Source organism: Micromonospora sp. WMMA1949 (assembly GCF_027460145.1).
GTDB lineage: Bacteria > Actinomycetota > Actinomycetes > Mycobacteriales > Micromonosporaceae > Micromonospora.
Window position 1 is genome coordinate 5,655,794 of sequence record NZ_JAPZBG010000001.1, and the last position, 224,425, is coordinate 5,880,218.

Annotated in this window: 225 protein-coding genes, 1 tRNA gene, 3 pseudogenes and 2 riboswitches (2 of these 231 cut by a window edge); of the genes and pseudogenes, 125 read left to right on the plus strand and 104 right to left on the minus strand. The window is 73.5% G+C overall.

Annotated features, from left to right (window positions below):
• From O7607_RS26360 to O7607_RS26375, 4 genes are all read left to right on the plus strand, one after another.
• Positions 1-344, plus strand: partial view of an ABC transporter substrate-binding protein gene (locus tag O7607_RS26360; protein WP_269705957.1) — the 3' end only. It extends 1,402 nt beyond the left edge of the window; 344 of the gene's 1,746 nt are visible here — the last part of the coding sequence; the start codon falls outside the window, past its left edge; it ends in the stop codon at positions 342-344.
• 63 nt (positions 345-407) lie between these two features.
• On the plus strand, positions 408-1,397 hold the full coding sequence (locus O7607_RS26365) for an ABC transporter permease (RefSeq protein WP_269705959.1): 990 nt from the start codon (positions 408-410) through the stop codon (positions 1,395-1,397).
• A 15-nt stretch (positions 1,398-1,412) separates the two neighbouring features.
• A complete protein-coding gene (locus tag O7607_RS26370; protein ID WP_269705961.1) occupies positions 1,413-2,477 on the plus strand; it encodes an ABC transporter ATP-binding protein in 1,065 nt (354 codons plus the stop codon).
• A complete protein-coding gene (locus O7607_RS26375) occupies positions 2,474-3,598 on the plus strand; it encodes an ABC transporter ATP-binding protein (RefSeq protein ID WP_269705963.1) in 1,125 nt (374 codons plus the stop codon). The genes O7607_RS26370 and O7607_RS26375 overlap by 4 nt, the downstream gene beginning before the upstream one ends.
• Before the next feature lie 94 nt (positions 3,599-3,692).
• Here the strand turns inward: O7607_RS26375 and O7607_RS26380 are convergent, their stop codons facing one another.
• Positions 3,693-4,499, minus strand: a complete 807-nt coding sequence (locus O7607_RS26380; protein ID WP_269705965.1) for an SDR family oxidoreductase — start codon at positions 4,497-4,499, stop codon at positions 3,693-3,695.
• Between the two features lie 93 nt (positions 4,500-4,592).
• On the opposite strand from O7607_RS26380, the gene O7607_RS26385 reads away from it, so the two are divergent.
• Positions 4,593-4,841, plus strand: a complete 249-nt coding sequence (locus O7607_RS26385; protein WP_269705967.1) for a hypothetical protein — start codon at positions 4,593-4,595, stop codon at positions 4,839-4,841.
• Positions 4,842-4,888: 47 nt separating this feature from the next.
• Here the strand turns inward: O7607_RS26385 and O7607_RS26390 are convergent, their stop codons facing one another.
• Both O7607_RS26390 and O7607_RS26395 read right to left on the minus strand, forming a co-directional pair.
• Entirely contained in the window at positions 4,889-5,596 is a 708-nt protein-coding gene (locus O7607_RS26390) for a B3/B4 domain-containing protein (RefSeq protein WP_269705969.1), read from the minus strand.
• A gap of 35 nt (positions 5,597-5,631) precedes the next feature.
• Positions 5,632-6,240: a LysE family translocator gene (locus tag O7607_RS26395; protein ID WP_269705971.1), complete on the minus strand. Its 609-nt coding sequence runs from the start codon at positions 6,238-6,240 to the stop codon at positions 5,632-5,634.
• Positions 6,241-6,269: 29 nt separating this feature from the next.
• On the opposite strand from O7607_RS26395, the gene pdxR reads away from it, so the two are divergent.
• Positions 6,270-7,754 carry a MocR-like pyridoxine biosynthesis transcription factor PdxR gene (pdxR, locus tag O7607_RS26400; protein WP_269705973.1) on the plus strand — a complete coding sequence of 495 codons (1,485 nt, stop codon included), beginning with the start codon at positions 6,270-6,272 and terminating at the stop codon, positions 7,752-7,754.
• A gap of 51 nt (positions 7,755-7,805) precedes the next feature.
• Here the strand turns inward: pdxR and O7607_RS26405 are convergent, their stop codons facing one another.
• The gene (locus O7607_RS26405; RefSeq protein ID WP_269705975.1) at positions 7,806-8,804 is read right to left on the minus strand and encodes a helix-turn-helix transcriptional regulator; all 999 of its coding nucleotides are present in this window, start codon (positions 8,802-8,804) and stop codon (positions 7,806-7,808) included.
• A 44-nt stretch (positions 8,805-8,848) separates the two neighbouring features.
• On the opposite strand from O7607_RS26405, the gene O7607_RS26410 reads away from it, so the two are divergent.
• Both O7607_RS26410 and O7607_RS26415 read left to right on the plus strand, forming a co-directional pair.
• Positions 8,849-9,325, plus strand: a complete 477-nt coding sequence (locus O7607_RS26410) for a hypothetical protein (RefSeq protein ID WP_269705977.1) — start codon at positions 8,849-8,851, stop codon at positions 9,323-9,325.
• A complete protein-coding gene (locus tag O7607_RS26415; protein WP_269705979.1) occupies positions 9,325-9,780 on the plus strand; it encodes a hypothetical protein in 456 nt (151 codons plus the stop codon). The genes O7607_RS26410 and O7607_RS26415 overlap by 1 nt, the downstream gene beginning before the upstream one ends.
• Here the strand turns inward: O7607_RS26415 and O7607_RS26420 are convergent.
• Positions 9,755-10,435, minus strand: coding sequence for a TetR/AcrR family transcriptional regulator (locus O7607_RS26420; RefSeq protein WP_269705981.1), 681 nt, complete (start codon positions 10,433-10,435; stop codon positions 9,755-9,757). The two genes, O7607_RS26415 and O7607_RS26420, sit on opposite strands and share 26 nt — an antisense overlap.
• A gap of 116 nt (positions 10,436-10,551) precedes the next feature.
• On the opposite strand from O7607_RS26420, the gene O7607_RS26425 reads away from it, so the two are divergent.
• The 5 genes from O7607_RS26425 (at position 10,552) to O7607_RS26445 (ending at position 15,878) form a co-directional block, all read left to right on the plus strand.
• The gene (locus O7607_RS26425) at positions 10,552-12,048 is read left to right on the plus strand and encodes a flavin-containing monooxygenase (protein WP_269705983.1); all 1,497 of its coding nucleotides are present in this window, start codon (positions 10,552-10,554) and stop codon (positions 12,046-12,048) included.
• Positions 12,041-13,042 (plus strand): SDR family NAD(P)-dependent oxidoreductase, encoded by a 1,002-nt coding sequence (locus tag O7607_RS26430; protein ID WP_269705984.1) that lies wholly within the window; start codon positions 12,041-12,043, stop codon positions 13,040-13,042. The genes O7607_RS26425 and O7607_RS26430 overlap by 8 nt, the downstream gene beginning before the upstream one ends.
• Positions 13,039-13,878, plus strand: a complete 840-nt coding sequence (locus O7607_RS26435; protein WP_269705986.1) for an alpha/beta fold hydrolase — start codon at positions 13,039-13,041, stop codon at positions 13,876-13,878. Before O7607_RS26430 ends, O7607_RS26435 begins: the two co-directional genes overlap by 4 nt.
• Positions 13,879-13,947: 69 nt before the next feature.
• Positions 13,948-14,598, plus strand: coding sequence for a GntR family transcriptional regulator (locus tag O7607_RS26440; RefSeq protein WP_269705988.1), 651 nt, complete (start codon positions 13,948-13,950; stop codon positions 14,596-14,598).
• Positions 14,595-15,878, plus strand: a complete 1,284-nt coding sequence (locus O7607_RS26445) for an MFS transporter (RefSeq protein ID WP_269705990.1) — start codon at positions 14,595-14,597, stop codon at positions 15,876-15,878. The genes O7607_RS26440 and O7607_RS26445 overlap by 4 nt, the downstream gene beginning before the upstream one ends.
• 27 nt (positions 15,879-15,905) lie before the next feature.
• Here the strand turns inward: O7607_RS26445 and O7607_RS26450 are convergent, their stop codons facing one another.
• Positions 15,906-16,319 carry a hypothetical protein gene (locus O7607_RS26450; RefSeq protein WP_269705992.1) on the minus strand — a complete coding sequence of 138 codons (414 nt, stop codon included), beginning with the start codon at positions 16,317-16,319 and terminating at the stop codon, positions 15,906-15,908.
• A 139-nt stretch (positions 16,320-16,458) separates the two neighbouring features.
• Between O7607_RS26450 and O7607_RS26455 the strand changes: the two genes are divergently transcribed.
• The 5 genes from O7607_RS26455 to O7607_RS26475 all read left to right on the plus strand — a co-directional run bounded on the left by O7607_RS26455 (position 16,459) and on the right by O7607_RS26475 (position 21,301).
• A complete protein-coding gene (locus tag O7607_RS26455; protein WP_073829418.1) occupies positions 16,459-17,547 on the plus strand; it encodes an S-(hydroxymethyl)mycothiol dehydrogenase in 1,089 nt (362 codons plus the stop codon).
• Positions 17,544-18,173 (plus strand): MBL fold metallo-hydrolase, encoded by a 630-nt coding sequence (locus O7607_RS26460; protein WP_269705994.1) that lies wholly within the window; start codon positions 17,544-17,546, stop codon positions 18,171-18,173. Before O7607_RS26455 ends, O7607_RS26460 begins: the two co-directional genes overlap by 4 nt.
• Before the next feature lie 117 nt (positions 18,174-18,290).
• Positions 18,291-19,391 (plus strand): DUF3626 domain-containing protein, encoded by a 1,101-nt coding sequence (locus O7607_RS26465; protein ID WP_269707084.1) that lies wholly within the window; start codon positions 18,291-18,293, stop codon positions 19,389-19,391.
• A 211-nt stretch (positions 19,392-19,602) separates the two neighbouring features.
• Positions 19,603-20,343, plus strand: a complete 741-nt coding sequence (locus O7607_RS26470) for a hypothetical protein (protein WP_269705996.1) — start codon at positions 19,603-19,605, stop codon at positions 20,341-20,343.
• Between the two features lie 406 nt (positions 20,344-20,749).
• Complete coding sequence (locus tag O7607_RS26475) at positions 20,750-21,301, plus strand: hypothetical protein (RefSeq protein WP_269705997.1); 552 nt, start codon at positions 20,750-20,752, stop codon at positions 21,299-21,301.
• Positions 21,302-21,353: 52 nt separating this feature from the next.
• Here the strand turns inward: O7607_RS26475 and O7607_RS26480 are convergent, their stop codons facing one another.
• Together O7607_RS26480 and O7607_RS26485 are read right to left on the minus strand one after the other, a co-directional pair.
• Positions 21,354-22,271: an alpha/beta hydrolase family protein gene (locus O7607_RS26480; protein ID WP_269705999.1), complete on the minus strand. Its 918-nt coding sequence runs from the start codon at positions 22,269-22,271 to the stop codon at positions 21,354-21,356.
• Entirely contained in the window at positions 22,268-22,609 is a 342-nt protein-coding gene (locus O7607_RS26485) for a hypothetical protein (protein WP_269706001.1), read from the minus strand. Before O7607_RS26485 ends, O7607_RS26480 begins: the two co-directional genes overlap by 4 nt.
• 71 nt (positions 22,610-22,680) lie before the next feature.
• Between O7607_RS26485 and O7607_RS26490 the strand changes: the two genes are divergently transcribed.
• The gene (locus tag O7607_RS26490) at positions 22,681-23,238 is read left to right on the plus strand and encodes a helix-turn-helix domain-containing protein (protein ID WP_269706003.1); all 558 of its coding nucleotides are present in this window, start codon (positions 22,681-22,683) and stop codon (positions 23,236-23,238) included.
• On the opposite strand, the gene O7607_RS26495 is transcribed toward O7607_RS26490, so the two are convergent.
• Together O7607_RS26495 and O7607_RS26500 are read right to left on the minus strand one after the other, a co-directional pair.
• The gene (locus tag O7607_RS26495; protein ID WP_269706006.1) at positions 23,211-24,665 is read right to left on the minus strand and encodes an MFS transporter; all 1,455 of its coding nucleotides are present in this window, start codon (positions 24,663-24,665) and stop codon (positions 23,211-23,213) included. The two genes, O7607_RS26490 and O7607_RS26495, sit on opposite strands and share 28 nt — an antisense overlap.
• Positions 24,666-24,736: 71 nt before the next feature.
• Entirely contained in the window at positions 24,737-24,973 is a 237-nt protein-coding gene (locus tag O7607_RS26500; protein WP_013286401.1) for a hypothetical protein, read from the minus strand.
• Between the two features lie 136 nt (positions 24,974-25,109).
• Between O7607_RS26500 and O7607_RS26505 the strand changes: the two genes are divergently transcribed.
• Positions 25,110-26,255, plus strand: coding sequence for a geranylgeranyl reductase family protein (locus tag O7607_RS26505; RefSeq protein WP_269706007.1), 1,146 nt, complete (start codon positions 25,110-25,112; stop codon positions 26,253-26,255).
• 41 nt (positions 26,256-26,296) lie between these two features.
• Here the strand turns inward: O7607_RS26505 and O7607_RS26510 are convergent, their stop codons facing one another.
• Positions 26,297-26,530 carry a hypothetical protein gene (locus O7607_RS26510; RefSeq protein ID WP_269706009.1) on the minus strand — a complete coding sequence of 78 codons (234 nt, stop codon included), beginning with the start codon at positions 26,528-26,530 and terminating at the stop codon, positions 26,297-26,299.
• On the opposite strand from O7607_RS26510, the pseudogene O7607_RS30620 reads away from it, so the two are divergent.
• Together O7607_RS30620 and O7607_RS26515 are read left to right on the plus strand one after the other, a co-directional pair.
• Positions 26,529-26,609, plus strand: a pseudogene (locus tag O7607_RS30620) (hypothetical protein); the annotation flags it as partial. The gene O7607_RS26510 and the pseudogene O7607_RS30620 sit on opposite strands and share 2 nt — an antisense overlap.
• Positions 26,610-26,736: 127 nt before the next feature.
• Positions 26,737-26,880, plus strand: coding sequence for a hypothetical protein (locus tag O7607_RS26515; RefSeq protein ID WP_269706011.1), 144 nt, complete (start codon positions 26,737-26,739; stop codon positions 26,878-26,880).
• Positions 26,881-26,890: 10 nt separating this feature from the next.
• On the opposite strand, the gene O7607_RS26520 is transcribed toward O7607_RS26515, so the two are convergent.
• Positions 26,891-27,925, minus strand: coding sequence for an NAD(P)-dependent alcohol dehydrogenase (locus O7607_RS26520; RefSeq protein WP_269706013.1), 1,035 nt, complete (start codon positions 27,923-27,925; stop codon positions 26,891-26,893).
• 90 nt (positions 27,926-28,015) lie between these two features.
• On the opposite strand from O7607_RS26520, the gene O7607_RS26525 reads away from it, so the two are divergent.
• A complete protein-coding gene (locus O7607_RS26525) occupies positions 28,016-28,201 on the plus strand; it encodes a hypothetical protein (protein WP_269706014.1) in 186 nt (61 codons plus the stop codon).
• Positions 28,202-28,240: 39 nt separating this feature from the next.
• Here the strand turns inward: O7607_RS26525 and O7607_RS26530 are convergent, their stop codons facing one another.
• Positions 28,241-30,031, minus strand: a complete 1,791-nt coding sequence (locus tag O7607_RS26530) for a bifunctional metallophosphatase/5'-nucleotidase (RefSeq protein ID WP_269706016.1) — start codon at positions 30,029-30,031, stop codon at positions 28,241-28,243.
• A 151-nt stretch (positions 30,032-30,182) separates the two neighbouring features.
• Between O7607_RS26530 and O7607_RS26535 the strand changes: the two genes are divergently transcribed.
• Complete coding sequence (locus O7607_RS26535) at positions 30,183-31,085, plus strand: SDR family oxidoreductase (RefSeq protein ID WP_269706019.1); 903 nt, start codon at positions 30,183-30,185, stop codon at positions 31,083-31,085.
• Between the two features lie 62 nt (positions 31,086-31,147).
• Here O7607_RS26535 and O7607_RS26540 read toward each other — a convergent pair whose 3' ends face one another.
• Positions 31,148-31,798, minus strand: a complete 651-nt coding sequence (locus O7607_RS26540) for a nucleotidyl transferase AbiEii/AbiGii toxin family protein (protein ID WP_269706022.1) — start codon at positions 31,796-31,798, stop codon at positions 31,148-31,150.
• Positions 31,795-32,121: a hypothetical protein gene (locus O7607_RS26545; protein ID WP_013476750.1), complete on the minus strand. Its 327-nt coding sequence runs from the start codon at positions 32,119-32,121 to the stop codon at positions 31,795-31,797. Before O7607_RS26545 ends, O7607_RS26540 begins: the two co-directional genes overlap by 4 nt.
• Before the next feature lie 934 nt (positions 32,122-33,055).
• Between O7607_RS26545 and O7607_RS26550 the strand changes: the two genes are divergently transcribed.
• From O7607_RS26550 to O7607_RS26595, 10 genes are all read left to right on the plus strand, one after another.
• On the plus strand, positions 33,056-33,643 hold the full coding sequence (locus O7607_RS26550; protein WP_269706026.1) for a hypothetical protein: 588 nt from the start codon (positions 33,056-33,058) through the stop codon (positions 33,641-33,643).
• 299 nt (positions 33,644-33,942) lie between these two features.
• Positions 33,943-37,266, plus strand: coding sequence for a formate dehydrogenase (fdh, locus tag O7607_RS26555; protein WP_269706029.1), 3,324 nt, complete (start codon positions 33,943-33,945; stop codon positions 37,264-37,266).
• Complete coding sequence (locus tag O7607_RS26560) at positions 37,259-38,302, plus strand: 4Fe-4S dicluster domain-containing protein (RefSeq protein WP_269706031.1); 1,044 nt, start codon at positions 37,259-37,261, stop codon at positions 38,300-38,302. The genes fdh and O7607_RS26560 overlap by 8 nt, the downstream gene beginning before the upstream one ends.
• Positions 38,299-39,528, plus strand: a complete 1,230-nt coding sequence (gene nrfD / locus O7607_RS26565; RefSeq protein WP_269706032.1) for an NrfD/PsrC family molybdoenzyme membrane anchor subunit — start codon at positions 38,299-38,301, stop codon at positions 39,526-39,528. Before O7607_RS26560 ends, nrfD begins: the two co-directional genes overlap by 4 nt.
• Positions 39,529-39,573: 45 nt before the next feature.
• Positions 39,574-39,669: transfer RNA gene (locus O7607_RS26570), tRNA-Sec, on the plus strand.
• A 23-nt stretch (positions 39,670-39,692) separates the two neighbouring features.
• Positions 39,693-40,985 carry an L-seryl-tRNA(Sec) selenium transferase gene (gene selA, locus O7607_RS26575; RefSeq protein WP_269706034.1) on the plus strand — a complete coding sequence of 431 codons (1,293 nt, stop codon included), beginning with the start codon at positions 39,693-39,695 and terminating at the stop codon, positions 40,983-40,985.
• A 5-nt stretch (positions 40,986-40,990) separates the two neighbouring features.
• Positions 40,991-42,754: a selenocysteine-specific translation elongation factor gene (selB, locus tag O7607_RS26580; protein WP_269706036.1), complete on the plus strand. Its 1,764-nt coding sequence runs from the start codon at positions 40,991-40,993 to the stop codon at positions 42,752-42,754.
• A 44-nt stretch (positions 42,755-42,798) separates the two neighbouring features.
• Positions 42,799-42,996, plus strand: a complete 198-nt coding sequence (locus tag O7607_RS26585; protein ID WP_030503909.1) for a hypothetical protein — start codon at positions 42,799-42,801, stop codon at positions 42,994-42,996.
• A complete protein-coding gene (locus tag O7607_RS26590) occupies positions 42,996-44,273 on the plus strand; it encodes a hemolysin family protein (RefSeq protein WP_269706037.1) in 1,278 nt (425 codons plus the stop codon). The genes O7607_RS26585 and O7607_RS26590 overlap by 1 nt, the downstream gene beginning before the upstream one ends.
• A gap of 66 nt (positions 44,274-44,339) precedes the next feature.
• Entirely contained in the window at positions 44,340-44,522 is a 183-nt protein-coding gene (locus tag O7607_RS26595) for a hypothetical protein (protein ID WP_194803387.1), read from the plus strand.
• Here O7607_RS26595 and O7607_RS26600 read toward each other — a convergent pair whose 3' ends face one another.
• Entirely contained in the window at positions 44,523-45,179 is a 657-nt protein-coding gene (locus O7607_RS26600; RefSeq protein ID WP_269706039.1) for a hypothetical protein, read from the minus strand.
• 126 nt (positions 45,180-45,305) lie between these two features.
• On the opposite strand from O7607_RS26600, the gene O7607_RS26605 reads away from it, so the two are divergent.
• A complete protein-coding gene (locus O7607_RS26605) occupies positions 45,306-45,506 on the plus strand; it encodes a hypothetical protein (protein WP_269697006.1) in 201 nt (66 codons plus the stop codon).
• On the opposite strand, the gene O7607_RS26610 is transcribed toward O7607_RS26605, so the two are convergent.
• The 3 genes from O7607_RS26610 to O7607_RS26620 all read right to left on the minus strand — a co-directional run bounded on the left by O7607_RS26610 (position 45,503) and on the right by O7607_RS26620 (position 47,137).
• Complete coding sequence (locus tag O7607_RS26610) at positions 45,503-45,976, minus strand: hypothetical protein (RefSeq protein ID WP_269706042.1); 474 nt, start codon at positions 45,974-45,976, stop codon at positions 45,503-45,505. The genes O7607_RS26605 and O7607_RS26610 overlap by 4 nt on opposite strands.
• On the minus strand, positions 45,973-46,182 hold the full coding sequence (locus tag O7607_RS26615) for a phosphatidylethanolamine-binding protein (protein ID WP_269706044.1): 210 nt from the start codon (positions 46,180-46,182) through the stop codon (positions 45,973-45,975). The genes O7607_RS26610 and O7607_RS26615 overlap by 4 nt, the downstream gene beginning before the upstream one ends.
• Positions 46,183-46,291: 109 nt before the next feature.
• Positions 46,292-47,137 (minus strand): universal stress protein, encoded by an 846-nt coding sequence (locus O7607_RS26620; RefSeq protein ID WP_269706045.1) that lies wholly within the window; start codon positions 47,135-47,137, stop codon positions 46,292-46,294.
• Positions 47,138-47,265: 128 nt separating this feature from the next.
• Between O7607_RS26620 and O7607_RS26625 the strand changes: the two genes are divergently transcribed.
• The 15 genes from O7607_RS26625 (at position 47,266) to O7607_RS26695 (ending at position 58,997) form a co-directional block, all read left to right on the plus strand.
• Positions 47,266-48,012 (plus strand): SAM-dependent methyltransferase, encoded by a 747-nt coding sequence (locus O7607_RS26625; RefSeq protein ID WP_269706049.1) that lies wholly within the window; start codon positions 47,266-47,268, stop codon positions 48,010-48,012.
• A 98-nt stretch (positions 48,013-48,110) separates the two neighbouring features.
• Positions 48,111-49,298, plus strand: a complete 1,188-nt coding sequence (locus O7607_RS26630; protein WP_269707085.1) for a PP2C family protein-serine/threonine phosphatase — start codon at positions 48,111-48,113, stop codon at positions 49,296-49,298.
• A 48-nt stretch (positions 49,299-49,346) separates the two neighbouring features.
• Complete coding sequence (locus O7607_RS26635; protein ID WP_269706051.1) at positions 49,347-49,817, plus strand: MarR family winged helix-turn-helix transcriptional regulator; 471 nt, start codon at positions 49,347-49,349, stop codon at positions 49,815-49,817.
• A gap of 308 nt (positions 49,818-50,125) precedes the next feature.
• Positions 50,126-50,752 (plus strand): CDP-alcohol phosphatidyltransferase family protein, encoded by a 627-nt coding sequence (locus tag O7607_RS26640; RefSeq protein ID WP_433493218.1) that lies wholly within the window; start codon positions 50,126-50,128, stop codon positions 50,750-50,752.
• Positions 50,749-51,717, plus strand: a complete 969-nt coding sequence (locus O7607_RS26645; protein WP_269706054.1) for a DUF881 domain-containing protein — start codon at positions 50,749-50,751, stop codon at positions 51,715-51,717. The genes O7607_RS26640 and O7607_RS26645 overlap by 4 nt, the downstream gene beginning before the upstream one ends.
• Complete coding sequence (locus O7607_RS26650) at positions 51,714-52,046, plus strand: small basic family protein (RefSeq protein WP_007071104.1); 333 nt, start codon at positions 51,714-51,716, stop codon at positions 52,044-52,046. The genes O7607_RS26645 and O7607_RS26650 overlap by 4 nt, the downstream gene beginning before the upstream one ends.
• A 10-nt stretch (positions 52,047-52,056) precedes the next feature.
• Positions 52,057-52,995, plus strand: coding sequence for a DUF881 domain-containing protein (locus tag O7607_RS26655; RefSeq protein ID WP_269706056.1), 939 nt, complete (start codon positions 52,057-52,059; stop codon positions 52,993-52,995).
• A 54-nt stretch (positions 52,996-53,049) separates the two neighbouring features.
• Positions 53,050-53,430, plus strand: a complete 381-nt coding sequence (gcvH, locus tag O7607_RS26660; protein WP_269706058.1) for a glycine cleavage system protein GcvH — start codon at positions 53,050-53,052, stop codon at positions 53,428-53,430.
• A gap of 216 nt (positions 53,431-53,646) precedes the next feature.
• Complete coding sequence (gene odhI / locus O7607_RS26665; protein WP_007071101.1) at positions 53,647-54,099, plus strand: oxoglutarate dehydrogenase inhibitor Odhl; 453 nt, start codon at positions 53,647-53,649, stop codon at positions 54,097-54,099.
• 50 nt (positions 54,100-54,149) lie between these two features.
• Positions 54,150-54,851 (plus strand): transcriptional regulator FtsR, encoded by a 702-nt coding sequence (gene ftsR / locus O7607_RS26670; RefSeq protein ID WP_269706060.1) that lies wholly within the window; start codon positions 54,150-54,152, stop codon positions 54,849-54,851.
• Positions 54,852-55,061: 210 nt separating this feature from the next.
• Positions 55,062-55,526, plus strand: coding sequence for a bifunctional nuclease family protein (locus O7607_RS26675; protein WP_088647333.1), 465 nt, complete (start codon positions 55,062-55,064; stop codon positions 55,524-55,526).
• Between the two features lie 143 nt (positions 55,527-55,669).
• Positions 55,670-56,257: a MerR family transcriptional regulator gene (locus tag O7607_RS26680; protein WP_269706062.1), complete on the plus strand. Its 588-nt coding sequence runs from the start codon at positions 55,670-55,672 to the stop codon at positions 56,255-56,257.
• Positions 56,258-56,693: 436 nt separating this feature from the next.
• Positions 56,694-57,083 carry a group I truncated hemoglobin gene (locus tag O7607_RS26685; protein WP_269706064.1) on the plus strand — a complete coding sequence of 130 codons (390 nt, stop codon included), beginning with the start codon at positions 56,694-56,696 and terminating at the stop codon, positions 57,081-57,083.
• Positions 57,084-57,085: 2 nt separating this feature from the next.
• A complete protein-coding gene (locus O7607_RS26690) occupies positions 57,086-58,261 on the plus strand; it encodes a globin domain-containing protein (RefSeq protein WP_269706065.1) in 1,176 nt (391 codons plus the stop codon).
• Positions 58,262-58,316: 55 nt separating this feature from the next.
• Positions 58,317-58,997: a DivIVA domain-containing protein gene (locus O7607_RS26695; protein ID WP_269706067.1), complete on the plus strand. Its 681-nt coding sequence runs from the start codon at positions 58,317-58,319 to the stop codon at positions 58,995-58,997.
• 50 nt (positions 58,998-59,047) lie between these two features.
• Here O7607_RS26695 and O7607_RS26700 read toward each other — a convergent pair whose 3' ends face one another.
• The gene (locus tag O7607_RS26700) at positions 59,048-59,704 is read right to left on the minus strand and encodes an NAD(P)H-binding protein (protein WP_269706069.1); all 657 of its coding nucleotides are present in this window, start codon (positions 59,702-59,704) and stop codon (positions 59,048-59,050) included.
• 178 nt (positions 59,705-59,882) lie between these two features.
• Between O7607_RS26700 and O7607_RS26705 the strand changes: the two genes are divergently transcribed.
• Both O7607_RS26705 and gcvP read left to right on the plus strand, forming a co-directional pair.
• On the plus strand, positions 59,883-60,725 hold the full coding sequence (locus tag O7607_RS26705) for an NAD-dependent protein deacetylase (protein WP_269706071.1): 843 nt from the start codon (positions 59,883-59,885) through the stop codon (positions 60,723-60,725).
• A gap of 57 nt (positions 60,726-60,782) precedes the next feature.
• Positions 60,783-60,873: riboswitch (glycine riboswitch) on the plus strand.
• A 74-nt stretch (positions 60,874-60,947) separates the two neighbouring features.
• Positions 60,948-63,770 carry an aminomethyl-transferring glycine dehydrogenase gene (gene gcvP / locus O7607_RS26710; protein ID WP_269706073.1) on the plus strand — a complete coding sequence of 941 codons (2,823 nt, stop codon included), beginning with the start codon at positions 60,948-60,950 and terminating at the stop codon, positions 63,768-63,770.
• 94 nt (positions 63,771-63,864) lie between these two features.
• On the opposite strand, the gene O7607_RS26715 is transcribed toward gcvP, so the two are convergent.
• Positions 63,865-64,065, minus strand: coding sequence for a DUF5999 family protein (locus O7607_RS26715; RefSeq protein ID WP_013286363.1), 201 nt, complete (start codon positions 64,063-64,065; stop codon positions 63,865-63,867).
• A 123-nt stretch (positions 64,066-64,188) separates the two neighbouring features.
• Here O7607_RS26715 and O7607_RS26720 point away from each other — a divergent pair, with 123 nt between their 5' ends.
• Positions 64,189-65,382: a chorismate-binding protein gene (locus O7607_RS26720; RefSeq protein ID WP_269706074.1), complete on the plus strand. Its 1,194-nt coding sequence runs from the start codon at positions 64,189-64,191 to the stop codon at positions 65,380-65,382.
• 96 nt (positions 65,383-65,478) lie between these two features.
• Here the strand turns inward: O7607_RS26720 and pip are convergent, their stop codons facing one another.
• On the minus strand, positions 65,479-66,429 hold the full coding sequence (pip, locus tag O7607_RS26725) for a prolyl aminopeptidase (protein ID WP_269706076.1): 951 nt from the start codon (positions 66,427-66,429) through the stop codon (positions 65,479-65,481).
• Positions 66,430-66,477: 48 nt separating this feature from the next.
• Here pip and O7607_RS26730 point away from each other — a divergent pair, with 48 nt between their 5' ends.
• Both O7607_RS26730 and def read left to right on the plus strand, forming a co-directional pair.
• Positions 66,478-66,975, plus strand: a complete 498-nt coding sequence (locus tag O7607_RS26730; RefSeq protein ID WP_269706078.1) for a MarR family winged helix-turn-helix transcriptional regulator — start codon at positions 66,478-66,480, stop codon at positions 66,973-66,975.
• Between the two features lie 21 nt (positions 66,976-66,996).
• Positions 66,997-67,506: a peptide deformylase gene (gene def, locus O7607_RS26735; RefSeq protein WP_269706080.1), complete on the plus strand. Its 510-nt coding sequence runs from the start codon at positions 66,997-66,999 to the stop codon at positions 67,504-67,506.
• Here def and O7607_RS26740 read toward each other — a convergent pair.
• A complete protein-coding gene (locus O7607_RS26740; RefSeq protein WP_269706081.1) occupies positions 67,486-68,289 on the minus strand; it encodes a GNAT family N-acetyltransferase in 804 nt (267 codons plus the stop codon). The genes def and O7607_RS26740 overlap by 21 nt on opposite strands.
• Positions 68,274-69,047, minus strand: coding sequence for a sulfite exporter TauE/SafE family protein (locus O7607_RS26745; RefSeq protein WP_269706083.1), 774 nt, complete (start codon positions 69,045-69,047; stop codon positions 68,274-68,276). Before O7607_RS26745 ends, O7607_RS26740 begins: the two co-directional genes overlap by 16 nt.
• Positions 69,048-69,221: 174 nt before the next feature.
• Here O7607_RS26745 and O7607_RS26750 point away from each other — a divergent pair, with 174 nt between their 5' ends.
• Positions 69,222-70,001 carry an endonuclease/exonuclease/phosphatase family protein gene (locus O7607_RS26750; protein ID WP_269706085.1) on the plus strand — a complete coding sequence of 260 codons (780 nt, stop codon included), beginning with the start codon at positions 69,222-69,224 and terminating at the stop codon, positions 69,999-70,001.
• 4 nt (positions 70,002-70,005) lie between these two features.
• Here O7607_RS26750 and O7607_RS26755 read toward each other — a convergent pair whose 3' ends face one another.
• From O7607_RS26755 to pdxY, 9 genes are all read right to left on the minus strand, one after another.
• Complete coding sequence (locus tag O7607_RS26755) at positions 70,006-70,872, minus strand: bifunctional 5,10-methylenetetrahydrofolate dehydrogenase/5,10-methenyltetrahydrofolate cyclohydrolase (protein WP_269706087.1); 867 nt, start codon at positions 70,870-70,872, stop codon at positions 70,006-70,008.
• A 13-nt stretch (positions 70,873-70,885) separates the two neighbouring features.
• A riboswitch (ZMP/ZTP riboswitch) is annotated at positions 70,886-70,967 on the minus strand.
• Complete coding sequence (locus O7607_RS26760) at positions 70,932-71,984, minus strand: hypothetical protein (RefSeq protein ID WP_269706089.1); 1,053 nt, start codon at positions 71,982-71,984, stop codon at positions 70,932-70,934. (Overlaps the previous riboswitch by 36 nt.)
• Positions 71,985-72,024: 40 nt before the next feature.
• The gene (locus O7607_RS26765) at positions 72,025-73,023 is read right to left on the minus strand and encodes a tyrosine-type recombinase/integrase (protein ID WP_269706090.1); all 999 of its coding nucleotides are present in this window, start codon (positions 73,021-73,023) and stop codon (positions 72,025-72,027) included.
• Between the two features lie 511 nt (positions 73,024-73,534).
• The gene (locus tag O7607_RS26770) at positions 73,535-74,281 is read right to left on the minus strand and encodes a hypothetical protein (RefSeq protein ID WP_269706092.1); all 747 of its coding nucleotides are present in this window, start codon (positions 74,279-74,281) and stop codon (positions 73,535-73,537) included.
• Between the two features lie 191 nt (positions 74,282-74,472).
• Positions 74,473-76,848, minus strand: a complete 2,376-nt coding sequence (locus O7607_RS26775) for an excinuclease ABC subunit UvrA (RefSeq protein WP_269706094.1) — start codon at positions 76,846-76,848, stop codon at positions 74,473-74,475.
• Between the two features lie 26 nt (positions 76,849-76,874).
• Complete coding sequence (locus O7607_RS26780) at positions 76,875-77,324, minus strand: pyridoxamine 5'-phosphate oxidase family protein (RefSeq protein WP_269706096.1); 450 nt, start codon at positions 77,322-77,324, stop codon at positions 76,875-76,877.
• A 3-nt stretch (positions 77,325-77,327) separates the two neighbouring features.
• Positions 77,328-77,738, minus strand: coding sequence for a VOC family protein (locus O7607_RS26785; RefSeq protein ID WP_269706099.1), 411 nt, complete (start codon positions 77,736-77,738; stop codon positions 77,328-77,330).
• A gap of 5 nt (positions 77,739-77,743) precedes the next feature.
• Positions 77,744-78,208, minus strand: coding sequence for a helix-turn-helix transcriptional regulator (locus O7607_RS26790; protein WP_269706102.1), 465 nt, complete (start codon positions 78,206-78,208; stop codon positions 77,744-77,746).
• A 112-nt stretch (positions 78,209-78,320) separates the two neighbouring features.
• The gene (pdxY, locus tag O7607_RS26795) at positions 78,321-79,172 is read right to left on the minus strand and encodes a pyridoxal kinase PdxY (protein ID WP_269706103.1); all 852 of its coding nucleotides are present in this window, start codon (positions 79,170-79,172) and stop codon (positions 78,321-78,323) included.
• A gap of 178 nt (positions 79,173-79,350) precedes the next feature.
• Here pdxY and O7607_RS26800 point away from each other — a divergent pair, with 178 nt between their 5' ends.
• Together O7607_RS26800 and O7607_RS26805 are read left to right on the plus strand one after the other, a co-directional pair.
• Entirely contained in the window at positions 79,351-80,760 is a 1,410-nt protein-coding gene (locus tag O7607_RS26800; protein ID WP_269706106.1) for an OFA family MFS transporter, read from the plus strand.
• Complete coding sequence (locus tag O7607_RS26805; protein WP_269706107.1) at positions 80,757-80,882, plus strand: MFS transporter small subunit; 126 nt, start codon at positions 80,757-80,759, stop codon at positions 80,880-80,882. The genes O7607_RS26800 and O7607_RS26805 overlap by 4 nt, the downstream gene beginning before the upstream one ends.
• A gap of 49 nt (positions 80,883-80,931) precedes the next feature.
• On the opposite strand, the gene O7607_RS26810 is transcribed toward O7607_RS26805, so the two are convergent.
• Positions 80,932-81,660, minus strand: coding sequence for an SDR family NAD(P)-dependent oxidoreductase (locus tag O7607_RS26810; protein ID WP_269706109.1), 729 nt, complete (start codon positions 81,658-81,660; stop codon positions 80,932-80,934).
• Positions 81,661-81,735: 75 nt separating this feature from the next.
• Here O7607_RS26810 and O7607_RS26815 point away from each other — a divergent pair, with 75 nt between their 5' ends.
• Complete coding sequence (locus O7607_RS26815; RefSeq protein WP_269706111.1) at positions 81,736-82,569, plus strand: patatin-like phospholipase family protein; 834 nt, start codon at positions 81,736-81,738, stop codon at positions 82,567-82,569.
• Positions 82,570-82,575: 6 nt separating this feature from the next.
• Here the strand turns inward: O7607_RS26815 and O7607_RS26820 are convergent, their stop codons facing one another.
• Together O7607_RS26820 and O7607_RS26825 are read right to left on the minus strand one after the other, a co-directional pair.
• The gene (locus O7607_RS26820) at positions 82,576-83,796 is read right to left on the minus strand and encodes an RNA polymerase sigma factor (RefSeq protein WP_269706113.1); all 1,221 of its coding nucleotides are present in this window, start codon (positions 83,794-83,796) and stop codon (positions 82,576-82,578) included.
• A gap of 19 nt (positions 83,797-83,815) precedes the next feature.
• Positions 83,816-84,208, minus strand: coding sequence for a YciI family protein (locus tag O7607_RS26825; protein ID WP_269706116.1), 393 nt, complete (start codon positions 84,206-84,208; stop codon positions 83,816-83,818).
• Positions 84,209-84,298: 90 nt separating this feature from the next.
• On the opposite strand from O7607_RS26825, the gene O7607_RS26830 reads away from it, so the two are divergent.
• Both O7607_RS26830 and O7607_RS26835 read left to right on the plus strand, forming a co-directional pair.
• Positions 84,299-84,763, plus strand: a complete 465-nt coding sequence (locus O7607_RS26830; protein WP_269706118.1) for a peroxiredoxin — start codon at positions 84,299-84,301, stop codon at positions 84,761-84,763.
• 65 nt (positions 84,764-84,828) lie between these two features.
• Positions 84,829-85,515 (plus strand): hypothetical protein, encoded by a 687-nt coding sequence (locus O7607_RS26835; RefSeq protein ID WP_269706120.1) that lies wholly within the window; start codon positions 84,829-84,831, stop codon positions 85,513-85,515.
• 65 nt (positions 85,516-85,580) lie between these two features.
• On the opposite strand, the gene cydB is transcribed toward O7607_RS26835, so the two are convergent.
• Positions 85,581-86,579 carry a cytochrome d ubiquinol oxidase subunit II gene (gene cydB, locus O7607_RS26840; protein WP_269706123.1) on the minus strand — a complete coding sequence of 333 codons (999 nt, stop codon included), beginning with the start codon at positions 86,577-86,579 and terminating at the stop codon, positions 85,581-85,583.
• A gap of 17 nt (positions 86,580-86,596) precedes the next feature.
• Entirely contained in the window at positions 86,597-88,009 is a 1,413-nt protein-coding gene (locus tag O7607_RS26845; protein ID WP_269706125.1) for a cytochrome ubiquinol oxidase subunit I, read from the minus strand.
• Between the two features lie 195 nt (positions 88,010-88,204).
• On the opposite strand from O7607_RS26845, the gene O7607_RS26850 reads away from it, so the two are divergent.
• On the plus strand, positions 88,205-88,975 hold the full coding sequence (locus O7607_RS26850) for a lysophospholipid acyltransferase family protein (protein WP_269706127.1): 771 nt from the start codon (positions 88,205-88,207) through the stop codon (positions 88,973-88,975).
• 63 nt (positions 88,976-89,038) lie between these two features.
• The gene (locus O7607_RS26855; RefSeq protein ID WP_269706130.1) at positions 89,039-89,689 is read left to right on the plus strand and encodes a flavodoxin family protein; all 651 of its coding nucleotides are present in this window, start codon (positions 89,039-89,041) and stop codon (positions 89,687-89,689) included.
• A gap of 154 nt (positions 89,690-89,843) precedes the next feature.
• On the opposite strand, the gene O7607_RS26860 is transcribed toward O7607_RS26855, so the two are convergent.
• Both O7607_RS26860 and O7607_RS26865 read right to left on the minus strand, forming a co-directional pair.
• Positions 89,844-90,212, minus strand: a complete 369-nt coding sequence (locus tag O7607_RS26860; RefSeq protein WP_269706132.1) for a DUF4180 domain-containing protein — start codon at positions 90,210-90,212, stop codon at positions 89,844-89,846.
• A complete protein-coding gene (locus O7607_RS26865; protein WP_269706134.1) occupies positions 90,205-90,657 on the minus strand; it encodes a helix-turn-helix domain-containing protein in 453 nt (150 codons plus the stop codon). Before O7607_RS26865 ends, O7607_RS26860 begins: the two co-directional genes overlap by 8 nt.
• 88 nt (positions 90,658-90,745) lie before the next feature.
• Here O7607_RS26865 and O7607_RS26870 point away from each other — a divergent pair, with 88 nt between their 5' ends.
• From O7607_RS26870 to O7607_RS26885, 4 genes are all read left to right on the plus strand, one after another.
• A complete protein-coding gene (locus O7607_RS26870) occupies positions 90,746-91,513 on the plus strand; it encodes a glycerophosphodiester phosphodiesterase (protein WP_269706136.1) in 768 nt (255 codons plus the stop codon).
• 20 nt (positions 91,514-91,533) lie between these two features.
• Positions 91,534-92,925, plus strand: coding sequence for an MFS transporter (locus O7607_RS26875; protein ID WP_269706138.1), 1,392 nt, complete (start codon positions 91,534-91,536; stop codon positions 92,923-92,925).
• Positions 92,926-93,025: 100 nt separating this feature from the next.
• The gene (locus O7607_RS26880) at positions 93,026-93,712 is read left to right on the plus strand and encodes a thymidine kinase (RefSeq protein WP_369752317.1); all 687 of its coding nucleotides are present in this window, start codon (positions 93,026-93,028) and stop codon (positions 93,710-93,712) included.
• A 27-nt stretch (positions 93,713-93,739) separates the two neighbouring features.
• Positions 93,740-94,522: an NPCBM/NEW2 domain-containing protein gene (locus O7607_RS26885; protein WP_269706141.1), complete on the plus strand. Its 783-nt coding sequence runs from the start codon at positions 93,740-93,742 to the stop codon at positions 94,520-94,522.
• A 10-nt stretch (positions 94,523-94,532) separates the two neighbouring features.
• Here O7607_RS26885 and O7607_RS26890 read toward each other — a convergent pair whose 3' ends face one another.
• Positions 94,533-94,991, minus strand: coding sequence for an Rv0361 family membrane protein (locus tag O7607_RS26890; RefSeq protein WP_269706142.1), 459 nt, complete (start codon positions 94,989-94,991; stop codon positions 94,533-94,535).
• 99 nt (positions 94,992-95,090) lie between these two features.
• On the opposite strand from O7607_RS26890, the gene O7607_RS26895 reads away from it, so the two are divergent.
• Complete coding sequence (locus O7607_RS26895; protein ID WP_269706144.1) at positions 95,091-95,462, plus strand: VOC family protein; 372 nt, start codon at positions 95,091-95,093, stop codon at positions 95,460-95,462.
• A gap of 57 nt (positions 95,463-95,519) precedes the next feature.
• On the opposite strand, the gene O7607_RS26900 is transcribed toward O7607_RS26895, so the two are convergent.
• The 6 genes from O7607_RS26900 to O7607_RS26925 form a co-directional block, all read right to left on the minus strand.
• A complete protein-coding gene (locus tag O7607_RS26900; protein WP_269706146.1) occupies positions 95,520-96,509 on the minus strand; it encodes a tyrosine-type recombinase/integrase in 990 nt (329 codons plus the stop codon).
• Positions 96,510-96,622: 113 nt separating this feature from the next.
• A complete protein-coding gene (locus tag O7607_RS26905; protein ID WP_018784337.1) occupies positions 96,623-97,057 on the minus strand; it encodes an Hsp20/alpha crystallin family protein in 435 nt (144 codons plus the stop codon).
• A 74-nt stretch (positions 97,058-97,131) separates the two neighbouring features.
• On the minus strand, positions 97,132-97,641 hold the full coding sequence (locus O7607_RS26910; protein WP_269706148.1) for a GNAT family N-acetyltransferase: 510 nt from the start codon (positions 97,639-97,641) through the stop codon (positions 97,132-97,134).
• Entirely contained in the window at positions 97,638-98,165 is a 528-nt protein-coding gene (locus O7607_RS26915) for a DUF2087 domain-containing protein (RefSeq protein ID WP_269706150.1), read from the minus strand. Before O7607_RS26915 ends, O7607_RS26910 begins: the two co-directional genes overlap by 4 nt.
• A 78-nt stretch (positions 98,166-98,243) precedes the next feature.
• A complete protein-coding gene (locus O7607_RS26920) occupies positions 98,244-98,810 on the minus strand; it encodes an isochorismatase family protein (protein ID WP_269706152.1) in 567 nt (188 codons plus the stop codon).
• 71 nt (positions 98,811-98,881) lie between these two features.
• Complete coding sequence (locus O7607_RS26925) at positions 98,882-99,370, minus strand: GNAT family N-acetyltransferase (RefSeq protein ID WP_269706154.1); 489 nt, start codon at positions 99,368-99,370, stop codon at positions 98,882-98,884.
• 108 nt (positions 99,371-99,478) lie between these two features.
• Here O7607_RS26925 and O7607_RS26930 point away from each other — a divergent pair, with 108 nt between their 5' ends.
• The 3 genes from O7607_RS26930 to O7607_RS26940 all read left to right on the plus strand — a co-directional run bounded on the left by O7607_RS26930 (position 99,479) and on the right by O7607_RS26940 (position 102,305).
• Entirely contained in the window at positions 99,479-101,020 is a 1,542-nt protein-coding gene (locus tag O7607_RS26930) for an ArnT family glycosyltransferase (protein WP_269706156.1), read from the plus strand.
• 13 nt (positions 101,021-101,033) lie between these two features.
• Complete coding sequence (locus tag O7607_RS26935) at positions 101,034-101,852, plus strand: TIGR04222 domain-containing membrane protein (protein ID WP_269706158.1); 819 nt, start codon at positions 101,034-101,036, stop codon at positions 101,850-101,852.
• A gap of 144 nt (positions 101,853-101,996) precedes the next feature.
• The gene (locus tag O7607_RS26940; RefSeq protein WP_269706160.1) at positions 101,997-102,305 is read left to right on the plus strand and encodes a hypothetical protein; all 309 of its coding nucleotides are present in this window, start codon (positions 101,997-101,999) and stop codon (positions 102,303-102,305) included.
• Between the two features lie 65 nt (positions 102,306-102,370).
• Here the strand turns inward: O7607_RS26940 and O7607_RS26945 are convergent, their stop codons facing one another.
• The gene (locus O7607_RS26945) at positions 102,371-103,942 is read right to left on the minus strand and encodes an MDR family MFS transporter (protein WP_269706162.1); all 1,572 of its coding nucleotides are present in this window, start codon (positions 103,940-103,942) and stop codon (positions 102,371-102,373) included.
• A gap of 70 nt (positions 103,943-104,012) precedes the next feature.
• Positions 104,013-104,621, minus strand: a complete 609-nt coding sequence (locus O7607_RS26950; protein WP_269706164.1) for an acyl-CoA-like ligand-binding transcription factor — start codon at positions 104,619-104,621, stop codon at positions 104,013-104,015.
• Between the two features lie 327 nt (positions 104,622-104,948).
• On the opposite strand from O7607_RS26950, the gene O7607_RS26955 reads away from it, so the two are divergent.
• Entirely contained in the window at positions 104,949-105,485 is a 537-nt protein-coding gene (locus tag O7607_RS26955; protein ID WP_269706165.1) for a DUF1062 domain-containing protein, read from the plus strand.
• A 43-nt stretch (positions 105,486-105,528) separates the two neighbouring features.
• On the opposite strand, the gene O7607_RS26960 is transcribed toward O7607_RS26955, so the two are convergent.
• Entirely contained in the window at positions 105,529-106,716 is a 1,188-nt protein-coding gene (locus O7607_RS26960) for a macrolide family glycosyltransferase (RefSeq protein WP_442929543.1), read from the minus strand.
• Positions 106,717-106,842: 126 nt separating this feature from the next.
• Here O7607_RS26960 and O7607_RS26965 point away from each other — a divergent pair, with 126 nt between their 5' ends.
• Positions 106,843-107,436 carry a TetR/AcrR family transcriptional regulator gene (locus O7607_RS26965; protein ID WP_269706170.1) on the plus strand — a complete coding sequence of 198 codons (594 nt, stop codon included), beginning with the start codon at positions 106,843-106,845 and terminating at the stop codon, positions 107,434-107,436.
• On the opposite strand, the gene O7607_RS26970 is transcribed toward O7607_RS26965, so the two are convergent.
• Positions 107,433-107,927 (minus strand): tetratricopeptide repeat protein, encoded by a 495-nt coding sequence (locus tag O7607_RS26970; RefSeq protein ID WP_269706171.1) that lies wholly within the window; start codon positions 107,925-107,927, stop codon positions 107,433-107,435. The genes O7607_RS26965 and O7607_RS26970 overlap by 4 nt on opposite strands.
• Positions 107,928-108,241: 314 nt before the next feature.
• Between O7607_RS26970 and O7607_RS26975 the strand changes: the two genes are divergently transcribed.
• On the plus strand, positions 108,242-108,721 hold the full coding sequence (locus O7607_RS26975) for a hypothetical protein (protein ID WP_269706173.1): 480 nt from the start codon (positions 108,242-108,244) through the stop codon (positions 108,719-108,721).
• Here O7607_RS26975 and O7607_RS26980 read toward each other — a convergent pair.
• Complete coding sequence (locus tag O7607_RS26980; protein ID WP_269706175.1) at positions 108,718-109,575, minus strand: MBL fold metallo-hydrolase; 858 nt, start codon at positions 109,573-109,575, stop codon at positions 108,718-108,720. The genes O7607_RS26975 and O7607_RS26980 overlap by 4 nt on opposite strands.
• A 29-nt stretch (positions 109,576-109,604) precedes the next feature.
• Entirely contained in the window at positions 109,605-110,528 is a 924-nt protein-coding gene (locus tag O7607_RS26985; RefSeq protein ID WP_269706177.1) for a TerC family protein, read from the minus strand.
• 221 nt (positions 110,529-110,749) lie between these two features.
• Here O7607_RS26985 and O7607_RS26990 point away from each other — a divergent pair, with 221 nt between their 5' ends.
• Complete coding sequence (locus O7607_RS26990) at positions 110,750-111,526, plus strand: class I SAM-dependent methyltransferase (RefSeq protein ID WP_269706179.1); 777 nt, start codon at positions 110,750-110,752, stop codon at positions 111,524-111,526.
• Positions 111,523-112,089: a maleylpyruvate isomerase N-terminal domain-containing protein gene (locus O7607_RS26995; RefSeq protein WP_269706181.1), complete on the plus strand. Its 567-nt coding sequence runs from the start codon at positions 111,523-111,525 to the stop codon at positions 112,087-112,089. Before O7607_RS26990 ends, O7607_RS26995 begins: the two co-directional genes overlap by 4 nt.
• A gap of 6 nt (positions 112,090-112,095) precedes the next feature.
• Here O7607_RS26995 and O7607_RS27000 read toward each other — a convergent pair whose 3' ends face one another.
• Complete coding sequence (locus tag O7607_RS27000; protein WP_269706182.1) at positions 112,096-112,566, minus strand: J-domain-containing protein; 471 nt, start codon at positions 112,564-112,566, stop codon at positions 112,096-112,098.
• A gap of 132 nt (positions 112,567-112,698) precedes the next feature.
• On the opposite strand from O7607_RS27000, the gene O7607_RS27005 reads away from it, so the two are divergent.
• A complete protein-coding gene (locus O7607_RS27005; RefSeq protein ID WP_269706184.1) occupies positions 112,699-112,824 on the plus strand; it encodes a hypothetical protein in 126 nt (41 codons plus the stop codon).
• Between the two features lie 24 nt (positions 112,825-112,848).
• Here O7607_RS27005 and O7607_RS27010 read toward each other — a convergent pair whose 3' ends face one another.
• A complete protein-coding gene (locus tag O7607_RS27010) occupies positions 112,849-113,385 on the minus strand; it encodes a GNAT family N-acetyltransferase (RefSeq protein ID WP_269706186.1) in 537 nt (178 codons plus the stop codon).
• Between the two features lie 223 nt (positions 113,386-113,608).
• Between O7607_RS27010 and O7607_RS27015 the strand changes: the two genes are divergently transcribed.
• A complete protein-coding gene (locus O7607_RS27015) occupies positions 113,609-114,259 on the plus strand; it encodes a LysE family translocator (protein WP_269706188.1) in 651 nt (216 codons plus the stop codon).
• A gap of 48 nt (positions 114,260-114,307) precedes the next feature.
• Here O7607_RS27015 and O7607_RS27020 read toward each other — a convergent pair whose 3' ends face one another.
• Positions 114,308-116,302 carry a beta-galactosidase gene (locus O7607_RS27020; protein WP_269706190.1) on the minus strand — a complete coding sequence of 665 codons (1,995 nt, stop codon included), beginning with the start codon at positions 116,300-116,302 and terminating at the stop codon, positions 114,308-114,310.
• Between the two features lie 115 nt (positions 116,303-116,417).
• Between O7607_RS27020 and O7607_RS27025 the strand changes: the two genes are divergently transcribed.
• The 5 genes from O7607_RS27025 to O7607_RS27045 all read left to right on the plus strand — a co-directional run bounded on the left by O7607_RS27025 (position 116,418) and on the right by O7607_RS27045 (position 125,865).
• Entirely contained in the window at positions 116,418-118,781 is a 2,364-nt protein-coding gene (locus O7607_RS27025; RefSeq protein ID WP_269706192.1) for a TIM-barrel domain-containing protein, read from the plus strand.
• Between the two features lie 48 nt (positions 118,782-118,829).
• Entirely contained in the window at positions 118,830-120,026 is a 1,197-nt protein-coding gene (locus tag O7607_RS27030) for an ROK family transcriptional regulator (protein ID WP_269706194.1), read from the plus strand.
• 240 nt (positions 120,027-120,266) lie between these two features.
• Positions 120,267-122,675, plus strand: a complete 2,409-nt coding sequence (locus O7607_RS27035) for a beta-glucosidase family protein (protein WP_269706195.1) — start codon at positions 120,267-120,269, stop codon at positions 122,673-122,675.
• Positions 122,672-123,691: a LacI family DNA-binding transcriptional regulator gene (locus O7607_RS27040; protein WP_269706197.1), complete on the plus strand. Its 1,020-nt coding sequence runs from the start codon at positions 122,672-122,674 to the stop codon at positions 123,689-123,691. The genes O7607_RS27035 and O7607_RS27040 overlap by 4 nt, the downstream gene beginning before the upstream one ends.
• Positions 123,688-125,865: a glycoside hydrolase family 95 protein gene (locus O7607_RS27045; protein ID WP_269706199.1), complete on the plus strand. Its 2,178-nt coding sequence runs from the start codon at positions 123,688-123,690 to the stop codon at positions 125,863-125,865. Before O7607_RS27040 ends, O7607_RS27045 begins: the two co-directional genes overlap by 4 nt.
• On the opposite strand, the gene O7607_RS27050 is transcribed toward O7607_RS27045, so the two are convergent.
• Genes O7607_RS27050 through O7607_RS27065 form a run of 4 tightly spaced genes read right to left on the minus strand, consistent with a single transcriptional unit; the run spans position 125,862 to position 129,260 of the window.
• Positions 125,862-126,371, minus strand: coding sequence for an NUDIX hydrolase (locus O7607_RS27050; RefSeq protein WP_269706200.1), 510 nt, complete (start codon positions 126,369-126,371; stop codon positions 125,862-125,864). The genes O7607_RS27045 and O7607_RS27050 overlap by 4 nt on opposite strands.
• 10 nt (positions 126,372-126,381) lie before the next feature.
• Complete coding sequence (locus O7607_RS27055; protein ID WP_269706202.1) at positions 126,382-127,239, minus strand: SDR family NAD(P)-dependent oxidoreductase; 858 nt, start codon at positions 127,237-127,239, stop codon at positions 126,382-126,384.
• The gene (locus tag O7607_RS27060) at positions 127,236-128,543 is read right to left on the minus strand and encodes a flavin-containing monooxygenase (protein ID WP_269706204.1); all 1,308 of its coding nucleotides are present in this window, start codon (positions 128,541-128,543) and stop codon (positions 127,236-127,238) included. The genes O7607_RS27055 and O7607_RS27060 overlap by 4 nt, the downstream gene beginning before the upstream one ends.
• A gap of 54 nt (positions 128,544-128,597) precedes the next feature.
• The gene (locus tag O7607_RS27065) at positions 128,598-129,260 is read right to left on the minus strand and encodes a TetR/AcrR family transcriptional regulator (protein ID WP_269706206.1); all 663 of its coding nucleotides are present in this window, start codon (positions 129,258-129,260) and stop codon (positions 128,598-128,600) included.
• A 73-nt stretch (positions 129,261-129,333) separates the two neighbouring features.
• Here O7607_RS27065 and O7607_RS27070 point away from each other — a divergent pair, with 73 nt between their 5' ends.
• From O7607_RS27070 to O7607_RS27080, 3 genes are read left to right on the plus strand one after another with little or no spacing between them, the layout of a single operon-like run.
• Positions 129,334-130,686, plus strand: coding sequence for an MFS transporter (locus O7607_RS27070; protein WP_269706207.1), 1,353 nt, complete (start codon positions 129,334-129,336; stop codon positions 130,684-130,686).
• A gap of 12 nt (positions 130,687-130,698) precedes the next feature.
• Complete coding sequence (locus O7607_RS27075) at positions 130,699-131,850, plus strand: hypothetical protein (protein ID WP_269706209.1); 1,152 nt, start codon at positions 130,699-130,701, stop codon at positions 131,848-131,850.
• A 59-nt stretch (positions 131,851-131,909) separates the two neighbouring features.
• Positions 131,910-132,500 (plus strand): pyridoxamine 5'-phosphate oxidase family protein, encoded by a 591-nt coding sequence (locus O7607_RS27080; RefSeq protein ID WP_269706210.1) that lies wholly within the window; start codon positions 131,910-131,912, stop codon positions 132,498-132,500.
• 6 nt (positions 132,501-132,506) lie between these two features.
• On the opposite strand, the gene O7607_RS27085 is transcribed toward O7607_RS27080, so the two are convergent.
• Entirely contained in the window at positions 132,507-133,988 is a 1,482-nt protein-coding gene (locus O7607_RS27085) for a peptide MFS transporter (protein ID WP_269706212.1), read from the minus strand.
• Positions 133,989-134,213: 225 nt separating this feature from the next.
• Between O7607_RS27085 and O7607_RS27090 the strand changes: the two genes are divergently transcribed.
• Positions 134,214-134,555, plus strand: coding sequence for an RNA polymerase-binding protein RbpA (locus tag O7607_RS27090; protein WP_007070998.1), 342 nt, complete (start codon positions 134,214-134,216; stop codon positions 134,553-134,555).
• Between the two features lie 63 nt (positions 134,556-134,618).
• Here the strand turns inward: O7607_RS27090 and O7607_RS27095 are convergent, their stop codons facing one another.
• The 3 genes from O7607_RS27095 to lnt are packed head-to-tail and all read right to left on the minus strand — an operon-like array spanning position 134,619 to position 137,612.
• The gene (locus tag O7607_RS27095) at positions 134,619-135,140 is read right to left on the minus strand and encodes an FxsA family protein (RefSeq protein ID WP_269706214.1); all 522 of its coding nucleotides are present in this window, start codon (positions 135,138-135,140) and stop codon (positions 134,619-134,621) included.
• Between the two features lie 53 nt (positions 135,141-135,193).
• On the minus strand, positions 135,194-135,985 hold the full coding sequence (locus tag O7607_RS27100) for a polyprenol monophosphomannose synthase (RefSeq protein WP_269706217.1): 792 nt from the start codon (positions 135,983-135,985) through the stop codon (positions 135,194-135,196).
• 22 nt (positions 135,986-136,007) lie between these two features.
• Positions 136,008-137,612, minus strand: a complete 1,605-nt coding sequence (gene lnt / locus O7607_RS27105) for an apolipoprotein N-acyltransferase (RefSeq protein WP_269706219.1) — start codon at positions 137,610-137,612, stop codon at positions 136,008-136,010.
• 110 nt (positions 137,613-137,722) lie between these two features.
• Between lnt and O7607_RS27110 the strand changes: the two genes are divergently transcribed.
• The 3 genes from O7607_RS27110 (at position 137,723) to O7607_RS27120 (ending at position 142,654) form a co-directional block, all read left to right on the plus strand.
• A complete protein-coding gene (locus O7607_RS27110) occupies positions 137,723-140,833 on the plus strand; it encodes an AfsR/SARP family transcriptional regulator (RefSeq protein ID WP_269706221.1) in 3,111 nt (1,036 codons plus the stop codon).
• A 67-nt stretch (positions 140,834-140,900) separates the two neighbouring features.
• Positions 140,901-141,875, plus strand: coding sequence for an ATP-binding cassette domain-containing protein (locus tag O7607_RS27115; RefSeq protein ID WP_269706222.1), 975 nt, complete (start codon positions 140,901-140,903; stop codon positions 141,873-141,875).
• Positions 141,872-142,654, plus strand: coding sequence for an ABC transporter permease (locus O7607_RS27120; RefSeq protein WP_269706224.1), 783 nt, complete (start codon positions 141,872-141,874; stop codon positions 142,652-142,654). The genes O7607_RS27115 and O7607_RS27120 overlap by 4 nt, the downstream gene beginning before the upstream one ends.
• A 427-nt stretch (positions 142,655-143,081) precedes the next feature.
• Here O7607_RS27120 and O7607_RS27125 read toward each other — a convergent pair whose 3' ends face one another.
• Genes O7607_RS27125 through O7607_RS27150 form a run of 6 tightly spaced genes read right to left on the minus strand, consistent with a single transcriptional unit; the run spans position 143,082 to position 149,762 of the window.
• Entirely contained in the window at positions 143,082-144,431 is a 1,350-nt protein-coding gene (locus O7607_RS27125) for a glutamate mutase L (protein WP_269706225.1), read from the minus strand.
• Positions 144,428-144,820 carry a hotdog domain-containing protein gene (locus O7607_RS27130; RefSeq protein ID WP_269706227.1) on the minus strand — a complete coding sequence of 131 codons (393 nt, stop codon included), beginning with the start codon at positions 144,818-144,820 and terminating at the stop codon, positions 144,428-144,430. The genes O7607_RS27125 and O7607_RS27130 overlap by 4 nt, the downstream gene beginning before the upstream one ends.
• Positions 144,820-145,572 carry an OAM dimerization domain-containing protein gene (locus O7607_RS27135; protein WP_269706228.1) on the minus strand — a complete coding sequence of 251 codons (753 nt, stop codon included), beginning with the start codon at positions 145,570-145,572 and terminating at the stop codon, positions 144,820-144,822. Before O7607_RS27135 ends, O7607_RS27130 begins: the two co-directional genes overlap by 1 nt.
• Entirely contained in the window at positions 145,569-147,128 is a 1,560-nt protein-coding gene (locus tag O7607_RS27140; protein WP_269706230.1) for a lysine 5,6-aminomutase subunit alpha, read from the minus strand. Before O7607_RS27140 ends, O7607_RS27135 begins: the two co-directional genes overlap by 4 nt.
• Positions 147,125-148,696 (minus strand): amidohydrolase, encoded by a 1,572-nt coding sequence (locus O7607_RS27145; RefSeq protein ID WP_269706232.1) that lies wholly within the window; start codon positions 148,694-148,696, stop codon positions 147,125-147,127. Before O7607_RS27145 ends, O7607_RS27140 begins: the two co-directional genes overlap by 4 nt.
• Positions 148,697-148,700: 4 nt before the next feature.
• On the minus strand, positions 148,701-149,762 hold the full coding sequence (locus O7607_RS27150) for a zinc-binding alcohol dehydrogenase (protein WP_269706234.1): 1,062 nt from the start codon (positions 149,760-149,762) through the stop codon (positions 148,701-148,703).
• Between the two features lie 143 nt (positions 149,763-149,905).
• Here O7607_RS27150 and O7607_RS27155 point away from each other — a divergent pair, with 143 nt between their 5' ends.
• Positions 149,906-151,312, plus strand: a complete 1,407-nt coding sequence (locus tag O7607_RS27155; RefSeq protein ID WP_269706236.1) for a KamA family radical SAM protein — start codon at positions 149,906-149,908, stop codon at positions 151,310-151,312.
• A 57-nt stretch (positions 151,313-151,369) separates the two neighbouring features.
• Here O7607_RS27155 and O7607_RS27160 read toward each other — a convergent pair whose 3' ends face one another.
• Positions 151,370-151,564, minus strand: a complete 195-nt coding sequence (locus O7607_RS27160; protein WP_073829538.1) for a CsbD family protein — start codon at positions 151,562-151,564, stop codon at positions 151,370-151,372.
• Positions 151,565-151,719: 155 nt separating this feature from the next.
• Between O7607_RS27160 and O7607_RS27165 the strand changes: the two genes are divergently transcribed.
• On the plus strand, positions 151,720-152,331 hold the full coding sequence (locus tag O7607_RS27165) for a histidine phosphatase family protein (protein WP_269706238.1): 612 nt from the start codon (positions 151,720-151,722) through the stop codon (positions 152,329-152,331).
• Here O7607_RS27165 and O7607_RS27170 read toward each other — a convergent pair.
• The 3 genes from O7607_RS27170 to O7607_RS27180 are packed head-to-tail and all read right to left on the minus strand — an operon-like array spanning position 152,264 to position 154,194.
• Complete coding sequence (locus O7607_RS27170) at positions 152,264-152,767, minus strand: Lrp/AsnC family transcriptional regulator (RefSeq protein WP_043330145.1); 504 nt, start codon at positions 152,765-152,767, stop codon at positions 152,264-152,266. The genes O7607_RS27165 and O7607_RS27170 overlap by 68 nt on opposite strands.
• A 59-nt stretch (positions 152,768-152,826) precedes the next feature.
• Positions 152,827-153,042: a DUF433 domain-containing protein gene (locus tag O7607_RS27175; RefSeq protein WP_030502405.1), complete on the minus strand. Its 216-nt coding sequence runs from the start codon at positions 153,040-153,042 to the stop codon at positions 152,827-152,829.
• A 9-nt stretch (positions 153,043-153,051) separates the two neighbouring features.
• Positions 153,052-154,194, minus strand: a complete 1,143-nt coding sequence (locus O7607_RS27180; RefSeq protein ID WP_269706242.1) for an acyl-CoA dehydrogenase family protein — start codon at positions 154,192-154,194, stop codon at positions 153,052-153,054.
• A gap of 333 nt (positions 154,195-154,527) precedes the next feature.
• On the opposite strand from O7607_RS27180, the gene O7607_RS27185 reads away from it, so the two are divergent.
• The 4 genes and pseudogenes from O7607_RS27185 to fxsT all read left to right on the plus strand — a co-directional run bounded on the left by O7607_RS27185 (position 154,528) and on the right by fxsT (position 160,966).
• Positions 154,528-156,012 carry a VMAP-C domain-containing protein gene (locus O7607_RS27185; RefSeq protein ID WP_269706244.1) on the plus strand — a complete coding sequence of 495 codons (1,485 nt, stop codon included), beginning with the start codon at positions 154,528-154,530 and terminating at the stop codon, positions 156,010-156,012.
• The gene (locus tag O7607_RS27190) at positions 156,009-157,019 is read left to right on the plus strand and encodes a MoxR family ATPase (protein WP_269706245.1); all 1,011 of its coding nucleotides are present in this window, start codon (positions 156,009-156,011) and stop codon (positions 157,017-157,019) included. Before O7607_RS27185 ends, O7607_RS27190 begins: the two co-directional genes overlap by 4 nt.
• A pseudogene (locus O7607_RS27195) lies at positions 156,944-158,092 on the plus strand (SAV_2336 N-terminal domain-related protein); the annotation flags it as partial. The gene O7607_RS27190 and the pseudogene O7607_RS27195, both read left to right, overlap by 76 nt.
• 168 nt (positions 158,093-158,260) lie before the next feature.
• A complete protein-coding gene (gene fxsT, locus O7607_RS27200) occupies positions 158,261-160,966 on the plus strand; it encodes an FxSxx-COOH system tetratricopeptide repeat protein (protein ID WP_442929544.1) in 2,706 nt (901 codons plus the stop codon).
• A 48-nt stretch (positions 160,967-161,014) separates the two neighbouring features.
• Here fxsT and O7607_RS27205 read toward each other — a convergent pair whose 3' ends face one another.
• Entirely contained in the window at positions 161,015-162,850 is a 1,836-nt protein-coding gene (locus tag O7607_RS27205; RefSeq protein WP_269706247.1) for an HEXXH motif domain-containing protein, read from the minus strand.
• A 25-nt stretch (positions 162,851-162,875) separates the two neighbouring features.
• Positions 162,876-163,055: a hypothetical protein gene (locus tag O7607_RS27210; protein WP_269706249.1), complete on the minus strand. Its 180-nt coding sequence runs from the start codon at positions 163,053-163,055 to the stop codon at positions 162,876-162,878.
• Positions 163,056-163,175: 120 nt separating this feature from the next.
• Between O7607_RS27210 and O7607_RS27215 the strand changes: the two genes are divergently transcribed.
• Complete coding sequence (locus tag O7607_RS27215) at positions 163,176-164,195, plus strand: effector-associated domain 2-containing protein (protein ID WP_269706251.1); 1,020 nt, start codon at positions 163,176-163,178, stop codon at positions 164,193-164,195.
• Between the two features lie 22 nt (positions 164,196-164,217).
• On the opposite strand, the gene O7607_RS27220 is transcribed toward O7607_RS27215, so the two are convergent.
• Both O7607_RS27220 and O7607_RS27225 read right to left on the minus strand, forming a co-directional pair.
• On the minus strand, positions 164,218-165,327 hold the full coding sequence (locus O7607_RS27220) for a M24 family metallopeptidase (protein ID WP_269706253.1): 1,110 nt from the start codon (positions 165,325-165,327) through the stop codon (positions 164,218-164,220).
• Positions 165,328-165,336: 9 nt separating this feature from the next.
• The gene (locus O7607_RS27225; RefSeq protein ID WP_269706255.1) at positions 165,337-165,567 is read right to left on the minus strand and encodes a hypothetical protein; all 231 of its coding nucleotides are present in this window, start codon (positions 165,565-165,567) and stop codon (positions 165,337-165,339) included.
• A gap of 205 nt (positions 165,568-165,772) precedes the next feature.
• On the opposite strand from O7607_RS27225, the gene O7607_RS27230 reads away from it, so the two are divergent.
• The 9 genes from O7607_RS27230 (at position 165,773) to O7607_RS27270 (ending at position 176,097) form a co-directional block, all read left to right on the plus strand.
• Positions 165,773-166,153 carry a YccF domain-containing protein gene (locus tag O7607_RS27230; protein ID WP_269706257.1) on the plus strand — a complete coding sequence of 127 codons (381 nt, stop codon included), beginning with the start codon at positions 165,773-165,775 and terminating at the stop codon, positions 166,151-166,153.
• A gap of 486 nt (positions 166,154-166,639) precedes the next feature.
• Positions 166,640-167,362 carry an FkbM family methyltransferase gene (locus tag O7607_RS27235; RefSeq protein WP_269707088.1) on the plus strand — a complete coding sequence of 241 codons (723 nt, stop codon included), beginning with the start codon at positions 166,640-166,642 and terminating at the stop codon, positions 167,360-167,362.
• A gap of 228 nt (positions 167,363-167,590) precedes the next feature.
• On the plus strand, positions 167,591-168,628 hold the full coding sequence (locus O7607_RS27240; RefSeq protein ID WP_269706258.1) for a LacI family DNA-binding transcriptional regulator: 1,038 nt from the start codon (positions 167,591-167,593) through the stop codon (positions 168,626-168,628).
• Positions 168,629-168,749: 121 nt separating this feature from the next.
• Positions 168,750-170,426 carry an ABC transporter substrate-binding protein gene (locus O7607_RS27245; protein WP_269706260.1) on the plus strand — a complete coding sequence of 559 codons (1,677 nt, stop codon included), beginning with the start codon at positions 168,750-168,752 and terminating at the stop codon, positions 170,424-170,426.
• Positions 170,427-170,513: 87 nt separating this feature from the next.
• Positions 170,514-171,617 (plus strand): ABC transporter ATP-binding protein, encoded by a 1,104-nt coding sequence (locus tag O7607_RS27250; protein WP_269706262.1) that lies wholly within the window; start codon positions 170,514-170,516, stop codon positions 171,615-171,617.
• A complete protein-coding gene (locus tag O7607_RS27255) occupies positions 171,614-172,591 on the plus strand; it encodes an ABC transporter permease (RefSeq protein WP_269706264.1) in 978 nt (325 codons plus the stop codon). Before O7607_RS27250 ends, O7607_RS27255 begins: the two co-directional genes overlap by 4 nt.
• Before the next feature lie 3 nt (positions 172,592-172,594).
• Entirely contained in the window at positions 172,595-173,641 is a 1,047-nt protein-coding gene (locus O7607_RS27260) for an ABC transporter permease (protein WP_269706266.1), read from the plus strand.
• On the plus strand, positions 173,638-174,645 hold the full coding sequence (locus O7607_RS27265; RefSeq protein WP_269706268.1) for an ABC transporter ATP-binding protein: 1,008 nt from the start codon (positions 173,638-173,640) through the stop codon (positions 174,643-174,645). The genes O7607_RS27260 and O7607_RS27265 overlap by 4 nt, the downstream gene beginning before the upstream one ends.
• Before the next feature lie 39 nt (positions 174,646-174,684).
• Positions 174,685-176,097 (plus strand): GH1 family beta-glucosidase, encoded by a 1,413-nt coding sequence (locus O7607_RS27270; RefSeq protein ID WP_269706270.1) that lies wholly within the window; start codon positions 174,685-174,687, stop codon positions 176,095-176,097.
• Between the two features lie 32 nt (positions 176,098-176,129).
• On the opposite strand, the gene O7607_RS27275 is transcribed toward O7607_RS27270, so the two are convergent.
• Positions 176,130-177,374, minus strand: coding sequence for an ROK family transcriptional regulator (locus O7607_RS27275; protein ID WP_269706271.1), 1,245 nt, complete (start codon positions 177,372-177,374; stop codon positions 176,130-176,132).
• 141 nt (positions 177,375-177,515) lie between these two features.
• Here O7607_RS27275 and O7607_RS27280 point away from each other — a divergent pair, with 141 nt between their 5' ends.
• Both O7607_RS27280 and sthA read left to right on the plus strand, forming a co-directional pair.
• Positions 177,516-178,877, plus strand: coding sequence for a glycosyl hydrolase family 18 protein (locus O7607_RS27280; RefSeq protein WP_269706273.1), 1,362 nt, complete (start codon positions 177,516-177,518; stop codon positions 178,875-178,877).
• An 81-nt stretch (positions 178,878-178,958) separates the two neighbouring features.
• Positions 178,959-180,362: a Si-specific NAD(P)(+) transhydrogenase gene (sthA, locus tag O7607_RS27285; protein ID WP_269706275.1), complete on the plus strand. Its 1,404-nt coding sequence runs from the start codon at positions 178,959-178,961 to the stop codon at positions 180,360-180,362.
• A 154-nt stretch (positions 180,363-180,516) separates the two neighbouring features.
• On the opposite strand, the gene O7607_RS27290 is transcribed toward sthA, so the two are convergent.
• From O7607_RS27290 to O7607_RS27315, 6 genes are read right to left on the minus strand one after another with little or no spacing between them, the layout of a single operon-like run.
• Positions 180,517-182,304 carry a gamma-glutamyltransferase family protein gene (locus tag O7607_RS27290; protein WP_269706277.1) on the minus strand — a complete coding sequence of 596 codons (1,788 nt, stop codon included), beginning with the start codon at positions 182,302-182,304 and terminating at the stop codon, positions 180,517-180,519.
• Positions 182,305-182,314: 10 nt separating this feature from the next.
• A complete protein-coding gene (locus tag O7607_RS27295) occupies positions 182,315-183,352 on the minus strand; it encodes an ABC transporter ATP-binding protein (protein ID WP_269706279.1) in 1,038 nt (345 codons plus the stop codon).
• A complete protein-coding gene (locus tag O7607_RS27300; RefSeq protein ID WP_269707089.1) occupies positions 183,349-184,350 on the minus strand; it encodes an ABC transporter ATP-binding protein in 1,002 nt (333 codons plus the stop codon). The genes O7607_RS27295 and O7607_RS27300 overlap by 4 nt, the downstream gene beginning before the upstream one ends.
• 35 nt (positions 184,351-184,385) lie before the next feature.
• Complete coding sequence (locus tag O7607_RS27305) at positions 184,386-185,267, minus strand: ABC transporter permease (protein ID WP_269706280.1); 882 nt, start codon at positions 185,265-185,267, stop codon at positions 184,386-184,388.
• Positions 185,264-186,208, minus strand: a complete 945-nt coding sequence (locus tag O7607_RS27310) for an ABC transporter permease (protein WP_269706282.1) — start codon at positions 186,206-186,208, stop codon at positions 185,264-185,266. The genes O7607_RS27305 and O7607_RS27310 overlap by 4 nt, the downstream gene beginning before the upstream one ends.
• Positions 186,208-187,746 (minus strand): ABC transporter substrate-binding protein, encoded by a 1,539-nt coding sequence (locus O7607_RS27315; RefSeq protein WP_269706284.1) that lies wholly within the window; start codon positions 187,744-187,746, stop codon positions 186,208-186,210. The genes O7607_RS27310 and O7607_RS27315 overlap by 1 nt, the downstream gene beginning before the upstream one ends.
• A gap of 179 nt (positions 187,747-187,925) precedes the next feature.
• Here O7607_RS27315 and O7607_RS27320 point away from each other — a divergent pair, with 179 nt between their 5' ends.
• Positions 187,926-189,554, plus strand: coding sequence for an acyl-CoA dehydrogenase family protein (locus O7607_RS27320; RefSeq protein WP_269706286.1), 1,629 nt, complete (start codon positions 187,926-187,928; stop codon positions 189,552-189,554).
• 9 nt (positions 189,555-189,563) lie between these two features.
• Positions 189,564-190,385, plus strand: coding sequence for an MOSC domain-containing protein (locus O7607_RS27325; protein ID WP_269706288.1), 822 nt, complete (start codon positions 189,564-189,566; stop codon positions 190,383-190,385).
• 9 nt (positions 190,386-190,394) lie between these two features.
• Here O7607_RS27325 and O7607_RS27330 read toward each other — a convergent pair whose 3' ends face one another.
• Entirely contained in the window at positions 190,395-190,949 is a 555-nt protein-coding gene (locus O7607_RS27330) for a GNAT family N-acetyltransferase (RefSeq protein ID WP_269706289.1), read from the minus strand.
• A gap of 34 nt (positions 190,950-190,983) precedes the next feature.
• Between O7607_RS27330 and O7607_RS27335 the strand changes: the two genes are divergently transcribed.
• Positions 190,984-192,192, plus strand: a complete 1,209-nt coding sequence (locus O7607_RS27335) for a MalY/PatB family protein (RefSeq protein WP_269706291.1) — start codon at positions 190,984-190,986, stop codon at positions 192,190-192,192.
• Positions 192,193-192,206: 14 nt separating this feature from the next.
• On the opposite strand, the gene O7607_RS27340 is transcribed toward O7607_RS27335, so the two are convergent.
• Complete coding sequence (locus O7607_RS27340; RefSeq protein WP_269706292.1) at positions 192,207-193,298, minus strand: winged helix DNA-binding domain-containing protein; 1,092 nt, start codon at positions 193,296-193,298, stop codon at positions 192,207-192,209.
• Positions 193,299-193,305: 7 nt separating this feature from the next.
• Positions 193,306-193,899: a DinB family protein gene (locus O7607_RS27345; protein ID WP_269706294.1), complete on the minus strand. Its 594-nt coding sequence runs from the start codon at positions 193,897-193,899 to the stop codon at positions 193,306-193,308.
• Between the two features lie 85 nt (positions 193,900-193,984).
• On the opposite strand from O7607_RS27345, the gene O7607_RS27350 reads away from it, so the two are divergent.
• On the plus strand, positions 193,985-194,998 hold the full coding sequence (locus tag O7607_RS27350) for a helix-turn-helix transcriptional regulator (RefSeq protein WP_269706296.1): 1,014 nt from the start codon (positions 193,985-193,987) through the stop codon (positions 194,996-194,998).
• Between the two features lie 31 nt (positions 194,999-195,029).
• Here O7607_RS27350 and O7607_RS27355 read toward each other — a convergent pair whose 3' ends face one another.
• The 4 genes from O7607_RS27355 to O7607_RS27370 all read right to left on the minus strand — a co-directional run bounded on the left by O7607_RS27355 (position 195,030) and on the right by O7607_RS27370 (position 197,853).
• Positions 195,030-195,563 carry a flavin reductase family protein gene (locus O7607_RS27355; protein ID WP_269706298.1) on the minus strand — a complete coding sequence of 178 codons (534 nt, stop codon included), beginning with the start codon at positions 195,561-195,563 and terminating at the stop codon, positions 195,030-195,032.
• Positions 195,564-195,595: 32 nt separating this feature from the next.
• Positions 195,596-196,813 carry a YeiH family protein gene (locus O7607_RS27360; RefSeq protein ID WP_269706299.1) on the minus strand — a complete coding sequence of 406 codons (1,218 nt, stop codon included), beginning with the start codon at positions 196,811-196,813 and terminating at the stop codon, positions 195,596-195,598.
• Positions 196,813-196,959 (minus strand): hypothetical protein, encoded by a 147-nt coding sequence (locus O7607_RS27365; protein WP_269706300.1) that lies wholly within the window; start codon positions 196,957-196,959, stop codon positions 196,813-196,815. The genes O7607_RS27360 and O7607_RS27365 overlap by 1 nt, the downstream gene beginning before the upstream one ends.
• Positions 196,960-197,061: 102 nt before the next feature.
• Entirely contained in the window at positions 197,062-197,853 is a 792-nt protein-coding gene (locus O7607_RS27370; protein ID WP_269706301.1) for a TetR/AcrR family transcriptional regulator, read from the minus strand.
• Positions 197,854-198,075: 222 nt separating this feature from the next.
• Here O7607_RS27370 and helR point away from each other — a divergent pair, with 222 nt between their 5' ends.
• Positions 198,076-200,247 (plus strand): RNA polymerase recycling motor ATPase HelR, encoded by a 2,172-nt coding sequence (gene helR, locus O7607_RS27375; RefSeq protein ID WP_269706303.1) that lies wholly within the window; start codon positions 198,076-198,078, stop codon positions 200,245-200,247.
• 44 nt (positions 200,248-200,291) lie between these two features.
• On the opposite strand, the gene O7607_RS27380 is transcribed toward helR, so the two are convergent.
• The 4 genes from O7607_RS27380 to O7607_RS27395 all read right to left on the minus strand — a co-directional run bounded on the left by O7607_RS27380 (position 200,292) and on the right by O7607_RS27395 (position 203,897).
• Entirely contained in the window at positions 200,292-201,101 is an 810-nt protein-coding gene (locus O7607_RS27380; protein WP_269706304.1) for an ABC transporter permease, read from the minus strand.
• Entirely contained in the window at positions 201,098-202,066 is a 969-nt protein-coding gene (locus O7607_RS27385; protein WP_269706306.1) for an ATP-binding cassette domain-containing protein, read from the minus strand. Before O7607_RS27385 ends, O7607_RS27380 begins: the two co-directional genes overlap by 4 nt.
• Before the next feature lie 65 nt (positions 202,067-202,131).
• Entirely contained in the window at positions 202,132-202,779 is a 648-nt protein-coding gene (locus O7607_RS27390) for a response regulator (RefSeq protein ID WP_269706308.1), read from the minus strand.
• On the minus strand, positions 202,779-203,897 hold the full coding sequence (locus O7607_RS27395; protein ID WP_269706310.1) for a sensor histidine kinase: 1,119 nt from the start codon (positions 203,895-203,897) through the stop codon (positions 202,779-202,781). The genes O7607_RS27390 and O7607_RS27395 overlap by 1 nt, the downstream gene beginning before the upstream one ends.
• Before the next feature lie 119 nt (positions 203,898-204,016).
• On the opposite strand from O7607_RS27395, the gene O7607_RS27400 reads away from it, so the two are divergent.
• Together O7607_RS27400 and O7607_RS27405 are read left to right on the plus strand one after the other, a co-directional pair.
• Entirely contained in the window at positions 204,017-204,850 is an 834-nt protein-coding gene (locus O7607_RS27400; RefSeq protein ID WP_269706312.1) for an ABC transporter ATP-binding protein, read from the plus strand.
• The gene (locus O7607_RS27405) at positions 204,847-205,818 is read left to right on the plus strand and encodes an ABC transporter permease subunit (protein WP_269706314.1); all 972 of its coding nucleotides are present in this window, start codon (positions 204,847-204,849) and stop codon (positions 205,816-205,818) included. The genes O7607_RS27400 and O7607_RS27405 overlap by 4 nt, the downstream gene beginning before the upstream one ends.
• A 50-nt stretch (positions 205,819-205,868) precedes the next feature.
• Here the strand turns inward: O7607_RS27405 and O7607_RS27410 are convergent, their stop codons facing one another.
• Entirely contained in the window at positions 205,869-206,747 is an 879-nt protein-coding gene (locus tag O7607_RS27410; protein WP_269706315.1) for an alpha/beta fold hydrolase, read from the minus strand.
• Positions 206,748-206,848: 101 nt separating this feature from the next.
• On the opposite strand from O7607_RS27410, the gene O7607_RS27415 reads away from it, so the two are divergent.
• The 8 genes from O7607_RS27415 (at position 206,849) to O7607_RS27450 (ending at position 213,975) form a co-directional block, all read left to right on the plus strand.
• The gene (locus tag O7607_RS27415) at positions 206,849-208,816 is read left to right on the plus strand and encodes a BTAD domain-containing putative transcriptional regulator (RefSeq protein WP_269706317.1); all 1,968 of its coding nucleotides are present in this window, start codon (positions 206,849-206,851) and stop codon (positions 208,814-208,816) included.
• A 41-nt stretch (positions 208,817-208,857) separates the two neighbouring features.
• Entirely contained in the window at positions 208,858-210,249 is a 1,392-nt protein-coding gene (locus O7607_RS27420) for a pyridoxal phosphate-dependent decarboxylase family protein (RefSeq protein WP_269706319.1), read from the plus strand.
• 5 nt (positions 210,250-210,254) lie between these two features.
• On the plus strand, positions 210,255-210,887 hold the full coding sequence (locus tag O7607_RS27425; protein ID WP_269706321.1) for a hypothetical protein: 633 nt from the start codon (positions 210,255-210,257) through the stop codon (positions 210,885-210,887).
• 83 nt (positions 210,888-210,970) lie between these two features.
• Positions 210,971-211,372: a YbaB/EbfC family nucleoid-associated protein gene (locus O7607_RS27430; RefSeq protein WP_269706322.1), complete on the plus strand. Its 402-nt coding sequence runs from the start codon at positions 210,971-210,973 to the stop codon at positions 211,370-211,372.
• Complete coding sequence (locus tag O7607_RS27435; RefSeq protein ID WP_269706325.1) at positions 211,359-211,679, plus strand: type VII secretion target; 321 nt, start codon at positions 211,359-211,361, stop codon at positions 211,677-211,679. Before O7607_RS27430 ends, O7607_RS27435 begins: the two co-directional genes overlap by 14 nt.
• Positions 211,676-212,965 carry a WXG100 family type VII secretion target gene (locus O7607_RS27440; RefSeq protein ID WP_269706327.1) on the plus strand — a complete coding sequence of 430 codons (1,290 nt, stop codon included), beginning with the start codon at positions 211,676-211,678 and terminating at the stop codon, positions 212,963-212,965. The genes O7607_RS27435 and O7607_RS27440 overlap by 4 nt, the downstream gene beginning before the upstream one ends.
• Before the next feature lie 14 nt (positions 212,966-212,979).
• Positions 212,980-213,453, plus strand: a complete 474-nt coding sequence (locus tag O7607_RS27445; RefSeq protein ID WP_269706329.1) for a hypothetical protein — start codon at positions 212,980-212,982, stop codon at positions 213,451-213,453.
• A gap of 237 nt (positions 213,454-213,690) precedes the next feature.
• Complete coding sequence (locus O7607_RS27450; RefSeq protein ID WP_269706331.1) at positions 213,691-213,975, plus strand: hypothetical protein; 285 nt, start codon at positions 213,691-213,693, stop codon at positions 213,973-213,975.
• A 23-nt stretch (positions 213,976-213,998) separates the two neighbouring features.
• Here the strand turns inward: O7607_RS27450 and O7607_RS27455 are convergent, their stop codons facing one another.
• A complete protein-coding gene (locus O7607_RS27455; RefSeq protein ID WP_269706333.1) occupies positions 213,999-214,790 on the minus strand; it encodes a class I SAM-dependent methyltransferase in 792 nt (263 codons plus the stop codon).
• Between the two features lie 487 nt (positions 214,791-215,277).
• Between O7607_RS27455 and O7607_RS27465 the strand changes: the two are divergent.
• A pseudogene (locus O7607_RS27465) lies at positions 215,278-215,599 on the plus strand (helix-turn-helix domain-containing protein); the annotation flags it as partial.
• Here the strand turns inward: O7607_RS27465 and O7607_RS27470 are convergent.
• Together O7607_RS27470 and O7607_RS27475 are read right to left on the minus strand one after the other, a co-directional pair.
• Positions 215,592-218,480 carry an AAA domain-containing protein gene (locus O7607_RS27470; protein ID WP_269706335.1) on the minus strand — a complete coding sequence of 963 codons (2,889 nt, stop codon included), beginning with the start codon at positions 218,478-218,480 and terminating at the stop codon, positions 215,592-215,594. The pseudogene O7607_RS27465 and the gene O7607_RS27470 overlap by 8 nt on opposite strands.
• Positions 218,481-218,711: 231 nt before the next feature.
• Positions 218,712-218,999 (minus strand): hypothetical protein, encoded by a 288-nt coding sequence (locus O7607_RS27475; protein WP_269706336.1) that lies wholly within the window; start codon positions 218,997-218,999, stop codon positions 218,712-218,714.
• A gap of 222 nt (positions 219,000-219,221) precedes the next feature.
• Here O7607_RS27475 and O7607_RS27480 point away from each other — a divergent pair, with 222 nt between their 5' ends.
• Positions 219,222-219,419, plus strand: coding sequence for a hypothetical protein (locus O7607_RS27480; protein WP_269706338.1), 198 nt, complete (start codon positions 219,222-219,224; stop codon positions 219,417-219,419).
• Between the two features lie 351 nt (positions 219,420-219,770).
• Here O7607_RS27480 and O7607_RS27485 read toward each other — a convergent pair whose 3' ends face one another.
• From O7607_RS27485 to O7607_RS27500, 4 genes are all read right to left on the minus strand, one after another.
• The gene (locus tag O7607_RS27485; RefSeq protein WP_269706340.1) at positions 219,771-220,418 is read right to left on the minus strand and encodes a DUF6308 family protein; all 648 of its coding nucleotides are present in this window, start codon (positions 220,416-220,418) and stop codon (positions 219,771-219,773) included.
• Between the two features lie 68 nt (positions 220,419-220,486).
• Entirely contained in the window at positions 220,487-222,217 is a 1,731-nt protein-coding gene (locus O7607_RS27490) for a serine/threonine-protein kinase (protein ID WP_269706342.1), read from the minus strand.
• Positions 222,162-222,944, minus strand: coding sequence for a hypothetical protein (locus tag O7607_RS27495; protein ID WP_269706344.1), 783 nt, complete (start codon positions 222,942-222,944; stop codon positions 222,162-222,164). The genes O7607_RS27490 and O7607_RS27495 overlap by 56 nt, the downstream gene beginning before the upstream one ends.
• 25 nt (positions 222,945-222,969) lie before the next feature.
• Positions 222,970-224,425, minus strand: partial view of a type I restriction endonuclease subunit R gene (locus tag O7607_RS27500; RefSeq protein ID WP_269706345.1) — the final stretch only. 1,490 nt of this gene lie beyond the right edge of the window; 1,456 of the gene's 2,946 nt are visible here — the last part of the coding sequence; the start codon falls outside the window, past its right edge — the gene reads right to left on this strand; its stop codon occupies positions 222,970-222,972.

Genomic DNA, 224,425 nt, shown 5'->3' on the forward strand with positions numbered 1-224,425 from the left:
ACGACATGTACCTCACCGGCTGGGGCTCGGACTGGCCCACCGGCTCCACTGTCATCCCGCCGGTCTACGACGGACGGGAGATCGTGGCCGAGGGCAACCAGAACCTGTCGTACCTCAACGAGCCGTCGGTCAGCGCGGAGATCGACCGGGTCCGCGACCTGCCGGCCGCGGAGCAGGACGCCGGCTGGATGGCGCTCGACCGCACGATCATGGAGAAGTACGCCCCGGTCGTGCCCTGCTACTACGACGCCACCTACGAGCTGCACGGCTCGAAGGTCGGCAACGCCTTCCTCAGCGACGCGTTCGGGATCATCTCGCTCAACGGCATCTACGTGAAGAAGTGACAGCCGCGTGGGGGCGGCTGCCACGGCGGCCGCCCCCACGCCCACACCGGGGGAGGTGCTCCCGTGCTCCGTTTCGTCGTACGGCGGCTGCTCGTCGCCGCCCTGACCCTGGTCGTCATCAGCCTTGTCACGTTCGGTCTGTTCTTCGCGGTGCCGAGCAGCCCGGCGAAGGTGATGTGTGGCAAGAACTGCACGGCCGAGGACATCGCCCAGGTCGAGCGCCGCCTCGGCATCGACCAGCCGCTGCCCCGGCAGTACGCCGACTTCGTCGGCGGCGTCTTCGCCGGCCGTACCTACGGCGAAGGTGACTTCCGGCAGGAGTGCCCGGCGCCCTGCCTGGGCTACTCGTTCCGCAACAACCAGCCGGTCACCGAGATCGTCGCCCAGCGGGCACCGGTGACGTTCAGCATCGTCCTCGGCGGCGCCGTGCTCTGGCTCGGCCTCGGCGTCTCGCTGGGCATGGTGTCGGCACTGCGCCGGGGTACGGCGTTCGACCGCGCCGCCATCGGTGTCACGCTGGCCGGGGCGTCCATGCAGGTGTACTTCTTCGGGCTGATCCTGCTCTACCTGCTCGTCTACTCCACCGGCCTGCTGCCGTTCCCCAGCTACACCCCGCTGACCGAGAGCCCGCTGCGCTGGGCGGCCGGGCTGCTGCTGCCCTGGATGACGCTGGGCTTTCTCAACTCGGCGCTGTACGCCCGGCTGTCCCGGGCCCAGATGCTGGAGACGCTGTCGGAGGACTTCGTCCGTACCGCCCGGGCGAAGGGGCTGCCCGCCCGGAAGGTGCACACCCGGCACGCGCTGCGGGCGGCGATCACGCCGATCGTGACGATCGCCGGGCTGGACATCGGCACCAGCCTCGGCGGCACGTTCATTACCGAGACCATCTTCGGCCTCCAGGGTCTCGGCAAGGCGACAGTGGAGGCGGTGCAGTTCCTCAACCTGCCGGTGGTGATGGCGACGGTGCTGCTGGCCGCGGTGTTCATCGTGGTCGCCAACATCGTGGTCGACGTGCTGTACGCGGTGATCGACCCACGGGTCCGGCTGAGCTGACGGGAGGGAACGGACATGGTGGAGCTTCCGGCGCCGCGTCGCGGCGAGGGCCCGTACCTGCGGGTCGAGGAACTGCGGGTGCGGTTCGACACCGAGGACGGCGTGGTCCGGGCGGTGGACGGGGTGTCGTTCGCGGTGGAGCGGGGTCGCACGCTGGGAATCGTGGGGGAGTCCGGTTCCGGTAAGAGCGTCACGTCGCTGGCGATTCTCGGTTTGCACAACGCGAAGCGGACGGCCATCTCGGGGGAGATCTGGGTGGGTGGGCGTCAGCTGGTGGGGTTGGGTGAGGAGGAGGTGCGGCGGCTGCGGGGCCGGGACATGGCGATGATCTTTCAGGATCCGTTGTCGGCGTTGCATCCGTACTACTCGGTGGGTAGGCAGATCGCGGAGGCGTACCGGGTGCACCACCCGAAGGCCGGGAAGCGGGAGGCCCGCAGCCGGGCGGTGGACATGCTGGGGCGGGTCGGGATTCCGCAGCCGGCCAGGCGGTTCGAGCAGTATCCGCACGAGTTCTCCGGTGGGATGCGGCAGCGGGCGATGATCGCGATGGCGCTTGTGAACGACCCGGATCTGCTGATCGCGGACGAGCCGACCACGGCACTCGACGTGACGGTGCAGGCGCAGATCCTGGATCTGCTGGCGGATCTGCAGGAGGAGTTCCGGTCGGCGATCGTGTTGATCACCCACGATCTGGGTGTGGTCAGTCAGGTGGCTGATGACGTGTTGGTGATGTATGCGGGTCGGGCGGTGGAGCACGGGAGTGTGCAGCGGGTGTTGCGGGCGCCGCAGCATCCGTACACGTGGGGGTTGTTGTCGAGTGTGCCGTCGTTGCACGGCGACGCCGACGCGGACCTGGTGCCCATTCCGGGCAACCCGCCCAGCCTGATCAACCTGCCGCCGGGGTGCGCGTTTCACCCGCGCTGCCGGTGGGCCGGGGTGAACGGCGACCGGTCCCGCGCGGAGGTACCGGAGCTGGGCACCGCTGGTGCGCCGGGTCATCTGGCGGCGTGTCATCTGCCGGTAGCGGCGCGGGAGCGCATCTACCGCGACGAGGTCGCACAGGTGGGGGTGGCCCGATGAACACGGTGGCGAACGGGCAGGTGCCGGTGGTGGGCGTCTCGGGGGCGGGAAGCGACGCGGGCGGCGCGGCCCGGCTCGCGGCGGAGCCGCTGCTGTCGGTGCGCGGTCTGACGAAGCACTTCCCCGTCCGGCAGGGCCTGCGTGCCACGGGTGCGGTGCGGGCGGTCGACGGGTTGGACTTCGACGTGCGCCCGGGCGAAACGTTGGGGCTGGTGGGGGAGTCGGGCTGTGGGAAGACCACGACCGGGCGGATGCTCGTGCGCCTGCTGGAGCCGACCGCGGGGTCGATCGCGTTCGCGGGGCGGGACATCACGCACGCGAAACGTGGTGAGTTGCGCGGGTTGCGGCAGGACCTGCAGATCATCTTCCAGGACCCGTACGCGTCGTTGAACCCCCGGCACACGGTCGGGCGGATCGTGGCGATGCCGTTGCAGGTCAACCGGATCACCCCACCCGGCGGCGTCAAACACCGCGTCCAGGAGTTGCTGGAACTCGTGGGCCTGAATCCGGAGCACTACAACCGGTACCCGCACGAGTTCTCCGGCGGGCAACGCCAACGCATCGGCATCGCCCGCGCCCTCGCCCTGAAACCGAAACTCATCGTCGCCGACGAACCCGTCTCCGCGCTGGACGTATCCATCCAGGCGCAGGTCATCAACCTGCTGCGCAGCCTGCAACGCGACCTGGACCTGGCGTTCGTGTTCATCGCCCACGACCTCGCCGTCATCCGGCACTTCTGCCACCGCGTCGCCGTCATGTACCTCGGCAAGATCGTCGAGATCGGCGACCGCGACACCATCTACACCCACCCTCAGCACCCCTACACCAGGGCCCTGCTGTCCGCCATCCCCGACGTCACCACTCTCGGACCCGCCGGCCGCATCCGCCTCACCGGCGACGTCCCCACCCCACTGAACCCACCATCGGGCTGCCGCTTCCGCACCCGCTGCTGGAAAGCCACCGACCACTGCGCCACCGAAGAACCCGCGCTGACCACCCGCGACGGCGGCACACAGCTCACCGCCTGCCACTACCCGGAGCAGCAGCAAGCACCGCTCGACGCACCGACCGGCGAACCCGTGGGAGCCACCCCCGAACCCGGTAGCAACGAACGCACCTGACCCACGACGGGGCCGGGGGCGACCGTGCCCGGCGCAGGGATCAAGCCTGACCGCCCGGAGCCGGGCACGGTCGCCCCCGGCCCCAAACCGCAAGCTAGACGGAACGCCAGGAATCCGAGGAAAGCGCAGAAGCCTGCGGCCCCATCACCAGCATCCCCCCGTCCACCGCCCACGACGCCCCCGTCACGTACGCCGCCGCCGGCGAGGCGAGCATCGCCACCACCGCCGCCACCTCCCGCGCGTCACCGGGACGTCCCACCGGCACGCCGGGCCGGTGCTGCGTGAACGGGTCGACGTCCTCCTGCCCGGTCATCGGGGTGGCGATCTCGCCCGGCGCGACCGCGTTGACGGTGATCCCGTCGGCCGACAGTTCCTGCGCCATCACCTTCGTGAGCAGGCCGAGCCCGCCCTTCGCCGCGCAGTACGCCGACGAGCCGACCCGGGGCGCGTGCTCGTGCACGCTGGTGATGTTGATGATCCGGCCGCCCCGTCCGGCCGCGCGCATCCGCCGGGCGGCCCGCTGCGAGCACAGGAACGGGCCGTCCAGGTCGACAGCCAGCACCTCGCGCCACTTCGCCCAGCTCACGTCCACGAACGGCTCGGACAGGCCGGTGCCGGCGTTGTTGACGAGCACGCCCAGGCCGCCGAGCCGGTCGGCCAGCTCGTCGATGACCGCCGCCGCCTCGGGGCGCCGGGTCAGGTCCAGCTCGGCGGTCTCGCAGCGGCGGCCGGTGGCGCGTACCTCGGTCGCCGTGCGTTCGGCGCCCTCCGCGTCGCCGTACCAGGTGATGCCGATGTCGTAGCCGGCCTCGGCGAGCGCCACCGCGCACGCCTTGCCGATGCCGGAGTCCGCGCCGGTGACGATCGCGACACGGTCGTAGTCCTCGTATCGTTCGGGCATGTCCGCGCACTACCCGCGGGCGGCGACCTCAACCGGCCGGACGACCCCGGCTCACCCGGCGGTTTCGTCGGAGCTGCTCGCTAGGGTACGGGCGTGATCGCCGATGACTCCGATGCCGTGACAGTCCGCTTCCTGCGCATGATGCGTGGCGAGATAGGCGCCGAACGGGTGGGGGAGGATTCGCTCGGCCGCACCGCCGATCTCGCCCGGCGCTGGTGGGGCACCGGCGACGCCGCCGACGCGCGGCTCGCCGACGCGCTGCGCGAGCTGCACGGCGAGCCGGTCGACCCGGCGGAGTTCGACGCGCTGACGGCGCGCGACCGGACCGACCCCGACGCCTGACCACGCCGGCGCCCGCGATCCGCGCGCCGGCGCCGAATCGGCCGGCGTCAGCCCGTCCGGACCGGCACGGCGAACCGGGGCGCGTCAGCGGTGAGCAGCGCCGTCCGCGACGGCACGCGCCACTGCTCGGCCAGCGCCGCGGCCAGCTCGTCCAGCATCCGGCGTACGGTCGGCGCCGCCCCCTCGTGCATCGCCTCGACCACCACCAGCACCTCGGCGGTGCCTGCCCGTACCGCTGACGCGCCGCTCTGCCGGTGGCACCAGCGCCGGGCGTGCGCGTGTCCGCCCTGGTCGGCGAAGATCACCTCGCCCGGCGCGGGTTGCTCGCTCTCCCCGCCGAGACCCAGGTAGGACTCGGTGCCGTCGGCCGGGCGTACGGTCAGGTCGCCGTCGATCTCTGCCAGGTCGAGCACTGCTACCGGGACGGCGTACCGGACCGAGAGCGCGTTGCCGAGGTCGACGAGTGGGTGCAGCCGGGGCAGGTCCCCGTCCCGCCGCAGACGGCGCAGCAGCGACTCGGCGGCGCAGCGGTAGCGGGTCGGCGGGCAGCCCATCCGGGCGAACGCCCGACGCCACGCCTGGATCTCCGGGAAGCCACCCTCCGGCCCGGCGGCGAGCCGGTTCCGGGCGGCGCCGAGATACCCGGCCAGCAGCGGCGTGACGTCGGCGTCGGGCGTGACACCGGCGGCGTGCAGGACGCCGCAGGTCAGCTCCGGATAGGCCGACCAGATCTCGGGGGAGTGCCGGAAGCGCACGGGAAAGACTCCTTCTACGGGCGAGCGAGTACGGGTCAGGCGGTGAACGCGAGGCCGAGGCCCAGGGCGAGGAAGCTGCCGGCGAAGGCGTGCCGCAGCAGCGCGGTCAGCCGGGGCCGGGACAGCACCCGGCGGCGCAGCGCGCCGGCCAGGAGCGCGTACCCGGCGAACACCAGCAGTGTGACGGCCATGAACACCAGGCCGCAGGCGAGCATGCGCACGGTGGCGGCGGGCGCGTCCGGCGGCACGAACTGGGGCAGGAACGCCACGAAGAACACCGTCACCTTCGGGTTCAGCAGGTTCATCAGCACCCCGTCGCGGAAGACCGCCGCCGCCGGGCGCGGGGGCCGGTCGCCGTCGAGGGCGAACGCGCCCCGGTCGCGCAGTGCCGACCAGGCCATCCAGAGCAGGTACGCCACACCCAGCCAGGTCACCACGCGGAACGCCGGGGTGCCGGCGCGCAGCAGGGCGGCGAGGCCGGTCACGGCAGCGATCACGTGCGGGACGAGACTGAGCGTGCCGCCGGCGGCAGCGGCCAGGCCGGCCCGGCGTCCGCCGGCCACGGTGGTGGCGAGCGTGTGCATCACCCCGGTGCCCGGCGTGATCGCGACGACGAGTGTGGTCAGCAGGAATGCGACTGTCATGCGGTCCAGCCTGTGGCCATAATGGTCCGATGGACAGGGCCAAAGCCGTCGTCATCGAGGAGTCCAAAGCGGCCGGTACGGACTTCCTCCAGCTCGACGTCGGCGAGGCGCCGCCGGGTGGCCGCGCGGACTGGCTGGCCGCCCGCCTGCGATCGGCGATCGCCGACGGCCGGGCACCGGTGGGCACCCGCCTGCCGGCCAGCCGGGTGCTCGCCGCCGAGCTGGGTGTCTCCCGGGGCGTGGTGACCGAGGCGTACCAGCGGCTGGCCGAGGACGGGCAGATCGCCGGGCGTGGCCGGGCCGGAACGGTGGTGGTCGCCTCGCCGGCCGCCGTGGTGACCCGGCCGCCCCGGCCGAGGAGAGCGGCCGAGGTGTTCGCCGGCCGGCCCGGCCTCGACGCCTTCGACGAGCTGCGCGCCGTACCCGCCGAGGTGGACCTGACGCCCGGCGTACCCGATCTGGCGGCCTTTCCCCGCGCGGCCTGGCTGCGGGCCGAACGCAACGTCCTGCACCGGCTGACGCCCGCCGCGCTCGGCTACGGCGACCCGGCCGGCACGCCCGCGCTACGGCTCGCGGTCGCGAACTGGCTGGCCCGCAGCCGGGGCATCCGCGCCGATCCGGCCGAGGTGGTGATCGTGTCCGGGGTCTCCCAGGCGCTCGGCCTGCTCGCGCGGGTGCTGCGCGATCGGGGTACGCACACCGTCGCGGTGGAGGACCCCGGCTCCCTCGGCGTACGGCAGCACCTGGCGTACTCCGGGCTGGCGACCCCGCCGGTCCCGGTGGACGACAGGGGCCTGTGCGTCGACGAGCTGGAGCGGTCCGGCGCGCCGGCCGTGCTGCTCACCCCGGCGCACCAGTTCCCGACCGGGGTGGTGCTCGACGGGGACCGGCGCCGACGACTGCTGCGGTGGGCACGCGACGGCGGCCTGGTGGTGGAGGACGACTACGACGCCGAGCACCGCTACGACCGTCCGCCGGTACCGGCGCTGCGGGGCATGGCGCCGGACCGGGTCTGCTACGTCGGCAGCATCTCCAAGCTGCTCGCGCCGGCCCTGCGGATCGGGTGGATGCTGGTGCCGCCCGCGCTGCACGCCGACGCGGTGGCCGTGAAGCGGGCGGCCGATCTGGGCAACGCGGCGCTGGCGCAGCTCGTCCTGGCCGAGCTGATGGAGTCCGGCGCGCTGGAACGGCACCTGCGGCTGCTGCGCCATCGGCACGTACGCCGCCGGGACGCGATGATCCGGGCGGTCGGCGCGTACCTGCCGGGGGCGGTGGTGCACGGCGCGGCGGCCGGGCTGCACCTGATGGTCACGCTGCCCGGCGACGTCGACGACCGGGCGTTGGCGGCGGCGGCGTTGCGCCGGGGCGTGAAGGTCCACCCGCTGTCGTGGCACGGCCAGCGCCCGCAGCCGCCCGGCCTGGTCCTCGGCTACGCCGCGACCCCACCCTCCGACATCGACAGTGCCCTCGCGACGGTGGCCGAGGCCCGCCGCCTCCTCACCCCGCCCCGGTGATCAAGGAGTTCGGGTACGAGTCGATCTCCTCCAAGGACACAAACGCCTTGATCAACGGGGAATATGGGGGGCGGGCGGGGGTGGGGGGTAGAGGGCGGCCAGGGCTGCGGCGGTCTCGGCCAGGCGGGCGCGCAGCGTCTCCGGGGTGAGGACCTCCACGTCGGCGCCGAGCCGGAGCAGGTCGCCGTGGGCGTGGGTGAGCGACTCGATCGGGATGACCGCGTGCACCCAGCCGGCGGCGTCGGGCGGGCCGGCGCTCGCCTCGGCGGCGGTCACCACCACGTCGCTGCCGACCTCACGCAGCCGGGCGAACCCGCGCGGCGACAGCCGGATGCGCGCCTCGTCGCGGTGCAGCCCGGCCCGGAACTCCACCACGTGCGCGCGCCACCAGGCCGGCAGGTCGAACTCCGGTCGCTCGAACGTCTCCTCCAGCGGGGTCAGGTCGAGGATCTGGTTGACCCGGTAGGTGGCCGGGTCGGCGCGGTCCGGCCGGGCGGCGACCAGATACCAGCGCCCGCCCTTGAGGACCAGCCCGTACGGCTCGAGGACGCGGGTCGTCTCGCCCCGCCAGCCCCGGTACCGCACCCGGACCCGGCGCTGCCGCCACACCGCGTCGGCGGCCTCGGCCAAGTGTGGCGACGGGTCGCCGTCGGAGTACCAGCCCGGCGTGTCCAGGTGGAACCGCTGTTCCAGCCGGGCCGCCCGGTCGGCCAGCGGCGCGGGTAGCGCGGCCCGCAGCTTGAGCTGTACGGCGGCCACGACCGACTGGTAGCCCAGCTCGGCCGCCGGCCCGGGGAGCCCGGCGAAGAGCAGCCGGTCTGCCTCCTCGGCGGTCAGCCCGGTCAGCCGGGTCCGCCAGCCCTCCACGAGCCGGTAGCCGCCGTCGTGCCCGGCCTCGCCGTACAGCGGGATGCCGGCGGCGTGCAGCGCCTCCACGTCCCGGTAGATCGTGCGCACCGACACCTGGAGGCGGGCGGCCAGGTCGGCGGCGGTGAGCCGGCCGTGCGCCTGCAGGAGCAGCAGGATGGACAGGAGTCGACTGGCCCGCATTCTGCTGACACTAGCTGTCAGGGGAGCGGTCCTAGCGTGCCCGCATGGCTTTTCACGACAAGGAGCTGACCGTGCCGGGGACCGTCGAGGTGGCCGGCCGGCACGTCAAGCGCTACCACATCGACCAGCCGGACCGCCGCCTCGAACCGCGTGTGGTCGACGCCGCGTACGCGTACCTGCCGAAGCTGCTGCCCGCCCCGGACGGCGCCACCCCGCCGGCGAGCTGGGTGGTGCTGCACCGGGGCGCCGACACCGGGGCGTACCTGCTGGCGTACAGCTGGTTCTTCGACAACGTGGTCGAGTGCCGCATCGCGATCGCCGGGCAGCCCGCGCTGGACTGCCCGGACGACGACCCGGCGCACCTCGTGGACCTGACCCGCCCCGGCGTCGGCTGCGTCTGGGAACTGGGCGTGCTGGAACACGAGCGCGTCGCCTGGATCCGGCACGTGCTCGCGCCGGACCGGCCGGACCTCGCGGGCTACCTGGCCGACGCCCGGGCGCAGGGGCCGGTGGGCAGCTGATGGGCGACTTCGACTTCCTCGTCGGCACCTGGGACGTGACCAACCGGCGCCTGCGGCAGCGGCACGTCGGCGCCGACGACTGGGACGAGTTCGCCGGTGTCAGCGAGGCGCGCTCGTTCTTCGACGGCGCCGGCAGCTTCGACGAGATGCGCTGCCCGAGCCGGGGCTTCTCCGGCTCCACGGTGCGCGTCCGGAACCCGTCGACCGGGCTGTGGTCGATCTACTGGATGCACAGCGCGCGGGGCGTGCTGGAGCTGCCGCCGGTGGTGGGCCGGTTCACCGACGGCGCCGGTGAGTTCTACGCCGACGACACCGACGAGGGGCGGCCGGTGCGCTGCCGGTTCATCTGGTCGGCGATCACCGCCGACTCGTGCCGCTGGGAGCAGGCGTTCTCCACCGACGGCGAGCGCACCTGGGAGACCAACTGGATCATGGAGTTCCGCCGGACGGCGTGACCGGCGGCGTGGTGGTCCGGTAGATCGCGGTGAGCCACACGTCGAGCAGCACGTCGACCACGTCCCGCTCGGCCACCGCCGGGCCGTCCCCGGCGAACGTGGCGTACCAGACGCGCTCGTTCATCGAGTTCAGCGCGATGGAGAGGTCCCGGGCGGGCAGCCCGTCCGGGGCCGCGCCGCGGGCGCGTTCGGCCTCGATCGCGGCCTGCACCGCGCGGACCCAGCGTTCCAGCACCTCGGCCCAGAGCCGCCGCACCTCGGCGTTGGTGCCACGCACCTGGGCGCAGGCCAGCACCACGTCCCGGTGCCCGCCGAACGTGGCGTGGAACCGGGCGATCAGCTCCCGCCAGTGGGCGCGCGGATCCTCGGCGAGCCGCTCGAACACGCCTCCGGCGGCGGCGTCGGCCTCCTCGGTGACCCGGTCGAGCAGCGTGAGCAGCACCGCGTCCTTGGACGGGAAGTAGAAGTAGAAGGTGGGCCGGGAGATCCCGGCGCCGCGCGCCAGGTCGTCGATGGAGATGTCGGCGAAGGGGCGCTGCGCCAGCAACCGCTCGGCCGTGGCCAGGATCGCGGTCTCCCGGTCGTCGCCGGTGGACCGGCCGGCCCGCCGCCCGCGCGTCGGCGCGGCGCCGGTCGGCGTACGGGCGGTCGTCATGTCGGCTGATGCTACACCCGCTCGACACCATGTCGATTCGACTCGACACGGTGTTGACTGCGGTCGACGGCGATGGATAGTGTCCGGTCCACCGCCGGTGCGAACGGGAGAAACCGATGGCCGCAGACCACGTCGACGTCCTCATCGTCGGGGCCGGCCTGTCCGGCATCGGCGCCGCCGTCCACCTCGGACGCGAATGCCCCGGCAAGACCTACGCGGTGCTGGAGGCCCGGGGCGCCATCGGCGGCACCTGGGACCTGTTCCGCTACCCGGGCATCCGCTCCGACTCCGACATGTACACCCTCGGCTACTCGTTCAAGCCGTGGACCGACCCGAAGGCCATCGCCGACGGCGACTCCATCCGGGCGTACGTGCGCCAGACCGCCCGCGAGTACGACGTGGAACGGCACATCCGCTTCCACCACCGGGCGGTGCGCGCCGAGTGGGACAGCACCACCGCGCGCTGGACCGTCCACGCCCACCGCGACGACACCGGCGAGGACGTCACCCTCACCTGCGGGTTCCTCTTCACCAACTCCGGCTACTACCGCTACGACTCCGGCTACACGCCGCGGTTCCCCGGCGTCGAGCGGTACGCCGGCACGCTCGTGCACCCGCAGCACTGGCCCGAGGACCTCGACTACACCGGCAAGCGGGTCGTGGTGATCGGCAGCGGCGCCACAGCCGTCACCCTGGTCCCGGCCATGGCCGAGCGGGCCGCGCACGTCACCATGCTCCAGCGCTCACCCACGTACGTGATCGCGCTGCCCTCGCGCGACCCGTTCGCCGACGCCGCGCGGCGCTGGCTGTCCCCGAGGGCCGCGTACGCGGTGGCCCGGTGGAAGAACGTCACGCTCGGCGTGGCCAACTTCCAGCTCAGCCGCCGCGCCCCCGGTGTGGTGAAGCGGTTCCTGCGCCGCGCCGCGAAGGGCCGCCTGCCGTCCGGGTACGACGTCGACAGGCACTTCTCGCCCCGCTACAACCCGTGGGACCAGCGCCTGTGCGTGGTGCCGGACGGGGACCTGTTCGCCGCGCTGAGCGCCGGGCGCGCGTCGGTGGTCACCGACACCATCGACACGTTCACCGAGCGGGGCATCCGGCTCGCCTCCGGTGAGGAGCTGCCCGCCGACGTGGTGGTCACCGCCACCGGCCTCAACCTGCTCGCGCTCGGCGGCATGACCCTCGCCGTGGACGGCGCCGAGGTCGACCTCGCCTCGACGGTGGCCTACAAGGGCATGATGCTGTCCGGCGTGCCGAACTTCGCCATGACCATCGGCTACACCAACGCCTCTTGGACGCTCAAGGCCGACCTCGTCGCCACGTACGTCTGCCGGCTGCTGCGTCACCTCGACGACACCGGCCGGCAGATCGTCACGCCGCTCGCCCCGGACACCGACGACCTCGAACCGATCATCGACCTGAAGTCCGGGTACGTGCTGCGCGCCGTCGACCAGCTGCCCAAGCAGGGTCCGCACGCGCCGTGGCGGCTGCACCAGAACTACCCCCGCGACGTACGCCTGATGCGGCACGGCCCGCTCACCGACGGCGTACGGTTCGACCGCGCCGGCCGACCCGCCGCGACCGCCACCAGCTCGGGAGGAACCGATGCGTGACCTCGTCCTCCCCGGCGGCACGGCGGTGCTCACCGGCGCGGCGAGCGGCATCGGCGCGGCGCTGGCGCACGGGCTGGCCCGGCGCGGCGCCGACCTGGTGCTGCTCGACCGGGACGCCGACGGCCTGGCCGCCACCGTCGCCGCGATCCGGGCCGCGTACCCGGACCGGCAGGTGGAGACCCACGTGGTCGACCTGGCCGACGCCGACGCCACCGACCGGGTCGCCGCCGAGATCCACCGCGCGCACCCCCGGATCCGGCTGCTGATCAACAACGCCGGCGTGGCCCTGGGCGGGCGCTTCGACGAGGTCACCCTGGAGGAGTTCCTCTGGGTCATCGAGATCAACTTCCGGGCGGTGGTGCGCCTGACCCACGCGCTGCTGCCCGCGCTCAAGGCCGAACCCGGCGCCCACCTGGTGAACGTGTCCAGCCTGTTCGGCCTGATCGCGCCCGCCGGGCAGGCCGCGTACGCGGCGAGCAAGTTCGCCGTGCGCGGCTTCACCGAGGCGCTACGGCACGAACTCGTCGACGACGGCATCGGCGTCACGTCGGTGCACCCGGGCGGTATCCGCACCCGGATCGCCGCCAGCGCCCGCGTGGGCAGCGGCGTCTCCCGGGAGGAGTACGAGGCCGGGCGCAAGCAGTTCGAAAAGCTGCTGACCATCGACCCGGCGGTCGCCGCCGAGGTGATCCTGCGCGGGGCGCAGCGACGCCGCGGCCGGGTGCTCATCGGCTGGTCGGCGAAGCTGCCCGACCTGCTCGCCCGCGTCGCGCCGGCCGGGTACGGCAGGGTGCTCGCCCTGGGCATGCGCCCGTCCCGCCCGGCGGCGGCCGTCACCGAGGCGCCGGCGCCACGGACCGAGGCGCCCGCCGGCCGGGCCGGCGCCGACGTGCCGGTCGGCGGGGCCGAGGTGCCGACCAGCGGGGCCGACGCGCCGGTCCCGGCCGCCCGGACCGGCGAGGAGGCCGCGCGGGAACCCGGACGCACGGCGTGACAGTGGCCCTGCCGCCGGCCGGCGAGCGCACCGTCGACGGGCGGCGCGTGCGTTGCCGGATCAGCGGCGACGGCCCGCCCGTGGTGCTGCTGCACGGCATCGGCCGTACCCTCGACGACTTCACCGCCCTGCACACGGCGCTGGCCCGCGACCACCTGGTGCTCGCGGCGGACCTGCCCGGGCACGGTGGCTCCGCGCCGCTGGACGGCCCGCACACGCTTGCGGCGCTGGCCGCCGCGGTGGCCGGCTTCCTGGACTCAGCCGGGGTGACCGGCCCGGCGCACCTGGTCGGCAACTCCCTCGGCGGGGCGGTGGCCATGCGCCTGGCCGCCGACGAACCGCAACGCGTCGCCAGCCTGGCGTTGCTCAACAGCGCCGGCTTCGGCCGCGAGGTGACGGTGGCGCTGCGGCTGCTCGCGGTACGCCCGCTGGCCCGCCTGCTGCTGCGCCCCGATCCGAGGATCATCCGCCGGACCGAGCGGGCCATCTTCTTCGACCCGGCGTACGTCACCGAGGAGCGGCTCGCCCTCGCGCTCGCCGTGGCCGGGCAGCCGCACGCGGCCCGGGTGATGCTGGAGCTGGTCCGCGACCTGGGCACCTGGCGTGGGGTACGCCCGCAGTGGCGCACCGACCTGCTCGACGCGGTGGCCGCGCTCGACCTGCCCACCCTGCTCGTCTGGGGTGAGCGCGACCTCATCCTTCCCGCGGCGCACCTGGCGTACGCCCGCACCCGGCTGCCGAACGCGCGCAGCCACCTGTTCCGCGACACCGGGCACATGCCGCAGATCGAGCGGACCGCCGAGGTGGAGGCGTTGCTGCGGGAGCTGTGGGCCTGACCGTGGCCCGCGCCACTGTCCCGGCCCGCGCCGGACCGCCCGGGCGACCGGGGGAGCAAGCTTAGATACATGACGCATCCCAGCCGGACCGCGCCGTCCGCCGCCGAGCGGGCGTACCGGCACCTCAAGCAGGCGATCCTCGAACAGGTCTACCCGGGTGGCCAGCTCGTCAGCGAGGGCGAGATCGCCGAGGCGACAGGGGTGTCCCGCACGCCGGTCCGGGAGGCGCTGCTGCGGCTGGAGACCGAAGGGCTGGTCCGGCTCTACCCGAAACGCGGCGCGCTGATCCGGCCGGTGTCGGCCCGGGAGATCGCCGACGTCATCGAGGCGCGCCGGCTGGTCGAGCTGCACGCCGCCGACCGGGTCTGGCCGCGCCGCGCCGCGCTGCGCGCCGACCTGGCCCGCCGGCTGGACGAGATGCGCCGCGCGCACGCCGCCGGTGACCTCACCGCGCTGATGGCGGCCGACCGCTCGTTCCACGCCGCGGTGGTCGAGGCGGCCGGCAACGAGATCCTGGCCGAGCTGTACCACCGGCTGCGCGACCGGCAGCTACGGATGGGTGAGGCCAGCTTCCGGCTCTCGCCCGGCTGGGCCGAGGTCGCCCTCGCCGAGCACGCCGGTCAGCTCGCCGCGCTCGACGGCGACGACCCGCAGGCGTGGCACGACGCGGTCGCCGCGCACATCGACACCGCCGCGCGGATGCTCGGGACGCTGCGGTGAGCGGCGGTCGCCGGCCCGCCGCCCTGGTGTACGCGGTAGCCGTCACCGCCTACCTGACGGCCGTGTTCCACCGCAGCTCCCTCGGCGTGACAGGGGTCGACGCGGCGGACCGCTTCCACATCAACGCCGCCGCGCTCGCCACGTTCTCCGTCGCCCAGCTCGCCGTCTACGCCGCCATGCAGGTGCCGGTCGGCGTGCTGCTGGACCGCTACGGCTCGCGCCGGCTGCTGCTGGCCGGCGGCGCGCTGATGGTGGCCGGGCAGCTCCTGTTCGCCGTCGCCACCGACGTACCGGCCGCGGTCGCCGCGCGGGTGCTGGTCGGCCTCGGTGACGCAATGACGTTCATCAGCGTGCTGCGCATCGTCGCGTTCTGGTTCCCCGGCCGCCGCAACCCGCTGCTGGTGCAGCTCACCGGCACCGTCGGCCAGCTCGGCGCGGTGCTCGGCGCCGTACCCCTGGTGCTGCTGCTGCACCGCGCCGGCTGGACCCCGGCGTTCCTGACCGCCGCCGCGCTCGGCGCGACGGTGGTGCTGATGGTCCTCGTCGCGGTCCGCGACACCCCGCACGCCGAGCACGCCACCGCGCTCGCCCCCGACCTGGCCACGGTGCGCCGCCAGCTCGCCGACGCCTGGGCCGAGCCGGGCACCCGGCTGGGCCTGTGGACACACTTCGTCACGCAGTTCTCCGGCTCGGTGTTCGCGCTGCTGTGGGGCTACCCGTTCCTGGTGCAGGGACAGGGCTTCTCGCCCACGGCGGCGGCCGGGCTGCTCACCCTGATGACGATGGTGACGCTCGTGTGCGGGCCGGTGCTCGCACACCTGTGCGGCCGTTACCCGTTCCACCGCTCGGTGCTGGTCTTCGCCATCACCGCCGCCACCGCCGGGATGTGGGGGGTGGTGCTGGCCTGGCCCGGCCCGGCACCGCACGCGTTGCTGGTGGCGCTCGTGGTGGTGCTCGCGGTCAACGGACCCGGTTCGATGATCGGGTTCGACTACGCCCGCACGTTCAACCCGGTGCACCGCATCGGCAGTGCCACAGGCATCGTCAACGTCGGCGGCTTCGTCGCCTCGATCGCGCTGATCCTGGCCGTCGGCCTGGTGCTCGACCTGGCCACCCCGGCCGGGCGGGACGCGCCGCCGCTGTCCGCGTTCCGCTGGGCGTTCGCCGTCCAGTTCCTGCTCTGGGCGCTCGGCGCGGCGCAGGTGCTGCGCTACCGCAACGCCGCCCGTCGCCGGCTCGCCGGCGAGCGGGCCGCCGCGGCGGTCCCGGCGACGGCCTGAGGACGCGGGCAGCCCGGCGCGACCGGCTCAGGGCCGGTGCCGCACCAGCGAGTCGAGCACCAGGGTCAGCCCCGCGCCGACCAGCCACACGTCCTTGGCCAGGCCGATGCCCTCCTGGCTCGGCCGCAGGCTGGTGCCCTCCCGCATGCCGGGCGTCTTCAGGTAGAGCTGCACCAGCCCGGCGCCGAACGCGGTGAGCGCGGCCCCGGCCAGCAGCGACGGCACGAACGGCGCGAGCAGCGCCGCGCCGAGCGCCGTTTCGCCCCGGGACAGCAGCTTGGCGAACCGGTCCGGCGGGATCTGCCGCAGCTGCGGCATCGCGCCGACCGCCATGCCGTGCATGCCCGCGGCGGCCTCACCCTCCAGGGCCCGCTTCCCTAGCCCGGAGTTCAGGATGTACGCGCCGATGGCGACCCGCAGCGGCGCATGCGACAGCCTCATGATCACTCCCGTCCCACCAGGTAGAACCGGCACACCGGGTACCCGGTCATGACCAGGACAATCCGGCGGGCTTCATTGGTTCGCGGGTCATGATCAGCGGTAGGTTCGGGGTGCAGAAGCACGCTACAAGGGAGGCACTGTGAGCCAGGAAGTCCGGGGAGTCGTGTCGCGGCGCAAGGGTGCGCCCGTGGAGGTCACCACCATCGTGGTGCCGGACCCGGGGCCGGGCGAGGCGGTGGTCCGCATCCAGTCGTGCGGCGTCTGCCACACCGACCTGCACTACCGCGAGGGCGGCATCAACGACGACTACCCGTTCCTGCTCGGCCACGAGGCCGCCGGCATCGTGGAGCAGGTCGGCGACGGCGTCACCGATGTGGCCCCCGGCGACTTCGTGGTGCTCAACTGGCGGGCGGTCTGCGGCCAGTGCCGGGCCTGCCGCCGGGGCCGCCCCTGGTACTGCTTCGCCACCCACAACGCGACGCAGAAGATGACGCTCACCGACGGCACCGAGCTGACCCCGGCGCTCGGCATCGGCGCGTTCGCCGAGAAGACGCTCGTGCACGCCGGGCAGTGCACCAAGGTCGACCCGTCGGCCCGGCCGGCGGCCGTCGGCCTGCTCGGCTGCGGCGTGATGGCCGGCCTCGGCGCGGCCATGAACACCGGCAACGTGACCCGGGGCGACTCGGTCGCGGTGATCGGCTGCGGCGGCGTCGGCGACGCGGCGGTGGCCGGCGCGGCCCTGGCCGGCGCGACCACGATCATCGCCGTGGACACCGACTCCCGCAAGCTCGACTGGGCGCGCAAGTTCGGCGCCACCCACACCGTCAACGCCTCCGAGGACGACGCGGTGGAGGCCATCCGCGCGGCCACCGGCGGCTTCGGCGCCGACGTGGTGATCGACGCGGTCGGCCGCCCGGAGACCTGGAAGCAGGCGTTCTACGCGCGCGACCTGGCCGGCACCGTCGTGCTGGTCGGCGTGCCGACCCCGGAGATGACCGTCGACCTGCCGCTGCTGGACGTCTTCGGCCGCGGCGGCGCGCTCAAGTCCAGCTGGTACGGCGACTGCCTGCCCAGCCGCGACTTCCCGATGCTGACCGAGCTGTACCGGCAGGGCCGGCTGGACCTGGACGCCTTCGTCACCGAGGAGATCGCCCTCGACCAGGTCGAGGAGGCGTTCAACCGGATGCACCACGGCGACGTGCTGCGCTCGGTGGTGGTCTTCCCGTGACCGCCCGCGTCGACCACGCCGTCACCTCCGGCACGTTCTCGCTGGACGGCCAGACGTTCGACGTGGACAACAACGTCTGGGTGATCGGTGACGACGCCGAGTGCGTCGTCCTCGACGCGCCGCACGACGTGGCCGCCATCCGCGAGGTGATCGGCGACCGGCGGGTGGTCGCGATCGTGGCCACCCACGCCCACGACGACCACGTCCGCGTCGCGCCCGAGCTGGCCCGGGCCACCGGCGCGCCGGTGCTGCTGCACCCGGCCGACCGGGTGCTGTGGGACATGGTGCACCCGGACACGGCACCGGACGGCGAGCTGACCGACGGGCAGACGATCAGCGTCGGCGGCACCACGCTGCGGGTGATGCACACCCCGGGCCACAGCCCCGGCGCGTGCAGCCTGTACGCCCCCGACCTGGGCGCGGTCTTCACCGGCGACACCCTGTTCGCCGGTGGACCGGGCGCGACCGGCCGGTCGTACAGCGACTTCGGCACCATCGTCGAGTCGATCCGTACCCGGCTGCTCACGCTCCCGCCGGAGACGGTGGTGCACACCGGGCACGGCGACGACACCACGATCGGCGCCGAGGCGCCGCACCTGGACGAGTGGATCGCCCGGGGCCACTGAGGACACGCCCGAGCGGGCCCGGCCGGAGTGATCCGGTCCGGGCCCGCTCGCGCGTCCCGGCCCTGGCGGGGCGCCGTCCCGGCCGGGAAACCGGGTGGCCGCGCGATGTCGGGCCCGGTGATACTCGGGCCCGTGCCCGTCGCCACCCTCACCGACGCCCAGTCCGCCGCGCTGCGCCACGTCCGCGACGTCGCGCTGCGCGACCGCCCGGCGGCGCTCGCCGTCATCGCCCGCCACCTCGCCGCCTCCGGCACCACCTACCGGTACGAGGAGGTCGTCGCCGCGATCACCGGGTACGGGCGGCTGACGCTCAACTTCCACCCGGACCGGGTGCTGCGCGACGGCCGCACAGTGGTCGAGGCCCTCGAGGAGGAGGGCGTCTACCGCAGCCAGTTCGAGACCGGCATCTCCAACGGCGGGCTGACCGCGTATCCGGGCGGCGACCGGGACGCGTGGGAGCAGGCGATGTTCGGCGGCGCGTACCAGCGTGCCGGCGTTCTTCCGGCGGAGCGCCCGAAGTACGGCGGCCTGAACCTGCTCGACCACGCCGACGGCGCGTGCCCCCGGTTCGGCTCCTGCCACCTGCGGCTGCGCCCGGAGGTGCTGGCCCGGGCCACGTTCACCTTCGGTGACAGCCACGTCGAGCCCACCGAGTTCGGCACCGTCGACGTCTTCGAGCCGGTGTTCGCGGCGCTGCTGACCGCCACCGCCGGCACCGGCGTCGCCCTGGGCGTGGCCGGCACGGACACCGGCACGCTGCTGCGGGCGTTGCTGCGCCGCCGGGAACGGGAGTCCGGCCGGGTCGGCCGGGCGCTGGACGACTACATCGAGGCGCAGGTGCACGGCGAGATCAACCTGTCCCGCGACGTCGAGGCGCTCGTGGTCGACCCGTCGTTCCGGGGCACCGACGTGGGACGGCGCCTGGAGGGGATCGCCGCGCGGCACGGCCTGGCGCTGCGCTTCCACCCCGGGTTCGTGCTGCCGGTCGACGGGGTGGACGCCGAGTTCCGCGGCCCGGACATCCCGCCGCTGGCGGTACGGGTGGCTGCCGAGTTCGGGCGGCCGGGGGAGCAGCTGCACGCGGCGCTCGTCGGCCGGGCCGCCGCGTCGGTGGTACGCGAGCCGCAGCGCTGGGCCGACCGGGGGCCGGCGGCGGTGACCCTGCAGCACCTCAAGCAGCTCTGGCACGTCCTGGTCCGGTTCGGCGGTCCGGCCTGATCGTCCCGGTCCGCGCCCTGAGCGGCCCTGCTGCCCGGAATCCCGGGTGACCTGGACCGCAGCCTCGGCCCTGCCCGGCATTTCCGGAATGACCGACACTGCGGGCTCGTTGTGTCCCCCGTACCGCCGGAACCCAAACACCTACCCGGCGGTAGTCCCTCGAGGGGCGCTCACCCCGGAGCGCGTCGTAACGATCGAAAGGGCAACCATCGTGAAGCAGCACTTCACTCGATGGCTCCCCGCCATCGCGAAGACCGCCGTGGCGAAGAACGCCGTCACGAAGACCGTCGCCGTCGCCAAGAACCGCCGCGCCGCGCTGAGCGTGGCGGGCGTGGCCGTCCTGGGCGGCCTGGCCGTCGGACCCGTCGCCGTGGCCGCACCGGTCACCAGCGGGCCGCACGCCGGCGCCAAGGCCGCCATCGACCTGGCCACCGGCAAGAAGACCTCCACCGAGGCGGTCAAGCCCGGCCAGACCACCGGCCTGGACAAGGTGCCGACCCGGGCCGACCGGCCGGCCAAGGAGAAGCTCGTGCCGCACGGCGTCGAGGGCGCGCAGTCGCGCATCCCGCTCGACGACGCGCAGCTCGACAACGCCAAGGCCATCGTCGAGGCGGCCAAGGAGACGGGCGTGGGGGAGCGGGGCGCCGTGATCGGCGTCGCGACCTCGCTGCAGGAGTCGAAGCTGTACAACCTGGGTCACCTCGGCGCGTACAACGACCACGACTCGGAGGGCCTGTTCCAGCAGCGCCCGTCGTCCGGTTGGGGCACGTCCGAGCAGATCACCGACCCGGAGTACTCCAGCAAGGCGTTCTTCAACGCGCTGAAGAACGTCGGCGGCTGGCACGAGCTGCCGCTGACCACCGCCGCGCAGACCGTCCAGGTGTCCGCCTACCCGTACGCGTACGCGCAGTGGGAGGAGCAGGCGGCGGACATCGTCCAGCAGGTCTGGTGACCCACCCGTAGCGAACGGCCGGCCCCTCCCCGGGGGCCGGCCGTTCTCGTCGATCTTGGACTTCTGGCACCTCGCAGACCTCGGATAACGGACATCCTGGGCGCCACAACTCCAAGATCGGCGGGGAGGGGGCGGGATGGGCGGACCTGTGGGCGGGGTGTCCGGATCCGCTGTGGTGGGGGGCACTCCGTGGGCGGAATCGGGGGCGGGCGGGCGGCGTTGTAACCCGGTGCACGACCGCAGCGGCGCCACCGAGCGCCCGCCCGACGGGAATGGTCCGGGGCCGCCGGTCGTTGCAGATGCACCCGGCACGCTTCGCGCTGCCGGATCCCCCCGAGAACCTCTCTGAGCGCCTGACGGTGCCCACGCATCCCCCCGATGCGTCGACCCCCGAACGGAGCCCACCATGAACACGATCCTGCGCAAGAGCATCCTCGGTATCGCCGGTCTCGCCTTCACCGGTGGCGTGTTCGCCGGTCCGGTCGCCGCCCACGCGGCGGAGACCGCCACGCCGGCCGCCGTCGCGGTCCAGGGCGTGAGCCCGCAGGGTACGCAGTCGCACGTCGACCTGAACGACGAGCAGCTCGCCAACGCCAAGGCCATCATCGCGGCCACCAAGAAGGCGGGCATGCCCGAGCGGGCCGCGGTCGTCTCGATCGCCACCGCGCTGCAGGAGTCGAAGCTGGAGAACCTGGGTCACCTGGGTGACCGCAACGACCACGACTCGCTGGGCCTGTTCCAGCAGCGGCCGTCCAGCGGCTGGGGTACGCCGGAGCAGATCACCGACCCCGAGTACTCGACGCTGGCGTTCCTCAAGGGCCTCAAGCAGGTCGACGGCTGGCAGGACATGCCGCTGACCGAGGCCGCGCAGACCGTGCAGGTCAGCGCCTACCCCGACGCGTACGCGCAGTGGGAGAAGCAGGCCGCCGAGATCGTCGCCGAGCACTGGAACAAGTAAGACCCTGACGAAAGGCCGGCACCCGATCCGGGTGCCGGCCTTTCGCGTGCCCTCAGCCGCTGTGCGCGGCGAGCCACGACAGCACCGGTTCGACCACCGACGGGTCCAGCGGCTGCTTCGCCTCGTCCCGGTACGCCCGCAGCGACGGCGGGCCGGGCCGGCGGCGCAGCACGTGGGTGACGTCCGGCAGCACCTGAGTCTGCACCGGCCCGCCCGCGTGCGCCGCGACGACCGGCAGGTCCGCCGGGTCGGTCTGGAGATCCTTGTCGCCGGTGAGCGCGAGGATCGGGGCGTCGATCCGGGCGAGGTCCGGCCGGGGGTCGTAGCGCAGGAACTCCCGGAACCAGCGGGCGTTGAGCCGCTGCCCGCCGACCCACGCCACGTCCTTGTCGGTGGCGAGGATCTTCTCGTGGTTGCGGGCCACCTTCGCCACCAGGTCGGTGCGGGTGAGCCGGAGCACCAGGCGTACCGGCGCGGGCAGCGTGGGCAGCAGCCGGCCGGCCTGCCAGCGCAGCACCTCGGCGCCGGCGCGTCCCGGCGCGGAGAGCAGGACCAGGCCGGCCACCGGGACGCCGCGCGCGGCGAGCGCGACAGCGGTGAGCGCGCCCTCGCTGTGCCCGACCAGGAACATCCGCCCGGCGTCCACGGCCGGGTCGTCGCGCAGCGCCGCGAACACCGCTGCCGCGTCGTCGACGTTGTCGTGGAAGCCGGTACGCAGGAACTCACCGCTGCTCTCGCCGACGCCCCGCCTGTCGTACCGGGCGGTGGCGATCCCGGCCCTGGCGAGCGCGGCGGCCAGGTGCCGCTGGATGCCCAGGGGCAGGCGGCGGTGGTCCCCGTCGCGGTTGATCGGCCCGGAGCCGGGCAGCAGCAGCGCCACCGGGTGCGGCCCGGCGCCGTCGGGCAGGGTGAGCGTGCCGGACAGCCGGTGCTCGCCCGAGTCGACGGCGAGCGGACGGTCGATCGTCACGGCAGCACCGCCGCGGCCAGGGCGGTGGCGTCGTCGGCGCCGATGAGCAGGGAGTCGTACGCCTGGCCGGTGAGGGTGATGCGGACGGCCGGCTGGCCGCCGCGGACGCTGACGAATTCCTTGCCGGCCCGGCCGCGCCAGGTGCCGACGTTGCGCGTGCGGGGGACGCCGAGGCCGGGTGCCCGGATGCCGCGGGTGGCGCGCGCCCCGTCGGGCACGACGACGGCGCCGCTGACGGCGGATCGGGGGAACGACAGGTCGCCGCGCAGGGCCCAGATCTTCTCGGCGGGGGTGAGCCGGACGTCGATCCGGTCGGGGGTGAGGTCGATGGTGGCCATCGGCGAACTCCTCGCTTCTGTTATCGTCAGTGAGAACATTACCGGAGGCGATAACAAAAAGGGGAGCCACTGTGGCACTCGACACCGTGGAGCTGCTGATGCACCCGGTCCGGCTGCGCATCGTCCAGGCGTTCCTGGGCGGTCGCACGCTCACCACCACCGACCTGCGCACCGAACTGAGCGACGTACCACCGGCCACCCTCTACCGGCAGGTCGCCACGCTCGCCGACCACGGCGTGCTGCGCACGGTGGCCGAGCGGCGGGCCCGCGGCGCGGTCGAGCGCACCTACCGGCTCGTCGAGGCCGCCGCGTCGGTCGGCCCGGACGAGGCCCGGGCCATGAGCCCGCAGCGGCACCGGCAGGCGTTCCTCACCTTCGTCGCGGGTCTGCTCGCCGACTTCGACGGCTACCTCGACCGCGGCGACGCCGACCTGGTCCGTGACGTGGCCGGCTACCGGCAGAACGCGTTCCACGCCACCGACGCCGAGACCGCCGACTTCGTGACCCGGTTCCGGGAGTTGTTCGCCGAGTACGCGGCGCTCGGCCCCGGACCCGGCCGCACCCGGCGGCTGCTCACCACCGTTCTGCTGCCCGCCGCCGATCAGGAGCGGCCCGCGGACCGCCGGTGACCGAGCACGATGTCCGCCACGGCGGCGCCGAGCGCCAGCACCACGATCCCGGCGGCGAGCAGCAGTGAGTGGCGGAACGCCGTACTCCAGTCGCCGCGGTCGTCGGCGAGTGTGGAGAAGAACAGCGCGCCCACCGCGGCGATGCCGGCGGCCGACCCGATCCGCTGCCCGGTCTGCAGCATCCCGGCGCCGCTGCCGGCCATCGGCACCGGCACCTCGGACAGCGTGAGCGTCTGGTTCGGCGCGATCACCAGGCCGCTGCCCAGCCCGGCGACGAGCAACGGCAGCGCGGTCCGCAGCGGCACGTTCTCGTGCGGCCCACCGGCCAGCACCAGGTCGGTCGCGACCAGCCCGACCACCACGGCGAGCAGGCCGATTCCCACGAGCGGACGGCCGTACCGGGTGACCACCCGGCCGCCGAGCGCGGAGGCGAGCGCCGAACCCAGCGCGAACGGGGTGATCGCCAGGCCCGCCACCAGCGCGCTGTAGCCGAGGCCCATCTGGAGGTAGAGCGTGAAGATGAAGAAGATCGCGGTGAACCCGGCGAAGTAGATCAGGCCGATCAGCGCCCCCAGCGTGTACGAGCGCACCGTGAACAGCCGCAGGTCGAACAGGGGCTGGGCGCGGCGGGCGTACCGGTGCTCCCAGAGCGCGAACCCGGCCAGCAGCAGCAGGCCGACGGGGATCAGGAGCCACTTGCCCGGGCCGCGCCACTGCTCCCGCTGCACCAGCGGCAGCAGGATCACCGTCACCCCGGCGCCGAGCAGCAGCACACCGAGCGGGTCGAGCCGGCCCCGACCGGCGGGATTCGTCGCCCGGGCCGGCATCAGCCGCCAGCCGAGCAGCATCGCCACGATCCCGACCGGGATGTTCACGAAGAACACCCACCGCCAGCCGTGTTCGGCGCCGCCGAGCTCGATGAGCAGCCCGCCGAGCAGCGGGCCGACGGCGGTGGAGATGCCGATCGTCGCGCCCAGCAGCCCGAACGCCCGGCCCCGGTCCGCGCCCCGGAACAACTCCTGGATCATGCCGCTGACCTGCGGGTTGACCACACCGGCGGCGGCGCCCTGGACGAGCCGGGCGACGACCAGCCACTCCGGCGAGCGGGCCAGGCCGGCCAGCGCGCTGGTCAGCGTGAACAGGCCCACCCCGACCACGAACGCGGTACGCCGCCCGCGCGCGTCGCCGAACCGCCCGGCCGGCACCAGCACCAGCCCGAACGTCAGCGCGTACCCGGACAGCACCCACTGCAGATCGCTCGGCGTGGCGTGCAGCGCCCGATCGATCGACGGCACCGCGACGTTGACGATGCTGACGTCCAGCAGCGTCATGAACGCCGCGATCAGGCCGACGCTCAGCGCGCGCCAGCGGCGCCGGTCGTCGTACCCGGTGTCAGGCACCGCCGTCGACGACCGGCCCTCGCTCATCGTGCCCCCCACTGACCGTCGATCATCCGACTCCGATCGCTACCCGGCACCCGGTGGGGCAAACGACCCGATCACGCCATCTGGCGCGCGCACCACCGGGGCCCGAAGTCCAGGCCGGACATCGGGGAGTCCTCGCGATGCAGCAGCCCTCGCTCGGTGAGCGAGTGCAGCGGCTCGCGCAGTTCCTCCTCGGTCATCCCGGTCTCCTGGGCGATCAGGTCCGGGTAGGGGACGTGTCCCTGCACCTCCAGCGCGGACACCGCCTGGTAGACCCGTTCCTCGACCGCAGACAGCTGGACCTGAGGCATCGCTTCCCTCCTCGGCGTGGACCGCCCGACCCGCGGACGGCCGGCGACCGGCGGTTACCCGGGCGGGCGGCGATGATGCCCACCCGAACGACTGTCGTACCGGCGCTCCGGCGAAACGGTGCCCTAGGCTGCACCAGTGATCATCTGGGATCTGGTCGTGGTCGGCGGCGGGCCGGCCGGACTCTCCGCCGCGCACGCCGCCGCCCGGGCCGGCGTCCGCACGCTGGTGGTCGAACGGGCCACCCACCCCCGGTACAAGACCTGCGGTGGCGGCCTGATCGGCACCTCGCTCGCCGAGGCCGCCGACCGGGTCGAGGTGCCCGCCCACGACCGGGTCGACCGGGTCACGTTCACCCGCGACGGGCGACGCGCGTTCACCCGCCGGCACCCCGCGCCGCTGGTCACCATGATCCGCCGGGAGGAGTTCGACGACCGGCTGCGCGCCGCCGCCGTCGCCGCCGGGGCGCGGGTCCGCGAGGGCGTCGCGGTCCGCGCCGTCGAGCAGGACACCGACGAGGTACGCCTGCGTCTGGCCGGCGGCGAGACGGTACGCGCGCGTGCCGTGATCGGCGCGGACGGCTCCTCGGGTGTGACGGCACGCCACGTCGGTGTCCGTTTCCGCCAGGTCGACCTCGGGCTGGAACTGGAACTGCCGGTGGAGGGTGCCGAACGGGAGCGCTGGCGCGGCCGGGTGCTGCTCGACTGGGGGCCGCTGCCCGGCTCCTACGCGTGGGTGTTCCCCAAGGGCGACCGGCTCACGGTGGGTGTCATCTCCGCCCGGGGCGACGGCGACCGCACCCGCGCCTACCTGCGCGACTTCACCGCCCGGCTCGGCCTGTCCGGGGTGACGCCGGAGCACGACTCCGGTCACCTGACCCGCTGCCGCACCGGGGACTCCCCGCTGCGCCACGGCCGGGTGCTGGTCGCCGGGGACGCTGCCGGGCTGCTGGAACCGTGGAGCCGGGAGGGGATCAGCTACGCGCTGCGCTCGGGCCGGCTGGCCGGTGAGGCGGTGGCCGCCGGTGACCTCCACGCGTACGCCCGGGAGGTCGACCGGCGGCTGGTACCCGAGATGCGCGCCGGGCACCGGCTGCTGGAGACGTTCGAGCGGCGGCCCGACGTGTTCCACGCGATGCTCGCGAGCCCGCCCGGCTGGCGGATGTTCGTGCGGTTCTGCCAGGGGCGGGCGAGCTTCGCCGAGATGCTCGACCGGCGGCCGGTACGCGCCGGGCTGGCGCTGCTCGACCGCCTGCCCGCGAGGGCGCGGGCAACCGCCGGTTAGCCTGACCCGGTGACCGACTGGGATCTCGTCTGCGAGCGCGACTACGCGGTGCCGGACGGCCGCGACCCGGACGACCTCGTCGCCGAACTCGCCGCCGCGCTGCGCGATCCCGACCCGGCGGTCCGGGACGGCGCACCGTACGTGGTGCTGCGCACCTGGACAGCCCGGGACGTCATCGACGCCGACCACCGGGCGAAGCTGGGCGCGATCATGGCCGAGCGGTTCACCGACCCGGAGATCCAGGCCCGCACGTTCGCGCCGCTGGTGCTCGACATGATCGTCAGCCGGGGCGACCTCGATCCGGCCTGGCTCGCCGCGTTCCGCGCCTGGTACCCGGCCGAGACGGACCTGCGCGGGTACGACGCGAAGCTCGGCTGGCTGCACGCGGTGGCCCACGGCGCCGACCTGCTGGCTGGACCCGGTCGCGGCGAGCTACGCCGCGCTGCCCCGGGGCACCACCCCGGCCCACGCCTCGAACAGCATGCGGACGCTGCGGGCGCTCTACGTCCTGCTGGACACCGGGATCGGGCTGCGCCGCCACGACGAGCCGCTGCCGCAGCCACACCGGGACGCGGTCAAGGCACGCCTGGCCGAGGTGCTCGCCCCGGCCTTCCAGCACGGCTGAGGAGCCCCGGTCAGGGGACGATGACGGCCCGCCCGTGCACGTCGCCCCGGCGCAGTGCCTCGTACGCCTGCGGCGCCTCCGCGAGGGGGAACGTCTGCACGTCGGCGCGCAGCCGGCCGTCGCGGGCCAGCGCGATCACCTCCTGCAGTTCGGCCCGGGTGCCCCAGAACGGCACCACCACACCGGCCTCGAACGGCACCGGTGGCGGCTCGTCAGCGACCGGCCGTACCGGCAGCGTGCCGCCGGCCAGGCCCACCAGCAGGATCTGCCCGCCGGTGGCGACGACCTGACGGGCGGTGTCCAGTGTGGGCTGGGCGCCGACGAAGTCGAGGACCACGTCCGCGCCGTCCGGTGGCGGCCCGACCAGCTCGCGGATCTTGTCCACCGCGTCCGGGCCGGCCTGCACCGTGTGGTGGGCGCCGAGCCGGCCGGCCAAGTCCAGCGCCGCGGTGCTGGTGTCCACCGCGACGACCCGCACCGCGGTGGTGGCGAGCAGGATCTGCAACCCCATGTGCCCGAGCCCGCCGATGCCGATCACCACGCACGTCGTGCCGGGCCGCAGCCGGGGCCGGGCCAGCTCCACCGCGTGGTACGGGGTCAGCCCGGCGTCGGTCAGCGGCGCCGCCTGGGTCAGGTCCATGTCGCCGATCGGCAGCAGCCGGGACACCGGCACCACCACGTACTCGGCCAGCCCGCCGTCGCGGCTGAGCCCGATGCCGCCGACCGGGGTGACCCGGCACCGGTTCTCCTCACCCCGCAGGCAGGCCCGGCACCGGCCGCAGCCGATGATCCCGTAGACCGCGGCCCGGTCGCCGGGCGACCAGCCGTCCACCCCGGCGCCGACCGTGTCGACGGTGCCGGCGATCTCGTGTCCCAGCGTCATCGGGGTCGGGAACACCCCGGCCGGCGCCTCGAGGATGTGCAGGTCCGAATGGCAGGCCCCGACCGCGCCGACGCGCAGCAGCACCTCACCGGGGCCGGGCTGCGGTGTGGGCACCTCCGTGTGCTCCAGCACCCCGGGTGCGGTCATCCGTACTGCGCGCATGTCTCCTCCACCTCGTCGGGTCGTCGCGGCGGCATACCCGTGCCGTGACGGTTGATGCGCTGACGGGAGGGGCGGGCGCACAATGCGGTCATGACCGAGCCGGCCGAGTCGTTCACCGACGAGGAGTACGCGTTCCTGCGGCACGTCCGCTTCGGCGAACTGCCGGCCCGGGTACGCCCGGACGACCTGACGGGGTCCGTGGAGACCGAGACCCCGCCGGACCGGCCGGACCCGGTCGGCGGGGAGTCGGAGTGGCACCTGCGCGCGGGCGGCTGACGAGGCCCGGGCACCCGCCCAGACCCCGCCCCCGCACGGTCAGAAGACCGGCACGCCCTCGCGGACCAGCTTCCAGTTGGGCACGAAGAAGTCGGCCGGGTCGATGACGCCCTTGGCCTGCGCCCAGTCGATGAGCAGCTGGCGGATCTCCTGCTGGGCGTTGTAGACCTGGGTCTTCACGATGCCCGGGAAGTTGCCGCCGCCGCTGCGCCGGTAGTTGTTCACCGCCACCACGAACCGGGCGTCCGCCGCGACCGGGGTGTCGGTGCCGGCCAGCACCAGGCGGGTGATCCGCCGGCCGACCGGCTCGGCGATGTCGATGTCGTAGTCGACGCCGGAGAACACGTCGTAGTTGTAGTCCGGCACCGCCGGGTCGCTGATCGTCTCCGGGTTCACCGGCGCACCCGCGGGCAGCGTGACGAAGTACTTCGCCGAGTACTCCAGGTACGCCTTCACCTCGGCGCCGGTCAGCACGACCGCCTCCAGCGTGTTGTCGTACACGTAGAGGCCCGCCACGTCGCGGATGCGCACGTCGCCCTGCGGGAACACCGCGGTACGGCTGAACGGCGCGGCGATGGACAGCACCGGCAGGCCCGCGTACTCGCCGCCCGCGAGGGCCTCGGTGACCACCTCGGTCTGGACGTGGTTGATGAAGTCCAGGATCGGGGTGTCCTTGTACCGCGACTCGGCGGCGGACAGCTCCACGCTGGACTGCGCGACGACGCGGTTGACGTACTCCACGGTCGTGGCGTGCTGGCCCCGCACGGCCGCGAGCACCGCCGGGTCCTCGGCCACCGTGTTGGTGTTCAGCGTGGTGGCCGACTTGGCGGTGACCGTCCAGCGGCCCTTCTCCCGGGCCAGCGTGAAGTCCATCCGGGTCAGCCGCTGGCCCCACTTCGACGGCTCCGAGGTGAGGACCCGCTCGCCGGTGGTGAGGTTGGTGACGAACTTCTCCGGCACCTCGTTGTGCGCGTGGCCGAACAGGATCGCGTCGATGCCGGGCACCTGCTCGGCGATCAGCGCGGTCGGGTTCTCGTTCGGCAGCTCCGGGCCGTAGCTCGAGGTGCCGCTGTCGCCGCCGTGCGCGGAGATGACGACCAGGTCGGCACCGCGGCGGCGCATCTCCGGCACCCACTTCGCGGCGGTGGCGACCATGTCGGCGAAGACCAGGCGGCCCTCGACGTTGCCCTTGTCCCAGATGGCCACGCCGGGGTTGGTCAGGCCGAGGATGCCCACGCGCAGCTTCGGGGCGCCGTGCCCGCCGAGCTTGACCTCCTTGATCACGTACGGGAGGAACGCCGGCTTGCCGGTCTTCGCGTTGAGCGCGTTCGCCGCGAGGGCCGGGAAGCCGAGCTGCTCGATCCAGGTGGCCAGCAGCGGCAGGCCGTAGTTGAACTCGTGGTTGCCGAGCGTCACCGCGTCGTACCGGAGGATGTTCATGGCTCGGGCCATCGGGTGCGTCTCACCGGTGGTGGTTATCGGCTCCTGCTTGGCGTAGTACGTCGCCAGCGGCGTGCCCTGGATCGTGTCACCGGCGTCGAGGACCAGCGTCGCCTTGCCCTTGCGCTCGGCGCGGATCTGGTTGACCAGGGTGGCGAGCTTCGCGACGCCGACGTCGTTGTGCTTGCTGTCGTCGAACTCCGCGTCCTTGTAGTAGTCCCAGTTGTAGACGTTGCCGTGGGTGTCCGACGTGCCGAGGATCGTCAGGTCCCAGGTCTTCGGCTGCTTCGGCTTCGCCTCGGCGGGCGCGCCGGCCAGCAGGGGAGCGGTCGCGGCGGCGGCCGCGACGGCCAGCACCTGGCGCCGGGAGGCGCCGGAGGAGGAGGTCATGAGGTGCCTTTCCGAATGGGGGTACGCGCCTCGTGGGCGCCGTTGCGCACCATAACCACCACATGTCGCCTGCGCCACACCGGCCCGAATTGTTTCCCTTCCGGTCACACGCTGCTGTTTTCGCGCCGGTCACCGGGGTAGGGGCGCATCCATGAGCGAGGACCAGTTCACCCAGCAGCACCCGGCCGAGCAGTACGGACAGCGCGACGGGCAGCCGTCGCAACAGCAGACGCCGCCCGGCAACGAGCAGGAGATGGGGCCGAAGCCCGACCACGGCGAGGAGTCGTACCGGGGCAGCGACCGGCTCAGCGGCAAGCGCGCGATCATCACCGGCGGTGACTCCGGCATCGGCCGGGCCGTCGCGATCGCCTTCGCCCGCGAGGGCGCCGACGTGCTCGTCACGTATCTCGCCGACGAGGAGGAGAAGGACGCCCGGGAGACGGTCGCCCTGATCGAGCAGGCCGGGCGCACCGGCGTCGCGGTGCGGTGCGACCTGCGCGAGGAGGCCAACTGCCGCGCCCTGGTCGACCAGGCGCTGCGCGACCTCGGCGGCGTCGACATCCTGGTCAACAACGCGGCATACCAGATGTCGCAGGACAACGGCCTGCTCGACATCACCACCGAGCAGTTCGACCGGGTCTTCAAGACCAACGTGTACGCCATGTTCTGGCTCTGCAAGTTCGCGGTGCCGCACATGAAGGAGGGCTCGACGATCATCAACACGTCGTCGATCCAGGCGTTCGACCCGTCGCCGCAGCTGCTCGACTACGCCACCACCAAGGCGGCCATCGCCAACTTCACGAAGGCGCTCGCGCAGAACCTCGCCGAGCGGGGCATCCGGGTCAACGCGGTCGCGCCCGGTCCGATCTGGACGCCGCTGATCCCGGCCACCATGCCGGAGGAGAAGGTGAAGCAGTTCGGGACCGACACGCCGCTGGGCCGTCCGGGTCAGCCGGCCGAGCTGGCGCCCGCGTACGTCTACTTCGCCTCGCAGGAGTCCAGCTACGTCACCGGCGAGATCCTCGGCGTGACGGGTGGCCGACCGACGAAGTGAGCCGCGCTGGCTGGTGCAGTCGTGGCCTTCCGGTCCCGCGCTCGGCCGCCTGGTTCCGCTGCTCAGCGGGGCCAGGCGGCCATCCGGCGGCGGACCTCGGCGATCTGCGGCGCGTCCAGGCCGTAGCGGGTGAACCGCCTGTCGGCCAGCCCGTCGAGATAGCGGCCCGCGGCGCGCACGTCCTCGTCGTCCAGCGCCGGATCGACCTGCCGGGCCAGCTTCAGCAGCTCCGCCACGTTGTACCGGTCCAGCGCGGCGGAGACGTCGATGTAGTCGCGTACCTCCCGCCGGTTCACCAGCGCGGCGGTCTTGTTCGCGATCAGGTCCCGCACGTCCATGACCGGGCCGAGGTCCATCACCACCGGGCTGCGGTGCCGGTCCAGGCGGGCCAGGCTCAGGCGGATCTGCCGGCCGTCCCGGCTCACCACGAAGTCCCGCAGGTCCCGCTCGAAGCCGTCGAACACCTCGCCCAGCCCGCCCGGGTCCACCTCGGCCACCCGGTACCCGGCCCGTTCCAGCGCCGCGCGCACCCCGTCGGCCGCCGCCGCGGCGGCGCCCTCCACGTCGGCGAACAGGTCGACGTCCTCGGTGGGGCGGGTGACCAGTCCGTGCGCCGCCCACGCGACGCCGCCGCCGAGCACGAAGCGGTGCGGGCCGGCGGCGGCCAGCGCCACCCGGGCCACCTGCCGGTAGAAGCCGTGCGGATGGGTCACGCGGCGCGCAGGCTCCGGTGCCGGCCCTCCCAGGCCAGGCGTACGCCCCGGGGCAGGTTGAGCAGCGGCCACAGGCGGCGCAACGTGCCCGCGTGGATCAGCTCGCGCAGGTCCTCCACCCGGGTCGTCTCGCGCAGCACGTTCTCGTACATCCAGAGCAACTCGTCCGGGTCGCCCAGGTCGAACGCGCGTTCGCTGCTCCACATCAGGCGTACCGGCAGCTCGACGATGCCGGTGGTGGGACCGGTCAGCTCGTCCAGGGTGCGCGCCACCACGGCGGGTCGCCCGGGACGGGCGAGGTACGCGTGCGCGCTGACCGACATGGCATCAGGGTAACCCCAACCCGGCCCCTTCCCCGCGTCCCTTCCTCACCTCCCCTCCGCCCCCTCCCCGCCCCTTGTCGCGTCGATCATGAAGTTGACGGCACGGGGTGTCCGTTTTGTCGCCGTCAACCTCATGATCGACCGCCCGCTTGTCGGCAGCGCTCCCGCCGGAGATCTTGGAAGATTTGGGCCCCCATGAGGGCCGGTTTCTTCCAAGATCTCCGACGGTGGGGTGTGCGCCGAGGCCTGCTCGCGTCGGTGCCCGCCCTGCCGGATGGAGATCTTGGTACGTCCTCGCCCTTGTGGGGGCCGTTCCGTACCAAGATCTCTCGCGGGCGGGCCCTCCACCGAGATCGGCGACATCCGCTCGGGGCCGGCGGGTCTGCCGTCGGCCTCCTGACCTTGCAGTCGATCATGAGGTTGGCGGCGACAAACCGGACACGAGGTGCCGTCAACCTCATGATCGACCCCGCAGGGGTGGCCCGGGCGTTGGCGGGCGCGACGTGGGGCGGGATGCGGCGAGACGGGCGTGCGCGAGCGGCCGGTGGGTGCGTCGGTCGGAGTAAAGAGCGGGCGTGTCCGTTGTGTGCCGGGTACCGGGGACACCTTGCGCCGGGTGTCGGATTCTGGGGTGGTGGGGGACACCCGGGTGGCGGAATCCGGGGCGGGGCCGGGGCGTTATACCTGGTGAACGACCGCAGCAGCACCCCCGGCGCCCCGGCAGGCGGGCGGCGGAACCCGGGAATGACCCCGGGCCGGCGGTCGTTGAACATGGCTCCGGCGCCGCCAGTGAGCCCCGTACGCCACCCCCGGCGCGGGCCGCGTGAGCAGGACGCGGGAGATCCCCCCAAGAACCTCTCTTGAGCGCCTGACGGTGCTCGCACCCGCACCGAACCCCCTCGGCGCGGGCGTCGACCCCCGAACGGAGCCCACCATGAACACGATCCTGCGCAAGAGCATCCTCGGTATCGCCGGTCTGACCGTCGCCGGTGGCCTCGCCGCCGGTCCTCTCCACCACGACGCCGGCACCCCGGTGCGCGACACGGCCGTGACCACCACCCAGGCCGCCGCGAAGCTGGACAGCGCCGCGCTGATCCCGCACGGCGTGCAGGGCGCCCAGTCGCGCATCGACCTGAACGACGAGCAGACCGCCAACGTGAAGGCGATCATCGCGGCGACGAAGAAGGCCGGCATGGACGAACGCGCCGCGGTCGTCTCCATCGCCACGGCGCTGCAGGAGTCGAAGCTGGAGAACCTGGGTCACCTGGGTGACCGTAACGACCACGACTCGCAGGGCCTGTTCCAGCAGCGTCCGTCGAGCGGCTGGGGCACGGTGGAGCAGATCACCGACCCCGAGTACTCCACCACCGCGTTCCTGAAGGGTCTGAAGCAGGTCGACGGCTGGAAGGACATGCCGCTGACCGTCGCCGCCCAGACCGTCCAGGTGTCCGCTTACCCGGACCACTACGCCCAGTGGGAGCAGCAGGCCGCCGACCTGGTGGCCGAGCACTGGAACAGCTGACCCGGCGGTGACCGGGGTCACGAGGAACGAGCGGAAGAACCGTGACCCCGGTACCGTTGTGCAGAGCGTCGGTGTGTTCAGTGTCCCCGGGCCTCACCTAAATTGCCTTCGCGGAATACCGTTCGGCTGGAGCCGCGTCGCGCCACTCGCCGAGAGGCGACATGCACACCGACGCCCAGAGCCGCCCCGGCCACCCGGCCGGGGCGGCTCTGTCTGTGGGCTCGAGTCGCACGCCCCGGTTCGCTGGCCTAGGGTTACAGGCAGAGGTGAGCCGTTCTCGACGGAGAGGGGGTGCGCGGATGGGGTTCAAGACGTTCATCCAGGGGTGGCCGGTCTACCGGCAACTCACCGGCACCGACCCGCTCGGTCGCGGCGCCGCCGCCCAGTCGGCGCGCTCCGCCGAGTTGGCCCCCCGCACCGAGACCGCCGACGGCATGGCCCGCTCGGTCTGCCCGTACTGCGCGGTCGGCTGCGGGCAGCGGGTCTTCCACTCCGGCGGCAAGGTCACCCAGATCGAGGGCGACCCGGACAGCCCGATCTCGCGCGGCCGGCTGTGCCCGAAGGGCTCGGCCAGCAAGAGCCTGGTGACCAGCCCGCTGCGCCCGACCACGGTCCGCTACCGCCGGCCGTACGCGACCGAGTGGGAAGACCTCGACCTCGACGTCGCGCTCGACATGATCGCCGACCGGATCCTCGCCGCCCGCGCGGAGACCTGGGAGGACGTCGACGACGAGGGCCGCCCGCTGAACCGGACGCTGGGCATCTCCAGCCTCGGCGGCGCGACGCTGGACAACGAGGAGAACTACCTCATCAAGAAGCTGTTCACGGCGATGGGGGCACTCCAGATCGAGAACCAGGCCCGTATTTGACACTCCGCCACCGTCCCCGGTCTGGGGACCAGCTTCGGTCGCGGCGGCGCGACGGACTTCCAGCAGGACCTCGTCAACGCTGACGTCATCGTCATCCAGGGCTCGAACATGGCCGAGGCCCACCCGGTGGGCTTCCAGTGGGTGATGGAGGCGAAGAAGCGCGGCGCGAAGGTCTTCCACGTGGACCCGCGGTTCACGCGTACCAGCGCGCTCGCCGACACGTACCTGCCGATCCGCGCGGGCACGGACATCGCGCTGCTCGGCGGCGTGGTGCGCTACATCCTGGAGAACGAGCTGGACTTCCGGGAGTACGTGCTGGCGTACACCAACGCGGCCAACATCGTCAGCGAGCAGTTCGCCGACACCGAGGACCTGGACGGCCTGTTCTCCGGCTACAACCCGGACACCGGCTCGTACGACCACACGAGCTGGCAGTACGAGGGCCAGGAGGACAGCGCCCGGATCCGGGGCACCGGCAAGGAACGTGACTCGGCCTCCGGGTTGGAGCACGAGTCGCACGGCGAGCCGGTGCCGCCGCAGGCGCCGCGGGACGAGACCTTGCAGCATCCGCGCTGCGTCTACCAGATCCTGAAGCGGCACTTCGCCCGCTACACCCCGGAGATGGTGGCCCGGGTGTGCGGCATCCCGGAGGAGAAGTTCCTGGAGCTGGCGCGCGCCTGGACGGAGAACTCGGGCCGGGAACGCACCGGCGCGCTCGTCTACTCCGTCGGCTGGACCCAGCACAGCGTCGGCGTGCAGTACATCCGCACCGGCTCGATCATCCAGACGCTGCTGGGCAACATGGGCCGCCCGGGTGGTGGCATCCTGGCGCTGCGCGGGCACGCCAGCATCCAGGGCTCCACCGACATCCCGACGCTGTTCAACCTGCTGCCCGGCTACCTGCCGATGCCGCACCACGCCGACCACCCGACGTTCGACGAGTGGGTGGACAGCATCCGGCGCCCGGGCCAGAAGGGCTTCTGGGGCAACTCGCGTGCGTTCGCGGCGAGCCTGCTGAAGGCGTACTGGGGTGACGCGGCGACGCCGGAGAACGACTTCTGCTACGGCTACATGCCCCGGATGACCGGCGACCACGGCACGTACCAGCAGGTCCTGAACATGATCGACGGCAAGGTGAAGGGCTACTTCCTGCTCGGCCAGAACCCGGCGGTCGGCTCGGCGCACGGCCGGGCCCAGCGTCTCGGCATGGCCAACCTCGACTGGCTCGTCGTCCGCGACCTGTTCATGATCGAGAGCGCCACGTTCTGGAAGAACAGCCCGGAGGTCGCCACCGGCGAGATCGTGCCGGAGGAGTGCCGCACCGAGGTGTTCTTCCTGCCGGCGGCCTCGCACGTGGAGAAGGAGGGCACGTTCACGCAGACGCAGCGGCTGCTGCAGTGGCGGGAGAAGGCCGTCGACCCGCCGGGCGACGCCCGCTCCGAGCTGTGGTTCTTCTACCACCTGGGCCGCGTGCTGCGGGAGAAGCTGGCCGGCTCCACCGAGCGTCGCGACCGCGCGCTGCTGGACCTGGCCTGGGACTACCCCACGCACGGTCCGCACGCGGAGCCGAGCGCCGAGGCGGTGCTGAAGGAGATCAACGGGTACGAGGTGGCCACCGGTCGCCCGCTCAACGCGTTCGGCGAGGCCCGCGACGACGGCTCCACGGCAATCGGCTGCTGGATCTACTCCGGCGTCTACGCCGACGGGGTGAACCAGGCGGCCCGCCGCCGGTCCCGGCACGAGCAGGACTGGGTGGCGGCCGAGTGGGGCTGGGCGTGGCCGGCGAACCGCCGCACGCTGTACAACCGCGCCTCCGCCGACCCGGAGGGCCGGCCGTGGAGCGAGCGCAAGAAGTACGTCTGGTGGGACCCGGAGGCCGGCGAGTGGACCGGCTACGACGTGCCGGACTTCGAGAAGACGAAGCCGCCGTCGTACCGGCCGCCCGAGGGTGCCTCCGGTCCGGCCGGGCTCGCCGGTGACGACGCGTTCGTCATGCAGGGCGACGGCAAGGCGTGGCTGTACGCGCCGACCGGTGTCCTGGACGGCCCGCTGCCGACGCACTACGAGCCGGCCGAGTCGCCGATGCGCAACCCGCTCTACGGTCAGCAGGCCAACCCGACCCGCAAGATCTACGAGCACCCGGTCAACCGGATGAACCCGAGCCCGCCGGAGCCGCACAGCCAGGTCTTCCCGTACGTGTTCACGGTCAGCCGCCTCACCGAGCACCACACGGCCGGTGGGATGAGCCGTACCGTGCCGCGCCTGGCGGAGCTGCAACCGGAGATGTTCGTCGAGGTGTCCCCGGAACTGGCCGGCGAGATCGGCCTGGACCACCTGGGCTGGGCGCACCTGATCAGCGGCCGCGCGGTGATCGAGGCGCGGGTGCTGGTCACCGACCGGCTCACCCCGCTGCGGGTGGACGGCCGGATCATCCACCAGGTCTGGCTGCCGTACCACTTCGGCACCGAGGGTCTGGTCACCGGCGACTCGGCGAACGACCTGTTCGGCATCACGCTGGACCCGAACGTCCTCATCCAGGAGAGCAAGGTCGGCACCTGCGACATCCGGCCCGGCCGTCGTCCCACCGGCCCGCCGCTGCTCGACCTGGTCGGCGACTACCAGCGGCGGGCCGGGATGACGCCGGACCGGAAGATCCCCGTGGTGACCACCGACGCCGGCGGCGGGGACGACGCCGCCGGCAGCACCGACGAGCGGTCGCCCGCCGCGCACCAGGACGGGGAACCGGATGCCTGACGCCAACAGCCTGTACGGCCCGCTCGACCCGGCCCCGGACGCGGGCTGGGTCGACGCGCCGCCCCGGATGGGCTTCTTCACCGACACCAGCGTCTGCATCGGCTGCAAGGCGTGCGAGGTGGCCTGCAAGGAGTGGAACGGCGTCCCGGACTCCGGTTTCGACCTGCTCGGCATGTCGTACGACAACACCGGCGCGCTGACCGCGAACTCGTGGCGGCACGTCGCGTTCATCGAGCAGCCCCGCCCGGCCGGGCACCGCACGCCGCCGTTCGCCGGCGACCCGACCGGCCCGGCGATCAGCCCCGCGTCGGCGTCGGTCGGCGCGGGCACGGCCCCCGACACCGGTACGAACCCGGGCCTGCCGCCGGGACAGCCGGAGGCGGCGGCGCGGATGGCCGCCGGTCCGGAGTTCCTCGGCATGCCCGGCACCCAGCCGCCCGGGCGGGCCACCGGCGTGGAGAGCCGCACCGACTTCCGCTGGCTGATGATGTCCGACGTGTGCAAGCACTGCACGCACGCGGCCTGCCTGGACGTGTGCCCGACCGGTTCGCTGTTCCGCACCGAGTTCGGCACGGTGGTGGTGCAGGAGGACATCTGCAACGGCTGCGGCTACTGCATCTCCGCCTGCCCGTACGGCGTGATCGACCAGCGCAAGGGTGACGGCCGGGCGTGGAAGTGCACGCTGTGCTACGACCGGATGGGCGCGGGCATGACACCCGCCTGCGCGCAGGCCTGCCCGACCGAGTCCATCCAGTACGGCCCGCTCGACGAGCTGCGGGAACGCGCCGCCACGCGGGTAGCCGCGCTGCACGAGCGGGGTGTGCCGGAGGCACGTCTCTACGGCCACGACCCGACCGACGGCGTGGGCGGGGACGGCGCGTTCTTCCTGCTGCTCGACGAGCCGGAGGTCTACGGGCTGCCGCCGGACCCGGTGGTCACCACCCGGGACCTGCCGAAGATGTGGAAGCGGGCCGGGCTGGCCGCGCTGACCATGGCGGCGGCCGCCGTCGCCGCGTTCGTCGGAGGATCGTCGTGAGCCCGGACCGCCCGGTCGGTGACCTGTTCCGCCGTTTCCGCGAGCGCCTGTCCGCCGAACGCCCCTCCGGGCCGCACGACGGTCTCGAGCGGCTGAGTGCGGGCCGCGGCAGCGCCGCCGAGCGGGAGAACGGCACCCGGGCCACCGCGCCCGGTCCCGGGATGGGCCGCACCGACGCGGGCTCCCGCGACGCCGGCCTGCCCCCGCACCCGCCCCGCGACGCGGCACCACGCCGACGCCGCGGCAAGGGCGGCAAGGGCGGCAAGGGCGGCGGGGAGCAGCTCACCGTGCCGCCGGCCGAGTTCACCTCCTACTACGGCCGGCCCGTCCTCAAGCCGCCGGTGTGGCGGTGGGACATCGCCGCGTACCTGTTCACCGGCGGCCTCGCCGCCGGCTCGTCGCTGCTGGCCGCGGGCGGGCAGCTCACCGGCCGTCCGGCGTTGCGCCGCGCCGGCCGGGTCGCCGCGCTGGCCGGGGTCGGCGCGAGCACCTACTTCCTGATCAACGACCTGGGCCGGCCGTCGCGCTTCCACCACATGCTGCGGGTGGCGAAGGTGACCTCGCCGATGTCGGTGGGCACCTGGATCCTCAGCGTGTTCGGCCCGGCCGCCGGGGCCGCCGCGGTCGCCGAGGTGGCCCCGCTGCTGCCCGAGCACGGCGTGCTGGGGCTCGGCCGCCGGCTGCTGCCCCCGGCCGGGCACGCCGCCGGTGTGGTGGCCGCCGTCACCGCGCCGGCGCTCGCCACGTACACCGGGGTGCTGCTGGCGGACACGGCGGTGCCGTCGTGGCACGAGGCGTACCCGGAACTGCCCGCCATCTTCGCGGGCAGCGCGCTGGCCAGCGGTGCCGGTGTCGGGCTGGTGGCCGCGCCCTGCCCGCAGGCCGGCCCGGCGCGGCGTCTCGCGGTCGCGGGCGCGGCGATGGAACTGTGGGGTTCGCACCGGGTGGAGAACCGGCTCGGCCTGCTCAGCGAGCCCTACACGCAGGGCACACCGGGCAAGCTGCTGCGCGCGGGCCGGGCGCTCACCGCCGCCGGTGTCGTGGGCGCGCTGGTCGGCCGCCGCAGCCGGGTGCTGTCCGCGCTGTCCGGCGGCGCGCTGATCGCCGCGTCGGTGTGCACCCGGTTCGGGATCTTCCACGGCGGCGTGGCGTCCGCGCGCGACCCGCGCTACACGGTCGTGCCGCAGCGCGAACGCGCCGACCGGCGGGCCGCCGACCAGGTCTGACACCTCCCCGGGCGGCCGCGCGGCGGCTGTGGTTGACTGCTGCGTGGAGGCGTTCAGGCGGCTGGTGCCCCTCCCGGTCTTCAAAACCGGTGTGGTCCGGGACCCGGGCCAGGCGGGTTCGATTCCCGTCCGTCTCCGCCAAAACCGTTCCCGGGAGTGCACCGATGCGTGAGGTCGACCCGCGACGGCGGGTGCCGCGCACCGACGCGCTGCTCGCCGATCCCGCGCTGGCCGCCGCCGCCGCGACGCTCGGCCGCGACCGGGTCAAGGCCGCGATCGTCCGCGCGCAGGACCGCGCCCGCCGGGGCGAGCTGACCCCCGATCAGGTACGCGACGCGGCGCTGGCCGACCTGCCCGGCCGTACGCCACGCGCGGTGCTCAACGCCACCGGCGTCGTGCTGCACACCAACCTGGGCCGCGCCCCGCTCGCCCCGTCGGCGGTGGACGCGCTGGTCGCCGCCGCCGGGCACACCGACGTGGAGCTGGACCTGCGGACCGGGCGGAGGGCCCGGCGCGGCCGGGAGGCGCTGGACGCGCTCGCCGCGGCGGTGCCCGACGCCGGGGCGGTGCACGTGGTGAACAACGGCGCGGCGGCGCTGGTGCTGGCCGCGACCGCGCTCGCCGCCGGCCGGGAGATCGTGGTCAGCCGCGGTGAGCTGGTCGAGATCGGCGACGGGTTCCGCCTGCCCGACCTGCTGGCCAGCACCGGCGCGCGGCTGCGCGAGGTGGGCACCACCAACCGCACCACCCGCGCCGACTACGAGGCGGCGATCGGCGAGCGGACCGGGTTCGTGCTCAAGGTGCACCCGTCGAACTTCGTGGTCACCGGCTTCACGTCGGCGGTGCCGGTGGCCGAGCTGGCCACGCTCGGCGTACCGGTGGTGGTCGACATCGGGTCCGGGCTGCTCGCGCCGGACCCGCTGCTGCCCGCCGAGCCGGACGCCGCCACCACGCTGCGCGCGGGCGCGCACCTCGTCACCGCCAGCGGCGACAAGCTGCTCGGCGGACCGCAGGCCGGTCTGCTGCTCGGCGACGCCGACCTGGTGCAGCGGCTGCGCCGGCACCCGCTCGCGCGAGCGCTGCGGGTCGACAAGCTCACCCTCGCCGCGCTCGCCGCCACCCTGTACGCGCCCACCACACCCACCCGGGACGCGCTGCACGCCGACCCGGTCCGGCTGCGGGATCGGCTGGAGCGGCTGCGGGACCGGCTCGGCGAAGACGGCTGCAAGGCCGAGGTGGTGCCCAGCGCCGCGGTGGTCGGCGGCGGCGGGGCGCCCGGCGTGGAGCTGGACTCGTGGGCGCTGAGCCTGCCCGAGCGGTACGCCGAGCCGCTGCGCACCGGCGAGCCGGCGGTCCTCGGGCGGGTGCTGCAGGGCCGGCTGCTGCTGGACCTGCGCGCCGTGCCGGAGGACGCCGACGACCGGGTCCGCGCGGCCGTGCTGAGCGTGGAGGACTGACCGGCATGTGGGTGGTGGCGACCGCCGGGCACGTCGACCACGGCAAGTCGACGCTGGTGCGGGCGCTGACCGGGATGGAACCGGACCGGTGGGCGGAGGAACGCCGCCGCGGCATGACCATCGACCTCGGCTTCGCCTGGACCACACTGCCGTCCGGCGGCACGATCGCCTTCGTCGACGTACCCGGGCACGAGCGGTTCGTGCCGAACATGCTCGCCGGTGTCGGCCCGGTGCCGGCCGCGCTGATCGTGGTGGCCGCCGACGAGGGCTGGATGCCGCAGTCCGCCGAGCACCTGGCCGCGCTGGACGCGCTGGGTGTGTCGTACGGGCTGTTGGCGGTGACCCGCGCGGACCTGGCCGATCCTGGGCCGGCGACGGCACGCGCCCGCAAGGAGATCGCCGCGACCTCGCTCGGTGAGGTGGAGGCGGTGCCCGTCTCCGCGGTCACCGGCGCCGGACTGCCCGTGCTGCGCGCCGCCCTGGACCGCCTGACCGCCCGGCTGCCCGACCCGGCCGCCGACGCGCCGGTGCGGCTCTGGGTGGACCGCGCGTTCACCGTGCGCGGCAGCGGCACGGTCGTCACCGGCACGCTCGGCGGCGGCCGGCTGCGCGTCGGCGACGAGCTGGAACTGGCCGCCACCGGGGAGACGGTGCGGGTACGCGGACTGCACTCCCTCGGTGTCGCGCATGCCGAGGTCGAGGCGGTGGCCCGGGTCGCGGTGAACCTGCGCGGCCTGTCCCGGGACCGGGTCGGGCGCGGCGACGCGCTGCTCACCCCGGGCCGGTTCGGGCGCAGCGACCTGCTCGACGTGCGGCTGTCCGGCGACCCGGCCGCCGACCTCCCGGCCACGCTCACCCTGCACGCCGGCTCGGCGGCGGTGCCCGCCCGTGTCCGGCCGCTGGGCCCGGACACGGTACGGCTGCGCCTGGACCGCCCGCTGCCGCTGCTGATCGGGGACCGGGCGCTGCTGCGCGACCCTGGCCGGCACCACGTCGCGGGCGGCGTGACAGTGCTGGACGTGGACCCGCCGCCGCTGCGCCGCCGGGGTGCGGCGGCCGCCCGTGCCGCGGTGCTGGCCGGCCTGGACGGACGGCCGGACCTGGCCGGGGAGCTGCGCCGGCGGCGGCTCGTCCGCGCCGGTGACCTGACCCGGATGGGCGTGCCACCGACCGCGACCCCGGTGACCGGGCAGTGGCTGGCCGACCCCGAACACTGGCGGGACCTGGGCCGCCGCCTCACCGAGGAGGTCACCCGGTACGCCGCCGAGCATCCGCTCGCCGCGGGCGTACCCGTCGACGTGCTGCGCCACCGCCTCGACCTGCCCGACCGTGCCCTGGTCACGGCGCTGCTGCGCCCACCGCTGCGGCTGCGCGACGGCCTGGTCACCGCCGCCGGGCAGCACACCCTGCCGGAACCGGTGGCCCGGGCGGTGGACCGGGTCCGGGCCGAGTACGGCGACCGCCCGTTCCAGGCCCCCGAGGCGCACCACCTGGCCGACCTCGGCCTGGGTCCCCGCGAGATCGGCGCCGCGGTACGCGCCGGCGCGCTGCTGAAGCTCGCCGAGAACGTGGTGCTGCTGCCCGGCGCGCCGGACGACGCGGTACGCGTGCTCGCCGGGCTGCCGCAGCCGTTCACGCTCAGCGCCGCCCGGCAGGCGCTCGGCACCACCCGCCGGGTGGCGGTGCCGCTGCTGGAACTGCTGGACCGGCGCGGCGCCACCCGGCGGCTGCCCGACGACGCCCGCGAGGTGGTCCGCCCGCCGGGCTGAGCCATCCGGCGCCACCGGCCCGAGCCGTCACCTACCGTGACGCCATGGACCCTTCCGCGGTCTGGCGGGACAAGAACCACAAGTGGCGGATCGAGGCGTACCGGGCACCGGATCTGCGGTTCGCCATCTACGCCACGAACGGCCCGACCGAGTCGGCGCCGCTGTGGCTGTTCGGGATGGCCGCGCTGGCCCGCTGGCTGATGACCCACGCGATCTCGCTGGACGACCTGGAGACGGACTGATGGGTGTCCAGGTCGCGCTGGTGCTGGTGCTGATCCTCGTCAACGCCGCCCTGTCCGGCAGCGAGATGGCGCTGGTGAGCCTGCGGGAGGGGCAGTTGCGCCGGCTGGCGCGCTCCGGGCGGGCCGGGGCGCGGCTGAGCCGGCTCACCCGCGAACCCAACCGCTACCTGGCCACCATCCAGCTCGGCATCACGCTCGCCGGGTTCCTCGCCTCGGCCGCCGCCGCGGTGACGCTCGCCGAGCCGCTCGTCGGCCCGCTGGGTTTCCTCGGCGGGGCGGCCCGCCCGGTGGCGGTGTTCCTGGTGACGCTGCTGCTGACGTTCCTCACCCTGGTGGTGGGGGAGCTGGCACCCAAGCGGCTCGCCATGCAGACGGCGGAACGGTGGGCGCTGATCAGCGCCGGTCCGCTGGACCTGCTGGCGCGGCTGTCCCGGCCGGCGGTGTGGCTGCTCGGCCGCTCCACCGACCTGCTGGTCCGGCTCGCCGGTGGCGACCCGCGCGCCAGCCGGCAGGAGGTGACCGAGGAGGAGCTGCGGGAGATGCTGGTCAGCCAGCGCGGCCTGTCCGCCCAGCAGCGGGAGATCCTCGCCGGAGCCTTCGACATCGCCGGCCGTACGCTGCGGGAGATCCTCGTCGCGCGCCGCGACGTGACCACGTTGCCCGCCGACCTGCCGGCGGCCGACGCGATGCGGCGGCTCGCGGCCACCGGCCGGTCCCGGGCGCCGGTGATCGGACCCGGCGGGCTCGACGACGTGTGCGGCACCGTGCACATCCGCGACCTGGTGGACGCCGACGGGGCGCGCGTCGGCGACCGGGCCCGCCCGCCGGTGCTGCTGCCGGGCACGTTGCCGGTGGCCGACGCGATGCGGCAGCTGCGCCAGCGGCACGAGCAGCTCGCGCTGGTGGTCGACGAGTACGGCGGCGTGGACGGCCTGGTCACCATGGAGGACCTGCTCGAGGAGGTCGTCGGCGAGCTGTACGACGAGACCGACCGGGACGTGCGCCGCGCCGTGCGGGAGCCGGACGGCGCGCTGCTGCTGCCCGGCGACTTCCCGCTGCACGACCTGCCCGACGTGGGCGTACGGGTCACGTTCCCGCTGTCGCGCGAGTACACCACGGTGGCCGGCCTGGTGCTGGCCGGGCTGGGCCGGCTGCCCGAGGGCCCGGGGGAGCGGGTGCGACTGCCCGGCCTCACCGTCGAGGTGGTCGAGGTGGCCGGACGGGCGATCCGCCGGGTCCGGCTGCGCGGCCCCGCCGTCGGGCGCACCCCCGACTGACACCCGGACGGGGGACAACCGCCCGATCCGCGTCCCGGCCCGCGCCGCCGGTCGTACGGTGCGGGCGTGAAGGACCGAGGAATGCGGACGTTCATCACCGTGCTGGCCGGGCTGGCCGTGATCTACTTCGGCTTCACCGGAAGCCGCGACAGTGGCGGTGAGGGTGGCGTCTCCGGCGGCGTGGTGCTGCTCGCGCTGCTCGCCTCGCTGCTGGCCTGGAACCTGACGAAGCCCGGCCCGGCCAAGTAGTCACCGGGCCGTGGCGGCGCTGCGGCTCACCTCGCCCGCCGACTCCTCGCCCAGGGCCACCCGCACCAGCGCCGACGCGAGCCGGCCGAAGTCGGCCTCGCCGACCAGGCCGACCAGGTCGCCGGGGCTCGCCGGCAGGCCCAGCCGCTTCGCCCCGGCCAGCGTGCGCCGGTCGGCGTACGGGCACACGTCCGGCCACACCGACTGCGCCTCGCGCAGGAAGATGTCCGCCCCGGTGGGGCCGATGCCGGGGAACTCGGTGAGCAGCCGGCGCAGCACGGCCCGGTCGGCGCCGGCCTCCTTGTGCAGCCGCCGCAGGTCGCCGTGCCAGCGGTCCAGGCAGAGGCGGGCGCCGGTGCCGAGCATGGTCGCGGTCCGCTCGTCGTAGCGCCGGTAGTGGCCCCGGCCCAGCGCGTCGACCCGGTCCTGCCAGCTCGCCGCCTCCATCGCCTGCGGGGTGCGGTAGCCGGCCGCGAACAGCTCCCGGGCGGCGGCCACCGCCACCGAGGCCCGGATCCGGGTGCTCAGCAGCGTGGTGAGCACCAGCAACTGGTAGAGCGGGCCGGGCCGGTCCGCGAGGGCGATGCCGGCCTCCTCCGCGTACGTGCGGGACTGCCGGTCCAGCAGGGCCCGTGCGACGTTGCGATCGTCTGGCATCCACCCGGATTACCCGCCCCGGCCCCGGCCAGACCCCCGGGCCCGTCCGGAATGCGCGGGGCGGCGGCGGGTACGCGGGCCGGGTGCGCGGTCGACGGCCGTGCGCCCCACCGGAAGGAGAGACCCGTGGTCAAGCCGCAGCAGGAGGAACTGCGCCGGAACGACCTCGGCGCCACCAGCCAGGACAGCCGCAAAACGGCCACCCAGGCGGGCGGCCGTTCGCGGAGCCGGGGCACGTCGAACGCGGATGCGGGACGACCCGTCCCCAGGGGACAGGTGTCGCCGTACGGCCCGGCCGGTGAGCCGGTCGCCGACGACGAGAGCTAACCGCGAGCCGTTGTCGGCCGCAGCCGCCGCCAGGTGGCTGCGGCCGACAGCCCGTACGCCAGGTGCGGGATCAGGTCGGAGACCCAGTCGGCGCGGCGCCACGTGCGCGGATCGGTCACGCCGAGCACCGTCATCGAGCCGTCCGAGGTCGCCATCACGCCGCCGCCGAGCAGCACGGTGGCCACCGGCAACGGAATCCGCCGACTCGCCGCGACCACGCCGAACGCGGCGCCGGCGGCGATGCCGGTGGCGTACCCGAGCAGTGGTCCCAGACCGGAGCGGCGGTTCGCCGCCTCGTCGCCGGGGCCCAGGTCGACGTGCGTGACGTCGGCCAGCCGTCCGGCGACCGATTCGGGGGTGCTGCTGGCCGGCCGGGCCCGCAACGCCATGTCGAGGTACGAGACCGCGTTGAGGACGGCGCTGCCGACGGCGCCCGCGATGGCGCCGTCGACAACCGCTGCCGTCCTCACTTGCGGTCACCCGGTTCCCGGTTGCCCTTGGGGCCGTAGGTCCGTTCGCCCCGGACCACGCCGCGTTGCCCCCTGTCGTCCTGGAGGATCCGGTTCGCGACCTGGTTCGCCTCCTTGTCGGACGCCCGTCCGGACTGCTCGACGAGGTCGCGAAGGCGTGCCCGCTGCTTGTCGTACGCGTTGCTGCCCGGCCGTGGTCCTGGCATCTCTGCCTCCTCCGGATCGCTGTCGGCTGACGCAGGCGTCTACCCGCCCGGGCCGGGACCAACCGTTGCGGGCGGACCCGCCGGCCGGCCGGGCGGCGGGTCCGCCCGCTCAGTCCGGGGCCCGGACCACCGCTACCGGGCAGGCGGAGCGGTGCAGGATCCCCTGGCTCACCGAGCCCAGCAGCAGCCCGCCCAGCTCGCCCCGGCCCTGCCGGCCCACCACGGCCAGCTGGGCCCCGGCCGACGCCGCGGTCAGCGCCGCGACCGGCTTGGCGCATACCGCCTCGGTGCGTACCGGCAGGTCCGGCCACCGCTCGCCGATCCCGGTGAGCGCCTCGGCGAGCACCCGCTCGCCCTCCTCGGCCCCGTCGTCGCGCCCGCGCCTCGCCGGGCGGGCGTGCACCACGTGCAGCGCGGCGCCGCGCGCGGACGCGGTCTCCGCGGCGAACTCGACGGCGGCGCGCGACAGCGTGGAGCCGTCCACGCCGACCACCACCGGGCCGCCCTCGTGGTCCGTGCCGCGCGCGATCAGGACCGGGCAGTCGGCGTACGAGGCGACCTGCACCGCCACCGACCCGACCACGAGCGCGGCGAATCCGCCCAGGCCCCGGTCGCCGAGCACGATCACGGCGGCGGTGGGGGACTCGCCGAGCAGCACCGCTGCCGCCTCCCCGTCGATGATCTCGCCGGTGATGCGCAGCCCGGGCGACTCGGCCTCGGCCGCGGCGACCGCGTCGGAGACCAGTTGCTCGGCCTGGTTGCGCAGGCCGGCGCCGGGTGGTGACCCGGCCGGCGCGGAGACCGGTACGCGCAGCAGCGGCCAGATGAAACCGTGCACCACCCGCAGCGGGCGGTTACGCCGCCGGGCCTCCCGGGCCGCCAGGCGCACCGCCCGGGTCGCCGGTTCGGAGCCGTCCACCCCGACCACCACCGCGGCCCCGTTCGCCGAGTTCACCCGTACCTCCTCGTGGCCGGCGCTCCCGCGGCCAGTATCGCGGCCCGGGTGGCCGGCCCGGGGCGATACCGCGGGGGTCGCCCGGTGGGTACGCTCGGGTGCAGCGCCCAGGGGAGGGAGCCCTGTCGATGGATCAGCCGGACGGACCGAGCACCGCCCGCATGATCGACTACTGGCTCGGCGGCCGGCACCACCGCCCGGTGGACGTGGCGGCCGCCGCCGCGTTCGAGGCGGCGTACGGGCCCTGTGCGGTGATCTTCCGGTCGTTGCGCGGCTTTCTCGGCCGTACCGTGCGGGCGATGGCAGCCGACGGGGTGGACGGCTTCCTGGTCTTCGGCGCGGGCGTCCCCACCTGCGGCAACGTGCACGAGGTCGCGCCGGAGGCGACGGTCCTCTACACCGACGTGGACCCGGAGACGGTCCGGCTGGGCCGGAGTCTGCTCGCCGGCAGCGACCGGGCCGGGTACGGCTACGGCGACGCCACCGACATCGGGACCGTCGACCGGGCGCTGCTGCACCGTTTCGTCCCGGGCTGGGGGAGACGGCCGGTGGGCGTGGTCTTCCTCGGGCTGGCGGCGTTCCTGGACGACGAGACGCTCGCGCGTACGCTCGACGAGCTGTACCAGGCGGTGGCGCCGGGCAGCCGGCTCGCGATCGACTTCGACACCGAGGAGCTGGCCGGGCACCCCGAGGCGCTGGCGATGATGGGTCCGGCGTTCCGGATGCGGGCGCCCGAGCGGTTCGCGCCGCTGCTGGGCCGCTGGCAGCCGACCGGCGACGGCATCGTGCCGGTGGCGCGGTGGCGGCCGGCGGGTGAGCCGGAGCCGGTGCCGGACGCGTTCCACGGCGCGCTGGCGTTGCGCGAGGCCGGCTGAGCCGGTCCGGTCACGCGCGGCCGAGGCGGGGCGTTCACCGTTCGGGCACCTTCGTATGATGTTTGCCCTGTAGCAATAGTCGTCATCGGAGGATGAGCATGCCGGAGGCGTCCGGATCGGTGTCGCGTGCCCTGCGCACGGCGTCACCCGACCAGCTGGCGGAGACCGCGGACGCGGTGCTGCGCCAGACGCTCGGGGCCGCGCGGGCGGAGGTGTTCGTCGCCGACTACCGCGCCAGCGGACTCTGGCCGGTGCTCGACCCGGACGTGCCCGACGGCGGCCCGCTGCTGGCCCACAGCGTGGCGCAGCGCTGTTTCAGCAGCCAGGAGCCGGTGCTGGACGTCGTCGAGGACGGCCGCTGCCGCGCCTACCTGCCGCTGTCGGTGTGGGGGGAGCGGCTCGGCGTGCTGATGGTGGAGCTGCCCGGCGACCCGGACGCGGCCACTGTGGAGGCCGCTCGCGACGCCGCGGGGGAGCTGGCCGTGGCGATCCGGGCGGCCGACCGGGAGACCGACCGCTACCGGCGCGCCCGGCGGCGGGAGCGGCTGAGCATGGCCGCCGAGATGCAGTGGGATCTGCTGCCCGGGCGCAGCGTACGGATCGGCGACGCGCTGCTCGCCGGGCAGCTCGAGCCGGCGTACACGGTGGGCGGCGACCACTTCGACTGGTCCGTGGACGGCGACCGGCTCACCCTCACCGTGCTCAACGGCACCGGCATCGGGCTGGCCGCGTCGATGCTCACGGCGATGACGGTGAACGCCATGCGCAACGCCCGGCGTTCCGGCGGCAGCCTGGTGGAGCAGGCGGAGCTGGCCTCGGACACCATCTACTACCAGCACCGGGGGAGCCGGCACGTGGCCACGCTGCTGCTGGAGCTGGACAGCCGCCGGGGCGTGATGCGGGCGGTGGACGCCGGTTCACCGCAACTGCTGCGGCTGCGCGGGGGCCGCGTCACGCCGATCGCGCTGGAGCAGCAGCTGCCGCTGGGCATGTTCGCCGAGACGCGTTACGACGTGCAGGAGTTCACTCTGGAGCCGGGCGATCGTCTCTTCGTCGTCAGCGACGGGGTGTACGCGGCGGAGCCCGACGACCAGGAGCCGTACGGTGTGCGGGCGATGGCGCGCGCGATGCGGTCGACTCGGCTGCAGCCGGCGACCGAGGCAGTTGGTACGGTGATGCGCGAACTGCATGCGTACCATGCCGACGCGGACCTCCGTGACGACGCGGTCGTCGTCTGCCTGGACTGGCGCGGCTCCAGCCGGTCCGGCGACGTGACGGGGCAGTGACGGGGGCGGCGGAGCGGACACGAGCGGGACGATCGCAGGGGACAGCGAGTGGAGCGACCTCCGAATCTTGCCGCGGCCATCGAATCGGCTGCGGAGGCGCTCATCGGTGTGCTCGACTCCGCGACGTCCCGGCACACCGTCAGCGTCTCGCCCACGCAGCTGCGGGTGCTGTCGCTGATCGTGTCGCATCCGGACACCAACGTGAACCGGCTGGCCGAGCTGCTGGACGTGGTCCCGTCGTCGGCGAGCCGGCTCTGCGACCGCCTGGAGGCGGTCGGCCTGCTGCGCCGGGTGGCGGACCCGCGCGACCGGCGGGAGGTGCGGCTGATCCCCACCGCGGCGGCGGAGACGCTGCTGCGCGACCTCCAGGACCGGCGGCACCGGGCGGTGCAGGCCGTGCTGGACCGGATGCCCAACCGGGTGCAGCACGAGCTGCTGCTGGCCCTGGTGGCGTTCAGCCAGGCCGCGACGATGACCACCCCGCAGGCCGGCTCGGACTCGACCGCCCGCTCCGCCTGACCTCACACCCCGCCACGCGCACCGTCCCCAGCTGCTCGACTAGTGTCCTAGGATGCCCTAGCGAGTGTGACGGTCCCCACCGTGACACCACTGAGCAACGACGCAGCACGGCGCCCGGGGGAGAAGGGCGAGCCCGATATAGTGGCAGCGCACCTGGGCGGCCCGTGATCACCACGAGGGCGGGCCGCGTCGGGGAGGTCCCAGCCCGGGATCACAGAGGGCGCCGGCGTCTGACCGGCCGGCAACGCGCACGTCCCTCCAGCGGCCGTTCATCCGGCTGCCGGACCGTGCTGCGAAGGGAGGGTTCGGTGTCGCGTCGGCCGGCTCCATCGGAGCAACCGGATTCCGGGACCACTGTCGTGGGAGACCGCGTCCTCACGCTGCCCAACCTGATCAGCTTCGTCCGGCTCGTCGGCGTGCCGATCTTCCTCTACCTGTTCCTCGTGGTCCGAGCCGACGTCGCCGCCATCGCGGTGCTCGCCGTCGGCGGGACCAGCGACTGGGTGGACGGCTGGATCGCCCGCCGCCTGGGACAGGTGAGCCGGCTCGGCGAGCTGCTCGACCCGCTGGCCGACCGCCTCTACATCCTCGCCACGCTGCTCGCGTTCACCGCCCGGGAGGTGGTGCCGTGGCAGTTCACCGGGGCGCTGCTGGCCCGGGAACTGCTGCTGCTGGTGTCCCTCGGGGTGCTGCGCCGCTACGGCTACGGCCCGCCGCCGGTGCACTACGTGGGCAAGACCGCGACGTTCCTGCTGCTGGCGGCGTTCCCGATCCTGCTGCTGGCCGACGCGGTGCCGGATGCCGGCACCGCCGCCGGGGCGATCGGCTGGGGGCTGGCGTGGTGGGGCCTCGTCCTCTACTGGGTCGCCGGCGCGATGTACGTGGTGCAGGCCGCCCGCCTCGTGCGGGCGCAGCGCGCGGAGGCGGCGGCATGACCACTCCGCCGTCGCGGGACGGGGAGAAGGAGCGCGACCCGTCGACCCGGGTGTACGCGCCGGACTTCCTGACCGAGCTGTTCCGCAATCCGCTGGACCCCGGGTACGGGGACGCGGCGGCGCGCCGGGCGACGGGCTCGGTGTCGCGGGTGCGGGAGGTGCTGGGCCGGCCGGTGAGCCTGCTGGTGCTGGCGGTGATCGGGTTCCTGTTCGCGGTGGCGTACCGGGAGACGGTGGCGGAGGAGCCGAGCCGCGCGACGGCGCGGGCAGGGCTGGTGGCCGAGATCAAGGGCCGGGAGGCGGAGACCGACCGGTTGACCGAGCGCGCCGAGCAGTTGCGTGAGGAGGTCGGGCGGCAGCGGGACGCGACGTTGAGCGGTTCGCAGGCGTCCCGGTTGCGCACGCTGGAGGCGGGTACCGGCCTGGCCCGGGTGCGCGGGGACGGCGTGGTGGTGCGGCTGGCCGACGCGGCGGCGGATCAGGACGGGGTGACCACCGGTGACGCGGGTCCGTCCCGGGTGCTGTATTCGGATCTGCAGAAGGTCGCGAACGCGTTGTGGGCGGCGGGCGCCGAGGCGGTGGCGGTGAACGGCCAGCGGTTGACGGCGACGTCGACGATCCGGTCGGCGGGTGAGGCGATCCTGGTGGACTACCGGCCGGTGACGGGTCCGTACGAGGTGCAGGCGATCGGGCCGCGGTCGATGCGGGACCGGTTCGACCAGAGCCGGGCGGCGGCGTTGATGCGTGAGGTGGCGCGGACGACGGGTCTGTCGTTCGGGATGAAGCGGGCCGACGACCTCACCCTGCCGGCGGCGCCGCAGCCGCGGCTACGCTACGCCGAGCCTCCGGCGACCCCGAGTCCGAGCGCGAGTGCGCGTCCCTCGGGTTCGGGTGCCGCCGGTTCGTCGAGTCCCGGGTCGTCCGGCCCGGGTGGTTCTTCCAGCCCCTCGGGAGGTGGCCGATGATCGCGGTGCTGGCGTTGCTCGCCGGTGTGGTGCTCGGGGTGTATCTGGACCCCACGGTGCCGGCGGCGTTGCAGCCGTATCTGCCGATTGCGGTGGTGGCCGCGTTGGACGCGGTGTTCGGTGGGGTGCGGGCGAAGCTGGACCGGATCTTCGACGACAAGCAGTTCGTGGTGTCGTTCATCTCGAACGTGCTGGTGGCGGGGCTGATCGTGTATCTGGGTGACCAGTTGGGCGTGGGCGGTCAGTTGTCCACCGGTGTGGTGGTCGTGCTCGGGGTGCGCATCTTCGGAAATGTGGCGGCGATCCGCCGGCACCTGTTCCGGGCGTAGGTTTGTGGCGATGAGCGAGGAACACAGGGAGACGGGTACGGGGTGGCCGCGACCGGGGGAGCCGGCGCGGCCGTCGGGTCCGGCCGGTGAGCCGGATCCGCGCCCGGACGCGCCCGATCCGGACGAGTTGAGCCCGTTGGCGCCGGTGGAGCCGGTGCCGGACGAGGCGGTGGAGCCCGCGGAGCGGGAGGCGGTGCCGGAGTCCGAGCCGGAGCCGGGTGCGTCGGCCGGGGCGGCGGTGCCGTCGGCGGCGCGGCGGTTCTCGTCGGCGGGCGCGATGATCGCGGTGTTGCTGGCGTTGCTGGGTTTCACGCTGGTGGTGCAGTTCAAGACGACGTCGACGGATCCGACGCTCGCGGCGACGCGGGAGGAGGACCTGGTGCGGATCTCGTCGGATCTGGATTCGCGGGAGCGGCGGCTGCGCCAGGAGATCGAGTTGCTGGAGGAGAGCCAGCGGCAGTTGCGCTCGGGTGAGCAGGGCCGGCAGGCGGCGCTGGAGGAGGCGACGCGGCGGGCGGACGAGTTGGGCATCCTGGCGGGGACGTTGCCCGCGGTGGGTCCGGGTCTTGAGGTGCGGTTCACGGGGCCGGCGAAGGCGGTGTCGTCGACGCGGATCCTGGACGCGGTGCAGGAGCTGCGGGGTGCGGGCGCGGAGGCGATGCAGATCCAGGGTGCGGACGGTACGGCGGCGCGGATCATCGCGTCGACGTATTTCGTGGACGGGCCGGACGGTGCGCTGGTGGTGGACGGGCGGCGGTTGACGGGTCCGTTCACGATCATGGTGATCGGTGATCCGGCGACGATGCGTACGGCGTTGAACATTCCCGGCGGGGTGGTCGCATCGGTGCGGGACGGCGGCGGTAACGTGACGTCCGAGGATCGTGAGGTTGTGGAGGTTTCGCAGCTGCACGCGCCGATCAAGCTGGACCACGCCCGGCCGGTCTCCTGACCGGTCGCGGCCGCGCCGGTTTCTCCGGTGCACCGATGACGAAGGACGCAGTTGGTGATTCCTGAGGATCTGCGGTACACCGCCGAGCACGAGTGGGTGGTCGGCGGTGACGGTGGTGTCGTCCGCGTCGGTATCACGCACTTCGCGCAGGACGCCCTGGGTGACATCGTGTTCGTGCAGCTGCCGGAAGCCGGTGCGGTGGTGGCGGCGGGCGAGTCGCTGGGCGAGATCGAGTCGACGAAGAGCGTGTCGGAGATCTACGCGCCGTTGAGTGGCACGGTGGCGGCGCGCAACGAGGCGCTGGCCGACACCCCTGAGGTGATCAACACGGATCCGTACGGTGCGGGGTGGTTGGTGGAGATCACTCCGGACGATCCGGCGGCGGTCGAGGGTTTGCTGACCGCCGATGCGTACCGCGAGCTCACCGAGAGCTGAGTTCGTGCTGTTCCGGGCGGCGGCGCGGTTCCGCGCGTCCGGTTGCCCTGCATTTCGGCGCTGGCTAGGCTCGCCCAGTCGACCGAGAACCAATAGTTTGAGCGTTGCGGAATGCGCCTTCCCGGGCACGGGGAGCCAGCCGCCGGGTGTGGTGTTGCCCGGCGGCCAGTCCCGCCATTCCCTGACGCCGACCGAACAGATCCGTGAGGTGGTCCCATGACGCGCCCAGACGACGAGTTCCCCCCGCTCGACGTCACTTCGACGCTCAATCTCGGTTCGCTCGACGAAGTGCTGGAGGGGCCGGACACCGATGTGGTGCCGAGCCGGATGTCCGGTTCGTTGCCGCCGGGTATGGCGTTGCTGGTGGTTCGCCGGGGTCCGAATGCGGGTGCCCGGTTCCTGTTGGACCACGATGTGACGACGAGTGGGCGGCACCCGGACAGTGACATCTTCCTGGACGACGTGACGGTGTCGCGGCGGCACGCGGAGTTCCACCGTGACGGTGGGACGTTCACGGTGCGGGATGTGGGCAGCCTGAACGGCACGTACGTGAATCGTGAGCGGGTCGAGGCGGCGACGTTGAGCAACGGTGACGAGGTGCAGATCGGCAAGTTCCGGGTGGTGTTCATCGCCGGTCCGCGCCCGGAGGAGGAGGCCGGCCGGGGGTGAACGAGCCTGCGGCTTCGACGCCGTCCGGGGCGGCGCGTGCGCCTGCGCTGATGAGTATCGGCGAGGTGCTGGCGCAGTTGCGGCCGGAGTTTCCGGACGTCACGATCTCGAAGTTGCGGTTTCTGGAGGCCGAGGGCCTGGTGGAGCCGCAGCGGACGCCGTCGGGTTATCGGAAGTACGGCTGGGACGACGTGGCGCGGTTGCGGTTCGTGTTGACCGCGCAGCGGGATCAGTACCTGCCGTTGCGGGTGATCCGGGAGCAGTTGGCCGAGTGGGACGGGTCTGGTCCGTCGCCGGGGCGGGGGCGGCCGAATCTGGTGGCTGTGGGTCCGGGTGGTGAGGTTCCGGGCCGGGAGCCGGCGGAGTCGGCCGAGTCGTCGGAGGTGCGGCTGGACCGGGCGGGTCTGATCGCTCGTAGTGGTGTGGACGAGTCGACGCTCGCGGAGTTGGAGCGGCTGGGTGTGCTGGTGCCGGATCCGCCGGGGTGGTACGACGCGGATGCGTTGATCATCGCGAGTGCGGTGGCGGGTCTGGCGGCGTACGGGTTGGAGCCTCGGCATCTGCGGGCGTTCCGGTCGGCGGCGGATCGTGAGGTCGGGTTGTTCGCGCAGCTTGTGGCGCCGTTGGCGCGGCAGAGCGATCCGGCGGCGCGGGCGCGGGCGGCGGAGACGGCGCGGGAGTTGGTGGCGTTGTCGCAGCGGTTGCACGCGGCGTTGGTGCGGGTGGGGCTGCGGTCGACGTTGGGCCGGTGAGGTCGGTGCGAGGGGCCGGGTGCTGTGGGCGCCCGGCCCTTCGTCGTGGGTGGCGCGGAAAGATCTGGTCGGCGGAGCGTGTCGTAGGCTTGCCGGGGTATGCCCGTCCGGCGAGGCGTGGTGCACGTAGCGCGTGGGACTCCCGTGTCCTGGTCCGTGTACCGTGCAGGGAAGGGCGCGGTGCAAGGTGACGACGACACGGAGGCGGCGGTGCGCGAGCTGAGCGTGGTCGGAGTTCGGGTGGAGTTGCCCAGCAACCAGCCGATCGTCCTGCTGCGGGAGGTCGAGGGGGACCGCTATCTGCCGATCTGGATCGGCGCGGTCGAGGCGACGGCGATCGCTTACGAGCAGCAGGGGGTCAAGCCGGCCCGGCCGTTGACGCACGATCTTCTGCGGGATGTGCTGGCGGCGTTGCAGGCGCCGTTGCGGGCGGTGGAGATCACCGAGTTGAAGGAGAACGTGTTCTACGCGGATCTTCTCCTCGGTGACGGTGTGCGGGTGTCGGCGCGGCCGAGTGACTCCATCGCGTTGGCGTTGCGGGTGGGTGCTCCGATTCGTTGTGCGGAGCAGGTCCTCAGTGAGGCGGGGATCGTGATCCCGGACGAGCAGGAGGACGAGGTGGAGAAGTTCCGGGAGTTCCTGGAGCAGGTGCGTCCGGAGGACTTCGCGGGTTGAGGTGTCCCGCCCGGTGGTGGCGCGGCGTGTCGCGGTGTTTCCTGCGGGTGAAGTCCGGGGGGCGGCGTTAGGGTTGCCGTGTCGAGTGGTGCGCGTACGGGGAATCGACGCGGCACCGCCACGGGCGCGGGGAGGTTGGTCCGATGCACGAGCCGCGGGATTCTGGTCCGGGTGCGGAACGGCAGGCGGGTGTGGGGGCCGATCCGGCCGGTGACGGCGAGGTCGGTTACCGGGGTGTGACCGCGTGTTCGGCGGTGGGGATCAGTTACCGGCAGCTCGACTACTGGGCACGTACGGCGCTGGTGGTGCCGAGTGTGCGCGACGCGTCGGGTTCGGGGACGTCGCGGTTGTACTCGTTCCGCGACCTGGTGGTGTTGAAGGTCGTGAAGCGGCTGCTGGACGCCGGGGTGTCGTTGCAGAACATCCGTAAGGCGATCGAGGCGTTGCGGTCGCGTGGGGTGGACGATCTGGCGGGCATCACGTTGATCTCCGACGGGACGACCGTGTACGAGTGCCGGTCGCCGGAGGAGGTGGTCGACCTGTTGCAGGGTGGCCAGGGCGTGTTCGGCATCGCGATCGGTGGCGCGTTCAAGGAGATCCAGGGTTCGTTGTCGCATCTGCCGGCGGAGCCGGTGGGCGGGCAGGAGCCGGCCGTGCCGGCGGTGGAGCCGGAGCCGGAGTCGGTCGGGGACGAGCTGGCGGCGCGCCGGGCGCGGCGCCGGGCCGGGTGACCTGCGTCGCGTCTCGTTGACGGGATCGCGCCGCGCCCGAAAAAGGGTGCGGTGCGATTCGTGTTTTGGTGACGGGGTGTGGTCCTCCGCCCTGGGTCGGGGCCGGCGGGGAAAGCGGTTCGGGGTGGCCGGGAATCTGCGCAGGTCACGGCATGCGCGCGGGCGATGTCCGAAAAGGACCGTACGCCGTTCGCGATGACGGTTCGTGTCCGGTCTGCCGCGATACGTCAATCGGCTTCGGCCGTTTTGCTCACTGTCCGTGGTTGACAGTTGTCGGGATCCGGACAGGGCGGGCGTGAAGTGCCGTGGCGGGCGCGCTATGGTCCGTTCCGGTCGTCGGCGTGTCGGGATCACGGCGGAACGCTGTGTGACGCCGCGCCGGACGGCGAGCCCCTGCCGCGGCGCTGCCCGCGGACCCCTGGTGGAAGGACCGAGCATGACGGTGACGAGCGAGACCACCCCGATCTCCCACTACGAGCGCATCGGCGGCGCGGCGGCGGTCAAGGCCGCGGTGGAGCTGTTCTACGACAAGGTGCTGGCCGATCCGGATCTGGCCGGCTACTTCTCCGACGTGGACATGGTGGAGCAGCGGCGGCACCTGGCGCTGATGCTGGCGGTGGTGCTGGGTGGTCCGAACGAGTACGCGGGCCGTGGGCTGGCCGAGGCGCATCAGCCGTTGCGCATCACCGGGGAGCACTACGCGAAGGTCGGTGAGCACCTGACCGCGACGCTGGTCGAGCTGGGTGTGCCGGCGGACGTGATCGCTGACGTGCAGGTCGTGCTCGGGCAGGTGCGGGAGCAGGTCGTGTCGGCGGGAGACGCCTGAGCGTGGACGTCGCACGGCTCAAGCAGAGCTGGTCCCTGGTCGCCGCGCACGGCGACCAGGTGCCGCTCTACTTCTATTCGACGCTGTTCCTGGCGCATCCGGAGACCCGGCAGATGTTCCCCACGAACATGGCCGGGCAGCGGGACCGTCTGGTGGCGGCGCTGGGGCACGTGGTGTCCCACGTGGACCAGGTTGACCGGCTCGTCGGGTTCCTGCGGGACCTGGGCGCGGATCACCGCAAGTTCGCGGTGCGCGCCGAGCACTACCCGGCGGTCGGTGAGGCGCTGCTGGCCACGTTGCGGCACTTCTGCGGTGACGCGTGGACCGAGGAACTGGCCGCCGACTGGACCGCGGCGTACGGGCTCGTGGCGCAGGTGATGACCGAGGGTGCGCAGGCCGCGGAGTCGCAGTCACCGCCGTGGTGGGTGGCGGAGGTGCTGACGCACGAGCAGCGCACGTTCGACGTGGCGGTGCTGACGGTGCGTCCGCAGTACCTGTTGCCGTTCACGGCGGGCCAGTCGATCGGGGTGTCGCATCCGGCGGTGCGGTCGTGGCGGTACTACTCGCCGGCGAACGCGCCGCGCCCGGACGGCACGGTGGAGCTGCACGTGCGGGCCGCGCCGGGTGGTGTGGTGTCGTCGCGTCTGGTGTACGGGTGCGCGGCCGGTGACCAGCTGCACCTGGCCTCGCCGGTGGGGGACCGGTTGACGTTGTGGCAGGCCGGGTCGTCGGATCTGCTGCTGCTGGCCGGTGGTACCGGCTGGGCGCCGGTGAAGGCGCTGGTGGAGCAGGTCGCGGCGGAGGGCTCGGGGCGGCGGGTCGACCTGTATGTGGGTGCCCGTTCGCGGGCGGAGTTCTACGACAGCGAGGCGATCGACAAGCTGGCGGCGACGCATCCGTGGCTGCGGGTGTCGTACGTGGCGGGTGCGGATCCGGCCCGGCCGGGGGAGCCGGTGCGGATCGCCGACCGGGTGCTCGCCGACGGGGACTGGCGGTCGCGGCACGTGTACGTGTGCGGGTCCGACGAGATGGTGGGTCATTCGGTGGCGGCGTTCACCGGCGCCGGCTACCAGCCGGGCCAGGTGCATCACGAGGGCTACGGCAAGCACTGGTACGGCCCGGCGTGGCGGACGATGACCGGCGCCGAGGGGCCGGGAACAACGGAGGTGGGCCGGTGAGCGCGAGGAGTGAGCCGGTGTTGCGAGCCCCGCAGCCGCGAACGGAGGTGGACCGGTGAGCGCGGGTCCGATCGGCAGTTACGACGCGCAGCAGGTGTCCGGTCCGGTGCAGGTGCGGTTGACCTCGGACCGGGTCCGGCGGTGGGAGTTCGGGTCGGCGGCGTTCACCCGGCGCGGCTACGACCAGACCGACGTGGACCGGTTCCGGTTGCAGGTGGCCGACGAGCTGGATCTGCTGGCGGCGCAGGTGGCGAACCTGCGGGCGGAGAACGAGCGGCTCAACGACCATCTGGAGCTGCACCGGCACGGGGTGATTCCGAGCGCCGAGGCGGCGGTGGCGCCGGCGGCGAAGGAGGTCAACCTGTTGTCGGCGGCGCAGCGGGAGGCCGAGCAGATCATCGCGCAGGCCCACGACTACGCCCGCCGGGTCGCCGAGTACGCCCGTACCCAGTACGAGAGTTACATGCGGGCGGCGGCGGAGGAGGCGAAGCGGGAGGCCGAGCGGGCGGTGACGGAGTACCGCAGCGCCGCCGGCAGCGGCTTCGACGACTCGGTGGCGACGCGTGAGGCGTTGCGGATCTTCGGCGAGATGATGATCTCGCACATGCAGGCGGCGGCCCGGCACCTCGACGACGGCAGTGAGCAGTTGTCGCGCACGATGGAGCGGATCGCCCGGGAGTTGCCGCAGGGCGGCGCGGCCGCGCCGCAGCCGGCGTTGTCGCGCCACCAGCGCTGATCCGGTGTCCCGGTCCGCCGCGGCGGGCGGGCCGGGACGTACCCGGCGGGTCAGGTGGTGACGGCGGCGACGGCCTCGGCGATGGGGGTGTCTCCGCCGACGAGTTCCAGGGTGTGTCCGGCGGTGGCCGGGGCGTACAGCAGGGCGAGCAGCACCCGGGCCACGTCGGCGCGGCTGATCGCGCCCGATCCGGCGTGCCGGGTCAGGGTGATGCGGCCTTCGGGTTCGTCGTCGGTGAGCCGGCCGGGCCGCAGGACCGTCACGTCGAGGTCCCGCGCGGTGACGTCGTCCTCGGCGGCCTTCTTGGCGCGCAGGTACGCCGCCCACACGTCGTCGGTGCCCTCGGCGGGCGCGTTGTCCACGCCCATGGAGGAGACCAGCAGGTAGCGGCGTACCCCGGCGCGGACGGCGGCGTCGGCGAGCAGCACGGCGGCGCCGCGGTCGACGGTGTCCTTGCGGGCGGCGCCGCTGCCGGGTCCGGCGCCGGCGGCGAACACGACCGCGTCGGCGCCGGTGAGGTGGCCGGCGAGGGTGTCGACGTCGGTGTGTTCCAGGTCGCAGACGACCGGTTCGGCGCCGGCGGCGCGCAGCGCGGCGGCGTGGTCGGGGTTGCGGATCAGTCCGAGCGCGGTGTCGCCGCGTCCGGCCAGTTCCCGCTCCAGCAGTTTGGCGATCTTCCCGTGCCCTCCGGCAATCACGACGCGCATGCACCCAACGTAGCCCGGGCCCGGCGGCCTCGCCGGACGACCGGCCTCGTCGATCATGAGGTTGGCGGTACGACACGCCGGGCCGGACCGCCGCCAACCTCATGATCGACGGCACCGGGCGGGCGAGCGGTCGGGTGAGCGGGTGGGAGGCGCGGGGCCGGCGAGGGACCATGGACGGGTGAGTGAGGCGTTCGAGGAGTTGACACGGCTGGTGGCCGCCGGTGACGTGGTGGTGCTCAGCGGCGCGGGCCTGTCCACCGAGTCGGGCATCCCGGACTACCGGGGGCCCAGCGGCGCGGCCCGCCGGCACACCCCGATGACGTACCAGGAGTTCACCCGGGATCCGCTGGCGCGGCGGCGGTACTGGGCACGCAGCCACCTGGGCTGGCAGATGATCGCCCGGGCGGAGCCGAACGACGGGCACCGGGCGGTGGCCCGGTTGCAGGCGGCCGGGCTGCTCGGCGGCATCATCACCCAGAACGTCGACGGGCTGCACACCGCCGCCGGCGCCACCGGGGTCATCGAGCTGCACGGCCGCCTCGACGAGGTGACGTGCCTGGACTGCGGCAACGCCACCGGCCGCGACGAGCTGCACCGGCGCCTGTCGGAGGCGAACCCGGGATTCGACGCGCGGGTGGCGCGCGTCAACCCCGACGGCGACGTGGACCTGCCCGACGAGGCGGTGACCGGGTTCCGCACCGCCGACTGCGGTCTCTGCGGCACCGGCATGCTGAAACCGGACGTGGTGTTCTTCGGCGAGACGGTCCCCGCGCCCCGGGTCGCCGACTGTTTCGCGCTGGTCGAACGGGCCCGGGCGCTGCTGGTGCTCGGGTCGTCGTTGACGGTGATGTCGGGGCGGCGGTTCGTGCTGCGCGCGGCCCGCCACGGCATCCCGGTGGCGATCGTCAACCAGGGCGTCACCCGCGGCGACGGGTACGCGGCGCTGCGCCTGGACGCGCCGCTGGGCGCCACCCTGCGGGCGCTGGCCGACCGGTGCGCGGCGGCCCCGGCGCCGGTGTGATCAACCCCCGGGACATGAGCCGGAAACACGCCCGCTGGTAGCGTTGGGGGTGCCGGTACCACCCACGTGGGAGAGACCGTCGATTCGACGGCGCCGAAGGGGCAGATTCTCCCCGGAACCTCTCAGGCAAAAGGACCACGTGGGCAGGCGCTGTGGAGCGCGTCAGCGCGACTCAGGGGGAGGCCGACCCGTCGACCTCGCCCCCATCAAGGAGCGCAGCGCATGACCGCAGAGCAGTTCGCCGACCGGCACATCGGTCCCGGCCGCGACGACGAGCGCCGCATGCTGGAGACCGTCGGATACAGCTCCGTCGACGAGCTGATGGACGCCGCGATCCCCGAGGTGATCCGCTGGCACGGCACCCTGGACCTGCCCGCCCCGGCGAGCGAGCGGGAGGCGATCGCCGAGCTGCGCGCCCTGGCCGCCCGTAACACCGTCGCCGTGTCCATGATCGGCCTGGGCTACCACGGCACGCACACGCCGGCGGTGATCCGCCGCAACGTGCTGGAGAACCCGGCCTGGTACACCGCGTACACGCCGTACCAGCCGGAGATCAGCCAGGGCCGGCTGGAGGCGCTGCTGAACTTCCAGACCATGGTCACCGACCTGACCGGTCTGGCGACCGCGAACGCGTCGATGCTCGACGAGGGCACCGCCGCGGCCGAGGCGATGACGCTCGCCCGCCGCGCGTCCAAGAGCAAGAGCCCGGTGTACGTGGTCGACGCCGACGCGCTGCCGCAGACCATCGCGGTGATCGCCGGCCGGGCCGAGCCGCTCGGCATCGAGGTGCGCGTGCTCGACGTCGAGCGCGACGAGCTGCCGGCGGAGTTCTTCGGCCTGCACCTGCAGTACCCGGGCGCGTCCGGCGCGGTCCGTGACCATCGGGCGCTGGTCGAGGCGGCGCACGGCGCGGGCGCGCTGGTGACCGTCGCGGCGGATCTGCTGGCGTTGACGCTGCTGCGCCCGCCGGGCGAGATCGGCGCCGACATCGCCGCCGGCACCACCCAGCGGTTCGGCGTGCCGATGGGCTTCGGCGGTCCGCACGCCGGTTACCTGGCGGTGCGCTCCGGTCTGGAGCGGATGCTGCCCGGCCGGCTGGTCGGGGTGTCCCGCGACGCCGACGGCAACCCGGCGTACCGGCTGGCGTTGCAGACCCGCGAGCAGCACATCCGGCGGGAGAAGGCGACAAGCAACATCTGCACCGCCCAGGTGCTCCTCGCGGTGATGGCCGGCATGTACGCCGTCTACCACGGCCCGGACGGGCTGCGCGCGATCGCCCGGCGTACCCACGAGGCGGCGGCGCGGCTCGCGGCCGGCCTGCGCGCCGGCGGCGTCGAGGTCGCGGACGTCGCGTTCTTCGACACCGTCACCGCGACCGTGCCGGGCCGGGCCGCGCAGGTGGTGGCCGCCGCGGCCGAACGCAACGTGAACCTGCGGCTGGTCGACGCCGACCGGGTCGGCATCTCCTGCGACGAGACCACCACGCCCGCGCACCTGCAGGCGGTGTGGGCGGCGTTCGGCGTCGACGGGTTCGACGGCGACACCGACGCGGCAGTGCCGGACGGGCTGGCCCGCACGTCGGGCTTCCTCACCCACCCGGTGTTCCACAGCCACCACTCGGAGACGGCGATGCTGCGCTACCTGCGCCGCCTGGCCGACTTCGACTACGCGCTGGACCGCGGCATGATCCCGCTGGGGTCGTGCACCATGAAGCTCAACGCCACCACCGAGATGGAACCGATCACCTGGCCGGAGTTCGCGCACCTGCACCCGTTCGCGCCGGACACGCAGACCGCCGGGTACCGGGAGCTGATCGCGCAGCTGGAGGGCTGGCTGGCCGAGGTCACCGGCTACGACGCGGTCAGCGTCCAGCCGAACGCCGGGTCGCAGGGCGAGCTGGCCGGGCTGCTGGCGATCCGCGCCTACCACCGGGAGCGCGGCGAGGGGCACCGCGACGTGTGCCTGATCCCGTCGTCGGCGCACGGCACCAACGCCGCGTCGGCGGTGATGGCCGGCATGCGGGTCGTGGTGGTCGGCTGCGACGCGGACGGCAACGTCGACCTGGTCGACCTCGACGCGAAGATCGACAAGCACCGGGACACGCTCGCCGCGATCATGGTGACGTACCCGTCGACGCACGGCGTGTACGAGACCGGCATCGCCCAGCTGTGCGCGAAGGTCCACGACGCGGGCGGGCAGGTGTACGTCGACGGCGCGAACCTCAACGCGCTGGTCGGGTTCGCCAAGCCGGGCCGGTTCGGCGCGGACGTGTCGCACCTGAACCTGCACAAGACGTTCTGCATTCCGCACGGCGGTGGCGGCCCGGGCGTGGGCCCGGTGGCGGTGCGGTCGCACCTGGCGCCGTTCCTGCCCGGTGACCCCCTCGGAGCGCGCGCCGACGGGCGGCCGGCGATCGCGGCGGCCAAGCACGGGTCGGCGGGGATCCTGCCGATTCCGTGGGCGTACCTGCGGATGATGGGCGCCGACGGGCTGGCCCGCGCCACCGGCGTGGCGGTCCTCGCGGCGAACTACGTGGCGGCGCGGCTGCGGGCGCACTTCCCGGTGCTGTACGCCGGCAACAAGGGCCTGGTCGCGCACGAGTGCATCCTGGATCTGCGGTCACTGACCAAGGCGACCGGCGTGAGCGTCGACGACGTGGCGAAGCGGCTGATCGACTACGGTTTCCACGCGCCGACGATGTCGTTCCCGGTGGCCGGGACGCTGATGGTGGAGCCGACCGAGAGTGAGGACCTGGCCGAGCTGGACCGCTTCTGCGACGCGATGATCGCGATCCGGGCGGAGATCGACAAGGTCGGCTCGGGGGAGTGGCCGGCGGGGGACAACCCGCTGTCCAACGCGCCGCACACGGCGGCGATGGTGTCGGCCGACGAGTGGCCGCACCCGTACCCGCGGTCGGTGGGCGCCTACCCGGCGGGTGTGGACCGGGCGGGCCGGTACTGGCCTCCGGTGCGGCGCGTCGACGGCGCGTACGGCGACCGGAACCTGGTCTGCTCGTGTCCCGCGCCGGAGGCGTTCGAGGACTGAGCGGCGGACGCCGGGGCGGTGGGCTGTCGCCGCCCCGGCCGGTGCGCGCGCCGGTCATGACCGGCGCGTACGCTCACTGACGCTGCGTGATCGCTCAGGCGACGAGGGCGTGGCGGGCCGGACCCCGGTGCGGGGCGATGGTGCGCCCGTCGGGGAGCAGCTCACCGGTGTCCTCGAAGACGATGACACCGTTGCAGAGCAGGCTCCAGCCCTGCTCAGGGAAGCAGGCGAGGACGCGGGCGGCCTCTCGGTCGGTCGCGTCGGCGGAGGGGCAGGTGGGCTGGTGCTGACACATCGGGTTCTCCGGACTGTGGGGGCACTGTGTCATGGTTCACATGACCAGTGACGCACAGTACCAAGGAAAACTGAGCGGCAACGAGCAAGGATGCGTCTTGTTCACCCAGAATGGGCTGAACGGATGACCCGTAACCGCCCGGACGTCGTGGAAGCGCTCCCACTGGTGGAGGTCGATGCTCCCGGCGCGCCTCCCGGATGTCGCCGGCGGCTCGTCGAGACCGCCCGGCTGCACTGGTCGATCGGCGACGGCGGCGACCCCGCCGACCTGGCACAACGCTTCCTCGCCGCGCACGGCGTCGACCGCGACGACCTCGCCCGGCCCGGTCGCCACGACCCGGACGCCGCGGTGTGCGGTGCCGCGCTGTACCTGTCCGCCGCCGCCGGCGCGTACGCCATCGGCGTGTCGCCCGGCGCGCCGAGCCCCGCGCCGGCGCTGCCCGACCTGGTCGTGGTCGTCTACCACCACACCGACATGCCCGCTGCGCCCCGGCCGGCGGCCCCGGCGCCGTGTCGGCTCGGGCCCTGGCGCGACAGCTGGACCCCGGCCGCGCACGCCGACGCCGTCGGCGCGGTCCGCGCCGCCATCGCCCGCGGCGACGTCTACCAGGTCAACGTCGTCGGCCACGCCGCCGCCGGCTACCGCGGCGACCCGCGCCCCGCGCTGGCCCGCCTCGCCGCGCTACCCGGCGCCCGCTACGGCGGCACCCTGCACGGCCCCGGCTGGGCGCTCGGCTGCGCCTCCCCGGAGACCCTCATCGCCGTCGAGCACGGCCGGCTGGTCACCCGCCCGATCAAGGGCACCCGCCCGGCCACCGCCGCCGGACGCCGCGACCTGCTCGCCTCGGCCAAGGAACGCGCCGAACACGTCATGATCGTCGACCTGGAACGCAACGACCTGGCCCGGGTGGCCCGTACCGGCTCGGTGCGCGTCGACGAGCTGTTCGCCGTACGCCGCTGGTGTGACCTGTGGCAGGCGGAGTCCACGGTGTCGGCGGCGCCCGCCGACGGCCTGGGCCTGGCCGACCTGCTGCGCGCGGTGTGCCCCGGCGGGTCGGTCACCGGCGCACCCAAACGCGCCGCCCTGGCCCGCATCGCCGCGCTCGAGCCCGTCGGACGCGGCGCGAGCATGGGCGCGCTCGGCTGGGTCGGCCCCGACCGGCTCGACCTGGGCCTGACCATCCGCACCGCCGCCGCCGACGGTGACCTGCTGCACCTGTGGGCCGGCGGCGGCATCACCTGGGACAGTGACCCGGCCGCCGAGGTCGCCGAGGCCGCCGCCAAGGCCGCCCCGATCCGCGCCCTGCTCGCCGGCTGACGGGCCGCCCGGCCCCCGCCACCGGCCCGGGCGCCGTCGGCGGGCCTCGCGCGGCGGCTCGGATCGCGCGGGCCGGTGGCGGCCGCGCGCGGCGGCTCAGCCGCCGGCGGCGAAGGAGTCCAGGGCGGCGACCACGCGCTCGCTGATGCCGTGCCCGCCGCCGTGGCCGCCGGACTCCACGATCTCCAGCCGCGCGTCCGGCCAGTCCCGGGTCAGCTGCCAGGCGATGTCCGGCGGACCGCTGACGTCCAGCCGGCCCTGCACCAGCACCCCCGGAATGCCGGCGAGGCGGCCCGCCTCGCGCAGCAGCTGCCCGTCGGGCAGGAAACCCCGGTTGGCGAAGTAGTGCGTCACCAGCCGGGTGAACCCGTACCGGAAGACCGGGTCGGCGAACCGGGGACTCGGCGCGTACCCGCCGGCCAGGGACACGTGCACGTCCTCCCAGTCGCACCAGTCCCGCGCCGCCTGGTCCCGCACGGCCGGGTCCGGGTCGGCGACCAGCCGGGCGTACGCGGCGGACAGGTCACCGTCGCGGTCGGCCTCGGGCACGCCGTCGCGGAACCGCGCCCACTCCTGCGGGAAGACCCGGCCCATGTCCCGGGTCACCCACTCGATCTCGCGGCTGGTGTTGGCGACCACGCTGAACAGCACCAGCGCGCTGACGCGATCCGGGTGCCGCTGCGCGTACGCCAGGGCAAGGGACGACCCCCACGACGCGCCGCACAGCAGCCACCTGTCGATCCCCAGGTGTACGCGCAGCGCCTCCATGTCGGCCAGCAGATGCGCGGTGGTGTTCACCGACAGGTCGGTGGCCGGATCCGACGCCGGGGGAGTGCTGCGCCCGCAGCCACGCTGGTCGAACAGCACGATCCGGTAGGCGGCCGGGTCGAACAGCCGCCGCCAGGACGCGCCCGCTCCGGAGCCGGGCCCGCCGTGCACCACGAGCGCCGGCCGCCCGTCCGGGTTGCCGCAGGTCTCCCAGTACACGCGCTGCCCGTCGCCGGCGTCCAACATGCCGTGGGCGTACGGCTCGATCGGTGGATACATCAGTGGCCTCCCCGAGTCAGATACAACAGCGCTGTTACATTAGTGGACGTGACCGCCCCCGACCGCGACGCCCTCGGCACCCTGCTACGCCACGTCCTGGACGTCCTCGACGGCGACGTCGCCGCCGTCCACGACCGGCTCGGCCTCACCGACTACCGGCCCCGCTACTCACCAGTCGTGCGCGCGCTCGTCGCCGACGGCCCGCTGCCCATCCGCGACCTCGCCGCCCGCGTCGGCGTCACCCACTCCGCCGCCAGCCAGACCGTCGCCCAGATGCGCCGCGCCGGCCTCGTCGACCTGCGCCCCGGCACCGATGCCCGCCACCGCATCGTCACCCTCACCGACCGCGCCCGCGCCCTGCTGCCCGCCGTCGAAGCCGAATGGGCCGCCACCACCGCCGCCGTACGCCACCTCGACACCGAACTGCCCGTGCCGCTCGCCGACGAGCTGTACGCCGTCCTCGACGCCCTGCGCCGCCGCCCCCTGCGCGACCGCATCGCCGACACCGGACTCCTCGACACCCCACCGGACACCCGGAACCGGTAAGCAACGGATAGCCTTCCGGACATGACTATGCGCCCGATCCGGATCATCGGCGACCCCGTGCTGCGCACCCCCAGCGAACCCGTCACCGCCTTCGACGCCGAACTGCGGGCCCTCGTCACCGACCTGATGGACACGCTGCTCGGCGCACCCGGCCGCGCCGGCGTCGCCGCACCCCAGATCGGCGTCAACGCCCAGGTGTTCGTCTACGACGCCGACGGCCACCGCGGCCACATGGTCAACCCCACCCTGGAGGTGTCCGACGAACTCCAGGACGACGAGGAAGGCTGCCTGTCCATCCCCGGCCTGTACTTCCCGACCCCCCGCGCGCTGCACGCCACCGCCCACGGCTACGACCAGCACGGCGAACCGCTCACCGTCACCGGCAGCGGCTTCCTCGCCCGCGCCCTGCAACACGAGACCGACCACCTGCGCGGACGCCTCTACGTCGACACCCTGCGCGGCGACACCCGCCGCCGCGCCCTGCGCGAGATCCGCGCCGGCCGATTCGACTCACCCAGCCGCGGCCGCTGACGTCAACGCGCACTCGGTGAACCCGGCCACCCGGGAGAACCCCAACCGCTCGTACAGCCGCACCGCCGCCGCGTTGTCCGCCCGCACGTTCAACGTCACGTGATCCACCGACGCGCGCAGCCGGGCGCACAACGCCGCCACCACACCCGCACCCAGACCCCGGCCCCGCACATCCGGATGCGTCGTCACGTTCCCCAGCGCCGCCACCCGCCACCGCGGCGAGAACACGTGCACCCCCGCCACCGCCACCAGCCGGCCCCGCTCCCGCACCCCCACGTACTGGCCCGTCTCCAGCATCCGCGCGTCGAACCAGTTCCCCGGATACGCCACCGCGTACAACCCGGAAAGCTCCGCCGCGTCCGCCGGACCCAACGGCTCACCCACCGCCCGCACCGCCGCCAGCCGCCCCGGATCCGTCAGCACCATCCGGTGATGCGCCGCCGCCTCCGACACCACGAACCAGCGCGACACCACCGCCTCCAGCCCGGGGGACAGGTGCGCCCACATCCGCGCCGGCAACACCGGCGCCGCCTCCGCCAGCAACCCCGCCAGCCCCGCCACCCGATCCGGCGCCGTGAACGCCAGCAACGTCGGCAACTCCACCCCGTGATACAGCAGCACCACCTGGTCGTCACGCCGGAACCACGACGTGCACGGCCAGAAGAAATCGTCCAGATCACCCAACTGGTACGCGTGCAGCACCGGATCCCGGCCCAGCAGACCCGCCAGCACCGCCCGGTCGTGCTCCGCCCGCACCGCCACCGCGATCAGCCCGCCATCCACTGGTCGTAACCCAGCCGGGCCACCAGCGCCAGCACCACCACCAGCAGCACCACCCGCACGAACCCGGCACCGCGCCGCAACGCCATCCGCGCGCCCACCGCCGCCCCCACCACGTTGCACAACGCCATCGCCGCGCCCAACGCCCACCACACGTGCCCGGTCAACCCGAACACCACCAGCGCACCCAGATTCGTGCCCGCGTTCACGACCTTCGCCATCGCGGAGGCGTGCACGAAATCCGAACCCAGAATCGCCGTGAACGCCAGCACCAGAAACGTCCCCGTACCCGGCCCGATCAACCCGTCGTACAGGGCGATGCCCACACCGGCCACCGCCACCGCCACCACCACCCGCTTCGGGGTCCGCCGCTGCGGCGACGCCACCACACCCAGCGACGGCCGCGCCAGCACGAACACCGCCACCGCCACCAGCACCACGAGCACCACCGGCCGGTACGCGCTACCCGGCACCGCACCCGCCAACGCCGCACCCAGGCCCGCCGTCAGCACCGCCAACCCGGCCGCCGGACCCGCCACCGCCCAGTCCAGCTTCGTCCGCCGCGCATACGTCACCGCCGCCGTCGACGTACCGAAGATCGCCGCCAGCTTGTTCGTGCCCAACGCCGTCGCCACCGGCACACCCGGCGCCGCCACCAGCAACGCCGGCAACAACAACAGACCGCCGCCACCCACCACCGCGTCCACCCACCCGGCCAGCAGGGCAGCGCTCAGCAACGTCGTCAACGACAGGGCATCCACCGCCGCATTCTGCCCACGCCACCACCAGCCACGACGCCGCCTGTGGCCAGCCTCACCGCCCCCGGCGACGCCGCAACCACACCCCCACCGAGCCCACCGCCACGAACACCAGCATCGAACAGCACAACAGTTTCAGCACCCGGCAAGACTCCCACGACGACGTAGGGTGTCCAGGTGCGCCTGGCCACCTTCAACCTGCTGCACGGCCGATCCCTCACCGACGGGCTCGTCGACCCCGACCGGCTCACCGCCGCCGTCACCGACCTCGACGCCGACGTCCTCGCCCTGCAGGAAGTCGACCGCGACCAGACCCGCAGCGGCAAACTCGACCTCACCGCGGTGGCCGCCCGCGCCCTGCACGCCGACCACCACCGCTTCGCCGCCGCCGTCGTCGGCACCCCAGGCGAACAGTTCCGCCCCCTCACCCACGACGACGACGGCCACGGCGAACCCCTCTACGGCATCGGCCTGATCAGCCGCCACCCCGTCCGCTCCTGGCAGGTCACCCGGCTGCGCGCCGCCCCCGTCCGCTCACCCATCTACGCACCCGGCCCCGGCGGCGGACTCGTCCTGCTCCGCGACGAACCCCGCGTCGTTCTCGCCGCCGTCCTCGACACCCCCCACGGCCCGCTCACCGTCGCCGCCACCCACCTGTCCTTCGTGCCCGGCTGGAACGTCTGGCAGCTACGCCGCGTCGTCCGCGTCCTGCGCACCCTGCCCGCACCCCGGATCCTGCTCGGCGACCTCAACCTGCCCGCCGGGCCCGCCGCCGCGATCACCCGCTGGCAGCCCCTCGCGCGGCGCCCCACCTACCCGGCCGGGCAACCCCGCGTCCAGCTCGACCACATCCTCGCCGACCGGCACGCCCTCGACCGGCTACCGGCCGTCACCGCCGTCCACACACCCCTGGCCACCATCTCCGACCACCGGCCCCTCGTCGTCGACCTCGGCTGACCACTCAGCCCAGACCACTCTGCCGCCGCGCCGCCTCCACCGCGTTACGGAACAACATCGCCACCGTCGTCGGACCCACCCCGCCCACACGCGGCGTGATCGCCCCCGCCACCTCGGCGCACGACTCGTCCACGTCCGGCAGCAGCCGCCGCCCCTCGTACCGCACCCCGCCGCCGACCACCACCGCACCCGGACGCACATGCTCCGGCCGCACGATCCCCGGCACCCCCGCCGCCGCGATCAGGATCTCCGCCCGCCGCGTGTACCGCGGCCAGTCCGCCACCCCCGTGTGCACCACCGTCACCGCCGCGTTCGCCGTCGGCCGCTTCTGCGCCAGCAACATCGCCAACGGCCGCCCCAACGTCGCACCCCGGCCCAGGATCACCACCTCCCGGCCCGCCACCGGCACACCATGGAACGCCAGCAACGCCTCGATCCCCGCCGGCGTACACGGCAACGGACCCGGCAACCCCAACGCCAGCCGGCCCATGTTCACCGGGTGCATCCCGTCCACGTCCTTGTCCGGGTCCAGCACCGCCAACGCCCGGTCGTAGTCCAGATGACCCGGGATCGGATACTGCACCAGCACCCCGTGCACCGTGGCGTCCGCGTTGAAATCCGCCAGCACCGCATGCAGATCCGCCTGCGACGCCGACGCCGGCAGATGCACGTGCGGCGACACGAAACCCAGCTCCGCCGCCTGACGCTGCTTGATCCGGATGTAACCCGCGCTCGCGTCGTCGTCACCCACCAGCACCGTCGCCAGCGCCGGCGTCACCCCCGCCGCACACAGCTCCGCCACCGACGCGGCGACCTCCGACAACACCCGCTCCGCCACCGGAGCACCCGGCAACAACCGCGCAGAAGACATACGACACCTCGCCCGCGGAGGCCCAGGCGGTCGACCCCCACGACGAGCTCCCCGATGGTTCACCCATCCCCGTGCCGCCAGTCGCGTTCCCCCTCAGCCTGCCACAGCCTCCGCCGCCACCGCATCCACCACCGCCTGCCACCCCGGCAACGCCGCCAGCAACGCGTCCGCCCGCCGCCGCCGATCCGCCGCCGACGCCACCCCCAGGTCCGCCAGCACCGCCCGAACGGCCGCTCCCGCTCCGGCGCCACCGCCCCCAACACCAGATGACACCGCGCGTACGTCACCAGCACCCAGAACATCGCCTCCCGATGCCGGCCCGCCGCGATCAGCTCAGCCGCACCGTCGAACACCACCGGCCGGCCCGCCGCACCCAGATCCGCCCCGAACGCGAACCCCTCCCGCGGCAACCGCGACGCCTCGTCGAACACCACCGCCAGCCCGTCCAGGTGCTCCCGCACCCGCGAGGCGTCCACACCCGCCCCGCCACCGTCGAGCGTGTCCAGCAACCCCGCATACCGATCCGCGAACCCGAACCGCGACAACACCCGATCCGCCCGCACGTACCGCCGCCGCACCGTCGGATCCGCCAGCCCCGCCACCGCCGGCCACACCGCCAGCAACGACGTCGGAAACACCCACGCCAACACCTGCTCCGCGGTCGACCGCTCGGCGTCGACCGCCCGCAACCCGCCCTCGATCCGCCGCCGCACACCCGCACAACGCGCCCGCACCCACACCGGATCCGCGAACCCCGCCGCCACCCGCTCCCGCACCGCACCCAGCCGGCCCGACGGATCCGCGATCACCCCATCGGTACGGAACATCGGCGCGAACACCCACGACCCCAGCACATCCTCCGGGCCGCCCAACTCCTCCCACGTGACCGTGCTGACCTCCAGCAGCACCCCCCGGTGCACGAACTTGCCCACCTTCACACCGGGCTCCCGGCGCACCAGCAACACGTCCACGTCCGACCACACCGGCAGCAGCGCGTCGCCCGGCAACCCCACAGTCGACCCGCTGAACAACGCCCCCTCGATCGACGGATCCGCCCGCATCCGCTCCCGCACCCACCCGACCGCCACCGCACGCGCCGCATCCACCCGCATCCGGCCGATCCTGCCAGCGCACCACCCCTCGCGCCGACCGTCACCGCCGCGGCGCCAACCCCGACAACGCCCGATTGGTACGGTTCGCCGCCACCGCCGCCCGCTGCTGACCCGCCGTCACCTCGATGTACGTCTGCGACGACGCCAACGACGCATGCCCCAGCAACCGCATGATCTCCGCCGCGCTCGCCCCGTCCTCCGCCAACCGCGTCGCGAACGTGTGCCGCAACGCGTGCAACCGCGCACCCCGCGGCACCCGGTCACCAATGCCCGCCCGCCGGTAACACGACTCCACCAGGTACTGCAGACCGCCCCGCCGCAACGCCTCACCCTGACGGTCCACCAGCAACGGCGAGTCCGGCCGCACACTGCGCGACCCGAACCGGTGCCGCCGGCTGTCCAGGTAACCCACCAGCACCCGGTCCACGGCGTCGTCGATCGGCACCGTACGCGGCCGCCCACCCTTACCCGCCACGTCCACCCGCCGCTCACCGTCGCGCCCGGCCACCGACGACACCCGCAGCGCCAGCAGCTCCGACAGCCGCAATCCCGCGCACAACGCCAGCGCCAGCACCGCCAGGTCGCGCTCCGGCCACGGATCGCGCTGCCGGCCCTCCGCGCGCGCCACCGCCGACAGCAGCTCCTCCGGGGTGTCCTCGCCCCGCAACGGCTTGGGCCGGGGGAGAGGCGTGCGGGGCCGCCCCACCGCCGGCATCGGATTTCCCGGTACGACACCCTCGGCCACCAGGAACGTGAAGAAGCTGTTCCACGTCGACCAGGCACGGTGGACCGACGCGGCGGCGCGGGGAGCGGCGAACCGCGCGAACGCCGCGCGCATCACGCGGGGGGAGAGGGCGCTGACCGCTAGCCGGTCCAGGGGGAGGGGAGTGGTGTCACCGTCCGCCGCGACCAGCTCGGCCACCGTGGTCAGATCCCTGCGGTACGCGGCCAGGGTGTGCGGGGAGGGCTTCCGGGTGGCCCGGGCGGTCAGGAACTCCTCGATCAGAGCACTTACCATTTCGTCCGGTTTGTCATGCATAAGGGATATTATGCATGATTCTCGCGTTCCCGCCAGAAGTGGCCGCCGGGGGAGAGTGGCCCAATCCCGCCATCGAGTCGACGCGCCCTTCGGTGTCAGCAAGGGGAGGTGGGGACTCCATTGCGGGCGGTCGCGCAGACAGTGCCCGGACCAGCGTCGACCCGGCACCCGCCTCGCCGGCTCGCCCGACTCGTCGATCATGAAGTTGGCGGCGACAAAGTGGACGCCGACTGCCGCCAACCTCATGATCGACGAGGCGTGGGGGCGTGTGAGTGGCATGCCGGCCGCGGTGCGCGTGACCGAGCCCGACGCGTGGTTCGTGCTGCGACAGCGCTACGAGCGCGCCAGCGACTCGACGTCGCCGACCGGCCACACGTCGGTCCGGGTGTCCCTGCGCCGACGGCTTGCGTTCGCCGCGGTCGGCGGTCGCACGCTCCGGGTACGCCCGGGGAGGCCCTCACCCGGGTTACTTGACATAATGTACATTATCGAACCTGGACGCCGGAGGGGCTCAGGAGGGCTTGGCGTCCTCGTCCGCGGCGCTGAGAGCGTCCGATATCGCTTTGAGGACGTCGTCCAGTCGGGGCTCGCCGTCTCCGGCCGGCGCTGCGGGCCGTCGTCGCGCGAGTGCCGCGTCGACCTCTGCCTTGAGCGCCTGCCGCTGCGACGCGTCGCCCGAGTCGAGCGCCTTCTGCGCTCGCGGCATCAGCTCGGCCAACACGTTCAGCCCATCCAGGTCCGGCGGGGTGCCCGGCGCGTCGTGCCGGTGCGGAACTTGCTGGCGCGCGTCGGTGAAGCGGCTTCCCCCGAAGTGGGCCAGGGCGGCTGCCACCTCACCCGGCGGCTGCCGCACCTGGTCGAGATGGATGAGCACCAGAGCCGGCCGGCCGTCGAGGGGGCTGCGGCCGGTGAGCCTGCGGTCGATGGTCGATGCGGTGGCCGGCACCAGCAACACCGATGCGGCTCTCTGTTTCCGGCCACCGGACGGCAGCGGCTGGTCGAGGACGACCGAGTCGATCTCGGCCCACGCCACCAGCCGGTTGAGCCCGGCGACGCGCAGGTCCAGTCCGTCGGTTCCGATGCCGAACCGGAACGGCCTGAGCTGGTAGGCGACGAACACGCCGGCCGCCAGCAGCCAGAGAAGGACGAGAACCCACCTCACGGTTGACGAGGGCGTCAGGTACAGCAGCGGGGCCACGCCGACAGCGAAGATCGCGAGGCCGCTCCACAGCGTCTGTCGGGTCTTGCGCAGCTCCATGCCGGACCTCATCCCTTGTGGCCGGTGACGGGAAGGGCCCTACATGGTGGCACGGGCGCTGTGTTCTGGTGATCATCCGAACGTCCCGGCGCGGTTCGGAGGAACAGAACCGGCGCCTCTCCCCTCCTCCCCCTCCCGGGCGTCCTCGACCGGCCGCAGGTCCGGCATGGCGCGCGCGGCGGGCGCGGTGGTCAGGCGCCGACGTAGTCGGCGAGGTGTTCGCCGGTGAGCGTGGAGCGGGCGGCGACGAGGTCGGCCGGGGTGCCCTCGTAGACGATCCGTCCGCCGTCGTGCCCGGCGCCGGGACCGAGGTCGATGATCCAGTCGGCGTGTGCCATGACGGCCTGGTGGTGCTCGATGACGATGACGGACTTCCCCGCGTCGACGAGCCGGTCGAGCAGGCCGAGCAGCTGGGCGACGTCGGCCAGGTGCAGGCCGGTGGTGGGCTCGTCCAGGACGTACACGCCGCCCTTGTCCCCCATCCGGGTGGCGAGCTTGAGACGTTGCCGTTCCCCGCCGGACAGCGTGGTCAGCGGCTGACCGAGCGTGAGGTAGCCGAGGCCGACGTCGGCGAGCCGGTCGAGGATGGTGTGGGCGGCCGGGGTGCGGGCCTCGCCGTCGCTGAAGAACGTCTCGGCCTCGTTGACGGACATGGCGAGGACCTCGCTGATGTCGCGGCCGCCGAGGCGGTATTCGAGGACGGCCGGCTGGAAGCGCTTGCCCTCGCAGTCCTCGCAGGTGCTGGCGACGCCGGCCATCATGCCGAGGTCGGTGTAGATGACGCCGGCGCCGTTGCAGGTCGGGCAGGCGCCTTCGGAGTTGGCGCTGAACAGGGCGGGTTTCACGCCGTTGGCCTTGGCGAAGGCCTTGCGGATGGGGTCGAGCAGGCCGGTGTAGGTGGCCGGGTTGCTGCGGCGGGAGCCGCGGATGGCGGTCTGGTCGACGCTGACGACGTCCTCTCGCTTGGCCAGTGAGCCGTGGATGAGGCTGCTCTTGCCGGAGCCGGCGACGCCGGTGACCACGACCAGGACACCGAGGGGGATGTCGACGTCGACGTCGCGCAGGTTGTGGGTGCGGGCGCCGCGGATCGGCAGGGCGCCGGTGGGCGTACGCAGCTTGTCCTTGAGGGTGGCGCGGTCGTCGAGGTGGCGGCCGGTGGTGGTGTCGCTGGCGCGCAGCCCGGCGACGGTGCCTTCGTAGCAGATGGTGCCGCCGGCGGTGCCCGCGCCGGGGCCGAGGTCGACGACGTGGTCGGCGATCGCGATGGTCTCGGGTTTGTGTTCGACGACCAGAACGGTGTTGCCCTTGTCGCGCAGCTGCAGCAGGAGGTTGTTCATGCGGGCGATGTCGTGCGGGTGCAGCCCGATGGTGGGTTCGTCGAAGACGTACGTGACGTCGGTGAGGGACGAGCCGAGGTGGCGGATCATCTTGGTGCGCTGGGCCTCGCCGCCGGAGAGGGTGCCGGCGGGGCGGTCGAGGCTGAGGTAGCCGAGGCCGATCTCGACGAAGGAGTCGAGGGTGTCCCCCAGTGCCTTGAGCAGCGGGCCGACGGAGGGTTCGTGCAGGTCGCGTACCCAGGTGGCGAGGTCGCTGATCTGCATGGCGCAGGCGTCGGCGATGTTGATGCCGTTGATCTTCGAGGAGCGGGCTTCCGGGGCCAGGCGGGTGCCGTCGCAGTCGGGGCAGGTGGTGAACGTGACGGCGCGTTCCACGAAGGCGCGGATGTGCGGCTGCATGGCGTCGACGTCCTTGGCGAGCATCGACTTCTGGATGGCCGGGATGAGGCCGGTGTAGGTGACGTTGATGCCGTCGACCTTGATCTTGGTGGGTTCCTTGTGGAGCAGGTCGCTCAGCTCGCGCTTGGTGTAGTCGCGGATGGGCTTGTCCGGGTCGAACAGGCCGCTGGAGCGGAAGATGCGGCCGTACCAGCCGTCCATGCTGTAGCCGGGGATGGTGATGGCGCCCTCGTTGAGCGACAGCTTCTCGTCGTAGAGGACGGTGAGGTCGAAGTCGGTGACGGCGCCGCGGCCCTCGCAGCGGGAGCACATGCCGCCGAGGCGGTTGAAGGTGCCCTTCTGGGTCTGGGTCTTGCCGGGGCCGCGGTCGACGGTGATGGCGCCGGCGGCGCGGACGGAGGGGACGTTGAACGAGTAGGCGTTGGGCGGGCCGATGTGGGGGTCGCCGAGGCGGCTGAACAGGATGCGCAGCATCGCGTTGACGTCGGTGGCGGTGCCGACGGTGGAGCGGGGGTCGGCGCCCATGCGTTCCTGGTCGACGATGATGGCGGTGGTGAGGCCTTCGAGGACGTCGACCTCGGGACGGGACAGGGTGGGCATGAAGCCCTGGACGAAGGCGCTGTAGGTCTCGTTGATGAGGCGCTGGGACTCGGCGGCGATGGTGCCGAAGACCAGCGAGCTCTTGCCGGAGCCGGACACGCCGGTGAAGACGGTGAGGCGGCGTTTGGGTATTTCGACGTCGACGTTGCGCAGGTTGTTCTCGCGGGCGCCGTGGACGCGGATGACGTCGTGGCTGTCGGCGTGGTGCAGGCCGGTGGTGGCCTTGCTCATGGTGTCTCCGTCCGGTGTTGCGGGTGTCAGTCGAGCCAGCGGCCGTCGCGCATCAGGGTGCGGCCGGGCAGCTCGTCGGCTTCGCGCCAGGCCTGGATGCGGCGTGGCGTGACGCGGTACCAGCGGTAGGGCGTGGTCAGGGTACGGGGATCGAAGCCGGTCCGGGTGGCGAAGCGGTCCCCTCGTTCGGTGGGCAGGGCGTCGATGGCGAGGGTTTCCACGTCGCCGTCGATCATGGTGACGTCGCGGGTGGGGCCGATGCCGATGCGGACGCGGCCGGTGGCGAGGTTACGGCCGGTGGGGCTGTCGGCCGGGGTGGCGACCAGCAGCGTGTCGCCGTCCCAGTCGAACGACAGCGGCACGAGGTACGGGGTGCCGTCGGGGTCGGCGGTGGCGACCCAGCAGTCGACGTCGTGGTCGAGGCGGTGGGTGGTGTCCTTGCGGCGCTGGGCGCGGGGGCGGGGTGCGTCGGTCATGGTTCAGCGCAGCTCGTTGATGCGGATGAGGTTGCCGGTGGGGTCGCGGAAGGCGCAGTCGCGGACACCGTAGGGCTGTTCGGTGGGTTCCTGCACGACGTCGGCGCCGCTTGCCTGGAGGCGGTCGAACAGGCTGTCGAGGTCGTCGGTGGCGAGGGTGAGCGCGCCGTAGCTGCCCTTGGCGATGAGTTCGAGGATGGTGCGGCGTTCGTCGTCGGTGATGCCGGGGTCGGCGGCCGGCGGGTGCAGGACGATGCTGGTCCCGGGCTGGTCGGGTGGGCCGACGGTGAGCCAGCGCATGTCCTGGTAGCCGACGTCGTTGCGCAGTTCGAAGCCGAGGACGTCGCGGTAGAAGGCGAGGGCGTCGTCGGCGCCTGTGTGTGGCAGGAACGCGTAGTGGATGGTGATCGTCATGGTGGTCACGCTAACGGTGGGCGGCCAGGGCGGGCTTCTCGATTTCTGATCGGTCGGCTGGCCTGCTTGATGAGGCACGGGGGTGGTTCGGCGGTGTCGGGCACGTGGCGGGCGCGGTAGGCGCTGGGTGGTTCGCCGACGAGTTCGGTGAAGCGGGTGCTGAAGGTGCCCAGGGACTGGCAGCCGACGGCGAAGCAGACATCGGTGACGCTGAGGTCGCCGCGGCGCAGCAGGGCCATGGCGCGTTCGATGCGGCGGGTCATCAGGTACGCGTACGGGGACTCGCCGTAGGTCTGGCGGAACTGGCGGCTGAGGTGCCCGGCGGACATGTGTTCGCCGCGGGCGAGGGCTTCGACGTCGAGGGGTTTGGCGTATTCGCGGTCGATGCGGTCGCGGACGCGGCGCAGCCGGGTCAGGTCGCGCAGGCGCTGGGCGAACGCGGGGTCGTCGGTGACCGGGTCCGGTGGCACGTCCGCATCTTGCCTGCTCGCCGGTGGGGTCGTCCACCTGTTCGAGCGGCGAGTCGCCGCCCGGGTGCACCCGGGCGGCGTCGCGGCGACGGCGGGTGCACCCGGACCGGGGTCAGCGCAGCCGGCGGGCGGTGAAGCGGGTGGGCGGGTCGGCGATGGCGTCCTGGGTGGCGACGAGTTGCAGTTCGCGGGTGCCGGCTTCGAGGGTCGCCTCGAGTACCGCGTAGATCGAGTTGGTGGTGCGTTCCAGCGCGGTCGGGGGTGAGCCGGTGGTGGCGAGGTGGGCGAGGTAGAGCGCGGCGGTGACGTCGCCGCCGCCGTTGGGGGCGATGGGCAGCAGCGGGGTGGTGACGGCCCAGGCGCCGTCGTCGGAGACGGCGACGACTTCCAGGTGCCCGGCGGGCAGGTCGCCGTGCAGGACGCTGGTGACCAGGACGTGGCGGGGGCCGGTGGCGCGCACGGTGTCGACGGCGGCGAGCAGGTCGTCCAGGGTGTCGGTGGTGCGGCCGGCGAGGAACTCCAGCTCGAACTGGTTGGGGGTGACGATGTCGGCGTGCGGGACGACGGTGTCGCGCAGGTACTCGGGGATGCCGGGGCGGACGAACATGCCGCGGCCGACGTCGCCCATGACCGGGTCGCAGCAGTAGACGGCGGCCGGGTTGGCGGCCTTGACCTGGGCGACGGCGTCGAGGATGACGGCGCCGACGGCGGGGTCGCCCTGGTAGCCGGAGAGCACGGCGTCGGCGGTGCCGAGCACCCCGCGGTCGGCGATGCCGGCGATGACGTCGGCGACGTCGGTGGGGGCGAGCAGGGGGCCGCGCCAGGCGCCGTAGCCGGTGTGGTTGGAGAAGTGCACGGTCAGTACCGGCCAGACCTCGTGTCGGAGGCGTTGCAGCGGGAACACGGCGGCGGAGTTGCCGACGTGGCCGTAGGCGACCGACGACTGGATGGACAGGATCTTCACCCGGTCATCGTCGCATCTCCCGGTGTGGTGACGGGTAGTCGTGGTGCGATGACGGGCGGGCGCGGCGGTGACCGTTCGGCTCACGGTTCCGACCGCCGGGCGCGGGACGGGTTTGGGCGCAGCGTGTGGTGGGGGCATGAACTCCGGTGGTCTCGCCTTCTGGACGGAGGAAGCAACGATGCTTTCCGCACTCGATCGTCGGCACACCGTCGCGCCGCCGGGGTACAGCCGCTGGCTGATCCCCCCGGCGGCGCTGGCGATCCATTTGTGCATCGGGCAGGTGTACGCGACGAGCGTGTACAAGAACTCCCTTATCGCGCATTTCGACACGAGTCAGACGGCGATCGGGGTCATCTTCAGCATCGCGATCGTGATGCTGGGGCTTTCGGCCGCGGTGGCCGGTACGTGGGTGGAGGCGAACGGGCCGCGTAAGGCCATGTTCGTCTCGGCGTGTTTCTGGGCGGCGGGGTTCCTGGTCGGGGCGCTGGGCATCGCGACCGGGCAGCTGTGGCTGCTGTACCTGGGGTACGGGGTGCTGGGCGGGGTCGGTCTGGGGATCGGGTACATCTCCCCCGTCTCCACGTTGATCAAGTGGTTCCCGGACCGGCCGGGTCTGGCGACCGGGTTGGCGATCATGGGGTTCGGTGGCGGGGCGATGGTGGCCTCTCCCCTGTCCCGGCAGCTGTTGTCGTTCTTCGACTCGGGTTACGACCCGTCGAACAGCGGTTCCACGGCGTCGGGGTCGGCGCTGGTGTGGCTGTTCGTCACGCTCGGCATCGGCTACTTCGTGATCATGATGTTCGGGGTGTTCAACGTGCGGGTGCCGGCGCCGGACTGGCGCCCGGCCGGGTTCGACCCGTCGCAGGTGGCGGAGAAGCCGCTGGTGACCACGGCGAACGTGTCGGCGGCCAACGCGGTGAAGACGCGGTCGTTCTGGCTGCTGTGGGTGGTGCTGTTCTGCAACGTGACGGCCGGCATCGGCATCCTGGAGCAGGCCAGCCCGATGATCCAGGACTTCTTCCGGGACAACGGGACCTCGGCGGTGTCGGTGGCGGCGGCCGGCGGGTTCGTGGGGCTGCTGTCGCTGTTCAACATGGCGGGCCGGTTCGTGTGGTCGTCCACGTCGGACGTGATCGGCCGCAAGCCGATCTACATGGTGTATCTGGGTGTGGGCATGGTGCTGTACCTGCTGCTGGCCCTGGTGGGGCAGACCGCGACGGCGTTGTTCGTGCTGCTGGCGTCCGTGATCCTGTCGTTCTACGGCGGTGGGTTCGCGACGATTCCGGCGTACCTGCGGGACCTGTTCGGCACGTTTGAGGTGGGCGCGATCCACGGCCGGCTGCTGACCGCGTGGTCGGCGGCGGGGGTGGCCGGGCCGCTGATCGTCAACGGGTTCCTCGACGCGCAGGGTGAGCCGGGCACGTTGACCGCGGCGGCGTACCGGCCGGCATTGTTCACGATGGTCGGCGTGCTGGCGGTGGGACTGGTGGCGAACGTGCTGGTGCGGCCGGTGCCGGAGCGCTACCACGAGCCGGCGTCGGGTCGGGACGGGACAGCACCGGGTGCGACGGAGAGGAGCGGATCGTGAACGAGCACAGCGGTGGCGGGCAGCTGGTTCGCCTGGTGGTGTCGTGGCTGGTGGTGTCGGTGCTGCTGGGCTACGGCGTGGTGCAGACGGTGATCACGGCGGCGAAGCTGTTCACCGACTAGGAGACACGACGCGGCGGCCCGGGGGCGGAACCCCCGGGCCGCCGTCGTGTCAGAGGCCGCCGCCGACGCGCAGGACCGCGCCGGTGGTGTACGAGGCGTCCGGGCCGAGCAGGTACGCGATCGCGCCGGCGACCTCCTCGGGTTCCCCGGCGCGGCCCATCGGGATTCGGCCGGCGGCGGTGTCGGGGCGGTCGGGCGCGCCGGAGCGGGCGTGGATGGTGGTGCGGATGATGCCGGGGGCGACGGCGTTGACGCGGATGCCGCGCGGTGCGAGTTCCTTGGCGAGCCCGACGGTGAGGGTGTCGGTGGCGGCCTTGACGGCGGCGTAGTGAACGTACTCGCCGGGTGAGCCGAGCGTGGCGGCCACCGAGGAGACGTTGACGATGGCGCCGCCGTCGGTGAGCCTGCGGGCCGCCTGCTGGGCGCACAGCACGTACCCGATGAGGTTGACGTCGACGACGTCGCGCAGGTCGTCGACGCGCAGGTCGGTGAACGGGCCGATCGGGCTGGTGACGCCGGCGTTGTTGACCAGGCCGGTGAGCGGACCGAGCCGGTCGGCGGCGTCGAAGATGCGGCGCACCTGCTCGGGGTCGCATGTGTCGGCGGCGACGGTGACCGCGCGGCGGCCGGCGGCGCGCACGTCGGCGGCCACGGATTCGGCGGCGCTGTGATCGGTGCGGTAGCCGATCACCAGGTCGTGGCCGTCGGCCGCGAGCCGGCGGGCGGTGGCCGCGCCGATGCCGCGCCCTCCCCCGGTGACGATGGTGACGGAGGTCAATGCCCTTCTCCCCTGCCTGGCGGTGGGGGCGACGTTACCGTGAGCGGGACCATCCGGGGTGGAGAGGACTGTCACATGGGGCGCGCGTTGGTGCTGGGTGGCGGCGGGGTGACCGGGGTGGCCTGGGAGCTGGGTCTGCTGGCCGGGCTCGCCGGGCACGGGCTGCCGTTGGCCGAGGCGGATCTGGTGGTGGGCACGTCAGCCGGGTCGGTGGTCGGGGCGCAGGTGCGGTCGGGTACGCCGGTGGCGGAGTTGTACGCGGCGCAGTTGCGGCCGCCGCGCGACGAGGTGCCGGCCCGGCTCGGGGCGGGGGTGCTGTTGCGCTGGGCGTGGGCCGGTGGGCGGGGCCGGGACGCGGCGCGGGCCCGGGCGCGTATCGGCGCGATGGCGTTGTCGGCGCGTACCCCGTCGGAGCAGTCGCGGCGGGCGGTGATCGCGGCCCGGTTGCCGTCGCCGCAGTGGCCGGCGGCGCGGCTGCTGGTCACCGCCGTGGACGCGGCGTCGGGTGAGTTCGTGGTGTTCGACGCGGACAGCGGGGTGCCGCTCGTGGACGCGGTCGGCGCCAGTTGCGCGGTGCCGGGGGTGTGGCCGCCGGTCACCGTCGACGGCCGGCGTTACGTCGACGGCGGGGTCCGTTCGCCGGTGAACGCGGACCTGGCGGCCGGGTGCGATCGGGTGGTGGTCCTGGCGCCGACGAGCGCGGCGGTGGGTCCGATGCCGCGGCTGTCGGCGCAGGTGGCGGCGTTGCGGGAGGCGGGGGCGCGGGTGGCGGTGGTGGCGCCGGACCGGGCGGCGCGGACGGCGATCGGCCGCAACGTGCTGGATCCGGCGCGGCGGGCGGCGTCGGCGCGGGCGGGTTTCGCGCAGGCCGACGCGGTGGCCGCCGAGGTGGCCGGGGTGTGGCGGTGACCGCGATCAGGAGCCGGTCAGGCGCGCCAGCCGCCGGTTGAGGTAGCGCTGTTCGGGCAGGCTGCCGGTCAGCCGCGCGGCCAGCCGGTAGTGCTCGGCGGCGGCCTGCGCGTCGCCGTCGAGTTCGAGCAGGTGGGCGCGCACGGCGTGCAGCCGGTGGTGGCGGCGCATCGCCGGGTCGGCCAGCAGCGGTTCGAGCAGCGCCAGCCCGACGTCGGGGCCGTGCGCCATGGCCACGGCGACGGCCTGGTTGAGCGTGACGAACGGGCTGGGGGCGACCCGGCTCAGCATGTCGTAGAGGACGCTGATCTGCAGCCAGTCGGTGTCGCCGAAGGCCGGCGCCTCGGCGTGCACGGCGGCGATGGCCGCCTGGAGCTGGTAGCGGCCCACCGGGCCGTGGGGCAGGGCCCGGCCGAGCAGCGTGACGCCCTCGTCGATGAGGTCACGCCGCCAGCGGGAGCGGTCCTGGTCGGCCAGCGGCACGAGGTCACCGGCGGCGTCGGTACGGGTGGGTGAGCGGGCGTGGGTGAGCAGCATCAGCGCCAGCGCGCCGGTGACCTCGTGGTGGTCGGGCAGCGCGGCGTGGACCTGCCGGGTGAGGCGGATCGCCTCCTCGGCGAGTTCCACGTCGACGAGCTGGTCACCGGAGGTGCGGGCGTAGCCCTCGCTGAACACCAGGTGGCACACGTCGAGCACGGCTGCCACCCGGTCGGGCAGCGCGTCCGGTGGCGGCATCGTGAACCGGGCGCCCGCCTCCCGCAGGGTCGCGCGGGCCCGGCTCAGCCGCTGGGTCATGGTCCGGGCCGGCACCAGGTAGGCGGCGGCGATCTGCTCCACCCGCAGTCCCGCCACCGCGCGCAGGGTCAACGCGACCTGGGAGGGGCGGCTCAGCGCCGGGTGGCAGCACAGGAACAGCAGCCGCAACGTGTCGTCGGCGCCGCTCACGGGCGTGTCGTCGTCGACGGGCGGTACGACGCCGGCGCCGGGTTGCCGGACCGCGTCGAGCCGCTCGCGGCGGGTCCGGGCCTCCTCGGCGCGCATCCGGTCGATCAGGCGCCGTGCGGCGACCTGGATGAGCCAGGCGCGGGGTTCGTCGGGGACGCCGGTGAGCGGCCACCGGGCGGCTGCGGCCTCCGCCGCGTCCTGGACGGCGTCCTCGCAGGCGTCGGGTTGCCCGTATCGGCGCAGCAGCGCGGCGCGGACGTGCGACGCCTCCCGGCGCCACACGTCCGCGAGCGCCGCGGACTCACTGATCGGAGCCGCCCGGCCACATCAGGGGCCGCAGCTCGACCGTCTCGCCCGGGCCGGCGAACTTCGCGGCGACGGCCTCCGCGCGGGCCTGGTCCTCCACGTCGATCAGGAAGAAACCGGCGAGGTGTTCCTTCGCCTCGGAGTACGGGCCGTCGGTGGCCAGGGGTGCGCCGTCGGCCCACCGGTAGAGCCGCGCGGTACGGGGGTCGGCGAGCGCCTCGCCGACGACCAGTTCCCCGTTGGCGTGCAGCTCGGTCATCACCTGCTCGAAGTCGGCGTTGAGCCGGTCGCGTACCTCGGCGGGCAGCTCCTGGTGGGCGGCGAGGTATTCGGAGGTGGGGTGGCCCCACGGCTCCGGGTTGGAGTGGATCATGATCACGTACTTCACTGTCTGTCCTTCGCGTCGTGCGGCGGTGCCTCCCCGCCGCTCGCCAGGTGGGACGGAGCGGGATCGCCGATGTCTACATATCCTCACGTCATGAGTGACGCGGTGGGTGTCGGTGACCTGGTCGAGGATTTCACGCTGCCGGACGAGACGGGCACGCCACGGCGGCTGTCGGAGTTCCTGGCCGCCGGGCCGGTGGTGCTGTTCTTCTACCCGGCGGCGATGACGCGGGGCTGCACGGCGCAGAGCTGCCACTTCCGGGACCTGGCGGCGGAGTTCGCGGCGGTGGGCGCGCAGCGCGTGGGGATCAGCCGGGATCCGGTGCAGCGGCAGGCCGAGTTCGCCCGCCGGCACGGGTTCGACTATCCGCTGCTGTCCGACGCCGACGGGGTGGTGGCGCGGGCGTTCGGGGTGCGGCGGCGGCTGCCGCTGGGCGCGCTGAGCACCCGGCGGATGACGTTCGTGATCGGCGCCGACCGGCGGGTCCTCGCCGTGGTGCACAACGAGCTGAACATGAACGAGCACGCCGACGCGGCGCTGCGGGCCCTCGGGGGCTGATCATCGAGGTGTCGCAGCCGGCTGGTATCAAGGCTGCGTCAAACAGGTGTACGGAAGAGGGCGTGATGGCGGGTCAGGGTTTGTCCACTGACGAGGTTCAGGGAATCCGGGAGGCCCTTGCGGCGGGCCGCAAGCCCCGGGTGGTGTTCACCGAGGCGGCCGGGCAGATGGCCGGGCAGCTCGGGCAGGTGGTGGAGCTGACCGACCCGGAGGCGTCGGAGGAGTTCGTGGTGGTGAGGTTCGGCCGCGACGAGCTGCCGTTCTCCCCCGCCGACGTGGCGATCGCCCCCAAGGGCGCCGGGCGGCGGCCGGCCGCCGAGGCGAAGCCGGAACCGGAGCAGCCGCCGGCCGCGCCGGAGCCCGCGTTCGTGCTGGACACCCCGCGGGTGCCGGCGCCGCGGCGGGAGGAGCCGAAGACCGAGGCGCCGCCGGCGGAGCCGAAGCCGGCGAAGCGGGCGGTGAAGGCCGCCAAGCCGAAGACGCCGCCGGGGCTGACCGTGACGCTCGCGTACGCCGAGGGCGAGTGGACGGTGGCCGCGCAGCAGGGCGCGAAGGCGCTGGCCCGGCCGTACGTGGTGAAGCCGGCCGAGGCGCTGCGGATGGTGGCGCTGGTGGACGTACCGGGGGTGCAGGAGGCGGTGGAGCAGATCCTGGCCGCCGAGCGGGCCGAGGCCGAGCAGCAGGCGGAGAAGCTGCGCGCCGAGCTGGCCGAGATCGAGGCGCGACTGGCGGAACTGCGCGAGGCGCGCTGAACGCCCCGCGGGGCCGGTGCGACCCCCTCGCACCGGCCCCGCGTACCCCTGCGCCCACAGGTCGATCAGTGTTGCGGAATGTTCTGTACCCCGATTCGGCGGCGGAACACCCAGTACGTCCAACCCTGGTACGCCAGCACGATCGGCGTGAAGATCACCGCCACCCAGGTCATGATCTTCAAGGTGTACGGGGTGGACGCCGCGTTGGTGGCGGTGAGCGTGCCGGCCGCGTCGAGGGTGGACGGCATCACGTTCGGGAACAGCGCGGCGAACAGCGTCGCCACGGCCAGCGCGATCGCCACGGCGGTGCCGGTGAACGCCCAGCCCTCCCGGCGTACCTTGGCCGCGGCCAGACCGCCGAGCAGGGCGAGGGCGGCGCCGACGGCGAGCACGACGGCGGCGGCGCTGGAGCGGATGGTCAGCGACCAGCTCAGGAACGCCACGGCGGCCACGGCGGTGCCGACACCGAGCTTGACGGCGAGGGCGCCGGCGCGCTCCCGGATGTCACCGGTGGTCTTGAGCGCCAGAAACACCGCGCCGTGGGTGAGGAACAGCCCCAGCGTGGTCAGGCCACCGAGCAGCGCGTACGGGTTGAGCAGGTCGACCAGGCCGCCGACGTACTCGTGGTCGGCGTCCAGCGGCACGCCGCGGAAGATGTTGGCGAACGCCACGCCCCACAGCACCGCCGGGATCGCCGAGCCCCAGAAGATGGCCTGGTCCCAGCGGCGCTTCCAGGACGCCTCGGGCCGCTTGTGGCGGTACTCGAAGGCGACACCGCGGGCGATCAGGGCCAGCAGGATCAGCAGCAGCGGCAGGTAGAAGCCGGAGAACAGGGTGGCGTACCACTCGGGGAAGGCGGCGAACATGGCGCCGCCGGCGGTGATCAGCCACACCTCGTTGCCGTCCCAGACCGGGCCGATGGTGTTGATCAGGACGCGGCGCTGCCGGTCGTCGCGGCCGAGCACCGGCAGCAGCATTCCGACGCCGAAGTCGAAGCCTTCGAGGATGAAGTAGCCGGTGAAGAGCACCGCTACGAGGAGAAACCAGACGGTAGTCAGTTCCACGGTTGGGCTCCGGGGTGTCAGTAGGCGAACGCCAGCGGGCGCTCGGCGTCGTCGGTGTTGTCGTCGTCGGTCTGCGGGGTGACGTCCGGGACGCCGGCGCGGGCGTAGCGGACCAGCAGTTTGAACTCGACCACCGCGAGGACGGCGTAGATGAGGGTGAACGCGGTGAAGGAGGTGAGCACCTCGGTGAGGGAGACACTGCGGGACACGCCGTCACGGGTGAGCATCTCGCCGAAGACGATCCACGGCTGGCGGCCCATCTCGGTGAAGATCCAGCCGAAGGAGTTCGCAAGCAGCGGCAGCACGGGCATGACCAGGCCGGCGCGCAGCAGCCACTTGCTGGTGGGGGTGCGGCCCTTGCGCTGGCTCCAGAGCACCAGCAGCGCGATCGCGGCGGCGGCCAGCCCGAAGGCGATCATGAAGCGGAAGCTCCAGTAGGTGACCGGGATGATCGGGGCGTAGTTGCCGGGGCCGTACTGGCTGGCGTACTGGGCCTGCAGGTCGTTGATGCCCTGCACGGTGCCGTTGGGGTCGCCGGTGCCGAGGAACGACAGCAGGTACGGGATCTTGACGGCGAACAGCTCGCGGCTGCCGTCCAGGCTGCCGACGGTGAGCACGGAGAACGAGGCGGGGCTCTCGGTGGTGTAGAGGCCCTCCGCGGCCGCCATCTTCATCGGCTGCACCTCGGTCATGATCTTGCCCTGGATGTCGCCGGTGAGGATCACCAGCGCCGAGGAGACCAGGACCGTCCAGGAGCCGAGCTTGGTGGCGAAGCGGTACGCGCCGGTGTCTGCGCTGTCGCGGTTGCGCATCACGTGCCACAGGCCGACGGTGACCATCAGCGACCCGGCGACCAGGAACGCGCCGGCCAGGGTGTGCGGGAAGGTCACCAGGGCGACCTTGTTGGTGAGCACGGCGACGAAGTCGGTCAGCTCGGCGCGGCCGCTCTCCGGGTTGATCCGGAAGCCGACCGGGTTCTGCATGAACGAGTTCGCGGCGAGGATGAAGTACGCCGACAGGTTGGTGCCGATCGCGGCGGCCCAGATCGAGGCCAGGTGCAGGCGCTTGGGCAGCCGGTCCCAGCCGAAGATCCACAGGCCGATGAACGTGGATTCGAGGAAGAACGCGACAAGGGCCTCGATGGCCAGCGGCGCCCCGAAGATGTCACCGACGAAGCGGGAGTAGTCGCTCCAGTTCATGCCGAACTGGAACTCCTGCACGATGCCGGTGACCACACCCATCGCGAAGTTGATCAGGAACAGCTTGCCGTAGAACTTGGTGAGTTTGAGGTACCGCTCGTTGCCGGTGCGGTGCCACATGGTCTGGAGGATCGCCACCAGCACGGACAGGCCGATGGTCAACGGCACGAACAAGAAGTGGTAGACGGTGGTGACACCGAACTGCCAGCGGGCGACGTCCAACGCGTCCACCAGAAAACCCCCAGCTGTGCATACTACGAGACGTAGTAGATACTACTCGTCGTCGTAGAGAAAGCAGCAGGGCCGCAGGGCCCCACCCGGCCCGGGACCAATGACCCTGATCACCCTTGCCGGAGGACCTGCCGGTCCCGGGATCACCGTGGCGGGTGCCCGGGTCGCTGCGGCTCGTGCGACCATCCAGCACTGATGAACAGCACCCCCTGGCGCGCGCCGCTGCTGTGGCGGGGCGCGCAGACGCTCGCCCGCGCCGCCGTCGGGCTGGTCGGCCGGCTGGAGGTCACCGGCGACGTGCCCGACGCGCTGCGCCACGGCCCGCTGGTCCTGGCCGCCAACCACATCAGCCCGTTCGACCCGGTCGTACTCGCCGCCGCCTGCCGGGTCCGGCGCGTCGCGCCCCGGATCATGGCCACCGGCGGACTGTTCCGCACCCCGGTCATCGGCGCGCTGATGCGCCGCGCCGGGCACATCCGCGTCGACCGCGGCACCGCCGCCGTGCACCGCTCGCTGGAGGTCGCCGCCCAGGCCGTGGCCGGCGGCTCGGTGGTGCTCGTCTACCCGGAGGGACGCATCGGGCTCGACCCCGGCATGTGGCCCGAGCGCGGCAAGACCGGCGCCGCCCGGCTCGCGTTCGCCAGCGGCGCCGCCGTCGTACCGGTCGCCCAGTGGGGCTCGCACGAGGTGCTGCCGTACCGCGCGCCCAAGGGAATGCTGCGCGGCGTGGCGCGGGCGCTCGTGCGCCGGCCCGTCATCCGGGTGCACTTCGGCGCCCCGGTGGCGATCGACGACCTGCGGTCGGGCTCCCCCGGCGCGGCCCGGCAGGCCACCGACCGGATCATCGACGCGATCACCGAGGACCTGGTCCCGCTGCGCCCCGACGAGCCGGACCTGCCGCGTCACGTCGACCCCGGGCGGCCGGTCGACACCGCCCGGGCGCACCGCCGCCACCGCGCCGGCTGACGCATCCCGGCCCCGGTCGCGGGTATCAAGTCCCCGCACTCCCGAGGCGGAGAGGACCCGGCCATGACCGCTGTTCGCGCACTCGTACTCAACTGCACCCTGAAGCGCTCACCGGCGACGTCCAGTTCGCAGGTGCTCGGTCAGGAGGTGCTCGACGCGCTGGCCGATCAGGGCGTCGACGGCGAGATCGTCCGCGTCGTCGACCACGACGTGCGCTTCGGGGTCTCCGTCGACGAGGGCGACGGCGACGGCTGGCCCGCCATCCGCGCCAAGCTGCTCGCCGCCCAGATCCTGATCATCGCCACGCCGATCTGGCTCGGCCAGCCCGCGTCGGTGACCAAGATGGTCCTCGAACGGCTGGACGCCGAGCTGTCCGAGACCGACGAGCAGGGCCGCCTGCGCACCTACGGCAAGGTCGCCGGGGTGGCGGTGGTCGGCAACGAGGACGGCGCGCACCACACCATCGCCGAGGTGCAGCAGGCGCTCAACGAGGTGGGGTTCACCTGCCCGGCCGCCGGGGCGACCTACTGGGTCGGGGAGGCGCTGCACAAGACCGACTACGTCGACGCCCGCCCCAAGCCCGACACGACCGGCCGCACCACCGCCGCGCTGGCACTCAACAGCGCCCACCTGGCCCGGCTGCTCGCGGAGCGCCCCTACCCGCCGCCCGGAACCCGCGAGGCGGCCGCCGGCCCCAGCGCCCAGCCCGGCTGACCCCGCGCCCCGACCGCGCCGGCCGCGCCCGCTGGCCGCCGCCGATCTTACACTCGGTGCCCGGGCAAACCCGGCAATCCGCCCTTCACGAGGGCTACAAGTGCAAGATCGGCGAGGCGCGGCGCGGCGGGGGCGAGGTGGGGTGGGGTGGGGGTCAGGGGGTGGCGCGCAGGCGGGCGTCGAGCGCGTCGAGGTCGGGGACGAACCACACCTGGTCGTGCCGGTTGGACTCGGCCACCAGCGCCCGTAGCGCGCCGCTGCGTTCCAGGTGCTCGGAGATGTCCCCGACGATTGCCAGGCGCAGCCGGTAGTTGACGAACTTCTGCATCACCTCACCGGCGAAGCGGGTGCCGAGGGCGAAGAAGTCGGGGTCGAGCCGGGCGGCCGGCACCGCCACCACGGTCGCGCCGAGGAACGCCGCGCCGATGAGGTCCAGCGCGTCGCGTTCGGTGGCGATCGGCGGGCCGTCCGGGTCGCAGACCAGCACCTGCTCGCCGGCGCGCTCCTGCATCAGGTCAGCCACGGCCGCGCTCCCCGCCGCCGAGCAGGCCGTTGCCGCCGTCGAGCACCCCGTCGAGCAGGCGCAGCAGGTCAGCGGTGGCGGTGAGGTCGCCCAGGATCACGATGGTCATGCGGTGCCGCTCCTCGTCGTGGACCGTCTGCACCCGCAGCGGACGGTCCGGGTCGTGGTGGGTGTTCACACCGGCCAGCACCAGCGTGCCGAGCCGGTCGGCGGCGGCCCGGTCGACGCCGTCGAGCCGCACGACGCTCGACACCTCCGCCCCCGGCGCCGGCGCGGCCGGGGCGGGCCGGCCGGTCAGCGCGTCCAGGTCCGCGCGGGCGATCCGGTACTGCTTGCCGATCCGCGTCGCCCGCAACCGACCGGAGCGGATGTAGCCGCGCACGGTGCGCACGTGCAGGCCGAGCAGGTCGGCGACCTGCTCCACCGAATACATATCGTTACTCATCGCACCCTATCCTAGCCACGATAGGTAAGGATAGGTAATTTCACCTCCCGGCCATGTGATCGCCAACCTGGACGGGCATACTGCCCGCGTGCAGCCCCGTCCCGGCTACCTCGACGCGCCCGCGCCGCTGGCGTTCGCCCACCGCGGCGGCGCGGCCGACGGCGACGAGAACACCGCCGCCGCGTTCGCCCGCGCCGTCGCTCTGGGCTACCGGTACGTGGAGACCGACGTGCACGCCACCGCCGACGGCGTACCTGTGGTGTTCCACGACCCGACGCTGCGCCGGGTCACCGGCGAGCCGGGCCGCATCGCGGACCTGCGCTGGGCCGACCTGTCCTCGGTACGCGTCGGCGGCGCCGCGCTGGTGCCCCGCCTGGACGAGGTGCTCGGCGCCTGGCCGCAGGTGCGGTTCAACATCGACGTGAAGTCCGACGAGGGCGTGGCGCCCACCGTCGCCACCGTGACCCGGGCCGGCGCGGGCGACCGGGTGCTGCTCGCCTCGTTCAGCGACGCCCGGCTGACCCGGCTGCGGGCGCTGGCCGGGCCGACGGTCGCGACCAGCCTGGGCATGCGCGGCGTGGCCCGGCTGCGGCTGGCCTCGCTGCACGGACGGCCGCTACGACTGCCCCCGTCCGTGGTCGCCGCGCAGGTGCCCGTCTCCTTCGGGCGGGTGCCGGTGGCGGACCGGCGGTTCCTCGCGTACTGCCACCGGATCGGGTTGCAGGTGCACGTCTGGACGATCGACGAACCCGCCCAGATGCACCACTTACTTGATCTTGGGGTGGATGGCATCATGACCGATCACGTCAGCGTGCTCCGTGACGTCTACCGCAGTCGCGGCCACTGGGCCGCCTGAGCCCCCGAGGACGACCCCCGATGGCCGATACGGTCACCCCCGCCGTCGCCGACCCCGCCGGACCGGGCAGCACCCGCCGCGAGCGCACCGGCTGGTACTTCTACGACTGGGCGAACTCCGCGTTCCAGACCACAGTCATCACCGTCTTCCTCGGGCCGTTCCTGACCACCGTCACCGAACTCGCCGCCGGCTGTGAACTGGGCGCGGACAGCTGCGACGGCGCCGTGTACCCGCTGGGCATCAAGGTCGCCGCCGGCTCGTTCTACCCGTACCTGATCTCGCTGTCGGTCTTCCTCACCGTGTTCGTGCTGCCGGTGATCGGCGCGATCGCCGACCGGTCGAAGCACAAGAAGCGGCTGCTCGCCGCCGCCGCGTTCACCGGCGCGGGCGCGACCATCGCGTTCGCGTTCGTCACCGGCGAGCGCTACCTGCTCGGCGGCGCGCTGTTCCTGATCGCGAACATCTCCTTCGGCGCCGCCGTCGTCGTCTACAACTCGTTCCTGCCGCAACTCGGCGGCCCGGACGAACGCGACGGCATCTCCAGCCGCGGCTGGGCCATCGGCTACCTCGGCGGCGGTCTGCTGCTCGCGCTCAACCTGGTCGCCGTCACGATGCTCAGCGAGGAGGGCAACGCCCAGCGCACCCTCGACCTGGCCCGCTGGTCGATCGTGTCGGCGGGCGTGTGGTGGGCCGCGTTCACCCTGGTCCCGCTGCGCTGGCTGCGCGAACACCCCACCGCCGCCGCCCTGCAGGCGGGCGGCAACGTGCTCACCGACGGGTTCCGGCAGCTCGGGCGCACGCTGCGCGAGATCAAGGCGTACCCGCTGACGCTGTTCTTCCTCCTCGCGTTCCTGGTGTTCAACGACGGCATCCAGACTGTCATCACCCTCGCCAGCCAGTACGGCACCGAGGAACTGCGGCTGGACCAGAGCACGCTGATCGTGACCATCCTGCTGGTGCAGTTCCTCGCCTTCGGCGGCGCGCTCGCCCTCGGCGCGCTCGCCAAGCGCATCGGCGCGTGGAAGACGGTGCTGCTGTCGCTGGTGCTCTGGACCGGTGTGATCATCGCCGCGTTCCGGCTGCCGGCCGAGGCGCCCGTACCGTTCATGATCCTCGGCGGCTGCATCGGTCTGGTGCTCGGCGGCAGCCAGGCGCTGAGCCGGTCGCTGTTCAGCCAGCTCATCCCGGCCGGCAAGGAGGGCGAGTACTACGGCTTCTACGAGATCAGCGACAAGGGCACCAGCTGGCTCGGCCCGCTGGCGTTCGGCCTGGTCTTCCAGCTGACCTCGTCGTACCGGGTGGGTCTGGTGTCGCTGTTGATCTTCTTCGTGGTGGGCTTCGCGCTGCTGGCCGCCGTGCCGATGCGCCGGGCCATCATCGCCGCCGGGAACACCCCGCCCCGGGTGCTCTGAGCCGCCGCGCCGTCCGGCCTGTGGATCATCGCGGGCCGGATCGGGCGGCGTCGATGGACTAGGCTGCCCCGACGTGACAGACGACGCCGCCCCGACCTGCCTGGCCCGCCCTCTGCCAGGGCCCGGCGACGACCGTGCCGCCGGCTGCGCCGCCGCCCGCGGCGTCGACGGCCGGCCGCTGCACGCCGCCGCGCTGAAGTTCTTCTGGGGGCCGATGGACTGCGGCAAGTCCACCATGGCGCTGCAGATGAACCACAACCACGCCCGGCAGGGCCGCCGCGGCCTGGTCACCACCCGCATCGACCGCTCGCTGGGCCCGCAGGTCACCACCCGCATCGGCCTGGCCCACGAGGCCGTCGAGGTCACCGACGACCTCGACCTGCGCGTCCTGGTCCGCGACGCGTGGGCCGAGGGGGTACGGGTCGACTACCTGATCTGCGACGAGGCGTCGTTCTACAACCTCGAACACATCGAGCAGATGGCCGAACTGGTCGACCGGTTCGACGTCGACGTCTACGCCTTCGGCCTGGCCACCGACTTCCGCTCCTGCCTGTTCCCGGCCGCGCAGCGGCTGTTCGAACTGGCCGACGAGGTGGCCCGGATCCAGGTCGAAGTGCTGTGCTGGTGCGGCCGGGAAGGGCTGCTCAACGCCCGCGTGGTCGGGGGCCGGGTGGTCCGGGAGGGCGCGCAGGTCGTCATCGGCGACACCGTGGACACCGCCGACGTGCGCTACCAGGTGCTGTGCCGGCGGCACTACCGCTCCGGAGACCTCGGCCCGCGCGCCTGACGGGCACCCGCCTGGTACAAACGGTCCGTGCGCACCGACATCGATGCCGCGACGCCGGCGCAGACCGCTGCCCCGCGACCCGCCCGGCTGCTCCCGCAGGGCGTCGGCGTGATCGCCGACGTGGCCGCGGTGGCCGCGCTGCTCGCCGGCGGCGGCCGGCCCATCGTCCTGGCCGCCAGCGCGGGCGCCGTCCTGGCCGGCGGCTATCTCGTGGTACGCCGGCTGGGGCAACCGGTCGACCGGTCCGCGCTGGTGGGCCTGGCCGTCGCGGTAGCCGGCGCGGCGATCTTCGGCTACGCCGTGCGGCCCACGCCGCAGGCGACAACACCCGCCGGCTCGGCACCCACCACGCCGGCGGCGCCGGCCACCGGAACCCCGGTCGCGGCCACCACCGGCGCCGCGTCATCGCCCGTCGCCGCCGGCACCTGGCTGTTCGACCTGCCGGCTGTCGACGGCGGGAACGGCTGGGAGCAGCGCGCGGAGACGGTCGACGGCAAACGGTACGACCACAGCCTCGTCGCGTCGACCTGCAGCGCCACCGACGACGAGTCGGAGTCGTTCAACCTCGGCAAGCGCTTCGCCGCGTTCCGGGCCACGGTCGGGGTGCCCGACGACGTCCCGGACTCGTTCCGCGCCCGGTTCACCGTCCTGGTCGACGGCGAGGTGGTCTTCCGACGCGATCTGGGGCTGGGCGGCACCGCCGCGCTGGACGTTCCGGTCACCGGCGCGCTGCGGCTGACCCTGCGGGTCGACGACGTCGGACTCAGCGGGTGCGACGACGCCGCCTGGATCGAGCCGCGCCTGCGGTGACGTCCGGTGGTCAGAAGGGATCTCCGCACACCCGCCAGCCGCCGCCCTCCGGCACCACCGGCAACTCCTGCTCCTCACTGCCGCCACCGTCGCGGTTGATCCGCACGACCACCGTCCCGCGCGGGCGGCCGGACCGGGTCGCCACCGACACGTCGACGATCTCGTAACCGCTGACCTGCGGCGGGGTCCGCACCCAGCTGCCGAAACCGGTCTTGCTCCACCTACCCCGGGCCTCGGCGCACAGCCGCTCGTACGCCGCGTCGGTGTCACCGGAGGCGACCTCGCGGAAGAACCCGTCGGCGGTCTCCCGCACCGGACCGTCGGACTGGAGCACCACCTGCGCGTTCCACGCCGCCAGACCGGCCACCCCGATCAGGCAGGTGCCCACGCCGAGACCGGCGATCAGCACGCCCGCGCGTAGCGGCCGGCGTCGCCGGGCCGTGTGGTGCCACTCCTGCTGCCTGCCCATCACCGTCGACGGTAGGCAACCGGGACGCGCCGCGCAGGCGGTTGCGACGCGCGCTCGTGGCGGGCCGGAGATGTCAGGGGCCGGGGGCAGACTGTCGGCATGACAGTCAATGCCGACATCGCCATGATCAACCTCGACAGTTCGGACCCGGCCGCGCACGCGGCCTTCTACGCCACCGCGCTGGGCTGGGAGATCACCCACAGCGAGGCCGAGTACGCCATGATCGTCAAGGACGGCACATCGATCGGCTTCGGCCTGGTGCCCGGGTACGCGCCGCCGGCCTGGCCGGACGAGAGCGGCGGCAAGCGCTACCACCTGGACCTCTACGTCGACGACGTGGCAGCCGCGGAGAAGGAACTGGTGGCTGCCGGCGCGACCCGGCCCGGGTTCCAGCCCGGCGGCGAGCGGTGGACAGTGCTGCTCGACCCGATCGGGCAGCCGTTCTGCCTCTGCCCCCGCCCGCAGGGCTGACCGGTCAGGCGCAGCGGGCCGCGCAGCACCGCGGCCCGCATCGCGTCCGGTGACGGTTCAGCCGCGACGGCGGGCGCGGGCCGCCCAGATCGCGTACGCCGGATCGCGGTCCAGGTTGTGCCGGTCCCGGTCGTAGCGGCGGGTGGTACGCGGGTCGGCGTGCCCCATCGCGTCCTGCACGTCCTCCAGCGGCACCCCCTCCGAGCGGGCCGTGGTGGCGAACGCGTGGCGCAGCGAATGCGGCGACAGTTTCGCCCAGGCGGCGATCCCGGCCCGCTGCGCGAGGCGGCGCACCAGCCGGAACACGGCATGCCGGTCCATCCGGCCACCGGTGGCGGTGACCAGCAGCGGCCCGGTCAGCTCCGGCACCGTGACACCCTGCGCGGCGGCCCGGGCGGCCAGGTAGGCGTCGAGGGCGTACGCGGTGCCCGGCGTGAGCGCGCGCCGGCGTACCTTGCCGCCCTTGCCGACGAAGCGGACGCTGCGGTGACCGCGTTCCGTGCCCAGGTCGGACACGTCCAGCGCGACCAGTTCCCCCACCCGCAGCCCCAGGTCGGCCAGCAGCGCGACGGCGGCCCGGTTGCGGGCGGCGGCCGGGCCGGTGTCGGCCTCAGCGGCGGCGATCAGCGCGTCGACCTCCTCCGGCGTCAGGCCGACGGTCGCGGAGTGGTCCCGGTCCACCCGGGGCCGGTCCGCCGCCGACACCGGATTGGCGGTGACCGCGCCCAGCTTGGCCAGGAAGTCGTACCAGCTCGACAACGCGGACAGCCGGCGCGCCACGGTGGCCGGCGTGAGCGTCCGCCCGTCGCGCCCGCGCGGCGTGGACTCCAGTTCCCGGCCGTAGGCGTTGACGTCGAGGAAGGTGGCCCGCAGCGGGTCGAGCCCTCGCTCGGCGCACCAGCTCAGCCAGCCGGTGACGTCACGGCGGTACGCGTCGCGGGTGTGCTCGGACAGGCGCCGGTTGCGCAGCCACGCCTCGGTGACGTCGGCGGGGCCGGCGGGCAGGGCGGCGGCGCGGGCGCGGGGCAGCACCTCGGGGCGAAGCATGTGAGAAAGGTTCTCAGCCGTCGGGGTGTTTGGCGACGAGGCGCGCTGAGCCGCCGGTGAGCAGACGCGGGGTCGGCCGGCGCTCCGGCCTCCCCCGCGTCGGCGTGACGTGCTCAGGCGGTGGTGAGCTGACGGTGGCCGTTGCTCTCTGCCGGCGTGCTCACGGCGATCCGGCGCGGCTTGGCACGCTCGGCGATCGGGATGCGCAGCGTCAGCACCCCGTTGTCGTAGCCGGCCTCCAGCCGGTCGGTGTCGAGCGTGTCGCCCAGGAACAGCTGCCGGGTGAACGTGCCCATCGGCCGCTCGGCGGCGACCAGTTCGACGTTCTCGCCGGTCGGGCGACGGCGCTCGGCGCGGACGGTCAGCACGTTGCGCTCGACGGTGCAGTCGATGCTGTCCGGGTCCACGCCGGGCAGGTCGAACGCCGCGTAGAAGTGGTCACCGTCGCGGTAGGCGTCCAGGTGCATCACGGCGGGCCGGGCGGTGGTGCCGAAGAACTGCTCGGCGATCCGGTCGATCTCGCGGAACGGGTCGGTACGCATCAACATGGCTCTTGCCTCCTCGGTTCTCCTGGCCCAAGGTCTCAAGTTGAGTCTTGGTGACTCAAGTTCCTGGTTCTGTTTTAACGCGCCTCCGCCGCGTCGTCAACTCGCGCCGGCAGCGACTTCTCGAACCAGTGCTGCGCGTACGGGCCGCTGGTGAAGGCGGGGATCTCCCGGTAGCCGTGGCGGGCGTACAGGGCACGGGCCTCGACCAGGTCGGAGCGGGTGTCCAGCCGGATCCGCCTCGCCCCGCCGGCGGTCGCGTACGCCTCGATCGCGGCGATCAGCGCCGCACCGCCACCGGCGCCCCGGTGCTCCGGGCGCACGTACACCCGGGTCAGCTCGGCCCAGCCCGGTTGCCACCGCAGCCCGGCGCACCCGGCGAGCCGCCCGTCGCGGCGGGCCAGCACCAGCAGCCCGCTCGGCGGGGCCAGGTCGTCGCTCGGGTCCTCGGCCAGCGCGGCGTCCACCTCGCCGGGCCGCTCCGGACGGCCGTACCAGCGGCGCACCATCTCCGCCATGTACTCGCGCAGCATGAGCGTCGCGTCCGGCTCGCCCGGATGAGCGACGTGCGTGCTCCAGCCGCTCACGGCCCGGTCCGCCAGTAGACGCCCTGCTCGCGGGTGAGCAGCATGTCGTCGATCAGGTAACGGCGCAGCGTCACGTGGTCGGCCTCGCCGCCTTCGCACCACCGGCGCAGCGCGTCGTCCACCTCCCGCTCCGGGTAACGGCGTCCCGGCTCGAAGGTGCGTTCGGTGATGTGCTCCAGCAACACGCGACGGCGTCCCCGCTGCGCGGGCAGCCGGGTGAGCGCGCCGTCGCGCAGGAACGTGCGCAGGATCGTCTCGCGCGGGTTCGCGGCCGGAGCCGCCGGGGACGCCGCCCCGGCCCGGGCGAACTCGCGCAGCCGCTCGGCGTCGACCCGCAGCCCGTCCCCGTCGTCGGCGAGCACACCGGCGTCGGTGAGACGGCGGACGGCCACGGCGGCGTCGCGGGCGGGCAGGCCGGTCCGGGCCACCACGGACGGCACGTCCCGGGCGCCCAGCACGATCGCGGCGAACACGGTCCGGCGGCGCTCGTCGGCGAGCGCCCCGGCGAGGGCATGAGCGGTCATGGCGGGCAGCCTGTCAGCAACCCGCCGGATCCGGCGAGGCGTTTTCCGGCCGCCGCCGTGACGTCCCGTGCCGGCGGGTCAACCCGCGAAGTCCACGTCGGCGGCCTCGACGGTGCCGGCCGTGCGCCCCGGCGCGGTCTGGAAACTCCAGTAGAGGTTGGTGTGGGCGATCACCTGCGCTGGCGGCGGCGCGCCGTAGGCGGACAGGTCCTCGGTGGTGTGCGCGTCGCCGACGAGCGTGGCGTCGTAGCCGCGGGTGAACGCCCCGTGCAGCGTGGAGCGGACGCACGCGTCGGTCTGCGCGCCGGTCACGACCAGCCGGCCCACCCGGGCGGCGGCGAGCACCGATTCCAGCTCGGTGTCCTCGAAGGAGTCGCCGTACGCCTTGTGCACCAGCGGCTCGTCGGCGCGGCGCGACAACTCCGGCACGATCCGCCACTGCTCGCTGTCGGGCGGCAGGTCGTCGCTGCGGTGCTGCACCCACACCACCGCAACGTCGGCGGCGCGGGCCCGGTCGACCAGGCCCGCGATGGTGGCGACCACCCGGTCACGGTCGTGGGCGCCGCGCACCACGCCGCGCACCACGCCGTTCTGCACGTCGATGACGAGCAACGCGGTGCGCGGGCGGTCGGTGAGCGTGGTCATGGCGCACGTCCTTCCGGAACGGGAATCGCGGTCAACCTAACCCCGACCCCCGACAGGAAGACGCCGCCGCTTCACAGCCGACGGTGCATGACGTGCAGCCCCACCAGGCCCCGCGTCGGATGGGCGAACGACTCCGGCACGGTGCCGATCACCGTGAAGCCGAGCCGCCGGTACAGCTCCACCGCCGCCGTGTTGGTCTGCACCACGGCGTTGAACTGCATCGCGGCGAAACCCTCCCGCCGGGCCCAGTCCAGCGCCTCCTCGCACAGCGCGCGGCCCACACCCCGGCCGCGGGCGTGCGCCGCCACCATGAAGCTCGCGGTCGCCACGTGCGACCCCGGCCCGGGCCGGTTCGGGCCCATCTTCGCGGTGCCGCACACCGCGCCGTCGTGGTCCACCGCGACCGAGGTACGCCCCGGCGGGCGCTCCACCCACACCTCCCGCAACGTCTCCGGCGGCCAGTCCGGGTCGTACGCGAACGTGTCGGCGGCGGTGACGACATCGGAGATGATCGGCCGGACCTGGTCCCAGTCGGCGCCTGTGTAGTCACGAATCAGCATCGGCGGGCACGCTAGCCGTCGCCCCGACCGTCCGGCCACCGGTTTCCGTCCACCCGGCGGAGGGCGGCGGGGCACCGGCGGACCCCCGGCCGGGGCCATCATGGACGGGTGGCCGAATCAGTCGCCGACATCGATCGGAGCGAGGCCGCCGCGCCCGGTGGCCCGCCGACCGCCGGTCCGCGTACCACCGCGCCCCTGGTGGTGGGCGGGGTCCTCACCGCCGTGCTGTTGTCGCTGGCCGGCCGCTACGGCTACCACCGCGACGAGTTGTACTTCCTGCTTTGTGGCCGGCACCTCGACTGGGGCTACGTCGACCAGGGGCCCCTCGTGCCGGCTCTGGCCCGGCTGGCCGACACGATCGCACCGGGCAACCTGGTGGTGCTGCGTACCCCGTCGGCGTTCATCGGCGGCGCGGCGGTGGTCCTGGTCGCCGCGATCGCCCGGCAGTTCGGCGCCGACCGCGTGGCCCAGACGGCCGCGGCGGTGCTGGCCGCCGCCTCGGGCATCGTCCTGGCCGGCGGTCATTTGCTCAGCACCACGAGCGTCGACCTGCTGGTGTGGCTGGCCGCCACCCTCTGCGTGGTACGGATGCTGCGCACCGGCGACACCCGGTGGGCGCTCGGCGCCGGGCTCGCGCTCGGTGTCGGCCTGCTCAACAAGCCGCTGCCCGCCCTGCTCGGCGTCGGCCTGGTCGCCGGGCTGCTGATCGCCGGGCCGCGCGGGCTGCTGCGGGACCGGTGGGTACTCGCCGGTGCGGGCGTCGCCGTGCTGCTCGCCGTGCCGTACGCGGCGTGGCAGGCCGCGCACGGGTTCCCGCAGCTCGACGTCGCGTCGTCGATCGCCGGCGGCGACAGCTCCTACAGCGGCCGGGTCGACGCCGTGGTGCTCCAGTTCCTGATCATCAGCCCGTTCGCGGTGCCTGTGTGGGCCGCCGGGCTGGTCGCGCTGCTGCGCCGGCCGTCCTGGGCGGCGTACCGGTCACTGGCCTGGGCGTGGCTGGTGGTGGTCGCGATCGTGGTGGTGGCCGGCGGCAAGGGCTACTACGACGCGCCGCTGCTGCTGGTGCTCACCGCCGCCGGGGTGGTGGCGGCCGTCGAGTGGGCGCGGCGGGGCGCGGCCCGGGTGCGGCGGGCGGTGCTGGTCACCGCCGTCGTGCTGATGGCCGCGAGCAGCGCGGTGCTGCTGCTGCCCACGCTGCCGGCCGACCGGCTGCCCGGGTTCGTGGTCGCGGCCAACTACGACGCGGGCGAGACGATCGGCTGGCCCGAGTTCGCCGACTCGGTGGCCGCCGTGCACCGCGCCCTGCCTCCGGCCGAGCGCGACCGGGCGGTGGTGCTGACCGGCAACTACGGCGAGGCCGGCGCGCTGGCCCGGTACGGGCCGGCCCGGGGACTGCCCCGCGCGTACTCCGGGCACAACAGCATGGCCACGTTCGGCCGGCCGCCCGACGATGCCGACGTGGTGATCGTCGTCGGCTGGTCCCGCCCGGAGCCGCTGCGCGCCTGGTTCACCGAGGTCACCGAGGCGGGCCGGGTCGACCAGCGGGTCGACGTCGACAACGACGAGAACGGCGAGCCGATCTTCGTCGCCCGGGGCCTGCGGCGTCCGTGGTCACAGATCTGGGACACCGAGGTACGCCACGGCTCCTGAGATACTTGCCGTCATGCTCTGGGGAGTCAGCGGGCCGATCTTCCTCCTCGACTACCTCGGCGCGGTCGCCGTGGCAGTCGTGATCGCCCTGGCGGTACGCGAGTTGACCGGCCGCCACGCGCGGGGTGCGACGCCCGACCGGGTCGAGCTGGCGTACCTCACCGATCGGGCGCTGCTGGCCTGCCAGGTCGGAGTGGCCGCGCTGCGGCGCGCGGGCGGGGTCGAGATCGGTGAACTCGCCACCCTGCAGGCGCAGGGGTGCCCGCCTGCCGGTTCGCCCGCGCTGGTGCGCGCCCTGCACTCGGCGTTGCGCCGTCCGCAGACCTGGGCGGCGGTGCTCGCCGACCCGGACGTGGGCCGGGCGCTGCGCCGTACGGTCGGGCGGCTGGTCCGCGACGGCTGGCTGCTCACGCGCGCGCAGCGACGGCGGATCGCGCTGGGTACGGTGCCGCTGTTCGCGGTCGCCGCGGTCGGGTTGACCCGGCTCGTGGACAGCGCTGTCGAGGGGCGTTCCGCCGGTGGTCCGGCTTCCGTCGCCGGGCTGCTGTTGTGCTGCCTGGCCACCGCGCTCGGTGGCTGGTGGCTGACCGAGGTGCCGGAGACCGGCGCTGCCGCACGCGGGCTGCTGCGGCGGCTGCGGCGCGAGTACGCCGACCTCGACCCCGAGCGCCGCCCGGTCTGGCAGGGCCGCGACACCGACACGCTGCTCACCGCAATGGCCCTGTTCGGCCCCCGTCCCCTGCTCGCGGTGGACCCGGCGTTCGCCGTGCAGGTGGGCGTCGACCCGGAACGGGACCGTCCTCGTCCCGACCGCAAACCCGCCCGCCGCTGACCGAACCTCCCATTTCGCGTCGATCATGAAGTTGACGGCGCCGGGCGCCCGGTTTGTCCGGTACGACTTCATGATCGACGCGGGTAGGGGCAGGCCGTCGGCGAGAGCCGGTTTCCTTGTCTTGAGCGCCGGGAAGGCTCGGGCATGGCCGAGACATTCGTGAGCGAAGACCTGAAGACACTGCAGGCGATTGCGCGCGGGGCCGGGATACAGGAGGTCGACCGCCTGTCGCCGGACCAGCTGGTCGAGGCGTTGCGCCGGGCCGGGGTGACGAACGGTACGCAGGACCAGTGGCCGTCCCAGCCGATCGAGGACCCGGCGCACCTGGCCGGACTGCCCCGCAGCTCGCTGACGCAGGGCGACGAGAGCACCGGCGGCCGGGCCGCCGAGGAGGCGATCGGCGCCATGCCGGGCGAGTCCGGCACCGAGATCAACGACCGCACCGAACGCTGACCGTACGCAAGGAAGGGGCCGCCCCCGGTGCTCCCGGGGGCGGCCCCACGCTCGTTCGGACCGGGTCAGTGCATGCCGGCGGTGGCCGCCGCCTCCTCGCGGGCCCGGCGCTCGTCGCCGCTGAGTGTGTTCAGCGGCTTCTCCTTGATGAACAGCACGACGACCAGGGCGAGCAGCGCGAACGGCGCGCCGATGAGGAACATCTCCGACGTGGCGGTGCCGTAGACCTCCTGCACGATCCGCAGCACCGGCTCCGGCAGGGCCGACAGGTCCGGCACCTCGGCCGATCCGCCGCCGGTCGCCAGCGGGCCGAGCTTCTCCGTGGTCAGCGACGTCACCCGGTTGGCCAGGACCGCGCCGAGCGCGCTGACCCCGACCGCGCCGCCCATGCTGCGGAAGAACGTCAGCACCGAGGTCGCCGCGCCGAGTTCCGCGGCCGGCACGTCGTTCTGCGCGGCCAACACCAGGTTCTGCAGGAGCATGCCGACGCCGACACCCAGCACCGCCATGTACACCGAGAGCATCGGCACGCTGGTGTTCGCGTCGATGGTGCTCAGCAGCAGCATGCCGACCGTCATCACTGCGGCACCGGCGACCAGGAACATCTTCCAGCGCCCGTACTTGGTGATCAGCTGGCCGGCCACCGTCGAGGAGACCAGCAGGCCGAGGACCATCGGCAGGCTCATCAGGCCGGCCGCCGTCGGCGACTTGCCGAGCGAGGTCTGGAAGTACTGCGACAGGAAGACGGTGCCGCCGAACATCGCCACGCCCACGAGGATGCTCGCGATCGTGGTGAGGCTGACGGTGCGGTTGCGGAAGATGCCCAGCGGGATGATCGGCTCCTCGGTGCGGGACTCGACGAAGACGGCGAGCGCGAGCAGCGCCAGCCCGCCGCCGACCAGCAGCGCGGTCCAGCCCGAGGCCCAGTCGAACTTGTTGCCGGCCAGCGACGACCAGATCAGCAGCGTGGACACACCCGAGGTGATCAGCAGCGCGCCGAGCCAGTCGATGCGGACCTTGCGGCGCACCACCGGCAGGTGGAGCGTCTTCTGCAGCAGCGCGATGGACAGCAGGCTGAACGGCACACCGATCAGGAAGCACCAGCGCCAGCCGAGCCAGGACGTGTCGACCAGGACGCCGCCGATCAGCGGGCCGGCGATGGTGCCGACACCGAAGACGGCGCCGAAGATGCCGGCGTACCGGCCCAGCTCGCGCGGCGGGATCATGGCCGCCATGACGATCGTGGCGAGCGCCGTCATGCCGCCCGCGCCGATGCCCTGGATGACCCGGCTGAGCAGCAGCACCTCGACGTTCGGGGTGAAGCCGGCAACCAGCGAACCGGCCACGAACAGGCCGAGGGACAACTGGATCAGCAGCTTCTTGCTGTAGAGGTCGGCCATCTTGCCCCACAGCGGCACCGTCGCGGTCATCGCCAGCAGCTCGCTGGTGACGATCCAGGTGTAGACGGTCTGGCTGCCGTTGAGGTCGGCGATGATCCGGGGCAGCGCGTTCGCCACCACCGTCGAGGCGAGGATCGCCACGAACATGCCGACCATCAGGCCGGACAACGCCTGGAGGACCTCCCGGCGGGACATCCGCGTACCCGTCTCGGCGGGTGGAACAGTGGCGGTGGTCATCGAACTCCTTGTCGGTGTGCACGTGCGAGCGGCCGCGCGCGACGGCGGCGGCCGGTACGGATGGGAGGGGTCAGGACGGATCGGGCAGGCCGGCGGCGACGACGGCGAAGGCCTCGGCGGTCAGTTCACGCAGCGTCGCCGTTTCGGGTCGCTCGACCCACTGCATCAGGGCCGTGCGGAACACCGCGCCGGCAACAGTGGTGACGAGCGTCGGGTGGCCGTGGCACGGGTCGAGCCCCAGCCGGGCGGCCACCGCCGCGACGATCACCTGCTCCGTCTCGGCGTTGCCGCTGATCAGACGCGGCAGCAGTGACGGGTTCGCCGCGATGACGCGCAGCCGCAGCAGCCACACCTCCCGATCGGCCTCGATGGCCTCGACCACCTCGTCGAAGGCCCGCCGCAGCGCGTCGAACGCGGACATCTCCGGCGGCGCGGCGACGATGCGGGCGGCGAGCACCTCGCGGTCGGTCGGCTGGTCGCCGAGCAGCGCCTCGTCCTTGCTGGGGAAGTAGTTGAAGAAGGTGCGGGCCGACACGTCGGCGGCCTCGCTGATCTCCTCCACCGTCACCTGGTCCAGGCCGCGCTCGGCGACCAGACGCAGCGCGGCGGCGCTGAGGGCGGCGCGGGTCTGCCGCTTCTTGCGGTCACGCAGGCCGGGACGGGTCTGATCCGAGGTCACGCCACGAGATTATGAGCGATCTTGCAGAGCGTGCAAACTTTTAGTCAGTGAAGTGATGCGGGACGCAGCGGTCCCGGAAAACGGGTTGAGAGCGGTTCCGGGCGTCCCGTACGTTTCCCGCACTCCTGTCGCAGCGAAGAAGGACGATTCCGCGTGACCCCTCCTGCTCTCTAGAACCTGACACGTTCCCCACGCCTGTAGCCGGCCGTTGCGCGCCGGCTCCCCGGGCTGCCCTCGCGCGCCCGGCCACAGCGTCCGAGGCCGCGCGTAATCGGCCTCGCGTCAGGTCTTCAGAGATCAGGTCTCATGTCTTCCCAACCTCATATCGTGCTGCCCTGGGTCGTGCGCCGGACCCGCCTTCCGCTGCTGTCGCTGCGCTGCGTCACCTGCCGGGCGGAGTCGGCCACTGCCGCCCGGGGCCGGTTCCGCGTCAACGCCAACGGCAAGCTGCTGGACGTGTGGCTGCTGGTGCACTGCGTGTCCTGCGACCGGACCGTCAAGCTCACCGTCCGGGAGCGGGCGACTGTCGGTTCGTTCGACCCCGTCGATCTGCATGGCCACCACCTCAACGATCCCGACCTGGTGGCGGCCACCCTGCTGGACCCGGCGTTCGCCCGGCGCTGCCGCTTCACCCTGGACTGGACCGGCGCGTGGCGCCTGGACGCGCCGGTCGTGCCGCTCGACGGATGGCCGGTCCAGGTGAACGTCACGTTCGACGACCCGGTGCCGGTACGCCCGGAGCGGCTCATCGCGCACCGGTTCGGCCTCACCCGGTCCGAGGTGCTGCGCCGGGTCAAGTGCGACATCCCGCTGAAGCGTCCGACGAGTTCCGCCTTCACCTTCACCGTGCTGGCGGAGGACTGACCGGGCGTGGTCGCGGCGGCCGGGTTGCCGCCGCGACCACGCCTCACCGGCCGCTCGCGGCACCGCCCCGTACCGCGGCGAGTTCGGCCTCGATCAGATCGGCGGCCCGGTCCGCGCCGCCGGCGGCGCGGGCCTGCCGCTTCAGCTCGGCGGTGCGGGCCGCCACGGCGGGGTCCGAGGTGAGGGCGAGCAGCGCCTCCCGCAGCTCCGCGGCGGTGACGGTGGCCGAGTCGACGACCCGGGCGACGCCGAGGGCGGCCAACTGCTCGGCGTTCGCGAACTGGTCGGCCGCCTGCGGTACGGCGATCATCGGCGTCCCGCAGAAGAGACCTTCGCTGCTGCCGCCCATGCCGGCGTGGGTGACGAAGGCATCCGCCTGCTCCAGGACGGCCAGTTGCGGCACCCACCGGTGGACCTCGACGCTGTCCGGGACGGGACCGAGTTCGGCGGGATCGACGTGCGTGCCGATCTGCAGAACGGTGTGCCAGCCGGGCAGGTCACCGAATGCGGCGACGGAGCGGCGGTAGAACTCGGGCTGCCGGGTGAAGGCGGAGCCGAGCGAGACGAGCAGCACCTTCTCGGCGTGCGCCGGTCGTACCCAGGAACCCTGGTGGGAGCGGTCGCCCAGCACCGGGCCGACGAAGCTGTAGACCGACCGGTCCACCCGGTCGGCGTTCGGCTGGAGCGCCTCCGGCGGCAGGACGAGGCTGCGCACCGGCCGCCCCTGGAACGCCGTGCTGTCGGTGACCGACGAACCCTCAGCGGTCAGCCACGCCGTGAACCGCCGGTAGTAGTCGGCGCCGCGCGGATCGGCCCGCATCGCCTCCACGGCGGGTGCCATCTCCTGCTCGTAGCCGTCCCAGGCCACGAACGTCGAGGAGAGCTGGACGGCCGGAATCCCCCACTGCTCGCCGAGCAGGCGGGCCGGCGCGCCCGCGATGTCGTAGAGGAACAGGTCCGGCCGGTCGTCGGTGTAGGCGGCCCGCAGCTGCGGCAGCATGGCGATCGCGTCGTCGAGGAAGAGCGTGAGCTGCGCGATCGGGTCGTCGATGCCGGCGCCGCCGTTGGCGGGCAGCGTCGAGGCGTACGGCCTCAGCTCCGCCCCGGTGCGCTGGACGACCTCGGCGAAGGCGGGGTCGTTGGCGTAGGTGACCCGGTGGCCGCGCCGCACGAGGGTACGGATGATCTCCAGGCTCGGGTTGACGTGGCCGTGGAACGGAATGCTGACCATGGCGATGTGCGGCACGTGAACTCCTGATCTCTGCTGAGACGAGACGTCCCGTCTCGCTCGACAAGCAGAGCACGGCGGAGCCGCGCCGTCAAGACGATACGTCTCGTCTCGCTGTATGCTCGTGGCGTGACCCCGCAGCCCGCCCGCCGCAACGAGCAGTCCCGCCGCGCGATCCTCGCCGCCGCCCTGGAACTGCTGACCGAGACCGGCTACCCGGCCCTGACCGTCGAGGCGATCGCCGCCCGCGCCGGCGTCGGCAAGCAGACCATCTACCGCTGGTGGCGCGGCAAGGGCGCGGTCATCCTGGACGCGCTCGCCGAGGACCTGCCCGAGGTCATCACCCTGCCCGACACCGGCGACCTGCGGGCCGACCTGCGCCAGGTTCTGCGGGCCACCGTCGCCGAGTTCGCCGATCCACGGCTGTCGGCCACCACCCGCGCCGTCACCATCGAGACACTCGCCGACGAGGATCTGGCCGGCCAGGCACGCGACCGGCTGCTCCGTCCTCAGTTGAACGCGGTCCGCGCCCGCCTGGAGGCCGCGCGCGAGGCCGGCCAGGTCCGGCCCGACGCTGCGTTGGACCTGGTGGTGGAACTGCTGTTCGGCCCGCTGTACCACCGCTGGCTGCTGCGCAACGGCCCGCTGACCGACGACTACGCCGACGGCATCGTCGATCTGGTCGTCGCCGCCGTCACGCCGTCAACGAGCACCAGCGGCTAGCCATTCACCTGCGGCCTGTCGCGGGCGGCCTGTCCGGCGGCCAGTTCCTGCGACAACCGGTCCAGCCCGTCTCTTATCAGCTTCCCGTAGCCGTCGTCGCCGAGCGCGCCGATCCCCTCCCGGGCCTGCCGGACGTGGTCCCGCGCCTGGTCGAGTTCGCCGAGCTTGCGGTAGCACTCCGCCAGGTTGAGATGCAGCGACGGATACAGCCCGGCAACCGACATCGGCACCCCGGCCTGCGCGACCCGCTCGTCGGTGAGCAGGTCGGCCGCCGCGAGCGCCCGCCGGTCCCAGGCCAGTTCCTGGCGTACGTCGTCCTGCACGTCGGCCATCGCGTGGGCGAGGACGCAGACGTGCAGGGGGTCGCCCCGCTCCCCGCCGATCTCGTCCCAGATCCGGGCGAACAGGTCGCGGGCGTCCTCCCGTCGGCCGTGCTGGTGGTGCATCTGTACGCCGTCGTTGATCCGGGTCAGCGTCGCGTCGAACACCATCGCCTGCTTCCTGGGGGTCGGCTGCGGTGGCGTGATCGTACGCCGACAGCGGTCTTCTGAACCCGCGCGCACATAACTGTCATTATGGTGTGCTGACGATTCGTCCCTTTTGGCCAGATTATTTAAACAATTGGCGTTACTGGAAATCCAATAATCAACGTCCGGTGCGGGGTTGCCTCGGCGCTGATGTTTGGAAGGATCGAGGCGTGCGAGCCGCGAGCCGGAGACGAGGTCACGTCGCCGTGACCACCTGCCTGCTGATCGCAGCGGCCGGCTGCACGAGCGAGAACAATGCGCGGCGACCCGAACCTGCCGTGTCCGACTCCGTCGCCCCGGCCACGCCGCTGCCACCACTGCCGGACGGCGGGCAGCGCCTGCGGTGCGCCGACGCGGTCACCACGACACCGGCTCCCGGTGAGCACTACCGCGTCGTGGCCGACGCCGTGACGGTGCCGTCGACTGTGGTGCAACCCGACGAATCGTCCGAGGCACAAGGTCCGACGCGTCTCTTCGCCAAATGGGGCCTGCACGTACGGGCCGGAGCGGCGGTGGAGGTGCGGGTGGCGCCCGGCTGGGAGGACCGCGCCCGCATCGGGTGGGGCCCGGGTGCCGTCCCGACGACCACGGTGCAGGTCGAGGCGTGCCCGGCCACGAGCGCGTCGGCCGCATGGTCGGTCTACACGGGCGGCACCTGGGTGGCGAAGCCGGCGTGCGTACAGCTGGTGATCCAGTCTCGGGGACGGCAGGCCGAGGTGCGCCTCGCGGTAGGCGCCGCGTGCGACGGGGGCACCTAGCGTACGAACGGTCTGATGACCTCGAAGGGCTCCGGGAACCGTACGGTGATGCCGGTCTCCCGGCTCTTGCGGTCGAGAAACGCCCTGGCCACGGCGAACCTGTCGAAGAACCTCGGCAGCGGCCGCAGCCCACGGTCCAGGGAGACGAAGAAGTCGTCCCAGTGGATCGGCACGATCAGGCCGGGCCGGGTCGCGTCCACGACGTGCCGCCAGTAGTCGTCCCGGAACCGGTCGGACTGCGTGCCCAGTGCGCCGATCGCGAGGTAGAGGACGTCGACGTCGAGCCCGTCGAACGCGTGCGGGACGACGTTGGCGCTCGGGTGGATCAGCAGCGAGCCGTCGGGGTGGGTGACGAGGAGGGAGAAGCATCCACCGTCGCGGTACCTGCTCGCCCTGACCGGGGGGACGAGCGGCTTCGCGATCGTGCCCGGGAACCGGTTGCCCGGGCTGTGAACGCCGCCGAGTACGCGGACGGTGAACGCGCCGACGCTGTACTCGTCCCCGTCCTCGATCCGCGTCATCGACTCCTCGCCGAGGCCCGCGCCGCGTCCCACGTTCAAGGTCGACTCGGAGCCGAACAGTCTGCCGCCGAGATGCTTGACGACCTCGGGGGCGTCCATGACGTGGTCGTAGTGAGAGTGGGCGACGAAGAGCGCGTCGAGACGTGTCAGCCCGGCCCGGGCAAGGGCGCTGGTGATCCGGCCGAGGTCGGGGGCGATGCGGCCGAACGCGACGCGGAGCAGGGAGGGCCTGCTCAGGAAGCCGTCGATCAGGATTTCCGACGTGCCGTCGGACAGCCAGACGGTCGAGGTGCCGAAGAAGACGACCTCCACAGATGCCCCGCCGGAGCCCACGCGCAGATGGTAGTGCGCGGGATCTCGGGCTACCGGGTGCCACCACGGGTGCTGCGCAGGCTCCACCCGATCGACACCGCGATCGTCGCCACGATCACGCCGAGGGTCACCGGGATCGGCAGCTTGCCGACCGGCGTCTCCGAGAGGATCAACTTCACGCCGGCGAAGGCGAGCAGCACGGCCAGGCCGTAGTGCAGGTGCACGAAGCGGCGCAGGAGCCCGGCGAGGCAGAAGTAGAGGCTGCGCAGGCCGAGGATGGCGAACGCGTTGGCGGTCCAGACGATGAACGTGCTGGTGGTGATGGCGAGGATCGCGGCGACGCTGTCGATCGCGAAGATCAGATCGGTGGCCTCCACGGCGATCAGAACCACGAACAGCAGAGTCGCGACCCGCCTGCCGGCAACCCGGGTGAAGAACCGGTCACCGTGGAAGGCCGGGTCGGTCGGAACGACCCGGCGGACCAGCCGGACGACGGGGTTGCGGTCCGGCGGGGTCTGCTCGTCGTGGCGGAACGCCATCTTGTAGCCGGTCCAGACGAGGAACGCGCCGAACACGTACGCGGTCCAGAAGAACGTCTCGAGCAGCTCGGCGCCGACGAAGATGAAGACCAGCCGGAAGGCCAGGGCACCGATGACACCCCAGAACAGCACCTTGTGCTGCAACGCGGCGGGCACGGCGAAGGAGGTGAAGATCAGGGCGAAGACGAAGACGTTGTCGATCGACAGTGCCTTCTCGATCAGGTAGCCGGCGTAGTACGTGCCGGCCACGTCACCGCCCTGCCAGGCCCACAGGACGACGCCGAAGAGCAGGCCGGCGGCGATCCAGATGCCGGACCACACGGCGGCCTCACGGAAACCGATGACGTGGTTGTCGCGGTGCAGGAACAGGTCGACGGCGAGCATCGCCGCGATCGCCAGCATGAGGAGGGCCCAGATCCACCAGGACACGGACATCGCGAAGAGACCTCTCGCCCGGCCGGCGGATGCCGGCGCTGCTGGACGAAGGTCTCCCCGGGCCGCTCGCAGCAGCGGCTGCATCGCCGGGATCCGGATGGGCCGGGCCCGTACTGACGGCGGTGCGTGGATCGTCGGGTACTCCCCCTCGAACTACGATCCAGTATTCACGAAGTGTTGTTCTTACGTCAAGAGGCACGTCCCGTCGCTAGGGTGACCGGATGGACGAAGACGCACGACGTCGGCACTCCTCGTCGTTCGGCGCGGCGGCCACCGCGTACGCCGAACACCGCCCCGACTACGCGCGGGCCGCCCTGCGGTGGGCGCTCGAACCCGCACCCGGCGCGCGCGTGCTCGACCTCGGCGCGGGCACCGGCAAGCTCACCGCCACGCTGGCCGAGGTGACCGACGACGTCACGGCCGTGGAGCCGGACCCGGCGATGCTCGCCGAGCTCCGCCGCACCCTGCCGGGCGTACGGGCGCTTCCCGGCAGCGCCGAGGCGATCCCGCTGCCGGACGCCTCCGTCGACGCCGTGGTCGCCGGCAACGCCATGCACTGGTTCGACATGGCGGTGGCCGGGCCGGAGATCGCCCGGGTCCTCTCCCCCGGCGGTGTCCTGGCCGGGCTGTGGAACGTGGTGGACGACCGGGTCGACTGGGTGGCGGGGCTCGCGACGGTCAGTGGCAGCGCCGCCATCGGTCCCCGGGACACGCCCGCGAGCTGGCGCGCCGCGACGACGACCATGCACCTGCCGAAGACGGGCGAGGCACGGTTCGGCTCGCCCGAGCAGGCGGAGTTCCCGCACGGGCAGCGCCGTACCGCCGACTCGCTCGTGGCGACGCTGGCCACCCGGGCCGGGATGCTGGTCATGCCGGAGCGGGAGCGCGCGGCGGCGCTCGACCGCATCCGCGCGTACCTGGCGAGCCGGCCGGAGACGGCCGACGGGGAGTTCACGCTGCCGATGCTCACCTGCGTGCTGCGGGTGCGGCGCCGGTGAACGGCGCGGACGTCCGGTCCGCCGCCGCCGTGATGACCGCCGTGCTGCGGCCCGCCGCCGACCGCGACTGGACGGTACGCGCGGGAGACCTGGACTGGTCCTGCTGGACCACCGCCGCGCACATCGCGCACGACCTGGCCGCGTACGCCGGTCAGGTGTCCGGCCGGCCCGACGGCGGCTACCTCCCGTTCGACCTGCGGGTACGCGCCGACGCCGCGCCCGCCGAGGTGCTCACCGTCGCGGCGGCCGCGGCCGGGATGCTCGCCGCCACGATCGACGCCGCCGATCCGGAGGACCGGGCGTGGCACTTCGGCCCGTGCGATCCGGGCGGGTTCGCCGCGATGGGCGTGGCCGAGATCCTGCTGCACACAGACGACCTGACCCGGGGGCTCGGCGTGGACTGGTCACCGCCCGCCAGGCTGTGCGCCGAGGTGGTGCGCCGGTTGTTCCCCGGCGCGCCGGACGGCGACCCGGCGCCGGTGCTGCGGTGGCTGACGGGCCGCGCGCCGCTGGGCGACCGGCCGCGACGGACCGTGTGGACCTGGCAGGCGGCGCGTCCCTGAGCGCTCTCAGCGGCGCCACCAGCGCCGACGACGGCGCGGGCGGGCTGACGTGGCGCGCTGCGGCTCCGGCGCCGTGACGACCGGCGCGGCGCGTTCCCGGTCGGCGCGCCAGCGGCGTACCGCCTCCTCGACGTTGACCGGGCGGACCACCACGCGTGGCCCGGTCGGGGTACGCAGCCAGGCCACCACCTCGGTGTTGAGTGCGGCCACGTACGAGCGGACGGCGTCCTCGGTGGGCAGGTCGCGCAGCTCGGCCGGAAGCTGTTCGATGCGGCGGCGCAGCTGCAACGGTGTGGGCAGCAGCAGGTCGGACGGGATCTGCTCGCGCTCCATGAAGCTGCGGATCCACCAGCCCTCGTCGTAGGGCATGTCCCGCCCCGGGATGGGCTTGCCCGCGCCCGGCAGGTTGTCGAACTCGCCGCGTTCCTGGGCCGAGCGGATCTGCGCCTCGACCGCGGCCTCCCAGCCTGTCGTCACCGCCGTCACCTCCCGTACCCACGGTAACCGCCACCGTCCGACAAGAGTCAGCGTCGCGCGGGGCCGGGCTGTTCCCGGGCGCCGGGCGGGGCCGCCGCGTAGCGTGCCCCGGGTACGGAAAGGGGTGTCGGCGTGCGCGACTGGCTCATCGGTCTCGGAGTGGCGACGGTCGGCGTGATCGTGAGCTGGGCGGTGCTGGTGCTGCTCGACGCGTGGCCGGGTGAGCCACGGCTGCTGCTGCGTCTGCTCGGCTCCTGACCGCGGCCACGGGCCGGCCCCGGCTCAGGCCAGGTGCCGGACGTGACGGTGGCCGTCCCGGGGGAAGGGCGCGCGGGCCGGCAGCACCTCGGCGAAGGCGTACCCGCTCTTCTCCGCCACCCGGCAGGAGGCCGGATTGTCGACCTGGTGCAGCAGCTCCAGGTGGGTCAGCCCGGCGGCGGCGAACCGGGCGAACGCCCACGCGGTGACCGCCTCCACCGCTCGCGGCGCGACGCCACGGCCGCGCGCCGGCGCGGCCGTCCAGTAGCCGACCTCGGCGGCCGGGCGGCCCGGGCGGACGTCCTTGAGCACGACGCAGGCCGCCACCCGATCCTCCTCCAGCACCGCGAACATGAACCGGTGCCCGGCGGCCCACCCCTGGTGGCTGCGGCGCAGGAACACCCGCGCCTGCGCCGGGCCGGTCACCGGATGCCTGGTCCAGGCCCGCAACACCGGATCCCGGTACGCCTCGATCAGCGCGTCGGCGTCGCCGTCGCGCCACGGGCGCAGCAGCAGGGCGGGCGCGGTCGCGGTGGCCGGCGCGGACAGCACGATCGACATGCGACAAGTATCACCGCCACCGCGTCCGACGCCGACCCCTGCGGCGCCCCCGAGCGCCCGCCGCAGCCTCCGGCGATCATGAAGTTGACTGCTGTCGGCGACCGATTTGTCGCCGCCAACCTCATGATCGCCGGGGAACAAAGGGGGGCGGGGACAAAGCGGGAGCGGGGCGGGGGTGCGTGGGCGTAGGGTCCGGTGCACGGGCGGGGAACGGGGAGGCGGCGTGGTCACTGTCGGTGCGGTGATGGGAATCGGCCTGGTGGCGCTCGGTCTGGTGCTCACGCCCGGGCCGAACATGGTCTACCTGGTGTCCCGGTCGGTGACCCAGGGCCGGCGGGCCGGGCTGGTGTCGCTGCTCGGTGTGGCGGCCGGTTTCCTCGTCTACCTGACCGCAGCGGTGGCCGGCATCGCCACCGTGTTCGTGCTGGTCCCGCCGCTGTACACGGCGGTGAAGCTGGCCGGTGCGGCGTACCTGCTGTGGCTGGCCTGGCGGACGCTGCGCCCCGGTGGCACGTCGGCGTTCACCCCGACGCCGCTTCCGCCGGACCGGCCCCGGCGCCTGTTCACCATGGGGCTGGTCACCAACCTGCTCAACCCGAAGATCGCCATCCTGTACGTGTCGCTGCTGCCGCAGTTCGTCGACCCGGCGCGCGGGCACGTCGCGGTGCAGAGCCTGCTGCTCGGCCTGACCCAGATCGTCGTCGCGCTCACCGTGAACGCGCTGATCGTGCTCAGCGCCGGCTCAGTGTCGGCGTTCCTCACCCGCCGCCCGGGCTGGGCGCGTCTGCAGCGCTGGGTGATGGGCACCGTGCTGGCGGCGCTCGCGGTGCGGATCGCCGCCGACCGCTCCCGCGCCGCCGTCGCCACCCCCTGACCGGGGTACGCGCCACGCCGTCAGCCCGCTACCGCCTCCGGGGCGGTGTCACGGGACCTCCTCGCGTACCACCGCCACGCCACCCGGCGCCACCGTCACCACGCCGTCGACCGTCGCGCCGGTGAGCATCTCGCACCCCGCGGCCGGCACCCGCTGCGGTTCGTCGGTGTGGTTGAGCAGGTAGAGCAGGCCGTCGTCGCGGCGTACCGCCTCGACACCCGGCGGCGCGCCCGGACAGGTGGGTGTCACACCCGCGAGCCCTGTTGCCTCGGTGAGCAGGTGCCGGTACGTGTCGTCGTCGAGGCGGGTGGAGACGTACCAGGCGTACGCGTCGCCGACGCGGTGCCGGGTGATCGCGGGCCGCCCGTCCAGCACTCCCCCGGCGTACGCGCTGACGGTCTCGGCGCCGGCCGGGTGCACCGTCTCCGACCAGATCCGGCCGGTCCCGCCGCCGCTCAGCGGCACGTGTTCGTCGTCGGCGAGGGGGTGGAACTCCTCCACCCGCACGCCGAGCAGGTCCCGGTACGCGCCCGGGTAGCCGCCGAGGCGTACCCGGCCGTGCTCGTCGGCGACGCCGCTGAGCCAGGTCACCAGCAGGTGCCCGCCGGCGTGGACGTGTCGGCGTACCCAGTCGACTGTGGCGTCCGACGCCAGGTAGAGAGCGGGGAGCACGAGCAGCCGGCAACCGTCGAGCGGGGCGCCGGGCGGCACCACGTCGGCGGTGACGTCCGCGTGCCAGAGGGCCCGGTGGGCGGCGGCCGCCTCGCCGGGGTGGTCGAGCCCGTCGCGGGGCATCCCCGGGTGCCGCAACGCCCAGCCGCTCGCCGCGTCGTACGCGATGGCCACCGCCGCCTCGACGCGGCCCGGCGCGGTCCCGGCGAGCCGGGCCAGCGCGGCGCCCAGGTCGGCGGCCTCGCGGAACACGCGGGTGTCCGCGCCGGCGTGCGACACCACCGCGGAGTGGAAGCGTTCCGCGCCGCCGGCCGGGGCGCGCCACTGGAAGAACATCACCCCGGCGGAGCCGCGTGCGACGTGGGCAAGGCTGTGCCGGGTCATCCGGCCGGGCTCCTTGGTGTGCATCCGCCCGGCGGTGTGGATCTGGTTGGGGGCGCTCTCCATCAGCAGCCACGGCCGCCCGGTGCCGTGACGGGCCCAGCCACGGGCGAGGTCGGCGGCGAACGCGGTCTGCTCCTCCGCGCCGGCACCGGTCGCGGACGGGTAGTGGTCGACCGCGACCAGGTCGACCTCGCGCGCCCAGCGGGCGTGGTCGACGGGCACCCAGTCGCCGAGCACGTAGTTGGTGGTGACCGGCAGCGCCGGGTTCGCCGCGCGCAGCAGGTCCCGCTGCTCGGTGTACGCGGACAGCAGCGTGTCGGACCAGAAGCGGCGGAAGTCGAGCAGCTGGCCGGGGTTGGCGAGATATTGCGTGGCGCGGGGCGTGCCGATCTGCGCCCAGCCGGAGTAGTGCTGGCTCCAGAAGCTGGTGACCCAGGCGTCGTTGAGCGCGTCGAGGTCGCCGTACCGGGTGGCCAGCCAGCGGCGGAACGCCGCCTCGGTGTGCGGGCAGTGGCAGGTGGTGCCGTACTCGTTGTGCACGTGCCACAGCGCCAGCGCCGGGTGGTGCGAGTACCGGGCGGCCAGCACCTCGGCGATGCTCCGCGCGGCGTCGCGGTACGCGGGCGCGGCGGCGCAGTAGGTGTCGCGGCTGCCGTGGGTCAGGCGGACGCCGTCGGCGGTGACCGGCAGCGCGTCCGGGTGGCGCAGCGAGAACCACGGCGGCGGCGACGCGGTGGGGGTGGCCAGGGCGGCCCGGATGCCGGCCGAGTGCAGCAGGTCCAGCACGCGGTCGAGCCAGTCGAGCGTGTACCGGCCGGGCGAGGGTTCCAGCCGGGACCAGGCGAACACCCCGACCGTGACGAGGTTGACCCCGGCGGCGCGCATCAGGGCGACGTCCTCGCGCCACACCTCGGGCGGCCACTGTTCCGGGTTCCAGTCCCCGCCGTAGCAGAGCGGACCGTCGTCCCACGGCGCTTTAGTTGTCATCCCGGCCAAAATAGGAACAGGTGAGAAGGAAAGTCAATGGCGTCGATCATTGACAGTTAGTTGGGCTTCCAAAGAAACTGGCGGGACCGCCCGTGGACGCCGCGAGGAGACGCCCATGCCGTACCGCCCGCCGCTGGTCCCGTACGAGACGTTCGTGGCCGACCCGCCCGACCTGCCGGTCCGCGCCCCCGGCGAGGAGGGCGCCGACGACGTGCTGCGGGCCACTGTGGCCGGGACCGACGCGCACGGGGTCACGCTCACCGCGACCTGCGCGTCCGGCCGCACGCTCGTCGCGCGCATCGAGGCCGCCGGGGACGGGATCATCCGGGTACGCCTCGCCGACGACCTCTCGGTCCGCAGCCGGTCCGCAGCCGCGCTGACGCTGGTCCACCCGCAACCGCACCCGGCCACCGTGACCGTCGACGGCACGCACGTGCGCGTCGGTGCCGGCGGCGTGGTCGCCGAGGTGCGCCTGGACCCGTGGGAGCTGTGCTTCCGCACCCCGGACGGGCGGCTGCTGCTCGCCTCCGACGCCGGTACCCGGGACATCAGCGGCCGGCGCCGGACGCTGCCGCTGGGCCGCTCCACAGTCGACGGCGAGCCGGTCGCCTGGCACGAGAGCTTCGTGGCGCCGGGCGACGAACGGTTCGCCGGCTTCGGTGAGAAGTTCACGCCGCTGGACAAGCGCGGCCAGCGGCCGCTGATGTGGAACTTCGACGCCTTCGGCGGGGAGTCCGACCGGTCGCACAAGAACGTGCCGTTCTACCTGTCCGACCGGGGCTACGGCGTGCTTGTCGACAGCGGGCTGCCGGTGCAGTTCGACGTGTGCGCGAGCACCCACAGCAGCGTGCAGATCCTCGTCCCGGACGACCTGCTCGACTACTACGTGCTCGCCGGACCCGCCCCGGAGCGGGTCCTCGACCGGCTCGACGCGCTGACCGGGCGGCCGTACCTGCCGCCGCGGTGGGCGTTCGGCGCGTGGATCTCGTCCGGCTTCTTCCCGGACAGCCAGCAGCGGGTGCTGGAGCGGGCCCGGCGCCTCCGCGAGCGGTACGTCCCCTGCGACGTGCTGCACCTGGATTGCTACTGGCAGGTCGCCGGGCACTGGTCGGACCTGCGCTGGGACACCGACGCCTTCCCCGACCCGGACGGCATGCTCAAGGACCTCACCGAGCAGGGCTTCCGGGTGTGCCTGTGGATGAACCCGTACCTGATGACCGGCAGCCCGCTCTACGCCGAGGCCGAGGCCGCCGGGTTCTTCCTGCGGCACCCCGACGGCGGCACGTACGTCGCCGACACCTGGCACGGCAGCTACCCGGCGGGCGCCATCGTGGACCTCACCAACCCGGCCGCGGTGCGCTGGTTCCAGGGCCTGCTGCGGCCGCTGCTGGCGCAGGGCGTCGCGGTGTTCAAGACCGACTTCGCCGAGGGCGTACCCGCCGACGCGCTCGCCCACAACGGCATGACCGGCGTGGAACTGCACAACGTGTACGCGCTGCTGTTCAACGACGCGGTCGCCGACGTCACCGAGGAGGTGGCCGGGCACCGCACCGTGTGGGCGCGCTCGTCGTACCTGGGCGGGCAGCGGCACAGCGCCCAGTGGAGCGGCGACGTCAACGCCACCTGGCCCGGCATGGCCAGCACGCTGCGCGGCGGCCTGTCCCACGGGCTGTCCGGGGTGCCGTTCTGGAGCCACGACACCGGCGGCTTCCACGGCACGCCCGAGCCGGACCTGTATGTGCGCTGGACCCAGTTCGGCGCGCTGTCCCCGCTGGTGCGGCTGCACGGCACCACCAGCCGCCTGCCGTGGGAGTTCCCGCCCGAGGCGGAACGGCACGCGGTGGACGCGTTGCGGCTGCGCTACCGGCTGCTGCCGTACCTCTGGTCGGCGGCCGTGGCGAGCGCCCGCACCGGCGGCCCGATGATGCGGGCGCTGCTCGTCGACACCCCGGACGACCCGGTCGCCTGGACCACCGACCTGCAGTACCGCCTCGGCCCCGATCTGCTGGTGGCGCCGGTGCTCGACCCCTCCGGCGAACGCGCCGTGTACCTGCCGGTGGGCGACGACTGGCTGGACGCGTACACCGGGCAGCGGCACCCCGGCGGCCGGCACCTGCGGGTGAGCGTGCCGCTGGACCGGCTCCCGCTGTACGTGCGCCACGGCGCGCTGATCCCCACGGTGGCGCCCGCGGCGACGGCCGGGACCGGCCCGTTCCGGGACGTGACGCTGGTGGCCTGGGGCGGCGTCGACGGCGTGAGCGTGGTGCGGGACCCCGACGGCGACACCACGATCACCGCCGTGCGCGACGGCGACACGCTGCGCGTCCGGGTGGACGGGCCGCTCGACGTACGGCAGGTGAGCGTGGTCGGGACGGACCCGCCGCGCCGGGTGGTGCTCGACGGCGAGCCGATCCCGGTCACGCCGTTCGCGCCGTGGTTCCCGGGCCGGGCCCACCCGGCCGGAATCGCGCCTATTTAGTTTAAGCTGTAGCCGAACCCACGGCCGGGCGCAGGAGGCGGGCAGTACGTGATCAGCATCGACCGGCCGACGGCCGACCTCGGCGACGTGCGGGTGACCAACCGGGCCGCGGTGCTCCGGCACGTGCGCCGGCACGCCCCCTGCTCCCGGGCCGACGTCGCCGCGCGCACCGGGCTGAACAAGGCCACCGTCTCCAGCCTGGTCGCCGAGCTGATCGAGCACGGCCTGCTGCGTGAGACCGGGCTGACCGAGAACCGCGTCGGCCGCCCGGCCACCATGCTCGTCCTCGACGGCTCCCGCTACGTCGGGCTCGGCCTGCGCGTCGGCGCGGACGAAATGGTCGCGGTCGCCGCCGGCCTCGGCGGCGACCCGGTGCTCACCTGGCGGCGCGCATTCCCCGCCGCCACCGCCGGCCCCGAGGAGACGGTGAAGGCGCTCGTCGCGCTGGTCCGGCGCGCCGTCACCCGGGTCGGCGCGGACCGCACGGTGCTGGGCCTGACCGTGGCCGTGCCGGGGCTGGTGAACCCCGACGGCGACGTGCCGGTTGCCCCCGCGCTGGGCTGGCGCGGCGTGCCGCTGGCCGCGTCGGTGCGCCGCGCGCTGCGCGACCCCGGCTTCCCGGTCGCCGTCGACACCGAGGCCAACCTCGCCGTGCTGGCCGAGCGGCGGCACGGTCCGTACGCCGCCACGGCCGACCTGATCCACCTGACCGGTGGCCCGTCGATCGGTGCGGGCCTGATCAGCGGCGGCCGGCTGCTGCGCGGCGGCCGGGGCTTCGCGGGCGAGATCGGGCACCTGCCCCTCGCCGCGGACGGCCCGCCCTGCGACTGCGGGCGGCGCGGCTGCCTCACCGCGCTGCTCGGCGTGGACGCGGTGATCGGCCGCCTGCTACCCGGCGACGGGCCGGTCACCGACCACCTGCCGGAGATCGAACGGATCCAGGCCCTGGCCCGAGCCGGCGAGGAGCCGGTACGGACCGGGCTGACCGAGATCGGCCGGCTGCTCGGGCAGGCCGTGTCGGTCCTGTCCGGACTGCTCGACCCGGAGGTGGTGGTGGTCGGCGGGCACCTGGCGGCGCTCGCGCCGTGGCTGCTGCCGGCCGCCCACGCCGAACTCGCCGCCCGCACACCGGTCCCGCCCGGGGTGCGGCTGGAGGCCAGCACGCTCGGCTCGGCCGCCGGTGCGCTGGGCGGCGCCACCGCCGCACTCGCCACAGTGGAGGCGGGACGCCTGCCCGCCGGATGACCCCTTGACCGCACCCGCCGGAAGGTGTCAACCTCGGTAGCGCCGCGTTCCGGGACCGGGCAACCTGCGAAGCGGCGTGTTTTTCGGCGGTTGTCGAAGCGCTTCACCACCGCTCCGGGCCGACACCGCCGACCCCACCACCACCCCTTTTTCGCGTACGCGTCGCCGCATCACCGGCTCGTCCGTCGAAGCGCTTCGACGGACGAGCGGCGGCCCGAACGCCGACCGGAGGCGCCCGCCATGACCGACCCCGTCCCCCACCGTCTCGACGACCTGCTGGCCCGGCTCACCCTCCCGGAGAAGCTCGGCCTGCTGCACCAGTGGCAGGCACCGGTGCCGCGGCTCGGCCTGCGCGCCTTCCGCACCGGCACCGAGGCGCTGCACGGCGTCGCGTGGCTCGGCACCGCCACCGTCTTCCCGCAGGCGATCGGTCTCGCCGCGAGCTGGAACCCGGATCTCATCCGGGCGGTCGGTGCCGCCGTCGGCGACGAGGTGCGGGTCAAACACCGGGCCGACCCGGACCGCGTCGGCCTCAACGTGTGGGCGCCGGTGGTCAACCCGCTGCGCGACCCCCGATGGGGACGCAACGAGGAGGGCTGGTCCGAGGACCCGTGGCTGACCGGCGAGCTGGCCACCGCGTACGCGCTCGGGTTGCGCGGCGACCACCCGATCCGGCTGCGCACCGCGCCGACGCTCAAGCACTTCCTCGGCTACAACAACGAGACCGACCGGGCCACCACCTCCAGCGACCTGCCGCCGCGGGTGCTGCACGAGTACGAGCTGCCGGCGTTCCGCGCCCCGCTGGCCGCCGGCGCGGCGGTGGCCGTGATGGCGTCGTACAACCTGGTCGACGGCGTACCGGCGCACCTGAGCCCGCTGATCGAGGGCGAGCTGCGCGGCTACGCCGACGACGAGATCATGGTGGTCGGCGACGCCGGAGCGGTCGGCAACATCGCCGGAGTGCAGGAGTACCTGCCCGACCACGTGGCCGGCTTCGCCGCCGCGCTGCGCGCCGGGATCGACAGCTTCACCGAGGACGACGAGGACAGCACCCCCACAGTGGAGCGTCTCACCGAGGCGTTGGCGCGCGGGCTGATCGAGCCCTCCCACGTGGACCGGGCGGTGCGGCGGATCCTGTCCGTCCGGTCCCGCCTGGGCGACCTGGACCCCGATCCCCACGACGACGTACCGCCCCACACCCTCGACAGCCTCGCCCACCGCGAACTCGCCCGCGAGGCCGCCCGCCAGTCGGTCGTGCTGCTGCGCAACGACGGCCTGCTGCCGCTGCGCCCCGGCACCCGCGTCGCGGTGCTCGGCCCGCTCGCCGACGCCGTGCTCACCGACTGGTACAGCGGCACCCCGCCGTACACGATCAGCGCGTACGCCGGGCTGCTCGGACGGCTGCCCGAGGTGACCACCCACCCCGGCACGGACCGGATCACGCTGCACGCCGGCGACCGCGCGGTACGCCTCGACGGCGACGGCCCGCTGGCGCTCGGCGACACCGCGACCGAGTTCGAGGTGGTCGACTGGGGGCAGGACGTGGTGGCGCTGCGCGCGGTGGACACCGGCCGGTACGTCGGCGCCGACGACACCGGTGCCCTGGTGGCCGACCGCGACGGACCGGGCGGCTGGGTGGTCCGCGAGACGTTCCGCCTGCACCACCGGCCCGACGGCACCGCGCTGCTGCACCACCTGGCCACCGGACGGCACATCGGCGTCGCTCCGGACGGACGGCTGAGCGTCGCCACCGGCGACCCGGCCGCGTTCACCGTGACGCTCCTCGCCGACGGGGCCGCCGACGCCGCCGCGCTCGCCGCCGCCGCCGACGTGGCCGTGGTGGTGCTCGGCAACCACCCGATGGTCAACGGCCGGGAGACCGAGGACCGCGCCGACCTGGCGCTGCCCACCGGGCAGGCGGAGCTGCTGCGGGCCGTGCACGCCGCGAACCCGCGTACCGTGCTGGCGCTGACCAGCAGCTACCCGTACGCGGCCGGCTGGGCGCAGGAGCACCTGCCGGCGGTGCTGTGGAGCGCCCACGGTGGACAGGAACACGGCAACGGGCTGGCGGACGTGCTGCTCGGCGCCGCCGACCCGGGCGGGCGGCTCACCCAGACCTGGTACGCCGACGCCGCCGAACTGCCCGACCTGCTCGACTACGACGTCATCGGCGCCGACACCACCTACCTCTACCACCGGGGTGAGCCGCTGTACCCGTTCGGGCACGGGCTCAGCTACGCCGAGTTCGACTACGCTGACCTTCGGTTGAGCACCGCCGCGGCGCGTGCCGGCGAGGAGGTGGAGGTGAGCGTCGAGGTCACCAACACGGGCCGCCGCCCGGGCACCGAGGTCGTGCAGCTCTACACCCGGCAGCGGCGCTCCCGGGTCAAGCAGCCGCTGCGGCAGTTGCGCGACTTCGCCCGCGTCACGCTCGACCCGGGCTGCGCCGCCCGGGTGACGCTGTGCCTGCGTACCGCCGACCTGGCCTGGTGGGACGAGGCCCGGGCCGCGATGGTGGTGGAGGACGCGGTCCACTCGGTGCTGGTCGGCCGGTCCGCGCGGGACATCCGGCTGGCCGGCGCGCTGACGGTGACCGGTGGCGACGCGACCGCCGAGCCGGCGGGCTCCCGCTCCGGGGCGGCCCGGTGAACGGGCGGACCCCCGGTGAGCAGGTCACCATCGCCGACGTGGCCCGGCACGCCGGGGTGGCCGCCAGCACGGTGTCGTACGTGCTGAGCGGCAAACGCACCATCTCGGCCACCACCCGCGGGCGGGTGCTCGCCAGCGTCCGCGCGCTGGGCTACCACCCGCACGCCGGGGCCCGCGCGCTGGCCAGCCGCAAGGCGAACGTGATCGCGCTGGTGCTGCCGCTGCGTACCGGCATGCAGGTGCCGGTGGTGATGCGCTTCGCCACCGCCGTGGTCACCACCGCCCGCCGCTACGACCACGACGTGCTGCTGGTCACCGCCGACGAGGGCCCGGCCGGGCTGCACCGCATCGCCGGCAGCGCGCTCGTCGACGGCGTGCTGCTGATGGACGTCGAGCTGGAGGACTCCCGGGTGCCGCTGCTGCGGGAGCTGGCGCTACCCGGCGTCCTGATCGGGCACCCCGCCGACAGCACCGGGCTGGCCTGCGTGGACCTCGACTTCCGGCGCGCCGGTGAGCTGTGCGTGGAACACCTGGCCGCCGCCGGGCACCGGCGGATCGCGCTGCTCGGCGCGCCCGCCGCGGTCTACGACCGGGGCACCGGGTTCGCCCACCGCACCCGCGCCGGGGTACGCGCCGCCGCCGAGCGGCTCGGCGTCGACGCGGTGACCCGCTCCTGCGAGGAGGGACCGGCTGCGGTGCGCCGCGACCTGGAGGCGCTGCTCGCCGACCACCCGGACGTCACCGGGCTGGTGGTGCAGAACGAGTCGGCCGTCGGGCCGGTGCTCGCCACGCTGCCGCTGCTGGGCCGCCGGGTGCCCCGCGACGTGTCGGTGGTCGCGATCTGCCCGGACGAGCTGGCCGAGCAGTCCGGGCTCACCTGCGTACCGGTGCCCGCCGAGGAGGTCGGCCGGCAGGCGGTGGCGCTGCTGATGCGGCGGTTGAGCGGCGAGGCGGTGCCGGAGGTGACGCTGCTGGAACCGCACCTCACCGTGCGGGACACCAGCGCCGGCCGGTGACGGCGCACCGCATCCACGACACCGCCCCGGCCGCCGACTGGACCGACGCGTTCCTCACCGGCAACGGTGAGCTGGGCCTGATGGTCCACGGGCAGCCGCACGCCGAGCGGATCGTGGTCAATCATCACCGGCTCGTCCTGCCCAACGGCACCCGGGACGCCCGCGCGCCCGAACTGGCCAGCCGGATGCCGCACATCCGCGCGCTGGTGCTCGCCGGACGCCGCGCCGAGGCCGCCCGGCTGCTCACCGGCGGCCGGGAGCTGGAGTGGACCCAGTCGTTCCACCCCGGGTACGCGCTGACCGTCGACGCGCCGCCCGGCCCGGTACGCGACTACCGGCGCCACACCGACTTCACCACCGGGGAGGTGACCGTCGAATGGTCGGGCGGGCGGCGGCGCTGCTTCGCCTCCCGCGCCGACGGTGTCGCGGTGCTGCACCTCGACCAGGGCGACTGCGTCGTCGGGGCGACGGGTGAGCTACCCGGCAAACCGGCCGACGTGGTGTACGAGCAGGCCGCGTACCGCCGCGACGGTCTGGTGTTCCTGCGGGTCCGTGCCCGCTACCCGGCTGCCGGCGGGGCGTACGGGTTCGAAGGGCTCACGCTGCTGCGCGGCGACGTGAGCGTCGACGGCGACCGGGTACGCGTACGCGGACCGGCGCTGCTCACCACGCTCGTCGACCGGCCCGACGCGCCGCCCTGGCGGACCCGGGCATCGGAGCGGCGGCTCGCCGCGCCGGCCGGGAACTACGAGGCGCTGCTGGCCCGGCACGTGCCGCGCCATCTCGGCCCGTACCTCCGGGTCGGCCTGGACCTCGGCGTGCCCGCCGCCGACCGGGCGCTACCGGTGGGTGAGCTGCTGGCCCGGCAGGCCGCCGCGCCGGACCGGCTGGACCCGGCGCTGCTGGAACGGCTGTTCCACTCCGGCCGGTACCTGCTGTTCAGCGCCAGCGGGGTGCTGCCGCCCCGGCTGACCGGGCTGTGGCTGGGCTCCTGGGACGCGGCGTGGGCCGGTGACTTCACCACCGACGCGAACCTGAACCTGCAACTGGCGGGCGCCAACGTGGGCGCGCTGCCGGAGGTGACGGCGGCGCACGCCCGGCTGGTCGCCGCCCAGGTGGACCACTGGCGCGCCAACGCGCGGGCCGTGTACGGGTCGCGCGGGCTACTGGCGCCCAGCCGCACCGACGGCGAGCACGGGCACCTGTTCCACGTCCACCCCGACTGGCCGTTCACCGCGTGGCTGGCCGGCGCGGACTGGCTGCTGCACCCGCTGCACGAACACCACCTGGTCACCGGTGAGCCGCTGGGTGAGGTGGCCGGCTGGCTGGCCGAGGTGGCGGACTTCTTCGCCGACGTGCTGACCGCTGTGGACGGGCATCCGGCGCTGGTGCCGTCGTACTCACCGGAGACCGGCCCGTACGACGACACCGGCCGGGTCGCGCCGGTCGCGGTGAACGCCACCATGGACGTCGCCGCCGCCCGGCACGCGCTGCGGCTGGCCGCCGAGGTCACCGGCGAGGACCGGTGGGCCGGGGTGCGGCCGCCCGGCTACCTGGTGGACGGGCGCGGCGCGCTCGCCGAGTGGGCGTGGCCCGGCAGCACCGGCGACGAGGACCACAGGCACGTCAGCCACCTGTATCCGGTGTGGCCACTGCACGAGATCGATCCGGACGACACCCCGGAGCTGGCCGCCGCCGCGCACCGGGCGCTGACGCTGCGCGGAGACGAGAACCGGTCCGCGCACGGCAGCCTGCACCGGGCGCTCGCGGCGGCGCGGCTGCGCGACGGCGACCTGGTCGCGGCGAACCTGCGCAAGATCGTCGGCGCGGACATGTTCTTCCGGTCGCTGATGAGCGCGCACAACCCGGGCCGGAGGACGTACAACGCCGACGCCGCGCACGCGCTGCCGGCGGTGCTGATCGAGTCGCTGGTGCAGTCGCGCCCGGGAACGCTGCGGCTATTGCCCGCGCCGCTGCCGGGCCTGCCCGCCGGGACGCTGCGCGGCGTCACCTGCCGGGGCCGGGTCACCGTCGAGGAGCTGACCTGGGCGCCCGGCCGGGTGCGGGCGCGGCTGGTGTCGCCGGTGGCGCAGCGCGTGGTGGTGCACGCGCCCGGCGACTGCCGTGCGGTGGATCTGGCGCCGGACCGGCCGTGCGAGATGGCGTTCGGCTAGAGGTTGTCGGGCTGGTGCAGCGCCGGGTGGCTCTGCCCCGGCGCCGCGTACCAGGGCGGGGCGTCCTCGGCCAGCGCGGTGCCGATCCGCAGCCGCGCCCAGTCGTCCAGGGCGGGCAGCGCGTCCGGGGCGAACCAGGCCACCGCCAGCGACTCGTCGCCGTCGGCGGCCGGCGCCCCGCCGATGGCCCGGCAGCGGAACCAGATGTTCAGGTATTCGCAGGCGTCGCCGTTGGGGTAGACCACCGGGTGGGTGGCGACACCGGCGAGCCGGTCGATCGCCACGGTGACGCCGGTCTCCTCGTGGACCTCGCGCACCAGCGCGTCGGCCGGTTGCTCGCCCGGGTCGACCGTGCCGGCCGGGATCGACCAGCGGCCGTTGTCGCCCCGGCGGGCCAGCAGCACCCGTCCCGCGTCGTCGGTGACCACGCCGCTGACGCCGTACAGCATGAGCAGGTCGTGGCCGACGTGGCGGCGCAGCCGGGCGATGTAGGGCGAGACGGCCATGGCGAGCAGGCTACCGGCGGTCCTGCCGGTGCCGCCGGACCATGCCCTCGGCCAGCGCCGCGCCGTCCAGGTCCCCGGCGGCCAACCTGCCGGCGACGGTACGGCGCACGATCCGGTCCGCGAGGGCCGGAGCGTGCCGGGCCAGCGCCAGTTCGATCCGGCCGCGCCGGGTGGTGGCCACGTCCCGTGGTGCGCGCCGGGCCGTGGCGGCGCGCAGGATCGCGGCCACCACCCCCTCGACCGGTTCCGGACGGGACACCCCGTTCAGCGACAGCCCGGCCGCCACGGTGCTGTCGTGGATCGGGGACGCGACCATGCTGGGGTAGACGACGCTGACGCCGACGTGGGTGCCTACTTCGTGGCGCAGCGCGTCGGCGTACGCGACGAGCGCCCGCTTGCTGACCCCGTACGCGGCGGCGAGCGGCAGCGGCAGCACGGCCATCCGGCTGGCCACGAAGATCACCCGCCCGCGGGCCGCCTCCAGGGCCGGCATCGCGGCGGCGGTGGTCCGCCAGGCGGCGAGCAGGTTCACCTCGATCTGGCGGCGTACCACCTCGTCCGGCGGCAGCTCGGCGGGTGCGGGCCCGCCGACGCCGGCGTTGTTGACGAGCAGGTCGAGCCCGCCGAGCCGGTCGATCGCGGCGGCCACCGCCGGTGGCGTCGCGGCCGGGTCGGTCAGGTCGACGCCGAGCACGGGCGGTGTGGCGTCGGGGTCGGCGTGCAGGTCAAGCCCGACCACGTGGGCGCCGGCGGCGGTGAGCGCGGCGCCGAGATGCTGCCCGAACGTGCCCCGGGCACCGGTGACCAGCACCCGCCGTCCGGCCAGAGCGCCTGCTCCGGCGGCCGGGTTCCGGCCTGCCGCGCTCATCGTGCCGCTCCGGCGCGGCGACGGCCGGCGGCCAGTTCGCGGCCCAGCTCGGCCAGGTAGACGTCGAAGTCGACGCGCATGTGCGGGCGGCGCTGCCCCCACCGGGCGGTGGCGGCGCGCAGCTCCTCGCGGCAGGCGGCGGCCTGACGGGCCGGATCCGGCGGCGCCCAGGTGCCGGCCAGCCGCGCGGCCACCAGCCGGGCCTGCGCCTCGACCAGGGGGAACGCCGCGCCGGTGGACTGCATCAGCCCGACGAACGCCAGCCCGGGGGCGTCCAGGTGGAACACGTGCCGGTACAGCGACAGCCGGTCCGCGCCGTCGCCGAGCAGCGCCGGGTCGAGGAACGGCATCTCGACGCGGTAGCCGGTGCACCAGACGACCAGGTCGACCTCGTCGTGGCGGCCGTCGGTGAACTCGACCCGGTCGCCGTCGAAGCGGGCGATGCCGGGCCGCGCCTGGATGTCGCCGTGGGTGAGCCGGGACAGCAGCGCGTCGGACAGCGTCGGGTGGTCCTGGAGGAAGCCGTGCGCCGGTGCGGGTAGCCCGTACCGGGTGGGCGGCCCGACCGCTGTGGTGATCATGGTCTGGCTGATCCGCTGCCGCAGCCGCCACGGCAGCCGGCGGGCCAGCGCGCCGTTGAGCGTGTCCGACGGGCGGCCCAGCAGGTACTTGGGCACCACCCACACGCCGCGGCGCAGCGACAGCAGCGTGCGCGCGGCGGCGTACGAGGCGTCGACGGCGATGTCCATGGCGGAGTTGCCGCCGCCGACGACGAGGACCCGGCGCCCGGCGAGCTGTTCCGGGCCGCGGTAGTCGTGGCTGTGCATCTGCTCGGCGGTGCACTCGCCCGGGTACGGCTCGGGCCGCTTCGGCACCCGGTTGTGCCCGTTGGCGACCACCACCGCCTCGACGTCGACATCGACCGGGCCGTCCGGGCCGGTGGCCCGCACCCGCCAGCCGTCGCCGGTGCGGGTGACCCGTTCGACGGTGTGGCGCAGCCGTACCGCCTCGCGCAGCCCGAACCGGTCGGCGTAGTCGCCGAGGTAGCCCGCGACGCGGGTGTGGTCGGGGTAGTCCGGCCAGTCGGCCGGCATCGGGTGGTCGGCGAACTCGGTACGCCCCTTGCTGGTGTTCAGGTGCAGCGTCCGGTACGCGGGCGAGCCGAGTGCGCCGTACACCCAGAGGCCACCGAGCGTGTCCGCCGCCTCGAACGCGACGGCCGGGACACCGGCGTCGGCCAGCGCCTTGAGTGTGGCCAGTCCGGCGGCTCCGGCGCCGACGACAGCGACCCTCGGTGTGGCCATACCCGCCCCCTTAATCCAACGACTGATGGATAATCCCCGGAGCGCGGGCCGGCGTCAAGGGCGGGCGTCTCCCGGATCGGCCCGGTACAGCGCGTCGAGGAAGCGGTGCACGAACGCGCGGAACTCGCGCCGCTCCCGGGCGCCGGAGCCGGCCCCGGCGGCGAGCGCCACCACGTGCCCGTGCACCGCCCAGACCAGGGAACGCACCGTCACATGCGGCGTCGGCTCGGTCAGCGCGCCGGCACCGGCCGCCGCCACCAGCAACTCCTCGACCAGCCCGTACAACGGCGCGGCGTAGCGGCGGTCCAGTTCGCCGTGCCGCTGCGGCTCCAGCCAGCGGCGCAGCCACAGCGCGGTCGTCTCCGGCCGGTCCTCCAGGAAGTCGACGAACACGTCCACCAGGTCGTGCAGCGCCCGCAGCGCGTCGCGCGGCCCGGCCGACAGGGCCGCCCGGGCGCGTTCCCCGGCCGCCTCGATGACCTCCCGTTCGGCGCTGAACACGCGGGCGAAGCAGGCGTCGTAGAGCTGCGCCTTGGTGCCGGTGTGGTGCACGACGGTGGCCGCGTCCACTCCCGCGGCGGCGGCGACGTCGCGGACGCTGACCGCGTCGAAGCCCCGCTCGGCGAACAGCGCGGTGGCGGCGGCGAGCACCAGGTCACGGGTCGGCCGCTGGTCGTCGCGGCGGGGCCGGCCCGGCCGGCGGCGAGGCATGGTCATCCGGCCATTGTTCCCCCTACAATCCAGCAACCGTTGGATTGGGGGCGGCGCGCCCCGAGGACAGGAGACCGCCATGACCGGGCTGGATCAGCGCTCCGACGCGGTCACCCTGCCGCGCGGCCCGCTCGTCGGATTCGCCACCGGCTCACTCGGCATGGGTGTCTGGGTGACAGTGCCCGGCCTGCTGCTGCTCTACTTCCTGACCGACGTGCTGGCGGTCGCGCCGTGGCTCGCCGGGCTCACGCTGCTGCTGCCGAAGATCGCCGACGTGCTGCTGCACCCGTGGATCGGGCACCGCTGCGACGTGGAGCAGGCCCGCCGCGGGCACCGCCGCCGGCTGCTGCTGGCCGGGTGCGCGCTGCCGCTGGCGTTCGCCGCCCTGTTCGCCGTCCCCGGCGGGCTCACCGGCGCCGCCGCGGCCGGCTGGGTGGCGGTGTTCTTCGTCGCCGGCAACCTGCTGTTCGCCGCGTACCAGGTGCCCTACCTGGCGACGCCGGCGGACCTGCGGATCGGCTACCACGAGCGGACCCGGCTGATGGCCTTCCGGATGGTGGTGCTGACGCTCGGCATCCTCGTCTCCGGGCTGCTCGCGCCGCTGCTGGCCGGCGGCGACGACGCCACCCGCGACGGTTACCTGCTGATGGGCGTGGTGCTGGCGGCCGGGATGTTCGCCGCGATGCTGGTCGGTGTCGCCGGGATCGGCCGGTTGCGCCGTACCGCCGCCGACACGGCGCCGCCGCACGGCCCGGGCGGGTGGCGGGCGCTGGCGGCGAGCCTGCGGGACCGGCAGTTCCGCTGGCTGGTCGGCGCGTACCTGGCCATGTCCACCACCACCCACCTGGTGCTCGCCGGTGTGCCCTACTACGCCGAGTACGAACTGGGCCGCCCCGGCCTCACCACGGTGCTGGTGGCCGCGTTCGTCGCACCGGCGCTGCTCGTCACCCCGGGCTGGCTCGCGGTGGCGCGGCGGATCGGTAAGCAACGTGCCCTGCTCGCCGCGCAGGCCGCGTTCGCCGCCGGGTCGCTGGTGCTGGCCGTCGGCCGCCCCGCCGGGCTGCCGGTGCTGGTGGCCGCCGTGGCGGTGCTCGGGGTGGCGTTCGCCGGCATGCAACTGCTGCCGTTCTCGATGCTGCCCGACGTGATCCGCGCGGCCGGCGGCACCGAGCGGGCCGGCACGTACACCGGGGTGTGGACCGCCACCGAGGCCACCGGCGCGGCGCTGGGCCCGTACGCGTACGCGCTGTGCCTCGCCGCCGGCGGGTTCGTGGCCTCGACCGCCGGGCAGAGCGTGACCCAGTCCCCGGCCGCGCTGGACGCGCTGCGCTACGGCTTCGGGCTGCTGCCCGCCGCCGTGATGGTGGTCGCGGTGCTGCTGCAGCGCCGCTACACCCTCGACGGCACGGCCCGCGTGGACGCCGCCGGATAGACTTCGCCCCCGATGGACGCCGAGCTCGCCACCGACACCCGACCCTGCGCCCACTGCGGACGCGACGTGCCGCAACGCGCCGGCGCGGGCCGCCCGTTCCGCTACTGCCGGGACAACGACGGCGCCTGCCAGCGGGCCGCCCGCAACTCGCGGATGCGCCACCGCAACTCCCCCGGCCTGCCCGGGCAGGTGGCGCGCACCTGGGAGGCGGTGGACCGGCTCGACCAGATCGTGGAGACGCTCACCGAGGCGCTGCACGCCGAATTGTCACCGGCCGGCGTGGAACGCCAGCTCGCCGAGTTGCGCGCGGAGACGTCGGCGCAGGTCGCGGCCGCGCACGCCGAACGCGACGAGGCCCGCCGCGAGGCCGAGGACGCCACCGCCGCGGCGGCCCGGGACCGGCAGCAGGCCCGCGCCGCGTACGCCGACCGCGACGCCGCCGCCGACCGCGCCGAGCGGGCGGAGGCCGCCGCGTCCGCCGCCGCCGACCGGGCCGCCGCCGCCGAGGAGGCCCGCGACGCCGCCCGCGCCGAGGCGGGCGCCGCGCAGGCGCTGCGGGTGCAGGCCGAACGCGACCGCGACACCGCCCGGCAGGAACTGCGCACGGTACGCACCGAACGCGACGCCGAACGCCGCCGAGCGACCGAGCTGGCCGCCGAGCGGGACGCCGCCCGCGCCGACGCCGAGCGGGCCACCCGCTCCGCCACCGAAGCGCTGGACCGGGCCGAACAGTCCCGCGCCGACGCGCAGGCCGCCCAGGCACGAGCCGGCGAGGCGGAACGCGCGGCCCGGGCCGCCATCGAGCGGGCCGACGCGCAGGCAGCCACCGCGCGGCAGGCAGTCGTCGAGCGGGACCGGGCCGAGGCGGCGCTGGAGCGGGTCCGGGCCGAATCGAGCGCGGCGGTCGAGCACGCTCTGGCCGAGGCGGCAAGGGCGACTGAGCAGGCGCGCGCCGCCGCCGGCGAGCGGGACGCGCTCGCCGCGGAGCTGGCCGAGGCGCGGCGGGCGGTGAGCGCCGCCGAGGCCCGGGCGGCCGAGCTGGCCGCCCGGACGGCGGTGATCGAGGCCGACCGGGACGCCGCGCAGCGGCGCGCCGGGCAGCTCGCCGACCAGGTCAGTGATCTCGCGACGGCGCTGGCGCGGCTCGGTACGCGTACCGGCTGAGCGCCACGGGCTGGGAACGGGGCAGCGCCGCACCCGGCTCTCCGGCGAGGATCGAAGGCATGGGAAAGACGTACGAGCGCATCGACGGCCGGCTGCGGGACTTCGTCGAGGCACAGCCGATGTTCTTCGTCGCCACCGCCCCGCTCTCCGGTGACGGCACCGTCAACCTGTCCCCGAAAGGCCTACGCGGCTGCTTCGCGGTGCTCGACGAACACACCGTGGCATACCTCGACTTCGCGGGCAGCAACGCCGAGACCATCGCCCACCTGCGGGAGAACGGCCGGATCACGCTGATGTGGTGCGCGTTCACCGGCCCGCCCAACATCGTGCGGGTGCACGGGCGCGGCGAACCGGTGTTCCGCGACGACCCGCGCTGGCCCGGCCTGCTGAAGCACTTCCCCGACATCGACCCGGGTCCGCACGGCGTGCGCGCGATCATCGTGGTGCACGCCGAGCTGATCCGCGACACCTGCGGCTACGCGGTGCCGTTCATGACCTACGACGCCGACCGGGACCTGCACGAACGCCGGTTCGCCCGGGAGGACGACGCGTCGCTGAGCGCGTACTTCGCCGGCAAGGACCACGTCGCGACCAGCATCGACGGGCTGCCCGGCCTGCCGTTGCCGCTGCCGCCCACCCCGGCGGTGTGAGCGCGGTCAGTGGATGCCGGCCATCAGGCGCCGGATCTGGCGGGTGAACATCACCGCGGCCAGGCCCAGCACCACCGAGGCCAGCCCGAAGGTCAGGAAGTACACCGGCTGGGACCACCTGTCGGCCAGCCGGGCCACCTGACCGCCGATGGCGTCGCCGACGGCGGTGGCGAGGAACCACAGGCCCAGCATCTGGCTGGCGTACTTGACCGGCGCGAGTTTCGTGGTGGCGGACAGGCCGACCGGGCTCAGCGACAGCTCGCCGGCGACCTGGATGGCGTACACCGCGACCAGCCACAGCGGTGAGACCAGGTCGCCGCCGACGGCGGCCCGCGCGGCTGCGGCCATCAGCACGAACGACAGGCCGTTGAGCACCAGGCCGACGGCGAACTTCGTGGGCGTGGACACCCGGTGCCCGAGCTTGAGCCACAGCGCGGCGGCCAGCGGCGCGCCGATGATGATGAGGATCGGGTTCACCGACTGCAACCAGGACGCCGGGAACGTGAACCCGCCCACCGACCGGTCGGTCTGGTCGGCGGCGAAGATGTTCAGCACCGACCCGGCCTGGTCGTAGATGAGCCAGAACGAGGCGGCGAACACGAACAACCACACGTACGCCTTCATCCGGCTGCGTTCGGTGCCGCTGATCTCCCGGTCGGTGAGGATCCGCGCGAAGTAGCCGACAGTGACCAGCACCGTCACCACGGTGAGCAGGTTGACCACCGTGTCGACGGTGAACCAGCCGGCCACCAGCAGCACGAGCAGCGCGGCGAGCACCACGACGCTCGCCGCGCCGATGCGGGTCAGCGCGCGCCGCCGGTCCGCGCCGAGCAGCGGGTCCGCCGGGCGGGCGCCCGCGTCGCCGAGGTTGCGCCGGCCCAGCACGTACTGCAGGACGCCGAAGGTCATGCCGACCGCGGCGGCACCGAACCCCAGATGCCAGTTGATCTTCTCGCCGAGGAAGCCGGTGATCAGCGGGGCGATGAACGCGCCCAGGTTGATGCCCATGTAGAAGATGGAGAACCCGGCGTCGCGGCGCGGCGAGTCCCGCTCGTACAGGTCGCCGACCATGGTGGAGATGTTCGGCTTGAGCAGGCCGGTGCCGAGCACGATCAGGGCCATGCCGGCGAACACGCTCCACCCGGTGGGGATCGCCATCACGTAGTGACCGGCGGCGATCACCACGCCGCCCCACAGCACGCTGCGCCGCGCGCCGATCAGCCGGTCCGCGACCCAGCCGCCCGGCAGCGCCATCAGGTAGACCATGGCGTTGTAGGTGCCGTACACGGCGTTGGCGCTGGACTCGCCGAGGTCCAGGCCGCCGTCGGCGACCGCGGCGGTCAGGTAGAGCACCAGGATCGCCCGCATGCCGTAGAAGCTGAACCGCTCCCACATCTCGGTGAGGAAGAGCGTGGACAGCGCGCGGGGATGACCGAAGAAGGTCTTCCCGGCGGGTGGTCGGGCTCCGACCGGCGCGTCACTGCTCATCGTCACCTCCGGCGCGCAAACAGGTGGGTAACATCCCCGTTGGCAGGCGAAACACTCCACCGATTCGGCCCGGCCGGGGACGACCCCGCCGGGCAGCTGTCATGGCCGGTTACCCTTGACTCTCCCGACCCGCGTACGGCCCTGTCGCCGTGGGCCGGGGAATGGGCGAGCGGTGACCGGTCGTTACACGTGAAGACCAGCACCACGAACGAGGGGAAGTCGATCATGGGCGAGCGCATGCTGCGCGGTAGCCGACTGGGCGCGGTCAGCTACGAATCCGACCGCAACACGGAGCTCGCGCCGCGCCAGACCCGCGAGTACCTCTGCGCCAAGGGCCACCAGTTCGAGGTGCCGTTCGCCGTCGACGCCGAGGTCCCGACGACCTGGGAGTGCAAGTTCGACGGCAGCGTCGCCCGCCTGGTCGACGGCACCGAGCCGGAGCAGAAGAAGGCCAAGCCGCCGCGTACCCACTGGGACATGCTGCTGGAGCGGCGCTCGATCGCCGAGCTGGAGGACATCCTCGCCGAGCGGCTCCAGGAGGTCCGGACCCGCCGCGGTCGTGCCTGACCGTCCGTAACGCGCCGAAACGCCCCCGGGATCACCCGGGGGCGTTTCGCTGTCCGCACCGCCTCAGCGGTCGACGATCTCGCCCTCGATGGCCTTGCCCGGGTCGGTGACCGGCTGCTGCGCCGGCGCGGGGGCCGGCTCCGGGGCCGGCTGCGACGCGCCCCGGTACACGCGCACCCGGCGCGGCCCGAACAGGTCACCGGCGACCATCGACGACACCCGCCGCTCGGTGGCCCGGCGCACCCCGCCACCGGCCAGCCGGCGCAGCGGCGGCACCAGCAACAGCAGGCCCACCACGCCGCTGACCAGGCCCGGCAGCGCCAGCAGCAGCGCACCCAGCAGACCCACGAGGCCGTCTGTCACCTCGGGGCCCGGCGGACGGCCGGCCTGCGCCGCCGCGCGGAAGCCGCGCCACGCCCGCATGCCCTCGCGGCGCAGCAGCACCAGCCCCAGCAGGGACGCCCCGAACACCAGCAGCACCGCCGCGCCGAACCCGACGGCCCGGCCGACCAGCACGAAAACGGTCAGCTCCAGCAGCGCCAACAGCAGCAGGGCCGGTGGTACGAACTTCAGTCCTCGGCGCATCTCACCTCATCAGCCCGGGGTCATCACGCCCCTCAAGCATGACACGCCCCGGCTCAAGGCCAGCGCGCGAGCGCATCCGGGCGCGACGGCGCTGTCGCCAGGCGGTCCCGCACCCCCCACCGGGTGACCCGCCACAGCGCCTCCGCCACGATCAGCGGGCTCATCTTGCTGTCGCCGTGTTCCCGCTCGGCGAACGTGATCGGCACCTCTACGATCCGCACCCCGGCGCGGTGCGCCAGCCGCGACAGCTCCACCTGGAACGCGTACCCCTGGGACCGCACCGAGTCCAGGTCGATCGCGTCCAGCGCGCTGGACCGGTACACCCGGTAGCCGCCGGTGGCGTCGCTGACCGGCATGCCCAGCGCCAGCCGCGCGTACAGGTTGCCCACCCGGGACAGCAGCAGCCGCCGCCACGGCCAGTTCAGCACCCGCGCGCCGCGCGTCCACCGGGAACCGATCACCACGTCGGCGTCGCGGGCGGCGTGCAGCAGCGCCGGGAGGTCCTCCGGGGCGTGCGAGCCGTCGGCGTCCATCTCCACCACCGCGTCGTAGCCGCGGGAACGCGCCCAGGCGAAACCGGCCAGGTAGGCCGCGCCGAGCCCCTCCTTGCCCTCGCGGTGCAGCACGTGCACCCGCGGGTCGTTCCCGGCGATCGTGTCGGCGATCGCGCCGGTGCCGTCGGGGCTGTTGTCGTCGGCGACGAGGACGTCCACCGCCGGCGCCGCCTCGCGTACCCGGGCGACGATGCGCCCGACGTTGTCGGCCTCGTTGTAGGTGGGGATGACCACCAGGACCCGCCCCACCCCGGGATGGCCGACCGTCCGCCTGTCGGCTGCCACGCCCACCGTCGCACCGCCTCTCGTCGGCTCAGCCGGGAGCGGCCTCCCGGCGGCGGCGCAGCACGGCCGCGCCGGCCAGGGCCGCGACCGCCAGCGCCGTCAGCGCCACCTCCGGCCACACCCCGGCCGTGGTCGCCGGGGTACGCCCGTCGCCGAGTTCCATCTGCCGCACCACCACCGCGGCGGTGTTGAACCCGGTCGCACCGTCTACCCGTCCGTCCGGGGAAACGAACCCGGACACCCCGACCGTGGAGGCCATCAACGCGGCCCGGCCGTGCTCCACGGCCCGCAACCGCACCATGGCCAGCTGCTGGCGGGCCTCGGCCACGTCGAACGTGGCGTTGTTGGTCTGCACCACCAGCAGCTGCGCGCCGCCGGTGACGGTGTCCCGGACGATGCCGTCGTAGGCGACCTCGAAGCAGATCACGTCGCCGAGCACAGCCGGGCCGGTGTTCAGCACGCCGGGACGGTCACCGGCCACGAAATCGGACCGGACCCGGTCGACCTGGGAGCTGACCTTGCGGGCGATGGAGCGCAGCGGCACGTACTCGGCGAACGGCACCGGATGCCGTTTCGTGTACACCTGGTCCAGATCCGGGCCGGTGCCCGGGCGCCACAGCAGCCCCGCGTTGCGCACCTCACCCTGCCCGGGCCCGACCAGCACCGCGCCGACCAGGATCGGCGCGCCGATCGCGTCGGCGGCCTGGGAGATCCGCTCCCCCGCGCCCGGGTTGCGCAGCGGGTCGATGTCGCTGGAGTTCTCCGGCCACACCACCACGTCGGGGCGTTCCTGCCCGCCTTCGGTGACCCGCCGCGCCAGCTCCAGCGTCGCGTCGACGTGGTTGTTCAGCACCGCCTGCCGCTGCGCGTTGAAGTCCAGCCCGAGGCGGGGCACGTTGCCCTGCACGATGGCCACGGTGACGGTGTCGCCCGCGCCGCGTACCCCGGTCGGCACGGCCGAGCCGGCGGCCAGCAGCGCCACCAGCGCGGCGGTCAGCCCGGCGACCGGCCGCCACTGCCCGGGCGTACGCCGCCAGTCCCGCCACGCGGCGGCGACCAGCAGCCCGCCGGCGACCGCGACGGCGAACGTGACCAGCGGGGCGCCGCCGAGCGCGGCGAGCTTCAGCAGCGGCGAGGTGTCCTGGCTGAACGCCAGCCGCCCCCACGGGAACCCGCCGAACGGGGCGCGGTCGCGCAGCGCCTCCTGCCCCACCCACAGCACGCCGGTGAGCAGCGGCCACGCCGCCCGGTGCCGGTCCGCCAGCGGCGACACCCAGGCGGTGGCGGCGCCCAGCAGCGCCAGGAACGCGGCCTGCAGCAGCGACAGCAGCGCCCACGGCAGGTAGCCGGTGTGCAGGTTCGTCCACTCCAGCAGCGGCGCGAACAGCGCCAGCCCGGTCAGGAAGCCCAGCCCGGCGCCGGCGCGCAGCCGCCGCCGGTGCACGGCGGCGGCCAGCAGCGCCACCCCGACCGGTGCGAGCGGCCACATCCCGTACGGCGGGAACGCCAGCAGCAGCGCCACCCCGGCCAGCACGGCGGCCGGCACGGCGAGCGTCAGCGGCAGGGGACGCGCGCCGCCGTCACCGGGTGCCCCGTCGGTGGCACGCGGCTGTTCCCGGTCCAGCGTCGTCACCGGCTTCTCCCCACGATCACGGGCCGAAGGCTACCCGCCCGTACCGGCCGTCGGCCGAACCGGTGTGGGGCGTGCCACCGACGCGGCGCCGGCAGGCGACAATCGGGCGCATGCGGTTCGGTGTGCTCGGCGCGACCCAGGCGTACGCGGCCGACGGCAGCGTGCTGCCCGTCACCGGTGGGCGGCTGCGCGCGCTGCTGGTGCTGCTGCTGCTCGACGCCGGCCGGACCGTGCCGCCGCGGCGTCTCATCGACGGCGTCTACGGCGACCGGCCGCCCGAGCAGGCCGCGAACGCGCTGCAGTCGCAGGTGTCGCGGCTGCGCCGGCTGCTGCCCGACGCGCCCGTCGAGTTCGGCCCGGCCGGCTACCGGCTGGCGATCGATCCGCAGCGGGTCGACGTGCACCGGTTCTCCGGGCTGGCCGCGGCCGGGCGGGCGGCGCTGGCCGCCGGTGACCCGGCCGGGGCGGCGGCGCTGCTGCGCGACGCGCTCGCGCTGTGGCGCGGCGAACCCCTGGCCGACGTGACGGACGCGCCGTTCGCCGACGCCGAGGCGGCCCGGCTGCGTCAGGCGCGCCTGGCCGCGGTCGAGGACCGCGTCGAGGCGGAACTGGCCCTCGCGCCGGCCGGCGCGCCGCTGATCGCCGAGCTGCGGGACCTGGTGGCGGCGCATCCGCTGCGGGAGCGGCTGCACGGGCTGCTGATGCGGGCGCTGCACGGCGCCGGCCGCCGCGCCGAGGCGCTCGCCGTCTACGCCGACGCCCGCCGGATCCTGGCCGAGGAGCTGGGCACCGACCCGTCGGCGGAGCTGGCCGCCCTGCACACGGCGCTGCTGCGCGACGACGCCGCGCCGCCCGCCCGGCTGCCCAGCCCGCTCACCAGCTTCGTCGGCCGGGAACCGGAGCTGCGGCGCGTGCACGAGCTGCTCGGTACGGCACGGCTGGTCACCCTGCACGGCCCGGGCGGCGCCGGCAAGACCCGGCTGGCCACCACCGTCGCGTCCGGCCACGACGGGCCGGTGTGCCTGGTGGAGCTGGCGGCCGTGGCGCCCGGCGCACCGGTCGCGCCCGCCGTGCTGGCCGCGCTGGACCTGCGCGACGCGGGCCTGCGCACCCCCGGCGGCCCGGCCGACCTCACCGACCGGCTGGTCGCCGCGCTGGCCGACCGGCGGCTGCTGCTGGTGCTGGACAACTGCGAGCACGTCATCGACGACGCGGCCCGGCTGACCGGCCGGCTGCTCGCCGCCGCGCCCGGGCTGCGGGTGCTCGCCACCAGCCGGGAACCGCTGGGCCTCACCGGCGAGGCCCTGTGCCCGGTCGGTGGGCTGCCCGCCCCGGACGGGCCGGCCGCACCGCGGGCAGCCGCCGCGTACCCGGCGGTGCGGCTGTTCACCGACCGGGCCGCCGACGTGTCGCCCGGGTTCACCCTCGACGCCGGCACCACCCCGGCGGTGCTGCGGATCTGCCGTACCCTCGACGGGCTGCCGCTGGCCCTGGAGCTAGCCGCGGCGCGGCTGCGCGCCCTGCCGGTGACGCAGGTCGCGGCGCGCCTGGACGACCGGTTCCGGCTGTTGCGCCGCGGCGACCGCACCGCTGCGCCCCGGCACCGCACGCTGGAGGCGGTCGTGGGGTGGAGCTGGGACCTGCTCGACGCCCCGGAGCGGCGGCTGGCCGCCCGGATGAGCGTGTTCGCCGGCGCGGCCGACCTGGCCGCGGTGCAGGCGGTGTGCGCGCCGGACGCCGGTGACGTGCTCGACGTGCTGACCGGCCTGGTGGACAAGTCGCTGGTGGAGGCCACCGGTGGGCGCTACCGGATGCTGGAGACGATCCGCGAGTTCGCGGCGGCCCGGCTGGCCGAGGGCGGCGAGACCGGGCGGGTGCGGGCCGCGCACGCCGCGTACTTCCTGGATCTGGCGCTGGCCGGCGACGCGGGCCTGCGCGGCGGCGGCCAGGACCGGTGGCTGCGCCGCCTCGACGCCGCCCGCGACGACCTGCACGCGGCGCTGCGGCACACCGACACCGCCACCGGGTTGCGGCTGGTCGCGGCGCTGGCGTTCTACTGGTGGCTGCGGGGCCTGCGCGGGGAGGGCGCGGCGCTGGCCCGGCGGTTGGTCGACCGGCTCGACGGCCCGCCCGACGGCCTCGCCGAGGAGTACGCGCTGGGCCTGCTGGTCGCCACGCTCGCCGGTGGCGGCGAGCGCAGCGAGGTCGACACCGCGTCGCGGATCCTGTGGACCATGGCCCGGCCGCCCCGGCATCCGTTCCTGCTGTACCTGTCCGGCATGGCCAGCGGTCCCCCGTCGCCGCAGGACGCGGCGGCGCTGCACGAGCAGGCCGTCCGGGACCGGCTGCTCGGCACGGATCCGTGGAGCAGGGCGCTGGGCCGGCTGGGCACCGCGATGGTCGGTCTGCTGCACGGCCGGCACGAGCAGGCCCGCATCGAGCTGGACGCCGCGCTGGCCGGTTTCCGGGCCCTCGACGACCGCTGGGGGATGATCGTGACGCTGTCCACCCGCGCCGAGGCCGCCTACCGCACCGGTGACGTCGCATCGGCGGCCGCGCCGATGGCGGAGGCCCTGGACCTGGCCGAGCAGCTCGGCTCCACCCTGGACCTCGCGGAACTGCTGCGGACCCGCGCCGACGGGCGGCTGGTCGCCGGTGACCTGACCGGCGCGGCGGAGGACTACCGGCGGGTGCGGCACATCGCCGGGCCGGCCGGCGCGCCGGAACTGGTGGCCGCCGCGGACCTGGGCCTCGGCGAGATCGCCCGCCGCGACGGCGACCCGCAGCGCGCGCGGACGTTGTGCGAACGGGCCGTCGCGCAGTGCCCGTCGGGCTGGTTCGGCGCCGATGTGGTGCGGCTCGCGGCGCTGGTGACGCTCGGGCAGCTCGCCGACACCACCGGCGACCCGGCTGCCGCCCGCGCCTACTACCGGCAGGTCCTCACCGCCGGCGTCGGCGTGTGGGACGTGCCGGTGGTGGCCGCGGCAGCCGACGGACTGGCCGGGCCGCTGCTGCGCGCCGGCGACCCCGAGTCGGCGGCCCGGCTGCTGGGCGCGGCGGCGGCGCTGCTCGCAGGCACCGGCGCCGCCGACGCCCCGGCCGGCACGCCGACCGCCGTCACGCTGCGGGAACACCTGGGCGAGGCGGCGTTCGCCACCGCGTACGCCCGAGGCGCGGGCCTGCCCCGGCAGCGGGCGCTGGCGCTGGTCGACGGGCGCTGACCGGCGCGGCGCCGCCCGGTGCGCGCACGGTACGCGCCCGGTCAGCGGCGCCGGTGACGCTGACACCATGACCGACGACGCGACGGCCGTGCTGGCCGACGGGATACGAAAAACGTACGGACGCACCACCGCCCTGGACGGCTTCGACCTGGCCGTGCCGGCCGGCACCGTCTACGGGGTGCTGGGCCCCAACGGGGCGGGCAAGACCACAGCGGTGCGGATCCTCACCACGCTGCTGCGTTTCGACGCCGGCCGGGCCCGGGTGGCCGGGCACGACGTCGCCGCCGCCCCGGACCGGGTTCGTGAGGCGATCAGCCTGACCGGCCAGTACGCGGCGGTCGACGAGGTGCTCAGCGGCCGGCAGAACCTGGTGCTGTTCGGGCGGCTGCGCCGGCTGAGCGCGCGCCGGGCCCGCCTCCGCGCCGAGGAACTGCTGGACCGGTTCGGGCTGACCGAGGCCGCCGACCGGTCGGCGGGCGGCTACTCCGGTGGGATGCGCCGCCGCCTGGACCTCGCGGCCAGCCTGGTGGTGCCGCCGCGGGTGCTGTTCCTCGACGAGCCGACCACCGGCCTGGACCCGCGCAGCCGCAACGGCCTGTGGACGGCGGTGCGGGAACTCGTCGCCGACGGCACCACCGTTCTGCTCACCACCCAATATCTGCAGGAGGCCGACCATCTCGCCGACCGGGTGTGCGTCATCGACTCCGGCCGGGTCGTGGCCGAGGGCACCCCGGAGCGGTTGAAGGCCCGCATCGGCGCCGACCGGCTGGAACTGGTGGTCCGCGACGCGGCGGACCTGCCCACGGCAACGGCGGTGGTGCAACGCGCCACCGGCGCGACCGCGACGGTGGACGCCGAACTGCGGCGCGTCGACGCGCCCGTGGCGGACCGGATCGCCGTGCTCACCGCCGTGCTGCGGGCCCTCGACGACGCCGGAATCGCGGTGGAGGACGTGCTGGTGCGCCGGCCGACGCTGGACGAGGCGTTCCTGCGGCTCACCGGCGCTCACGCCGACGCGCAGCGGGTGGGGGTGGCGTCGTGAGGGCGCTGACCGACGGGTGGCTGATGGCCGGGCGGAACATGCGGCACGTCGTGCGCGCCCCGGAGGAGATCATCCTCTACTTCACCCTGCCGATCATGTTCGTGCTGGTGTTCGGCTACGTGTTCGGCAGCGGCATGACCGTGCCGGGCCAGGGCAGCTACCGGGAGTTCCTGCTGCCGGGCGTGTTCGTCATGACGATGCTCTACGGCCTCGGCGCGACCGCGTCGGCGGTCGCGGTGGACGCCGGCCGGGGCGTGGTGGACCGGTTCCGGTCGCTGCCGATGGCCCGTTCGGCGCTGCTGTCCGGCCGGGCGAGCGCCGACCTCGTACGGGCCTGCCTGGAGATGACCACGCTGGTGGTGTGCGGGCTGCTGGTGGGCTGGCAGTGGCGCGAGGGCGTCGGCCCGGCCCTGGCGGCGGTGGCGCTGATCCTGCTGCTGCGCGTCGCGATGACCTGGCTGGGCATCCTGTTCGGGCTGCTCGTGCCGAACCCGGACACGGTCGCGGTGGTGGTGTTCCCGCTGGCGTTCCCGCTGACCGCCCTGTCCAACGTGTTCGTGGCGCCGGAGCTGATGCCGGACTGGCTGGGCGCGATCGCCGCCTGGAATCCGCTGTCGGCGACGGTGGCGGCGGCCCGGGACCTGTTCGGCAACCCGGGTCTGGGCGGTGACTCGTGGCCCGCCCGGCACGCACTGGAACTGGCGATCGCCTGGCCGCTGGCGCTGATCGCGCTCGCCGCCCCGGCGGCGGTGCGCCGCTACCGGCGGCTCGGCCGCTGACCGGGGTATCCGGGGGGATGAAATCGGGGCGCGGCCGAAGCCGCGCCCCGATGCTCCCAGGCCCTTCCCGGCCGGTGGGGCGAAGACGATCGGCGCCGACCTTCGGACCGACCCGACGTGGACTGGCTGCCCCCGCCTGGCCGTTGTCTACTGGCCGTGCCTCTCACCCTGCCCGTACACCGGTAACCGCGGCCGGTTCGCGCCGCCCCGCCGACCCCCGCCCGCTGGACCTGGCCGCCGCAACCTTCCGGTCGCTCGGCCAGCGGACGAAGGGACGAAGCGAACAACAGCCGCTTCCCGTGGTAGGACTCAAAGACGGTACGGCGTAGACCCCCGCCGCTGTCAACCCACCCGGGCCTGTCGTGTGTTGCGACACGGCGTGTCGCGTCGGCGCGTCTCGATTTCCGCGCCCTGTTCGCGGCGTGCGTCAGGCACCGAGGTGGTGCCGCAGCATCGCCGCCGCCGCACCCGGATGGTCGGCGGCGAGCAGCCCCGCGGCGGCCAGCACGTAGTCCACGTCGACGACCGGCCGGGCCGCCCGCGGCAACGCCCACCCGCCGGCGTGGTCGGTGAGCACCGCGTCGAGCACCGCCGCCGCGTCGCCCGGGTCGGCGTGCCGCAGCACCCCACCGGAACCGACGAGCAGCTTCACCTCCCGCAGGTCCCGCCCGGCCCGCTCCCCCGTCGCCGCCCCACGCGCGTGCCGCCGCAACGCCACCGTCGCGGCCAGCGCCGCGATGCGCCGGTCCACGGCCCGCTCGCCGTCACCGGCGGGCAGGAAGCCCGGGTCGGCGGCCCGGACCGCCGCCGCGGCCGCCAGCTGCGCCTCCCCGGCCGGGTCGAGCAGCCGCTCCTCCACCGCGGCGCGCACCACACCGGGCGCGCTCCACCGCATGCCCAGGTCGCCCTCGACGGTGCGGGCCCGCCACAGCGTCCCCGCGACCTCCTGACTGGGGCCGCTGTCCCGCTCGTCCGGCGTGAGCACCGAGTACACGTCGGTGGTGGCCCCACCGACGTCCACCACTGCCAGGTCACCGCCGAGCGTGCCGGCGAGGACCTCCACGCCGGTGAGCACCGCGTCCGGGGTGGCCGCGCGGACCAGCCGCGCGAACCGGGTACCCCGGGACAGCTTCTTACCGCCGATGACGTGCCGCAGGAACACCTCCCGGATCGCCGCCCGCGCCGACGCCGGCTCCAGCACCCCGATACGCGGCAGCACGTTGCCCGCCACCGTCACCGGCACCCCTGCGCCAGCCAGCAGCGCGTGCAGCTCGTCACGCACGTCGGCGTTGCCGGCCAGGACCACCGGCACCCGGAACCGGGCCTTCGCCAGCCGCGTCGCGTTGTGCGTCACCGTCTCGAAGTCGCCGCCGTCGGTGCCACCCACGAGCAGCACCACGTCCGGGCGGGCCGCCCGCAACGCCGCCACGTCCGCCCCGGCGAGCCGCCCGGCGGCCACGTGCACCACGTTCGCGCCCGCCGACAGACCGACCCGCCGGCCCGCCTGAGCGGTCACGAGCGGCTCGTAACCCACCACCGCGAGGCGCAGCCCACCCCCGGCCGACGAACACACGTACCAGGGCACCTCAGCGACCCCGGCCGACGCGGTGGCCGCGCCGACCGCGGCGTCCAGGCCGTGCAGCACATCCGTGCCCACGGTGGTGGGCGCCGACGCCGCCGCGACCAGCCGGCCGCCGTGGAGGTCCACCACCGCGGCCTTGGTGTACGTCGACCCGACGTCCGCGCAGACGACGACGCGCGACACCGGCGCGCTCACGCCGACGCTGGGACGACCACCGTGCCGGTCGCGGTGACCGCCACGATCGGCTCGTCGAGCACCTCGGCGGCCGACTCGCCCTTGTCCGGGCGGCCCCGGCACACCACCGTCGCGGCGAAGTCGACGGTGCGGCTGCGGGTGCCCACCCGGGTCACCGTCGCCGTCACCTCCAGCACGTCACCGGCCTTCATCGGCGCCCGGAACTGCACGTCGGAGTACGAGGCGAACAACCCCTCGTCGCCGTCGGTGCGGATGCACACCTCGGTCGCCACGTCACCGAACAACCCCAGCGCGTACGCCCCGTCGACCAGGTTGCCCGCGTAGTGGGCGTGGGAGTACGGCACGTACCGGCGGTGGGTGACGGTCAGACCGACACGCGGATCGCTCATCAGGTGTTCGCCTTCCTGGAGGTGATCAAAGCGTGGACGAGGTAACTGGCGACCTCACCCGGGGTGGTGCCACGGCCGAAGATCCGATCCACGCCCAGCTCGCCGGTCATCGTCTCGTCGAACCGCGGCCCGCCGACGATCAGCAGCGGCCGGCGCCCGGCCGGCATCGCCTCCCGGAACGCCGCCGACATCTCCCGCGTGTTGTGCAGGTGCGCGTCGCGCTGCGTCACGACCTGCGACACCAGCACCGCGTCGGCGCGCTCCCGCCGGGCCGCCTCGACCAGCTCCGGCACGCTCACCTGCGCACCCAGGTTCGTGACCTTCAGCTCCCGGTAGTACTCCAGGCCCTTCTCGCCGGCGATGCCCTTGACGTTGAGGATCGCGTCGATGCCGACGGTGTGCGCGTCGGTGCCGATGCAGGCGCCCACCACCGACAGCTTGCGACGCAACTGCCGCTTCACCACCGCGTTGACCTCCTTGGCCGACAGCAGCGGATAGTCACGCTCCACCACCTGCACCTTCGCCAGGTCCACCAGGTGGTTCACCCGCCCGTACACCACGAAGAACGTGAACCCGTCACCGATCGGTTTGGCGTGCACCAGCATCGCCGGGTCCATGCCCATCTTGTTTGCCAGCTGCACCGCCGCGCCCTCGGCGCGCTTGTCGTGCGGCACCGGCAACGTGAACGACACCTGCACCATGCCGTCACCGGTGGTGTCCCCGTACGGCCGCACAATCGTCTTCTCGCTCACGGGGTCTGCTCCAGGATCTCCGTGGCCGGGTTGTAGTAGTCCGCCTCGTGCCGCGCCACCCCGGACAGGCCCTTCCCGCGGTCCGCCGGCCGCTTCATGATCCCGAACGTGCCCTCGGCGATCGCCGTCAGCAACGACTGGTCCCCGATACGCTCCAGCAGGTCCACCGCCTCACCGAGCACCCGGTGCGCCCGCGCCTGGATGAACCCGCCCGGCGCCGGCACGAAGTCCTCGTGCAGGCCGCCCGCCGCGCCCAGCACGTACCGCACGTTCTGCAGGGCGATGTCCCGGTCCGACAACCACGGCGTCACCACCGCCTCGGTCATCATCCCCACCAGCAGAATCCCCTGCCCGGTCATCGTGCCCACCAGGTTGAAGAACCCGTCCAGCAGGTTGCCCCGGAACACGTCCCCGGTCATGTGCTTCGTCGGCGGCATCCACTTCAACGGCGCATCAGGGAACAACTCCCGCGCCAGCAGCGCGTGCGCCAGCTCCAACCGGAACGACTCCGGCACATCCGGGTTGATCTCGAACGCGTGCCCCAGCCCCAGCTGCCAGTCCGCCAACCCCGCCTCGTGCGCGAAGAACTCGTTCAGCAACTGCGACACCGTCACCGTGTGCGCCTCGTCCACCGCGTCAGCGGTGGTCAGGTAGTTGTCCTCACCGGTGTTGATGATGATTCCCGCCCGCGCGTGCACCTGCCGCGAGAACCGCTGGTCCACGAACGTGCGGATCGGGTTGATGTCGCGGAACAGAATCCCGTACATCGAGTCGTTGAGCATCATGTCCAGACGCTCCAGCCCCGCCAGCGTCGCCATCTCCGGCATGCACAGACCCGACGCGTAGTTCGTCAACCGCACGTACCGGCCCAGCTCCCGCGACGTCTCGTCCAGCGCCGCCCGCATCAGCCGGAAGTTCTCCTGCGTCGCGTACGTCCCGGCGAACCCCTCCCGGGTCGCCCCCTCCGGCACGTAGTCCAGCAGCGACTGCCCCGTCGACCGGATCACCGCGATCACGTCCGCGCCGGCCCGCGCCGCCGCCTGCGCCTGCGGAATGTCCTCGTAGATGTCACCCGTCGCCACGATCAGGTAGATCCACGGCCGCCGCGCCGGATCCCCGAACCGCTTCACCAGGCGGTCCCGCTCCGCGCGCCGCCGATCGATGCTGCGGATCCCCGCCGCGACCGCCTTGCGCGACGCCCGCCGCGCCGCCGTCGCCGCCTTCCCCGACGGCTGCGCGAACCGCACCGACCCGGCCGCCGCCTTCTGCGCCAGCAACGTCACATCCGTGATGCCCTCGCGCGTCAGCGCGTCGAACACCGGCGCCGCCACCCCGTGCCCCAGCCCCACGTCCGCGACCACCGCGTCCACGAGGCGGTTCACCCACGGGATCCCGTCCGGGTCCGCGCCGGTCACCCCGGCCAGCCGCAGCACCGCCCGCTCCACCGACACCGTGGTGTGGCTGCGCGCCAGATCCACCACCGGCTGCCCGGCCCGGCGCGCCAACTCCCGCGCCCGCGCCACCAGCGCCGGATCCAGCCCAAGCTTCCCTGTCACGAAGACCCTTCCTGATAGATCACGTCACCGCGCAACACAGTGGCCCGGCACACCGGCAGCGGCGTCGGATCGTCCGCGCCCCGCAACTCCGGATCCTCGGCCAGCACCACCGGCAGCCCCCGCTCCACGCCCGCCGGGGTGTCCCACACCGCGAACGTCGCCGGCGCCCCCAACGCCAGCACACCCTCGTTGTCCAGGTGCACCGCCCGCCACCCGCCGCGCGTGTGCGCCGCGAACGCCGCCCGCACACTCATCCGCTGCGCCGGGTTGTGATGCGCCGCCGCCGCCCGCACCGACCCCCACGGATCCAGCGGCGTCACCGGCGAATCCGACCCGAACGCCAACGCCACACCGACCCCGTGCATCGCACCCATCGGATTCGACTCCAGCGACCGCGCCAACCCCAGCCGCGACTCGTACATCCGGCCCGCGCCGCCCCACAACCTGTCGAACGCCGGCTGCATCGACGCCACGATCCCGTACTCCACGAACCCGGCAATCAGCGCCTTGCTCATGATCTCCGCGTGCTCCACCCGGTGCCGGGCCGCCCGCAACCGGTCCACGCCCACCGACCGGGCCGCCAGCGCGAACCCCGCGAGCACCGTCCCGATCGCCGCGTCCCCGATCGCGTGGAACCCGCCCTGCAACCCGTGCGCCGCACAGTCCAGCAGATGATCACGGACCTGCTCCGCCGACACGTAGCCGTGCCCGCACGCCCCCGCCTCACCGTCCAGGTACGCCGCCGACACGTGCGCCGTCCGCGACCCCAGCGCCCCGTCGGCGAACAGGTCACCACCCGCGCCCACCGCGCCCAGCTCCCGGGCCTTCGCCGCACCCAGCAGCTCACCCCAGTACCCGTACACCTCCGGCACCCCGGCCCCCGAGATCGCCAGCAGCCCGGTGAAGTCCTCCTCGTCGGAGATGTCCGGACCACCGCACTCGTGCACCGCCGCGATACCCAGCGACGCCGCGTGCTCCAGGGCCCGCCGCTGCGCCGCCACCCGCTGCGCCCGCGTCACCGAGGCGAACGCCGCCGCCCGCACCACATGATGCGCGTCGCGCCGCAGCCACCCCGACGCCTCGTACCCGGCCGCCGACGCCACCTCAGGGCACGCCGCCAGCAACGCTGCCGACACCAGCGCCGAATGGATCGACGCCTGCGACAGATACACCCGCCGCCCACCGGCCGCCCGGTCCAGCGCCGCGGCGTCCGGCAACGTCGCGTCCGCCCAGCCCGACTCGTCCCAGCCGTGCCCCAGCACCACCGCGTCACCCGGCAGGCCCGCCGCGAACGCCGACACCGCCTCCAGCAGCCCACCCGCCGACCGCACCGCCGACAGATCCAGCCCCGACAACGCCAACCCGGTGTCGGTCGCGTGCACGTGCGCGTCCACGAACGCCGGCGTCACCAGCGCACCGCCCAGCTCCACCACCCGGTCCGCCCGCGGCGCCTCCGCGTCCGTGCCCAACCAGGCGATCCGCCCGTCCCGCACCAGCAGCGCCGTCGCGCTCGGGTCGGCCGGGCAGTGCAGCACTCCGCCGCGATACAGCGTCGAGGGGTTCGTCATGGTCTCAGTCTGCCGTCAGACGCGCCTCGAACAGGCCGCGCACCCCCGGCTCGGCCCGCAACAGATCCAGCGCCAGCGCCGCGTGTCCCGGCACGTACCCGTTGCCCACCAGCATCGTCACGTCCGCCGCCAGGCCCTCCGCGCCCAGCGCCGCCGCCGCGAAGCTCGTCGCCATCGAGAAGAAGATCACCGTACCGCCGTCCGCCGTGGCCAGCACCGCGCCGTGCTCACACCCCGGCACGTCCACGCACACCACAGTCACGTCCGCCGGCACACCCAGCGCCGTCGTCACCGCCGTCGACAGCCCCACCGGATCCCGCGCGTCGGCCAGCGCCACCACGTCGGCCAGCCCGGCCGCCGTCAGCGCATCCCGCTCCGCGTCCACCGGAACCACCCCGACGGTACGGGCGGCGCCCGCCCGCCGTGCCGCCGCCAGCGACAACGACCCGCTCTTGCCGGCCCCGCCGATCACCGCCACCGACACCGGACGCGGGTCACCCTCCCGCGAGCGCCGCGCCACCTGCTCGGCCACCACCCGCGCCGTCAACGCCGGCGCCCCGCACACGTCCAGCACCGCGAGGGACAGCTCGGGGTGCAGGTCCGGCGGCAGCACCGCCGCGATCGACCGGGCGAACAGGATCGCGTACCCGTCGCACGGCACCTGCTCGCTGCGCCCGTCCCAGCGGGCCAGCCCGTCGGTGATCGTCAGCGGCGTCAGCGTCAGCGACACGAGCGTCGCCACCCGGTCACCGGGCTTCAGCCCCAGCGGCGAGCGGCGGCCCGCCTCCTCGACCGTGCCGATCAGCATCCCGCCGGAACCGGTCACCGGGTTCTGCATCTTCCCCCGGGCCGACACGATCTCCAGCACCTCGGCGCGGACCTTCTCGCCGTCGCCGCCGTGCTTCTCCGCCAGCTGCCGGAAACTCGCCGCGTCCAGGTTCAGCCGCTCGACCCGGATCCGCACCTCGTTCGCCGCGATCCGCGGATCGGGGTCCAGCCGCCAGGCCGCCTGCGGGAGCACTCCCACCGGTTCCACGACTCGGTGCAGACCCACCGGTGACGTCACGCCGACCCCCTATGTCCAGCCGCCCGAACCCCCGGTCAGGGCTCGCGTCGCGGGAAAACTTCCGGCAGACTAATTTCTTCACCGCAGATTTTCCAGTAGCCTACGCATCCGTTGATCAACCCGCACGCAGACGAGGAGGGGCCGTGACCCAGACCCAACCGGTGGAGACCATCCCGACGCCCCGCCACGCGCCGGCCGCCGTCCCGGCCGCCGGACAGCCCTACGAATACCGCCGGGCACCCCTCGTCGAACCCGACTGGACCCGCTTCCCCGGCTGGCGCCACGTCACCCGCGACCAGTGGGAGAGCGCCCAGTGGCAACGGGTCAACTGCGTCAAGAACATCAAGCAGCTGCGCACCGTCCTCGGCGACACCGTCGACGAGACCTTCTACGCCGACTTGGAGGCCGACCAGAAGGCCCTGGCCACCATGTCCATGCTGGTGCCGCCGCAGATGCTCAACACGATGGTGCCGCATCAGCCGATGAGCACCGAGGCGCTGCTCGCCGACCCGATCCGCCGCTACATGATCCCGGTCGCCTCCGACCGGCGCACCGACTGGCCGTCACACCCGTACGCCAGCCGCGACAGCCTGCACGAGCACGACATGTGGGTCGCCGAGGGTCTCACCCACCGCTACCCCACCAAGGTCCTCGCCGAGCTGCTCTCCACCTGCCCGCAGTACTGCGGCCACTGCACCCGCATGGACCTCGTCGGCAACTCCACCCCCGCCGTCGACAAGCTCAAGCTCACCCTCAAGCCGGTCGACCGCTACGACGCCCACATCACCTACCTCAAGGCACACCCGGGCGTACGTGACGTGGTCGTCTCCGGCGGCGACGTCGCCAACGTGCCGTGGCGCAACCTCGAGTCGTACCTGATGCGCCTGCTGGAGATCGAGACGATCCGCGACATCCGGCTCGCCACCAAGGCGCTCATGGGCCTGCCCCAGCACTGGCTCCAGCCCGACGTGGTCGAGGGCCTCGAACGCGTCGCCCGCACCGCCGCCCGCCGCGGCGTCAACCTGGCCATCCACACCCACGTCAACCACGCCCAGTCGCTGACCCCGCTGGTCGCCAAGGCCGCACAGACCGCGCTCGACGTCGGCGTCCGCGACGTCCGCAACCAGGGCGTGCTCATGCGCGGCGTCAACGCCACCAGCGCCGACCTGCTGGACCTCTGCTTCGCGCTGCAGGGCGAGGCGGGCATCCTGCCGTACTACTTCTACATGTGCGACATGATCCCCAACGCCGAGCACTGGCGCGTCCCGGTCTGGCACGCCCAGCAGCTCCAGCACGACATCATGGGCTACCTGCCCGGCTACGCCACCCCGCGGATCGTCTGCGACGTGCCGTTCGTGGGCAAGCGCTGGGTGCACATGCTCACCGACTACGACCGTGAGCGCGGCATCTCGTACTGGACGAAGAACTACCGCACCTCGATCGAGTCGGCCGACCTGGAGGCGCTGAACAAGCGCTACGCCTACTACGACCCGATCGACACGCTGCCCGAGGCCGGCCAGGCCTGGTGGCTCGCGCACCGCGACGACTGACCCCGGACACCCGACGGCGGGCCACCTCTGCGATGAGGTGGCCCGCCGTTCGCGTACTCACTTGTTGAAGGCGTCCTTGACGTCGCGGCCCGCCTGCTTGGCGTGCTCCCCGGCCTGCCGGGCGCGCGCCGTGCTCTGCTCGGAGGCGCCCTCGGCCCGCAACCGCTCGTTGTCGGTCACGTCGCCGATCCGCTCCTTGGCCATGCCGCTCATCTCCTGGGCCTTGTTCTTCGCCTTGTCGGTGAAGCTCATGTCGCCCTCCCTCGTCCGGCTACGCCTTGCCCTTGTCGGGTCCCCGGTGACTGTCGGGTCAAACGCTGTTGACCGGCGCACATCGCGTAAGGCGTCCTAGGACAATAGGTTGAAGGCGTGACGCCCGGCCGACGCCGCCGTGGTTGACTGGGCCGGTGAACGAGATCCTGCTGATCCGGCACGGCGAGACCAGCTGGAGCGCCGCGCACCGGCACACCTCGTACACCGATCTGGACCTGACCCCCGACGGCGAGCGGCAGGCCCGCGCGCTGGCCCCACTGCTCACCGGCCGGCGCTTCGCCCGCGTGCTGTCCAGCCCCCGGCAGCGCGCCACCCGCACCGCCGCCCTGGCCGGGCTCACCGTCGACGCGATCGAGCCCGACCTGGCCGAATGGCACTACGGCGAGTACGAGGGACGCACCAGCGCCGACATCCAGACCGAGCGGCCCGGCTGGTCGATCTGGGCCGACGGCGGCCCCGGCGGTGAGTCACCGGAACAGGTGGGCGCCCGCCTGGACGGCGTCCTGGAGCGGGTCGCGCCGCTGCTGGACGACGGCGACGTCGCGCTCGTCGGGCACGGGCACAGCCTGCGGGTGCTCGGGGCACGCTGGATCGGGTTGCCGCCCTCGGCCGGCGGGCTGCTGCGGCTGGACACCGCCACGCTCAGCGTCCTCGGTCACGAGCACGGCCGGCGGGTGATCAGGCGGTGGAACCTGCCGGCTCCGCCGACGGGCGGGGACGACCCCGGCCGGTCAGCTCGCCACTGATCTTCGGCGGCCGGTTCTCGTACGGCGTGGACAGCACCACGGTGGTGCGCGTGGTGACGTTCGCGGAGGTGCGGATCTCCTGCAGCACCCGTTCCAGGTCGGCCGGACCGGCCACCCGCACCAGCAGGAGGTAGAAGTCCTCCCCCGCCACCGAGTAGCACGAGTCGATCTCGGGCAGGTGCGCCAGCCGTTCCGGCGCGTCGTCCGGCTGCGACGGGTCGAACGGCCGGATCGCCACGAACGCGGTCAGCGGCAGGTCCAGCGCCTCGAACGACACCCGCGCGGCGTACCCCTTGATCACCCCGCGCTGCTCCAGCCGGCGGACCCGCTGGTGCACGGCCGACACCGACAGGCCCACCCGCTCGGCCAGGTCCGTGTACGACAGCCGACCGTCCCCGGTCAGCGCGGCGACGATGGCACGGTCGATCTCCTCCACGCGCTGCACCCTAGCCGGAAAAGCGCTCCCACGCCGCACCCGGCCCGCCGGGGTGACGCTCAGCGCGCCGTCCGGTCGCGCACCGCGTCCGCGGCGTAGTTCAGCACCTCCGCCATGTCCTCCTCGTCCAGGAACGGCAGGTCGGTGAGGATGTCGGTGACGGACATGCCCTCGGCCATCATGGCCAGCAGGGTGGCCACGGGGATGCGCGACTGCCGGACGCAGGGCGCACCCCCCATGACGTCGGGGTCGGCGGTGATCCGGGGGAAGGTCACCGCGACAGGCTAGCCCTTGGCCAGCGCGCGCGAGATGACCAGCCGCTGGATCTGGTTGGTGCCCTCCACGATCTGCAGCACCTTGGCCTCGCGCATGTACCGCTCGACCGGGTGGTCGGCGACGTACCCGGCGCCGCCGAGCACCTGCACCGCGTCGGTGGTCACCCGCATCGCCATGTCCGTGGCGAACAGCTTCGCCTTCGCCGCCTCGATCGAGTACGGGCGCCCGGCGTCGCGCAGCCGCGCGGCCGCGAGGGTGAGCGCCCGGGCGGCGGAGATCTGGGTGGCGGCGTCGGCGAGGTTGAACCCGAGCCCCTGGAAGTCGATGATCGCGCGGCCGAACTGGCGGCGCTCCCGGGCGTAGCCGACGGCGTAGTCGAGCGCGCCCTGGGCCAGGCCCACCGCGCAGGCGGCGATGCCCAGCCGGCCCGAGTCGAGCGCGGACATGGCGATGGTGAACCCGGCGCCCTCGCCGCCGATCAGCCGCTCCGCCGGCACCCGGGCGTCGTCGAAGGCGATCTGCGCGATCGGCGAGGCGTGCAGGCCCATGGTGCGCTCGGCGGCCTGCGGGTTGATGCCCGGCGTGGCCCGGTCGGCGAGCAGGCAGGAGATGCCCTTCGGGCCGGGGCCGCCGGTGCGGCAGAAGATGTTGTAGAAGTCGGCGACCCGGGCGTGCGTGATCCACGCCTTGGTGCCGGTGACCACGTACGCGTCGCCGTCGCGCACCGCCCGTGTGGTCAGGGCCGCCGCGTCCGAACCACCCTGCGGCTCGGAGAGGCAGTACGCCCCGAGCAGTTCCCCGCCGATCATGTCGGGCAGAAGCTTGCGCTGCTCGTCGGTGCCGAACTGGGCCACCGGGTAGCAGGACAGCGTGTGCACGCTGACCGCCTCGGCCACGGCGAGCCACCGGCTGGCGAGGATCTCCAGCACCTGCAGGTACACCTCGTACGGCTGGGCGGCGCCGCCGTGTTCCTCGGCGTACGGCAGGCCGAGCAGCCCGGCGCGGCCCAGGGTGCGCAGCACCTCCCGGGGGAACTCGGCGCGGGCCTCGAACCCGGCGGCGGCCGGGGCCAGCTCCCGGTCGGCGAGTTCGGTGGCGAGGTCCAGCAGGTCGTGGGCCTCGTCGGTGGGGAGGATCCGGTCGACGTTCATAGCGCGGTGAGCTCCGTGGGGGTGGTGGTGAGCCGTTGCGGGCGTCCGGGGTACGGACCCTCTCAGCTTAACGGTCGTTTGGGCACGTGCGGGAACACCTCCGCACACGCCCTGTGGTCACCCCTTGACCGCACCGTCAGAATGGTGCGTGCTCGGCCGCATCGATCGGAGGGTACCGATGGCATACGCCGCCGGTGTCGGGGACCGGACAGTCGACGTGAAACGGTCTCCCCTGCTGCGATCATGGACGTCCATCGCCGCCGCCCGTCGCCGTGCCGTCGCGGCCCCACCGGCCGGCACTGTTCACCCGCCGCGTGACGAACCGGATGGCACATGACGCAGCATCCGTCCCCAGGCGCCGACCCCCGGCGTCACATCGAGGGGGAACTGGTCGACCTGCTGTCCGGGATGCACCTGCTCCACCAGCCCGACAGCCGCCGGCTTCTCGTCGGCAAGCTCCGCGAGCGGCTGTCCGACCACGGCGTCAACGACTACGACAACCCCCGCATGCAGAGCATCGAGATCGTCCGCGTCTGCCTGCTCGACCTGGCCACGCTGATCGAGGTGCTCGCGTTCTTCGAGCCGGCCGCCGCCCACCTCGGCCCGCTGCACCGGCTGCGCCACGAGATCGACGCGGTCGAGCTGCTGACCGCCGAGGACTGGACCGAACTGCGACCGGCGCTGTCCGCCCACCGCCCGGACTCGCTCGGCTGGCTCTACCAGCGGGCCACCGACCACAAGACGGCCACGCCCCCGTCGTGGTGCGTCAGCGCCTGGGACGTCTTCGTCTACCTGACCGGGCAGAACGCGCCGGCGCACGGGCTGCCCCCGAACATGCTGTTCCTGGTGCTGCTCGAGTACGAGGTGGACCGGGCCACGGCCCGGGTGATCCGCGAGCGCAACCGGCGTCAGGCCAGCCTGCTGGATCTGACCGAGGACCTGGACCTGCGGCGGGCCCGGGTCAACGCCGGTGACCGGACCCCCGAGCCGTACGTCTACCTGGTGATCCAGGTCGAGCCGGACCTCGCCCCCGGCAGCACCGTCTACACCGTCTCCCACTACCGGCAGTGGCAGGGTGCGCAGGGCTGGCACTCCCGCCGCCACGGCCAGCTCACCGACGTCGCCCACGCCGACCTGGAGTCGACGGTGGAGCGGATCGTCCACCAGATGGAGATCGAGTGGTCGGACCGGCGGGCCGACGTCGCCGTCGAGCTGGTCCTGCCGGTGGAACTGCTCAACGAGGACGTCGCGTGGTGGCGCAAGGAGCCGGCCAGCGCCCACCTGGAGCAGAAGGTGCTGGCGATGGACTACCCGGTGGTCGTCCGCAGCCTCAACCGGCTGCGTCAGCCCGAGTGGCACCGGGCCTGGCGCCGCCGCTGGGAACACCTCCAGGCCGAGCCGGCACACAGCCGCCTCTTTCGCAGCCGCCCCGACGGCGCGGCGTACCTCACCCGCCTGGAGGCCGAGCTGACCGCCGACCCGCGCTGGTCGACGCTGCTGCTCAGCGCCGCGCCGACGCCGGGGAACCCGCTCGGCTTCAAGGAAGTGATGACCGCCCTGCGGGCGGGCCTGCCGGTGATCGTCTGGCATCGCACCCGCCCGTCCGACACCGAGTTCTGGGAGGAGATCCGGGACATGACCGCCGACGGACGCATCGCGCGCCTCCCGGTGCACGCCCGGCAGGCGCGACTGGACGCGCTCGCCCTGGAGCCGCACGCCGACCGGCACAGCGGCCGCCACCTGGTGGTGCTCTGGGACGACCCGGACCGCACCCCCGAGCTGCACCCGCCCGGCGACCGGCTGGGACGGCCGGCATGAGCGCGCCGGGTACCACCGACTGGCGGATCTACCGGGGCACCGGCGAGCCGCTCGACCCGGCCGAGCGGGACCGGCGCTGGCCCGCCCCGCCGCGCTGGCGCACCTTCGACGGCGGGCCGGACGAGCCGCCGGCGCCCGCCGAGGACCCGGACCTCGAGCGTCGGCTCGGACCGGTCCGGACCCGGCGGCCGGACCCACGCGAGGTGGACGTGGTGAACGCGGCGCTGCTGCTGCGCCGTCCCCTGCTGGTCACCGGCCGCGCCGGGTCCGGCCGGTCCAGCCTGGCCTACCGGGTCGCCCGGGAGCTGGGCCTGGGCCGGGTGCTGCACTGGCCGGTCAGCACGCACGACACGGTCCGCGCCGGTCTCTGGCAGCACGACCCGCTGGGGCGGGTCCGGGCCGGGCAGAGCCCCGGCCGGTCCGTCGGGGAGGAACTCGGCGAGCACCTCAGCCTCGGGCCGCTGGGCACCGCTCTGCTGCCCTACCGCACGCCCCGGGTACTGCTCATCGACGAGCTGGACCAGAGCGACATCGACCTCCCCCAGCAGCTGCGTACCGTGTTCGACGACGGCGGCTTCGCCATTCCCGAGCTGGTCCGGGCGGCGCCGCGCAGCCCCGAGGTGACGGTGCACACGGCCGACCCGGGCGGCCGCGCCACAGTGCGCGGCGGCCGGGTGCGGTGCCACGAGTTCCCGCTGGTGGTGATGACCTGCACCGAGGACCGGGCGTTCCCGCCCGCGTTCCTGCGCCACTGCCTGCGGCTGCGGCTGGCCGACCCGGACGAGGCGACCCTGCTGGGCATCGTGGACGCCCACTTCGCCGAGCGGCCTCCGGCCGCCGCCGGGCTGGTGCGGGCGTTCCTCGACCGGCAACGCGATCCGGAGGCGCCCACCCTGGACCAACTGCTCGACGCGGTGCAGCTCGCCTCGATCGACGGCGGCGAGGCCGACTGGGACCGGCTCGCCGAGGTGCTGTGGCGCGGCGGGCCGACGGCGGACCCGGAATGACCCTGCCGGCCCGGCTCTCCGTCGGCCCGGCCGGTACCGGCACGGCCCCCGGCGAGGACACGCTCGCCGAGGTGCTGCGTCCCTTCCGGCGGCTGGTCTCGTCGCGGGAACTGATCGTGTACGACGAGGAGGCCACCGCCGCGCAGGCCGAGGCGGGACTGGTCCGGCCCGTGCTGCGACGCGCCGCCCGGGCTCGCTGGGACGTGGTGCTCGTGGTGGACGAGCACCCGTCGATGACGGTCTGGTCGGCCCGGGTGCGGACCTTCGCCGCGTTGCTGCGCCGGCACGTCGCCTTCCACGACGTACGCGTGTGCCGCCTCGCCACCGGCGGAACCCGCCCCGAGGAGGTCCTGCTGCGCCGGGGCCGCGCCGGTCCGCCCGTACCCGCGTCGGCGGGCCTTCCGGTGGTGCGGCGGCACCGGATCGTCCTGGTGCTCTCCGACGGGGCGGCCCCGGCGTGGCGGACCGGCGCGGCGCTGCCGCACGTGCACGCGTGGGCGCAGCGCCACCCGGTTGCCGTCGTGCACCTGCTGCCACAGCAGATGTGGCACCGGGGCGGCCTCGCCGCGCAGCGTCTGGGCCTGCGGGCGCCCCGGGCCGGGGTGCCCAACGCCCGCCTGTGGTGGCGGCAGCCGGACCCGCTGCGGGCGCTGGCCGACCTCGGCCGGCCGGCGGACCCCGACGCGATCCCGGTACCAGTGGTGGAGCTGCGGACCCGCTGGCTGGCCGCCTGGGTGGACCTGGTCGCGGGACGCCATCCGCGCTGGGTCGATCTGCCCGCCGTGCTGGCATACGCCAGGCCGCCGCAGCCGCCCGACTGGCGCCCGCCGCAGCGGTGGGATCCGGCCGCGGCGGTACGCGAGTTCGTCTCCTGGGCGTCACCACCGGCGCTGCGGCTTGCCACCGGGCTGGCGGCGGCGCCGCTGGACCCGGCGTCGATTGCGGCGGTCCGCGGCGAGGTGGTGCCGGAGGCGGGCGACGTGCACCTCGCCGAGGTGTTCACCGGCCCGCTGGTCGAGCCACGACCGGGCCGCCCCGGCGTCGACTTCCGGCCCGGGGTCCGGGAGGAACTGCTGGCGATCGGCCGGCGGGCCGAGACGGTACGGGTGTGGCGGGCGCTCGCGGCGCGGCTCGGCCCGGACCGGCCGGAGCTGGCGGCGTGGGGCAGGGTGCTGTCCGACCCGGACGGTGTCCCGCTGGATTCCGCCGGGTCCGTCGCCGACGCCCGGATCGAGACCGCGGTGCTGCGCGCGCTGTCCGGCCGCTACCTGGGGCGGGCCCGGCGGCTGCGCACGGCGATCGAGCGGGACACGCCGGGCGAACCCGACGTCCGCGACACTCCCGCATCGCGGGGCACGAATGTCATCATGGCGGTAGGCGAAGATGCCGACGTCCCCCGTAGCGTCCCCGCTGAAGGAGCCGGTTTGTCGTCGACCCCAGTGGACGCCACCACCCCCGGCCGGACTCCCGCCGTGTGGGGCAACGTCCCGCCCCGTAACCCGAACTTCACCGGCCGCGCCGACCTGCTCGCCCTGCTGCACCGGCAGATCAAGGGCGGCACCACGGCGGTGCTGCCGCACGCGCTGCACGGCATGGGCGGGGTGGGCAAGTCGCACCTCGCCGTCGAGTACGTCTACCAGCACCAGGGCGAGTACGACCTGATCTGGTGGATCCCCGCCGAGCGCGCCACCCAGATCGGCGCCTCGCTCGTCGAGCTGGCCCACCGGATGAACCTGACCGCCGGGCCGGACGTGAGCAGCGCCCGCCTCGCCGTGCAGGAGGCGCTGCGGCTGGGCCGGCCCTACCCACGCTGGCTGCTGATCTTCGACAACGCGGAGAGCCCCGAGGTGCTCCTGCCGTACCTGCCCATCGGCGGCTCCGGCAGCATCATGATCACCTCTCGCAACCCGCAGTGGGCCTCCATGGCGCGCACGCTCGAGGTGGACGTCTTCACCCGTACGGAGAGCATCGAACTGCTCCGCCGGCGCGGCCCGGAACTCACCGACGAGGAGGCCGACCAGCTCGCCGAGGCGCTCGGCGACCTGCCGCTGGCCCTGGAGCAGGCCGCCGCCTGGCGCGCCGAGACCGGCATGCCGGCCGAGGAGTACCTGCGGCTGTTCGAGGAGAAGCGGGTCGAACTGCTCGAACAGGCGCCCCCGATGGACTACCAACTGCCGGTGGCCGCCGCGTGGAACGTCTCGCTGGACCGTCTGGTGGTCGCCAACCCGGCCGCGTTCCGGCTGTTGCAGGTGTGTTCCTTCCTCGCCCCCGAGCCCATCCCGCGCACGCTGTTCAGCGGCGCGCAGAACGCCGACATCCACCCCGACCTCAACGGCGCGCTGCGCGACCCCATGCGACTCGGCCGGGCGATCCGCGACATCAACAGGTACGCGCTGGCCCGGGTCATCCACCGCACCAACTCGATCCAGATGCACCGGCTGATCCAGGCGGTACTCCTGGACCGGATGACCGCCGCCGAACGCGACGCCATGCGCGCCAGCGCCCACCGGCTGCTCGCCACCGGCGACCGCAACGACCCGGACACGCCTGGCAACTGGCCCAGCTACGCCGACCTCTACCCGCACGTGCTGGTCTCCGGCGCGGTCGAGTCCGCCCAGGGCTGGGTGCACCAGCTGGTCTACAACGAGGCCCGCTACCTCTACTGGTGGGGCGACATGGAGGCGTCGCTGGAACTGTCCCGGCACGCCTACCAGACCTGGCGGGAACGGCTCGGCGAAACCGATCCGACCACCCTGCGGATCGGCCAGTGGCTCGGGTTCATGCTCTACCGGCTCGGCCGGCACGCCGAGGCCGCCGACCTGAACACCCGGATCCTGCGGGACCACGAGAGCGCCACCGCCGAGGACACCGAGGAACTGTTGAGCGCCCTCGGCGCGGTCGCCGCCGACCTGCGGGTCGCCGGGGACTTCGCGCGGGCCCTCGAGATCGACGAGGACGTCTACCGGCGGCACGTGGTGCTGCTCGGCGAGGACGACCCGAGCACGCTCAACGCCGCCCACAACCTCGCCGTCAGCCTGCGCCTGAACGGCGACATGCGGCGGGCGTTCACTGTCGACCAGGCCACCTACGCACACCGGGTGCTGCTGTTCGGCGAGGACCACGCGCAGACGCTGGAATCCCAGCTGAACCTCATCATCGACCGCCGGGAACTGGGCGAGTACCTGCCCGCCCGGGCCGAGATGCAGAACGTGGTGGACCGGCTGCCACTGGTCTGGGGCAGCGCCCAGACGCAGACGCTGCTGGCCCGCCGACGGCTGGCCTCCGCGGTGCGCAAGGCCGGTGACCACGTGGCCGCCCGCGCCCTCTCCCAGGAGGTACGCGACGGCTTCGCCGCCCGCTACGGCGAGGCCCACCCGGACACGCTGCTCGCCGCGTTCGGTCTCGCCGTCGACCTGCGCGCCACCGGCGAACTGGACGCCGCGGCGCAGCTCAGCGAGGAGATCGGCGAGCACTACCGGCAGCTGTTCGGCGACGAGCACCCGTACACGGTGGCGGCCCGGGCGAACCTGGCGATCGTGCACCGGCTGCGCGGGGACGCCACGCTGGCGCGGTCGGTGAACGAGGCGGGCCTGGCGATCCTCACCCGCCGGCTGGGCCGGGACCATCCGCTGGTCCTGGCCGCGTCCATCAACCTCGGCAACGACCTCTACGTGCTCGGCGAGCACCAGCCCGCGTACGAGCTGGACCAGGCGACTGTGGAGCGGGCGCGGGAGGTGTTCGGCCCGGAGCACCCGACCACGCTGATCGCGCTGGGCAACCTGGCGATGGACCTGATCGCCCTGGGCCGGGAGGCGGAGGGGCGGGCGCTGCTCGACGAGATCGGCCCGACGTTCCGCCGGACGCTCGGCGACACGCACCCGGCGACCCGGGCCGGCCTGGACCCGACCGTCCGGGGCAACTGCGACCTGGACCCGATGCCGTTGTAGCCGACACGGTCCACGGTGGCGGGCTCCCCGCCACCGTGGACGGTGGTGTCACCCGGCGGACGGCCCCACCCAGGCCGCCAGGTCCACCGGGTCGACGGGCGACGCGGTGGCGACCCGGTGGTACACGGCCCGGACCAGTTCCGGCCGGCTGCGCAGCGCCTCGGCCGCCGGGGCGTGGCCCAGCGCGGCGGTGGTCAGTCCCAGCCCGGCCCACGCGGACGGGCCGGCCGAGCCGGTCGCCAGCTCCGCGAGGTAGAGCTCGTGTGCCTGCCCGAGGTCACCGGCGGCGTAGGCCAGGTCGGCCGCGGACGCACCGGTGACCTGCTCACCGACCGTCGACGGGTCCTTACGCAACCGCGCGAAGCCCTCCGCGTCGGTGAGCCGCCACAGCAGCAGCACCGCCCGGGTGTCCAGCCGCCGCGCGCCGGGGTCCGCCTCGACCGGCGGCTCCGGGTAGTCGTCCGGACGGGCGTCGCCGGCCTCGCGAGCCGCCGCGAACGCCCGCACCGCCGCCGGGTCGGGACGCCGGTGGTGCAGCCGCCACTGGGCCCGGTGGTCGTCGACCGCAGCGTCGGCCGCGGCGAGCACCTCCGCCGGCACCGGCTCGGACCACCAGGTCTCCGCGGTGGCGGCCAGGCCGTCCAGCAGATGCCGGCCGACGTCGGTCAGCTCGGGCCGGGCGCGCAGCGCCGCCAGGGTCGCGGTGACCTGCCGCCGCCACCTGGCGAACTCGAAGTGCGCCACGGTCCGCGCCGCGCCGGTGGCCACCGGACGGTACGCCCGCCAGAACTCGGTGATCCCGACGAACGCGTACACGCCCTGGAGCAGACCACCCAGCGGGCGCGGGTCGTCCCGCCACGGCGCGTAGAGCCGCTGCGAAGGCTCGCCGGTCGTCAGTGGGGTCAGGTGCAGCAGGCCGCCGAGCTTGATGTGCTGGAACTCGTGGATCAGCGTGACAGCGAGTTCCGGCGCGTCCTCCGGCTCGGAGATGAGCATGCTGCCGAACGCGTCCCCGGCGGACGCGCTCATGGTGCGGAACCGCTCCGCCGGGCGTTGCGGCACCACCGAGAACAGGCCGCGGGCGATCGGCGCCGCGCGCTCCGGGCACACCCGGACCAGCAGGTCCCACGCCTGGGTGAGCAGCGTCCGCCAGCGGTCGATCGCCGCGACCGTGTCCAGGTCCGGCGGGGTCGGGCTGCGCAGGTTCCGGTACGGGTCGAGGAAGTCCAGCGCGACGGTCAGCGTCTGCCCGCCCGCCTCCGCCGCGACGGTGGGCAGCGCGAACCAGCCGTCCGCGCCGCCGCCGTCGCCGTGGAACGCGACCCGGTGACCGTCCAGCGCGACGGTCGCCTCGCCACCGGCGGCTGCCACCTCGGCCACGCTCCACCGTTGCGCGGCCGGCAGCACGGCGCCACCGAGTGTGGGCAACGCGGCGAACCCGTCGCGGACCGGCACCCGCAGCGTGAACGACGGCAGGCCCGCGCGTACGCCGGCGGCGGCGGCGAGGGCGTGCAGGTAGCCGAGGTCCACCCAGAGTGGACCCTCGGCGGTGGTTGTGGAGCCGCGCAGCCGGCGCAGCACGTAGCCGGCCCAGGTGCCGACGTGTGGATGCGTGAGCAGCCGGTCGACGACGTCCGGGGCGTGGCGTTGCGCCGCCACCAGCAGGGCCCAGGCGTCGGCCACCGGAGGCAGCGGACCCGCCGCCTCCGGTGTCGCGGACACCGCGTCCAGCACGGCGCGCAGTTGCAGGAGCCGCCAGCTGTGCTCGGCGGCCAGGAGCTCGTCGACGGTGCCGGCGTCGCCGCCACCCGCCGCCAGGGCCCCGAAGTGGTGGCGGCCGAGCCGGTGCCGCACCGGCTCGGCCAACGGCAGCGTGACGGTCATGCGTCCTCCACCCGGACGGCCGATATCAGTCGAGTCGTTGCGGATTGTAACCACTGGTGATGCTCTCGGGATCGTCGACACGACGCAGCAGCCGGCCCATGACCGGACCGAGAATCTCCTGGTCAAGCTCAGGAAGGCGGTCCAACGAGACCGCGTTGAGGTCGACAAGTTCAGAGTCGACGTCGATTGCGTACGGTTGATTCACGGGGAGTCATTATCCATATTGGCGGCCCTCGACAGCGGTCGCCTTGCCGATTGGCCACGGCGTGGCGCGCGACGGCTTTCGGACCACCGTCCACGAGCGGCACGATGCTAGCGTGACGTCGTGGCCACCACCACAGTGTTCGTCCACGGATTCCTCTCCTCGGACCACGTCTGGTCCGCCTTCCGCGATCTGATCCGCGGCGACCCCGCGCTCGGCGACGTCGAGACCCACGCCTTCCGCTACGCCTCGCCGCTGCTGGCCTGGCACCCACTGCGGCGGATACCGACGTTCGACGAGGTGGCCGACAGCCTGCGCACGTTCCTGCGCCACGACCTCGCCGACCGCCCCCGGCTGGCGCTGGTCACGCACAGCCAGGGCGGACTGGTGGCGCAACGCGCCCTGGCCCGGATGCTCACCGACAACGACCCCGACCTGGGCCGCCTCCGCCTCCTGCTGATGTACGCCTGCCCGACGGCGGGGTCCGACCTCGGCCTGCCGGCACGCCGGACGCTGCTGCGCAACCCGCAGGAGCGGCAACTGAGGCCGCTCAACGCCGCAGTGCTCGACGCCCAGCGCGCCGTGCTGCACCGGCTCGTGCACGTGCCCGAGCCGTCGATGCGGGTGCTGGCGTTCGCGGGCGAGAGCGACGCCGTGGTGCCGCCGGCGTCGGCCCGCAGCGTCTTCCCGGACGCCGGTGTGCTGCCCGGTGACCACTTCAGCATCGTCCGGCCGGACTCACCCCAGCACCGGTCCTACGTCGTCCTGCGGCAGGCGCTGTGGCACCTGGCCGACGACGAGGTCCGGCCACCGGCGCACCCCGTTCCGCGGCCCCGCACGGCCACCGCGGCGTCGTCACCGCTGAACGACAGCGAGCTGGTGGACCTGCTCCTCGAGGTGCCCGGGATGACCGACCCGGCGTTCCGCGCGCAGGCGTACGCGCGGTTGCCGCTGCGCGTACGCGAGCAGTTGTCCCGGCCCGGGCCGGCGCGGCTGGAACTGCTCGCGGCGCTCGGCACGTTGCGCGACTACCGGCACCTCGCCCCCGGCCGGGCCCTGGCCGACGCCCTGGCGGCCCTGGTGCCGGAGCACCCGGTCGTCGACGAACTGCGGGAGCGGCTGGTGGCCCTGGACGCGGGCTGACCGGCACCGCCACGGCACGCGGTCAGAGCGCGACCAGCTCCGTGGGAGTGGCGTTGAGCCGCTGCCCGCCGTCGGGCGTGCAGACGACGATGTCCTCGATCCGGGCGCCGTGCCGCCCGGCGAGGTAGATCCCGGGTTCGACCGAGAACGCCATGCCGGCCTGGAGCGGCAAGCGGTTGCCCGTCACCACGTACGGCTCCTCGTGGCCGTCGAGGCCGATGCCGTGCCCGGTGCGGTGCAGGAAGGCGTCGCCGAAACCGGCGGCGGTGATGACGTCCCGGGCGACCGCGTCGAGGGCTTCGGCGGTCACTCCCGGCGCGACCGCGGCCACGGCGGCGCGCTGCGCCTCCCACAGCACCGCGTAGTAGTCGGCGAACTCGGCCGGGGCGGGGCCGCCGGCGACGTACGTGCGGGTGCAGTCGGAGCGGTAGCCCGACGGCATCGTGCCGCCGATGTCGACCACCACGGGCTCACCGGCGCCGATCGGGCGGTCCGAGGTGCCGTGGTGCGGGCTCGCGCCGTTGGGGCCGGCGGCCACGATGACGAAGTCGACAGCGGCGTGCCCGGCGGCCCGGATCGCGGCGGCGAGGTCGGCGGCGACCTCCCGTTCGGTGCGGCCGGGGCGCAGCCACTCCCCCATCCGCAGGTGCACCGCGTCGATCGCGGCACCCGCCTCGGCCAGCGCGGCCACCTCGGCCGGCGACTTGCGGATCCGCATCTCGCGCAGCACCTCGGAGGCGAGCCGCTGAGCCACGCCGGGCAGGACGTCGCGCAGCGCGAGGACCTGCTGAGCCCACATCCGGTCGGCCAGCCCGACGGCGCGGACCGGCCCCGGTAGCGCCGCGCGGACGAGCGGCCACGGGTCGGTGCCGTCGGCGTGGTCGACGATCCGGAACCCGGCGCCGGGTGCGGCCTCGGCGTCCGGCCGTTCCAGCACCGGCACGATCAGCGTCGGCTCGCCCTCGGCGGGCAGCACCAGGCAGGTGAGCCGCTCGCCCTCGCGGGCGTCGTAGCCGGTCAGGTAGCGCAGGTCGGAACCGGGGGTGAGCAGCAGCGCGTCCAGGCCCGCCGCGGCGGTGGCGCGCTGGGCGTCGGACAGCCGTGCGGCCGGGTACAGCTCCTCGATTCCCACAGCCGCAGCCTAATGTTCGTTCGGGTGCGGACGGGAGCCCGTCCGGTGCTCACACACACCGGCCGTCCGGTCCGCCTCGATCTTGGTCATGCCCGACGCCTGGAGCAGCTCCAGGGGGGCGGCGAGCGCGTTCGCCGTACGCGGCACGGCCAGGTCCGGGGCGTTGGGCTCCACTGTGCCCAGCAGGACGGCGGTGCTGCCGGCCTGCACCATGACGGCGCCGCCGCCCCGGATCACCACCGCCCGACGATGACATACCGGCGCAGCCGCTCGTACGCCTCCCGGACGTGCCGGCGCGCCACCGGAACGACAGCGGTCACGGCACCGCCCGTGCGCCCGGGCGCCACAGGCACGACGGCTCGGACTCGATCACGCCCTCCTCTACCCGGCGGTCACGCCGGTATTCCCGCGGCTCCCGCTTGCGGGGGCGAGCGATCATGGAGGGGTGATCCGTTTTCTGCTGAACCTGCTGTGGCTCGTCTTCGGTGGCGGCTTCTTCCTGGCCCTCGGCTACGGCGTGGCCGCCCTGATCTGCTTCGTCCTCGTCGTCACCATCCCCTTCGGCGTCGCCTCGCTGCGGCTCGCCCTGTACTCGCTGTGGCCGTTCGGGCGCACCATCGTGCCCAAGCCGGGCGCCGGCCTTCCCTCCGGCCTGGCGAACGTGCTCTGGGTGGTGCTGGCCGGCTGGTGGCTGGCGCTGTCGCACATCCTCGCCGGTGTCGCGCTCTGCGTGACGATCATCGGCATCCCGTTCGGGGTGGCGAACTTCAAGCTGGTCCCGGCGGCGCTGTGGCCGCTCGGCCAGGAGGTCGTCGAGACCCCGTAACCCGCTCCCCGGCCCCGGTGCCGCCGGGTCGAGGCCGGGCGAGGTCTGCTGCGCCGGGCAGGCCGGCGGACACCGGGACAGCTTCCAGCCGTTGTCGACGCCTGTCCGTCTGCCCGTCCCTCCCCTTCCGGTCCGCGCGCCCGCGCCGCCCCCGGCGGGTGGAACGTCATGGGCGTCTCCGCCCGTGTTTGACACCCATGACGTTCCACCCACCGGTCGGCACCCTTCCGGCAGCGAGCGCACGACCAATTGGCGGGATACGCGTCCCGACTCCTGGGAACGCTCCAGATCTTGGTACGAAAAGGCCCTCATTGGGGCCGTCTCGTACCAAGATCTGCCGAGGGCCTGGCGCACCACCTCTACGGCGTCCTAGGAGGATGGGGTGGTTGCTGGAGGGACGCGAATGGGGCTCGCGGGGCGGGTTTGCTGGCTAGCGTCGGAGGGGTGCGGGACGGGGTGATCGAGACGCTCAAGGCGGACCCGGAGATGTCCGGTCTGCGCCGCTCGCTGGACTTCTATCACGGCGACCCGGTGCGCGACGCCGCGCTCGACGCGTTCTACGCCCCGCTGGTCCGCGCCGGTGACCTGGTCTTCGACGTGGGCGCGCACGTGGGCGACCGGCTGGGCAGCTTCCGCCGGCTGGGTGCGCGCGTGGTGGCTGTCGAACCGCAGCCGCTGTGCGCGCGGGCGCTGCGCGAGATGTACGCGGGCGACGACGCGGTGACGGTGGTGGAGGCGGCGTGCGGGCGTACCGCCGGGCCGGTGGGGTTGCACGTGAACTCGGCCAACCCGACGGTGTCCACCGCCTCCCCCGGGTTCGTCCGCGCCGCCGACGGCGCGCCCGGCTGGGAGGGCGAGACCTGGGACGCCCGGATCGAGGTGCCCGGCACCACGCTCGACGCGCTCGTGGCCGCGTACGGCGTGCCGGCGTTCGTGAAGATCGACGTGGAGGGGTTCGAGGACGCCGTGCTGGCCGGGTTGAGCCGGCCGGTCCCCGCGTTGTCGTTCGAGTTCACCACCATCACCCGGGTGCTGACGGCGCGCTGCCTGGACCGGCTCACCGCGCTCGGCTTCACCCGGTTCACCGTGGCGCTCGGTGACGAGATGCGGTTCGCGCTGCCCGGCTGGCACCAGGCGGCCGCTGTGGCCGCGTACCTGCGCGCGTTGCCGGACGAGGTCAACTCGGGCGACGTGTACGCCCGCCCCTGACCATCCATTTCGGACGGCCGAGGGCCGGGAAACAAGGCATCGACCCTGTTCATCGCCGTGATCGGCAGACGCCCAGCCGGGACACTTTTTTCAAGGCTCGAACTTAGGAGTACATCGTTACTCATCTGTGATTGACGGGACCGACGCCACTTGGGTTGACTGCCACGGAACCGCTTCCGCAACCGGTTCCGAAACACCCCGCTCATCCCTGCGATCCGGGAGCGTCACGTGCCGATCACCATCGCCGACGTCGCCACCCGCGCCGGGGTGAGCAAGACGACGGTCTCCCGGGTGCTCAACGGCAAGGGCGAGGTGCACGTCCGCACCGCCGACCGGGTCCGCGCCGTGATCAGCGACCTCGGGTACGTACCCAGCGCCCGCGCGGTCGGGCTGGCCCGGGGCCGTACCCGGGTGGTGGGGATGCTGGTGCCGGCGCTGACCTGGCCCTGGATGGGCGAGGTCCTCCAGGGCGCGGCCGACGTGGTCGAGGCCGCCGGCTACGGCATGCTGCTGTTCACCTGCACCCACGGCGACGAGTCGATGCGCCGGTTCGCCTCCCAGGTCTCGGCCAAGTCGTTCGACGGCCTGCTCGTGGTCGAACCGGAGGGGACGCTCGACTACATCACCGAGCTGCACCGGCGCGGCCTGCCGGTCATCCTCATCGACGATCGGGGCCACCAGCCCGGCTTCCCGTCGGTGCGGACCACGAACGAGGACGGCGCCCGGGCCGCCGCCACGCACCTGCTGGCGCTGGGCCGGCGCCGGCCGCTGGTCGTCACCGGCCTGCGCCGGTTCGGCTGCACCCGGGAACGGCTCGCGGGGTTCGCCGGCGCCTACGCCGACGCGGGCGTGCCGATCGAGCCGGACCGCGTGGTGGAGGGCGACTTCACCTTCGAGTGCGGGCGCGCGGCGGTTCGGCGGCTGCTCGCCGACGGCGTACCGTTCGACGCCGTCTTCGCCCACAACGACCTGTCGGCCGCCGGTGCGTTGCAGGCGCTGCGCGACGCCGGGCGGCGCGTCCCGCAGGACGTGGCGGTGGTCGGCTTCGACGACCTGCCGCTGGCCGGGCACACCCACCCGCCGCTGAGCTCCGTGCGCCAGCCCCTGCGGGAGATGGGTACGGCCGCCGCCCGGCTGCTCATCGGCCACCTCGCCGGCACCCCGCTGCCGGACACCCCGACCGTCATCCCGACCGGCTTCGCCGCCCGCGACTCGACCGGCGCGGACGAGAACACCAGCGACCCGATCGACGCCCACGTCACCTGACCCCCCACCCCGCCGGACCCGGCGACCACGCCGGCGGGCCCGCCCGCCGGTGGCTCCACCGCACACCCTCCATCCACCACATCCCGCCCGAGGAAATGCGGGACCACCGAGGGAGACCTCCATGAGAAGACGGCAACTCCTCGCCCTCGCGCTGGCCGGCGCGATGGTCACCGGCGCCGCCGCCTGCGGCGACAGCCCGAACGCGAACAAGAAGAGCGGCCAGGCCGCGACGGTGCTGAACGTCGGCATGCCCAACGGCCCGCAGGCGGAGAACAACAACCCGTTCCTCACCACCTCGGCCGGCGCGTCGCTCGGCTACCGGTGGCAGATCTACGAGCCGCTGATGATGTGGAACCCGGTCAAGCCGGCCGAGCCGTTCAAGCCGTGGCTGGCCACCAAGGCCGAGTGGTCGTCGGACTACAAGTCGGTCAAGGTGACCATCCGCGAGAACGCGACCTGGTCCGACGGGCAGAAGGTCACCGCCGAGGACGTCGCGTTCACCTACAACCTGGTGAAGAAGTTCCCGGCCCTCAACGACCAGGGTGTGCCGTACACCGACGCCGTCGCCAGCGGCAACGAGGTCACCATCTCGATGGCCAGCCCGCAGTTCGTCAACCAGCAGAAGGTCCTGTGGCGGGTGCCGATCGTGCCCAAGCACCTGTGGGAGAAGATCGCCGACCCGGCCACCGACCCGGTGAAGCAGCCGGTCGGCAGCGGCCCCTACACGCTGAAGTCGTTCACCCCGGCGACCACGACGCTCTCCGTGCGCGACAGCGGCTACTGGCAGGACCCGCCGAAGGTCAAGGAACTGCGGTACACCTCGTACACGGACAACAGCGCGCAGACCACCGCACTGGCGAACGGCGAGTCGGAGTGGAGCTTCGTCTTCATCCCGAACTACCAGACCGTGTTCGTGGCCAAGGACCAGAAGAACCACAAGATGTGGGCGCCGCCGGTGCTGGGCATCCACGGCCTCTACGTGAACACCACGAAGAAGCCGTTCGACGACCCCACGCTGCGCAAGGCGATGAACATGGTCATCGACCGGGCGGACATCTTCACCACCGCCGAGGCGGGCTACTTCCACCCCGAGGTCAAGAGCGTCACCGGTCTGCCCAGCCCGGCCGGTGACTCGTTCATCGCGCCCGAGTACAAGGGCCAGGAGCACAAGGTCGACGTCGAGGGCGCCAAGGCGCTGCTCACCGGCGCGGGCTACAAGCTCGACGGCACCACGCTCAAGGACAAGAGCGGAAAGCCGGTCACCATCCGGCTCACCGACCCGGCCGGCTGGTCCGACTACCAGACCAGCCTGGAGATCGTGAAGGGCAACCTGGCGAAGATCGGCATCGTGGCCACCGTCGACAAGGCCAACCAGGACGCCTGGTTCCGCAACGTCGAGCAGGGCAACTTCGAGGCCACGTTCCGGTGGACCGAGAGCGGCGCCACGCCGTACGACATCTACCGGACCATCATGGACGGCCGCGTGCTCAAGCCGATCGGCACCGCCTCCCCGGCGGGCAACTTCGGCCGGTTCCAGAGCAAGGAGGCCACCGACGCGCTGGTGTCGTACGCCAACGCCACCGACGACGCCACCCGCACCACCGCCATGGCCACCCTGCAGAAGATCTTCGTCGAGCAGATGCCGATGATCCCGGTCGGCGCGGACAACATCGGCGGCGCGTACAGCACGAAGAACTGGACCGGCTGGCCGGACGACTCGAACCCGTACGGCGCGCTCCAGCCCACCCAGCCCAACGCGGTGGACGTGGTGCTGCACCTCGAGCCGGCCAACGGCTGACCCGGTGCCGCCGGCCCGGCCACGATCGCCCGGCCGGGCCGGCGGCGCCCGCCCCTCGCTACCGGCAACCCCAGACAGGAATGCGGCATGACGTTGACCGAGAGCGCACCGGCGCCGGCCGACGAGGTGGTGCTGGAGGCCGTCGGCCTGACCAAGCACTTCCCCGTCCGCCGGCGGCTGCGTGACCTCCTCTCCCGCACCCCGGCGGTGGTGCACGCCGTCGACGACGTATCGATCGCGCTGCGCCGCGGCCGGGTGACCGCGCTCGTCGGCGAGTCCGGCTCCGGCAAGTCCACAGTGGCGCGGCTGCTGGCCCAGCTCTACCCGCGCACCGCCGGCGACATCCGGCTGCACGGCGAATCGACCCGGGTCCGCGGCGGGCGCCGCTTCCGGGCGTACGTGCGCCGGGTGCAGCTGATCCTGCAGGACCCGTTCGCCTCGCTGAACCCGGTGCACACGGTCCGCTACCACCTGACCCGGTCGCTGCGCATCCACGGCAACGCCGGGACCGGCCCGGACGGGCTGGAGAAGGCGCTCGCCGACCTGCTGACCCGGGTCGCGCTCACCCCGCCGGAGCGCTACCTGGACGCGTTCCCGCACGAGCTGTCCGGCGGGCAGCGCCAGCGGGTGGCGATCGCGCGGGCGCTCGGCGCCGACCCCGAGGTGCTGCTCGCCGACGAGCCGGTGTCGATGCTGGACGTGTCGATCCGCCTCGGCGTGCTCAACCTGCTCCAGGACCTGAAGGACCGGCTCGACCTGGCGATCCTCTACATCACCCACGACATCGCCTCGGCCCGCTACTTCGCCGACGAGACGATCGTCATGTACGCCGGGCGGATGGTCGAGGGCGGCGACAGCGAGACGGTCACCCAGCGCCCGGCCCACCCGTACACCCGGTTGCTGATCGAATCGGCGCCGGACCCGGAGCGGATCACCGGCGCGGGCGGCGACGGCGCGGCGGCGGGCGAGCGGGGGCACGGCGAGCCGCCGAGCCTGATCCGCCCGCCGGCCGGCTGCCGGTTCCACCCGCGCTGCCCGGCGGCCATGCCGCGCTGCGCCACCGACCTGCCGCCACCGATCCCGGTCGACGACGCGCCGGGGCACTGGGCCGCGTGCTGGCTGTTCGACGCCGAGACCGTCGCGGCGGCGAAGAGCGGAACCGACACGGCCGGGACGGAGGCGGCCCGGTGAGGTTCCTGCTGCAACGGGTGGCCTTCTACCTGTTCACCGCCTGGGCGGCGATCACCCTCAACTTCTTCATCCCGCGGATGGTGCCGGGCGACCCGGTGCAGTCGCTGATCTCCCGCAACCAGGGCCGGATCAGCGCCGACGCGATCGCGTCGCTGCGGGTGCTGTTCGGGCTGGACTCCGACCGGTCGCTGTGGGAGCAGTACGTCGCCTACTGGGGGCAGCTCCTGCGCGGCGACCTGGGACTGTCGTTCACGTTCTTCCCCGCCCCGGTGTCGGAGGTGATCGGGAGCAGCCTGCCGTGGACCGTCGGCCTGGTCGGCGTCACCACGATCGTCAGCTTCCTGCTCGGCACCGCGCTCGGCGTCGGCGCGGGCTGGCGGCGCGGCTCGTGGATCGACGGGCTGCTGCCGGCCACCACGTTCCTGTCCTCGATCCCGTACTTCTGGCTGGGCCTGGTCGCGATCGCGCTGTTCGCCGGGCCGGGCAGCTTCTTCCCCTCCTCCGGCGGCTACGAGCCGGGCCTGGTGCCGGCGTTCGACGCGTACTTCGTGCCGAGCGCGATCCAGCACAGCATCCTGCCCGCGGCGACCATCCTGGTGTCGTCGATGAGCGGCTGGATCCTCAGCATGCGCAACATGATGGTCACCGTCGCGAGCGAGGACTACATCACCGTGGCGCACGCCAAGGGGCTGTCCGAGCGCCGGGTGGCCCTCAGCTACGCCGCCCGCAACGCGCTGCTGCCGAACGTGTCCGGGTTCGCGCTGTCACTGGGCTTCATCGTCGGCGGCACGCTGCTCGTGGAGATCGTCTTCTCGTACCCGGGCCTGGGGTTCCAGCTCTTCCAGGCCGTCGGCGCGAAGGACTACCCGCTGATGCAGGGCATCTTCCTGATCATCACGATCTCGGTGCTGGTGGCGAACCTGCTCGCCGACGTGGCGTACCTGCTCCTCGACCCGCGGACCCGAAAGAGCTGAACGATGACACTCTCCCCGTCCAGCATCGAGCAGGTCATCCCCGGCCAGGGGGCGATGGCGCAGCCGTCGGCCCGGGCGCGCCGCCGCCGGTTCCGCTTCGTCGCCAACGCCAAGGCCGCGACCGGCCTCGCAGTCCTCGGGGTCTACGTGCTCCTGGCGGTGATCGGGCCGTGGATCGCGCCGTACGACCCGGACGCGCGCAGCGCCGACGTGCTCCAGGCGCCCTCGGCCCGGCACTGGTTCGGCACCACCCATCTCGGGCAGGACATCTTCAGTCAGATCCTGGTCGGCGCGCGCAGCGTGATGGTGGTGGGCCTGACCGCCGGCGTGCTCGCCACGATCCTGTCCGTCCTCATCGGCGTGACCGCCGGTTACCTGGGCGGCGCGGCCGACGAGGGCCTGTCGGCGGTGTCGAACGTGTTCCTGGTGATCCCGGCGCTGCCGCTGATCATCATCGTCACGTCCCTCGTCGACCAGGCCAGTGACACGCTCGTGGCGCTCATCATCGGCCTCACGTCGTGGGCCTGGGGCGCCCGCGTGCTGCGCGCCCAGACGCTGTCGTTACGCCGCCGCGACTACGTCGAGGCCGCCCGGGCCACCGGCGAGCGGACCTGGCGGATCATCGGCTTCGAGATCCTGCCGAACCTGACCGCGATCATCGCCTCCGGCTTCGTCGGCACCGTCATCTTCGCGGTGATGTCGGAGATCACCCTGGCGTTCATCGGCGTCTCGTCGATGACGTCGTGGAACTGGGGCACGATCCTGTTCTGGGCCCAGGGGCAGCAGGCCCTGGCGCAGGGCGCCTGGTGGTGGTTCGTGCCGGCCGGGCTGGCCATCGCGCTGCTCGGCACCGCGCTCGCGCTGATCAACTTCGGCATCGACGAGTTCGTCAGCCCGCGGCTGCGCACCGGCGGCCGGACCCGGATCCGTACCGCCGACGGCCGCACCGTCGCGATGCGCGTCGGGTTCACCCCGGTGCTCGCGCCGAACCCGGCGCCGGTCCCGATGCGGCGGCCGGCGGACCCCACCCGAGAGGACGCGACCCCATGAGCGACCAGGTGCTGGAGATCCGCGGGCTGTGCGTCGACTACGGCGTCGGCGCGGACGCGGTCCGTGCGGTCCGCGACGTCGACCTGACGCTGCACCGCGGCGAGGTGCTCGGCCTGGCCGGGGAGAGCGGCAGCGGCAAGTCCACCCTCGCGTACGGACTCACCCGGTTGCTGCCCCCGCCCGGCGTGGTCAGCGGCGGCCAGGTGATCTACCACCCGGCCGACGGCCCGCCGGTCGACGTGCTCACGCTCAGCCCGGCGAAGCTGCGCGAGTTCCGCTGGGCGGAGACGTCGATCGTGTTCCAGGGCGCGATGAACTCGCTCAACCCGGTGCACAAGGTCTCCACCCAGCTGCTCGACGTGATCCGGGCGCACGAGCCGAAGAGCACGGCGGCGGGCCGGCTGGCCCGCGCGAAGGATCTGCTGCGCCTGGTCGGCATCTCCGCCGACCGGCTGGACAGCTACCCGCACCAACTCTCCGGCGGCATGCGGCAACGGGTCATGATCGCGATGGCGCTGGCGCTGGAACCGCAGGTGGTCATCATGGACGAACCGACCACCGCGCTGGACGTGGTGATGCAGCGGCAGATCCTCGGCCAGCTCGCCGAGCTGCGCGAACGTCTCGGCTTCGCGGTGCTGTTCATCACCCACGACCTGTCGCTGCTGGTCGAGTTCTCCGACCGCATCGCGATCATGTACGGCGGCCGGATCGTCGAGGAGGCGCCCGCCGCCCGGCTGTACGCCGAACCGCTGCACCCGTACACCGAGGGGTTGCTGCACTCGTTCCCGGCGCTGCACGGGCCGCGCCGCGAACTGACCGGCATCCCCGGCTCCCCGCCGGACCTGCGTGCCATGCCGTCCGGGTGCGCGTTCCACCCCCGCTGCCCGAAGGCGTTCGACGGGTGCGACGAGCAGGTGCCGGTGCTCGGCGCGCCGCGCGTCGACGACCCGGCGCGGGCCGTCGCGTGCCATCTGCACCCGGCCGTCGCGCCGCTGTCCCGCTGACCCGCCCGACACCACCACCCGCCAACCGCGAGGAGAACCATGGACACCGACCTCACCCGCCCGTCGTCAGTCACCGGTCCGGACCCGATCGACACGCTGCCGCCGACCTTCCGGTGGGGGGTGGCGACGTCGTCGTACCAGATCGAGGGCGCGGTGGCCGAAGACGGCCGCACCCCGTCGATCTGGGACACGTTCTGCCGGGTGCCGGGCGCGGTGGCGAACGGCGACCACGGCGACGTGGCGTGCGACCACTACCACCGGATGCCGCAGGACGTCGCGCTCATCGCGGACCTGGGGCTGGACACGTACCGGTTCTCGGTGGCCTGGCCCCGGGTGCAGCCGGGCGGGCGCGGCCCGGCGAACGTGGCCGGGCTGGCCTTCTACGACCGGCTGGTGGACGAACTGCTCGGCCGGGGCGTCGAGCCGTGGGTGACGCTCTACCACTGGGACCTGCCGCAGGAGCTGGAGGACGCCGGCGGCTGGCCGAACCGGGACACCGCGTACCGGTTCGCCGACTACGCGGAACTGGTCTTCGCCGCGCTCGGCGACCGGGTCCGCACCTGGACCACGCTCAACGAGCCGTGGTGCTCGGCGATGCTCGGGTACGCCTACGGCAACCACGCCCCGGGCCGGCGCGACCTGGGCGACGGCATCGCCGCGGCGCACCACCTGCTGCTCGGGCACGGGCTGGCGACGCGGCGGCTGCGCGAGGCGGCCCGGTCCCCGATCGAGCTGGGCCTCACGCTGAACCTGGCCACCGCCGACCCGGCGACCGACAGCGCGGCCGACCGGGACGCGGCGCGCGCCGCCGACGGGCTGGGCAACCGGCTCTACCTCGACCCGGTGCTGCGCGGGGAGTACCCGCGCGACGTGATCGCCGACCTGGCCGCCGAGGGCGTGCGGATCCCGGTGGAGGACGGCGACCTGGACGTCATCGCCACCCCGATCGACGTGCTGGGCGTCAACTACTACTTCGGGCAGCTGCACTCCGGGGTGGACGAGCAGGGCCGCGACCGCGACGACGACGGCAAGCCGGTACGCCGGGTGGTCCGCCGCGACCTGCCGCGTACCGCGATGGACTGGGAGATCGTGCCGGAGTCCTTCACCGACCTGCTGGTGCGGCTGCACCGCGACTACCCGGGCACGCCCATGGTGATCACCGAGAACGGCGCCGCGTTCGACGACGAGCCGGACGCCGACGGGTTCGTCGCCGACGACGACCGGGTCGGCTACCTCACCGAGCACCTGCGGGCGGTGGCCCGCGCCCGGGCCGCCGGCGCGGACGTGCGCGGCTACTTCGCCTGGTCGCTGCTGGACAACTTCGAGTGGGCGTACGGCTACGACAAGCGGTTCGGCATCGTCCGGGTCGACTACGACACGCAGCGCCGCACCCCCAAGCGCAGCGCGCTCTGGTACCGCGACACCGTGCGGCGGGTACGCGGGCAGCGCTGACGTCGTCCGGCGTGGGGGCAGGGCCGGTCAGGTCAGTGACGGCGGCCCGGCCCCCACGCCGGGCCCGGGCGGGCGGCCGGGTCGCGGGGCACGCCGCCGTCGCGCAGCAGCCGGGTCATCGGCAGGGTGGCGGCGCCCATCGCGACCGCGTCCGGTCCGAGCCGGCACAGCTCGATCGAGGTCTGCGCGTACGGCTGGCGCAGCGCGTGCCGGGCGGTCGCCGCGCGGATCGCGGGCAGGTGCCGTTCGCCCAGGGCCAGCCCGGCCCAGCCGCCGAGCACCACCCGCTCCGGGTTGAACAGGTTCACCAGGTTCGCCACCCCGGCGCCCAGGTAGCCGACCGTCTCGTCGACCACCTTCGCGGCGGTGCGGCCGGTGGAACGCAGCAGCTCACCGAAGGCGGACTCCTCGTCCGCGCCGGGTGCCGGGCGGCCCCGGTTGGCCTGGCGGAACCGGTCCAGCACCGCCTCCGCCCCGACGTACGCCTCCAGGCAGCCGAGGTTGCCGCAGCGACAGCGGCGGCCGCCGTACACGATGGTGGTGTGGCCCCACTCCCCGGCGCTGCTGTGCGCGCCGCGGTAGCCGACGCCGTCGGCGACCACGCTCGCGCCGACGCCGGAGCCGACCAGGGCGACCACCGCGTGCCGGACGCCGCGGCCGGCGCCGAACCACATCTCGGCCTGGCCGAGCGTCTTCGCGCCGTTGTCCACGTGGACCGGTACGTCGGTGCCGGCGCGCAGCATCGCTCCGAGCGGGACGCCGTCCCAGCCGAGCGTCTGGGCGTGCACCACGGCGTCGGCGGTGCGCTCGACGGTGCCGGCGACGGCGACGCCGAAGCCGAGCACGGCGGCGGGGTCGACGCCTGCCTGGTCGATGACCGCGGCGAGGCCGTGCCGCAGGTGCGCGGCGACCCGCTCGGGGTCGGGATCGGCCGCGGTGATCGGGTACTCCGCCTTGGCCAGCGCGGTCATGCTCAGGTCGAACAGCTCCACCTGGACCCGGGTCTCGCCGACGTCGGCGCCGACCAGGTAGCCGTAGCCGGGCGCGACGCGCAGCAGGACCCGGGGGCGGCCGCCGTCGGACTCGACCGAGCCGGCCTCCTCGACCAGACCCTCGTTGATCATCTCGCCGACCAGGTTGCTGACGCTCGCCAGGCTGAGCGCTGTGGACTGGCCCAGCTCGTGCCGGCTGAGCGGGCCGTCCAGCCAGATCCGGGTCAGCAGGACCGACCGGTTGGCCCGGCGCATGTCGCGCACCGTGGTGCGTCTGGCGTCCACGTCCGCCGCCGTCCTTCCCGGCCGCTCGCGGCGGCCTGCGTTCCTGCTTCACGCCGTGAACCGGGTGGTGACAGGGTACGCCGCATTTACATTTAACAAAGTTAACTGATAACCTCCGGCGCATCGATGAGGAGGTATGTCATGCGACTCGGACGTGGGATGACCGCTCTGCTCGGTGGCGTCGCGCTGCTCGCCGCCACCGCCGCCGCCCTGCCCGCCACCGCCGCCACCCCGGCCGGCGCCGTCGGCACGCTCGTCGCGTGTGACGCGCCGGTCTGGGCCGAGGGCGTCACCTGGACCGCCGGCAGCCGCGCCACCTATGGCGGCCGGCTCTACCAGGCGCTCGTCACGCACACCCCGCCGGCCGGCGCGGGCTGGAACCCGGCCGCCGTACCGGCCCTCTGGACCGACCTCGGCGCCTGCACCGGCGGCACGCCGTCGCCGAGCCCGACCACCCGGCCGCCGTCGCCCACCCCGTCCGCCTCCCCGACGGCCTCCCCCACGCGGACGCCGACCGCCTCCCCGACCCCGACGACGCCGGGCGGGGACACCTGCGCGCTGCGGTCCCGGCCGTCGGGCAAGGTGCTCCAGGGCTACTGGGAGAACTGGGACGGCGCCGCGAACGGCGTGCACCCCGGGCTCGGCTGGATCCCGATCACCGACTCCCGGATCACCGGACACGGCTACAACGTGGTGACCGCCGCGTTCCCGGTCATCCGCGCCGACGGCACCGTGCTCTGGGAGGACGGCATGGACGCCGGCGTCAAGGTGCCAACCCCGGCGCAGGTGTGCCAGGCCAAGGCCGCCGGGCTCACCGTGCTGCTGTCCATCGGCGGCGCCACCGCCGGCATCGACCTCAGCTCCAGCGCGGTGGCCGACCGGTTCGTCGCCACCGTCGTGCCGATCCTCAAGCGGCACAACTTCGACGGCATCGACATCGACATCGAGACCGGCCTGACCGGCAGCGGGAACATCAACCAGCTCTCCCCCTCACAGGCCAACCTGATCCGGATCATCGACGGGGTGCTGGCCCAGATGCCGGCCGGCTTCGGGCTCACCATGGCGCCGGAGACCGCGTACGTCACCGGAGGCAGCGTCACCTACGGCTCGATCTGGGGCGCGTACCTGCCGATCGTGAAGAAGTACGCCGACAACGGGCGGCTGTGGTGGCTGAACATGCAGTACTACAACGGCTCGATGTACGGCTGCGCCGGTGACTCGTACCCGGCCGGCACCGTGGCCGGTTTCGTCGCCCAGACCAACTGCCTCGACGCGGGCCTGGTCATCCAGGGCACCACCATCCGCGTACCGCTGGACCGGCAGGTCCCCGGGCTGCCCGCGCAGGTCGGCGCCGGCGGCGGCTACATGGGCCCGGCGCTGGTGGCCCAGGCGTGGAACACCTACCAGGGGCGCCTCAAGGGCCTGATGACCTGGTCGGTCAACTGGGACGGGTCGAAGGGCTGGACGTTCGGCGACAACGTCCGGTCCCTGCAGGGCCGCTGAGCCGGCGGGGCTCCACGCTCCACCCCCGGCGCGGAGCCCCGCCGCTGGCGCCTCTTGCGAGACCCTGCGAGGCTGGCGCTCGTGTATGACTACGACCTGCTGGTGCTGGGCTCCGGACCGAGTGGACAGAAAGCGGCGATCGCCGCGGCCAAGCTGGGCCGCCGGGTGGCGATCGTCGACCGCCGCGACATGCTCGGCGGGGTGTGCATCAACACCGGGACCGTGCCCTCCAAGACGCTGCGCGAAGCCGTCCTCTACCTGACCGGGCTGAGCCAGCGCGACCTCTACGGCAGCAGCTACCGGGTCAAGGAGGACATCACCGTCGCCGACCTGGCCGCCCGCACCCAGCACGTGATCACCCGGCAGACCGACGTCATCCGCAACCAGCTGGCCCGCAACAAGGTCTCGCTGATCACCGGCACCGGCCGGTTCGCCGACGCCCACTCCGTGTGGGTGGACGCCGGCTCCGGCCGGGAGACCCGGGTCAGCTTCGACAAGGCGGTCATCGCCGCCGGCACCCGCCCGGCCCGCCCGGACAGCGTCGACTTCGACGACCGGACGATCGTCGACTCCGACGGCGTCATCAACCTCCAGGCCGTCCCGCGCAGCATGGTCGTGGTCGGCGCCGGCGTGATCGGCATGGAGTACGCGTCCCTGTTCGCCGCGCTCGGCACCAAGGTGACTGTGGTCGAGCGCCGCCCGCGGATGCTGGACTTCTGCGACGAGGAGATCGTCGAATCCCTGAAGTACCACCTGCGGGACCTGTCGGTGACCTTCCGCTTCGGCGAGGAGGTGGCCGCCGTGGAGAAGCACCGCAGCGCCGCGCTCTGCGTGCTGCGCAGCGGCAAGAAGATCGCGGCGGACACCGTGATGTACTCCGCCGGGCGCCAGGGGCAGACCGACGACCTCGCGCTGGAGGCGGCCGGGCTCACCGCCGACCACCGGGGCCGGATCACCGTCGACGCGGACTACCGCACCGGCGTCGAGAACATCTACGCCGTCGGCGACGTGATCGGCTTCCCCGCGCTGGCGTCCACCTCGATGGAACAGGGCCGGCTGGCCGCGCAGCACGCCTGCGGCGAACCGGCGCGCGGCATGTCGGACCTGCAACCGATCGGCATCTACACCATCCCGGAGATCAGTTTCGTCGGGAAGACCGAGGAGGAGCTGACCGACGCGTCCGTCCCGTTCGAGGTGGGCATCGCCCGCTACCGGGAACTGGCCCGTGGCCAGATCGTCGGCGACTCGTACGGGATGCTGAAGCTGCTGGTGTCACCCGAGAACGGGCGGCTGCTCGGGGTGCACGTGTTCGGCACCGGCGCCACCGAGATCGTCCACATCGGGCAGGCGGTGATGGGCTGCGGCGGTACCGTCGACTACCTGCTCGACGCGGTGTTCAACTACCCGACGCTGGCCGAGGCGTACAAGGTGGCCGCGCTGGACGCCGCCAACAAGATCCGCAACATCACCCGCATCGACACCTGACCCCGCCCCTCCCCCGCCCGCCCCGCCCCTCCTCGTTGATCTTGCACTTTCGGCCCGCCGCCCACCCGTTATGCCGGCTATGCCCGGGCGACACGTGCAAGATCGGCGGGGATAGTCGGCGGGGCGGGGCGGGGCGGGGCGGTGGGAGGGTGGGTCAGCGGCCCGCGGCGTAGCCCTGGGCGCCTCGGGGATTCGCGGCGGCGGACAGGACGCCGGTGCGCGGGTCGCGTGTCACCGCGCACATGCGGCCCAGGCTCCACGGGCCGGACAGGCGGACGGTGTGGCCCCTTGCGCGCAGGCCGGCCAGCACGTCCGGGTCGATCCGGTCCTCCAGCACCAGCACGCCGGGCTCGACCTCGCGCGGATAGAACGACGCCGGGAAGCTCGTGGTGTGCCACGTGGGGGCGTCGATCGCCTCCTGCAACTCCTGCCCGCCGGCCAGGTGCCGCAGCAGGAACAGCAACTGCCACTGGTCCTGCTGGTCACCGCCGGGCGTGCCGCAGGCCATCACCGGCTCGCCGTCGCGCAGCACGAGTGTCGGGCTGAGCGTGGTACGCGGTCGCCGGCCCGGCCGCAGCGTCGACGCGAGCCCCTCCTCCAGCCAGCACATCTGCAACCGGCTGCCGAGCGGGAAGCCCAGTTCCGGGATGGTGGGCGAACTCTGCAGCCAGCCGCCGCTGGGCGTGGCGGAGATGATGTTGCCCCACCGGTCCACCACGTCGACGTGGCAGGTGTCGCCGCGGGTCACGCCGTCGGCGCGTACCGTGGGCTCGCCGGTGCTCGGGTCCTGCGGGACGGCCCCGCGACGCACGTCGGCGTGCAGATGGGACGGAAGCCGGGGCGGCTCGCCCACCGGGCTGCCGGGGCGCAACCCGGCCGACGCCCGGTCACCGACCAGCGCGGCCCGCGAACGGGCGTACTCCGCCGACAGCAGCGCGCAGCCCGGCACGTCGGTGTCGCCGTACCACGCCTCCCGGTCGGCGAACGCCAGCTTCAGCGCCTCGGCCTGCGCGTGGATGCCGTCCAAGCTGGACGGATCGTGAACACGAGGGTCGTCGAGCGCGTCCAGGACGGCCAGGGTCTGCAGCAGCACCGGGCCCTGGCCCCAGAAGCCGGTCTTGGCGATCGTGTGCCCGTGCCAGTCCAGCGTGACCGGCTTCTCCCAGGTGGCCGACCATCCAGCCAGGTCGTCGCCGGTGACCAGCCCGGCGTGGGCACGCCCGCTGGAGTCGCGGAACGGCAGCCGGCTGAACGCGTCGATCGCCTCGGCGACGAAACCCTCCCGCCAGGCGCGCCGGGCCGCCTCGATCTGCGCCTCCCGGTCCGTGCCGGCGGCCCGTCCCGCGTGGACGAGGCGGCGCAGCGTGTCCGCGTACGCCGGGTTGGTGACCATCTCCCCCGGCGCGGGCGGGCGGCCGTCGCGGAGCCATTGCCGCGCGGAGGTCGGCCAGTGGTCGGTGAACAGCGACCGGACCCGCGCGACGGTCTGCCCGGCGGCGCCGACCAGCGGGTGACCGGCGGCGGCGTAGCCGATCGCCGGTTCCAGCACCTGGGCGAGCGTGCGGGTGCCGTGGTCGCGTAACAGCAGCAGCCACGCGTCGACAGCGCCCGGCACGACCGCGGCGAGTGGGCCGGCGCCGGGCACCAGGTCCAGGCCGAGCGAGCGGAAGTGGGCGACGGTGGCGGCGGCCGGGGCCGGGCCCTGACCGCAGAGCACCCGCGGCGTGGGGTCGGCCGCGGTGGCGAGGATCGCGGGCACCTCCCCGGCCGGGCCGTTGAGGTGCGGTTCCACCACGTGCAGCACGAACCCGGCGGCCACCGCGGCGTCGAAGGCGTTGCCGCCGCGTTCCAGCACGCCCATCGCGGACTGACTGGCGAGCCAGTGCGTGGAGGAGACCATGCCGAACGTCCCGCGCAGCGTCGGCCGGGTGGTGAACGCCATGGGCGGCAGCCTACGGCGTGCCGGCGACGTCGGCGCGTTCCGTCGCGCCGCCCGCGCCCGCACCGCCGTCGCGCTCGGCGTCGAGCGGGAACAGGCACGCGGCCTCGTGGCCCGGACCGACCTCGGCCAGCGCCGGGTCGGTCTCGGCGCACGCGGGGCGGGCCTGGGGGCATCGGGTACGGAAGCGGCAACCGCTCGGCGGGTCCACCGGGCTGGGGATGTCGCCGGTGAGCACGATCCGGCGGCGCTCCCGCTCGACGCGGGGGTCGGCCACCGGCACCGCGGACAGCAGCGCTGCCGTGTAGGGGTGCGCCGGGCGCCGGTAGATCCGCTCCGGTGGGCCGGTCTCGACGATGCGGCCCAGGTACATCACCGCGATCCGGTCGCTCATGTGCTCGACGGCGGCCAGGTCGTGCGCGATGAACAGGTAGGTGAGCCCGAGGTCGCGTTGCAGGTGCCGGAGCAGGTTCATGATCTGCGCCTGGACGCTCAGGTCGAGCGAGGCGATCGGCTCGTCCAGGACGATCAGGTCCGGCTCGCCGGCCAGCGCCCGGGCCACGCCGACCCGCTGGCGCTGGCCGCCGGACAGCTCGTGCGGATACCGGCCGGCGGTGTCGGCGCGCAGGCCGACCAGGTCCAGCAGCTCGGCGACCCGGGCCCGCCGGGCGGCGGCGGACGTGGCGAGCCGGTGCACGACGAGCGGTTCGGCGATGCTGTCGCCGACCGTACGGCGGGGGTCGAGGGACGCCTGCGGATCCTGGAAGACCATCGCCACGTGGCGGCGCGTCGCGCGCAGGCGGCGGCGCGACCAGCGGGTCACGTCCGCGCCCGCGACCCGGACCCGGCCGCCGGTCGGGTCGACGAGCCGCAGCAGCGCCAGACCCGCGGTGGACTTGCCGCTGCCCGACTCGCCGACGAGCCCCAGCGTCTCGCCCCGGCGTACGGCGAGGCTGACGCCGTCGACCGCGCGGACCGTTCCGGCCGGCGTCGGGAAGTGCACCTTCAGGTCGTCCAGCTCGGCGACCAGGTCCGGGGTGTCGGCGCTCATCCGGCCTCTCCACGGTAGAAGGTACGGACCGTGTGCCCGTCGCCGACCGGCGTCAGCGGGGGCAGCTCGTGCTCGCAGCGGGGATCGGCGCGGACCGGGCAGCGCGGCCAGAACGCGCAGCCGGGCGGCAGGTCCAGCGGGCTCGGCGGCGAGCCGGGGATGGCGACCAGGTCCTCGCCGCGCCGCGACGGGTCCGGCCGGGCCGCCAGCAACGCCCGGGTGTACGGATGGGTGGGCGTGTCGAACACCGCGTCGACGGGGCCCTGCTCGACGATCCGTCCCCCGTACATGACCGCCACGGTGTCGGCGATGCCCGCGACGACGCCCAGGTCGTGGGTGACCCAGACGACGGCGGTGCCCAGCCGTGCCTGCAGGTCGGCGACCAGTTCGATGATCTGCGCCTGGGTGGTGACGTCGAGCGCGGTGGTCGGCTCGTCGGCGATCAGCAGGTCCGGCTCGCAGGCGAGCGCCATGGCGATGGCGACACGCTGGCGCATGCCGCCGGAGAACTGGTGCGGGTACGCGTCGACGCGCCGCGCGGCCGACGGGATGCCGACCAGTTCCAGCAGCTCCACCGCCCGGTCGCGGGCGGCGCGGCGGGTCAGGCCGAGGTGTTCCTCGGCCGCCTCGGTGACCTGCCGCCCCACCGGCAGCACCGGGTTGAGCGAGGTCATCGGATCCTGGAAGACGAAGCCGACGTGCCGGCCGCGAACCTTGCGGCGGCGGTCGTCGGGCAACGCGGTCAGCTCCGTGTCGAGCAGCCGCACCCGGCCGGTGACCGTGGCGGCGCGCGGGGCCAGGCCGGTGGCGGCGAGCAGGGTCATGCTCTTGCCGCTGCCGGACTCGCCGACCAGCGCGAACGTCTCCCCCGGCCGCACCTGCCAGGACACCCCGGCGACGGCACGGACCGGGCCACGGCGGGTGCCGACGGTCACGGTGAGGTCGTCCACGGACAGCACCGTCGAGTCGGTGCTCGGCCGCTGACGCCGGCTCGGCATGCGTTCGGTGCGCTCGGTGGGTTCGGTGCGCTCGGTCATGGGGTGCTCCTGCGGGCCTCGCCCAGGGTGAGCTGGCGCGGGTCGAGCACGTCACGCAACGCGTCGCCGACCAGGTTGAACGCCAGCACGGTGAGGAAGATCGCCGCGCCCGGGAACACGCCCAGCCACCACGCGTCGGTGACGAAGCCGCGCCCGTCGAACAGCATCCGGCCCCAGGCCGGCGCGGGCGGCTGGATGCCGAGGCCGAGGAAGGACAGGGCGGCCTCGGAGAGGATCGCGAACGCCAGCGACAGCGACGTCTGCACGATCAGCGGGGCGGCGATGTTCGGCAGCACGTGCCGGCGCATGATGCGCAGGTCGGACGCGCCGATGGAGACGGCGGCCCGGACGAACACCTGCTCGCGTACGGAGAGCACGCCGGCGCGGGTGATCCGGGCGAAGATGGGTGTGTAGACCACGCCGATGGCGACCATGGCGGTGAGCAGGCCGGGGCCGAGCACCGCCACGATGGCGACCGCCAGCAGCAGCACCGGGAACGCGAACAACACGTCCATGCAGCGCATGAGCACGCTGTCCAGCCAGCCCCGGTAGTAGCCGGCGAACAGCCCGAGCGTCACGCCCGCGACCAGTGCGATGCCGACGCTGACCGCGCCGACCTGAAGCGACACGCGGGCGGCGACGAGCACCCGGCTGAGCACGTCGCGGCCCAGCTCGTCGGTGCCGAACGGGTGTGCGCCGCTGGGCGGGCGCAGCATCTGGTCCACGTCGACGTCGTTGACGCCGGCCGGGGCCAGCCACGGGCCGGCCACCCCGACCACGACCAGCAGCACGAGCACGAGCGTGCCGCCGACGGCGAGCGGGTCGCGGCGCAGCGCGTCCAGGACGCGGCGTGCGGTGCTCTCGGTCGTGGCGCTCACTTGACCGTGATCCTCGGGTCGAGGCGGGCGTAGAGGATGTCCACCAGCAGGTTGACCAGCAGGAACAGGGCGGCCACCAGCAGCACCGCGCCCTGCAGGACGGGATAGTCGCGGGCCTGGACGGCGTCGAAGGTGAGCCGGCCGATGCCGGGCCAGGCGAACAGCACCTCGATGACGATGACGCCGCCGAGCAGGCTCGCGAGCTGCACCGCGACCACCGTGACGACCGGGATGAGCGCGTTGCGCAGCACGTGCCGCAGGATCACCACCCGGTTGCGCAGCCCCTTCGCCTCGGCGGTCCGCACGTAGTCGGCGGAGAGCACCTCCAGCACCGAGGAGCGGATGAACCGGGTGAGGATCGACGCGGTGACCAGGCCGACGGTGACCGCCGGCAGCGCCACGTGGGTGGCCCACCGGCCGGGGTCGTCGGTCAGCGCCACGTAGCCCGAGGGCGGCAGCCAGCCGAGCACCCCGGCGAACAGCAGGATGCCCATGATGCCCATCCAGAAGTCCGGCACCGAGACGCCGAACTGGCTGAACACGCGGGCGGCGTGGTCGATGGCGGAGCCGCTGCGGACCGCCGCGACGATGCCCAGCGGGAACGCCACCAGCAGCGCGAACACCACGGCGGTGACCGCGAGCGACAGCGTGGCGGGCAGCCGTTCCAGCACGATCGCGCTCACCGGCTGACCGGTGCGGAAGCTGACCCCCAGGTCACCGGTGAGCGCGTGCCCCAGGTAGCTGGCGTACTGCACCGGCAGCGGCTGGTCGAGGCCGGCGCGTTCGCGCAGCGCGTCGTACGTCTGCGGGTCGAACCGGGTGCCGAGCGCCACCCGGACCGGGTCGCCCGGCACCAGTTGCAGCAGCAGGAACACCACGAGTGTCACGCCGAGCAGGACGACCGCCGACTGGAGTACCCGCCGCAGGACGAAGCGGGCCATCACTTCGCCAGGGCGACCGACCGGAACCGGATCGCCCGGTCGGTGCGCACCTCGTAGCCGGAGACCTTCTTCGACCAGCCCTGCACGACGTCGGGGTTGTAGAGGTAGAGGTAGCTGGCGTCGTCGACGATCTGCTTCGCCGCCTGCTCGTACGCCTGCTTGCGGGCGCCCTGGTCGGTCTGGGTGCGCGCGTCGTCCAGCAGCTTGTCGACCGCCGGGTTCTTGTACTTGTGGAAGTTGAAGGTGCCGCCGCTGTGGTGCTGGGCGTAGTAGAACTCGTCCGGGTCGATGTTGCCGAGCCAGCCGAGCATGAACCCGTCGAAGTTGCCCTTGGCCTGCTCGTCGAGCCACTGGGCGAAGTCCAGCGTACGGATCTTCACGGTGATGCCGACGTCCTTGAGCTGCGCGGCGATGACCTGCGCGGCGGTGACCGTCTCCGGGTACTCGCTGGTGACCATCAGGTCCATGGTCAGGTTGCCCACGCCGGCCTGGCCGAGCATCTGCTTCGCCTTGCCCGGGTCGTGGCTGTAGGGCGCGTAGTCGTAGTAGAACGCGCTGTCCTTCGGGATGGCGGTCTGGTTGACGGTGGCCAGGCCGAACTTGGCCGCCTTGGTGATCGCCTCGCGGTCCAGCGCGTACCCGATCGCGCGCCGCACCTCGGGGTTGTCGAACGGCTTGCGGGCCTCGTTGAGCGCCACGTACCAGTAGTCGGTGGACGCCGCCGACCTCACCACCGGGTCGTCGCCGTCCTGCAACGACTTCACCTGCTGGGGCGGCAGGTTGTCGGTCCACTGGACCTGGCCGCTGCGCAGGTTCTGCAGCGCCACCGTCGGGTCCTTGACGAAGGTGAACGTGACGCCGTCGAGCTTCGGCTTCTCACCCCAGTAGGCGTCGTTGCGCACCAGCTTGATGCTGTCGCCGGAGGTGTAGCCGGCCACCGTGAACGGGCCGCTGCCGACCGGCGCGGTCTTCACCTTGCCGGACTCCACGTTGGACTTCTCCACGATCGCCACGCCCTTGAACCCGCCGAGGTTCGCGAGCAGGTTCGGGGTGGGCGCGCTCAGCGTCACCACCACCGTCGTCGGATCCGGCCCGGTGACCGACTTGACGGTGGCGAACTTGTACGCGTTGTTCAGCTTCTCCTTGATGATCCGCTCGAACGAGTAGACGACGTCCTCGGAGGTCAGCGGCGACCCGTCGGAGAACTTGACGCCCTCGCGCAGCGTGAACGTCCAGGTGAGCTGGTCGTCGCTGGTGGTCCACTTCGTCGCCAGCGAGGGCACCATCTTCAGGTCGGCGTCCGGCTCGACGAGTGTGTCGTAGACGTTCTCCAGCACCTGGAAGCTGTAGTAGGCGGAGGTCTTGTGCGGGTCGAGCTGGTCGGGTTCGCCGCCGATCGCGGCGTTGAGGACTCCGCCGGAGCCGCCGGCGTTCCCCCCGCCGCCGACGTCGACCGCCTCGCCGCCGGTGCATCCGGACAGGACACCGATGGTGAGGGTGAGTGCGGCGCCGAACACGCCGAGCTTGTTCCTGGACACAGGCCCCCCTTGCCACTTCCCGGACAAAAGAAAGTTTCGGCGAGTCTTATCTCCGAGCCGGATGATGTCAAACGAATCCAGCCAAACTGACTGGTCGACGGGGTGTTGCCGGTGCGGAGTGAACGGTGGTTCAATCCGGGCCCCGACCCGATCCGCCACCGCCGCTGGGAGTTGCCGCCGTGACCACACACGATGTCGTCAACCAGGTTCCCCCGATGGTCGGCCACGACACCGCCGACGATCCGGCGCTGCGCGACGGCGTGGACCGCGAGGGCGCCGGCTGGGCGCTGCCCGGGCTGCGCGAGCTGGGCCGGCTCGCCGGCGGCGAGGAGGCGGCCGAACACGGGCGGCTCGCCAACGAGCACCCGCCGGTGCTGCGCACCCACGACCGGTACGGCCACCGGATCGACGAGGTGGAGTTCCATCCGTCCTGGCACGAGCTGATGCGTACCGCTGTCGGGCACGGCCTGCACGCCGCGCCGTGGGCCGACGACCGGCCCGGCGCGCACGTCGCCCGCGCGGCCGGCTTCTACCTGTGGCGGCCCGACGCCGGGCACGGCTGCCCGATCTCGATGACCTACGCGGCGGTACCCGCGCTGCGGCACAGCCCGGACCTGGCCGCCCGCTTCGAGCCGCTGCTCACCACCCGCGAGTACGACTTCGGTCTGCGCCCGCCGCAGACCAAGCGCGGCCTGCTCGCCGGCATGTCGATGACCGAGAAGCAGGGCGGCTCGGACGTACGCGCCAACACCACCACCGCCCACCCCGAGCCGGACGGCAGCTACCGGCTCGTCGGGCACAAGTGGTTCACCTCCGCGCCCATGTGCGACCTGTTCCTCACGCTCGCCCAGGCGCCCGGCGGCCTCACCTGCTTCCTGGTCCCCCGCGTGCTGCCCGACGGCACCCGCAACCCGATGCGGCTCATGCGGCTCAAGGACAAGCTCGGCAACCGTTCCAACGCCTCCGCCGAGGTCGAGTACGAGCACGCGGTGGCGTGGCGCGTCGGCGACGAGGGCCGGGGCGTGCGCACCATCATCGACATGGTCAACCTGACCCGGCTCGACTGCGTGATCGGCGCGGCGGCCGGGATGCGCCACGGCGTGACCACCGCCGTGCACCACGCCACGCACCGGCGGGCGTTCGGCGCCTACCTGGCCGACCAGCCGTTGATGCGCAACGTGCTGGCCGACCTGGCGGTCGAGTCCGAAGCGGCCACCGTCCTGATGGTCCGGCTGGCGGGCGCGACCGACCGGTCGGCGCGCGGCGACGACGGCGAGACCGCGTTCAAGCGCCTCGCGCTCGCCGTCGGCAAGTACTGGGTGTGCAAGCGCTGGCCGGGACACGCCGCCGAGGCGCTGGAGTGCCTGGGCGGCAACGGCTACGTGGAGGAGTCCGGCATGCCGCGGCTGTTCCGCGAGTCGCCGCTGAACTCGATCTGGGAGGGCTCCGGCAACGTCGCCGCGCTGGACGTGCTGCGCGCGCTCACCCGGGAACCGCAGGTGCTCGCCGCGTACGAGGCGGAGGTGGCCGCCGCGGCCGGCGCGGACGCCCGGCTGGACGCCGCGGTGCGCCGGGTGCGCGACGAGCTGGCCGACCACAGCGACCTGGAGCTGCGTGCCCGGCGGGTGGTCGAGCGGCTGGCGCTGGTGCTGCAGGGCGCGCTGCTGGTGCGCCACGGCCACCCGGCGGTCGCCGACGCGTTCTGCGCGTCCCGGCTCGACGGCGACCACGGGCAGGCGTACGGGACGCTGCCGGGCGGGCTGGACCTGGCCGCGATCATCGACCGCGCCACCCCCAAGATCGGCTGAGGGGTGGTGATGCGGCTCGCCTCGATACACCTGTACCCGGTCAAGTCCCTCGGCGGCGTCGACGTCGAGCGGGCCGACGTCCAGCCGTGGGGCCTGCGTCACGACCGCCGCTGGCTGGTGCTGCGCCCCGACGGCGGCAAAGTGGGCTCGACCGCCCTGCCGGCGCTGCTCGGCCTGACCGCCGCGCCCGGCCCCGGATCGATCACGCTCACCGCCCGCGACGGGTCGACGCTGACAGTCGCCGAACCGGTCGACGGGCCGGCCGTCCCGACCGACGTGTCGCGGCTGGACACGGTCCGGCTCGCCGCCGACGAGGCCCACGACTGGCTGACCGCGCGGCTGGGCCGGCCGGTACGGCTGGCCTGGCTGGACGACCCGCGCCGCCGGCCGATGTCGACCGAACACGGCGGCCGGCCCGGTGATCCGCTCAACCTCTCCGACGCCGGGCCGCTGCTTGTCGCCACGGCGCCGTCGCTGCGGCGGCTGCGGGACTGGATCGTCGAGGGCGCCCTGGAACGCGGCGAGCCCGCGCCGGAGCCGCTGGCGATGGCCCGGTTCCGGCCGACTGTGGTGCTGGACGGGCCGTTCGCACCGTTCGCCGAGGACGGCTGGACGCGGGTGCGCATCGGCACCGTGGACTTCCGGTTCTCCGAACGCTGCGACCGCTGCTCGGTGACGCTCATCGACCCGGAGACGCTCGCCACCGGGAAGGAACCGATCCGCACGCTGTCCCGGCACCGGCGCCACGACGGGAAGACGTGGTTCGGCGTCCGCCTGGTGCCGCTGAGCACCGGCGAGATCCGGGTCGGCGACCCGGTCGCCGTCTCCTGATCCGGCGGCTCAGCGGCGACGCCACTCGTCGGCCAGGATCGCGTGGACGAGCTGGTCGGCCCAGCCGTCCCGGAACCGGTAGCTGCGCACGTGCCGGGCCTCCCGCCGCATCCCGAGCCGGGCCATCAGGCGCGCCGACGGCTCGTTGTCCGCGTGGCAGCGGGCCACCACCCGGTGCAGTCCGAACTCCCCGAACCCCCAGTCCAGCAGCGCTCCGGCCGCCTCCGTGGCCAGCCCGCGGCCGCCGTGGTCGGGGTGGAAGACGTACCCCAGCTCGGCGGTGCGGTCCGCCGCGCTGCGCCAGACCAGCTCGACCGCACCGATCACCCGCCCGTCGCGCACCACGGCGAGCGTCAGGCAGTCGCCCTCCGCGCGCAGCGCGTCCTCGCCGGCCATCGCGGTCACCGACGCGAGGGACTCCGCCCGGGTACGCGGCGCGGCGCCCGCCATCCAGCGGACCACGTCCGGGCGGCGCTGCCAGGCGTGCACGTCGTCGAGGTCGTCGAGGGTGACCGGGCGCAGCAGCAGCCGGGACGTGCGCACCGGGTACGCCGGGTGGGTCATCGGGCGATCGTAGGAGGAACCTAGTGTGGGCCGCATGGTCGTTTCCGCCGACGACGGCAACCCGCTCACCCGACTCACGCTCGACCAGCTCCGGCAGCGCACCAGCGTGAAGTGGCGGCTGTACCCGCCGGACGTGCTGCCGCTGTGGGTCGCCGAGCAGGACGTACCGCTGGCGCCGCCGGTGGCCGAGGCGCTGCGCCGGGCGGTCGAGCTGGGCGACACCGGCTACTCGTACGGCACCGCGTACGCCGAGGCGGTCGGCGGGTTCGCCGCGCAGCGGTGGGGCTGGGCCGACTTCCCGGTCGGCCGGGCCACGCTGGTGCCGGACGTGATGATGGGTACGGTCGAGGTGCTGCGCCTGGTCACCGGCCCGGGCGACGCGGTGGTGGTCACTCCCCCGGTCTACCCGCCGTTCTACGCGTTCGTCGCCAACGCCGGGCGGCGGGTGCTCGAGGCGCCGCTCGGCGCGGACCTGCGACTCGACCCGGCCGCGTTGGAGGAGGCGTTCCGGCGCGCCCGCGCGATCGGCGACCGGCCGGCGTTCCTGCTCTGCAACCCGCACAACCCGACCGGTGTGGTGCACCAGCCCGACGAGCTGGCGACCGTCGCCGAGCTGGCCGCCCGGCACGGCGTCCGGGTGGTGTCCGACGAGATCCACTCGCCGCTGGCGCTGCCCGGTGCGCGGTTCACCCCGTACCTGACGGTGCCGGGCGCCCGGAACGCGTTCGCGCTGCTGTCGGCGTCGAAGGCGTGGAACCTGGCCGGGCTCAAGGCGGCGCTGGCGGTCGCCGGGCCGGACGCGGCGGACGACCTGGCCCGGATGCCGGAGGAGGTCAGCCACGGCCCCAGCCACCTCGGGGTGCTCGCGCACACGGCCGCGTTCCGGGCCGGCGGGCCGTGGCTGGACCGGCTGCTCGACGGCCTGGACGCGAATCGGGCGCTGCTCGGGTCGCTGCTGGCCGAGCACCTGCCGGCGGTGTCGTGGCGGCCGCCGGAGGGCACGTACCTGGCCTGGCTGGACTGCCGCGACCTGGGCGTGCCCACCGAGGCGGGCGACGGACCGGGGGTGGCGAGCGAGCTGGCCGGGCCGGCGCGGATGTTCCTCGACCGGGCCCGGGTGGCGCTCAGCTCCGGGCACGTCTTCGGCTCCGGCGGCGCCGGGTTCGTGCGGCTCAACTTCGCCACCTCCCCCGCCGTGCTCACCGAGGCGGTCACCCGGATGGGCCGCGCCGTACCCGACTGACCGGCAGCCCACGGTCAGCTCGCGGCGACGCGTACCCCCTGGTTGTCGCCCTCGGACAGGAACGACGCCAGGGCGCTGCCCTCGGCGGTGACGGCCGCGCGCTCGGCGCGGTTGACCGCGCGCAGCGGCGTGACTACCACGACGGCCGCGTCGACCGTCCAGGTGGCGGCGACCCGGCCGTCGACGAGCACGAACCGGGCCCCCGCCACGGAGAGGGTGCGGTGGGCGTCGTCGATAATCCGGCTGCGGTCGTGGTAGCCGAGCACGGCGTTGTCGAAGGCGGGCAGGAACCGTACCGGCGCGGGCGTGTCCGGGTCGGGCCGGGGCGCGTCCGGCAGGTCCAGCAGGGTCCGGCCCCGCGCGTCCCGGAAGGCCACCAGCTCGTCGCGGACCGCCGCCACCGCCGCGGGCAGCCCGGCGAGGCCGCACCAGGCGCGCAGGTCCGCCGACGCGGCCGGCCCGAACGCGGCCAGGTAGCGCCGCACCAGCGCCCGCCCGGCCCGGTCGTCGCCGTCCGGCCCGGCCGGGTCGGCGTCGTGGCCCAGCCACCGGGCCAGAGCGACGGTACGGACGCCGGCCGTGGTCCGCCACAGTCCGCGCGGCGGCGCCTGCACGGCCGGGACCAGCGCGAGCACGATCTCGCCGAGCGCCCGCCGGTCGGTCGCCGGCCAGCGCGCGGCGAGCGCCGCCACGATCTCGGCGGTGGTGCGGGGCTCGCCGTCGGCCAGGACCTCCCGGGCCGCCGCGGCGAGTTCGTCGAGGTCGAACCCGTCGAACTCGCCGCGGTAGACGCCGAGCACCCGCTGCCGCAGCATCGCGTCGTGCCGGGACCGCCAGGCCAGCACGTCGCCGGCCGCGAGCAGGTGCACGGTGCGGCGCATCAGATGGGTACGCACCAGGCGGCGGCGCACCAGCAGGTCCGACAGGACCGCCGGGTCGAAGGCCCGCAGCCGCGACCACAGCCCGACGTACGGCTCCTGCGGCTCCTGGGCCTGCAACCCGCACAGGTGCGTCACCGCGTCGGTCACCGGCAGGTCGGCGCGGTCGAGCAGCAGTTGCCGGGCGAGCGTGGCCCGGTTCAGCGCACGCCGGTCGAGAACTGTCACGGCCGGCTCAGGTGGTGGTCTGGCCGTCGATGCTCTCGCGCAGGATGTCCGCGTGCCCGGCATGCTGGGTGGTCTCGGCGATGACGTGGATCAGCACCCGCCGGATGCTGCGCACCGAGCCCGGCTCGTTCCACGGCGCGTCCGGCACCGGCCAGGTCGCCGACAGGTCCTCGACGCCGGCCACGATCTCCTCGGTACGGGCGGCGACGCGGGCGTACCGGTCCAGAATGGCCGGCAGCGTGTCCTCGGGCAGCATCTGGAAGTCCCGTCCCCGCTCGATCGCCCACTGCGGCAGCTCGCGGGCCTGGCCGGACATGAAGTCCTCCCAGGTGACGCCCTCGGGCAGGGCGAAGGACATCGCCGACGGGCCTTCGACCACGAACCGCAGCCACGCCTCCTCGGTGGACGCGACGTGTTTGATCAGCCCGCCCAGGCAGAGCGCGCTGACCGTCGGCTTCTGCCCGGCCTGCTCGTCGGTCAGGCCACGCACCGTGTTGATCAGCATGTTCCGCGCGTCGGCCAGCTCGGCCAGCAGGTCGGCCCGCTCGGCGTCCAGGGTGGTGGGGGTCGTGGTGGTGGGGGTCGTCGTGGTGTCGGTCATCGTCATCGTTCCTTCCGGTCCTGATCGGGTACGGGTCCACCCTCGCAGGCGTAGCGGTCAGGAAGTGTCCTCTTCTCGCGGCAGAATGCGTGCCGTGCCGAAGACTTCCGCCCGGCTGCTCTCGCTGCTGTCCCTGTTGCAGGCGCGACGGGACTGGCCCGGGTCGCTGCTCGCCGAACGGCTGCGGGTCAGCCCGCGTACCGTGCGCCGCGACGTCGACCGGCTGCGTGAACTGGGCTATCCGATCGAGAGCGCCAAGGGCCCGGACGGCGGCTACCGGCTGGGCGCCGGCTCCGCGCTGCCGCCGCTGCTCTTCGACGACGAGCAGGCCGTCGCGCTCACCGTGGCGTTGCAGACCGCGGCCAGCGGCGTGACCGGCATCGAGGAGGCGGCCGCGCGGGCCCTGACCACGGTGCGGCAGGTGATGCCGCCGCGGCTGCGGCACCGGGTCGACGCGCTGCGGGTGGTCGACGTGCAACGCGCCGGTACGCCCGCCCGGCACCGGGTGGAACCGGCGTTGCTGATGACGTTGAGCGCCGCCGTCCACGCCCGCGAGGAGCTGCGCTTCGACTACGAGTCGGTATCCACCGCGCCGCCGGATCCGGACCGGCCGCCGCGCCGGGTGCAGCCGCACCACCTGGTCACCTGGGGCGGGCGCTGGTATCTCGTCGCCTGGGATCTCGACCGTGACGACTGGCGCACGTTCCGGGTCGACCGGATCAGCCCGCGTACGCCCACCGGCCCCCGGTTCAGGCCCCGTGAGCTGCCCGGCGGGGACGTGGCCGCGTACGTCGCCGGGCGGTTCAAGGGCGCCACCGGGCCGGGCGACTGGCCCTGCCGGGGCGAGGTGATCCTCGACCTGCCCGCCCGGGTGGTGTCCGGGTGGACCCGCGACGGAGTCGTCGAGGAGCTGGGCCCGGACCGCTGCCGCCTGGTGCTCGGCGCCTGGTCGTGGGCCGGGCTGGCCGCCGTGCTCGGCCGCTACGACGCCGACATCGAGGTGGTCGGGCCGCCGGAGCTGCGGGAGGCGTTCGCCCGCCTGGCCCGCCGCTACGCCGCTGCCGCTGCCGGGAGCCCGGACACGCCGGGCCCCCGGTAGCGCCCGCCGCCTGGTCGCGGCGGGCCGGCGCTCAGGCGGCGGAGCGGCGGTCGCCGGGGTCGGTCGTGTCGGCCAGGCCGGCGTACCGTCCCCTGTGGTAGAGCAACGGCGTGCCGACGTCGGCGTGCCGCAGCAGTTCCGGTTCGGCCAGCACGACGGCGTGGTCCCCGACGACCACCCGGTCCACCACCCGGCACAGCAGCCAGGCCAGTGTGTCGTCGAGGACCGGCACCCCTTCCGGGCCGGGCTGCCAGCGGGTCGGCCCGGCGAACCTGTCGATCCCGCTGGTGGCGAACGTCCGGGCCACCTCGTGCTGGCCGTGCCCGAGCAGGTGCACGCCGACGTGCCGGGCCCGGGACACCACCGGCCAGCTCGACGAGCCCAGGTCCAGGCAGAACGAGACGATCGGCGGTCGCAGCGACACCGCCGTGAACGAGGTGGCGGTGAACCCGGCCGCGGGCGGTCCGGCGGCGGTGACCACTGTGACGGTGCTGGCCTGGTGCCGCAGCAGCGTCCGCAGCGCCTCGACGTCGGCGTCGACCGGGGTGTCGGCGGGCTCGGTCACGGTGTTCCTCCAAGGTGTACGGGCGGGACCGGTCAGACCGTGAAGCCGTGGAACAGCACCGACGCCAGTCCGAGCGCCAGCACCAGGTTGAACACGGTGGCGGCGCCGAACACGGTCACCGGCCGCCAGCCGGCCTCGCGCAGCGACGACACACGGACCTCGAGGCCGATGCTGACGAACGCCAGGATGAGGAACCAGACGCGCAGGTCGGTGACGATCGCCATGGTGGCCTTGCCGTCCGACCCGGCCGCGTCGAGGTACCAGGTGGCGATCACCGAGGCGGCGACGAACCCGAGGACGAACTTCGGGAACCGGCGCCACAGCTCGCCGAGCCCGGGGCGCGGGGAGTCCGGGCGGCGTTCCACGCGCAGCGCGAAGTACGCGGTGAGGGCGACCGCTACCACGCCCATCAGCGCGTTCTGGGTGACCTTGACGATGCTGGCGATCTGCAGCGCGTCCTCACCGGCGAGCGCGCCGGCGGCGGTGACGGCGGCGGTAGTGTCGATGTTGCCGCCGATCCAGGCGCCGGCGACCGCGTCGGAGAGGCCGAGCACGTCGGCCAGCCAGGGCAGCAGGAAGATCGACGGCAGCGCGAACGCGATGACCAGGCTGGCCGTGTACGCGAGCTGTTCCCTTCGTGCCCGCACCGCGCCGGCGGCGGCGATGGCGGCGCTCACTCCGCAGATCGACACCGCCGAGGCGAGCAGCGCCCGCAGCTTCTCGTCCAGGCCGAACCGCCCGGCCAGCCACCAGGTGAACAGGAACACGCCGCTGATCAGCAGCAGCGCCTGGGCGATGGCGGGACCGGCGGCGCTCGCGATCACGGCGAGGTTGATCGAGGCGCCGAGCAGCACCAGACCGGTCTTGATGAAGAACTCGGTACGGAACGCGGCGGAGATCCGGTCCCGCAGGCCGGTCACGGTGACGACGAGGTTGCCGAGCAGACCGAGCAGGATCGCGTAGACCGGGTACTCGACCGCGCCGGCCACGTCCTCGATCGCGCTGCCCTCGGCCCAGAGCGGCACGTTCTGTTCCAGGTAGCGGGTGAGCGCGGCGAGACCGAGCACCACCAGCAGACCCAGGGCGGTCCAGGCCCAGAACGCGCCGGAGCGCAGGTCGGCCGGGGGCGGGACGTCCGACGGCGTACCGTCCGGCCGGTCCACCGAGGTCGCGACGGCTCGGGCGTCCTCGGTGGAGGCCACGGACGGCCCGGCGGTGCTGCGGACGGCGGGCTCCGGGGTGGCGGCCATCACGGCACCAGCCCGGCGGGGATGGCGCCGGCCAGCACCAGGAGCAGCAGCGCGAGGCCGAGGACGGTGGCGGCCCAGTCCTCGTTGAGGGCGAGCCGGGAGGTGCGTGCGGTGGGCGGTTCGGGTGGCGTGGGCGCGTTGCTCATGAGGGCTCCTACGGGTACGCGCGGGCGAAGGAGGGCAGCCGGAGGCGAGGGGTGACGGGGGATCATCGACCCCGGTAAGAGTTTCCTACTTAACTAGTAGGATTACAAGGTCTTACCGCGCTCCGGCTCACCGGCGGCACGATCGGCCACCACCACGGAGATGCCGTCGAGCACCCGCTGGAGACCGAACTCGAAGGCGTGATCCGGCCCGTACGCCGCGCCGTGCGCCATCCCGGCCGCGGTACCGACCCGCGCGGCGAGCGGGAAGCTGCCGGCGGTCATGAACTTCTCCAGCCAGGGCCCGTGCGTCTGCCACCACTGGTCGTCGGTCATCCCGGTCTCCCGTTCCAGCTCGACCACGTCCAGCGCGACCCGGGCCGCGTTCTTGGCGTGCCCCAGCACGAGCGTGAGCACCGCGTCCATCTCCACGTCGTCCAGCCCGATGTCCGCGACGGCGTGCAGTTCGTAGTCGTACTTGGCCAGCACGTTCGGGCCGAGCACCGGCCGGGTCGTCTCGGCGCGCAGCAGCCACGGGTGGGCCCGGTAGAGCGCGAGATTGTCCCGCGCGATGCGCTCCAGCCGGCCGCGCCAGCCACCCGGCACGTCGGACGGGCGCGGCAGGTCACCGAGGACGGTGTCCACCATGACGTCCAGGAGTTCCGCCTTGCCCGGCACGTACGTGTAGACGGACATGGTGCCGACGCCCAGCGCCTCACTGACCCGGCGCATGGTGAGCGCGTCGATGCCTTCGGCGTCGGCGATCTCGACGGCGGTGCGCACGATCCGGTCGACGCTCAGACCGGGACCGGCGCCACGGCTGGCCGGCTCCCGGGTACGCCAGAGAAGGGCCAGGCTGCGGGCGGGATCGGCCTTGCGCCGGCGCTCCTTCGACATGGTGCCGTCATCCTACCGGCCGCGCCGGCAGGCGGCCGTCGGCGGGACGCGAAAAAGGCGGCCCGAGAATTGTTCGGGCAAAAAGAATGGCGGGTTCTCCCGCCACTACCAACATATAGCGCACCCCCGGTCTTGCCGCAAGACCGGGGTGACGGCGCACAATTGCCGGCCGTAACCCATTGCCGAGCCATTCGAAAAGCCGCGAGGAGCGGAGGCTCGGCCGTGCCCGTGATCGGAGACGAGTTGAATCTGCCTGCCACGAGCGTTTTCGATCTTCCCGAGCGTCTGTCGGCCAAGGCCGACCCGAACCTGATCGCCGCCGACGAGCGGCACTTCGCGGCCATCGCGGACAGCCTGCGCCGCTCGATCGCCGAGTTGACCGACCGGCTCGACGAGACACGCCGGGCCGCGGGCGGCCGGGGCCGGCAGGCGGTCGACCGGGACCAGGAGGTGCGGCGGCTGAGCGCGCGCCTGCGTACGCTGCGCCGCTACGGCCTGGACCTGTGCCTGGGCCGGATGGTCGGCGCGGACGGCGGCGACCCGGTGTACGTGGGCCGGCTCGGCCTGACCGACGGCGCGGGCGGCCGGCTGCTGCTGGACTGGCGCTCCCCCGCCGCCGAGCCGTTCTTCGGCGCGACCCACGCCGACCCGATGGGCCTGGTCAGCCGCCGCCGGTACCGGTGGAGCCGAGGGCGGATCACCGACTACTGGGACGAGGTGTTCACCGCCGACGCTCTGGCCGGGCACGCCGCGCTCGACGACCAGTCGGCGTTCATCGCCAGCCTGGGCGCGACCCGGTCGGCGCGCATGCGTGACGTGCTGGGCACCATCCAGGCCGACCAGGACGCGATCATCCGGGCCGGTTCCCGAGGCGCGCTGGTGGTCGACGGCGGTCCCGGCACCGGCAAGACGGTGGTGGCGCTGCACCGCACCGCGTACCTGCTGCACGCCGACCCGCGCCTCGGCGAGCGCCGCGGCGGGGTCCTGGTGGTCGGGCCACACCAGCCGTACCTGAACTACGTCTCCGACGTGCTGCCCAGCCTGGGCGAGGAGGACGTGCAGATCTGCACCCTCGCCGACCTGGTGCCGGAGGGCGCGGCGGCGGCGCCGGAGACCGACCCGGCGGTGGCCCGGCTGAAGGCCTCGGCGGACGTCGTGCGAGCTGTCGACGCCGCGGTCCGGTTCTACGAGGAGCCGCCCACGACCACGATGACAGTCGGCGTCGGAGACGCCGAGCTGCGGCTCGCCCCCGAAGACTGGGCGACGGCCTTCGAGGCGGCCGGTCCGGGTGTTCCGCACAACGAGGCCCGTGACGACGTGTGGGAGGAACTGCTCACGATCCTGGTGGAGAAGTACCGGGGGGACGAGCCGGAGGAGGCGGTCCGCCGGGCGCTGGGGCGCGACCGGGAACTGGCCACCGCGTTCGGCCGGGCGTGGCCGCTGCTGGACCCGCTCGACGTGGTGGCCGACCTGTGGTCGGTGCCGGCCTACCTGCGCCGGTGCGCACCCTCGTTGAGCGTCGAGGAGATCCGTACGCTGCGGCGGGCCGACCCCCGGGCCTGGACGGTCGCCGACCTGCCGTGGCTGGACGCGGCCCGGCGGCGCGTCGGCGACCCGGAGGCGTCGCTGCGGCGGCGCCGCGACGAGGCGGTGCTGGCCGCGCAGCGCGTCGAGATGGACACGGTGGTCGACGCCCTGATCGCGTCGCACGCCTACGACGACGGCGAGGGTCTGATGACCATGCTGTACGGCGAGGACATGCGCACCAGCCTGGTCGACGAAAGCGCGCTGAGCGTGGCCGATCCGGACCTGCTGGCCGGGCCGTTCGCGCACGTCGTGGTGGACGAGGCGCAGGAGCTGACCGACGCGCAGTGGCAGATGCTGCTGGCGCGCTGCCCGTCGCGCAGCTTCACCGTGGTCGGTGACCGGGCGCAGGCGCGGCACGGGTTCACCGAGTCGTGGCCGCAGCGGCTCACCCGGGTCGGCCTCGACCGGGTCGAGGTGGCGACGCTGACCGTCAACTACCGCACCCCGGCGCAGGTGATGGCGGCGGCCGAGCCGGTGATCCGGGCCGTGCTCCCGGATGCCAACGTGCCCACGTCCATCCGCGACGGCGCCCCGGTGCGGTACGGCGCCCGCGCCGAGCTGCGCGCGGTGGTGGACGGCTGGCTCACCGCCCACGGTGAGGGCGTCGCGTGCGTCATCGGCGATCCCGGGTTCCCGGCGACGGACCGGGTCCGGTCCCTGAGCCCCGTACTGGCCAAGGGGCTGGAGTTCGACCTGGTGGTGCTGGTCGACCCGGAGTCGTTCGGCGACGGGATCGCCGGCGCGGTGGACCGGTACGTCGCGATGACCCGGGCCACCGGCCAGTTGGTCGTGCTCACCGGTCCGTGACCGGCGCCCCGGGGGCGGCCGCGCGCCGCCCCCGGGGCCCCGGCTCAGCGGCTCAGCGCCCGGTAGCGGCGCAGCGACAGCGGCAGGAACACCGCGACCAGCGCCAGCGGCCAGAGCACCGCCAGCAGCGGGTGATGCGCCGCCACCCACCAGTCGCCGCCCCAGCCGGGGTTGCCGAACAGCTCCCGGGTGGCGCCGACCGTGGCGGACAGCGGATTCCACTCGGCGACCGCGCCCAGCCACGCGGGCATCGTGGACGGCGCCACGAACGCGCTGGACAGGAAGCCGAGCGGGAACTCCAGCGTCTGCACGGCGGTGACCGCGCTCTGCCCCTTCACCGTCAGGCCGAGGAAAATGCCCACCCAGACCAGCGCGAACCGCAGCAGCAGGATCAGCCCGAACGCGGCGAGCGTGTCGCCCAGGTCGCCGCGCGCCCGCCAGCCGACGGCCAGGCCGACGAGCAGCATGACGGCGAGCGTCACCACCGCGAACATCAGGTCGGCCACAGCGCGGCCGAGCAGCGGCGCCAGCCGCGACACCGGCATGGACCGCAGCCGGTCGGTGACGCCCCGGTCCAGGTCCGCCGAGACCGCCATGGTGGTCATGCTGATGCCGAAGACCATGGTCATGGCGAACATGCCGGGCATCAGGAACTCCCGGTAGCTGCCGCCGCCCGGCACCTGGAGCGCGCCGCCGAACAGGTACGCGAACATCAGCACCATCAGGATGTCGAAGCCCAGCGAGCCGATCAGCGGCCCGGGCTCGCGCCGCCAGTGCGCCAGCGCACGCCCGGTGAGCGTCAGGCCGTCACCGGCCAGGGACGGACGCCGGGCCGGGTTCACCGTCGCGGTCACGCGGTCACCTCCACGCCGGTACGGGCGGCGGCCGACGCGCCGGTGAGCTGGAGAAACACCTCGTCCAGAGTGGGCCGGCGCAGCGCCACGTCGGCCACGACCACGCCGTCGGCGTCCAGCGCGCGCAGCACCTCGGTCAGCGCGCCGGCCCGGTCGCCGACCTGGGCGCTGACCGCCCGCCGGTCCGGATCGAGCACCGGTTCGGCCACGGCGACCGCGCGCAGCCGGGCGGCGGCGGTGGCCAGGTCGGCGGCGTCGCGGACGACCAGGTCGATCCGGTCGCCGCCGAGGCGGGACTTGAGCGCGTCGGGGGTGCCCTCGGCGATCACCCGCCCGGCGTCGAGCACGCAGACGCGGTCGGCCAGCTGGTCGGCCTCGTCCAGGTACTGCGTGGTCAGCAACACCGTGGTGCCGGCGCGTACCAGGTCGCGGACCGCCTCCCACACCTCGTTGCGCCCGCGCGGGTCCAGCGCCGTGGTCGGCTCGTCGAGGAACAGCACCGACGGCGCGAGGATCATGCCGGCGGCCAGGTCGAGGCGGCGGCGCATGCCACCGGAGTACGTGCGTACCGGCCGGTCGGCGGCGGCGGCGAGCCCGAACCGGTCGAGCAGTTCGGTGGCCCGCCGTCGCGCAGCGGCCCGGTCCAGGTGGAACAGGCGGCCGAAGATGACCAGGTTCTCCCGGCCGCTCAGCGCCTCGTCCACCGCCGGGTGCTGGCCGACCAGGCCGATGCGGTGGCGCACTCGGTCGGCCTGACCCGCCACGTCGAAGCCGGCCACCTCGGCCCGCCCGGCGTCGAAGCGCAGCAGCGTGGCCAGGATGCGCACGGCTGTGGTCTTGCCCGCCCCGTTCGGGCCGAGCAGCCCGCACACGGTGCCCGGCCGCACCCGCAGGTCGAAGCCGTCCAGCGCCACGTTGTCCCCGTACCGCTTGCGCAGGCCCTCCGCGAGGATCGCGTGTTCCACGTCTGTCCCCCTCCGTTGACGACGGCCACTAACGTACAACGTACGGTAGGGCGTCCGCCAACGGTTCAGTCGACCACGCGGTGCTCCCACGCCCAGACCGCGATCTCGGTACGGTTGCGCAGGCCGAGCTTGGTCTGCACCGCGGAGACGTGGCTCTTGACGGTGCTCAGCGAGATGAACAGCTCGGCGCCGATCTCCAGGTTGGTGCGGCCCCGGGCGATCTCGCGCACCACCTCGACCTCCCGCTCGGACAACGCCGGGCGGCGGTCGTCGCGGGGTGGTGCGGGCGGGGTCAGGTGCCGCAGCAGCCGGACCGTCACCGACGGGGACACCAGCGCGTCGCCCTGGTGCGCCGCCCGGACCGCCTCCACCAGCAGCGCCGGTCCGGCGTCCTTGAGCAGGAACCCGGCCGCTCCCCCGCGCAACGCGCCGTAGACGTACTCGTCCAGGTCGAAGGTGGTGACCACGACGACCCGCAGCGGGTCGGCCACCTCGGGCCCGGCGAGCGCCCGGGTCACTTGGAGCCCGTCGAGCCGCGGCATCCGAATGTCCACCAGGCAGACATCGGGACGCAGCCGGCGGGCCTGGGCGACCGCGTCGACGCCGTCGGACGCCTCGGCCACCACTGTGATGTCGGGCTGGTCCTCCAGGATGAGCCGCAGCCCGCCGCGCACCATCGCCTGGTCGTCGGCGAGCAGCACCCGGATCGCCATCACTGCCGCCCGCACGGCACGGAGGCCCGCACCGACCACCCGGCGCCGGGGCGCGGTCCGGCGTGCAGCGTGCCGCCGAGGGCCTCGACGCGCTCCCGCAGGCCGATCAGTCCGTATCCGCCCCGGGACTCGGCGGGCGCGCCGGACGCGTCGTCGGTCACCTCGACAACCACCGCGTCCGGCTCCCGCACCACGTCCACAGTGACCTGCCCGGCGTGCGGGGCGTGACGGGCCACGTTGGTCAGCGCCTCCCGGACGATCCGGTGCACGGTGCTGGTGACCTCCGGCGGCCAGGCCGTCTCCCCCGGTAGCCGCAGCCGCACCGGCGGGCCCTGCCGGCGGAACCGCTCGACCAGCTCCTCGATCTGCTCGGTACCGGCCGAGGCCGGGGGCGCGTCGGCGGTGTCGCGCAGCACCCCGACCAGGCGGCGCATGGCCCGCAGCGCCTCGCCGCCGGCCGCCTCGATCCCGGCCAGCGACGCCGTGGCGCGCGCCGGATCACGCCGCCCGACCAGGTGGGCGGCCTGCGCCTGCACCACGATGCCGGTGACGTGGTGGGCCACCACGTCGTGTAGTTCCCGGGCCAACTCCAGGCGCTCGTCGCGGCGTACCCGCTCGGCCGTGGCCCGGGCCCGCTCGTCGAGCAGCCGCAGCGTGAGCCCGGTGGCGGCGCCGCCGAGCCAGCACAGGGCGTTGAGCGCGACCACCCCGGAACCGCCCGCGCCCGGCCGGGCCGCCGCCCACGCCCCGGCCGCCACCGCGAGGCCACCGGCGGCGATCAGTCCGGCGGGCAGCGGCGGCAACGCGCGTACCGCCGATCCGACCAGGACCGCCGACGCCAGCGCCAGCGCGGGCCCCGGCTCGGTCGGCAGGTCGGCCAGCCGGGCGGCGGCGACCACCGACGCGGTGACGACGAGGCCGGCGGTGGCGGTGACGACGCGCTGCCTGTCGCGTACCAGAGCGAGCGCGCCGACCACGACGGCGGCAGCGCCGCCGGCGAGCCAGTACCGCAGGCCCCAGCTCGCGGCGATCGCCACCGCCTGGACGCCGATCGCGGCGAGCAGCACCACGGCGAGCCCCGCCGTCGCCGCCACCCGGGTGAGCCGTTCGGTAGCCATGCCCAGCACGCTAGGAGATCGCGGGCCGCCGCGAACCGGCCGAAAGTAGGGGCCGTCCGCGCGCCGGACCCCGCTCCGGACCGATGCCCGCCGGCCCCGGAGTGCCCAGGATGAGCCGCATGCATCCACCACTCGCCCTGCACGCCGAGCGGCTGACCAAACGGTACGGCCGCCGCACCGCGCTTGCCGACTGCGACCTGAGCGTTCCGCGCGGGCACGTGGTCGGCCTGGTCGGCCCCAACGGCGCCGGCAAGTCCACGCTGCTGCAACTGGCCTGTGGGCTGATCGCACCGACCTCGGGTTCGCTGACGGTACTCGGCTCGCCGCCGGCCGCCGACGCGGCGCACCTGGCCCGGGTCGGTTTCGTCGCCCAGGACACGCCGGTCTACCCGTCCCTGACCGTGGCCGAGCACCTGCGGATGGGCGCGTGGCTCAACCCGTCCTGGGACGCGGCGCTGGCCCGGCGGCGGATCGACGAGGTCGGCCTGGACCCGGCGCAGAAGGCGGGCCGGCTCTCCGGCGGCCAGCGCGCGCAACTGGCCCTCGCGTTGGCCGCCGCGAAGCGTCCCGAGCTGCTGATCCTCGACGAGCCGGCCGCCGCGCTGGACCCCCTCGCGCGCCGCGAGTTCATGCACGGGCTGGCCGGTTTCGTGCGGGAACTCGGCGCCGGGGCGGTGCTCTCCTCGCACCTGCTCGGCGACGTGGCGCAGGTCTGCGACCACCTGGTCGTGCTCTGCGCCGCCCGGGTCCAGGTGGCCGGCCCGGTCCCGGACCTGCTCGCCACGCACCATCGGACCGCCGCCGCGCCCGCCGGGGCCGAGGTGGTCTGGGCCGAGCCCGGCCGCGTCGTGGTCCGGGGCCCGGCGGTACGCGACGGCGCGCCGGTCACGCTGGAGGAGCTGGTCCTGGCGTACCTGTCCCGGGCCGCCGCCCGCCCGGCGGTGACCGGGTGATCTGGCTGACGCTGCGGCAGTTCCGCCTCCCGGCGCTCGTCGGCGCCGTCCTGCTGGTGCTGGCCGCCGCCTACCTGCTGCGGCTCGGCGCGGACATCCGGGCCGTACCGGATCCGGCCCGGCTGCCCGGCCGGTACGGGCAGACGATGCTGTTCCTCGCCGGTGGGTTCGCGCTGGTGCCCGCGCTGATAGGCGCGTTCTGGGGCGCGCCGCTGGTGGCCCGGGAACTGGAGCAGGGCACACACCGGCTGGTGTGGAACCAGAGCGTGCCGCGCCGCCGCTGGCTGGCGGTCAAGCTCGCGGTGCTCTCGGTCGCCGCCGCGCTCGTCGCCGGGGTGCTCGGCGCGCTGCTGACCTGGGCTGCCGCGCCCGTCGACCGGGTCGCGGGCGATCGGTTCAGCACCGTGCTGTTCGGCGCGCGCGGCGTCGCGCCGGTCGGGTACGCCGTGTTCGGCCTCGTCCTCGGCGTGGTGGCCGGGCTGGTGCTGCGCCGCACCCTGCCGGCCATGGCGGTGGTGTTCCTGGCCGTGGTCGCGGTGCAGCTCGCCGTGCCGAACCTGCTGCGCCCGCACTACCTGCCGCCGGAGCGGGTCACCGTGCCGATGACCGCGGAGGCGGTCAACCGGGCCCGCAACCTGGGCAGCATCACCGGCTCACCGGTCGTGGGCGGACTGGACGTACCGGGCGCGTGGGTCACCGACATCAGCCCGCTGCGTACCGCCGACGGGCGGCAGCTCTCCGACGCCGCGTTCGGCACCTGTTTCCGCGACCCGCCGCGCACCGGCGCCACCGGCACGTTCGGCGACACCGCGGTCTGTCTCGGCGCACTCGACCTACACGTGGACCTGGCCTACCAGCCGAACCGCCGGTTCTGGGCGTTCCAGTGGATCGAGCTGGCGCTCCACCTCGGCGCGGCCGGTCTGCTGGCGGCGCTCGGCCTGTGGCACGTACGGAGACGGGCCGGCTGAGCGGACGGGGGCGGACGGTCCGGGCGCGGGGCGCGCCCGGACCGCCGTACCTAACGCTTCAGCAGCGCGCGCAGCGCCTCGCTGATCTCGGCCGGCGCCTCCTCGGCCATGAAGTGCCCGGCCGTCGTGGTGCGGTGCTCCAGGTCCGGTGCCCACGCCCGCCACACCGCCGCCGCGTCGTAGCCGAGCGCGGCGCCCCAGTCCTGCTGGATGACGGTGACCGGCATGGTCAGCCGCCGGCCGGCGTCCCGGTCCGCCCGGTCGTGCGCCACGTCGATCCCGGCCGACGCCCGGTAGTCGGCGACGATCGAGTCGACCGCCTCCCGGGAGGCCCGCAGGTACTCGGCGCGCACCTCGGCCGGCATGGCCGCCGGGTCACCGGCCCAGGCGTCCAGGAAGTGCCCGAAGAACGCGTCGGCGCTGCCCGCGATCATCGTCTCGGGCAGGCCGGGCGGCTGGGCCATCAGGTAGAGGTGGAACGCCACCGACGCCGACGTGCCGTGCAGCACGTCCCACATGTCGAGGGTGGGCAGCACGTCCAGCGACGCCAGGTGAGTGACCGCGTCCGGGTGGTCCAGGCCGGCCCGGACCGCGACCAGGGCGCCCCGGTCGTGCCCGGCGAGCGCGAACCGCTCGTGTCCGAGCGCGCGGGCCACCGCGACCACGTCGGCGGCCATGGTCCGCTTGCTGTACGTGTCCTCGGTGTCCGCGGCCGGCTTGTCGCTGGCGCCGTAGCCGCGCAGGTCGGGGCAGATCACCGTGTGCTCCCCCGCCAGGTCGGCGGCGACGTGCCGCCACATCAGATGGGTCTGCGGGAAGCCGTGCAGCAGCACGACCGGGCTGCCGCTGCCGCCCACCGCCACGTTCAGCGCCACACCCTCGGCGACCGGAACGCGCTGGTAGTCGAATCCCGCGATGGCGGTGCTCATCTCGATCTCCTCTTTCGTCTCGTCGTACCTGACCAGCGTGGCGGCGCCCGATGAGCAACCGATGAGCGCGATACGGTGACCACCGGGTCGAGGAGGGGTCGGTGCCTGTCGGTTTCGGTGTGCTGGGTCCGGTCACGGCCTGGGACGACGCGGGCGAGCCGGTCGACCTGAAGGGGCCCCGGCATCGGGCCGTGCTGGCCCGGCTGGTCGCCGCCCGGGGCCGCACCGTGCCGGTCGGGCAGATCGTCGACGACCTGTGGGACGACCCGCCGGCCGGCGCGGTGGGCGCGGTCCGCACGTTCGTCGCGGCGCTGCGCCGCCGCCTGGAACCGCGCCGTCCGCCCCGCGAGCCGGCCCGGCTGCTGGTCACCGACGGACCGGGGTACGCGCTGCGCGCCGACCCGGACACCGTCGACGCCTGGCGGTTCGAGGACACCGTCGCCGCCGTCGCCGACGCGCTGCCCCGCGCGGCGCTCGACCGGCTCGACGAGGCGCTGGGCTGGTGGCGAGGGCCCGCGTACGCCGACTTCGACAGCCAGTGGGCGCACGCCGAGCGGTCCCGGCTCGACCAGATCCGGCTCACCGCCGTCGAGCGGCGGGCCGAGGCGCTGCTGGCGCTGGACCGGGCCGCCGACGCCGTACCGGACCTCGACGCCCACGTCGCGGCGCACCCGTGGCGGGAGGACGGGTGGGCGCTGCTGGCGTCGGCGCTCTACCGGGCCGGGCGGCAGGCCGACGCGCTCGCCGTGCTGCGCCGGGCCCGGGACCTGCTGCGCGACCAGCTCGGCCTGGACCCCGGACCGCGCCTACGGCGGTTGGAGACCGACCTGCTGCGCCAGGCCGAACCCGAACCGACCGGCCCAGCGCGGGTCTGGGCGGAGACCGCCGCGGCGTACGAGCGCAGTGTGGTGCCCGGAGCGCGGGCCCGGCTGGAGTCGACAGTCGGCCTGTTGCGCAGCCTCGCGGTGACCGGGCCGGGCGGACTGGAGGCCGCCCGGGACCAGCGCGAGGCGGCCATCACCGCGGCCGAGCAGCTGGGCGACCCGGAGTTCACCGCGCGGGTGATCGGCGGGTACGACGTACCCGCGATCTGGACCCGCTCGGACGACCCGGCGCAGGCGGCCCGGGTCGTCGCGGCGGCGCAGCGGGCGCTCGATGGCCTGGGCCCTGATGCGCCGGAAACCACCCGCGCCCGGCTGCTGGCCACCGTCGCGATCGAGTCGCGCGGCACGCCGTCGCCAGGCCCGGCGCAGGCGGCGCGGGAGGCAGAGGCGATCGCCCGGCGGGTGGCCGACCCGGCGCTGCTGGCCCAGGCGCTCAACGGCGTGTACATGCAGACGTTCCACCGCGCCGGGCTGGCCGTCGAGCGGGACGGGATCGGCGCCGAACTGGTCGCGCTCGCGGCCCGCCACGGCCTGCCCACAGTGGAGATCCTCGGGCACCTGATCCGGGTGCAGGCTCGCGGCGCGCTCGCCGACTTCAGCGCCGCGGACGCGCACGCCGAGGCGGCGGACCGGCTCGCCGCGCGGCACGAAAGCCCCCTGGTGGGCGTGTTCACCGACGGCTACCGGGCCATGCGGACCGCCGCCACCGGCGCCGCGTACCCGGACGCGGAGGCGACGTACCTGTCGTGGGCGACCGGGCTGGCCGGCTGCGGCATGCCCGGCGTGGAACGCGGGCTGCTGCCGCTGGCGCTGCTCTGCCTGCGGATATGGCACGACCGGCCCGCCGTCTTCCCCGCCGGCACGGACTGGGGCCCGTACGCGCCGTGGGCCCGCCCGCTGGTCCTGCTCGCCGACGGCCGCCGCGACGAAGCCGCGAGAGCGTTGCGCCGCACCCCGGCGCCGCCGCGTGACCTGCTGCTCGAGGCGCTGTGGTGCCTCACCGCACGGGCCGCCGTGACGCTAGACGACCGGGACGCGATGGTCCGGGCGCGGAACGCGCTCGCCCCGGCGGCGGGCGAACTGGCCGGGGCGGGCAGCGGCCTGCTCACTGTCGGGCCGGTCGCCGCGCATCTGGACCGGCTCCACGCCGCACTCGGGGTGACCGGCGGTCAGGACCGTCCATGAGGGCCGCTCGGACGGAACGCGCCCTCGGCTAGGGTGCGGCGATGGACGAGCTGAGGCACCTGCTCCGGCGCGCCGCCGACCACGCGGCCGACTACCGGCTGTCGCTGCCGGACCGGCCGGTCGGCGTACCCGTCGACCAGGCCGCGCTGACCACGGCGTTCGCCGACCCGCTGCCGGACGCGCCCACCCCACCCGGGCAGGTGCTCGCCGAGCTGGTGGCCGCCGCCGAACCCGGCCTGGTGGCCACCGCCGGGCCGCGCTACTTCGGCTTCGTCGTCGGCGGCGCCTCCCCCGCCGCCACCGCCGCGGACATGCTGGCCGTCGGCTGGGACCAGCTCGCGTTCAACGCGATCACCTCCCCCGCCGCCGTGGCCGCCGAGACGGCAGCCGGCACCTGGCTCAAGGACCTGCTGGGCATCCCGGCGACCGCATCAGTCGGCTTCGTCACCGGCGCGCAGGCCGCGAACACCGCCGGGCTCGCCGCCGCCCGCCACCAGGTGCTCGCCGATGCCGGCTGGGACGTGGAACGACGCGGCCTGCCCGGCGCACCGGCGGTACGCGTGTTCGCCGGCGCCGAACGGCACGCCACCATCGACAGGTCGCTGCGCCTGCTCGGCCTCGGCACCGACGCGCTGCGCCCGGTGCCGACCGGCCCGCAGGGCGCCATCGACCCGCACGCCCTCGCCGCGGCGCTGCGCGACGCCGGTCCCGGCCCGACCATCGTGTGCCTGCAGGCGGGCAACGTGAACACCGGCGCGTGCGACGACCTGCGCCGCGCCTGCGACCTGGCCCACCGCTACGGCGGCTGGGCGCACGTGGACGGCGCCTTCGGACTGTGGGCCGCCGCCAGCCCTACCACCCGGCACCTGGTCGACGGGCTGGAGGCGGCCGACTCGTGGGCCTGCGACGGCCATAAGTGGCTGAACCTGCCGTACGACACCGCGTTCGCGTTCTGCGCCCGGCCCGACGCGCACGCGGCGGCCATGTCACTCGCGGCCGCGTACCTCGTGGGTTCCGGTGGGGTGCCCGCGGGCGCCGACCTGACCGCGGAGTCCTCCCGGCGCGCCCGTGGCTTCGCGGTCTGGGCCGGCCTGCGGGAGCTGGGCCGCGACGGCGTCGCCACGCTCGTCGAGCGGTGCTGCACGCTGGCCCGGCGATTCGCCGACGGACTCGCGGCGGCCGGGTTCGAGGTGGTGAACGACGTGGTGCTCAACCAGGTGCTGGTCGGGTTCGGCGACGACGCGCGCACCGACCGGGTGGTGGCCGCGGCGCAGGCCGACGGGACGTGCTGGGTGGGCGGGACGACGTGGCGGGGACGGCGGCTGATGCGGATCTCGGTGTCGAACGCGACCACGACGGAGGCGGACGTGGACCGGTCGGTGGCGGCCCTCATCCGGGTGGCCCACCGGGACGGCCGCGACGTGGTTCACTGAGGACCGTGACGTGGCGGCGGGCGGCTTCCACGGCGGCCGTGCTGGTCCTGGCCGTCGCGGCCGTCGGCGGGTGGCGCTGGTGGCACCAGCACCCGCCGTACGGGCCGGAGGCGCTGCATCTGCGCTCGTCGCTGGAGTTCGTCAGCTACGACCAGGCGCAGGCGGCGCTGGGAGCGGCGTACCAGTCACCGGTGGCCTACGACGGTGACCAGTTGGTGCTGGGCCGCGTGTCGTGGCAGAAGCCGCCGGCACCGCTCGCGGGCGGATACTTCGCGCTGTTCCTCGTCGACAAGCGCAGCGACCTGAAGCCGTCGGTGTTCGCGGTGAGCGCGCCGCAGGACAGCGTCGGCATCGGCGGCGCCGGTGTGGAGAACAGAATCTCCGACCGCTACCCCTGGCTGCGCGGTGCGGGCGACATCCGGGTCAGCGAGCACGAGTGGCTCAGCGTCGGCAGCCGGCTGGGGATACACGACGCGGGCGCCTCACCTCTGACGTTCGTCGCCCTGTTTCCCCACCGGGACAGGACGAAGCGGACGCCGATCGCCACCGCGCCCGTGACGCTGCCGGACCTGCTGCTGGCACTCGTCCACATGGGACCGGACGGCCAGGTCTACTGGGCGCAGCGGTTGCAGGGCTGAACCGCTGCACCCAGACCGGGCATACACGCAGCGCAATCGGTTGGTAGCGTGACGCTCACCGCTGTCCCCTGGGGAGGGTCGTGATGTGGGCGGACGAGGCCGCGCTGGACGCGGCGGCACGCCGGCTCGACGAGTGGGAGTCGTCGATGGCCGACCAGGCGGCACGGGCCCGCGACCTGTCCGCCCGCACGCAGGCGCTGACCGGCGCCGCGCGCAGCGCCGACGGTCTGGTCGAGGTCACCGTCGACTCGTCCGGGCTGCTCGCCGACCTGCGGCTGGACGAACGCGTCCGGCAGCACTCCGCCGCACACACCGCCCGGCAGATTCTCGCCGTCACCCGGGACGCCCGCGCCGACCTGCTGCGACGGCTCACCGAGGCCACCACCGCGGTACTCGGCGCGGACGACCCGGCCGGACAGGCGATCGTCGAGTCCCACCAGCGGCGGCTCGGCGCCGACCCGGGCACGCCGGATGCCGCCCGGTGACGGCCTCCAGGTCGACCCGGACGACCTGACCGCGCACGCCGCCCACCTCACCCGCCTCTCCGACAGCATCGACACCGCCCGGCAGGCCGGCCAGCACGTCAGGCTGGGCGCCGACGCGTACGGGCAGCTCTGCGCGATCATGCCGGTCCTGCTCGACGGCCTCCAACGGACGCTGACAGACGGCATCGGCACCGCCGCCACGTCGGTCCGCGACACCGCCGAGAAGGTGCGCGTCAGTGCCGAGCGCTACCGCGCCTCCGACGCGCACGCCGCCAACCTGCTCGACCGGCTACGGCAGCGGCGGTGACCACGAACCCACTGGTCGCCACTGCGGCGGACTCCGGTCCGACTCCCTGGGCCGGCGTGTGGATCTGCGAGGACATCGAACTCATCGCCCAGGGCGTCCGCACCGGCAGCTGGATCGACGGCAGCCTCGGCGTCGTCAGCGCCGGCCTCGACGCGCTCGCCCTGGTCTCCGACCCGGTCGGCGCCCTCCTCCAGTACGGCATCGCCTGGCTCATCGAGCACGTCAAGCCGCTCAGCGAGGCCCTCGACTGGCTGGCCGGCGACCCCGCCGAGATCACCACGCACGCGCAGACCTGGCGCAACGTCGCCGCGTCGCTGCGCGAGGACGCCGCTGAGCTGGCCCACGCCGTCCGCACCGAGGTCATCGGCTGGACCGGCGCCGCCGCCACCGGCTACCGCCGCTGGGCGAGCGAACAGCAGCAGGCCATCACCGGGCTGGCGCAGGGCGCCGAGGCGATGGCCGCGATCACCGAAGGCGCGGCCGGCCTTGTCGCGGCAGTGCGGCTGCTGGTCCGCGACGCCATCGCCGCCTGCGTGTCCCGCCTGATCGTGTACGCGGCCGAACTGGTCGCCACGGCGGGATTGGCGACGCCGCTGGTGGTGGATCAGGTGACGACGACAGTGGCCTCGTGGGCGGCGCGGATCGGGCGGTTGTTGCGGGGATTGCTGGCGAGTCTGCGGCGGCTGATGCCGGAGATGCGGCGGCTCGGCGACCTGATCGGAAAGCTGAAGGAGGCACTGAGCCGCCTTCTGGGTCGTCGCTCGCCTGAGGCTCCGGGTGGCGGATCCGCCAAACCGGACGGCCCGCGTGGGTCGAGGCCCGCTGACTTCGATCCGGGCCGACACCACGGCCCACTCGGCGACGAGTTCCGCCCGGGGGTGCACGATCCGCGCGCGCTGTTCGAGGAGAAGGAGCGGGCGATCGCGGACCGTCTCGCAGGCGAAGGTGAGATGGTCCATCCGAGGGAACGAATTGACGACGTTCACAAAATGAAGAATCCCGATGCGATGGTGCGGACTGGCCCGGAGGATCCCGGCGTGATCACCGAGTTCAAGACACTGGTCGGGTCAGGCAGCAGTAGCGTACGGCGGAATATCCTTGAGGCGGGTGAACAGGCAGGATCCGACGGGGTTGCGGTTCTCGACGGTCGTAACGTCGGTTTGACCGAGGAGGATGCGCGACGAGGCTTCGGCCGGGCGGCCGGACAGGCCCGTGTTCATGACCAGCAGATGCCGGCGACGGTACGCATCATTCTCGGCGACGGCCGCATCATCGATCTTCCCTAGGAGCCGGGCGGCGCATGTCCACCTTCGAGCACATATTCATCCACACCGACCTGGCCCCCGAGGGCGTGGCGGCAGAACTCGCCGGTCGCATGCGCGTGGAGTTCAGCCGAGACGACAAGGGCAGGGTTTACCTCAGTCGACCGGCCTCGGACGGACGGCCCGGCGTCGTCGGCGGCGAGTTGTCCGTCAACCGTTACAGCTACCCGCTCGACGAGCCGGAGGAAGAGTCCGTCATCGACGGGTACAGCGTCGTGTGGGACGTCGGATACAGCCGACGGGACGGCGAGGCGCAGCGCGACGAGGCGCAACGGTTGTTCACCGAGTTGACAGCGGTGAGCTCTTGGCCGGCGCTTCTCCTGCACGGCCTCGACCTGCTTGTGGCGGCCTGGGACCCCCGGTCGGGTTACCGGGACTTCCCGCCCGGCACCACGCCCGACTTCGTGCACCGGGCGCTCTGGGAGAAGCACCGCCGGCCGTCGGCGGGCTGATCGGGCGGGTGGTGCGGCATCGTGGTCACAGCCCGCCGGATCGATTCGCCCGCAGAGGCATCTCAGGCGTCTTCGACGCAGGGCGGGCACCATCTGCTGGCACATCTTCGAGAACTCGTCGCCGCGACTCACAGATTGCCGGTGGAGTAACGCTTGGCGCGACCGGGGCGACTTCCAGGAACGCATGCTCTTCGCGAGTTAGCCGGGAGCCGACCAGTCAGACCGGAGGAGTAGCTGGTGGCTTCATTCGACGAGTGGCTGGACGCGTACGAGGTCGTCTATCGCATGCTGCCGACCGAGTCCGACCACCAGTGCCCGAACTGCGGTCACCGGACCCTGCGCATGGTGTTCACCACGCCCCCCGGCGCCGGTCACGGCTACGTCTCGTTCTGGTGCGACACCTGCCTGGAGGGCATCCACGTCTCGCGAGCTCCGGTTCCCGCCGGAGTGACGGCCCTGTCCACTGCCGCACCGATCGAGGAACGCACCAGAGGTATCCCCAACTACCGCCTGGTGACGTAGCTGAGCCCTCGCCCGGCGATCGGCTATGAGGCGGCGATCCCGTACTGCAACCGGACGGTTACCCGCTCGGTCACCACGTCCACCCCGCCGAGAGCGTCGCGCACGTCGGCGGCGAACGCCGCGCGTTGCTCCGGGGGCGGCAGTTGCTCCGCGGACATGGCGGAGAAGACGCCGCCGACCATGTCGTCGACAGTGAGCGGCGCCTCGTACCGCACCGACGTCTCCTCGTACCGATAACCGGCCTGCACGAGCGCCTCCCGGTTGCGCCGACGCCCGTCCTCGTCGGTCTGGCATCTCCCCGTGACGGAGTGGCCGAGCATCCGTTCCAGGCACTCCCGCAGCGCGAGCGACCACTCGGTGTCCTGCATCCACAGGGGTTCGCCGTTGGTGACGACGGCGATGCCACCGCCGGAGCGCAACAACGGCCGGGCCGCCTCGAACAGGGCGTCGCGGTCCATGAAATGAATGGCGACGGCGACGGACAGCGCACCGACCGTTCGTCCGCCGAGCAGCCGGGACAACGCGGGCACGTCACTGTCACCGCCGAGCACCCACGTGGCATTGGTGGTGCCCCGCTCCACGGCGGTACGCCGGGCGATCGCCAGCATGTCCGGTTCCGGGTCCACGCCGATGACCGCACCCACCCGGTCGGCGAGCGGGAGGCTCAACTGACCGGTGCCGCAGCCGAGGTCGACCACCGTGTCGTCGCCGCCGAGACGGAAGGCTGCCGCCAGCGCGTCGACCACTTCGGGCGGATAACCGCGCCGATGCCGTGCGTAGTAGGTCGCTACCTCACCGCCGAAGCCCGTCGCCATGCCGGCAGCCTGCCCGCCGAAGCCGTCTCGAAGCCAGCGGTTCTGCTCAGGGCACGCTCCAAAACGCCCCGACCGCCGCGCCTGTCCCCCGTGCGAGCTACCCGCAAGTGTCCACCGCACGGTGACGATTCCCGGCCTGCGAATCCATAGCGTTTCCGGTGAACCGCGGCGTTCCGGCCGCGGACCTCTCGAAGGAAACGTCATGCGTGTGGTGAAGCAGTTCCTAGCCGTCGTCGCGGTCAGTGTCGTCGGCAGCCGCGCGGTCGTCGCGGCACAGGACAACGCCGTGCTCAGCCTGATCCTCGGCGTCGCGACCGCCGCGGCCGCGATCATCGTGTACGGGTGGGTGGTGCGCCGTACCGAACGGCGCGAGGTCACCGAGCTGGCCCGCGACGGCGCTGCCGCCCGGTTCAACCGCGGGGTGCTGATCGGGGTCGCCATGTTCGCGGCAGTCATCGCCGCCATCGCCCTCATGGGCGGCTACCACGTGCACGGCCTCGGGTCGGTGTCCGGCGCGGTGGGCCTGGTCGGGTTCATGGCCGCCGCCGCGGTGACCGAGGAACTGATGTTCCGCGGCCTGCTGTTCCGCCCGGTCGAGGAGCGGCCCGGCGGACGTGGGGCTGACGCCGCGCGAGCTGGAGGTTCTGCGGCTGATCGCCGACGGGCTGTCGAACAGCGAGATCGCGGCAAGGTTGGTGAGCAGTCAGGAGACGGTGAAGATGTACGTGTTGCGGATCCTGACGAAGCTGGACCTGCGGGACCGGGTGCAGGCGGTGGTGTACGCGTGCCGCACCGGCCTGGTCACCTGAGCATCGGATTCGTCGTCGCTTTCTCAACCCATCGGCTCGGTTGCCGACTACGACCGCGCCGATGAGCGCCGTTATCGGATTGCGTACTCGGCCTGTCGCAGAAGAAGCATCCGTAGCCGATACTTGGCAGCCCTCGCCGGCCTACCTCGAAGCGGACCAGCGTGCGAGAGCAGCGACCGCAGTCATCGCCGAGTTGCCCGCTGCCCGGCGCGGCTTCAGACCGCCGTCGTTGAGCACGTCGGACCGCGTCCGCGAAAGCTGCGTGCCTGGTACGCAGAACCACTCCAGGTTCAGGGCCGAGCAGGGAACCGGTCGCACTCCACACGATGTCGTCGATGACAGCGCTGGACTCGACGATCGGAGTGCAGGGACGAATGTTGACGCCGCGGCGCTTGGCCTCCATGGCTTCGGCCGAAAGGTAGCCGTCCGGGTCCGGCTCCACCCAGATCGTCACCGGTTCGGTGTCCACATCCTGTTCGGCGATCTCTTTCAGTGGCATGATCAACGGCCGCAGTCCCACCAGCGGTGCCCGGGGAAGCCAGAACTCGGCGGAACTGGCGCCCGTCAAGTCGTCGCGCATGACGCTCGTGATGTTCCCGGTTATCCGACGGGTGGCTGGACCATAGCTGAGCGCCTCCTCCCACGGCACTACCTGTCCTCGTTCAAGCAGCTTGACGAAAAAGCGCCGTACGGCGTCTTCGGTAGTGCGATGCCGGTGCAACCGGTCGAGGGCCGCGACCACGACAAGATGGTCACGGGCGCGGCTCGCCGCCACATTAAGCAGCCGAGCACCGTCGCCGCCCGCCTCGCCTTCGGTGAACCAGCGGTGCAGCGGACGGACGCCGATGCCGCTGTCGGCGGTGTCATACACCACGACGTCCCGCTCGCCGCCCTGGAAGCGATGCACGGTCGATGCGGCCCAATCCGCCGACTCCGCCGTTGGCAAGAGTGACTCCAACAGCCGAGCCTGCGCGGCGAACGGAGAAATCACGCCGAGAGTGTCCAACGCATTGCCCGGCGCGGTGAGGAGGCCGGCAGCGAGTTGCGCGTGCATCAGGTTGTATCGGGAGGACACGCCCTGCTTCCGTGCGGTCCGTGCACCGAGCCGCGACGTGTCGAGCACAACGAGTTCGCTGTCCGCCCAGTCCGCTCTGCTCTTCCGCGCTCGCGTGGAAATCATCTTGGCCGTTACGAGCCGGCTCTCGGGGTAGAACGCCTCGCTGACCACATGGTTGATGTCATGGCGCATCCGGTACTGCTCGGTCAACGCGGCGAGGCGTCCAGGGGGACGGCCCTTGGCAACCGCGGCCGCCACCCCCGCCTTCTCGAACGGGCTGCGTCGCAGCCACTCGCCTGCGCCCGGCGTGTCCGCCACGACAACCGGGGGCAATTGCCGAAAGTCGCCTGCGACGATCGTGTGGCCAGTGCCGGCGCCAGCCACGAGCATCGCGAGAGCAGACGAGGTCATACTTGCCTCATCGATGATCACGACGTCGAACGTAAGTTCGCGCAGCGTCCGCATCGCCACCTGATGCGCGGTAGCAGCGACGACCTCCGCCTCGCGACAGACTTGCCGACGGACGCAGTGCAGCGACGAGTCAAGCTCTCGGATCCGGGCGGTGGCTTCGGCCAGGTCTCGCTCCAACTCGAGTCGCAGTTCCTGCTCCGCGGCGGTAAGGCTCGAATGCCTCCGTTCCAGAACCTTGAGCCGTTGGCGCAGGTCACGGGACTGCTTTGCCTCACGGACCCGCAACTGGGCCAAAACCTCGCCGCGTTTCGCAGCAATCTCGTCGATCAGAATGTGCCCTTCACGCCGTCCGATGAGAGTGGGGTCGGAGGGCTGTCCGAGCCGGACGAGGCCTCCCCCGGCCAGCTCAGGTATCTCCTTGAGCACCGCGCATACCGAGACGTCAACAGCCGCGTTCGTGGGAGCGGTCAGAAGCACCCGGAAGCCCCGCACACAGAGCTCGGCGACGAGAGTACCGATCGTCGTGGTCTTTCCCGTTCCGGGCGGTCCCCAGAGCCAGGTGACGCCGGGGGTGAGGGCGAGTGCGACCGCACGCCGCTGGCCGTAGTTGAGATGGTCCGCGGAGAAGGCCGGAAGGTCATCAGGGGCGGTCTCCGAGTTCGGGGTGACCAGGGCCGCAGCGGCCTCGGCGTTGAACCCCGGTCCACCGTTGACCAGCTCACGTAGGCGTTTGCTCTGGGCCGAGAGCAGCCAGGACAGGTCACAACGAAGCACCGCCTTCTCCGCGGCCGCGGATCCGGGCGGGACCGAAAGCGTTACCACGTTCCCGAAGACCGACACCACCTCGACGTCGTACGGCGTGCCGTCAACGACCAGGGTCGCCTGTGCGCCATCGGAAACACCTAGATCGCCCTCGGCCTCGAATCGCATCAGCTTCCGAGATGTCGTCTCCGCGACCACGACGCCGCCGCTGACTGGTACGTCCTGCAAGGTCCGCCGGTCGGTGACCGCACGCAATTCCTCTTGCAGCGCTCTGGCGGCCTGCTCCGCGATGCCCGGCCATGCGGCGGGCACCGGGCCGGCAGGCGGGACCGGTTCCTCCATGGGGATGCCGATGGAGGAGGCGAGCTCCCGTACCTCGGCGGCGGCACGCCGGGCGGCGGGCAGTTCCGGCGTACGTGGCGTCGGCAGAGCCGTGTCGGCGATCGGGGCAGCCCAACCACGCGGGATCCAGACGTCCCCCTCCAGGTCCGCCAGCCCATGCGTGGCACAGGCGAGGTACAGGGCGCTGCTGTCGGTCCGCACACCTCCCTGCGCGAGTGCCGCGAGCAATGCTTCTTGCGACATCGGCCCCTGCAACAGAGCTTTTCGCACCGCGTGGATGAGCTTTCGTTCCGCACCGACTCTCAACATGCCCCCATAGCTTCTCGACCGGCCCTCACCTTTCGAGGCTCGCCGATCGCCGATCGCCGATCGCCGATCCAGGCTAAGGGCGTGGCCACCGCAAGTGGCTGGCCTAAGTGGACACATCGGCAATCTAGACCGGAGGTGCTCGTCGTCCATTGGTCTCTAACGTTCACCTCTTTGGCCGACGACGTTCGTGACGCAGACTGTCTCCGTCCAGCGGAGCGACACAAGCCCGGATCACTGACGCTCGCCCTTGATACCGGATCGGAATTCACCGGTGGCGAAAAGCGCAGTGACATCCCGGCCGCCGGGCAGCACTTCGGCGAGCTTGATTTGCGTGCCGACGCGCACCACCTCCGTGCCGGCCAGAAACGACTCCGGCATCCGCCAGGTGTGCCACTTTCGCAGAGGCACGGCGGCCTCCTTCTTCTGTCTCTTGAGCGCGGCTTCGGCGGCGATGACGTCGGCGTGGCGGGCCTCCAGCACCTGCACCAGTTCGGCACCGGCTAGGAGATGCTGCCGCACTCGCCGCGCTCCCCCCACTCCGAACTTCAGCAGCCCTCGATGCCGCACGAGGTAAAGGAGGTAGGGGGTTTCCCGCAGCGCGGCGAAGGACCGATCGCCCGGCTCCGGTGGGCATTGCGGGCAGGACCGCTCGCGGAGCCGCTGCCAGGATCCGCACTGGCGGTGGATGCCCCACCTGCCGTGGGACGAGGGTGCAGTCCGTTCCCCGTACCAGGGCAGCCCATGCACATCACTCGTCACATCGCTCCAGCCGTCAGGGGAACACCGGTCGAGTTCAACGCTGAGAGCGAGCGCGGCTTGGAACTCGGCGGCAACACGGACGGGAATCGTGTCCTCCGGCGTGAGGCCGGCGAACTGCCGTACCTGCTCTGCGAGATCCGGTTCATGTGGGACGCGAGCCAACAGGCGCTCACCGGCTAAGAGGGCGGAGCCAGTCGACCGCTCGTCCAGGCATATGTGACACCGGGTCTGCCAGCGAATGTGGCAGACCCGGCGGGTGCCACAGGTGCGGCATTGATAGACGTCCGCATTACTGGCCACCGGGAGCGCATGGAGGCGCTCCATCTGATCCGCCACCAGAGCCCAGCACTCACGGCAGTGGACATACCAGGCAACGTCTGGACCTCGCCCGCTCGATCCCGCCCGGCCGGTGACGGCCTCGCCGCAGTTGACACAGATTGCACGGGCCGGGCCATCACGCCGATTCCGGCGAACGGTGATTCGGCTCCGACGCTCTTGTCTTCGATCCCGCAACTCAGCTCCGCGTGACAGTCAGGAAGGCAGGTCCAGGCCGGGACAGCCGCGCCGAAGATGGCTGTCTCGATGCCGCATCCAGAGCACGACATCCAGCACCCGGATGGGGCTCACCTGCACGGGTAGTTCGGCCTGCTCGTGCAGTTCTCGGAGACGACGTGGCAGCAAGCTGTTCTCCTCGCGCAGCCGACCGTGCAGCCACTCCCAGAAGCGGGCTCCCGTGCCGAGTGCGCAGGCAACGACCGAGTCGTAGACCGGCACCAACTTGGGACGCTTTCTGGCGATCAGCTTTCCCGATGTAACTGGCCCTATTCCAGCCTGACGCAATACCCGCCATGCTTCGGCGGCGTGGCCTCCCGGCTCGATGAGCGGAAACGCCTCCTCGGCATCCAACTCGACGTCAACGGGAATCCTCGCCAGCTCGACCTCGAGTCGTCTGCCAAGTTGCCCGTCAAGCAGGTCGAGTATGTGCTGCGGGGGTACCCGCACACTGAGCAGTTGCACCGCGATGAGGTCCTCGACGGTGATGGAGTCGGCGGCTTCCGGGCGGTCGCCTCCCCCACCGAATGACTCGAACTGCCCACCGGTGTAGGCCGCACCGCCGATCCCCAGGAAGTAGCGTTTCAGATCAGAGAGCGATTGCGGTTCACTTAGCACCATCACCATCTGTGGCAGAGTGAGGGGCACGATGATTTTCTCCTAACCAATCCTGTGCCAGGCGGCGACAGACGGGCTCAAGGCTCAACCCTTCGGTGTGTACCGGTGGACGAAGTCTGTCCAGTCGATCGAGACGTTTCCTCCCCCAGCCGATGCAGGTGGTTCAGCAGCGCTTGGATCTCGGCCGCTGGTGCGGATCCTGAACCGTGGAGCGCGCTGATGTCGCGCCTCAGTCCCTCGAGTTGTTGCCGCGCCTCGGGTACGTCACCCAGGCCGGCGACAAGCATGGCGATCTGCTGCCGTAGGGAAAAGAGTTCCGGCGAGTCCGGCGGCATAACCTGCTGCTCCTCGTCGAGGAGCGCCTGCAGTTCTCGCAACGCCTCGGTCGCCTCGCCCAGCTCCGCCTGGCAGCTCGCCGCCTGCTGCCGGCACTGCCAGATCAGTTCCTCGTCCGGCACGGGACGCTTGGCGAGATCGATGACGAGCCGTTGGAACTCCGGAAGCGCCTGCCGGAACGCACCGGCCAGGACGTACAGGTTCGCCAGGTTGAGCCTCAGCTCCAGAATCCGCGGTTGCCTGGCCGCGTGCCCGCCGCTGATCGGCTGCAGCACCGATTCGAGCAGCTCGGCGGCCTGAGTGAACCGCTCTTCCTCGGCAAGTTCCCAGGCCCGCTCCTCCACCTCGGCGAGCTGGTCGAGCGACGGCGGCTCGACGATCTCTGCCGCTGCTCGTGGACGGACGATGTCGACGCGCGTCGGCGGCAGCGGGGAGCGGGGCGGCAGCGGCCCGAACGGATACCGGTACGGCATTGTCGGGTCGACCCGCTGCCCGTCCGCCACCGTCGGGGCGGCGTCGGCTGCCTTCTCGGCATCGACCGCTCCGAACGGCGCCAGCATCTCGTAGACCTCGACCGCCGACTCGGGCCGGTGCTGCGGGTCCTTGGCGAGCAGCCGTACGAGGAGGTGCACCAGGACGTCCGGCACACCCGCGCGGTGCTCCGAGACCGACGGGACGGGGTCGTTCAAGTGCCGGTGCAGCATGCCGAGCGGGTTGTCGGCCCGGTACGGCGGCTTGCCGGTAAGCAGCTCGAACAACACGCAGCCGAGTGCGTATAGGTCGGTGCGCGGGCCTACGGCACTGTTCAGCGCCTGCTCGGGAGCCATGTATGTGGGCGTGCCCAGCGTGTGGCCGGTGGCGGTCAGCCGGGGTACGTCCGGGCCAAGCAGGGCGGCCACCCCGAAGTCCAGGACCTTGACAGCGCCGCTGGGGGTCACCATGACGTTCTGCGGCTTCAGGTCACGGTGCACGAGTGAGGCGGCATGCGCCACCGCCAGTACCGAGCAGATCTGGGTGCCGATGGCGGCCGCCCATGGAACGGCGAGCCAACCGCGCTCGGCGATCAGGTCGGACAGGAGCACACCCGGAACGAGCTGCATGACGATGTAGAGGTCATCGTCGTGGTGGCCGACGTCGTGCACGCTCGGCACTCCGGGGTGGTCCAGGCGGGCGGTCACCCGGGCCTCGCGGATGAACCGGTCGACGGCGGTGTCGCGGTCGCCGTCGGGCACGGCGAGCTTGCGCAGGAACTTGATGGCGACGGGCCGGTCCAGCTTCTCGTCGAAGCCCGCCCACACCTCCCCCATGCCGCCGTGACCGATCGGATACGTCAGCTCGTATCGATCCGCTACTCGTTCCTGCGCCTGCATCCGTCTCCCCCGGCAGCCCTGTCGGATGACACCGACGACTCGTCGGCTAGTACCGCGCGCCATAGATGTCGAGCAACTCCTGGTAAGCCTCTCGGACCGCATCGTCCGCACCGGGATCGTGTGCCGCGTTCTCGGCAGCCACGGCGGCGAGTTCGAGGGCGTTGCGCACCCGGGCCAGCTCCGCCTCCGTTTCGTCCCACAGCGTTGTCACGCGCTGCCGCTGTTCGGTCAGCGCCTTCCCCACACTGCTCGTCGAATCCCCTGCCGGGCCGGGCTGCCGGCGCCCCATCTGAGTACGCAACTGCTGCCGGCGGCTGAGCACGTCGCTCGCCTCCCAGAGCGCCTGCGCCAGGATCTGCCCGCCCTCCGCGGCGTCCATCACAGGGTCCACCTCGGGCAGCGCCCGTCCGGCTCGCTCCGCCAGCTCCACCAGGTCGAGGAAGTCTTCCCGGTCCTCGGCAGCGGTCAGGGTGTGGTGCAGGGCCGGAAAGGCCGCCTGGTCGGGCGCCTCGATCTGAGGTGGCGGCTTCGTCGCCGTGATGCCGGCGAGCCCGAGGCACAGCAGGAGTGCGACCAGAAACAGAATGACCAGCAGTGGCGCGCCCGCGGAGCAGAGCACGACGGAAATGAGCACCGCGACGGTGCAGAGCACGACGACGCCAGGAAGCTTGGACGGCTCCGGAGCGGTCGGAACCGCACGCAGGTCGGTGATGCTGCCCCACTCGTGCCGACGTGGCGAGCGGGTCACTTTCAGCGGGGTGAGCGCGGTCATGACCCGGGACTCGTCCACCGCGATCCAGAGGTGGAAGGTGGGCTCGGACGGGGACAACCGTCCTCCTCTCGGCAAGTCGCGGTTAGGCGATGCCCTTGCGGCGGCGGATCATCTGGTACGCCTGCCGGCGTGCGAACTGGTTGAGCTGCGACCGCAGGCTCTCGTCGTCGAGGTAGCGCTGCATCAGCTTGCCGTTGTCGTCGTGGCGGGACAGGATCACGTCCTCGATCCGCTTGTCGCAGACGACTCCGAAGTTGCTCTCGTCGTTGACGAGCGCTGCGGCTTCCAGCGTGCCGTCCTCGGCCAGCGCGACGATCTGCTGCTCGACCCAGACCTTGTCCGCCTCGCCCAGGCCGATGCCGAACCGGTCGTTGAACGCGTCGATCAGATCCGAGAGTGCGACCTTCTCCGGGTCGTGTTGCGAGCCGACGCCACCGCCGACGAAGCCGGGCAGCATCTGTTCCCCCTCGGGGGTCAGCGAGGCGTCGTGCTCACCGGTCTTGCTGACCCGCAGGTGGGTCAGCTGCACCTCGCCGATGTCCACCGACGGATCCTGCCGCCGCGGAAGCCGGTTGAGCAGCGCGCGCCCGTACAGGTAGAGCCGCTCCAGGTCCTCGTCGTGGTATGGCACCACCTGGCTGAGGAACGCGTACATCCGGGTGTAGTCGCGCAGCGCGGACCGGAAGCCGTCCGCGGCCTCCGGGTCGTCGGCGGCCAGGGCGTTGAAGCGCTGGACGGCCGGCTCGGTGAAGCGGTAGAGGGCGGCGTGGGCCCGCTGGAGACCGGTCTCCGTGGTCGCCTTCCGCTCCGCCTCCAGCAGCGCCTCGGCGTACGCCTGCATCTCCGAGTCGACGAGGACCGGGTAGCCAGTGACCGTGTTCTGCGCGGTGTAGAGCAGGTTCGGGTCGGTGGGCGTGGTGGCGGCGGTTTCGAAGTACGGCTTGAACTGCTCGGCGATGTCGCCGGCCTCGTTGACGAAGTCCAGGACGAACACGTCGCCCTGCGTCTTGAGCGGGTGGGTGCGGTTGAGCCGGGACAGGGTCTGCACCGCGGCGACGTTCTTAAGCAGCTTGTCGACGTACATCGTGGTGAGCAGCGGCTGGTCGAAGCCGGTCTGATACTTCTCGGCCACGACCAGGATCTTGTACTCGGTGTTCTGCTTGGCCTTCGGCGTGCCGGCGTGCTTGTCGTCGGCTGCGGTGTAGCCGAACTTGCCGGGTAGCTCGCCCTCGCCGAACCCGTTGATCCGCGCCTCGGTGTGCTCGACACCGTCGACCTCCAGGTCACCGGAGAACGCCACGAGGGAGTCGCAGCCGACGTAGCCCTGCATCTCGACGTACTTCTTGATGGCGGTGTGCAGACGGACGGCGGCCTCGCGGGAGCCGGTGACCACCATGGCCTTGGCGCGCCCGCCGAGGCGCGGCGCGGTGTGTTTGCGGAAGTGCTCGACGATGATCTCCGCCTTCTGGGCCTGCATGGTGGGGTGCAGGCTGGCGAAGCGGGCGAGCTGGGCGCCGGCCTTCTTCGGATCGACCTCC

What these genes read in the sequence shown, in the direction of transcription:
- O7607_RS27110 (WP_269706221.1), top strand. Translation starts at nt 137,723, where the DNA reads ATGCGGTTCGGTGTGCTCGGCGCGACCCAGGCGTACGCGGCCGACGGC.
- O7607_RS27095 (WP_269706214.1), bottom strand. Translation starts at nt 135,140, where the DNA reads ATGCGCCGAGGACTGAAGTTCGTACCACCGGCCCTGCTGCTGTTGGCG.
- O7607_RS26425 (WP_269705983.1), top strand. Translation starts at nt 10,552, where the DNA reads ATGGCCGCAGACCACGTCGACGTCCTCATCGTCGGGGCCGGCCTGTCC.
- O7607_RS26720 (WP_269706074.1), top strand. Translation starts at nt 64,189, where the DNA reads ATGACCCGTAACCGCCCGGACGTCGTGGAAGCGCTCCCACTGGTGGAG.
- O7607_RS27370 (WP_269706301.1), bottom strand. Translation starts at nt 197,853, where the DNA reads ATGTCGAAGGAGCGCCGGCGCAAGGCCGATCCCGCCCGCAGCCTGGCC.
- O7607_RS27330 (WP_269706289.1), bottom strand. Translation starts at nt 190,949, where the DNA reads ATGACCCACCCGGCGTACCCGGTGCGCACGTCCCGGCTGCTGCTGCGC.
- O7607_RS26990 (WP_269706179.1), top strand. Translation starts at nt 110,750, where the DNA reads ATGGACGAAGACGCACGACGTCGGCACTCCTCGTCGTTCGGCGCGGCG.
- O7607_RS26600 (WP_269706039.1), bottom strand. Translation starts at nt 45,179, where the DNA reads ATGCCAGACGATCGCAACGTCGCACGGGCCCTGCTGGACCGGCAGTCC.
- O7607_RS27310 (WP_269706282.1), bottom strand. Translation starts at nt 186,208, where the DNA reads ATGGCCCGCTTCGTCCTGCGGCGGGTACTCCAGTCGGCGGTCGTCCTG.
- O7607_RS27090 (WP_007070998.1), top strand. Translation starts at nt 134,214, where the DNA reads ATGGGCGAGCGCATGCTGCGCGGTAGCCGACTGGGCGCGGTCAGCTAC.
- O7607_RS27360 (WP_269706299.1), bottom strand. Translation starts at nt 196,813, where the DNA reads ATGGCCGCCACCCCGGAGCCCGCCGTCCGCAGCACCGCCGGGCCGTCC.
- O7607_RS27395 (WP_269706310.1), bottom strand. Translation starts at nt 203,897, where the DNA reads ATGGCTACCGAACGGCTCACCCGGGTGGCGGCGACGGCGGGGCTCGCC.
- O7607_RS26960 (WP_442929543.1), bottom strand. Translation starts at nt 106,716, where the DNA reads ATGGTCAGCATTCCGTTCCACGGCCACGTCAACCCGAGCCTGGAGATC.
- O7607_RS26865 (WP_269706134.1), bottom strand. Translation starts at nt 90,657, where the DNA reads ATGAGTAACGATATGTATTCGGTGGAGCAGGTCGCCGACCTGCTCGGC.
- O7607_RS27180 (WP_269706242.1), bottom strand. Translation starts at nt 154,194, where the DNA reads ATGAACGTCGACCGGATCCTCCCCACCGACGAGGCCCACGACCTGCTG.
- O7607_RS26550 (WP_269706026.1), top strand. Translation starts at nt 33,056, where the DNA reads ATGAACACGATCCTGCGCAAGAGCATCCTCGGTATCGCCGGTCTGACC.
- O7607_RS26630 (WP_269707085.1), top strand. Translation starts at nt 48,111, where the DNA reads ATGCCGGAGGCGTCCGGATCGGTGTCGCGTGCCCTGCGCACGGCGTCA.
- O7607_RS27190 (WP_269706245.1), top strand. Translation starts at nt 156,009, where the DNA reads ATGAGCGCGCCGGGTACCACCGACTGGCGGATCTACCGGGGCACCGGC.
- O7607_RS26700 (WP_269706069.1), bottom strand. Translation starts at nt 59,704, where the DNA reads ATGCGCGTCGTGATTGCCGGAGGGCACGGGAAGATCGCCAAACTGCTG.
- O7607_RS27055 (WP_269706202.1), bottom strand. Translation starts at nt 127,239, where the DNA reads ATGAGCGCGGCAGGCCGGAACCCGGCCGCCGGAGCAGGCGCTCTGGCC.
- O7607_RS27455 (WP_269706333.1), bottom strand. Translation starts at nt 214,790, where the DNA reads ATGGCGACGGGCTTCGGCGGTGAGGTAGCGACCTACTACGCACGGCAT.
- O7607_RS26625 (WP_269706049.1), top strand. Translation starts at nt 47,266, where the DNA reads ATGGATCAGCCGGACGGACCGAGCACCGCCCGCATGATCGACTACTGG.
- O7607_RS26970 (WP_269706171.1), bottom strand. Translation starts at nt 107,927, where the DNA reads ATGGTGTTCGACGCGACGCTGACCCGGATCAACGACGGCGTACAGATG.
- selB (WP_269706036.1), top strand. Translation starts at nt 40,991, where the DNA reads ATGTGGGTGGTGGCGACCGCCGGGCACGTCGACCACGGCAAGTCGACG.
- O7607_RS26775 (WP_269706094.1), bottom strand. Translation starts at nt 76,848, where the DNA reads ATGAGCAAGGCCACCACCGGCCTGCACCACGCCGACAGCCACGACGTC.
- O7607_RS27430 (WP_269706322.1), top strand. Translation starts at nt 210,971, where the DNA reads ATGTGGGCGGACGAGGCCGCGCTGGACGCGGCGGCACGCCGGCTCGAC.
- O7607_RS27390 (WP_269706308.1), bottom strand. Translation starts at nt 202,779, where the DNA reads ATGGCGATCCGGGTGCTGCTCGCCGACGACCAGGCGATGGTGCGCGGC.
- O7607_RS26875 (WP_269706138.1), top strand. Translation starts at nt 91,534, where the DNA reads ATGGCCGATACGGTCACCCCCGCCGTCGCCGACCCCGCCGGACCGGGC.
- selA (WP_269706034.1), top strand. Translation starts at nt 39,693, where the DNA reads ATGCGTGAGGTCGACCCGCGACGGCGGGTGCCGCGCACCGACGCGCTG.
- O7607_RS27075 (WP_269706209.1), top strand. Translation starts at nt 130,699, where the DNA reads ATGGACGCCGAGCTCGCCACCGACACCCGACCCTGCGCCCACTGCGGA.
- O7607_RS26475 (WP_269705997.1), top strand. Translation starts at nt 20,750, where the DNA reads ATGAACACGATCCTGCGCAAGAGCATCCTCGGTATCGCCGGTCTCGCC.
- O7607_RS26785 (WP_269706099.1), bottom strand. Translation starts at nt 77,738, where the DNA reads ATGACGATCACCATCCACTACGCGTTCCTGCCACACACAGGCGCCGAC.
- O7607_RS26525 (WP_269706014.1), top strand. Translation starts at nt 28,016, where the DNA reads ATGACCGAGCCGGCCGAGTCGTTCACCGACGAGGAGTACGCGTTCCTG.
- O7607_RS26755 (WP_269706087.1), bottom strand. Translation starts at nt 70,872, where the DNA reads ATGTCTTCTGCGCGGTTGTTGCCGGGTGCTCCGGTGGCGGAGCGGGTG.
- O7607_RS26855 (WP_269706130.1), top strand. Translation starts at nt 89,039, where the DNA reads ATGACCGCTGTTCGCGCACTCGTACTCAACTGCACCCTGAAGCGCTCA.
- O7607_RS26485 (WP_269706001.1), bottom strand. Translation starts at nt 22,609, where the DNA reads ATGGCCACCATCGACCTCACCCCCGACCGGATCGACGTCCGGCTCACC.
- gcvP (WP_269706073.1), top strand. Translation starts at nt 60,948, where the DNA reads ATGACCGCAGAGCAGTTCGCCGACCGGCACATCGGTCCCGGCCGCGAC.
- O7607_RS27365 (WP_269706300.1), bottom strand. Translation starts at nt 196,959, where the DNA reads ATGAGCAACGCGCCCACGCCACCCGAACCGCCCACCGCACGCACCTCC.
- O7607_RS26415 (WP_269705979.1), top strand. Translation starts at nt 9,325, where the DNA reads ATGGGCGACTTCGACTTCCTCGTCGGCACCTGGGACGTGACCAACCGG.
- O7607_RS27020 (WP_269706190.1), bottom strand. Translation starts at nt 116,302, where the DNA reads ATGACAACTAAAGCGCCGTGGGACGACGGTCCGCTCTGCTACGGCGGG.
- O7607_RS27085 (WP_269706212.1), bottom strand. Translation starts at nt 133,988, where the DNA reads ATGAGCAGTGACGCGCCGGTCGGAGCCCGACCACCCGCCGGGAAGACC.
- O7607_RS26715 (WP_013286363.1), bottom strand. Translation starts at nt 64,065, where the DNA reads ATGTGTCAGCACCAGCCCACCTGCCCCTCCGCCGACGCGACCGACCGA.
- O7607_RS26560 (WP_269706031.1), top strand. Translation starts at nt 37,259, where the DNA reads ATGCCTGACGCCAACAGCCTGTACGGCCCGCTCGACCCGGCCCCGGAC.
- O7607_RS26545 (WP_013476750.1), bottom strand. Translation starts at nt 32,121, where the DNA reads ATGTCGGTCAGCGCGCACGCGTACCTCGCCCGTCCCGGGCGACCCGCC.
- O7607_RS27010 (WP_269706186.1), bottom strand. Translation starts at nt 113,385, where the DNA reads ATGTCGATCGTGCTGTCCGCGCCGGCCACCGCGACCGCGCCCGCCCTG.
- O7607_RS27420 (WP_269706319.1), top strand. Translation starts at nt 208,858, where the DNA reads ATGGACGAGCTGAGGCACCTGCTCCGGCGCGCCGCCGACCACGCGGCC.
- O7607_RS26985 (WP_269706177.1), bottom strand. Translation starts at nt 110,528, where the DNA reads ATGTCCGTGTCCTGGTGGATCTGGGCCCTCCTCATGCTGGCGATCGCG.
- O7607_RS27280 (WP_269706273.1), top strand. Translation starts at nt 177,516, where the DNA reads ATGCGACTCGGACGTGGGATGACCGCTCTGCTCGGTGGCGTCGCGCTG.
- O7607_RS26410 (WP_269705977.1), top strand. Translation starts at nt 8,849, where the DNA reads ATGGCTTTTCACGACAAGGAGCTGACCGTGCCGGGGACCGTCGAGGTG.
- O7607_RS26405 (WP_269705975.1), bottom strand. Translation starts at nt 8,804, where the DNA reads ATGCGGGCCAGTCGACTCCTGTCCATCCTGCTGCTCCTGCAGGCGCAC.
- O7607_RS26510 (WP_269706009.1), bottom strand. Translation starts at nt 26,530, where the DNA reads ATGTCGAGCACCAGCGGCGCGAACGTGCGGGCCTGGATCTCCGGGTCG.
- O7607_RS26375 (WP_269705963.1), top strand. Translation starts at nt 2,474, where the DNA reads ATGAACACGGTGGCGAACGGGCAGGTGCCGGTGGTGGGCGTCTCGGGG.
- O7607_RS26780 (WP_269706096.1), bottom strand. Translation starts at nt 77,324, where the DNA reads ATGACCGACGCACCCCGCCCCCGCGCCCAGCGCCGCAAGGACACCACC.
- O7607_RS26800 (WP_269706106.1), top strand. Translation starts at nt 79,351, where the DNA reads ATGCTTTCCGCACTCGATCGTCGGCACACCGTCGCGCCGCCGGGGTAC.
- O7607_RS27480 (WP_269706338.1), top strand. Translation starts at nt 219,222, where the DNA reads ATGCACATCACTCGTCACATCGCTCCAGCCGTCAGGGGAACACCGGTC.
- O7607_RS26925 (WP_269706154.1), bottom strand. Translation starts at nt 99,370, where the DNA reads ATGCTGATTCGTGACTACACAGGCGCCGACTGGGACCAGGTCCGGCCG.
- O7607_RS26615 (WP_269706044.1), bottom strand. Translation starts at nt 46,182, where the DNA reads ATGCCAGGACCACGGCCGGGCAGCAACGCGTACGACAAGCAGCGGGCA.
- O7607_RS27400 (WP_269706312.1), top strand. Translation starts at nt 204,017, where the DNA reads ATGCATCCACCACTCGCCCTGCACGCCGAGCGGCTGACCAAACGGTAC.
- O7607_RS27260 (WP_269706266.1), top strand. Translation starts at nt 172,595, where the DNA reads ATGACACTCTCCCCGTCCAGCATCGAGCAGGTCATCCCCGGCCAGGGG.
- O7607_RS27050 (WP_269706200.1), bottom strand. Translation starts at nt 126,371, where the DNA reads ATGGCCGTCTCGCCCTACATCGCCCGGCTGCGCCGCCACGTCGGCCAC.
- def (WP_269706080.1), top strand. Translation starts at nt 66,997, where the DNA reads ATGACTATGCGCCCGATCCGGATCATCGGCGACCCCGTGCTGCGCACC.
- O7607_RS27245 (WP_269706260.1), top strand. Translation starts at nt 168,750, where the DNA reads ATGAGAAGACGGCAACTCCTCGCCCTCGCGCTGGCCGGCGCGATGGTC.
- O7607_RS26940 (WP_269706160.1), top strand. Translation starts at nt 101,997, where the DNA reads ATGGCCGAGACATTCGTGAGCGAAGACCTGAAGACACTGCAGGCGATT.
- O7607_RS26500 (WP_013286401.1), bottom strand. Translation starts at nt 24,973, where the DNA reads ATGCCTCAGGTCCAGCTGTCTGCGGTCGAGGAACGGGTCTACCAGGCG.
- O7607_RS27290 (WP_269706277.1), bottom strand. Translation starts at nt 182,304, where the DNA reads ATGGCGTTCACCACCCGGCCGACGCTGCGCGGGACGTTCGGCATGGTC.
- O7607_RS26920 (WP_269706152.1), bottom strand. Translation starts at nt 98,810, where the DNA reads ATGACCACGCTCACCGACCGCCCGCGCACCGCGTTGCTCGTCATCGAC.
- O7607_RS26770 (WP_269706092.1), bottom strand. Translation starts at nt 74,281, where the DNA reads ATGGAGCTGCGCAAGACCCGACAGACGCTGTGGAGCGGCCTCGCGATC.
- O7607_RS26895 (WP_269706144.1), top strand. Translation starts at nt 95,091, where the DNA reads ATGACAGTCAATGCCGACATCGCCATGATCAACCTCGACAGTTCGGAC.
- O7607_RS26850 (WP_269706127.1), top strand. Translation starts at nt 88,205, where the DNA reads ATGAACAGCACCCCCTGGCGCGCGCCGCTGCTGTGGCGGGGCGCGCAG.
- O7607_RS27300 (WP_269707089.1), bottom strand. Translation starts at nt 184,350, where the DNA reads ATGCCGAGCCGGCGTCAGCGGCCGAGCACCGACTCGACGGTGCTGTCC.
- O7607_RS27350 (WP_269706296.1), top strand. Translation starts at nt 193,985, where the DNA reads ATGCGTGCCGTGCCGAAGACTTCCGCCCGGCTGCTCTCGCTGCTGTCC.
- O7607_RS27145 (WP_269706232.1), bottom strand. Translation starts at nt 148,696, where the DNA reads ATGACGAACCCCTCGACGCTGTATCGCGGCGGAGTGCTGCACTGCCCG.
- O7607_RS26370 (WP_269705961.1), top strand. Translation starts at nt 1,413, where the DNA reads ATGGTGGAGCTTCCGGCGCCGCGTCGCGGCGAGGGCCCGTACCTGCGG.
- pip (WP_269706076.1), bottom strand. Translation starts at nt 66,429, where the DNA reads ATGTATCCACCGATCGAGCCGTACGCCCACGGCATGTTGGACGCCGGC.
- O7607_RS27130 (WP_269706227.1), bottom strand. Translation starts at nt 144,820, where the DNA reads ATGAGCGATCCGCGTGTCGGTCTGACCGTCACCCACCGCCGGTACGTG.
- O7607_RS27035 (WP_269706195.1), top strand. Translation starts at nt 120,267, where the DNA reads ATGACCGACCCCGTCCCCCACCGTCTCGACGACCTGCTGGCCCGGCTC.
- O7607_RS26915 (WP_269706150.1), bottom strand. Translation starts at nt 98,165, where the DNA reads ATGACCGCTCATGCCCTCGCCGGGGCGCTCGCCGACGAGCGCCGCCGG.
- O7607_RS27160 (WP_073829538.1), bottom strand. Translation starts at nt 151,564, where the DNA reads ATGAGCTTCACCGACAAGGCGAAGAACAAGGCCCAGGAGATGAGCGGC.
- O7607_RS26515 (WP_269706011.1), top strand. Translation starts at nt 26,737, where the DNA reads ATGCGGACGCTGCGGGCGCTCTACGTCCTGCTGGACACCGGGATCGGG.
- O7607_RS27345 (WP_269706294.1), bottom strand. Translation starts at nt 193,899, where the DNA reads ATGACCGACACCACGACGACCCCCACCACCACGACCCCCACCACCCTG.
- O7607_RS26645 (WP_269706054.1), top strand. Translation starts at nt 50,749, where the DNA reads ATGACCACTCCGCCGTCGCGGGACGGGGAGAAGGAGCGCGACCCGTCG.
- O7607_RS27445 (WP_269706329.1), top strand. Translation starts at nt 212,980, where the DNA reads ATGTCCACCTTCGAGCACATATTCATCCACACCGACCTGGCCCCCGAG.
- O7607_RS26765 (WP_269706090.1), bottom strand. Translation starts at nt 73,023, where the DNA reads ATGCATGACAAACCGGACGAAATGGTAAGTGCTCTGATCGAGGAGTTC.
- O7607_RS26530 (WP_269706016.1), bottom strand. Translation starts at nt 30,031, where the DNA reads ATGACCTCCTCCTCCGGCGCCTCCCGGCGCCAGGTGCTGGCCGTCGCG.
- O7607_RS27065 (WP_269706206.1), bottom strand. Translation starts at nt 129,260, where the DNA reads ATGACCATGCCTCGCCGCCGGCCGGGCCGGCCCCGCCGCGACGACCAG.
- O7607_RS26815 (WP_269706111.1), top strand. Translation starts at nt 81,736, where the DNA reads ATGGGGCGCGCGTTGGTGCTGGGTGGCGGCGGGGTGACCGGGGTGGCC.
- O7607_RS27250 (WP_269706262.1), top strand. Translation starts at nt 170,514, where the DNA reads ATGACGTTGACCGAGAGCGCACCGGCGCCGGCCGACGAGGTGGTGCTG.
- O7607_RS27335 (WP_269706291.1), top strand. Translation starts at nt 190,984, where the DNA reads ATGGTCGTTTCCGCCGACGACGGCAACCCGCTCACCCGACTCACGCTC.
- O7607_RS26440 (WP_269705988.1), top strand. Translation starts at nt 13,948, where the DNA reads ATGACGCATCCCAGCCGGACCGCGCCGTCCGCCGCCGAGCGGGCGTAC.
- odhI (WP_007071101.1), top strand. Translation starts at nt 53,647, where the DNA reads ATGACGCGCCCAGACGACGAGTTCCCCCCGCTCGACGTCACTTCGACG.
- O7607_RS26760 (WP_269706089.1), bottom strand. Translation starts at nt 71,984, where the DNA reads ATGCGGGTGGATGCGGCGCGTGCGGTGGCGGTCGGGTGGGTGCGGGAG.
- O7607_RS26900 (WP_269706146.1), bottom strand. Translation starts at nt 96,509, where the DNA reads ATGCTTCGCCCCGAGGTGCTGCCCCGCGCCCGCGCCGCCGCCCTGCCC.
- O7607_RS26380 (WP_269705965.1), bottom strand. Translation starts at nt 4,499, where the DNA reads ATGCCCGAACGATACGAGGACTACGACCGTGTCGCGATCGTCACCGGC.
- O7607_RS27185 (WP_269706244.1), top strand. Translation starts at nt 154,528, where the DNA reads ATGACGCAGCATCCGTCCCCAGGCGCCGACCCCCGGCGTCACATCGAG.
- O7607_RS27080 (WP_269706210.1), top strand. Translation starts at nt 131,910, where the DNA reads ATGGGAAAGACGTACGAGCGCATCGACGGCCGGCTGCGGGACTTCGTC.
- O7607_RS26835 (WP_269706120.1), top strand. Translation starts at nt 84,829, where the DNA reads ATGGCGGGTCAGGGTTTGTCCACTGACGAGGTTCAGGGAATCCGGGAG.
- O7607_RS27435 (WP_269706325.1), top strand. Translation starts at nt 211,359, where the DNA reads ATGCCGCCCGGTGACGGCCTCCAGGTCGACCCGGACGACCTGACCGCG.
- O7607_RS27205 (WP_269706247.1), bottom strand. Translation starts at nt 162,850, where the DNA reads ATGACCGTCACGCTGCCGTTGGCCGAGCCGGTGCGGCACCGGCTCGGC.
- O7607_RS26535 (WP_269706019.1), top strand. Translation starts at nt 30,183, where the DNA reads ATGAGCGAGGACCAGTTCACCCAGCAGCACCCGGCCGAGCAGTACGGA.
- O7607_RS27265 (WP_269706268.1), top strand. Translation starts at nt 173,638, where the DNA reads ATGAGCGACCAGGTGCTGGAGATCCGCGGGCTGTGCGTCGACTACGGC.
- O7607_RS27485 (WP_269706340.1), bottom strand. Translation starts at nt 220,418, where the DNA reads ATGGTGATGGTGCTAAGTGAACCGCAATCGCTCTCTGATCTGAAACGC.
- O7607_RS26935 (WP_269706158.1), top strand. Translation starts at nt 101,034, where the DNA reads ATGCTCTGGGGAGTCAGCGGGCCGATCTTCCTCCTCGACTACCTCGGC.
- O7607_RS26585 (WP_030503909.1), top strand. Translation starts at nt 42,799, where the DNA reads ATGGACCCTTCCGCGGTCTGGCGGGACAAGAACCACAAGTGGCGGATC.
- O7607_RS26655 (WP_269706056.1), top strand. Translation starts at nt 52,057, where the DNA reads ATGAGCGAGGAACACAGGGAGACGGGTACGGGGTGGCCGCGACCGGGG.
- ftsR (WP_269706060.1), top strand. Translation starts at nt 54,150, where the DNA reads ATGAGTATCGGCGAGGTGCTGGCGCAGTTGCGGCCGGAGTTTCCGGAC.
- O7607_RS26590 (WP_269706037.1), top strand. Translation starts at nt 42,996, where the DNA reads ATGGGTGTCCAGGTCGCGCTGGTGCTGGTGCTGATCCTCGTCAACGCC.
- O7607_RS27270 (WP_269706270.1), top strand. Translation starts at nt 174,685, where the DNA reads ATGGACACCGACCTCACCCGCCCGTCGTCAGTCACCGGTCCGGACCCG.
- O7607_RS26890 (WP_269706142.1), bottom strand. Translation starts at nt 94,991, where the DNA reads ATGGGCAGGCAGCAGGAGTGGCACCACACGGCCCGGCGACGCCGGCCG.
- O7607_RS26450 (WP_269705992.1), bottom strand. Translation starts at nt 16,319, where the DNA reads ATGAGGCTGTCGCATGCGCCGCTGCGGGTCGCCATCGGCGCGTACATC.
- O7607_RS26685 (WP_269706064.1), top strand. Translation starts at nt 56,694, where the DNA reads ATGACGGTGACGAGCGAGACCACCCCGATCTCCCACTACGAGCGCATC.
- O7607_RS26420 (WP_269705981.1), bottom strand. Translation starts at nt 10,435, where the DNA reads ATGACGACCGCCCGTACGCCGACCGGCGCCGCGCCGACGCGCGGGCGG.
- pdxR (WP_269705973.1), top strand. Translation starts at nt 6,270, where the DNA reads ATGGACAGGGCCAAAGCCGTCGTCATCGAGGAGTCCAAAGCGGCCGGT.
- O7607_RS26680 (WP_269706062.1), top strand. Translation starts at nt 55,670, where the DNA reads ATGCACGAGCCGCGGGATTCTGGTCCGGGTGCGGAACGGCAGGCGGGT.
- O7607_RS27295 (WP_269706279.1), bottom strand. Translation starts at nt 183,352, where the DNA reads ATGAGCGCCGACACCCCGGACCTGGTCGCCGAGCTGGACGACCTGAAG.
- O7607_RS26395 (WP_269705971.1), bottom strand. Translation starts at nt 6,240, where the DNA reads ATGACAGTCGCATTCCTGCTGACCACACTCGTCGTCGCGATCACGCCG.
- O7607_RS27325 (WP_269706288.1), top strand. Translation starts at nt 189,564, where the DNA reads ATGCGGCTCGCCTCGATACACCTGTACCCGGTCAAGTCCCTCGGCGGC.
- O7607_RS26495 (WP_269706006.1), bottom strand. Translation starts at nt 24,665, where the DNA reads ATGAGCGAGGGCCGGTCGTCGACGGCGGTGCCTGACACCGGGTACGAC.
- O7607_RS26430 (WP_269705984.1), top strand. Translation starts at nt 12,041, where the DNA reads ATGCGTGACCTCGTCCTCCCCGGCGGCACGGCGGTGCTCACCGGCGCG.
- O7607_RS27235 (WP_269707088.1), top strand. Translation starts at nt 166,640, where the DNA reads ATGTCCGGTCTGCGCCGCTCGCTGGACTTCTATCACGGCGACCCGGTG.
- O7607_RS27490 (WP_269706342.1), bottom strand. Translation starts at nt 222,217, where the DNA reads ATGCGGTCCGAGAGGCTTACCAGGAGTTGCTCGACATCTATGGCGCGC.
- O7607_RS27115 (WP_269706222.1), top strand. Translation starts at nt 140,901, where the DNA reads ATGACCGACGACGCGACGGCCGTGCTGGCCGACGGGATACGAAAAACG.
- O7607_RS27025 (WP_269706192.1), top strand. Translation starts at nt 116,418, where the DNA reads ATGCCGTACCGCCCGCCGCTGGTCCCGTACGAGACGTTCGTGGCCGAC.
- O7607_RS26650 (WP_007071104.1), top strand. Translation starts at nt 51,714, where the DNA reads ATGATCGCGGTGCTGGCGTTGCTCGCCGGTGTGGTGCTCGGGGTGTAT.
- O7607_RS27060 (WP_269706204.1), bottom strand. Translation starts at nt 128,543, where the DNA reads ATGGCCACACCGAGGGTCGCTGTCGTCGGCGCCGGAGCCGCCGGACTG.
- O7607_RS26520 (WP_269706013.1), bottom strand. Translation starts at nt 27,925, where the DNA reads ATGCGCGCAGTACGGATGACCGCACCCGGGGTGCTGGAGCACACGGAG.
- O7607_RS26945 (WP_269706162.1), bottom strand. Translation starts at nt 103,942, where the DNA reads ATGACCACCGCCACTGTTCCACCCGCCGAGACGGGTACGCGGATGTCC.
- O7607_RS27410 (WP_269706315.1), bottom strand. Translation starts at nt 206,747, where the DNA reads ATGAGCACCGCCATCGCGGGATTCGACTACCAGCGCGTTCCGGTCGCC.
- O7607_RS26905 (WP_018784337.1), bottom strand. Translation starts at nt 97,057, where the DNA reads ATGTTGATGCGTACCGACCCGTTCCGCGAGATCGACCGGATCGCCGAG.
- O7607_RS27470 (WP_269706335.1), bottom strand. Translation starts at nt 218,480, where the DNA reads ATGTTGAGAGTCGGTGCGGAACGAAAGCTCATCCACGCGGTGCGAAAA.
- O7607_RS26830 (WP_269706118.1), top strand. Translation starts at nt 84,299, where the DNA reads ATGAGTGACGCGGTGGGTGTCGGTGACCTGGTCGAGGATTTCACGCTG.
- O7607_RS27070 (WP_269706207.1), top strand. Translation starts at nt 129,334, where the DNA reads ATGACCGGGCTGGATCAGCGCTCCGACGCGGTCACCCTGCCGCGCGGC.